The organism is Variovorax sp. PMC12 (assembly GCF_003019815.1).
In the GTDB taxonomy this organism is placed as follows: domain Bacteria; phylum Pseudomonadota; class Gammaproteobacteria; order Burkholderiales; family Burkholderiaceae_C; genus Variovorax.
Window position 1 is genome coordinate 220,437 of record NZ_CP027773.1, and the last position, 219,564, is coordinate 440,000.

183 protein-coding genes and 2 riboswitches (2 of these 185 running past the window's edge) are annotated in these 219,564 nt (G+C 67.3%); of the genes, 105 read left to right on the forward strand and 78 right to left on the reverse strand.

From position 1 onward, the window contains the following. On the reverse strand, positions 1-3,294 hold the 5' portion of the coding sequence (locus C4F17_RS01110; protein WP_106933964.1) for a transglutaminase family protein. Its footprint begins 231 nt before the window's first position; only the first 3,294 of its 3,525 coding nucleotides appear in the window; the start codon lies at positions 3,292-3,294; its stop codon lies off the left edge, out of view. A gap of 140 nt (positions 3,295-3,434) precedes the next feature. Here C4F17_RS01110 and C4F17_RS01115 point away from each other — a divergent pair, with 140 nt between their 5' ends. The 8 genes from C4F17_RS01115 to C4F17_RS01150 all read left to right on the forward strand — a co-directional run bounded on the left by C4F17_RS01115 (position 3,435) and on the right by C4F17_RS01150 (position 23,379). Further along, positions 3,435-5,909: a DNA internalization-related competence protein ComEC/Rec2 gene (locus C4F17_RS01115; protein ID WP_106933965.1), complete on the forward strand. Its 2,475-nt coding sequence runs from the start codon at positions 3,435-3,437 to the stop codon at positions 5,907-5,909. A gap of 143 nt (positions 5,910-6,052) precedes the next feature. After that, the gene (locus tag C4F17_RS01120) at positions 6,053-6,901 is read left to right on the forward strand and encodes an oxepin-CoA hydrolase, alternative type (protein WP_081267166.1); all 849 of its coding nucleotides are present in this window, start codon (positions 6,053-6,055) and stop codon (positions 6,899-6,901) included. A gap of 100 nt (positions 6,902-7,001) precedes the next feature. Then, entirely contained in the window at positions 7,002-8,501 is a 1,500-nt protein-coding gene (locus C4F17_RS01125; RefSeq protein WP_081267165.1) for a circularly permuted type 2 ATP-grasp protein, read from the forward strand. Between the two features lie 13 nt (positions 8,502-8,514). Next, complete coding sequence (locus tag C4F17_RS01130) at positions 8,515-9,471, forward strand: alpha-E domain-containing protein (protein ID WP_081267164.1); 957 nt, start codon at positions 8,515-8,517, stop codon at positions 9,469-9,471. A gap of 263 nt (positions 9,472-9,734) precedes the next feature. Beyond that, positions 9,735-20,285 (forward strand): two-partner secretion domain-containing protein, encoded by a 10,551-nt coding sequence (locus tag C4F17_RS01135; protein ID WP_106933966.1) that lies wholly within the window; start codon positions 9,735-9,737, stop codon positions 20,283-20,285. Positions 20,286-20,300: 15 nt separating this feature from the next. After that, the gene (locus C4F17_RS01140; protein ID WP_234382990.1) at positions 20,301-20,804 is read left to right on the forward strand and encodes a contact-dependent growth inhibition system immunity protein; all 504 of its coding nucleotides are present in this window, start codon (positions 20,301-20,303) and stop codon (positions 20,802-20,804) included. 19 nt (positions 20,805-20,823) lie between these two features. Then, positions 20,824-21,546, forward strand: a complete 723-nt coding sequence (locus C4F17_RS01145) for a hypothetical protein (RefSeq protein ID WP_234382479.1) — start codon at positions 20,824-20,826, stop codon at positions 21,544-21,546. A gap of 117 nt (positions 21,547-21,663) precedes the next feature. Then, the gene (locus C4F17_RS01150) at positions 21,664-23,379 is read left to right on the forward strand and encodes a ShlB/FhaC/HecB family hemolysin secretion/activation protein (protein ID WP_106933968.1); all 1,716 of its coding nucleotides are present in this window, start codon (positions 21,664-21,666) and stop codon (positions 23,377-23,379) included. A gap of 28 nt (positions 23,380-23,407) precedes the next feature. Here C4F17_RS01150 and C4F17_RS01155 read toward each other — a convergent pair whose 3' ends face one another. Beyond that, a complete protein-coding gene (locus C4F17_RS01155; RefSeq protein ID WP_409195809.1) occupies positions 23,408-25,042 on the reverse strand; it encodes a phosphoethanolamine transferase in 1,635 nt (544 codons plus the stop codon). A 250-nt stretch (positions 25,043-25,292) separates the two neighbouring features. Here C4F17_RS01155 and C4F17_RS01160 point away from each other — a divergent pair, with 250 nt between their 5' ends. Further along, on the forward strand, positions 25,293-25,760 hold the full coding sequence (locus tag C4F17_RS01160; protein WP_106933970.1) for an SH3 domain-containing protein: 468 nt from the start codon (positions 25,293-25,295) through the stop codon (positions 25,758-25,760). Positions 25,761-25,785: 25 nt separating this feature from the next. Here C4F17_RS01160 and glpK read toward each other — a convergent pair whose 3' ends face one another. Beyond that, the gene (gene glpK / locus C4F17_RS01165; protein WP_106933971.1) at positions 25,786-27,282 is read right to left on the reverse strand and encodes a glycerol kinase GlpK; all 1,497 of its coding nucleotides are present in this window, start codon (positions 27,280-27,282) and stop codon (positions 25,786-25,788) included. Positions 27,283-27,306: 24 nt separating this feature from the next. After that, positions 27,307-28,077 carry a DeoR/GlpR family DNA-binding transcription regulator gene (locus tag C4F17_RS01170; protein ID WP_081267160.1) on the reverse strand — a complete coding sequence of 257 codons (771 nt, stop codon included), beginning with the start codon at positions 28,075-28,077 and terminating at the stop codon, positions 27,307-27,309. Positions 28,078-28,268: 191 nt separating this feature from the next. Between C4F17_RS01170 and glpD the strand changes: the two genes are divergently transcribed. The 10 genes from glpD (at position 28,269) to C4F17_RS01220 (ending at position 37,689) form a co-directional block, all read left to right on the forward strand. Beyond that, positions 28,269-29,849, forward strand: a complete 1,581-nt coding sequence (glpD, locus tag C4F17_RS01175; protein ID WP_106933972.1) for a glycerol-3-phosphate dehydrogenase — start codon at positions 28,269-28,271, stop codon at positions 29,847-29,849. 125 nt (positions 29,850-29,974) lie between these two features. Next, the gene (locus C4F17_RS01180) at positions 29,975-30,979 is read left to right on the forward strand and encodes a dialkylrecorsinol condensing enzyme (protein ID WP_234382482.1); all 1,005 of its coding nucleotides are present in this window, start codon (positions 29,975-29,977) and stop codon (positions 30,977-30,979) included. Then, positions 30,969-32,105, forward strand: a complete 1,137-nt coding sequence (locus tag C4F17_RS01185) for a beta-ketoacyl-ACP synthase III (RefSeq protein WP_106933973.1) — start codon at positions 30,969-30,971, stop codon at positions 32,103-32,105. The genes C4F17_RS01180 and C4F17_RS01185 overlap by 11 nt, the downstream gene beginning before the upstream one ends. A 2-nt stretch (positions 32,106-32,107) precedes the next feature. Beyond that, positions 32,108-32,503: a hypothetical protein gene (locus tag C4F17_RS01190; RefSeq protein ID WP_106933974.1), complete on the forward strand. Its 396-nt coding sequence runs from the start codon at positions 32,108-32,110 to the stop codon at positions 32,501-32,503. Further along, positions 32,500-33,480, forward strand: a complete 981-nt coding sequence (locus tag C4F17_RS01195; RefSeq protein WP_106933975.1) for a BtrH N-terminal domain-containing protein — start codon at positions 32,500-32,502, stop codon at positions 33,478-33,480. Before C4F17_RS01190 ends, C4F17_RS01195 begins: the two co-directional genes overlap by 4 nt. A gap of 301 nt (positions 33,481-33,781) precedes the next feature. Next, on the forward strand, positions 33,782-34,690 hold the full coding sequence (locus C4F17_RS01200) for an ABC transporter ATP-binding protein (protein WP_106933976.1): 909 nt from the start codon (positions 33,782-33,784) through the stop codon (positions 34,688-34,690). Positions 34,691-34,701: 11 nt separating this feature from the next. Next, complete coding sequence (locus C4F17_RS01205; protein ID WP_106933977.1) at positions 34,702-35,859, forward strand: ABC transporter permease; 1,158 nt, start codon at positions 34,702-34,704, stop codon at positions 35,857-35,859. Beyond that, a complete protein-coding gene (locus C4F17_RS01210; protein WP_106933978.1) occupies positions 35,856-36,137 on the forward strand; it encodes an acyl carrier protein in 282 nt (93 codons plus the stop codon). The genes C4F17_RS01205 and C4F17_RS01210 overlap by 4 nt, the downstream gene beginning before the upstream one ends. Beyond that, the gene (locus C4F17_RS01215) at positions 36,134-37,204 is read left to right on the forward strand and encodes a beta-ketoacyl synthase N-terminal-like domain-containing protein (protein ID WP_106933979.1); all 1,071 of its coding nucleotides are present in this window, start codon (positions 36,134-36,136) and stop codon (positions 37,202-37,204) included. Before C4F17_RS01210 ends, C4F17_RS01215 begins: the two co-directional genes overlap by 4 nt. Continuing rightward, positions 37,201-37,689, forward strand: a complete 489-nt coding sequence (locus C4F17_RS01220) for a hypothetical protein (protein ID WP_106933980.1) — start codon at positions 37,201-37,203, stop codon at positions 37,687-37,689. The genes C4F17_RS01215 and C4F17_RS01220 overlap by 4 nt, the downstream gene beginning before the upstream one ends. A gap of 9 nt (positions 37,690-37,698) precedes the next feature. Here the strand turns inward: C4F17_RS01220 and C4F17_RS01225 are convergent, their stop codons facing one another. Genes C4F17_RS01225 through C4F17_RS01245 form a run of 5 tightly spaced genes read right to left on the reverse strand, consistent with a single transcriptional unit; the run spans position 37,699 to position 43,402 of the window. Continuing rightward, positions 37,699-38,319: an HD domain-containing protein gene (locus C4F17_RS01225; RefSeq protein WP_106933981.1), complete on the reverse strand. Its 621-nt coding sequence runs from the start codon at positions 38,317-38,319 to the stop codon at positions 37,699-37,701. 5 nt (positions 38,320-38,324) lie between these two features. Then, complete coding sequence (mltB, locus tag C4F17_RS01230) at positions 38,325-39,428, reverse strand: lytic murein transglycosylase B (RefSeq protein ID WP_106933982.1); 1,104 nt, start codon at positions 39,426-39,428, stop codon at positions 38,325-38,327. Between the two features lie 53 nt (positions 39,429-39,481). Further along, a complete protein-coding gene (locus tag C4F17_RS01235) occupies positions 39,482-41,503 on the reverse strand; it encodes a transglutaminase family protein (protein WP_106933983.1) in 2,022 nt (673 codons plus the stop codon). Between the two features lie 16 nt (positions 41,504-41,519). After that, positions 41,520-42,485, reverse strand: coding sequence for a DUF58 domain-containing protein (locus C4F17_RS01240; RefSeq protein ID WP_106933984.1), 966 nt, complete (start codon positions 42,483-42,485; stop codon positions 41,520-41,522). Beyond that, the gene (locus C4F17_RS01245; RefSeq protein ID WP_106933985.1) at positions 42,482-43,402 is read right to left on the reverse strand and encodes an AAA family ATPase; all 921 of its coding nucleotides are present in this window, start codon (positions 43,400-43,402) and stop codon (positions 42,482-42,484) included. The genes C4F17_RS01240 and C4F17_RS01245 overlap by 4 nt, the downstream gene beginning before the upstream one ends. A 73-nt stretch (positions 43,403-43,475) precedes the next feature. Between C4F17_RS01245 and C4F17_RS01250 the strand changes: the two genes are divergently transcribed. Beyond that, entirely contained in the window at positions 43,476-44,429 is a 954-nt protein-coding gene (locus C4F17_RS01250; RefSeq protein WP_106933986.1) for a histone deacetylase family protein, read from the forward strand. Between the two features lie 39 nt (positions 44,430-44,468). Continuing rightward, the gene (locus C4F17_RS01255; protein WP_081267145.1) at positions 44,469-45,752 is read left to right on the forward strand and encodes a mechanosensitive ion channel family protein; all 1,284 of its coding nucleotides are present in this window, start codon (positions 44,469-44,471) and stop codon (positions 45,750-45,752) included. Between the two features lie 11 nt (positions 45,753-45,763). Here the strand turns inward: C4F17_RS01255 and C4F17_RS01260 are convergent, their stop codons facing one another. From C4F17_RS01260 to C4F17_RS01325, 14 genes are read right to left on the reverse strand one after another with little or no spacing between them, the layout of a single operon-like run. Then, on the reverse strand, positions 45,764-47,035 hold the full coding sequence (locus C4F17_RS01260) for an aspartate aminotransferase family protein (protein ID WP_106933987.1): 1,272 nt from the start codon (positions 47,033-47,035) through the stop codon (positions 45,764-45,766). After that, complete coding sequence (locus C4F17_RS01265) at positions 47,028-48,140, reverse strand: phosphotransferase (RefSeq protein WP_106933988.1); 1,113 nt, start codon at positions 48,138-48,140, stop codon at positions 47,028-47,030. The genes C4F17_RS01260 and C4F17_RS01265 overlap by 8 nt, the downstream gene beginning before the upstream one ends. After that, positions 48,140-49,168: a histone deacetylase family protein gene (locus C4F17_RS01270; RefSeq protein ID WP_081267142.1), complete on the reverse strand. Its 1,029-nt coding sequence runs from the start codon at positions 49,166-49,168 to the stop codon at positions 48,140-48,142. The genes C4F17_RS01265 and C4F17_RS01270 overlap by 1 nt, the downstream gene beginning before the upstream one ends. Positions 49,169-49,177: 9 nt before the next feature. Beyond that, the gene (locus C4F17_RS01275) at positions 49,178-49,882 is read right to left on the reverse strand and encodes an SDR family NAD(P)-dependent oxidoreductase (RefSeq protein ID WP_106933989.1); all 705 of its coding nucleotides are present in this window, start codon (positions 49,880-49,882) and stop codon (positions 49,178-49,180) included. Between the two features lies 1 nt (position 49,883). After that, entirely contained in the window at positions 49,884-50,576 is a 693-nt protein-coding gene (locus C4F17_RS01280) for a GntR family transcriptional regulator (RefSeq protein WP_106933990.1), read from the reverse strand. Continuing rightward, a complete protein-coding gene (locus tag C4F17_RS01285) occupies positions 50,573-51,520 on the reverse strand; it encodes a DMT family transporter (protein ID WP_106933991.1) in 948 nt (315 codons plus the stop codon). Before C4F17_RS01285 ends, C4F17_RS01280 begins: the two co-directional genes overlap by 4 nt. 37 nt (positions 51,521-51,557) lie before the next feature. Then, on the reverse strand, positions 51,558-52,595 hold the full coding sequence (locus C4F17_RS01290) for a histone deacetylase family protein (protein ID WP_106933992.1): 1,038 nt from the start codon (positions 52,593-52,595) through the stop codon (positions 51,558-51,560). Positions 52,596-52,600: 5 nt separating this feature from the next. Further along, positions 52,601-53,980, reverse strand: a complete 1,380-nt coding sequence (locus C4F17_RS01295) for an aminotransferase (protein ID WP_106933993.1) — start codon at positions 53,978-53,980, stop codon at positions 52,601-52,603. Positions 53,981-54,017: 37 nt separating this feature from the next. Beyond that, complete coding sequence (locus C4F17_RS01300; RefSeq protein ID WP_106933994.1) at positions 54,018-54,920, reverse strand: 2-hydroxyacid dehydrogenase; 903 nt, start codon at positions 54,918-54,920, stop codon at positions 54,018-54,020. Beyond that, positions 54,917-56,569 carry an ABC transporter ATP-binding protein gene (locus tag C4F17_RS01305; protein WP_409195793.1) on the reverse strand — a complete coding sequence of 551 codons (1,653 nt, stop codon included), beginning with the start codon at positions 56,567-56,569 and terminating at the stop codon, positions 54,917-54,919. Before C4F17_RS01305 ends, C4F17_RS01300 begins: the two co-directional genes overlap by 4 nt. Next, entirely contained in the window at positions 56,566-57,408 is an 843-nt protein-coding gene (locus tag C4F17_RS01310; protein ID WP_081267134.1) for an ABC transporter permease, read from the reverse strand. The genes C4F17_RS01305 and C4F17_RS01310 overlap by 4 nt, the downstream gene beginning before the upstream one ends. Positions 57,409-57,418: 10 nt before the next feature. Further along, on the reverse strand, positions 57,419-58,393 hold the full coding sequence (locus C4F17_RS01315; RefSeq protein WP_106933996.1) for an ABC transporter permease: 975 nt from the start codon (positions 58,391-58,393) through the stop codon (positions 57,419-57,421). Between the two features lie 34 nt (positions 58,394-58,427). Continuing rightward, on the reverse strand, positions 58,428-59,990 hold the full coding sequence (locus C4F17_RS01320; RefSeq protein ID WP_106933997.1) for an ABC transporter substrate-binding protein: 1,563 nt from the start codon (positions 59,988-59,990) through the stop codon (positions 58,428-58,430). A 48-nt stretch (positions 59,991-60,038) separates the two neighbouring features. Further along, positions 60,039-60,797, reverse strand: coding sequence for a class II aldolase/adducin family protein (locus C4F17_RS01325; protein WP_106933998.1), 759 nt, complete (start codon positions 60,795-60,797; stop codon positions 60,039-60,041). Between the two features lie 418 nt (positions 60,798-61,215). On the opposite strand from C4F17_RS01325, the gene C4F17_RS01330 reads away from it, so the two are divergent. The 10 genes from C4F17_RS01330 to cydX all read left to right on the forward strand — a co-directional run bounded on the left by C4F17_RS01330 (position 61,216) and on the right by cydX (position 73,518). Next, positions 61,216-61,965, forward strand: coding sequence for an electron transfer flavoprotein subunit beta/FixA family protein (locus tag C4F17_RS01330; protein ID WP_106933999.1), 750 nt, complete (start codon positions 61,216-61,218; stop codon positions 61,963-61,965). Positions 61,966-61,967: 2 nt separating this feature from the next. Then, on the forward strand, positions 61,968-62,900 hold the full coding sequence (locus tag C4F17_RS01335; protein ID WP_106934000.1) for an electron transfer flavoprotein subunit alpha/FixB family protein: 933 nt from the start codon (positions 61,968-61,970) through the stop codon (positions 62,898-62,900). A 74-nt stretch (positions 62,901-62,974) separates the two neighbouring features. Beyond that, the gene (locus C4F17_RS01340; protein WP_106934001.1) at positions 62,975-64,765 is read left to right on the forward strand and encodes an acyl-CoA dehydrogenase; all 1,791 of its coding nucleotides are present in this window, start codon (positions 62,975-62,977) and stop codon (positions 64,763-64,765) included. 81 nt (positions 64,766-64,846) lie between these two features. Further along, positions 64,847-65,809 carry an NAD(P)H-dependent flavin oxidoreductase gene (locus tag C4F17_RS01345; protein ID WP_106934002.1) on the forward strand — a complete coding sequence of 321 codons (963 nt, stop codon included), beginning with the start codon at positions 64,847-64,849 and terminating at the stop codon, positions 65,807-65,809. Between the two features lie 59 nt (positions 65,810-65,868). Beyond that, the gene (locus tag C4F17_RS01350; protein ID WP_081267005.1) at positions 65,869-66,981 is read left to right on the forward strand and encodes an acyltransferase family protein; all 1,113 of its coding nucleotides are present in this window, start codon (positions 65,869-65,871) and stop codon (positions 66,979-66,981) included. A 155-nt stretch (positions 66,982-67,136) separates the two neighbouring features. Beyond that, the gene (gene cydD / locus C4F17_RS01355) at positions 67,137-68,825 is read left to right on the forward strand and encodes a thiol reductant ABC exporter subunit CydD (RefSeq protein WP_106934003.1); all 1,689 of its coding nucleotides are present in this window, start codon (positions 67,137-67,139) and stop codon (positions 68,823-68,825) included. Further along, positions 68,822-70,537 carry a thiol reductant ABC exporter subunit CydC gene (cydC, locus tag C4F17_RS01360; protein ID WP_106934004.1) on the forward strand — a complete coding sequence of 572 codons (1,716 nt, stop codon included), beginning with the start codon at positions 68,822-68,824 and terminating at the stop codon, positions 70,535-70,537. The genes cydD and cydC overlap by 4 nt, the downstream gene beginning before the upstream one ends. A 42-nt stretch (positions 70,538-70,579) precedes the next feature. Beyond that, a complete protein-coding gene (locus C4F17_RS01365) occupies positions 70,580-72,199 on the forward strand; it encodes a cytochrome ubiquinol oxidase subunit I (RefSeq protein ID WP_106934005.1) in 1,620 nt (539 codons plus the stop codon). Continuing rightward, positions 72,196-73,350, forward strand: a complete 1,155-nt coding sequence (gene cydB / locus C4F17_RS01370) for a cytochrome d ubiquinol oxidase subunit II (RefSeq protein WP_106934006.1) — start codon at positions 72,196-72,198, stop codon at positions 73,348-73,350. Before C4F17_RS01365 ends, cydB begins: the two co-directional genes overlap by 4 nt. An 18-nt stretch (positions 73,351-73,368) precedes the next feature. Beyond that, positions 73,369-73,518 (forward strand): cytochrome bd-I oxidase subunit CydX, encoded by a 150-nt coding sequence (gene cydX / locus C4F17_RS01375; protein WP_081267010.1) that lies wholly within the window; start codon positions 73,369-73,371, stop codon positions 73,516-73,518. Positions 73,519-73,572: 54 nt separating this feature from the next. Here the strand turns inward: cydX and C4F17_RS01380 are convergent, their stop codons facing one another. Next, positions 73,573-74,160 carry a GbsR/MarR family transcriptional regulator gene (locus C4F17_RS01380; RefSeq protein ID WP_106934007.1) on the reverse strand — a complete coding sequence of 196 codons (588 nt, stop codon included), beginning with the start codon at positions 74,158-74,160 and terminating at the stop codon, positions 73,573-73,575. A gap of 187 nt (positions 74,161-74,347) precedes the next feature. On the opposite strand from C4F17_RS01380, the gene C4F17_RS01385 reads away from it, so the two are divergent. Beyond that, complete coding sequence (locus C4F17_RS01385; RefSeq protein ID WP_106934008.1) at positions 74,348-81,163, forward strand: autotransporter-associated beta strand repeat-containing protein; 6,816 nt, start codon at positions 74,348-74,350, stop codon at positions 81,161-81,163. Positions 81,164-81,195: 32 nt separating this feature from the next. Here C4F17_RS01385 and C4F17_RS01390 read toward each other — a convergent pair whose 3' ends face one another. Beyond that, entirely contained in the window at positions 81,196-82,230 is a 1,035-nt protein-coding gene (locus C4F17_RS01390) for an AraC family transcriptional regulator (protein WP_106934009.1), read from the reverse strand. 139 nt (positions 82,231-82,369) lie between these two features. Here C4F17_RS01390 and C4F17_RS01395 point away from each other — a divergent pair, with 139 nt between their 5' ends. The 6 genes from C4F17_RS01395 (at position 82,370) to C4F17_RS01420 (ending at position 87,909) form a co-directional block, all read left to right on the forward strand. Then, entirely contained in the window at positions 82,370-83,929 is a 1,560-nt protein-coding gene (locus C4F17_RS01395; protein ID WP_106937399.1) for an acyl-CoA synthetase, read from the forward strand. 46 nt (positions 83,930-83,975) lie between these two features. Next, a complete protein-coding gene (locus tag C4F17_RS01400; protein ID WP_106934010.1) occupies positions 83,976-85,160 on the forward strand; it encodes a lipid-transfer protein in 1,185 nt (394 codons plus the stop codon). Between the two features lie 11 nt (positions 85,161-85,171). Next, positions 85,172-85,612: a MaoC family dehydratase N-terminal domain-containing protein gene (locus C4F17_RS01405; RefSeq protein ID WP_106934011.1), complete on the forward strand. Its 441-nt coding sequence runs from the start codon at positions 85,172-85,174 to the stop codon at positions 85,610-85,612. 17 nt (positions 85,613-85,629) lie between these two features. Next, positions 85,630-86,049: a MaoC family dehydratase gene (locus C4F17_RS01410; protein WP_106937400.1), complete on the forward strand. Its 420-nt coding sequence runs from the start codon at positions 85,630-85,632 to the stop codon at positions 86,047-86,049. Between the two features lie 25 nt (positions 86,050-86,074). Then, on the forward strand, positions 86,075-86,905 hold the full coding sequence (locus tag C4F17_RS01415) for an SDR family NAD(P)-dependent oxidoreductase (protein ID WP_106934012.1): 831 nt from the start codon (positions 86,075-86,077) through the stop codon (positions 86,903-86,905). 215 nt (positions 86,906-87,120) lie between these two features. Next, complete coding sequence (locus tag C4F17_RS01420) at positions 87,121-87,909, forward strand: enoyl-CoA hydratase/isomerase family protein (protein WP_106934013.1); 789 nt, start codon at positions 87,121-87,123, stop codon at positions 87,907-87,909. Positions 87,910-87,919: 10 nt separating this feature from the next. On the opposite strand, the gene C4F17_RS01425 is transcribed toward C4F17_RS01420, so the two are convergent. The 4 genes from C4F17_RS01425 to pip form a co-directional block, all read right to left on the reverse strand. Then, on the reverse strand, positions 87,920-88,606 hold the full coding sequence (locus C4F17_RS01425) for a Fe2+-dependent dioxygenase (RefSeq protein WP_081267018.1): 687 nt from the start codon (positions 88,604-88,606) through the stop codon (positions 87,920-87,922). Positions 88,607-88,634: 28 nt separating this feature from the next. Further along, positions 88,635-90,929, reverse strand: coding sequence for a TonB-dependent receptor (locus tag C4F17_RS01430; RefSeq protein WP_106934014.1), 2,295 nt, complete (start codon positions 90,927-90,929; stop codon positions 88,635-88,637). Between the two features lie 214 nt (positions 90,930-91,143). Continuing rightward, positions 91,144-91,566 (reverse strand): cupin domain-containing protein, encoded by a 423-nt coding sequence (locus C4F17_RS01435; protein WP_081267020.1) that lies wholly within the window; start codon positions 91,564-91,566, stop codon positions 91,144-91,146. Positions 91,567-91,637: 71 nt separating this feature from the next. Further along, positions 91,638-92,591 (reverse strand): prolyl aminopeptidase, encoded by a 954-nt coding sequence (gene pip / locus C4F17_RS01440; protein ID WP_106934015.1) that lies wholly within the window; start codon positions 92,589-92,591, stop codon positions 91,638-91,640. Positions 92,592-92,916: 325 nt separating this feature from the next. Here pip and C4F17_RS01445 point away from each other — a divergent pair, with 325 nt between their 5' ends. The 16 genes from C4F17_RS01445 to C4F17_RS01510 all read left to right on the forward strand — a co-directional run bounded on the left by C4F17_RS01445 (position 92,917) and on the right by C4F17_RS01510 (position 118,044). Next, positions 92,917-93,114, forward strand: a complete 198-nt coding sequence (locus C4F17_RS01445) for a hypothetical protein (protein ID WP_081267022.1) — start codon at positions 92,917-92,919, stop codon at positions 93,112-93,114. Between the two features lie 32 nt (positions 93,115-93,146). Beyond that, a complete protein-coding gene (gene aroC, locus C4F17_RS01450; RefSeq protein WP_106934016.1) occupies positions 93,147-94,271 on the forward strand; it encodes a chorismate synthase in 1,125 nt (374 codons plus the stop codon). After that, positions 94,271-95,464 (forward strand): MFS transporter, encoded by a 1,194-nt coding sequence (locus tag C4F17_RS01455; protein ID WP_234382485.1) that lies wholly within the window; start codon positions 94,271-94,273, stop codon positions 95,462-95,464. The genes aroC and C4F17_RS01455 overlap by 1 nt, the downstream gene beginning before the upstream one ends. 94 nt (positions 95,465-95,558) lie before the next feature. Then, the gene (locus C4F17_RS01460; RefSeq protein ID WP_106934017.1) at positions 95,559-97,739 is read left to right on the forward strand and encodes a LamG-like jellyroll fold domain-containing protein; all 2,181 of its coding nucleotides are present in this window, start codon (positions 95,559-95,561) and stop codon (positions 97,737-97,739) included. 333 nt (positions 97,740-98,072) lie between these two features. Beyond that, positions 98,073-101,084 (forward strand): type VI secretion system Vgr family protein, encoded by a 3,012-nt coding sequence (locus C4F17_RS01465; RefSeq protein WP_106934018.1) that lies wholly within the window; start codon positions 98,073-98,075, stop codon positions 101,082-101,084. 61 nt (positions 101,085-101,145) lie between these two features. Next, positions 101,146-105,921, forward strand: a complete 4,776-nt coding sequence (locus tag C4F17_RS01470; protein WP_106934019.1) for an RHS repeat-associated core domain-containing protein — start codon at positions 101,146-101,148, stop codon at positions 105,919-105,921. Positions 105,922-106,013: 92 nt separating this feature from the next. Further along, positions 106,014-106,397, forward strand: a complete 384-nt coding sequence (locus C4F17_RS01475) for a hypothetical protein (RefSeq protein WP_159053581.1) — start codon at positions 106,014-106,016, stop codon at positions 106,395-106,397. Between the two features lie 124 nt (positions 106,398-106,521). Further along, positions 106,522-107,016 (forward strand): pentapeptide repeat-containing protein, encoded by a 495-nt coding sequence (locus C4F17_RS01480; RefSeq protein WP_106934021.1) that lies wholly within the window; start codon positions 106,522-106,524, stop codon positions 107,014-107,016. Between the two features lie 40 nt (positions 107,017-107,056). Then, complete coding sequence (locus tag C4F17_RS32655) at positions 107,057-107,452, forward strand: hypothetical protein (protein WP_159053582.1); 396 nt, start codon at positions 107,057-107,059, stop codon at positions 107,450-107,452. A 58-nt stretch (positions 107,453-107,510) separates the two neighbouring features. Next, complete coding sequence (locus tag C4F17_RS01490; RefSeq protein WP_106934023.1) at positions 107,511-112,214, forward strand: RHS repeat-associated core domain-containing protein; 4,704 nt, start codon at positions 107,511-107,513, stop codon at positions 112,212-112,214. Then, positions 112,211-112,624, forward strand: coding sequence for a hypothetical protein (locus tag C4F17_RS32660; RefSeq protein ID WP_159053583.1), 414 nt, complete (start codon positions 112,211-112,213; stop codon positions 112,622-112,624). The genes C4F17_RS01490 and C4F17_RS32660 overlap by 4 nt, the downstream gene beginning before the upstream one ends. A 539-nt stretch (positions 112,625-113,163) precedes the next feature. Continuing rightward, positions 113,164-113,553 carry a hypothetical protein gene (locus C4F17_RS32665; protein ID WP_159053584.1) on the forward strand — a complete coding sequence of 130 codons (390 nt, stop codon included), beginning with the start codon at positions 113,164-113,166 and terminating at the stop codon, positions 113,551-113,553. A gap of 494 nt (positions 113,554-114,047) precedes the next feature. Next, positions 114,048-115,058, forward strand: coding sequence for a sugar ABC transporter substrate-binding protein (locus C4F17_RS01495; RefSeq protein ID WP_106934024.1), 1,011 nt, complete (start codon positions 114,048-114,050; stop codon positions 115,056-115,058). A gap of 16 nt (positions 115,059-115,074) precedes the next feature. Then, complete coding sequence (locus C4F17_RS01500) at positions 115,075-116,034, forward strand: ABC transporter permease (RefSeq protein ID WP_081267031.1); 960 nt, start codon at positions 115,075-115,077, stop codon at positions 116,032-116,034. Beyond that, positions 116,034-116,831 carry an ATP-binding cassette domain-containing protein gene (locus C4F17_RS01505; protein WP_081267032.1) on the forward strand — a complete coding sequence of 266 codons (798 nt, stop codon included), beginning with the start codon at positions 116,034-116,036 and terminating at the stop codon, positions 116,829-116,831. Before C4F17_RS01500 ends, C4F17_RS01505 begins: the two co-directional genes overlap by 1 nt. Then, complete coding sequence (locus C4F17_RS01510; protein WP_106934025.1) at positions 116,824-118,044, forward strand: ROK family transcriptional regulator; 1,221 nt, start codon at positions 116,824-116,826, stop codon at positions 118,042-118,044. Before C4F17_RS01505 ends, C4F17_RS01510 begins: the two co-directional genes overlap by 8 nt. Here the strand turns inward: C4F17_RS01510 and C4F17_RS01515 are convergent. From C4F17_RS01515 to C4F17_RS01535, 5 genes are read right to left on the reverse strand one after another with little or no spacing between them, the layout of a single operon-like run. Then, a complete protein-coding gene (locus C4F17_RS01515; protein ID WP_106934026.1) occupies positions 118,041-118,439 on the reverse strand; it encodes a DUF6194 family protein in 399 nt (132 codons plus the stop codon). The genes C4F17_RS01510 and C4F17_RS01515 overlap by 4 nt on opposite strands. A 19-nt stretch (positions 118,440-118,458) precedes the next feature. After that, positions 118,459-119,475, reverse strand: a complete 1,017-nt coding sequence (locus C4F17_RS01520; RefSeq protein WP_106934027.1) for a tripartite tricarboxylate transporter substrate binding protein — start codon at positions 119,473-119,475, stop codon at positions 118,459-118,461. Positions 119,476-119,493: 18 nt separating this feature from the next. After that, a complete protein-coding gene (locus C4F17_RS01525; RefSeq protein ID WP_106937402.1) occupies positions 119,494-120,906 on the reverse strand; it encodes a sensor histidine kinase in 1,413 nt (470 codons plus the stop codon). Between the two features lie 6 nt (positions 120,907-120,912). Then, the gene (locus C4F17_RS01530) at positions 120,913-121,578 is read right to left on the reverse strand and encodes a response regulator (RefSeq protein WP_106934028.1); all 666 of its coding nucleotides are present in this window, start codon (positions 121,576-121,578) and stop codon (positions 120,913-120,915) included. A 25-nt stretch (positions 121,579-121,603) separates the two neighbouring features. Continuing rightward, a complete protein-coding gene (locus tag C4F17_RS01535) occupies positions 121,604-122,611 on the reverse strand; it encodes a Bug family tripartite tricarboxylate transporter substrate binding protein (protein WP_106934029.1) in 1,008 nt (335 codons plus the stop codon). A gap of 153 nt (positions 122,612-122,764) precedes the next feature. On the opposite strand from C4F17_RS01535, the gene C4F17_RS01540 reads away from it, so the two are divergent. Beyond that, positions 122,765-125,239: an SEL1-like repeat protein gene (locus tag C4F17_RS01540; protein WP_106934030.1), complete on the forward strand. Its 2,475-nt coding sequence runs from the start codon at positions 122,765-122,767 to the stop codon at positions 125,237-125,239. Positions 125,240-125,252: 13 nt separating this feature from the next. Here C4F17_RS01540 and C4F17_RS01545 read toward each other — a convergent pair whose 3' ends face one another. Further along, positions 125,253-126,038 carry an IclR family transcriptional regulator domain-containing protein gene (locus C4F17_RS01545; RefSeq protein WP_081267039.1) on the reverse strand — a complete coding sequence of 262 codons (786 nt, stop codon included), beginning with the start codon at positions 126,036-126,038 and terminating at the stop codon, positions 125,253-125,255. 199 nt (positions 126,039-126,237) lie between these two features. Here C4F17_RS01545 and C4F17_RS01550 point away from each other — a divergent pair, with 199 nt between their 5' ends. From C4F17_RS01550 to C4F17_RS01610, 13 genes are all read left to right on the forward strand, one after another. Next, complete coding sequence (locus tag C4F17_RS01550) at positions 126,238-127,161, forward strand: shikimate dehydrogenase family protein (protein ID WP_106937403.1); 924 nt, start codon at positions 126,238-126,240, stop codon at positions 127,159-127,161. Positions 127,162-127,192: 31 nt separating this feature from the next. Then, complete coding sequence (locus tag C4F17_RS01555) at positions 127,193-128,026, forward strand: shikimate dehydrogenase family protein (protein ID WP_081267041.1); 834 nt, start codon at positions 127,193-127,195, stop codon at positions 128,024-128,026. A gap of 16 nt (positions 128,027-128,042) precedes the next feature. Further along, positions 128,043-129,254 (forward strand): 3-carboxy-cis,cis-muconate cycloisomerase, encoded by a 1,212-nt coding sequence (pcaB, locus tag C4F17_RS01560; protein WP_106934031.1) that lies wholly within the window; start codon positions 128,043-128,045, stop codon positions 129,252-129,254. Beyond that, a complete protein-coding gene (locus C4F17_RS01565; protein WP_106934032.1) occupies positions 129,251-129,694 on the forward strand; it encodes a carboxymuconolactone decarboxylase family protein in 444 nt (147 codons plus the stop codon). Before pcaB ends, C4F17_RS01565 begins: the two co-directional genes overlap by 4 nt. After that, positions 129,691-130,911, forward strand: coding sequence for a multidrug effflux MFS transporter (locus tag C4F17_RS01570; RefSeq protein WP_106934033.1), 1,221 nt, complete (start codon positions 129,691-129,693; stop codon positions 130,909-130,911). Before C4F17_RS01565 ends, C4F17_RS01570 begins: the two co-directional genes overlap by 4 nt. After that, the gene (locus C4F17_RS01575) at positions 130,908-131,672 is read left to right on the forward strand and encodes an alpha/beta fold hydrolase (RefSeq protein ID WP_106934034.1); all 765 of its coding nucleotides are present in this window, start codon (positions 130,908-130,910) and stop codon (positions 131,670-131,672) included. The genes C4F17_RS01570 and C4F17_RS01575 overlap by 4 nt, the downstream gene beginning before the upstream one ends. 134 nt (positions 131,673-131,806) lie before the next feature. Beyond that, positions 131,807-133,687: a bifunctional sugar phosphate isomerase/epimerase/4-hydroxyphenylpyruvate dioxygenase family protein gene (locus C4F17_RS01580; protein WP_106934035.1), complete on the forward strand. Its 1,881-nt coding sequence runs from the start codon at positions 131,807-131,809 to the stop codon at positions 133,685-133,687. A 33-nt stretch (positions 133,688-133,720) separates the two neighbouring features. Next, positions 133,721-135,136 (forward strand): MFS transporter, encoded by a 1,416-nt coding sequence (locus tag C4F17_RS01585; protein ID WP_081267047.1) that lies wholly within the window; start codon positions 133,721-133,723, stop codon positions 135,134-135,136. Between the two features lie 66 nt (positions 135,137-135,202). Next, the gene (locus C4F17_RS01590) at positions 135,203-135,889 is read left to right on the forward strand and encodes a DsbA family oxidoreductase (protein ID WP_106937404.1); all 687 of its coding nucleotides are present in this window, start codon (positions 135,203-135,205) and stop codon (positions 135,887-135,889) included. A 123-nt stretch (positions 135,890-136,012) separates the two neighbouring features. Further along, positions 136,013-136,492 carry a hypothetical protein gene (locus C4F17_RS01595; RefSeq protein WP_106934036.1) on the forward strand — a complete coding sequence of 160 codons (480 nt, stop codon included), beginning with the start codon at positions 136,013-136,015 and terminating at the stop codon, positions 136,490-136,492. 5 nt (positions 136,493-136,497) lie between these two features. After that, a complete protein-coding gene (locus tag C4F17_RS01600) occupies positions 136,498-138,093 on the forward strand; it encodes a DUF1800 domain-containing protein (protein WP_442805195.1) in 1,596 nt (531 codons plus the stop codon). Positions 138,094-138,248: 155 nt separating this feature from the next. Further along, positions 138,249-139,460, forward strand: a complete 1,212-nt coding sequence (locus tag C4F17_RS01605) for a DUF1501 domain-containing protein (RefSeq protein ID WP_081267049.1) — start codon at positions 138,249-138,251, stop codon at positions 139,458-139,460. A 192-nt stretch (positions 139,461-139,652) separates the two neighbouring features. Beyond that, the gene (locus tag C4F17_RS01610) at positions 139,653-141,371 is read left to right on the forward strand and encodes a tannase/feruloyl esterase family alpha/beta hydrolase (protein ID WP_106934037.1); all 1,719 of its coding nucleotides are present in this window, start codon (positions 139,653-139,655) and stop codon (positions 141,369-141,371) included. A 2-nt stretch (positions 141,372-141,373) separates the two neighbouring features. Here the strand turns inward: C4F17_RS01610 and arr are convergent, their stop codons facing one another. From arr to C4F17_RS01630, 4 genes are all read right to left on the reverse strand, one after another. Next, a complete protein-coding gene (arr, locus tag C4F17_RS01615) occupies positions 141,374-141,769 on the reverse strand; it encodes an NAD(+)--rifampin ADP-ribosyltransferase (protein WP_106934038.1) in 396 nt (131 codons plus the stop codon). Positions 141,770-141,862: 93 nt separating this feature from the next. After that, the gene (locus C4F17_RS01620) at positions 141,863-142,255 is read right to left on the reverse strand and encodes a YkvA family protein (protein ID WP_106937406.1); all 393 of its coding nucleotides are present in this window, start codon (positions 142,253-142,255) and stop codon (positions 141,863-141,865) included. 197 nt (positions 142,256-142,452) lie between these two features. Then, the gene (locus C4F17_RS01625) at positions 142,453-142,842 is read right to left on the reverse strand and encodes a hypothetical protein (protein ID WP_106934039.1); all 390 of its coding nucleotides are present in this window, start codon (positions 142,840-142,842) and stop codon (positions 142,453-142,455) included. Then, positions 142,839-143,666: a HEAT repeat domain-containing protein gene (locus tag C4F17_RS01630; RefSeq protein WP_159053585.1), complete on the reverse strand. Its 828-nt coding sequence runs from the start codon at positions 143,664-143,666 to the stop codon at positions 142,839-142,841. Before C4F17_RS01630 ends, C4F17_RS01625 begins: the two co-directional genes overlap by 4 nt. 247 nt (positions 143,667-143,913) lie before the next feature. On the opposite strand from C4F17_RS01630, the gene C4F17_RS01635 reads away from it, so the two are divergent. The 5 genes from C4F17_RS01635 to C4F17_RS01655 all read left to right on the forward strand — a co-directional run bounded on the left by C4F17_RS01635 (position 143,914) and on the right by C4F17_RS01655 (position 147,743). Then, on the forward strand, positions 143,914-144,252 hold the full coding sequence (locus tag C4F17_RS01635) for a hypothetical protein (protein WP_106934041.1): 339 nt from the start codon (positions 143,914-143,916) through the stop codon (positions 144,250-144,252). Positions 144,253-144,427: 175 nt separating this feature from the next. Further along, positions 144,428-145,399, forward strand: a complete 972-nt coding sequence (locus C4F17_RS01640; RefSeq protein ID WP_106934042.1) for a GlxA family transcriptional regulator — start codon at positions 144,428-144,430, stop codon at positions 145,397-145,399. A 135-nt stretch (positions 145,400-145,534) separates the two neighbouring features. After that, complete coding sequence (locus C4F17_RS01645; protein WP_409196357.1) at positions 145,535-146,530, forward strand: SLAC1 anion channel family protein; 996 nt, start codon at positions 145,535-145,537, stop codon at positions 146,528-146,530. A 26-nt stretch (positions 146,531-146,556) separates the two neighbouring features. After that, on the forward strand, positions 146,557-147,312 hold the full coding sequence (locus C4F17_RS01650; RefSeq protein ID WP_106934044.1) for a tRNA-uridine aminocarboxypropyltransferase: 756 nt from the start codon (positions 146,557-146,559) through the stop codon (positions 147,310-147,312). Next, entirely contained in the window at positions 147,309-147,743 is a 435-nt protein-coding gene (locus C4F17_RS01655) for a gamma-glutamylcyclotransferase family protein (RefSeq protein ID WP_106934045.1), read from the forward strand. Before C4F17_RS01650 ends, C4F17_RS01655 begins: the two co-directional genes overlap by 4 nt. A 37-nt stretch (positions 147,744-147,780) precedes the next feature. Here C4F17_RS01655 and C4F17_RS01660 read toward each other — a convergent pair whose 3' ends face one another. After that, entirely contained in the window at positions 147,781-148,194 is a 414-nt protein-coding gene (locus tag C4F17_RS01660; RefSeq protein WP_106934046.1) for a GFA family protein, read from the reverse strand. Between the two features lie 262 nt (positions 148,195-148,456). Between C4F17_RS01660 and C4F17_RS01665 the strand changes: the two genes are divergently transcribed. Then, complete coding sequence (locus tag C4F17_RS01665) at positions 148,457-149,758, forward strand: UDP-N-acetylglucosamine 1-carboxyvinyltransferase (RefSeq protein ID WP_106934047.1); 1,302 nt, start codon at positions 148,457-148,459, stop codon at positions 149,756-149,758. A gap of 37 nt (positions 149,759-149,795) precedes the next feature. Here the strand turns inward: C4F17_RS01665 and C4F17_RS01670 are convergent, their stop codons facing one another. Further along, a complete protein-coding gene (locus C4F17_RS01670) occupies positions 149,796-150,758 on the reverse strand; it encodes a hypothetical protein (protein ID WP_106934048.1) in 963 nt (320 codons plus the stop codon). A 104-nt stretch (positions 150,759-150,862) separates the two neighbouring features. On the opposite strand from C4F17_RS01670, the gene C4F17_RS01675 reads away from it, so the two are divergent. Beyond that, positions 150,863-151,915 carry an NAD(P)H-dependent flavin oxidoreductase gene (locus tag C4F17_RS01675; protein ID WP_106934049.1) on the forward strand — a complete coding sequence of 351 codons (1,053 nt, stop codon included), beginning with the start codon at positions 150,863-150,865 and terminating at the stop codon, positions 151,913-151,915. Between the two features lie 26 nt (positions 151,916-151,941). Continuing rightward, complete coding sequence (locus C4F17_RS01680) at positions 151,942-152,619, forward strand: alpha/beta hydrolase (protein ID WP_106934050.1); 678 nt, start codon at positions 151,942-151,944, stop codon at positions 152,617-152,619. Here C4F17_RS01680 and C4F17_RS01685 read toward each other — a convergent pair. Continuing rightward, complete coding sequence (locus C4F17_RS01685; protein WP_106934051.1) at positions 152,594-153,217, reverse strand: TetR/AcrR family transcriptional regulator; 624 nt, start codon at positions 153,215-153,217, stop codon at positions 152,594-152,596. The two genes, C4F17_RS01680 and C4F17_RS01685, sit on opposite strands and share 26 nt — an antisense overlap. Positions 153,218-153,266: 49 nt before the next feature. Between C4F17_RS01685 and C4F17_RS01690 the strand changes: the two genes are divergently transcribed. Together C4F17_RS01690 and C4F17_RS01695 are read left to right on the forward strand one after the other, a co-directional pair. Further along, a complete protein-coding gene (locus tag C4F17_RS01690) occupies positions 153,267-154,382 on the forward strand; it encodes a DUF2855 family protein (RefSeq protein ID WP_106934052.1) in 1,116 nt (371 codons plus the stop codon). A 135-nt stretch (positions 154,383-154,517) separates the two neighbouring features. Continuing rightward, positions 154,518-155,429 (forward strand): DUF3014 domain-containing protein, encoded by a 912-nt coding sequence (locus tag C4F17_RS01695; protein WP_106934053.1) that lies wholly within the window; start codon positions 154,518-154,520, stop codon positions 155,427-155,429. 25 nt (positions 155,430-155,454) lie between these two features. Here the strand turns inward: C4F17_RS01695 and gcvP are convergent, their stop codons facing one another. The 12 genes from gcvP to C4F17_RS01755 form a co-directional block, all read right to left on the reverse strand. Further along, positions 155,455-158,364, reverse strand: coding sequence for an aminomethyl-transferring glycine dehydrogenase (gene gcvP / locus C4F17_RS01700; protein WP_106934054.1), 2,910 nt, complete (start codon positions 158,362-158,364; stop codon positions 155,455-155,457). Between the two features lie 48 nt (positions 158,365-158,412). Then, entirely contained in the window at positions 158,413-158,784 is a 372-nt protein-coding gene (gene gcvH / locus C4F17_RS01705) for a glycine cleavage system protein GcvH (RefSeq protein ID WP_081267067.1), read from the reverse strand. A gap of 63 nt (positions 158,785-158,847) precedes the next feature. Continuing rightward, positions 158,848-160,020, reverse strand: a complete 1,173-nt coding sequence (gcvT, locus tag C4F17_RS01710; protein ID WP_081267068.1) for a glycine cleavage system aminomethyltransferase GcvT — start codon at positions 160,018-160,020, stop codon at positions 158,848-158,850. A 45-nt stretch (positions 160,021-160,065) separates the two neighbouring features. Further along, a riboswitch (glycine riboswitch) is annotated at positions 160,066-160,178 on the reverse strand. A gap of 12 nt (positions 160,179-160,190) precedes the next feature. Further along, positions 160,191-160,281, reverse strand: a riboswitch (glycine riboswitch). A 53-nt stretch (positions 160,282-160,334) separates the two neighbouring features. Further along, positions 160,335-161,459: an alkene reductase gene (locus tag C4F17_RS01715; protein ID WP_106934055.1), complete on the reverse strand. Its 1,125-nt coding sequence runs from the start codon at positions 161,457-161,459 to the stop codon at positions 160,335-160,337. A gap of 14 nt (positions 161,460-161,473) precedes the next feature. Further along, the gene (locus C4F17_RS01720; RefSeq protein ID WP_106934056.1) at positions 161,474-161,986 is read right to left on the reverse strand and encodes a PaaI family thioesterase; all 513 of its coding nucleotides are present in this window, start codon (positions 161,984-161,986) and stop codon (positions 161,474-161,476) included. Next, a complete protein-coding gene (locus C4F17_RS01725; RefSeq protein WP_159053586.1) occupies positions 161,986-162,546 on the reverse strand; it encodes a hypothetical protein in 561 nt (186 codons plus the stop codon). Before C4F17_RS01725 ends, C4F17_RS01720 begins: the two co-directional genes overlap by 1 nt. Beyond that, positions 162,543-163,475 carry a hypothetical protein gene (locus C4F17_RS01730; protein ID WP_159053587.1) on the reverse strand — a complete coding sequence of 311 codons (933 nt, stop codon included), beginning with the start codon at positions 163,473-163,475 and terminating at the stop codon, positions 162,543-162,545. The genes C4F17_RS01725 and C4F17_RS01730 overlap by 4 nt, the downstream gene beginning before the upstream one ends. Before the next feature lie 5 nt (positions 163,476-163,480). Continuing rightward, positions 163,481-164,794: a flavin-containing monooxygenase gene (locus C4F17_RS01735; protein ID WP_159053588.1), complete on the reverse strand. Its 1,314-nt coding sequence runs from the start codon at positions 164,792-164,794 to the stop codon at positions 163,481-163,483. Continuing rightward, a complete protein-coding gene (locus tag C4F17_RS01740) occupies positions 164,791-165,933 on the reverse strand; it encodes an MFS transporter (RefSeq protein WP_159053589.1) in 1,143 nt (380 codons plus the stop codon). Before C4F17_RS01740 ends, C4F17_RS01735 begins: the two co-directional genes overlap by 4 nt. An 88-nt stretch (positions 165,934-166,021) precedes the next feature. After that, positions 166,022-166,303, reverse strand: a complete 282-nt coding sequence (locus tag C4F17_RS01745) for an acyl carrier protein (RefSeq protein WP_106934061.1) — start codon at positions 166,301-166,303, stop codon at positions 166,022-166,024. Next, positions 166,300-167,283 (reverse strand): acyl-CoA desaturase, encoded by a 984-nt coding sequence (locus tag C4F17_RS01750; protein ID WP_106934062.1) that lies wholly within the window; start codon positions 167,281-167,283, stop codon positions 166,300-166,302. The genes C4F17_RS01745 and C4F17_RS01750 overlap by 4 nt, the downstream gene beginning before the upstream one ends. Before the next feature lie 4 nt (positions 167,284-167,287). Further along, the gene (locus C4F17_RS01755; RefSeq protein WP_159053590.1) at positions 167,288-169,099 is read right to left on the reverse strand and encodes a fatty acyl-AMP ligase; all 1,812 of its coding nucleotides are present in this window, start codon (positions 169,097-169,099) and stop codon (positions 167,288-167,290) included. Positions 169,100-169,229: 130 nt separating this feature from the next. Between C4F17_RS01755 and C4F17_RS01760 the strand changes: the two genes are divergently transcribed. Next, the gene (locus C4F17_RS01760; RefSeq protein ID WP_106934064.1) at positions 169,230-170,108 is read left to right on the forward strand and encodes a LysR substrate-binding domain-containing protein; all 879 of its coding nucleotides are present in this window, start codon (positions 169,230-169,232) and stop codon (positions 170,106-170,108) included. Between the two features lie 24 nt (positions 170,109-170,132). Here C4F17_RS01760 and C4F17_RS01765 read toward each other — a convergent pair whose 3' ends face one another. Together C4F17_RS01765 and C4F17_RS01770 are read right to left on the reverse strand one after the other, a co-directional pair. Then, positions 170,133-170,417, reverse strand: coding sequence for a DUF6506 family protein (locus C4F17_RS01765; RefSeq protein ID WP_106934065.1), 285 nt, complete (start codon positions 170,415-170,417; stop codon positions 170,133-170,135). A gap of 143 nt (positions 170,418-170,560) precedes the next feature. Then, positions 170,561-171,121, reverse strand: a complete 561-nt coding sequence (locus C4F17_RS01770) for a hypothetical protein (protein ID WP_106934066.1) — start codon at positions 171,119-171,121, stop codon at positions 170,561-170,563. 166 nt (positions 171,122-171,287) lie between these two features. Between C4F17_RS01770 and C4F17_RS01775 the strand changes: the two genes are divergently transcribed. After that, positions 171,288-171,707, forward strand: a complete 420-nt coding sequence (locus C4F17_RS01775) for a hypothetical protein (RefSeq protein WP_106934067.1) — start codon at positions 171,288-171,290, stop codon at positions 171,705-171,707. A 4-nt stretch (positions 171,708-171,711) separates the two neighbouring features. Here C4F17_RS01775 and C4F17_RS01780 read toward each other — a convergent pair whose 3' ends face one another. Together C4F17_RS01780 and C4F17_RS01785 are read right to left on the reverse strand one after the other, a co-directional pair. Next, complete coding sequence (locus C4F17_RS01780) at positions 171,712-172,176, reverse strand: L,D-transpeptidase Cds6 family protein (RefSeq protein ID WP_106934068.1); 465 nt, start codon at positions 172,174-172,176, stop codon at positions 171,712-171,714. A gap of 79 nt (positions 172,177-172,255) precedes the next feature. Next, entirely contained in the window at positions 172,256-173,446 is a 1,191-nt protein-coding gene (locus C4F17_RS01785) for an MFS transporter (RefSeq protein WP_106934069.1), read from the reverse strand. A 91-nt stretch (positions 173,447-173,537) separates the two neighbouring features. Between C4F17_RS01785 and C4F17_RS01790 the strand changes: the two genes are divergently transcribed. Further along, the gene (locus C4F17_RS01790) at positions 173,538-174,326 is read left to right on the forward strand and encodes an AraC family transcriptional regulator (protein ID WP_106934070.1); all 789 of its coding nucleotides are present in this window, start codon (positions 173,538-173,540) and stop codon (positions 174,324-174,326) included. Here C4F17_RS01790 and C4F17_RS01795 read toward each other — a convergent pair. The 4 genes from C4F17_RS01795 to denD all read right to left on the reverse strand — a co-directional run bounded on the left by C4F17_RS01795 (position 174,314) and on the right by denD (position 178,201). Next, positions 174,314-175,591: a TRAP transporter large permease gene (locus C4F17_RS01795; protein WP_081267074.1), complete on the reverse strand. Its 1,278-nt coding sequence runs from the start codon at positions 175,589-175,591 to the stop codon at positions 174,314-174,316. The genes C4F17_RS01790 and C4F17_RS01795 overlap by 13 nt on opposite strands. Positions 175,592-175,676: 85 nt before the next feature. Next, positions 175,677-176,171: a TRAP transporter small permease gene (locus tag C4F17_RS01800; protein WP_081267075.1), complete on the reverse strand. Its 495-nt coding sequence runs from the start codon at positions 176,169-176,171 to the stop codon at positions 175,677-175,679. Next, the gene (locus C4F17_RS01805; protein WP_106934071.1) at positions 176,168-177,136 is read right to left on the reverse strand and encodes a TRAP transporter substrate-binding protein; all 969 of its coding nucleotides are present in this window, start codon (positions 177,134-177,136) and stop codon (positions 176,168-176,170) included. Before C4F17_RS01805 ends, C4F17_RS01800 begins: the two co-directional genes overlap by 4 nt. A gap of 45 nt (positions 177,137-177,181) precedes the next feature. Next, on the reverse strand, positions 177,182-178,201 hold the full coding sequence (denD, locus tag C4F17_RS01810) for a D-erythronate dehydrogenase (protein ID WP_106934072.1): 1,020 nt from the start codon (positions 178,199-178,201) through the stop codon (positions 177,182-177,184). A gap of 96 nt (positions 178,202-178,297) precedes the next feature. Between denD and C4F17_RS01815 the strand changes: the two genes are divergently transcribed. After that, positions 178,298-178,537 (forward strand): hypothetical protein, encoded by a 240-nt coding sequence (locus C4F17_RS01815; protein ID WP_106934073.1) that lies wholly within the window; start codon positions 178,298-178,300, stop codon positions 178,535-178,537. 89 nt (positions 178,538-178,626) lie between these two features. On the opposite strand, the gene C4F17_RS01820 is transcribed toward C4F17_RS01815, so the two are convergent. Then, on the reverse strand, positions 178,627-180,324 hold the full coding sequence (locus C4F17_RS01820) for an electron transfer flavoprotein-ubiquinone oxidoreductase (RefSeq protein ID WP_106934074.1): 1,698 nt from the start codon (positions 180,322-180,324) through the stop codon (positions 178,627-178,629). Between the two features lie 143 nt (positions 180,325-180,467). Between C4F17_RS01820 and C4F17_RS01825 the strand changes: the two genes are divergently transcribed. Genes C4F17_RS01825 through C4F17_RS01835 form a run of 3 tightly spaced genes read left to right on the forward strand, consistent with a single transcriptional unit; the run spans position 180,468 to position 182,580 of the window. Continuing rightward, complete coding sequence (locus C4F17_RS01825; protein ID WP_081267080.1) at positions 180,468-181,250, forward strand: SDR family oxidoreductase; 783 nt, start codon at positions 180,468-180,470, stop codon at positions 181,248-181,250. Positions 181,251-181,309: 59 nt separating this feature from the next. Further along, on the forward strand, positions 181,310-182,161 hold the full coding sequence (locus C4F17_RS01830) for a DMT family transporter (protein ID WP_234382820.1): 852 nt from the start codon (positions 181,310-181,312) through the stop codon (positions 182,159-182,161). Then, the gene (locus C4F17_RS01835; protein WP_081267081.1) at positions 182,158-182,580 is read left to right on the forward strand and encodes an acyl-CoA thioesterase; all 423 of its coding nucleotides are present in this window, start codon (positions 182,158-182,160) and stop codon (positions 182,578-182,580) included. The genes C4F17_RS01830 and C4F17_RS01835 overlap by 4 nt, the downstream gene beginning before the upstream one ends. 18 nt (positions 182,581-182,598) lie before the next feature. On the opposite strand, the gene C4F17_RS01840 is transcribed toward C4F17_RS01835, so the two are convergent. Together C4F17_RS01840 and C4F17_RS01845 are read right to left on the reverse strand one after the other, a co-directional pair. Then, positions 182,599-183,954, reverse strand: a complete 1,356-nt coding sequence (locus C4F17_RS01840) for a sensor histidine kinase (RefSeq protein WP_081267082.1) — start codon at positions 183,952-183,954, stop codon at positions 182,599-182,601. Beyond that, positions 183,951-184,625, reverse strand: coding sequence for a response regulator (locus C4F17_RS01845; RefSeq protein ID WP_081267083.1), 675 nt, complete (start codon positions 184,623-184,625; stop codon positions 183,951-183,953). Before C4F17_RS01845 ends, C4F17_RS01840 begins: the two co-directional genes overlap by 4 nt. A gap of 301 nt (positions 184,626-184,926) precedes the next feature. Here C4F17_RS01845 and C4F17_RS01850 point away from each other — a divergent pair, with 301 nt between their 5' ends. Genes C4F17_RS01850 through C4F17_RS01860 form a run of 3 tightly spaced genes read left to right on the forward strand, consistent with a single transcriptional unit; the run spans position 184,927 to position 187,849 of the window. Continuing rightward, on the forward strand, positions 184,927-185,472 hold the full coding sequence (locus tag C4F17_RS01850; protein ID WP_234382490.1) for a phosphatase PAP2 family protein: 546 nt from the start codon (positions 184,927-184,929) through the stop codon (positions 185,470-185,472). Next, positions 185,459-186,040 carry a phosphatase PAP2 family protein gene (locus C4F17_RS01855; RefSeq protein WP_106934076.1) on the forward strand — a complete coding sequence of 194 codons (582 nt, stop codon included), beginning with the start codon at positions 185,459-185,461 and terminating at the stop codon, positions 186,038-186,040. The genes C4F17_RS01850 and C4F17_RS01855 overlap by 14 nt, the downstream gene beginning before the upstream one ends. 57 nt (positions 186,041-186,097) lie before the next feature. Beyond that, on the forward strand, positions 186,098-187,849 hold the full coding sequence (locus C4F17_RS01860) for a phosphoethanolamine transferase (RefSeq protein ID WP_081267086.1): 1,752 nt from the start codon (positions 186,098-186,100) through the stop codon (positions 187,847-187,849). A gap of 373 nt (positions 187,850-188,222) precedes the next feature. Here C4F17_RS01860 and C4F17_RS01865 read toward each other — a convergent pair whose 3' ends face one another. Next, positions 188,223-188,807 (reverse strand): peroxidase-related enzyme, encoded by a 585-nt coding sequence (locus C4F17_RS01865; protein ID WP_106934077.1) that lies wholly within the window; start codon positions 188,805-188,807, stop codon positions 188,223-188,225. 167 nt (positions 188,808-188,974) lie between these two features. Here C4F17_RS01865 and C4F17_RS01870 point away from each other — a divergent pair, with 167 nt between their 5' ends. Genes C4F17_RS01870 through C4F17_RS01880 form a run of 3 tightly spaced genes read left to right on the forward strand, consistent with a single transcriptional unit; the run spans position 188,975 to position 192,899 of the window. Continuing rightward, positions 188,975-189,721 carry a gluconate 2-dehydrogenase subunit 3 family protein gene (locus C4F17_RS01870; RefSeq protein ID WP_106934078.1) on the forward strand — a complete coding sequence of 249 codons (747 nt, stop codon included), beginning with the start codon at positions 188,975-188,977 and terminating at the stop codon, positions 189,719-189,721. Between the two features lie 14 nt (positions 189,722-189,735). Then, positions 189,736-191,508 carry a GMC family oxidoreductase gene (locus tag C4F17_RS01875; RefSeq protein ID WP_106934079.1) on the forward strand — a complete coding sequence of 591 codons (1,773 nt, stop codon included), beginning with the start codon at positions 189,736-189,738 and terminating at the stop codon, positions 191,506-191,508. Beyond that, entirely contained in the window at positions 191,505-192,899 is a 1,395-nt protein-coding gene (locus tag C4F17_RS01880) for a c-type cytochrome (RefSeq protein WP_081267089.1), read from the forward strand. Before C4F17_RS01875 ends, C4F17_RS01880 begins: the two co-directional genes overlap by 4 nt. Positions 192,900-192,918: 19 nt before the next feature. Here the strand turns inward: C4F17_RS01880 and eutC are convergent, their stop codons facing one another. The 3 genes from eutC to eat are packed head-to-tail and all read right to left on the reverse strand — an operon-like array spanning position 192,919 to position 196,498. Then, complete coding sequence (gene eutC / locus C4F17_RS01885) at positions 192,919-193,674, reverse strand: ethanolamine ammonia-lyase subunit EutC (RefSeq protein WP_081267090.1); 756 nt, start codon at positions 193,672-193,674, stop codon at positions 192,919-192,921. Further along, complete coding sequence (locus C4F17_RS01890; protein WP_106934080.1) at positions 193,671-195,065, reverse strand: ethanolamine ammonia-lyase subunit EutB; 1,395 nt, start codon at positions 195,063-195,065, stop codon at positions 193,671-193,673. The genes eutC and C4F17_RS01890 overlap by 4 nt, the downstream gene beginning before the upstream one ends. A gap of 20 nt (positions 195,066-195,085) precedes the next feature. Then, entirely contained in the window at positions 195,086-196,498 is a 1,413-nt protein-coding gene (gene eat, locus C4F17_RS01895; RefSeq protein WP_106934081.1) for an ethanolamine permease, read from the reverse strand. A gap of 133 nt (positions 196,499-196,631) precedes the next feature. On the opposite strand from eat, the gene C4F17_RS01900 reads away from it, so the two are divergent. Further along, the gene (locus tag C4F17_RS01900; protein ID WP_106934082.1) at positions 196,632-197,042 is read left to right on the forward strand and encodes an FKBP-type peptidyl-prolyl cis-trans isomerase; all 411 of its coding nucleotides are present in this window, start codon (positions 196,632-196,634) and stop codon (positions 197,040-197,042) included. A gap of 25 nt (positions 197,043-197,067) precedes the next feature. On the opposite strand, the gene C4F17_RS01905 is transcribed toward C4F17_RS01900, so the two are convergent. The 4 genes from C4F17_RS01905 to C4F17_RS01920 form a co-directional block, all read right to left on the reverse strand. Then, positions 197,068-197,820 carry a glucose 1-dehydrogenase gene (locus C4F17_RS01905; protein WP_081267094.1) on the reverse strand — a complete coding sequence of 251 codons (753 nt, stop codon included), beginning with the start codon at positions 197,818-197,820 and terminating at the stop codon, positions 197,068-197,070. Between the two features lie 142 nt (positions 197,821-197,962). Further along, positions 197,963-199,561, reverse strand: a complete 1,599-nt coding sequence (locus C4F17_RS01910) for a glucan biosynthesis protein (RefSeq protein ID WP_106934083.1) — start codon at positions 199,559-199,561, stop codon at positions 197,963-197,965. Between the two features lie 176 nt (positions 199,562-199,737). Continuing rightward, a complete protein-coding gene (locus C4F17_RS01915; RefSeq protein ID WP_199851907.1) occupies positions 199,738-200,598 on the reverse strand; it encodes a class I SAM-dependent methyltransferase in 861 nt (286 codons plus the stop codon). 67 nt (positions 200,599-200,665) lie between these two features. Next, a complete protein-coding gene (locus C4F17_RS01920) occupies positions 200,666-202,537 on the reverse strand; it encodes a sigma-54-dependent Fis family transcriptional regulator (RefSeq protein ID WP_081267096.1) in 1,872 nt (623 codons plus the stop codon). Positions 202,538-202,766: 229 nt separating this feature from the next. On the opposite strand from C4F17_RS01920, the gene adh reads away from it, so the two are divergent. Together adh and C4F17_RS01930 are read left to right on the forward strand one after the other, a co-directional pair. Further along, positions 202,767-204,287, forward strand: a complete 1,521-nt coding sequence (adh, locus tag C4F17_RS01925) for an aldehyde dehydrogenase (protein ID WP_106934084.1) — start codon at positions 202,767-202,769, stop codon at positions 204,285-204,287. Next, positions 204,287-204,673, forward strand: coding sequence for a DUF779 domain-containing protein (locus C4F17_RS01930; protein ID WP_081267098.1), 387 nt, complete (start codon positions 204,287-204,289; stop codon positions 204,671-204,673). The genes adh and C4F17_RS01930 overlap by 1 nt, the downstream gene beginning before the upstream one ends. A 25-nt stretch (positions 204,674-204,698) precedes the next feature. Here C4F17_RS01930 and C4F17_RS01935 read toward each other — a convergent pair whose 3' ends face one another. Then, positions 204,699-205,616, reverse strand: a complete 918-nt coding sequence (locus C4F17_RS01935; RefSeq protein WP_106934085.1) for a LysR family transcriptional regulator — start codon at positions 205,614-205,616, stop codon at positions 204,699-204,701. Between the two features lie 128 nt (positions 205,617-205,744). Between C4F17_RS01935 and C4F17_RS01940 the strand changes: the two genes are divergently transcribed. Genes C4F17_RS01940 through C4F17_RS01955 form a run of 4 tightly spaced genes read left to right on the forward strand, consistent with a single transcriptional unit; the run spans position 205,745 to position 209,256 of the window. After that, complete coding sequence (locus C4F17_RS01940; protein ID WP_106937409.1) at positions 205,745-206,917, forward strand: CaiB/BaiF CoA transferase family protein; 1,173 nt, start codon at positions 205,745-205,747, stop codon at positions 206,915-206,917. Beyond that, complete coding sequence (locus C4F17_RS01945; protein WP_106934086.1) at positions 206,914-207,852, forward strand: hydroxymethylglutaryl-CoA lyase; 939 nt, start codon at positions 206,914-206,916, stop codon at positions 207,850-207,852. The genes C4F17_RS01940 and C4F17_RS01945 overlap by 4 nt, the downstream gene beginning before the upstream one ends. Before the next feature lie 4 nt (positions 207,853-207,856). Beyond that, positions 207,857-208,237, forward strand: coding sequence for a VOC family protein (locus C4F17_RS01950; protein WP_106934087.1), 381 nt, complete (start codon positions 207,857-207,859; stop codon positions 208,235-208,237). Between the two features lie 53 nt (positions 208,238-208,290). After that, positions 208,291-209,256, forward strand: coding sequence for a Bug family tripartite tricarboxylate transporter substrate binding protein (locus C4F17_RS01955; RefSeq protein WP_106934088.1), 966 nt, complete (start codon positions 208,291-208,293; stop codon positions 209,254-209,256). 11 nt (positions 209,257-209,267) lie between these two features. On the opposite strand, the gene C4F17_RS33075 is transcribed toward C4F17_RS01955, so the two are convergent. Beyond that, positions 209,268-209,414, reverse strand: a complete 147-nt coding sequence (locus C4F17_RS33075) for a hypothetical protein (protein WP_172839808.1) — start codon at positions 209,412-209,414, stop codon at positions 209,268-209,270. A 188-nt stretch (positions 209,415-209,602) separates the two neighbouring features. Then, on the reverse strand, positions 209,603-210,169 hold the full coding sequence (locus tag C4F17_RS01960; RefSeq protein ID WP_081267103.1) for a LuxR C-terminal-related transcriptional regulator: 567 nt from the start codon (positions 210,167-210,169) through the stop codon (positions 209,603-209,605). 94 nt (positions 210,170-210,263) lie between these two features. Between C4F17_RS01960 and C4F17_RS01965 the strand changes: the two genes are divergently transcribed. The 4 genes from C4F17_RS01965 to C4F17_RS01980 all read left to right on the forward strand — a co-directional run bounded on the left by C4F17_RS01965 (position 210,264) and on the right by C4F17_RS01980 (position 214,283). Next, positions 210,264-211,076 carry a CoA transferase subunit A gene (locus tag C4F17_RS01965; protein WP_081267104.1) on the forward strand — a complete coding sequence of 271 codons (813 nt, stop codon included), beginning with the start codon at positions 210,264-210,266 and terminating at the stop codon, positions 211,074-211,076. A gap of 1 nt (position 211,077) precedes the next feature. Continuing rightward, positions 211,078-211,716: a 3-oxoacid CoA-transferase subunit B gene (locus C4F17_RS01970; protein WP_081267105.1), complete on the forward strand. Its 639-nt coding sequence runs from the start codon at positions 211,078-211,080 to the stop codon at positions 211,714-211,716. Between the two features lie 73 nt (positions 211,717-211,789). After that, entirely contained in the window at positions 211,790-213,181 is a 1,392-nt protein-coding gene (locus tag C4F17_RS01975; protein ID WP_106934089.1) for a CoA transferase, read from the forward strand. Positions 213,182-213,197: 16 nt separating this feature from the next. After that, entirely contained in the window at positions 213,198-214,283 is a 1,086-nt protein-coding gene (locus C4F17_RS01980) for a DUF4241 domain-containing protein (RefSeq protein WP_159053591.1), read from the forward strand. A 4-nt stretch (positions 214,284-214,287) separates the two neighbouring features. Here the strand turns inward: C4F17_RS01980 and C4F17_RS01985 are convergent, their stop codons facing one another. After that, complete coding sequence (locus C4F17_RS01985; RefSeq protein ID WP_106937410.1) at positions 214,288-215,457, reverse strand: pyridoxal phosphate-dependent aminotransferase; 1,170 nt, start codon at positions 215,455-215,457, stop codon at positions 214,288-214,290. Positions 215,458-215,513: 56 nt separating this feature from the next. Continuing rightward, positions 215,514-216,425: a LysR family transcriptional regulator gene (locus tag C4F17_RS01990; protein WP_106937411.1), complete on the reverse strand. Its 912-nt coding sequence runs from the start codon at positions 216,423-216,425 to the stop codon at positions 215,514-215,516. Positions 216,426-216,577: 152 nt separating this feature from the next. Here C4F17_RS01990 and C4F17_RS01995 point away from each other — a divergent pair, with 152 nt between their 5' ends. The 3 genes in view from C4F17_RS01995 to C4F17_RS02005 are tightly spaced (each overlapping or abutting the next) and all read left to right on the forward strand, a layout consistent with a single transcriptional unit that may run on beyond the window. Continuing rightward, entirely contained in the window at positions 216,578-218,101 is a 1,524-nt protein-coding gene (locus C4F17_RS01995) for a CoA-acylating methylmalonate-semialdehyde dehydrogenase (RefSeq protein ID WP_106934091.1), read from the forward strand. Further along, the gene (locus C4F17_RS02000) at positions 218,098-218,499 is read left to right on the forward strand and encodes a lysozyme inhibitor LprI family protein (protein ID WP_106934092.1); all 402 of its coding nucleotides are present in this window, start codon (positions 218,098-218,100) and stop codon (positions 218,497-218,499) included. Before C4F17_RS01995 ends, C4F17_RS02000 begins: the two co-directional genes overlap by 4 nt. After that, a protein-coding gene (locus tag C4F17_RS02005; protein WP_106934093.1) for an acyl-CoA dehydrogenase family protein crosses the window boundary here: on the forward strand, positions 218,496-219,564 show its 5' portion. The gene runs 86 nt beyond the window's last position; only the first 1,069 of its 1,155 coding nucleotides appear in the window; it begins with the start codon at positions 218,496-218,498; its stop codon lies beyond the right edge, outside the window. The genes C4F17_RS02000 and C4F17_RS02005 overlap by 4 nt, the downstream gene beginning before the upstream one ends.

The following is a 219,564-nucleotide window of genomic DNA, read 5'->3' on the forward strand; positions in this document are numbered from 1 at the left end:
GTCGAAGGTCAGCGGGGCATGGGCCTTGATGCTGGGGTGCAGCGCCGAAGGCGGGTTCCAGGCCTTGTAGCGCACGCCGGCCACGAATTCGCCCGTCACGCCCGTGGGCTGCAGCGGCAGCACCTTGCCGTTGACGGTGACGACGTGGCGGCTTTCGTTCAGCCCGGTCACGCGCACCTCGATGCGCTCCAGCGAGGAATCGACATAGCGCACCGTGCCGCCGGCCGAGCCTTCCTCGCCCATCACGTGCCAGGGCTCCAGCGCGTTGCGCAGCGACAGCTCCACGCCCATGGCCTGCATCTGGCCCACCAGCGGGAAGCGGAACTCGAAGTGCGGCGCGAACCAGTCGGGGTCGAAGGCGAAGCCGGCCTGGCGCATCTCGCTGATGACGTCGTCGAAGTCCATCTTGACGAAGGTCGGCAGCAGGAAGCGGTCGTGCAGCTCGGTGCCCCAGCGGGTGACGGGCGCCTTGTAGGGCTCGTCCCAGAAGCGGGCCACCAGCGCGCGGATGAGCAGCTGCTGCGCAATGCTCATGCGCGCATGCGGCGGCATCTCGAACGCGCGCAGCTCCAGCAGGCCGAGGCGGCCGGTGCTCGAGTCGGGCGAATACAGCTTGTCGATGCAGAACTCGCTGCGGTGCGTGTTGCCCGACACGTCGATCAGGATGTTGCGCAGCGTGCGGTCGACCAGCCATGCGGGCATGTTCTGGCCGTAGATCTCGCGGTTCTTGGCAATTTCCTTGAGCGCGATTTCGAGCTCGTAGACCTGGTCGTTGCGGGCCTCGTCCACGCGCGGCGCCTGGCTGGTCGGGCCGATGAACATGCCCGAGAACAGGTAGCTCAGCGACGGATGGTTGTGCCAGTAGAGCAGCAGGCTGGCCAGCAGTTCGGGCCGGCGCAGGAAAGGGCTGTCGGCGGGCGTGGCGCCGCCCATCACGAAGTGGTTGCCGCCGCCGGTGCCGGTGTGGCGGCCGTCGGTCATGAACTTCTCGGCCGACAGGCGGGTTTCGAACGCGGCGTTGTAGAGGAACTCGGTGTGGGCGACCAGTTCCTTCCAGTTTTGGGCCGGGTGGATGTTGACTTCGATCACGCCGGGGTCGGGCGTGACGGCCAGCATCTTCAGGCGCGGGTCGCGCGGCGGCGGATAGCCTTCCATCACGATGCGCACGCCCAGGTCGCGCGCGGTGGCTTCCACCGCGGCGACGAGGTCGAGGTAGTCCTCCAGGCGCGCGAGCGGCGGCATGAAGACGTAGAGCACGCCTGAGGCGTTGCCCTTCTTCTCGGCCACCGGGCCGTTGGCGCGGCGCGGGTCGCGCACTTCGACGCACAGCGCGGTGCGCGTGACCCAGTGGGCGGATTCGCCGCGCAGCGGCTGGCGGGTGGTGGGCTTGTCGGTGGCGTCGTCGGTTGCCGATGCATCGCCGCTTGCCGCATCGCCGGGGCTTTGCATGCGCAGCGAGGCGGGCACCACGGGCGGCGTGCCGAAGGTGTAGGGCACGTCACCGAGGCCGGCGGCACCAGCGGCGGCACCAGCACCGGCGGCGGCTGCGCCGGCGGTGTAGCGCGCGCGGTAATCGGCCGCGCTCGGCAGTGCGCCGCGCGGCGCGGTCGGGTCGCGCTCGATCAGGTAGGGGTAGTCGCCCTTGCTGGCCCAAGGCTGGGAGTCGAGCGGCAGGCGGTAGCCCATGGGCGAGTCGCCGGGAATCAGGTAGAGCCGGTCGTCGCGCAGGAACCAGGGGCCGGTCTTCCAGGCCGGGCCCGCCAGCGCGGGAGCGTCGCCGTTCGCATTGCCGGGCTCGATGGGCAGCATGTAGCCGATCACCGCGTCGAGCTTCTGCGTGAACACGCGGCGCAGGCGCACGCGTTCGAGTTCGTCGTCGAGCTTCGAGTCGAAGGGGTCGACATTCACCGGCAGGCGGCGTTCGCGCCAGAGGTAGTAGTAGATGTCTTCGTAGCCGGGCTGGATGTAGCGCTCGGTCAGGCCGAGCTTGTGCGCCAGCACGGTGGTGAAGCGGCGTGCGTCTTCGCTGGTGTAGTGGGTGGGAAAGCGTTCGTCGGCGAACAGCTCGGGGTCGTGCCACAGCGTCTGGCCGTCGGCGCGCCAGAAGATCGACAGCGCCCAGCGCGGCAGCTGCTCGCCCGGATACCACTTGCCCTGGCCGAAGTGCAGGAAGCCGCCCTTGCCGTACTCGGCGCGCAGCTTGTGCACGAGCTCGGTGGCGTAGCCGCGCTTGGTGGGGCCGAGGGCGTCGGTGTTCCACTCGGGCGCGTCGCGGTCGCTGGTGGCCACGTAGGTCGGCTCGCCGCCCATGGTGAGGCGCACGTCGCCGGCCTTCAGGCGCGCATCGACCGCGTCGCCGAGGGTCAGCACCTCGGCCCATTGCTCTTCGGTGTAGGGCTTGGTGACGCGCGGCGATTCGTAGATGCGCGTGACCTTCATCTCATGGCCGAACTCGACCTCGGATTCGTCCACGCCGCCCTCGATGGGCGCGGCGCTCGATGGCGTGGGCGTGCAGGCCAGCGGGATGTGGCCTTCGCCGGCCAAGAGGCCCGAAGTGGCGTCGAGGCCGATCCAGCCCGCGCCCGGCAGGAACACCTCGCACCAGGCGTGCAGGTCGGTGAAGTCGACCGTGGTGCCGCTCGGGCCGTCGAGCGCCTTCACGTCGGGGGTGAGCTGGATCAGGTAACCCGAGACGAAGCGCGCGGCCAGTCCGCAGTGGCGCAGCAGTTGAACCAGCAGCCAGCCCGAGTCGCGGCAGGAGCCGCTGCCGTTGGCCAGCGTTTCTTCCGGCGTCTGCACGCCGGGCTCCATGCGGATCAGGTAGTTGACGTCTTTCTGCACCTGCTGGTTGATGCCGACCAGGAAGTCGATGGTGCGCTGTTCCTTGCGCTCGACCTTGTCGAGGTAGGCCTCCAGCAGCGGCGTGACCGGGTCGGCCACGAGGTAGGGCGCGAGCTCCTCGGCCTGCGAGGCCGTGTACTTGAAGGGGAAGTTCTCCGCCTGCGGCTCGAGGAAGAAGTCGAAGGGGTTGTAGACCGCCATTTCGACCACGAGGTCGACAGTGACCTTGAACTCGCGTGTCTTCTCGGGAAACACGAGCCGCGCCTGGTAGTTGGCGAACGGGTCCTGCATCCAGTTGACGAAGTGCTCCGCGGGTTCGACCCGCAGCGAATACGAGATGACGTTGCTGCGGCAATGCGGCGCGGGACGCAAGCGCACGACCTGAGGGCCCAACTGCACCAGGCGGTCGTATTTGTAATGGGTGACGTGGTGTAGAGCGGCGTGGATAGACATGCGTTTTTGTGTGCAGTACTGGCAGATTGCATCGGAAAGATGTCTCTGGTGAGACGCATACTAGCCGAGATGCTTAGCAATTAACGCGCCACTGAGCGTGAGTCGGGGAGGGTTTGCATCATGTGTACGGACGTTCTTTCATGACGCGATTTCACGCGTCGGGCAATGCCGTGGGCGGGTCGCGAGGCTTCGCCGCATTGGGCGGATCGCTGCTGGGCGCGGCCCTGCAATTGCAGCAGCCGTCGCTCTGGCCCGCATGGGTCTATGCCGTCTTGCTGCTGGCGGCCGTGGCGGGTCTCGGGCGATGGCGCCGGCCTTTTTTCATCGAACGGCGCCTGCCGGCCATGGTGCTCGCACTGCTTTGCGGAGCCATGGCCGGGGCGGGGCTGGCGGGCTGGCGCGCGGTGGTCTACGCGGGCGGCGCGCTGGCACCGGCGCTCGAAGGGCGCGACCTCGTGGTCACGGGCGTGGTCGCGGAGATGCCGCAACGCAACGAAGCCGGGACGCGGTTTCGGCTCGATGTGGAGTCCGCACGCTGGGCCGATGCGTCCGTCGACGAGCCATTGCCGGTTCCGGGCCACGTCTCCCTCGGCTGGTATGCGGAGAACACGGGGCTGTGGGGGCGCTCATCCGCCGGCAAGGCCGCGTCCGCGAGCCCGGTCGCTTCCGTGCACGCCGGCGAGCGATGGCTGCTTGCCGTGCGCCTCAAGGCGCCGCACGGCAACGTCAATCCCTTCGGCTTCGACGGGGAGCTGTGGGCCTGGGAGCAGGGCATCCAGGCCAATGGCTATGTGCGCACCGGTGCGCGAGATGCCGCGCCGAAGCGCATCGCCGTCACCTGGCGGCATCCGGTCGAGCGTGCGCGCGAAGCCGTGCGCGACGCGATCTTCGAGCGCGTGCCCGACCGCGCGCGGGCCGGCGTGATCGCGGCGCTGGTCACGGGCGACCAGCAGGCCATCGACCGCGCGGGCTGGGATGTGTTCCGTGCCACCGGCGTGGCGCATCTCATGTCGATCTCGGGCCTCCACGTCACGATGTTCGCGTGGCTGGCGGCCCATGTCGTTGGCTGGCTGTGGCGGCGCTGCCCGCGCCTGATGCTGGGCCTGCCCGCGCAGCAGGCCGCGCTGGTCGGCGGCGTGTTGCTGGCGGGGCTCTATGCGCTCTTCAGCGGCTGGGGCGTGCCGTCGCAGCGCACGGTGTGGATGCTCGCGACGGTCGCCACGCTGCGGCTCACCGGGCGGCGCTGGCCCTGGCCGCATGTGTGGCTGCTGACCGCGGCGGTGGTGGTGGCGCTCGACCCATGGGCGCTGATGCAGGCCGGCTTCTGGCTCAGCTTCGTGGCGGTGGGCGTGCTGTTCGCCACCGATGCGTCGGTGCCCGGCGAGCCGCGCGCGCGGGCTTCGGCGCGGCTGCTGGGTTTCTTTCGCGAGCAATGGGTCATCACGTTGGCGCTCGCGCCGCTGAGCCTGCTGCTGTTCCAGCAGGTGTCGCTGGTCGGGCTGCTGGCCAATGCGGTCGCGATCCCGTGGGTCACGCTGGTCGTCACGCCGCTGGCGATGCTGGGCGTGTCCATCGCGCCGCTGTGGGACGCGGCCGCGTGGGCGGTGCATGCGCTTTCGGTGCTGCTGCAATGGTGCGCCGGCTTGCCGCTCGCCACGCTGTCGATGGCCGCGCCGCCGCTGTGGATGGCGGCTTGCGGCGTGGCTGGCGGCGCATTGCTCGCGATGCGCCTGCCGTGGTCGCTGCGCGTGCTCGGCCTGCCGTTCCTGCTGCCGGTGTTGCTGTGGCAGGCGCCGCGTCCCGCGGCGGGAGAGTTCGAATTGCTGGCCGCCGACATCGGGCAGGGCAACGCTGTGCTGGTTCGCACCGCCACGCACAGCCTGCTGTACGACACCGGTCCGCGCTACAGCCTCGAAAGCGATGCCGGCCACCGCGTGCTCGTGCCGCTGCTGCGCGCCTATGGCGAGCGCCTCGACATGCTGGTGCTGAGCCATCGCGACACCGACCACACGGGCGGAGCGCAGGCCGTGCTCGCGATGCAGCCGCAAGCGGACTTGCGCAGTTCGATCGAAGCCACGCATCCGCTGCAGGCCCTGCGTCCGGCGCGGCGCTGCGAGGCCGGCCAGCGCTGGACATGGGACGGCGTGGATTTCGAGGTGCTGCACCCCGCGGCGGACGACTACCAGGCCTTCACCGCCAAGCCCAATGCCGTGTCGTGCGTGCTGCGCATCGGCAACGGCCGTGCCGCCGCGCTGCTGGTGGGCGATGTCGAGCGCATGCAGGAGTCCGCGCTGGTCGCGCGCGCGCCGGAGTTGCGCGCCGACGTGCTGCTGGTGCCTCATCACGGCAGCAAGACCTCGTCGAGCGAAACCTTCCTCGACGCCGTGCAGCCGCGCATTGCACTGGTCCAGGCAGGCTATCGCAACCGTTTCGGCCACCCGGCGCCCGAGGTGGCGGCGCGGTACGCGGCCCACGGGGTACGGCTGGTCGACAGCCCCCGCTGCGGTGCCGCCCACTGGCGCAGCACGCAGCCTGACGATGTCGCCTGCGAGCGCGAGCGCCATGCGCGCTACTGGCGGCATCGTGTGCCTGAACGCGTTGAAATCGTGAATTAATTGTCAAATTAAGCGTAAAGTACTCATCACTGAGGTAGCGCCGGCGAGTGGTCGCGTGCGTTATACGGTCTGAAACAACGCAAAGGGAATGCCATGCAAGATCGCAGCAGTTGCCGGTGGGGCCGGTTTTCCGGGCCCGCGCCATGACCACCGCCGTCCCGACCATCACCAGCGCGAGCGCCACGGCCACGTCCGGCGCAAGGCTCAAGACGCACCGCGAGGGTCCGGTGCTGGTGCTGACCCTGAGCAACCCGGCCGCGCGCAACGCGGTCAACCCGGCGGTCTACCGCGCGGCGGCCAAGGCGCTGCGGGCCACCTCGGGCTTTCGCACGGTGCGCGCCATCGTGCTGTGCGGGGAGGGCGAGCACTTCAGCGGCGGCGGCGACCTTCGGCGGCTGGCGCGGCAGCGCAAGTTGCCCGAGGCCGAGCAGCACGGCCACCTCGAGGCGCTGAACGAATGGATCATGGCGATCCAGGAAGCGCCCCAGCCCGTCATCGCGGCGGTCGAGGGTGCGGCCGTGGCGGGCGGTTTTTCGCTGTGCCTGGCCTGCGATCTCATCGTGGCGGCGGAAGACGCCAGGTTCGCGATGTCTTACGTCAACCTGGGGCTCACGCCCGACGGCGGAGGTTCCGATTCGCTGGTGCGTTCGCTGCCGCCGCAGGCGGCCCTGGAGATGCTGCTCGACGGCAAGCCCTGCAGCGCCAGGCGGCTGCACGACTGGGGCGTGGTCAACAAGGTGGTGCCGCGCGGCAGTGCCTGCGCCACGGCGCTCGAATGGGCGCAGGAGCTTTCCCGCGGGCCGTTCGAAGTGCAGGCGCGCATCAAGCAGCTCGTGCACTCTGCCCGGGGCCGCAGCCGGCGGGAACAGCTCGATGCCGAGCGCGAATCTTCCGTTGCCAGCCTCTACGGCGACGAGAGCGGGGAGCGCATCAAGGAATTCCTCTCGCCGCGCAAGAAGCAGCAGCCGCCGGCCGAAACCCCGGTGCGGTAGCCCGCAAAAAAAAGAGCTTCGACCCGTCTCCGGCCGCCGCATAAGGGGTTCTACTGGCCTCGAACTTGCTAAGCTACGGCTCAAGGAGATTGGTCGTTCCATGCACAAATTCGACGAGATGTATGAGCAGTTGCCCTATGCGGGGGCTGCGATCCGACAGCATTACAAGCGCTACGACCAATGGCTCGCGAAGCAACCCGGTGAGGTGATGCGTTCGCGGCGTGAAGAGGCGGAAATGATTTTCCGCCGGGTCGGTATTACCTTTGCCGTGTACGGCGCGAAGGACGAAGACGGTTCCGGCACCGAGCGGCTCATCCCGTTCGACCTGCTGCCGCGGATCATTCCGGCCAACGAGTGGGACAGCATGGAAAAAGGGCTGGTTCAGCGCGTCACGGCGCTCAACCGCTTCCTGCATGACGTCTACCACGACCAGGAAATCATCAAGGCCGGCATCATCCCGGCCGAGCAGATCCTGAACAACGCGCAGTTCCGCCCCGAGATGATGGGCGTCAACGTGCCGCACAACGTCTACTCGAACATCTCGGGCATCGACATCGTCCGCGCCCCCGATGCCGAGGGCAACGGCGAGTACTACGTGCTCGAAGACAACCTGCGCGTGCCCAGCGGCGTGAGCTACATGCTCGAGAACCGCAAGATGATGATGCGGCTCTTCCCGGAGCTGTTCAACCAGAACCGCATCGCGCCGGTCGCGCATTACCCCGACCTGCTGCTGGAGACGCTTCGCGCCAGCGCGCCGCCGGCCACGGCCGAGCCCACGGTGGTGGTGCTCACGCCGGGCATGTACAACAGCGCCTACTTCGAGCACGCCTTCCTCGCGCAGCAGATGGGCGTGGAGCTGGTCGAAGGGCAGGACCTGTTCGTCAAGGACAACTTCGTCTACATGCGTACCACGCGCGGGCCGAAGCGCGTCGACGTCATCTACCGCCGCGTGGACGACGACTTCCTCGACCCCGAGGTGTTCCGTCCCACGTCCACGCTGGGCTGCGCGGGCCTGATGCGCGCCTACCGCGAAGGCAACGTCGTCATCTGCAATGCGGTGGGCACCGGCGTGGCCGACGACAAGTCGATCTACCCCTACGTGCCGAAGATGGTGGAGTTCTACCTCGGCGAGAAGCCGATCCTGAAGAACGTGCCCACCTACATGTGCCGCAACAAGGACGAGCTGCAATACACGCTCGACAACATGAAGGACCTGGTCGTCAAGGAAGTGCACGGCGCCGGCGGCTACGGCATGCTGATCGGCCCGGCCGCCACGCAGGCCGAGATCGAGGACTTCAAGAAGGCCGTGATCGCCAAGCCCGACGGCTACATCGCCCAGCCCACGCTGAGCCTGTCGACCTCGCCCACCTTCGTGGACGCAGGCATCGCGCCGCGCCACATCGACCTGCGGCCCTTCGTGCTCTCGGGCAGCGAGGTGCAGATGGTGCCCGGCGGCCTCACGCGCGTGGCGCTGAAAGAAGGCTCGCTGGTGGTCAACTCGTCGCAGGGCGGCGGCACCAAGGACACCTGGATTCTCGAAGCCGACCGCGCGCCCAAGCCCAAGGCGGCGCCCGCGCAGTCGCAAAGCCAATCGCTGTAGGAGCACGACGAAGATGCTGTCACGTACTGCCGACCATCTCTACTGGATGTCCCGCTACACCGAGCGCGCCGAGAACACGGCGCGCATGCTCGACGTCAATTACCAGACCTCGCTGCTGCCTCAATCCGCCGAAGTCGCCAAGTACGGCTGGCAGGGCGTGCTCTCCATCAGCGAGCTGCTGCCCTGGTACAACCAGAAGTACGACCAGATCGCGCCCAAGGAAGTGATGGAGTTCATGGTCAAGGACGAGAGCAATGCCTCGTCCATCGTGTCCTGCCTCAAGGCCGCGCGCGAGAACGCACGCGCCGTGCGCGGCGCGCTCACCACCGAAGCCTGGGAAACGCAGAACACCACCTGGCTCGAAGTGAACCGCATGCTGCGCGCGGGCGACTTCGAGCGCGACCCGGGCCAGTTCTTCGAGTGGGTGAAGTTCCGCTCGCACCTGTCGCGCGGCGTCACGCTGGGCACCATGCTGCAGGACGAAGCCTTCTACTTCTCGCGCCTGGGCACCTTCCTCGAACGCGCCGACAACACCGCGCGCCTGGTCGACGTGAAGTTCCACGCGCTCAACAGCGAGTTCTTCGGCGCCGCCACCGAGGAAGACCAGGAGTACGACTTCTATCACTGGAGCGCCATTCTTCGCAGCGTCTCGGCCTTCGAGGTCTACCGCAAGGTGTACCGCGACGTCATCAAGCCCGAGCGCGTGGCCGAGCTGCTGATTCTTCGCGCTGACATGCCGCGCTCGCTGCATGCGAGCCTGGTCGAGGTGGTCAACAACCTCGCGAAGGTGCAGAACGAGCAGAGCGCCGAAACCCAGCGCCGCGCCGGCAAGCTGCTGGCCGACCTGCAGTACGCGCGGGTCGACGAGATTCTTGCGACGGGGTTGCACGCGTATCTCACGCAGTTCCTCGACCGCGTGAACGAGCTGGGCGGCCGGATCAGCCAGGATTTCCTGGTGCCTGCGCATTGAAAATCGTGAAAGCGTCATCTCTCTTGAGGGAGATGACGCCCGCTCCGTTCGGAGCAGAGTTTTGACAATTGTTGACGCAACGACATCGGCAACGTCAAAAGTAAACAATATGAATTAACTCGCCTGATTTGATGTTTTTCAGGCGTTTAAAAGCGTGCATTAATACCTTGTAAACACGCGCTGCCCTCCCATAATCGCGGTCCTCAGTTTTCATTTGGTCACAAATGATGCTGAGCTATGACAACTGTGAGGGAGTGTGAGCGATGAATCGGCACTTGCACCGCGTGGTATTCAACGCGGCCAGAGGGATGCGCATGGTGGTCCAGGAAACGGCCACCAGTATTGGGAAGGGCGCTAGCAGGGCGACGACCGCCGCAGGTGCTGCAGCACTCGCAGGTGTACTGATCGCAGGTGCCGCACACGGCCAGATCGCCGGAGCCCCGAACGTCCCCGGCAACCTGCGGCCGACTGTGCTGACGGCCCCCAATGGCGTGCCGCTGGTCAACATCCAGACCCCTTCCTCCGCGGGCGTCTCGCGCAACGTCTACAACCAGTTCAGCGTCGGCGCGAACGGCGCCATCCTGAACAACAGCCGGGTGAACGTGCAGACCCAACTGGGTGGGTTCGTTCAGGGCAACCCCAATCTGGCGACGGGCCCGGCGCGCATCATCCTCAACGAGGTCAACGGCGGAACGCCCAGCCAGCTGCGCGGCTACATCGAAGTGGGTGGGCAGCGCGCGGAAGTGATCATCGCGAACCCGGCAGGCATCAGCGTCGACGGCGGCGGCTTCATCAATGCCAGCCGCGCCACGCTCACCACCGGCACGCCGCAGTTCAACGCCGTGGGCGGTCTCGACAGTTTCCTGGTTCGTGGCGGCACCGTCACCATCGACGGCGCGGGCCTCGATGCCAGCAAGACCGACTACGCCGCCATCCTCGCGCGCGCCGTGCAGGCCAATGCGAGCATCTGGGCCAGCGAGCTCAAGGTGGTGACTGGTGCGAACCAAATCAGCGCGGACCATAGCCAGATCACGCCCACGACAGGTACTGGCACTGCGCCGACATTTGCGCTCGACGTCGCTGCCTTGGGCGGCATGTACGCAAACAAGATCGTCCTGATCGGAAGCGAAGCGGGCCTGGGCGTACGCAACGCGGGCAGCATCGGCGCTGGTGCCGGGGGGCTTGTCGTCACGGCGGCGGGGCGGCTGGAGAACATCGGCACGCTGGAAGGGCAGCGCGTTGAACTGACCACGCCTGGTGACATCTCCAACCGTGGCGGCACGATCCGCCAGGGCAGTTCGGCGGGCCTGACGATTGCTTCGCCGGTCCTGAGCAATACCAATGGTGGAGTGGTCGGTGCCGAGCCCGTGAGTAGCGGTGCAAGTGGCGGCGGAACCGCAACTCCAGAGGCCTCGATGCCGAGCAGCGGTGGGGGCACGGCCACACCATCGACAACGGACGCAGGCGGCACCAGCACCGGGGGTAGTTCCACCCCGGCGAACTACACACCACCCGCACCAGGCCTCATCGCCGCAGGCGGCACCATCTCCAACGACGGCGGCAAGATCTACGCGGGCGGTCCCATCACGCTCAACACACCGCAGGTCAACAACGCGGGGGGCTCGCTCAATGTGGCGACGATGGCTGTCGCGGGGCCGAGCTTCAGCAATGCGGGCGGTACGCTCAATGTCAGCCAAAGCTTCGGGGCGAACGTCGGTACGTTCGACAACACGGGTGGCAAGCTCAATGCGGGCAGTCTGAACATCGCCACCTCCGGCGATCTGCTCAATACCGACGGCGTGTTGAGCAGTGCAACCGATACCGGCCTCACGGTCGGCGGCATGCTCGAGAACACACGCGGCTCGCTATCGGCCGCGGGTGCGATGAGCGCGAAGGTCGCGGGGGCCAGCATCAACAACAGCGGCACTCTGACGTCCAATCAGGCGCTGACGCTGAACGCCGGCTCGCTGCAGAACACCCAGGGCAGCATTCAGTCGGCGCAGTCCAGCGTTCAACTTGGCGTGACCAGCGTGCTGAGCAACGGTAGCGGGGGCAGCATCGATGCGGCCACCGACGTGAACGTCCAGGCCGGTTCGCTCGCCAACAGCGGCAGCATGCGCGGTGCTAATGACGCGAACATCGCGGTCGGTACGGCGCTGACCAACGACGGCAATGTCACAGCGGGCCGCAACACGACAATTACCGCAGGGAGCGTTCAAGGGGGCTCGGCCAGCGTGTTCGGCGCGGGCGTGCAGAGCGACGGGAAGCTCGGCGGTACTGGCGACCTGCGCATGACCGTCAGCGGCGCATTGGCTGCCAACGGCACCAACCTCGCGGCGGGCAACGCCACGCTGCAGGGCGCAAGCGTCGATCTATCGAGGAGCCAGACCAGCGCCGCCGATGTCGTGGTCACTGCGACGCAGGGCAATGTCGTGACGAGCAAGGCCTCCGTCGTCACGCCAGGTACCTTGAGCATCACCGCCAATGCCCAGCCCGGCCAGACGCTGGTCAACGAGGGCGGCCAACTCAACGCCGGCCAGCTCAACCTGAGCGTCTCGAACATCGCCAACACCGGCGGCGGCGAGATCGTGCAGACAGGCGCCGGCGTCACCCGCATCGTGACATCAGGGGCCATCGACAACAGCGGTGCAACGCTGGCGAGCAATGGCGGCCTCGACCTCGCCGCTGCCAGCCTGACCAACAAGGGCGGCACTCTTCGCGCGGCCCAGACGTCGGACCTGACGGTCACGGTAGCAGGCCTGGTGGACAACCGCCAAGGCGAGATGAGCGCCGGCGGCAACGCCGCGCTTAAGGCGGGCAGCCTCGACAACGATGCGGGCCGCCTCACGGCTGCGGGGGATGTGTCGAGCACCACGAGCGGAGCGACCAGCAACCAAGGCGGCACCGTTGCCGCGAACCGCAGCACCACGCTGACTGCCGCAAGCCTGGACAACACGGGCGGCACCGTTTCCGCGCTGAACACGCTCACGGCCCAAGTTCAAGGCGCCGTGACGAATACGACGGGTACGCTGGTCGCCAACCAAGCGCTTGTGCTCGGTGCGGGCTCTCTTGGCAACGACAAGGGCTCGATCCAGTCGACCCAGGCCGCGGCGCAATTGAACGTGAGCGGCGCGCTGGCCAATGCCTCTGGTTATGTCGCAGCAGCAACCAATCTGACGGTCAAGGCAGGCAGCCTCTCCAATGCAGGGAGCCTGCGCGGTGGCAATGACGCCAGCTTGTTGGTGGACGGGCAACTGGCCAACGATGGCAGCATCACCGCGAGACGCAACACCAGCGTCGCAGCTGGCAGTGTGCAAGGCGGCAGTTCGGGTGTGATGGGGGCCGGCATCGAGAGCGATGGCAAGCTCGGCGCAACGGGGGTCCTCCGCGTGAGCGCCAGCGGCGCGCTCGTGGCGATGGGAACTAATCTCGCGGCCGGCAACACCACCTTGCAAGGCGCGAGCGTCGATCTTTCGGCCAGCCAGACCAGCGCCGCGAACATTGCGATCACGGCCACGCAGGGCGATGTCATCACCAGCAAGGCCAAGGTGTTTACCCCCGGCGTGCTGGTGATCACCGCCACCGGCAACTCTGCGCAAACCCTTGTCAACGAGGTTGGTCAGCTCAACGCGCGTCAACTCCAGATCAGCGCGTCGAACATCGCCAATACGAATGCTGGCGAGATTGTGCAGACCGGCGCGGGCGCGACCACCATCGCCGTGAGCGGCACGTTGAACAACGATGGTTCGCGCATTGCCAGCAATGGTCAGGACCTGACTCTGCAGGTGGGGGCGGCGACGAACAACGCCGGCAGGATCGAGCATGCGGGCAACGGCACCTTGACCATCGCAGGCGGCAGCTTCGATGGCGCCAACGGCCAGATCACGACGAACAACGCCCTGGTCGTCGCCATGACAGGGGCTTTCAACCAGGACGGTAGCAAGGCAGCAACCAGCGCCAAACAAATCACCATCGACGCAGCCTCGCTGAGCAATCGCGGTGGCCAGATTGTCCAGACCGGCAGCGATGCGACGCGCATCACCGTGGTCGGTGCGCTGGACAACAGCAACGCGGGTGTCATTGCCAGCAACGGCAACATAAGCATTCGCGCAGGCGGCTTGTTGAATAGAGGCGGCTCCATTCGCGCCGCGGAGGCTTCCAGCCTCGGCCTGAACGTCGGCGGCCTTCTCGACAACAGCAGCAAGGGTGTGATCGGCGCAGGCGGCAACACCACGATCGCAGCAGGCAGCCTCAACAACAACGCTGGCAGCGTAACTGCGGTCGGTGACCTCGGCGCCACCATCGCAGGCACTGCAACGAACGTCGGTGGCACGCTCGCGGCCAACGGCAACACCACGGTTGGCGCCGCCAGCCTGGACAACAGCGCGGGAACTACCGCCGCAGTCAACGGCAAGCTGGCTGTCACGACGATGGGCCAGACGATCAACAACAGTGGCACCCTGCAAGCAGGCGCAATCACCACCTTGAGCAATGGGGGACTGCTGAACCGATCGGGCAAGGTGTTCGGTGACAGTCTGAGCGTGGACACCCGCGGCAACGCGCTGGACAACGGTGCGAGCGGCACGATGGCCGCAACCACGACGGTTGCCATCAGCTCCGGCGCTCTGACCAACGACGCCGGATTGATCCAGTCGGGTGGCGCGATGACCATCAACACAAATGGTCAGAGCCTGAGCAACACCAATGCGTCGAGCTACAGCAACCAGCAGGGCGGCATCACCAGCGCGGACACACTCGACCTGAAGACGGGCGCGCTGAACAACACAGCCGGCTTCGTCGGCTCGAAGAATGCGCTGACCGCCGACACACTGGCATTCACCAACACCGGCGGTGGCCTGGTGCTTGGCCAGTCCGCGGTGTCCATCAACACGCATGGCGCGAGCTACAAGAACAACGGCGGTAAAACACAGGCAGCGGGCAATGTCTCGATCAATGCTTCAGACATCCAGAACTCGAGCGGCCTTGTGCGCTCGCTGGCCACGACGACGCTGAATGCCGGCTCCATCGTCAACACCAATACCCAGGGCACCGACCAAGGCATTGAAGGCAAGAACGTCGTCATCGGCACCGGTGCGCTGAACAACGACGCGGGGGCGATCCGCGCCGATGTCAACGCCACCATCACCAGCGGAGGGACTGTCAGCAATAAGAGCGGGCTGGTCTCGGCCGGCGATACGCTGGCTGTCGTCGATCCGAATGCCGCGAATCCCGGTGCCAAGACGCTGAACCTCGTGAACACCAACGGCACGTTGGTGGCCGACAAGAGCCTGAAGATCGATGCAGCCACCTTCAGCGGCGACGGCAGGGCTGTGTCGGGCAAGGACCTGGGCATTGCACTCAAGCAGGACATCGTCAACAACGGCGAGGTGAGTGCCAATGGAAACCTGAGCTACACCACCACAGGCAACTTCACCAACAACGGCAAGCTGCTGGCCGGCCAGACCCTCACGGTAGGCGGCAACAACGTCGACAACACCGCCAATGCGGAGATGTCCGGTCCGAATACCGTGGTAAACGCTAGCGGTACGCTGACCAATCGAGGCCTGATCGACAGCCGAGGTGCAACGCAGATCAACGCCGGCACGCTAAAGAACATCGGCACGGGTCGAATTTACGGCGACGCAATTTCCATTGGCGTGGGCGCGCTCGAGAATGGTGCGGAGACTGCCAATGGCGTGACAAAGGCCGCGACCATTGCGGCGCGCGACACCTTGGACATGGGCGCAGGCTCCATCACGAACCGCGAGCACGCACTGATTTTCAGCTCGGGTGACATGTTCATCGGAGGAGGCCTAAATGCCAACCGCCAGGCCACTGGCCAAGGCGGCACGCTCGATAACCTGAGCGCCGACATCGAATCTCTGGGCGACATGACCATATCGATGGCCAACGTCAACAACAGGGACGTGCACATTCAGATGGGTACGCCGAAGGTGACGTCTGAAGTGCTGACCGGCATCGCCCCCAAGACGCTCGTGGGCAGCGGTGTAGGCAGGACCACGACTTACCCCTTGAACGAAGTCAATGTCGATCCGGCCAGCGGCTCCGTGTTCCGGAAAGACACCGGCGAACTCGTCGGTATCGGCGGCTATGCCATCTGGACCAACAACCTCACGACCACTGAAGACACCGCGATCAACATCGACCCTGCTCGCCTTGTGGCGGGCGGAAACCTGAGCGTCAATGGGCGTCTCTACAACGAGAACGGCCAGGTTCTGGCTGGCGGAACGATCACCGCGACCAGCTACCAATCAAGTCAGCTGAACGGCCAGCGCACAGTCACGGGCCTTGCGAATGTGATCGACAACCAAGGCGCGGTCCAGGGCGTAAACATTCCGCTCTTTGCCGCCCCGACATCGGTCTCTCTGGGCGCGTACAAGTACCAGGAACACATCAACGCCAGTCAAGGCTTCAACGCCGGGGTCGCACCTGTTGGCGGTGCGACGGGCAACGCAAGTGGCGCCGGGGCTGTCAACGGTGGAAGCGGCCCGGGCGTCGTAGTTGAAGTCGCTGCCAATGTTGGGGGCGTGATCAGGGCCGACGGCCAGCGTGCGGGCGGAGCGTCAGGCGCAAGCGGACCTGTCGGCACGGCAGGAACAGTTGCTGGCACGAGCACTACGAATGTTGCCGTGAGTGGGCCGGCACAGGGGGCGGATTCGTCGGCCCAAGCCGGTGCGAGCCGGACCGTGCCGATGGTGGTGCGAACCAGCACGCCAGGCATCGGCATACCCACGGCCAGCCTGTTCAGCATTCGTACGGGCGGGAGCTACTTGGTCGAGACTGATCCGCGCTTTGCCAATTACCGCAATTGGCTCAGCAGCGACTACCTGTTGAACAGCCTCAGTCTTGACCCCAACCACATCCTCAAGCGGCTGGGCGATGGCTTCTACGAGCAGAAGCTCATTCGCGAACAGGTTGCCCAACTCACGGGCTATCGTTACCTGGACGGCTACAGCAACGATGAGGAACAATACGCGGCGCTGATGAACGCGGGCGCGACCTTCGCACAGCAATACGGCCTGCGCCCCGGAGTCGCACTGACGGCAGCGCAGATGGCTCAGCTCACCAGCGACATCGTTTGGCTGGTCGAGCAGACCGTGACCTTGCCAGACGGGACGACGCAGCGCGTTCTGGTGCCGCAGGTCTATGTGCGCGTGCGGCCCGGCGACATTGACGGATCGGGGGCGCTGCTGGCGGGCAACCAGGTCAAGATCGATGGCAAGGACAACAACCTGGTCAACACGGGCACCATCGCCGGTCGCCAGTTGGTCAGCATCAACGCCAACACCATCGACAACCTGGGCGGCCGCATCAGCGGTGGTCAGGTGGGGCTGAAGGCCCAGCTCGACATCAACAACCTCGGCGGCGTGATCGATGCTCGGGACAAGCTGACGCTGGAGGCCGGGCGTGACATCAACGTCCGCACGACGACGGCCTCCGGTCCACTCGGCAACACGGGCATCGACCGTGTCGCAGGCCTGTATGTGACGAACCCCGGCGGCACGCTGGTCGCCAGCGCCGGGCGCGATATCAATCTGGTCGGTGCCATCGTATCCAACCAAGGAGGAGGTGGTCTCACTTCCTTCACGGCAAAGAACGACATCAACCTTGGGACCGTTACGACGTCCTCGGCGATCCTCGCCCTGGGCGAAAAATGGAGCGGCTACTCCATCACAAACAAGGAAGTCGGCACGACGATCACGACCAACGGGACTACGCTCCTGAATGCCGGCCGCGACATCAACGCCCGGCAGGCGACGGTCGATGCAGGCAACGGCCTGTTGAGCATGCACGCCGACCGCGACATCAACATCGCGGCGGGGCAGATCGATGTGTCGGGCGCTTTCATGCGCGAGTGGAAGGAAAAGGGGCTCTTCAGCCGGACCGACAACACGCTCTCCGGCGAATACAACTTCAGGGCCAGCGTGGGTAGCCGATTCTCGGGCGGAGTCGTGTCCATGGATGCCGGTAGAGACATCGGCATTGAAGGCTCGCACATCAGCGGTACGCAGGGTGTGGCGATCAGCGCCACCAGAAACCTCGCCATCGTCGAGGGCCGTAACACCGGCAGCGTCAGCGCCGAATTGCAGAGCAACAAGAAAGGCATCGGCGGCCTGACAGGATTGCTTGCTGGTACGCCGACCATGCCGTCGCTGCCCTATGGCAAGGCCACCACCACAAGCGCTAGCGTCCAGACTGACACGGCGTCCGCAAGCACGATCACCAGCAGCCAGGGGGGCGTGCTGCTCCAGGGAGGCAGCGTCTTTCTCCAAGGTGTGCAAGTCGATGCGGCCAAGGACATCAGCATCAAAGGCGGCAATGTCGTCATTCAGGCCGCGACCAACAGCAGCTCGGTCACTGGGTCGACCAATTCGCGCACCAGGGGCATTGAACCGGGCCAGATCCTCTGGCATGACCCCAGCACAGGCATCAACGCCCGCAAGGCGACCGAGACCAAGGTCGAAGACAGCAGCCTGACGCGCACGACCCTCAACGGGGCGAACGTGTCTATCGAGGCCGTCGATACGCTGGCCATGGCCGGTACGACGGTGAACACGCCCGGCACGCTGACCTTGCAAGCCGATCAGCTCCTTCTTGGCACTCAGACCACCGAGCACAGCGAGCAGACCACGAGTCAAGGTCGTGACTTGGCCTACCAAAAGAACAAGGACAAGGGGCAAAGCGACCAGACCACCAACTACAACCAGTTCAATTCTGGCAACCTGACGGTCACTGCAAACCACATCCAGGCTGGTCTGGGCGCCAGGGACAGCGTCGAGCAGTTGGCCAAGCAGCCGGGCATGGGATGGGTGGACCAGCTGACGAACGATCCCAAGCTCAAGGACAAGATCGACTGGCAAAGGGTTGAGGAGGCTCACAAGAACTGGAACTACGACCAGCAGGGGCTCACGCCGGAGGGGGCGGCCATTGTGACGATCGTGGCCGCGTACTTCACCGCAGGCGCGGCTTCCGAGCTTGGTGCTGCTGCTGGCGAGGCGGCGGGTACGGCCGTGAACGGTGGCGTGGCTGTCCTGGGCGAGGGGGGATTCATAGCGTCCACGGGTTTCACCGTTTCCACTGTGGTGAGCGGCGCCGTCACAGCAGGCATTTCAGCGTTGGCCGGCCAAGCCGCAGTCGCTCTCATCAATAACCAAGGCGATCTGGCGGCCGCTCTGCACGATCTGGGCAGCAGCGCCAATGTGAAGAACCTGCTGACGGCCATCGTCACCGGGGGCGTTCTCGGGGTGATGGATCTCAATCCGACTGGTTCACCTACGCTCAATGGCGGAGCGCAGCCATTTGTTGATCAGTTGCGGCAGAACCTGATCGCAAGCGCGGCACGGGCGGTGATCGGAACGGCTATCAACGGGGGGAGCTTCGAGAAGAACCTGAAGGAAAGCCTCGAAAACGCCATTCTCGACACTGTGGCTGCTCAGACGGCGTATGAGATTGGGAATCTCACACAGGCTGGCGTCATTGACGATTTCACCAACAAGGTCGCCCATGCGATTGCTGGATGCATGGTCGGGGCTGCGCGTGCGGACAACGCGGCTGGGTGTGGTGCTGGTGCCCTGGGAGCCGCCATTGGCGAACTGGCTGCAGAGACCTATGGCAAACGCGCGGACACGACTCAGTTTGCAGCCATGATTTCCGGGCTTGCGGTTGCCATTACGGGAGGCGATGCTGCGCAGATCAATCTAGGCAGCCAAGCAGGGTCCAATGCGGCGGCAAACAACTATTTGAGCCATGACGAGGATGTCGCTCGGAAAAAGGCGCGCGCCGATTGCTACAGCGGCAACGACAAAGCCTGCGCTGAGGCCGCTCGGCTCGACAATTTGGACTTCCGGCGCGATCAACGCGTTACTGCGTTGGCCAGCAGTTGCACCGTGGACTGCTCCAAAGTTGTGGAATTCATCAACAAAGAGATAGCAGCTTTGGGGTGCGGCAATGGTCCCTACGTGTGTGACGATGCCACGCTCAGGCAAGCATGGAGCACCGCGCAGGTCAACGCACAAGCGCTTCAGGCCGGGATGGGGCCCGAAGATGTAGCGCTCCTGGCGTACGGGTTGGCTCGTGGTGGGATTCGATTGATCGAGGTTCTCGGTAGTGCTGGCAGAGAGACGCGGATATTCGTGCCCGAGGCGTTGAGCTCTGCACGGGCGGCATCTGAGAGCGCCGCGGAGGTCGGTGCCGGTTCTGCGGCTTGGAAAGCGCCTGCGGGCTATGACGCTTTCAATTTGCCCGGTCTGCCGGCGCGCTCTCGCGGCATTGTGGACACCACGACAGGTGAGGTAAAAGTGCTGTCTGGGACAGGACAGATCGTCGATGTGCCTCCGAGTCCACTGCCACCATGGACTGCCGCGGTGGACAACAGCAATATCAGGATTACGTGGGGTAGAGGAAATCAAGCGCAGGGCATGCCTTGGGAGGACTATATAGCGACGCAGATGCCTGCCAATGCAAGGTTGCCCCAGAATTTTGATGTATTTGATTTCTTCGACCCAAGAACCGGTATTGCGACCAGCGCAAAGACTCTTGATACGCTTACTGCTGCAAAAATAAAAGACCCAACCAGCGTTTATTATTCAATCAAGAAAAATGTCGATGCTGCAGCCAATTTCACCGATGCCACATTGAGCGGGGTGACTCTAGACTCAAGTAAAATAGTCGGACGAGAGTTGGTGATTGCTGTGCCCGCCGCCACAACCCCGGCGCAGTGGGGGCAGATATTTAATGCAATCTCGTATGGTCAGTCCGTGGGCGTCAAAGTGATCGTATCGGCAATTCATTAGAAGAGGTATTTGATTGTGGATCCAGTGCATGAAAAATGGGCTTCAGCGTTTTTTAATGGTGATTTTTTTCTTGTCGAAGCTAAATCAGGATATCGAAGCTGCGTAAGTGATGCAGAGCGATATCAATGTCAAATGGCTGCTGGTGCTACAGATGAAGAGTTGGGGCAGGCGGTCGTTGAGGCTTTGACACAAAGTCGTTTCGTAACGCCAGAAAATTCGGAAGAATTTGATCGTCTCTTTGATCCAGCGAGGATTGCGGCAAGCTACGCGGCTTGGGTAGCCTCGCTCCTTGAGAAATATCAATACAAAAACAAAAATTCACTGTTTAAAAAGATGTTGCTTTGCAATGTCTCGATGGTCGCTGATGAGATAAAGATATCTCCCACGATTCATAAAAAATTAGAGCTTTGGGGGCGCGAAAAAGGCGACGGAATTCAGGATTCTTTTGTTGCAATCGATAGCCCAGTTGAGAAGATTGGTCAAACATTGCGAGCAGCCTTCAGTCGATGCGAGCAGTAGTGCGTTGATCAAAGTTTCCATGCGTATCAAGCTCTTAACCGCTCTTCTGACATTCGGCCTTTTGGTAGGTTGTGCCCGATCGCCTGTCACGCCTGTGCAGCAGCCTCCGGTGGCACGCGTGGTGGTGGTTCCCGTGGCGCCCATCGATAAGATGCATACCGAGAACAAGGGCATCCCGCTCGGCGTGCTGTGGCAGTCGCTGGCAGACCGCATCAAGAGTTCAGACTTCAATGAACGCATGGAAGCCACGCGAAAAGACATGGGGCCGAAGCTCACGGCAGCATTGGTTCGGCAGTTGACTGCGCAAGGCTATGAAGCACAGGTGGTCGAAGGCGCATCGGAGCGAGCAGCGCAGTCTGCAATTGATGAAAGCAAGCTGCCTCCGACCGAGGCAGTGCTGCGCGTCTACCTCAACGAGGTCGGCATGTTTTCCGCTCGCTTCTCAAGAGACTATGTTCCGCGCGTCAACCTGAGTGCCTATCTGGTTCGGGGCGAGACGGAAGATAGCCTCTACAGCGAAACGCTTTACTACGGTGCTGACGCGACAAACAACAAGGCGTCGTGGAGCGTGCCTGCGAACCCTGACCATCACTGGTCAAGCTTCAATGAACTGTTTGAGCATCCGCAGGAGGTTGCTCAGAGCTACGACCATGCTGTCAATGCGCTGGCGGCAAGAATTGCTCAGAACATTCGCGCGCAGGTCTCACCAGGTGCGGTGGTGGTTCGGTCGGCAGGACCTTGAGTCCGAGGTCGAGCGAGGATCGACACGCGCGACTCTTGGCACTGCTTGCATCACCTTTGTGTGGTGCAAGCAGACAAAAACAATCAGGGAGAGAAATTGAAAACGTATTCGCGTGCCGTGTTGGCCGGCGTGCTGATTGGTGGACATTTGCTGGCTCAAGCCCAGGTGCCAAGCACGCCACAACCCTTCGTCGAGCAGCAGCGCCAGCAAGAGCGTGAGCGTGCCCTGCGTGAGCAGAACGAACGCACCGTCGACCAGCGTCCGCAGGCTGCACCACCAACTCCGGCGCAGCGCATTCCCGAATCCGAGTCGCCGTGCTTCCGCATCGACCGCGTGTTGCTGGTCGGCGAACAGTCAGAATCTTTCCAATGGGCCGTTGCCGATCTGTCCGGCCCTGAGGGCAATGATTCGCCGGTCGGCCGTTGCCTCGGTACTGCCGGCGTCAATGTGGTACTGGCGCGTGCGCAGCAAGCCGTCATTGCTCGCGGCTTTGTTACCACCCGTGTGCTGGCCGCGCCGCAGGATCTCTCTGCCGGCGCGCTGACCCTCTCGCTGGTCCCCGGCCGCATCGCAGCCATCCGCACGACGTCTGATTCTTCCTCCGCGCTACTTGGCAGTTCCGCCTTGCTGGCAACGGCCATCCCCGCGCGCCCCGGCGACCTCTTGAACCTGCGCGACATCGAGCAGGGCCTGGAGAACTTGAAGCGCGCCCCCACCGTCGAAGCCGATATCCAGATCGAGCCTTCGACTGCGCCCAATGCCAAGCCCGGCGACAGCGATCTCGTCGTCAAGTACGTCCAGTCCAAGAAATGGCGCGCCACCTTGAGCCTCGACGACAGCGGCACCGAAGCCACCGGCCGATATCAGGCCGGCGCCACCCTGTCTTTGGACAACCCCTTCGGCTTGAACGACCTGTTCTACGTCAGCGCCAACCACAACGTCAACAACCACGTGTTCAGCGATCCGGCCAAGGGCACCGAAGGCCAGACCGTTCACTACTCGCTGCCTTATGGCTACTGGCTGCTGGGCCTCACGGCCTCCAACAGCCAGTACCACCAGAGCGTGACCGGCCTGAACCAGGACTACGTCTACGCTGGCAAGTCCAACAACGCGGAGGTCAAGCTCTCGCGCCTGCTCTACCGCGACCAGCGCCGCAAGACCACGGTGGCCGTCAAGGGCTGGCGCCGCGAGTCGCGCAACTTCGTGGACGACACCGAGGTCGAGGTGCAGCACCGCGTGGTCGGCGGCTGGGAGTTCAGCCTGAACCACAAGGAGTTCATCGGCGAGGCGACGCTCGAAGGCACGCTGGCCTACAAACGCGGCACCGGCGGCTTTGGTTCACGCGCTGCGCCGGAAGAAGAGTTCGGCGAGGGCACCTCGCGCCTGAAGCTCTACACCGCCGACATCAGCCTGAACGCTCCATTCAAGCTTGGCGAACAGAAGCTGCGTTACTCCGGCCTGATCCGCGCTCAGTGGAACCGCACGCCACTCACGCCGCAAGACCGCTTCGCCATCGGCGGGCGCTACACGGTGCGCGGTTTCGACGGCGAGACAAGCCTGATGGGCGAGCGCGGCTGGCTCATCCGCAACGACATCGGCTGGGCCGTGGGTCAAAGCGGGGCTGAGCTGTACGTCGGTGCCGACTATGGCCACGTCGGCGGCCGTTCGACGGTCGACCTGCTCGGCCGCAGCCTGGCCGGTGCCGTCATCGGCGTGCGCGGCCAGTGGAGCAAGCTGAGCTACGACTTCTTCGTCGGCGCGCCGATCAGCAAGCCGGAGGGCTATCGCACAGCGAAGGTCACGCTGGGTTTCAATCTCAACGCGAGCTTCTGATGCGTCAAGTGCTTGTGCAGCTTACGAGCTAACGCGAGAACGACTCCACCGCCACCGGAATCTCCGGCGCCTGCCAGCGGTAGGCGCCGCCCAGCACGTCGCGCTCGGGCTTCTGCCCGTTCCACTGGATGTGGAGCAGGTCCATCAGGGTCCAGCCGGTCCAGTCCGCGCGAAACGGCTGCTGCATCTCGCTGGCCGGCAGCGGCTGCTGGTTGCGCCACACCACGGCCGGAATGCGGTAGCCCGACGCGGTCGAGGGGCTGTGGCCCGCCCGGTCGCTCACATGGCCCACTTCCTGCCCGTGGTCCGACAGGTACATCCATGCGCGGTAGTCCTGCGGCTTGCCCGCGCTGCGCGTCTGCTGCAGCAGCTCGGACACCACGAAGTCGTGATAAAGCAGCGCCGCGTCGTACTCCTGGCGGAAGCGCCGCACCCATGAGGAGCGGCCGTTCTTCACCAGGCCGTTTTCCACCGCGTCGATGTCGTCGTCGAAGGGGTTGGCGTTTGCCGGAAAGCGCAGGCTGTAGTGCGGATGCGCGCCCATCAGGTGGACCACGATCAGCTTGCGCTCGGTGCTGGTGTCGGCCAGCGCTTCCTGCACGCAGTCGAGCACCTCGCCGTCCAGCGAGGCGCTGGCGCGGCCCGGCGTGCGGTTGACCATGTCGACCACGTCGGCGAAGCGCGCATGCTGCTGCTCGATGGCCAGGTCGTCGTGGTTGCTGATCCACCAGACCTTGTAGCCCGCGGCGCGCGCCAGTGCCAGCACGTGCGGCGGGTTCTCGCTGTCGGGCAGGCCGAAGCGGAACATGTTGCGCAAGGCGGGCAGGGTGCTCGCGTCCACCGACCATGCGTTCTTCAGCACCGCCATCTGCTCGCCGGTCTGCGCCTTGTGCGCCTGCAGGCGCGGCGTGGTCGGGCGGCCGTAGCCGTACAGGCCCATGTTGTCGCGGTTGATGCTGTCGGTGATGACCAGCACCACGGTGGAAGGCCCGGCCCGCGTGATGACGGGCGCAATGGCCTTGGCCTGCGCCGTCAGGCGGTCGCGTTGCTGCTGCTGGTCGGCCCAGGCGGCCTGCAGCGTGCGCAGCGACTGGGCCCACTGTGTCCAGAAGAACGCGGGATGCAGCCGCCTCCACGGCTTGCTCGCATAGGCCACGCAGGACACCAGCAGCGCCAGCGCCAGCAGCGCGGTGATCCAGCGGGCGGGGCGCGCTGCTGTCGGGGCCACCGCGCCGCGCCGCGCGAACATGCCCACCAGCAGGCCCGAGGCGATCAGCAAGGCGCCCCACACGGCCGCCGAGCGCCAGTGCATCCACAGGTACTCCGTGCTCTCGCGCGCGTTGGTGTTGGCTGCCGCGCCAAGCACCATCGCGCCGTCGGGCGCGGCTTGATAGGTGTCGAGCAGGTAGGCCCGCACCGTGGCGTCCAGCGCAAAGCCCATGGCCCAGAGCCAGACCAGCACCGTGCGCAGCCGACGCATGCGCGCGCTGCGCAGCGGCCATGCGAGCCACAGCACCATCGGCAATGCCAGCACCGCGAGCTGCGCGATGCGCCGGCCGTCGTGGCCCAGCGCGATCAGCGCCAGCAGGGTGGCGCCGACCACGCCGCAGGCAAGCCATGCGCCGTGGCGGGGCTGGGGTGGGGCAGCGGGGAGGGAGGTCAAGCGGGCAGCGCCGGCAGCGCGAACAGGGATGGGCGGGGCGGATTCTGCCCCGGCCGAAGCGCAGGGCACCGCAGTCTCCCCGGCTGCGCAGGGGGCTATGAGGCAGCGGGGCTCGCGGGGGGAGAGGTGGGGGAGGGAGGCTGTCGGGGAAATCCCCGCGGAACTTATTGAGCCGAGGGCGCCCAGACGGGCTCGCCCGGCTCCGCCGGACATTCACTCCTTACGTTCGATAGAAAGGAACCCCAGCTCCATGGATAGATTCAGTCGATGGCCCGCGCTCCTGCTCGCATTCTTTCTCGCATGGGTGGCCGCGCCGTCCGTGTTCGCGGCGGCGCCGTCCTCGCAGATGGTCAGTGCCGCCGTTCCCACGCTCAACATGCGCACCGGCCCCGGACAGCGCTACGAGACGCACTGGACAGTGAGCAAGGGCTACCCCTTCCGCGTGATCGGCAGGAAAGGCGACTGGCTGAGGGTCAGCGACTTCGAGAACGACAAGGCCTGGGTCTACCGGCCCATGACCAGCAAGACGCCGCACCACGTCGTGAAGGCGAAGGTCGCCAACCTGCGGCGCGCGCCGAGCACCCGCAGCCCCGTATTGAAGAAGGCCGGCTACGGCGACGTGCTGCGCACCATCGAGCGCCGGGGCGACTGGATCAAGGTGCGGCACGAGGGCGGCGCCACCGGCTGGGTGCAGAAGCGCCTGACCTGGGGCTGGTAAGCGGCGACGTGCGCCGGGCCGCCGTTCAGGTCGCGGTGGCCTGGCGCACCGCGCGTTCCCAGCGCGCCATCGATTCCTCGGCCTGCGCGCGGCCCATGGTCGGCAAGAAGCGGCGCTCCACCTTCCACAGCCTGGAAAGCTCGCGCGCGTCGCTGTAGAAGCCGGTCGACAGGCCCGCCAGGTAGGCGGCGCCCAGCGCGGTGGTCTCGACCACTTCGGGCCGCACCACCGGAATGCCCAGCAGGTCGGCCTGGAACTGCATCAGCAGGTCGTTCACGCTGGCGCCGCCGTCCACGCGCAGTTCGGCCACCGGCTTGCCGCCGGCGGCCACGGCGTCGCGGCTCATGGCCTGCAGCAGCGCGGCGCTCTGGTAGGCGATGCTTTCCAGCGCGGCGCGCGCGATGTGCGCGACCGTGGTCCCGCGCGTGAGTCCGGTGATCGTGCCGCGCGCGTCCGCGTCCCAGTAGGGCGCGCCCAGGCCGGTGAAGGCCGGCACCATCATCACGCCGCCCGCGTCGGGCACGCTCTCGGCCAGCGACTGCACTTCGGCGCTGCCCTTGATGGCCTTGAGCCCGTCGCGCAGCCACTGCACCACCGCGCCGCCCACGAACACGCTGCCTTCCATGGCGTACTGCGGCGTCGCATCGGTCTGCGCGGCGCTGGTCACGAGCAGGCCGTTGTGCGAGGGCTGGAACGCGCCGCCGGTGTGCATCAGCAGGAAGCAGCCGGTGCCGTAGGTGTTCTTGGCCATGCCGGCCTCGAAGCAGGCCTGGCCGAAGAGGGCGCTCTGCTGGTCGCCGGCCACGCCGCCGATGGGCAGCGTGTGGCCCAGCAGCGTGGTGTCGGTATCGGCGAAGTGCGAGCTCGATGGCTGCACCTTCGGCATCAGCGCGGCGGGAATGTCCAGCGCCTTCAGCAGCTCGGCGTCCCACGCGTTGTCATGCACGTTGAAGAGCATGGTGCGCGAAGCGTTGCTCACGTCCGTCACGTGGGCCTTGCCGCCGGTGAGCTGCCAGATGAGCCAGCTGTCGATCGTGCCGAAGGCCAGTTCGCCGCTCTGCGCCTGCGCGCGCGCGCCGGGCACGTTGTCGAGCAGCCAGCGCAGCTTGGTGCCGGAGAAATACGCGTCGATCACCAGGCCGGTCTTCCGGCGGATGGTGTCGCTCATGCCTTCTTCGCGCAGTTGCGCGCACAGCGGCTCGGCGCGGCGGTCCTGCCAGACGATGGCGTGGTGCACCGGCTGGCCCGTCTTGCGGTTCCACAGCACGGTGGTCTCGCGCTGGTTGGTGATGCCGATGGCGTGGATGTCGGTGGCCTGCAGCCCGGCCTTTGCAAGCACCTCGCGCGCGGTGGCGAGCTGGCTGTGCCAGATTTCCATCGGGTCGTGCTCGACCCAGCCGGGCTGCGGATAGATCTGCGTGAGTTCTTTCTGCGCGATGGCCACGATGCGGCCTTCGCGGTCGAACACGATGCTGCGCGAGCTGGAAGTACCCTGGTCCAGGGCCAGCAGGTAGGTCGTCATGTCGTCTCCGTGTTTCTTTGTTCTTCAGTTGTCGCGCGCGATCTCCAGCCGGACCTGCGCCGCGAGCAGCAGGTCGGGGAAGGGCGGCGGCGGCTCGGCGTCGGTGAACAGCCGGTCGATCTGCGAGAGCGTGCCCAGCTGGATCATCGCGGGCCGGTTGAACTTGCTGGCGTCGGCCGCGAGCCACACTTCGCGCGCCTGCGCGATGATGGTCTGCGCCACCTTCACCTCGCGCAGGTCGAAGTCGCGCAGCGAGCCGTCGGCCTCGATGCTCGACACGCCGATCAGCGCGATGTCCACCTTGAACTGGCGGATGAAGTCGATGGTGGCCTCGCCCACGATGGCGCGGTCGCGCGGGCGCACCGAGCCGCCGGCCACGATCACCTCGCACGAGCTGTTGCCGCTCAGGATGGTGGCCACGTTCAGGTTGTTGGTGATCACGCGCAGGCCGGTGTGGCGCAGCAGCGCCTTGGCCACGGCCTCGGTGGTGGTGCCGATGTTCAGGATCAGCGAGCAGTCGTTGGGCACCAGCTCCGCCACGCGGCGGGCGATGCGCGCCTTGCCCTCGGCGTGCAGGGTCTCACGCTGCTGGTAGCCGATGTTCTCGGTGGTGGAGCTCGGCACCCGCACGCCGCCGTGAAAGCGCGTCAGCAATCCCTCGTCGGCCAGCCGCTGCACGTCCCGGCGGACCGTCTGCAGCGTGACGCCGAGCATTTCGGCCAGTTCTTCGACGGTGACGGAGCCGCGCGTGCGCACGGTTTCCAGGAGATTGATCTGTCGGGGATTGGAGTTCACAGGGGCGTCGCGAAGGGCAGGAAGACTGCGGCAAGGTTACAGTGCGCGTCAATTTAAAACGAAAGAAAGCGAATCCCGATTGAGGGAATTTTCGGGGAAAATCGCGCTCAAAGGAATGAAATTGAAAGAATTCGAAAATACAATGGCTTCCGTCAGCGAACCCAAGCCATGAACCAACGGATCCATCTGCTGTGAGCGATTTTTCCTCGAATCCGCCTGCGCCCGCCACCGATTGCGACGTTCTCATTGTCGGCGGCGGCATCAACGGCTGCGGCATCGCACGCGACCTGGCCGGCCGCGGCTGGCGCGTGGTGCTTTGCGAAAAAGACGACCTTGCCTCGCACACCTCTTCTTCCTCGACCAAGCTGATCCACGGCGGGTTGCGCTACCTCGAGTACTACGAGTTCTCGCTGGTGCGCAAGGCGCTGCAGGAGCGCGAAGTGCTGCTCAAGAGCGCGCCCCACATCATGTGGCCGCTTCGCTTCGTGATGCCGCACGACCCGTCGATGCGCCCGGCCTGGATGATCCGCATCGGCCTGTTCATGTACGACCACCTCGCCAGGCGCGAGGTGCTGCCGGGCTCGCGCAGCGTCGACCTGCGCCGGCATGCCGCCGGCAAGCCGCTGAAGGAGCAGTACAAGCGCGGCTTCGTCTATTCCGACGGCTGGGTCGACGACGCGCGGCTCGTTGTGCTCAACGCGCTGGACGCGCGCGCGCGCGGCGCCGAGGTGCTGACCCGCACGCGCTGCGTGCACGCCCAGCGCGACGCCGACGCCTGGACCGCCACGCTGGAAGGCGCCGACGGCAACAGGCGCACGCTGCGCGCGCGCGCCGTGGTCAACGCGGCGGGGCCGTGGGCCGAGTCCTTCCTGCGCGGCGTGGCGCAGTCGGCCAAGGGCGAGGCGCTGGCCACCAAGAGCCTGCGGCTCGTCAAGGGCAGCCACATCGTGGTGCCGCGCCTGTTCGAGCACGACCATGCCTACATCTTCCAGAACCCAGACAAGCGGATCATCTTCGCCATTCCCTACCAGGACGAGTTCACGCTGATCGGCACCACCGACATCGAACTGACCGGCGACGACCCCGGCGCGGCGCGCATCGCGCAGGAAGAGATCGACTACCTCTGCACCCAGGCCAGCCGCTACTTCGACAAGCCCATCGTGCCGGCCGACGTGGTGTGGACCTATTCCGGCGTGCGCCCGCTGCTGGACGACGCGTCGGGCGATCCGTCCGCCGTCACGCGCGACTACCTGCTCGAGTCGAACACCACCGCCGCGCCGCTGCTGTCGGTGTGGGGCGGCAAGATCACCACCTTCCGCAAGCTGGCCGAGGACGCGGCCGACGAGGTCGGCAAGATGCTGGGCCAGTCGAGCGCGCAGCGCCCGGCTTGGACCGACGGCGCCTTCCTCGCGGGCGGCGACCTGTCGGGCTGGATCGGCGCCGCGAAGCGTCCCGACGACGACTTCGAGCGCTTCGTGTCGGCCGTGCAGGCAAAGCACCCCTGGCTCTACGGCCAGCTCGCGCGGCGGCTGGCGCGGGCTTACGGCGCGCGCATCGACGACGTTCTGGGCGATGCGAAATCCTTCGCCGGCCTGGGCGCCGAAGTGGCACCCGGCCTGTTCGAGCGCGAACTGCGCTTCCTGCAGGACAACGAGTGGGCCGTGACCGCCGACGACGTGCTCTGGCGCAGGTCCAAGCTGGGGCTGCACTACACGCCCGCGCAGCGCGAACAGGTTGCGCGCTGGCTGCAGGCCAATCCCAGGCGCGGCTGAGGCCCGGCGCAGGCCTGGCGCAGGGGCTGGCCACCCCAACCATCGGCAGTCGTAGACATGACTGATGGCAGATGCTTTTGGCGCTTGCTTCGCGTACATTCGACGGCCCCCGAAAGCCACCGCCAGTGATCTCCAGCCTTTCCAGCCTCCCAGACCCCGTCGCCGCGCCTCGCAACAACGTCCCCAAGCGGGTCCTGGTTCTCCGCTACTCGCAGTCCGGCCAGCTCGACCAGGTGGCCGAGCAGATCGTGGCGCCGCTGCGCGCCGACCCGTCGATCCAGGTGCATGAAGAAGTGTTGCGACCACTGCAGCCGTTTCCCTTTCCCTGGCCCTTCCTGACCTTCTTCGACGCCTTCCCGGAGTCGGCCCACATGAAGCCGCGGCCGCTGGCGCCGCTGTCGCTCGGCGGCGATGAAGACTTCGACCTCATCGTGCTGCCTTACCAGGTGTGGTTCCTGGCACCTTCGCAGCCGGTCGCGGCGTTCCTCAAGCATCCGGTGGCCGCGCGCCTGCTCGAGGGGAAGCCGGTGGTCACGGTCATCGCCTGCCGCAACATGTGGCTGCTGGCGCACGAGAAGCTCAAGGGCATGCTGGACGACGTGGGCGCGCGCCTGATCGACAACGTGGTGCTGACCGATCCCGGCCCCACGCTCGCCACCTTCTTCACCACGCCGGCCTGGCTGATCTGGGGCCGCAAGCGCGGCTTCTGGGGCATGCCCGACGCGGGGCTCAGCGCCGAACAGATCCGCGGCAGCGGCCGCTTCGGCCGCGCGCTTCGCGATGCGCTGCACGCCGGCCTCGAACGCGGCACGCAGCCGCTGCTGGCCGGCCTGGGCGCGGTGCGCGCCGATGCCCGGCTGCTCGTCAGCGAGAAGGCCGGCACCCGCAGCTTCTATCTGTGGGGCAAGCTCATCATGGCGGCCGGCCGCCCCGGCGCATGGCAGCGCAAGCCGCTGCTGCTGCTGTACGTGCTGTTCCTGCTGGTACTGATCATTACGGTAGTGCCCGTGAGCCTCACGCTCCAGGCGCTGCTGCGGCCTTTGTTCCGGGGGTGGCTGACTAGAATGACCGCCCAGTTCGAGTGCCCGTCGGGCTCCGCCACGGACCGCTCCCATCTCTATGACGACTGATGTCTTCCTGACCCGTACCGCCGCCTTCCTGCCCTTTCCCCCGGTCGGCAACGACGACATCGAAGACGTGCTCGGCCGCATCGGCGGCAAGGCTTCGCGCGCGCGGCGGCTCATTCTTCGCAGCAACGGCATCCAGTCGCGCCACTACGCCATCGACCGCGCCACCGGCGAACTGGCCATGACCAACGCGCAGCTCACCGCCTCGGCCATCCGCGCGCTGGGCGACGACGTGGGGCCTGTCGACTGCCTGGCCACCGGCACCTCGCTGCCCGACCAGCTCATGCCCAACCATGCGGTGATGGTGCACGGCGAACTCGGCTGGCCGCGCCTCGAAGTGGTGGCCTGCGCGGGCATCTGCCTTGCCGGCGCCACGGCGCTGAAGCATGCGTGGCTGTCGGTGCGCGCGGGCGACGCGCGGCGCGCGGTGGCCACCGGTTCGGAGCTGGCCTCGGCCGTGATGCGCGGTTCGCGCTTCGAGGCGGAGCTGGAGCACAAGCTCGAAGCGCTCGAGGCCCGGCCCGAGCTGGCCTTCGAGAAAGACTTCCTGCGCTGGATGCTGTCCGACGGCGCCGGCGCGGTGCTGCTGGAGCGCGAGCCGCGCGGGCCGCTGTCGCTGCGCATCGACTGGATCGACCTGTCGTCGGCCGCGCACGAACTGCCGGTGTGCATGTACGCAGGCGCCGAGAAAAACGCCGAAGGCGGCCTCGACGGCTGGGCCCGAAAGTCGACCGAAGACTGGCAGCGCGAGTCGACCTTCGCCGTCAAGCAGGACGTGCGCCTGCTCAACGACAACATCGTGCGCGCCACGCTGGGCGAGCCGCTCGCGGCCATCATCGAGCGGCGCGGGCTGAGGTCGGCGGACATCGACTGGTTCCTGCCGCATCTGTCATCGCACTATTTCGTCGAACCAGTGAGCCAGTGCCTCGAGTCGCTGGGCCTGCACATTCCGCGCGAGCGCTGGTTCAGCAACCTCGCGAGCAAGGGCAACACGGGCTCGGCGTCGCCTTACATCATGCTCGACGAGCTGTTCCGCTCGGGCCGCATCAAGCCCGGGCAGAAGCTCTTGATGTTCGTGCCCGAAAGCGGCCGCTTCTCCAGCGGCTTCATCTACATGGAGGCGGTGTAGCCATGGACCTCGACGCTGTACCGCAGGAGGGCAATGCGACCCTCGACGGCCATTCCAAGCTGATGTATGCGCGCGACGCGCAGGGGCGCGTTGTCACCGCCACCTCGCGCGGCTGGGAGGCCGAAGAGATCGTCACCAGCCACGCCGTCGACGTGCTCGTCGAACAGGCGCAGGCCGCAAGGGAGCGCGTGAAGGCGGGCCAGGCCTCGCCGCTCGAATACTGGATGTACGAGCGCCGCATGGACGTGGCGCTGCTCTCCCAGACCAGCGGCTTCTGGCAGTGGCGCGTGCGGCGCCACCTGCAGCCGCGCCATTTCGCCGCGCTGTCCGAAGCACAACTCGCACGCTACAGCGAAGCGCTGGGGCTGCCCGTTTCCACCCTGCAAGGCTTGCCGTGAAGTTCCAACACCAACAGGCGGCGCACTGCGAGAGCGGCGTCATCTCCAGCCTGATGCGCCACCACGGCGCGCCGATGAGCGAGAGCATGGCGCTGGGGCTTTCATCGGCGCTGTCGTTCGCGTACCTGCCGTTCATCAAGCTGTCGGGCCTGCCGCTCATTTCGTACCGCATGCCGCCCAAGGCCATCATCAAGGGCCTGCTGGCGCCGATGGCCGCGCGCTTTCGCTTCGAGACCTTCCGCAGCCCCGAGGCCGGCCAGCAGCGGCTCGACGCCTTGCTCGCCGACGGCCAGCTGGTGGGGCTGCAGACCTCGGTCTACTGGCTGCCGTACTTCCCGCCAAACATGCGCTTTCACTTCAACGCGCACAACCTGCTGGTCTACGGCAAGGACGGCGACGACTACCTGATCAGCGATCCCGTGTTCGAGGAGCCCGTGCGCTGCGCCAGCAGCGACCTGGCCCGCGCACGCTTCGCCAAGGGCGTGCTCGCGCCCAAGGGGCTCATGTACTACCCGCAGGCCATCGACCGCAAGGCGGTCGACGCGGCCAGCGTCGTCAAGGCCATCCGCAAGACGGTGCGCAACATGCTCGCCCCGATTCCTATCGTCGGCGTGCGCGGCATGCGCACGCTGGCCAGGCGCATGCAGGCGCTGTCGCCGACCGACCCGCGCAGCGTCGACTTCATCGGCCACGTGGTGCGCATGCAGGAAGAAATCGGCACGGGCGGGGCGGGCTTTCGCTTCATCTACGCGGGCTTCCTGCAAGAGGCCGCGCACCTGCTCGACAAGCCGCAACTGCAGCAGATGTCGGAGCGGCTGATCGCGATCGGCGACGGATGGCGCGCGTTCGCACTCAAGGCGGCGCGGATGGTGAAGGGGCGCGAGGCGGTGGACCCCGCAGCGCTTGCCGCGAAGCTGCGTGAGCAGGCTCAGCAGGAAGAAAGCTTCTTCCGCGATCTCAAGGCTGCCGTCGCCTGATGATTCTTTGTCTGGTTTCGAGTCGTTCGGGGTGCGATCACGTCGACGGGGTACCTTGCTCCGCGAATGTCCCCCGCCCTGCGGGCTCCTCCTTTATTTCGCTGCGCAAGGCACCCCGCCGACGTGATCGTTCAGAGCACTTGTTGATTGGCCGGAACAACGACCGCGCTTGTTGTGCACAGGGCATCGGGTGCTCCCCGCAGCGAAATAAAGGAGGAGGCCGAAGGCCGGGGGACATTCGCGGAGGGGAGTACCCGATGCCCTGCGCACACGCCCCGAAAAACACGCAGATGGCAAACCGATGCTAGAGCTGAAGAGCCTCAGCTACCGGTATCCGCATGCCGACGCGGCCGCACTGGCCGACGTATCGCTCGCAGTGCCGAGAGCTTGCGTGCTCGGTCTTCTGGGCCCGAACGGCGCAGGCAAGACCACGCTCATCTCGCACCTGTCGGGCGCGCTGGCCGTGCAGTCGGGCGAGATCCGGATCGACGGTCAACCGCTGCAGCAGGTGCGTGCAAAGACCCCAACAAGGATTGCCGTCGCGCCGCAGGAGCATGCGTTCTATCCCATGCTGACCGTGGCCGAGAACCTCGCATGCTTCGCGGCGGCGGGTGGCCTGTCTGGCGCGAAGAAAAAAGAGCGCATCGCCGCCTGCACGGAGTTTGCGCAACTCGAACAGTTCTCCGGCGTGCGCGCTGAAAGACTCTCCGGTGGCCTCAAGCGGCGCCTCAACCTCGCCATTGCGTTGCTGCCCGAGCCCGAGCTGATGCTCTTCGACGAGCCCACCGTCGGCGTCGATCCGCAGTCGCGCGCCTTCATCCTCGACGCCATCAAGAGCCTTGCGCAGCAGGGCGCGGCGGTGATCTACGCCTCGCACTACATGGAAGAGATCGAGGCCATCGCCGATCGCGTCGTCATCCTCGACCGGGGCCATGTGCTGCGCGAAGGCGCGCTCGACGAGCTGCTCTCGAAGAGCGCGATGCTGCTCACGCTCGCGGCCGACGGGCTCGATGCGGGCATGCTCTCGCGCTTCGGCACGTTGGAAGAGGGCGGCGTGCACTGGCGCATCCACCTGGACAGAGGCATCGGCCCGGGTCCTGTGCTGGCAGCGCTGGAAGCGCAGGGCGTCGAAGTGCGCCACGCGGAGTTCGGCCGCCATGACCTGGAGCAGCTGTTCATGGCGCTCACCCATCGCTCGCTGCGCGACTGACCGAGGTTCCCATGCTCCTCGCGCTCATCAGGAAAGAACTGCTCGCCCTCGTGCGCGACATGCACGGGCTGGCCGCGCTGTTCGTGATGCCGATGGTCTTCATCGTGCTGATGTCGCTCACGCTGAAAGACATCTACCGCCCGCCGCTCGCCGAGCTGAGCTATGCGGTCGACATGCGCGACACCGCCACGCCGGCGCAGTGGCTCAAGCAGCTCTGGCAGCGCAACCACGGCACGCCGCAGACGCTGGGCGACGACTGGCAGGCGCGGCTGCGCAACGGTTCGCTCAAGTACGTGATCGTGATGGAGCCGGGGCTGTCGCAAGAGCTGGAGTCGGCCGCGCTCTCGACCCAGGCGCGCATCCACCTGCTGACCGAGCCCGGCATCGACGCCAACCTGTTCAATGCGCTGCGCGCGGAGCTGGTCGGCGCGTCGGGCGAGCTCAAGGCACGGCTCGCGCTGGCGGTGCCCGGCACGGCCAGCCCCGCGCCCGATGCGTCGATCCAGGCGATGGTGCGCGCCGAGCGCTTCTCCGCCGCCGGTCCGCGCCCGACCTCGGTGCAGCAGAACGTGCCCGCATGGCTGGTCTTCGGCATGTTCTTCGTGGTCGCGTCGCTGTCCAGCCTGTTCGTGCAGGAGCGCAGTTCGGGCGCGCTCGGCCGGCTGCAGAGCCTGGGCGTCTCGCGCTTCACGCTGCTGGCGTCCAAGGCCTTGCCCTACCTTGGCGTGAACGCGCTGCAGGCGGTGCTGATGCTGGCGGCCGGCATCTGGTTCATGCCGCTGATCGGCGGCGACGCGATGTCACTCGCCGGCATCCACTGGGGCGCGCTGGTGCTGTCGCTCGCGGCGGTGAGCCTGGCGGCGGTGAGCCTGTCGCTGGCGCTGGCCTGCCTGGTGCGCAGCCATGCGCAGGCGGCCACCATCGGACCGATGGTCAACGTGCTGATGGCGGCTGCCGGCGGCATCATGGTGCCCAAGTTCGTGATGCCGGGCTTCATGCAGCGGCTGGTCGAGATCTCGCCGATGAACTGGGGGCTCGAAGCGCTGCTCACCGTGCTGCTGCGCGGCGGCGGCGTGGCCGACGCGCTGCCGCAGATCGGCCGGCTGGCCGTGTTCGCGGCGGTGATGTTCCTCATCGCCGTATTTCTGTTTCGCAGGCGCGCACCATGAGCACCATTGACACCGTCACCCCTGAATTCATTGACAGCCTCAAGGCCATGGTGCTCGAAGCCGTCGAGAAGACGGCGCCCCCGGGCGGCCTCGGCGACGACGAGCCGCTGTTCGGCCCCGAGGCGCGGCTCGACCTCGACTCGCTCGATGCGCTGCAGGTGTCGATGGCGATCCAGCAGCGCTTCGGCGTGCGCATGCCCGACAGCAAGGAGACGCGCCGGGCGCTCACGTCCATCGCGCATCTGGCGCAGCATCTCGCGCAAGCGGGCAAGGCATGAGCCAGGTCTTCCTGGCCGGCGTCGGGCTGGCCTGCGCGCTGGGGGAAGACATGCCGCGCGCACTGGCTTCCTTGCGGCGCGGCGGTGTGCCGCCGCTGCCCGTGGCCATTGCCGATGACCTGCGCTGGCCCGTGCATGCGCTGCCGCCATCGGAGGGCGACTGGACCGAGCGCCTGCGCCGCATCGTGCGCAACGTGGCCGCGAAGACCGGCGACTGGGGTGAGCGCACCGCGCCGCTGTTCGTGGCCTCGTCGTCGCTCGACATCGGGTTCATGGAACACATGGAGCCGTCCCGGCGGCTCGGCGGCGATCTGCAGGACTTCGCCGACATCGTGGCCGATGCGCTGGACTGGCAAGGACCGGTGTTCACCGTGTCGACCGCCTGCACATCGTCGCTGAACGCGCTGCTGACGGCCTGCGACATGATCCGCGCCGGCGAGGCGCAAGAGGCGCTGGTGATCGGTGCCGAACTGGACAACCGCTTCACCGTCGCCGGCTTCGGCGCGATGCAACTGCTGGCGCCCGATCGCGCAAGGCCCTTCGGCGCCGGACGCAAGGGGCTGGTGCTCGGCGAGGCGGTGGCTGCGCTGCGGCTGCAGTCGCGCGCCGCGCGCTGGCAGTTCATGGGCGGCGCCAACGTGGTCGACGGGCGCAACCCCTCTGGCACCGAAGCCAGCGCGGTGCTTGCGATGTGCCAAGGGGCGCTGGCGCAGAGCGGCCTGCGGCCGGCCGACATCGACCTCGTCAAGGTGCAGGCCGCCGGCAGCCCGGTCAACGACGCGATCGAGGTGGAAGCGCTCAGGCAGGTGTTCGATCCGCTGCCGCCGCTGGTGTCGCTCAAGTCGGTGATCGGCCACACGCTGGGCGCCGCGGGAGCGGCCGAACTGGCGCTGCTGGTGGGCTGCATCGAAGGCGGTGCGTGGCCGGTGGTGGACTATCCGCTCGACGAGACGCTCGGCATCTCGCTGTGCAGGCAGGCGCCGCGGAGGCTGCGCCACATGCTGCTCAATCTGGTGGGCTTCGGCGGCGGGCATGCCTCGCTGGTGCTGAAGGACTGCTCGGCATGACGGCTTGGCGCACCGCTGCGCACTTCCTCGCGCATCCGCCGCCGCAGGAGTGGCGCGACGACCTGGCGCGGCGCATCGGCCGTCGTCCGCGCCGCGTCGGCTTGTGGACGGAGCTTGCGATGTACGGCGCGCGCTGCTGCCTGGACGCGGCCGGCGAGACCGCGCTGCCTGCCGATGCCCGCCTGCGCGTGGCCAGCCTGCGCGGCGCACGGGAGGCCACGCAGGCGGGCCTTTCGCAGCTAGACACGGGCATGCCGATGCCTTTCACCTTCATGCAGAGCCAGCCCGCGCTGATGCTGGCCGAGGTGGGGCGGTGCCTGGAATGGCAAGGCGATGCGAGCTTCATGCTGTGCCGCGATCCGCAGCGCCTGCTGGCGTTGTCGAAGCTGGGCGCGTCAAGCGGCGGCCTGCTGTTGGGCACCGTCGAAGAAGCGCACGGGGGCGAGTCGCCGCGTACCGAATGGTGGCGGCTGATGCCGGCCTGAGGCCGCGGGTCAGCCCGAGATCGAGCGCTGCAGGTTGATGCGTGCCTGCGCCTCGAGCTGCGCATGCATGCGCGGCGTGGCGTAGATGGCCTTGCGATCGAGAAAGCGCTGCAGGATGGCGCGCCGGCGCGGCAGGCGCACTTCCTCTGGCACGAAGCCGTATTCGGCGTGCACCTGGCGCTCGTATTCGTCGAAGCGCTCGCGCCCGGCACCCAGGATCGACAGGTCGATGTCGATCAGCAGTTCGGCGTCGCGGCCTTCGGGCACCGCATCGTGGCGTGTGGCCATGACGAGCGCGTGCACGCGTTCGGCCGCTTCCGCGTCGACGCCAGCAGCCAGCAAGGCCTGCCGCGCCCAGTCGGCGCTGCGTGCTTCGTTGTCGTGTGCATGCACGTCGTAGATCGCGTCGTGGAACCACAGCGCAAGCGCGACTTCCGCGGGGTGTTCCGCCAGCGCCTGTTCGCGCTCGAACCACGCGAGGCATTCGCCCAGGTGCTGCATCGTGTGGTAGTGGCGCTGGGGTTCGGCGTAGCGCCGCTGCAGCTCGGCGCACAGCGCCTCGTCGGGCGCCGTCACGCCCAGCGCATGCCAGGCCGCGTTCCAGTTCGCTCGCAGTGCCTCGGGCGACATGGTGCCTATTGCTCCATCGCGGCCTTGACCTCTTGCCCGAGGTCGAGCACGGACATGGCGTAGTAGCTGCTCCAGTTGTAGCGCGTGATCACATAGAAGTTGCGCGTTCCGGCCACGTAGGTGGGCGGCGCGTCGGCGCCGTTCTGCAGCTCGACCAGCGCGAGCAGGCCCTTGTGGCGGATGCCGTCGCCCTCGGGCACCGCGCCCGCGGCCACGAAGCTGTCGGCGCTGAATGTCGGCAGGATGTCGGGCGCCAGCAGCAGCGCCTTCTGCAGCCGCGCTTCCTCGAAGTGCACCGGAAAGATGGCGGGCATGCCCGGCTGCCAGCCGAAGGCCTTGAAGTAGCTGGCCACGGAGCCGATCACGTCGGCCGGGTTGTTGACGAGGTCGATGCGGCCGTCGCCGTCGAAATCGACCGCGTACTTGGCGATGCTGCTGGGCATGAACTGCGGCATGCCCATGGCGCCGGCGTAGCTGCCCAGCGGGGTGAGCGGGTCGTCGGCGGTGCGGCTCTCGGTGCTCAGGAAGCTCTCGAGCTCGCCGCGGAAGAAGGCCTCGCGCTCGGCCGCTCGCGGGTGTCCCTGGGGAAAATCGAAGGACAGCGTGGCCAGCGCGTCGATCACGCGGAAGCTGCCCATGTTGCGCCCGTAGATGGTTTCCACGCCGATGATGCCGACGATGATTTCCGGCGGCACGCCGTACACCTGCTGGGCGCGCGCCAGCGTGTCGGCATTGGCGCGCCAGAAGCGCACGCCGGCCGCGATGCGCACCGGGTCGATGAAGCGGCTGCGATAGGTCTGCCAGTTCTTCACGGTGCCCACCGGGCCCGGCAGCATGAGCCGCGGCACGTTGGGCAGGAAGCGCGCGCTGCCGATGGTGGCGCGAACCCATTCGCGGTCCAGGCCCCGGCGGGCCGCCACTTCGTCGGCGAACTGCATGGCGTCGTCGCGCGTGGCGTAGGGCGTGCTGCCGCGCACCGGATTGACCGCGGCGGCGGCACGGCCGCTGGAGGACTTCTGTGCTGCAGCCCCCGTGGACCATGCGCAGCAGGCGGCGAGAAGAGCGGCTGCCGCGGCGGCGCGGGACGGCTTGGGGAGAAAGAATCGCATGGGTCGATTGTGCCGCCCGCCCGCACGGACCCCTTTCGGGGACACATGTGGTTTCAGCCGCGCGGGTTCGCGGCGGGCCAGGCGAGGCGTCGGAATTCGGCGCGCAGGGAGGAAAGGGAATCCGGCGTGGCCGGTGCGTAGCGTTGTGCCTCCAGCTTCAGCAGCCAGTCGCGCACCGCCTGCGCAGACGGGCCGAAGCGCGCGTCGGCGGCCTGGGCCATCTGGCGCGGCGGCGCGGTGTCGGGCAGCTGCAGGCCGGCCCTGGCGAGCCGCGCGCGGGCCTGGCCCAGCAGGCGCAGCCACGGGTCGTGGCGGCTGCGCTCCCACAGCGTCCAGGCGGCGCCGGCAAGGCTCGCGCCCACCAGCAGATAGAGCAGCACATAGGCCAGGTCTTCCAGGCTCGGCGCCTCGAAGCCGATGTTCTTCAGCAGGTTCAGCTGGCGGCTCTGCGTGTAGTTGAGCACCCACTGGTTCCAGCCGTTGTTCACCGCCTCCCAGGCGGCGCGGATGTTCTGCGCGAGCGTGGGGCTCATCGCGCCGATGGCGCCCGCGAACAGCCCCGGCTGCGGCACCAGCCGCTGGAACTGGCCGATGCGGCCCGGCGCGACGGAACCCGTGGGATCGACGCGCACCCAGCCCGTGCCTTCCTGCCAGACCTCGGCCCAGGCATGCGCGTCGCTCTGGCGAATGATCCAGTAGTTGTCGACCGTGTTGAGGTCGCCGCCCTGGTAGCCGGTGACGATGCGCGACGGCACGCCCAGGTTGCGCATCAGCACCACGAAGGCCGAGGCGATGTGTTCGCAGAAGCCTTCCTTGCGGTCGAACCAGAACTCGTCGGCGGTGTTGTCGCCGTACACGCCTGGCTCCAGCGTGTAGCTGTAGCCGCCGGTGCGCAGCCGTGCGAGCGCGGCCTGCACGAAGGCCGGCGTATCGGCACCGGCCAGCGCGGGGTCGGCACGCATCTCGGCGGCCAGTGCTGCGGTGCGCGGATTGGTGCCGGGCGGCAGCGCCAGGTAGGCCTGCAGCTGGCCGCCGGCGCGCTTGAGCGGGCCGCTGTGGAACTGCGTGTAGCTCTCGGCGCGGTAGCGCACCAGGTCGTTGAGCGGGCGGTTCGCCAGCCATTGCAGGTCGGGCGTGCCCGTCACCTCGAAGCCCGGAGCCTCGGGCGCGCGCGGCGCGGCATCGAGCGTCAGCAGCAGCGGGCGGTTGCTGGGCTCGAGCGTGACCTCGTAGCGCACCGGCTCGCCGCTCACGCGCAGGTTCGGCGTCCACTGGGTGCCGCGCGCCCATGACGGCAGCGCGGTCCATTCGCGGCCGTCGAACTGCGCGAGCACCGGGCCGCGGAAGTAGAGCTGGCTTTGCGGCGGCACCTTGCCGGTCTCGAAGCGCACCCGCGCGGCGATGCTGTCGTCCAGCGCCAGTTCGGCGATGGTGCCGACACGCATGACGTTCGACAGGCCGCTGCGTCCCACCATGGCGTCGCTGGGTGTGCCCCACAGCGGCGCGAAGCGCGGGAACAGCAGGAACAGCGCTAGCATGATCGGCGCGCCGGCCAGCGCCATCCAGCCGGCGGTGCGCGCGGCCTGCCACAGCGGCGGCCGGCCTACCGGCATGTGCGCGTTGACCAGCGCGGTGAGCAGGCCCAGCAGCGCTAGCAGCATGGTGAACGCGGTCAGCAGCGACTGCGAATAGAAGAAGTTCGTGAGCATCGCGAAGAAGCCCAGGAAGAAGATGACGAAGGCGTCGCGCCGGGCGCGCAGCTCCAGCGTCTTCAGCGCCAGCAGGATGACGATGAGCGTGACGCCCGCGTCGCGGCCCAGCAGCGTGCGGTGCGTGGCGAAGGTGGCGGCCAGCGTGAGCGCCAGCAGCGCGGCGCGCCACCATCTGCCTGGCAGCGGGCGTGCCTGCACCGCGAGCATCCCGCGCCACAGCAGCACCATGGCCGTGATGGCGGTGCACCACCAGGGAATGTTCTCGACCTGCGGCAGCACGATCAGCGCGATCACCGCGAGCAGGAACAGCGTGTCCCGGGCATCCCGGGGCAGGGTGGCCAGCCGCGTCATGAGCTTGTTCATGGTCGTGGTCCCTCGTTCAGCAAAGGGCCAGGGCTTCGAGGCATGCGCGCCGGTGCGCCTCGCCCTGAGAGGGTTTCACCACCCGGCCCGCCACGCGCATGCCGTAGTCCACGCCCAGCCGGTCGGCCATCAGCACCCAGGCGCACAGGCGCGAGATGCGGGCTTCGGTGTCGGGGAGGCCGGCGGAATGGGCGTCGAGCCAGAGTTCCTCGCGTTGCGTCTGCTGGGTGTCGCGGCTCACCAGGTCTTCGGAGCCGGCCGCCTGGGCGCGCGCGGCCTTCTTCCAGACCACGAGCTTCAGCGGGTCGCCGCGCCGGTAGGCGCGCACGCCGTCGTATTCGCCGGAGCCGGCGGCGCGCAATGCGGCCGATGCGGCGGCCGGGCCGGACAGCGGCTCGCCCGGCGGCAGCGGCGGCGGATGGGCTTCGGGCGTGGGGTAGACCAGCATCCGCGCCGCCGGCCGCCACACCGTCCACACGCGGAAGGTGCCGAGCGGAAAGCGCGTCTCGGCGGTGAGCGGCGGCACCGGGTGCAGGCCGCGCCGCTCGGGCTGGAACGCGATCTCGACGGTGGCGGTGCCTTCGGCCGGCACGTCGGTCCAGGCCCACTGGCCGCTGCCGCGCACCGCCATGCCGATGCCGTAGCGAACGCTGCGCCGCGTGTTGTGCAGCACCACCTTGAAGACGGCCGCCGCGCCCGCGTAGTGCGCATCGGGCGCCACCATGTGCATCGACAGCCCGCGCAGCGTGCCGTGGCACACGTGCATGCCCACCGCCACGCTGCCGGCCAGCAGGAAGGTCAGCAGGTAGCCCAGGTTGAGCTGGTAGTTGATCGACGCGACCAGCAGCACCAGCAGCGTGGCGGCCAGCGTCCAGCCTGCCCGCGTGGGCACGATGTAGACGTTGCGCTGGGTCAGCTCCAGCGTGTCCGACGGCGGCCGGCGCGACAGGAACCAGCCGTCGATGCGCGAGCGCAGGCTCACGGCAAGGGCACGGCGGCGATCATGGCGCGCACCTGCTCGACGGCGCCCCGGCCCGCGTCGCCCACCGGCGTGAGGCGGTGCGCGATGGTCTGCGGCAGCACGGCCTGCACGTCGTCCGGCGCGACGTAGTTGCGGTTGGCCAGCAGCGCCTGCGCCTTGGCCGCGCGCAGCACGGCGATGCCGGCGCGCGGCGACAGGCCCTGCAGGAACCAGCGGCCCGAGCGGGTGGCGGCGATCAGGTCCTGCACGTAGTTCAGCAGCGGGTCGGCCGCATGCACCTGCTGCACGCGCTGCTGGATCGCGGTCAGCTCGCCGGCGGTCAGCAGGGCGGGCAGGCTGGCCAGCATCTCGCGGCGGTCGGTGCCCGCGAGCAGCTGGCGTTCGGCCGCGCGGTCGGGGTAGCCGAGCGAGATGCGCATCAGGAAGCGGTCGAGCTGCGACTCGGGCAGCGCAAAGGTGCCGAGCTGGTCCTGCGGGTTCTGCGTGGCGATCACGAAGAAGGGCGTGGGCAGCGGGCGGGTCTCGCCCTCGACCGTGACCTGCTTTTCTTCCATCGCCTCGAGCAGCGCGCTCTGCGTCTTGGGGCTGGCGCGGTTGATTTCGTCGGCCAGCAGCACCTGCGCGAAGATCGGCCCGGGGTGGAACACGAAAGCCTGCTGCCCCCGGTCGTAGATGGCCACGCCCGACAGGTCGCCCGGCATCAGGTCGGCGGTGAACTGCACCCGCGAGAACTGCAGGCCGAATGTGTGCGACAGCGCATGGGCGAGGGTGGTCTTGCCGACCCCCGGCACGTCTTCGATCAGCAGGTGGCCGCCCGCCAGCAGGCAGGCCACGCAGTCGCGCACCTGGGCCTCTTTGCCCACGATCACCGTGTTAAGCTGACTTAACAAAGTGGCTAGCTTTGCAGCAACGTCCATATTTGTATCCATATGCAAACGATACCGTAAGACCATGCGGCCCCATGCCGCGTGAGGTCTACACGCGAGAGACATGGGCAAGACAGGCTACTTCACACATCGCGACTTCTGGAAGCACGACATGGGCGGCGGCCATCCCGAATGCCCGGGCCGCCTGGATGCCATCGAAGACCGCCTGCTGCTGACCGGCGTGGGCGACGCGCTCGAGCACCGCGACGTGCCGCTGGCCACGCTGCAGCAGCTCACGCGGGCGCACAGCGCCGCGCACGTCGAGCACCTCGAGGAACTGCACCAGCGCCTGGTGGCCGACGAGCCCGCCGGCGGCCCCGACCATGCGCAGGTCGACCCCGACACCGTGCTCACCCGCTTCACCCTGCTGGCCGCGCGCCGTGCCGCCGGGGCCGCCATTGCCGCCACCGACGCGGTGGTGGCAGGCGAGCTGGAAAACGCCTTCTGCTCGGTGCGCCCGCCCGGCCACCATGCCTGCCGGGACCAGGCGATGGGTTTCTGCTTCTTCAACAACATCGCCATTGCCGCGCGGCACGCCATCGAGGTGCACGGCATCGAGCGCGTGGCCATCGTCGATTTCGACGTGCACCACGGCAACGGCACCGAGAACATCCTCTCGAACGATCCGCGCGTGCTGATGGTCGGCTTCTTCCAGCATCCGTTCTATCCGTACAGCGGCACCGACCATCCGGCGCCGAACATGTTGAACATGCCGATCCCGGCCTACACCAAGGGCATGGACGTGCGCGAGATGATCGAGGCCGTGTGGATGCCGCGGCTGGAGGAATTCAAGCCGCAGATGATCTTCATCAGCGCGGGCTTCGACGCCCATCGCGAAGACGACCTGGGCCAGCTCGGGCTCAACGAGAACGACTTCGCCTGGATCACCGGGCGCGTGCACGACGTGGCCAGGCGCCATGCCGGGGGCCGCATCGTCTCGATGCTCGAAGGCGGCTACAACCTCGACGCCCTGGCGCGCAGCGTGGAAGCCCACATCCGCGTGCTGGCCGACCTGTAGTGCAGGCGGCGTCAGCGGCGCCCATGTTTTTTTGAACCGATGAATTTCAACGACTTCACCCAACGCCTGAGCCAGGTCGATGCACGCGGCATCGGCATCGAACTGGCCGTGCTGGTGGCCTGCGTCGCCCTGGCCTGGGGCGTGTGCAAATGGTTCGGCCGCGACCAGCCCAAGGACTCGATCTGGTTCGGCGAACGCACCTTCGACGGCGTGCTGTTCCCGCTGCTCGCGCTGGTGCTCACCGACCTTGCCCGGCGCGTGGTGGGCGATTTCCAGACCGTGCTGGTGCTGCGCATCGCGGTGTCGATGTTCCTGTCGCTGGCGGTGATCCGGTTGTTCGCGCGCGTGCTGCGCGCGGTGTTCCCGGCCTCCAACATGGTGCGGCTGCTGGAGCGCACGGTGTCGTGGCTGGCCTGGATCGCGGCGGTGCTGTGGATCGTCGGCCTGCTGCCGCCGGTGCTGGCCGAGCTCGACGACATCACGCTGGCCTTCGGCAAGACCCGCGTGAGCCTGCAGACCATCATCCAGGGCGCGCTGTCGGCCGGGCTGGTGATGATGATCGCGCTGTGGATTTCGAGCACGGTCGAGAAGCGCATCCTGCGCGAGGCCGTCACCGACCTGTCGATGCGCAAGGTGGCGTCGAACGCGGTGCGCGCCTTCCTGCTGCTGATCGGCATGCTGTTCGCGCTGTCGGCGGTGGGGGTGGACCTGACGGCGCTGTCGGTGCTGGGCGGCGCGCTCGGCGTGGGGCTGGGGTTCGGGCTGCAGAAGCTGGCGTCCAATTACGTGAGCGGCTTCGTGATTCTGCTGGAGCGCTCGATCCGCATCGGCGACAACGTGAAGGTCGACACCTTCGAAGGCCGCATCACCGACATCAAGACGCGCTACACGCTCATTCGCGCGGGCAACGGGCGCGAGGCCATCGTGCCGAACGAATCGCTCATCACCAGCCGGGTGGAGAACCTCTCGCTGGCCGACCGCAAGTTCAACATCACGACCACCATCGTGGTGGGCTACGAGAGCGACGTGGCGCAGGTGCAGTCCATCCTGTGCGAGGCGGCCAAGGCCCAGCCGCGCGTGATGAGCGACCCCGCGCCGGTGGCCTTTCTCATGAACTTCGCGCCCGACGGGCTGGAGTTCACGCTCAACTTCTGGGTGGCCGACCCCGACAAGGGCAAGGACAACCTGCGCTCGGCCATCAACATCGCGATCCTCGACGGCCTGCGCGGCGCGGGCATCGACATTCCCTATCCGCAGCGCGTGGTGCGGGTGGAGTCGCTCCCGGCCGGCACGGTCCCTGCGGGCGAGCCCGCGGAAAAGTAGGCCCCGGCGCGCTATTCCAGCGTGGCCAGCACCTCGTCGAGCCGCTCGACCAGCAGGTCGGCGTGTTGGCGCTCGAATACCAGCGGCGGCCTGATCTTGAGCACGTTGGCCTGCGGCCCGGTCGCGCTCAGCAGCACCTGCCGCTGCCGCAGCCCGTTGACCACCTTGGCGGCCTGCGCCGTGGCGGGCGCGCGCGTCGCGCGGTCGGCCACGAGTTCCAGCCCGATGAAGAGCCCCGCGCCGCGCACCTCGCCGACCAGCGCATGGCGCTGGCCGAGCGCGGCCAGGCGCTCGCGCAGGTAGCCGCCGACATTCAGTGCGTTGTCCTGCAGGCCGTTCTGCTGGATCACGTCGAGCACGGCGGAGGCAGCCGCCATCGAGACCGGGTTGCCGCCGAAGGTGTTGAAGTAGCGGCTGGCCTGGCCGAAGGCCTTCATGACCTCCGGCCGCACCGCCAGGCCCGCGACCGGGTGGCCGTTGCCCATGGGCTTGCCCATGCTCACCATGTCGGGCACCACGCCGTGGCGCATGAAGCCCCAGAAGGCCTCGCCCGTGCGGCCGAAACCGGGCTGCACCTCGTCGGCGATGAACACGCCGCCGGCCGCATGGATCGCTTCCACCGCCTCGCGCAGGAAGCCGGCCGGCGCCGTGAACACGCCGTCGCTGGAGAACACCGTGTCCACGAGCAGCGCGGCGGGCGCGATGCCGTGCGCCTTCAGGTCGGCGATGGCCGCGCGCACGCCGTCGGCGAAGCGTTTGCCCGTCTCTGCATCTCCTCCCTCTGGCGCATCCACCAGCCGCACATGATCGCCCAGGCGCACGTACTGCCCCAGCGAGGGCGAGGCGCAGGCGATGGCCGAGGTCACGCCGTGGTACGCGAAGCGCGTGACGATGAGGCCGGTGCCGCCGGTGTGCGCCGTGGCGATGCGCATGGCCAGGTCGTTGGCCTCGCTGCCGGTGCAGGTGAAGGTCGCATGGCCCAGCTCGGGCGGCATGGTGGCCAGCAGGCGCTCCGCGTAGTCGAGGATGCCTTCGTGCAGGTAGCGTGTGTGCGTGTTGAGCACGGACGCCTGGCGCGCGATGGCCTCGACCACTTCGGGCCGCGCATGGCCCAGCGGCACCACGTTGTTGTAGGCGTCCAGCCAGGGCGTGCCGGCGGCGTCGTAGAGCCAGACGCCCTCGCCGCGCACGGGGTGGAAGGGCTCTTCGTAGAAGAGCCTGTAGGCCGGCCCGAGCAGGCGGGCGCGGCGCTCGAGCAGCTCGGCGGTGTGTTTCTCAGTCATGGATCGGTTCCGTGGGTTCCGTGCGTTCCGTGGCTTGGCAGGCGGCCCGGATGGCTTCCTGCACCTGGTCGGGTGTCAGCGCGGCGCAGGCCTGCAGCCGCGCCCAGGAAACAGCGTTGTTGCGCATGAGATAGGCGGCGTTGCCGGGCTGGCGAGCCGCGCGCCAGCCGCTGATGGCGACCACCATCGCCAGCCGTGCGCGCACCAGGTCGAGCAGCGCGTGGGTCTCGCCGTCGGTCAGCGCAGAGACGGCGTGATAGTCGGCCGCGAAGCGCGCGATCGTCTCCAGCGCGTCGTCCTGCTCGTCGATGTGGTACGAGGCCGCGACGGCGAGGTCGTCCACGAGCGGCGCATGCACCATGTCGCCGAAGTCGAGGATGCCGGCCACGCGCGCCGGTTCGTCAGGCTCCACCAGCAGGTTGTAGAGGTTGAAGTCGTTGTGGATGGGCTGGCGGCGCAGCAGGGCCAGCCGCGGCTTGGTGCGCTGCACGAAGCCGTCGAGCGCGGCCTCGGCCAGTGCGCGGCGGGCGGGGTCGGCCACGTGCACCAGCAGGGCGCGCACGCGGTCGGCGCGCTGGATGTCCCAGGGCAGTTCGCGGGCACCCGCGGGGTGTTCGAAGCCAGCCAGCGCGAGGTCCAGCCGCGCGAGCATGCGGGCGACGCAACTGCGCTGCGCCGCCGAGCGCGGCGCCTGCGGCATCGGCATGCCTTCGAGGTAGCTGAACAGGCGCGCGACGCGCGTGCGGCCTTCGGCGTCCTCGATCTGCACCGAGGCCGCGCCATGGCGGTCCGGCAGCAGGCGCTGCACCGGCAGGCCGGGGTCGGTGCGTGCCAGGTGCAGCAGCGCCTGGGTCTGGAAGTCGGCCACCAGCGGGTCTTCGTCCGGGTGCGAGAGCTTGAGCATGCAGCGCGCGCCGCCGTCGTCCGGCTCCAGCAGGAAGTTGGCGTCGCGCTCGCCCGTGAGCAGCTTGAGCCGGCCGCGCTTGCCGTAAAGGCGCAGCAGCAGGTCGGCGGCCCAGCCGGTTTCGACGGGGGCGGGCGGCGCGGTCAGCACCGCGGCCTCGGGCAGGGCCGCGCGGATGGCGTCGTCGAGTTCCTGCGTCATCACGCCGCCTTCTCGAAGCCGCCGAGCGCGCTGGCCAGGTTGAGGCCCAGGTCCTCCGACAGGTAGCCGCCTTCCTGCACCAGCACCGTGGGCAGCCCCAGGCGCGCGATTTCGCCGAGGATGCGGCCGAAGCCCGGCGTGCTCACGGCCAGCGCCTGGTAGGGGTCGTTCTCGTGCGCGTCCAGGCCCAAGGCCACGACCAGCGCGCCGGGCGCGAAGGCGCGGATGGTGGCGTTCGCCGTCGCCAGCGCGGCGAGGAAGCCCTCGTCCTGCGTGCCGCGCGCCAGCGGCAGGTTCAGGTTGTAGCCCAGGCCTTCGCCTTCGCCGGTCTCGTGCGCATGGCCCGTGAAGAAGGGCGTGCAGAAATGCGGGTCGCCGTGCAGCGAGATCGTCAGCACGTCCTTGCGGCGCCAGAAGATGCCCTGCGTACCGTTGCCGTGGTGCACGTCGATGTCGAGGATGGCCACGCGGTCGTGCCTGCCGCGCAGGTGCTGGGCTGCGATCGCCGCGTTGTTGAGGTAGGTGAAGCCGTTGGCGCGGTCGGCATAGGCATGGTGGCCGGGCGGCCGGCACAGCGCGTAGGCCGCGCGTTCACCGTCGAGCACGAGCTGCGCGGCATGCGTGGCCACGTGGGCCGACCACGTCGCGGCATGCCAGGTGTGGCGCCCGATGGAGCAGGCCATGTCGCCCATGTGGTAGCCGGCCTGGCCCACGAGGCTGTCGGGGTAGGTGAAGGGCTGGCCCGGGAACGGATGCACGTTGGGCATGACTTCCTCGGAGGCCCCTTCGAGCTGCTGCCAGCGTTCCCAGGCGGTTTCCAGGAAGCGCAGGTATTGCGGCGTGTGGATGGCGGCGCGCGGGCCCGGGCCGTGGTCCTGGGGCGCGACGATGTCGTGGCCCTGCGCGCGCGCGGCGTTCAGCAGCAGCGTGCCGCGCTCGGGCTGCTCGTTGCTGCGCTTCATGCGTCCGCGCACGATGAACTGCTGCGGGTCGTGGCCTGTGTGCTGGTCGCTGTAGATGACTTTCATGTCGGGCTTTCAGTATTGGGGTTCGACGGTCCAGCTGATCGGGATCTCCGCGACGCTGGCCGAGGCCGGCAGCTCGAGCACGGTCCGCGCGATGCGGGCCACGTCCTCTGGGCGCGTGGCCTGCCGCTGCTGCTCGGGCGGCAGGGCGGCCGCCATGTCGGTGGCGACGAAGCCGGGGCACAGCGCGGTGCAGCGCACGCGCGACTCGGCGCCGCAGTGCCGGATGCCGTGGGCCAGCGACAGCACCGCCGCCTTGCTCAGCGCATAGAGCGAGGCATCGGCCGTGCGCACGCGCTTGGCGGCGAGCGATGCCATCACCAGCACCTTGCCTTCGTCCGCCGCCAGCAGGTGCGTCCAGGCCTTGCGCGTGAGCCGCAGCGGCGACTTGACGTTGATCTCCAGCAGGCGGTCGACCTCCGCGTCGTTGGCCTCGACGACCGAGCGGGTGCTGAGGATGCCGGCGTTGTGCACCAGCGCATCGATGCCGCCGAAGTCGCGCACGGTCGCGGCCACCCAGTCGGTCTCGCTTTGCGCGTTCTCGGCGTCGAAGCGGTAGGTGCGCACCTGCGCCGGGTCGTGGTCGTCGAAGGCATCGGTGGCGGCGCGCGTGCCCACGCTCACGCGCCAGCCATGCGCGAGCAGTTCGCGCACGATGGCCAGGCCGATGCCGCGGTTGCCCCCGCTGACCATGGCGACACGGGGCGCGGCCTTCATCTCATGCCTTGGAGAAGAGGCCGCGGACGTGCGCCTTGGCGGTTTCGAGGTGGTAGCGCAGCGCGTGCTGCGCGGCATCGACGTCGCGCGCCGCCATGGCCTTGGCGATGGGCCTGTGCGTCTCGGCCAGCGCCTTCAGGTCGCCATAGCTGTCTTCGCTGAGCGCGAGGAACATGCGCACCTCGGTCTGCATGTTGTCGAACAGGCGGTGGAGATAGTGGTTGCCCGACAGCGCGCTGATGGCGAAGTGGAAATCCAGGTCGAGCGCCACGCGTTCGGGCGACGACAGGATCTCGGCGCGTTCCACCATGTCGTCCACGCGCGCGTCGAGCTGGGCCAGTTCGGCATCGGTGGCGTGCGTGCAGGCCAGCGAGGCACCCAGCAGTTCGAGCTGGATGCGCACCTCGTACAGGTCGGTGACCTGCTTGGGCGAAACCGTGCGCACCGCGAAGCCGTGGCGCGGGCGCGATATCAGCAGGCCCAGGCTTTCCAGCCGGCGCGCGGCTTCCCGCACGGGCGCGCGGCTCACGCCCATCTGCCGGGCCATCTCGGCTTCGACGATGCGCTCGCCGGGCGCGATGCGGCCCGACAGGATGGCTTGCTGCAACTGCGCCTCCACCACGCCGACCAGGTCTGGCACCTGGATCGACGAGAAAGCGGGAGGGGTGGCGGCTTCGGTGCGGCTGATGGTCATCTGAATTCCTTGTCTCGATCTCTTGTGCGTATCATGCCGGCCGCCTGGGCGCTGCCGCCGCCCGCGCGCGCCAGGTACACGCCCGCCACGGCGATCAGCGCCATGCCCGCCAGGGCCGTCGCATCGGGCGGGCGCTGGAACCACAGCGTGCTGATCAGCACTGCCAGCAGCAGCTGCACGTAGTTCAGCGGTGCCAGCGTGGCCGCGCCGACGCGGCGGAACGCGGCCAGCAGCAACAGTTGGGCGCTCCCGCTGACCGCGCCGCCGGCCACCAGCAAGGCCATCTCCGGCCAGGGCGGCAGCGTGACGTGCGGCATGAACAGCACGGGCAGGTTCGTGATGACCAGGCAGGCCAGCGCCATGTGCGCGAACTGCACGGGCGCCGGCACGAGCCCCGAGAGCCGGCGCGTGAGCACCTGGAAAAGCGCATAGCAGACGGCGGACACGGCCATCAGCAGCGTGCCCGCCAGCGGCAGGCTGCCGCCCGGGCGCACGATGCACAGCATGCCCGCGAAGCCCAGCAGCACCGCCGTCCACTGCGCGCGGCCCACGCGCTCGCCGAGCAGCCAGGGCGACAGCGCGACCATGATCAGCGGGGCCGTGAAATAGATGGCCGTGGCCTCGGCCAGCGGCATGGTGACGAGTGCCGTCATGAAGCAGGTGGCCACGACGGCCAGCGCCACGCTGCGCGCGGCCAGCAGCTTCTGGTGCGGCTGGCGCCAAAGGCGCAGGTCGCCGTGGCGTAGCAGCAGCACCAGGGCGATGGCGCCTATGGCGGTGTAGCGGCCCAGGTTGACGACCGCCGGCGCATGGCTGGCCACCATCTGCTTGGCGAAGGCGTCGTATGCCGCGAACAGCACCAGTGCGCAGAGGAACAGCGCGATGCCCGAGCCCGCGCTGTCGCGTCGTGCCGTGGGACCCGAGGCTTGCACCGTGCTGCTCATGGGGCGCTGCCGCAGCGGTGGCCGTCGATCGGCAAGTTCATGCCTGCAAGCCTTCCAGGAACGCATCGAGCGCGGCGCCGATGGCCTCGACCATGTAGCCGCCTTCCTGCACAACCACCGTGGGCAGGCCCAGCGCGCGCACGCGCTCGCCCGCGAGTCGGAAGGCTTCCATGTCGAACTTGAGCACGCTGATCGGGTCGTCCTTGTAGGTGTCGAAGCCCAGCGGCAGCACCAGCGCCTGCGGCTGGAAGCGCTCGATGGCGGCGACGGCCGTGTCCAGGGCTTCGGCGAATTCGGCGTTGCCGCTGCCGTGCGCCAGCGGCAGGTTCAGGTTGCAGCCTTCTCCTTCGCCGGTGCCGCGCTCGTGCGCGTAGCCCGTGTACCAGGGGTAGTAGCCGGACGGGTCGGCGTGCGTGGAGACGGTCAGCACGTCGCCGCGCCCGTAGAAGATCTGCTGCGTGCCGTCGCCGTGGTGGGCGTCTATGTCGAGCACCGCCACGCGCGCATGGCGCCGGCGCAGCGTGGCGGCCGCGATGGCGCTGTTGTTCACGTAGCAGAAGCCTCCAGCGCGCGCATGCTGTGCATGGTGGCCCGATGGCCTGCACAGCGCGTAGGCGATGCCGCCGCCGTCGATCACCGTCTCGGCCGCGGCCTGCGCCGCGTGGGCCGAACGCAGCACCGAGCGCCATGTGTGCGGCCCTATGGGGCAGGCCAGGTCGCCGATGTACCAGCCGGCCTGCGCCACCACCGACGGCGAGGGGCAGGGCCCGGACCGCACGCCGTGCGGCGACAGGTTGGGCAGCACCTCGATGCCGGGCTCCAGGCCGGGGCCGCCGAGCTTCTGCCAGCGCGCGTAGGCATTCTCCAGGAAGTCCAGGTAGTCGACGCTGTGCACGAGCTCCAGCGCTGCGCGGCCGGCCTCCGGCGGCGCACCGACCGCGATGCCGCGCGCGGCCAGCGTGCTCATCAGCGCCTCGGCGCGCGTGGGCAGGTCGGTGGGCTTGCAGATGCGGCCCAGCCGCATGAACTGCTGCGGGTCGTGCAGCAGCTGGTCGTCGCTGAAGAAGGCCTGCATGCTCGTCAGGCCTTCGTTTCCTGGTCGAAGCGGTCCATGGCGCGGGCCAGCCGCGCGAACAGGTCGTCCAGCTCGGCCCGCGTGATGATCAGCGGCGGACACAGGCCGATGCTGTCGCCCATGGCGCGCACGATCAGCCCTTCCTCCAGCGCCAGCGCCGCGAAGCGGTAGCCGGCCTTGCGTTCTGCGGCGAACGGCGTGCGCGCGGCCTTGTCGGCCATGAGTTCGATGGCGCCGATCAGGCCCACGCCGCGCACGTTGCCCACCCAGGGGCGCCCGGCGAAGGCGCGCAGCCCGGCCTGGAAGGCGGGTGCGATCTCGCGCACGTGCTCGAGGATGCGCTCGTCCTCGTAGACCTTGAGCGTCTCCAGCGCCACCGCGCAGGCGACGGGGTGGCCCGAGTAGGTGTAGCCGTGGCCGAAGCTGCCGAGCTTGCCGCTGTTGGCGGCGATGGCGCTGTGCACCTTGTCGTTGACCATGACCGCCGAGATCGGCACGTAGCCCGAGGACAGCGCCTTGGCGCAGCTCAGGATGTCGGGCTGGATGCCGAAGGTGGTGGAGCCGAACATGTTGCCCGTGCGGCCGAAGCCGCAGATCACCTCGTCGGCGATCATGAGCACGCCGTACTTGCGCAGCACGGCCTGCACTTTCTCGAAGTAGCCGGCCGGCGGCACCAGCACGCCGCCCGCGCCCATCACCGGCTCGGCGATGAAGGCGGCCACGGTGTGCGGGCCTTCGGCCAGGATGGTCTGCTCCAGCTGTTGCGCGAGGCGGCTGGAGAAGTCCTGCTCGGTCTCGCCGGGCTCGGCGTAGCGGTAGTGGTGCGGGCAGTCCACGTGCAGGAAGCGCGCGGGCGCCGTCGCGATCGGCAGGTCGAAGTCGCGGTGGTTGCCGTCGAGCCCGCCCATGCTGGCGGCCGCCACGGTCACGCCGTGGTACGCGTTGCGCCGCGCGATGATCTTCTTGCGCTCCGGCTGGCCGATGGCGTTGTGGTAGTACCAGACCATCTTCACGGCGCTGTCGTTGGCCTCGGAACCCGAGTTCGCGAAGAACACGCGCGCCATGGGCGCGGGCGCCAGTGCCAGCAGCCGCTCTGCCAGGTCGGCCACCGCGACGTTGGTGCGCTGGTTGAAGGTGTGGTAGTAGGGCAGGGTGTCGAGTGCACGGGCACCGGCCGCGGCCAGGCGCTTGTTGGAGAAGCCCAGCGAGGCGCACCACAGGCCCGACATGGCTTCCAGGTAGCGCGTGCCGCGCTCGTCGACGACGTGGATGCCGTCGCCTTTCACGATGACCAGCGGCGGCGTCTGCGGCAGCGCGGCCAGGTTGGTGTACGAATGCAGGTGGGTGGCGACGTCCTTGTCGCCGGTGCCGAGGGGTTCTGCCATGGGGTTCCTCTTTGTTTGTAGGGCGCTGAAAAAGTGGCTACAGGCGCGCCAGGTTGTCGTGGGTCTGCCGCGCAATGGCCTCGGGCCGTGTGCGCGTCGCGATGTGCGGCGTGACGACGATGCGCGGATGGCTCCAGAAGGGGTGGCCGGCCGGCAGCGGTTCTTCGACGAAGGCGTCCAGCACCGCGCTGGCGAGCTGGCCGCTTTGCAGCGCCGCGAGCAGGTCTTCCTGCACGAGGTGGGCGCCGCGGCCGGCGTTGACGAGGCGCGCGCCGCGCGGCAGCTGGGCGAACAACGCGGCATCCAGGATGCCGCGCGTGTCGTCGGTCAGCGGCAGCAGGCAGACCAGGGTGTCGCAGCCGGCCAGGAACTCTCCGCGCGCCGCATCGCCGTGGAAGGCCTCGATGCCCGCCGGCAGATCGCTCTTGGGGCTGCGGCTCCAGCCGCGCACGCGGTAGCCGATGGCAAGCAGCGCGCGCGCGACCGACTGGCCCAGCACGCCCAGGCCCGCGATGCCCACGCTGTGCCGGCCCGGGGGCTCGATGGGCGCTTCCTCCCAGGCCGCGCGGCGCTGGCTGTCGAGATAGGCGCCCATGTGGCGCTGGCCGTGCACCACGGCCCACGCCACGTACGCGTTCATGCCGTCGGCCATGTCGGGGTCGACGATGCGGCGGACCGGCACGTCGGGAAGCGCGGGGTCGCGCGTGATGTGGTCGGTGCCCGCCCCCACGGACTGCACCAGCCGCAGGCGCGGCATGCGCGCGAGCAGCCCCGGCGGCGGCGACCAGCAGACCACGGTGTCGATTTCGCCTAGCGCGTCGAGCTCCTGGACCTCGGTGTCGATGCGGTGCAGCCGGGCCTGCGGAAATCGTTCCCTGAAGGCGGGCTGCAGGTAGTCCATGGCGATCTGGTCGGAAACCAGTGCGATGTTGAGCGTCATGCGGCCACCGCCTGTTGCGCGGCCGCCGCCGAGAGCCTCGGCTGCGCCTCGATCAGCGTGCGGGTGTAGTCGTGCTGCGGGTTCGCCAGCACCTTGGCGGTTTCGCCGTACTCGACGATCTGGCCGCGCTGCATCACGGCGATGTGGTCGCACATCTCGCCGGCCACGCGCAGGTCGTGCGTGATGAACACCATGGCCAGCTGGAAGCGTTCGCGCACCTCCGCGAACAGCTTGAGCACCTGGGCCTGCACCGACACGTCGAGCGCGGAAACGGGCTCGTCCGCCACCAGCAGTTGCGGCTCCATGGCCAGTGCGCGGGCGATGCCGATGCGCTGGCGCTGGCCGCCGGAGAACTCGTGCGGAAAGCGCTCCGCCGCGTCGGGCTTCAGGCCCACCAGCTCCAGCAGCTCCATCGCGCGGGCCATGGCCTGCGCCTTGGGCACGCCCTGCGCGATGGGGCCGGCCGCGATGGCCGGGCCGATGCGGTGGCGCGGGTTCAGCGAGGCATAGGGGTCCTGGAACACCATCTGGATCTTGCCCTGCGACTGCGCCCGGAACTGCGCGCCCGACTGCAGCGCGCGGCCCTTGAACAGCACGCGGCCGCTGTCGAACGGCGACAGGCCCACGATGCAGCGGCCCACGGTGGACTTGCCCGAACCCGATTCGCCGACCAGCCCCAGCGTCTCGCCGCGGCGCAGGTCGAACGACAGGCCCTTGGCCGCTTCCACGCGCCGGCCCTTGCTGAACAGGCCGCCGCCGGTCACGTAGGTCTTGCGCAGTTCCTGCACCTGCAGCACGTGCTCGATGGGGCGCTCGTCGGCCGGCGCGCGCACCCGCCCGTCGGGTATGGCCGCGATGAGCTTGCGCGTGTAGGCATGCTGGGGCCGCGCCAGCACGGCGGCGGCTGGGCCGGCCTCTACCACCTCGCCGGTCTGCATCACCACCACCTGGTCGGCGATCTCGGAGACCACGCCGAAGTCGTGCGTGATGAACAGCACCGCCGTGCCCTTGCGCTGCTGCAGCTCGCGGATGAGCTTCAGGATCTGCGCCTGCGTGGTCACGTCCAGCGCGGTCGTGGGCTCGTCGCAGATCAGCAGGGCCGGCTCCAGCGCGAGCGCGCAGGCGATCATCACGCGCTGGCGCTGCCCTCCGGAGAGGCGAAACGGGTAGCTGTCGATCAGCACCTCGGGCTCGGGCAGGCCGACGTCGGCCAGTGCCGCGAGGATGCGCTGGCGCTTCTGCGCGGCCGACAGGTTCACATGGGCGTCGAACACTTCGGCGATCTGCTCGCCGATGCGCATGACCGGGTTCAGCGCCGTCATGGGTTCCTGGAACACCATGCCGATGCGCCGGCCGCGCAGCGTGCGAAGCTGCGCCTCGTCGAGCTTCAGCAGGTCATGTCCGTCGAACAGGATGCGGCCGGCCACCGGTTCCACGTGCGGCCGGGGCAGCAGGCCCATGATGGCGTTGGCGATCATGGACTTGCCCGAGCCCGATTCGCCGACCACGCACAGCGTCTGGCCCGGCAGCAGCTGCAGCGACGCGCCCCGGACCGCCAGGTCGCGGTCCGCGCCCTGGGGCAGGCGGATGTCCAGGCCCTGGATGTCCAGCACGGGTGGAACGAGCGAAGCGATCTTTTCCATTTTCATTTGCCCCTCCCGTCGGCGCGCGCGTTGAGCCCGTCGTTCAGGCCTTCGCCCACCAGGTTCAGCGCGAGCACCGTGAGCAGGATGGCCACGCCCGGGAACACCGCCATCCACCACGCCTGCCGCAGCACGGTGCGCGCCGAGCCGACCATGTAGCCCCAGCTCATCTGGTTCGGGTCGCCCAGGCCCAGGAAGCTCAGGCTGGACTCCAGCAGGATGGCCGTTGCCACCATCAGAGAGGCCATCACCACGATGGGCGAGGCGGCGTTGGGCAGGATCTGCGTGAGGATGATGCGCGGCGTGGACTGGCCCGCCAGCTGGGCGGCCGCCACGAAGTCGCGCTGGCGCAGCGTCAGGAATTCGCTGCGCACCAGCCGCGCTACGGGCGGCCACGACACGATCGCGATGGCCGTGACGATGGACTGCACCGAGGGCTGGAAGATGGCCACCAGCACGATGGCCAGCGCGAAGCTGGGAATGGCCTGGAACAGCTCGGTGAAGCGCATCAGCGTGGCGTCGATCCAGCCGCCGAAGTAGCCCGAGACGGCACCGATGGACACGCCGATCAGCAGCGACACCACGGTAGAGACCACGCCGATCAGCAGCGACACGCGCGCGCCGGTGACGATGCCCGACAGGATGTCGCGGCCCATGGTGTCGGTGCCCAGCAGCAGGCCCTGTTCCGCCATGGGTGCCGCGAAGGGCGTGCCGACCATGTCCCAGGGGTTGTTCTGCGCGATGAAGGGGCCCAGCGCCGTGACCAGCGCCACCAGCATCAGCACGATCAGGCCGAAGACCGCGCCCTTGTTGCGGCTGAAGCGCCGCCAGAATTTGCTTTTCATGAACGGCTCCTCAGCTCAGCTCGATGCGGGGATCGACGAGCGTGTAGACGAAATCGGTGATGAGGTTGAACAGCACGGCCATGGCCGCGGTGAACAGGAAGCAGCCGAGCAGCAGGTTGTAGTCGCGCTGCAGCAGGGCGTCGAACATGAGCCGGCCGATGCCGGGCCAGGCGAACACCGTCTCGGTCAGCACGGCGCCGCCGATCATGCCGCCGGCCTGGATGCCGGCCAGCGTGACCACCGGCAGCAGCGCGTTGCGCAGGATGTGCTTGCGCTGGATGCGCCCGGGCGACACGCCCTTGGCGCGCGCGGTCTTCACGAAGTCCATCTGCGCTACCTCGAGCATGGAGGCGCGCGTCATGCGCGCATAGACCGCCATGTAGAACAGCGCCAGCGTGAGCGAAGGCAGGATCAGGTGCTTGGCGATGTCCACCGCCTTGTCGATGCCCGTGAGGTCCGCGCCCACGGTGAAGAAGCCGAAGGCGGGCAGCAGGTCGAGCTGCACCGTGAACAGCAGCACCGCCATCATCGCCAGCCAGTACAGCGGCGTGGCGTAGAACACCAGCGCGACCACGGTGATGAGACTGTCCTGCCATTTGCCCGCGTTGCGGCTGGCCAGCGCGCCGAGCACGATGCCGAACAGCAGCGAAAGCCCGAAAGCCGTGCCCGTCAGCAACAGCGTGGCCGGCATGCGCTGCAGGATCAGGTCGACCACCGACTGCTGCTGTCGGTACGAGAAGCCCAGGTCGAGCTTGAGCACGTGGCCCAGGTAGTTGCCGAGCTGCACCGGCAGCGGCTGGTCGAGGCCGAACTGCTCGCGCAGCTGGGCCACGAACTGCGCGTCGGATGCGCCGGCCTCGCCGGCCATGACGGAGACCGGATCGCCCGGTGCCGCGCGAACCAGCAGGAAGTTGACAGTGGCGATCACCAGCAGGGCCAGCAGGCCCTGCAGCAGGCGCACGGACATGAACTGCAGTCGTTTCATAGCAAGCTCGATTCGGGCACGCGGGGGATGAAGCTCAGGCCAGCTTGACGCGGCCCAGGCTGTCGTTCAGGCCGATGCCGGAAGACACCACGTTCTGGATCCTGGTGCGGTACAGCGTCGGGAAGTTGATCTCGTGCAGCCAGGCCACGGGCACTTCGTCGACCAGCAGCTTCTGCACTTCCAGGTAGATCGCGCGGCGCTTGGCCGGATCGCTCTCGCGCGCGCCCGCGGCGAACAGCTCGTCGACCTTCGGGTTCACGTAGCCCGCCACGTTGTTGAACGGCGAGCCCTTGGCGATGTTGTCGCTGGTGTAGTTGCGCGCCACGCCGAGCGCCGGGTCGCCGTACTGGTAGACGTAGGTGAAGGCCAGGTCGTAGTCCCATTCGCTGTTGCGCTGGTTCCAGCCGGCCACGTCGGTGGCGACCATCTCGACCTTGATGCCAACCTGCGTGAGGTTCTGGCGCACGATCTCGGCCTGGCGCTGCCACGATTCGCCGTAGGGCAGCGGCAGCAGGCGCAGCGTCTCGCCCTTGTAGCCCGATTCGGACACCAGCTTCTTGGCCTTGGCGATGTCGCGCGGGTACTTGGTCACGTCGTCGCTGGCGTAGGCGATGTGGCTGTTGAAGGGGCCCGTGGCCGGCTTGGCGTAGCCGTACCAGGCGACCTTGGCCATGGCCTCGCGGTCGATGGCGGTCCACACGGCCTGGCGGAACTTCACGTTGTTCATGGGGGCCGTGCGGTTGTTCATCCACAGCCAGCTGTGCGGCGCGAAGAACTCCCAGCCCTTGGTGGTCACCGCCGCGCCCGGCAGCTTGGACAGGCGGGACACGTCGAAGTACTCCACCGTGCCGCCCGGTGCGATGTCGACCTTGCCCGACTCGAACGCGGCGGCGCGCGCGGCGGCGTCGGGGATCACGTGGAAATACACGCTCTCCACGCTCACGACGCCCGGCTGGTGGTAGTTCTCGTTGGCCACGAGGTTGATGTAGGAGCCCTTGACCCATTCCTTGAACTTGAGCGGGCCCGTGCCGATGGGCGTGGCGTTGGCGGGGTTGGTCGCGAAGTCGGTGCCTTCGTAGATGTGCTTGGGCACCATGGGCATGGTGCCGTTCTCGAAGATGCCCATGAAGGGGCCGAAGGGCTGCTTGAGCTTGAACTCCACGGTGAGCGGATCGAGCGCCTTGATCGATTCCACCTGCGCCAGGCTGGCGCGGAAGCGCGCATGCGTCTTGCGCAGGAACACGTCGCAGGAGAACACCACGTCGTCGGCCGTGAAGGGCTTGCCGTCGTGCCACTTGACGTTGGGCTTGAGCTTGAAGACGTAGGTCTTGCTGTCCGCGCTCACGGTCCAGGAGGTGGCGAGCTGGGGCTGCGGCTCGAGCTTCTCGTTGTAGCGCAGCAGGCCTTCGTAGATGTTGCCGGCGATCAGCTGGGTGGGGCCGTTCTGCACGATGCCCATCATGAGCCCGGGCGGTTCGGGCTGGACCAGCACGTTGACTACCCCTTTCTTCGCTTGCGCCAAGCTGTGCAGGGGCACCCCGGCAATGGACAGGCCGAGGGCGGCGGAGCCGGCTTGGATCAGGTTGCGGCGTTTCATCGGAGCGGACCTTTCAGAGTGGGGAGGGCGGTGAAGAACGGGTGAATCTCAGTCGCGGAAGGAAGCCGCGGTGGGCGGCGCGAGCCGCTGCAGCAACGCGCGCCATTCGCGGGCATACGGGTCGTCGGGCATGGAGGCGAGGCGGTTCGTGTCGCCGCTCTCGTACTGGCGCGCGGTCAGCTCGCGGACCTCCTCGGGCACCGGGTGCACCGGCTGCCCGGTGCCCTGGATGGCGACCTGCACGCGGCAGGCCCGCTCCAGGTTGTGCATGAGGATGAAGGCCTCGGCCACGCTGCGGCCGAGCGTGACCAGGCCGTGGTTGCGCAGGATCAGAGCGCGGGAGGCCGGCCCCAGGTCGGCCACCAGGCGCTCGCGTTCCTCGTGGTTGAGCGCGATCCCCTCGAACTCGTGATACGTCACGCGGTTGTGGAACTGCAGCGCCCACTGGTTGCAGGGCTGCAGCCCGCCCGCCAGCGAGGACACCGCCACGCCGGCGACGGTGTGGGTGTGCAGCACGCAGACGGCGTCATGGCGCGCGGCGTGCACCGCGCTGTGGATCGTGAAGCCGGCCGGGTTCACGTCGTGGTCGGTGGGCTCGACGACATTGCCTTCCAGGTCGATCTTCACGAGCGAGGACGCCGTGATGTCGCGAAACAGCATCCCGAACGGGTTGATCAGGAACTGGTCCGTGGTGCCGGGCACGCGGGCGGAGATGTGGGTGTAGATGCTGTCGTCCATGCCGTACAGGGCGACGAGCCGGTAGGCGGCGGCCAGGTCCTGCCGCAGCTGCCGCTCGGCGGGCGTCATGGGTGGGCGGGCGTTGCCGCGAACTTCTGGGAGGCTGCGTTCTGCTGTTTCCATTTGAATCTCCGAAGATCGACAGTCAGCTGTCGACAGTATTCATCTTGCAGGTTGCGTGCCAGCCCAGATATCGGCGAAAACCCGGGAAATGGCTGCGGATGGCGCTGTCCGCAGGCCGTCAATGCACCGCGAGCGGGCACGGATATCGATTTCCGTGCGGGCCGCGCGCTCGGGGGGCGGTTCAAATACTTGTCGGTCGAGAGGCCGGGTGCTGAAGCGCTGCCTTATAATCCGTAAAAAGCACGATCGTTCTTTTTCTGGTGCCAGCGCCGGCAGGAAGAATGGAGAGGCGGCAAAGGTCGCGCCCTAGAATGACCGGTTTGCCCTCGAAGCCCCCTTTTTGCAATCCAATGGAGTCAAGTCAATGAAGGTTCTGGTACCTGTCAAACGGGTCGTCGATTACAACGTGAAGGTGCGCGTGAAGAGCGACGGCACCGGGGTGGACATTGCCAACGTCAAGATGAGCATGAACCCCTTCGACGAGATCGCTGTCGAAGAGGCCGTGCGCCTGAAGGAAAAGGGCGTGGTCACCGAAGTGATCGCCGTCTCCTGCGGTGACGCCAAGTGCCAGGAAACCCTGCGCACCGCGATGGCCATCGGCGCCGACCGCGGCATCCTGGTGGAGACCACCGAAGAGCTGCAGCCGCTGGCCGTCGCCAAGCTGCTGAAGGCGCTGGTCGACAAGGAACAGCCCCAGCTGATCATCCTGGGCAAGCAGGCCATCGACGACGACGCCAACCAGACCGGCCAGATGCTGGCTGCCCTGGCCGACCTGCCGCAGGCCACCTTCGCCTCCAAGGTCGAAGTCGCCGGCGACAAGGCCACCGTGACGCGTGAAGTCGACGGCGGTCTGGAAACCATCTCCCTGAGCCTGCCTGCAGTCATCACCACCGACCTGCGCCTGAACGAGCCGCGCTACGTGACGCTGCCGAACATCATGAAGGCCAAGAAGAAGCAGCTGGACACGGTCAAGCCCGAGGACCTGGGCGTCAATGTGAAGCCGCGCCTGAAGACGCTGAAGGTCGCGGAGCCGCCGAAGCGCGGTGCCGGCATCAAGGTGCCCGACGTTGCAACGCTGGTGGACAAACTGAAGAACGAAGCGAAGGTGATCTGAACATGACCGCACTTGTTATTGCCGAACACGACCACGCCAGCATCAAGCCGGCGACCCTCAACACCGTGACCGCGGCGCTGGCTTGCGGCGGTGAAGTGCACGTGCTGGTGGCCGGCGCCAACGCCGCCGAAGCGGCCAAGGCCGCCGCCCAGATCGCCGGCGTGACCAAGGTCATCGCCGCCGACAGCCCCAGCCTGGCAGAGAACCTGGCCGAGAACGTCGCAGCCCAGGTGCTGGCGATCGCATCCAACTACAGCCACATCCTGTTCCCCTCGACCGCCAACGGCAAGAACGTCGCTCCGCGCGTGGCCGCCAAGCTGGACGTGGCGCAGATCAGCGACATCACCAAGGTCGACAGCCCCGACACCTTCGAGCGCCCGATCTACGCCGGCAATGCGATTGCCACCGTGCAGAGCAGCGACGCCACTAAGGTGATCACCGTTCGCACGACCGGCTTCGACGCCGCAGCCGCCACGGGTGGCAGCGCCACCGTCGAAACCGCTGAAGGCGTCGCAGACAGCGGCAAGAGCAGCTTCGTGGGCCGTGAAGTGACGAAGAGCGACCGCCCCGAGCTGACCGCCGCCAAGATCATCGTCTCCGGTGGCCGTGCGCTGGGCAGCGCAGAGAAGTTCACCGAAGTGATGACGCCGCTGGCCGACAAGCTGAACGCGGGCCTGGGTGCCAGCCGTGCAGCCGTCGACGCGGGCTACGCCCCGAACGACTGGCAAGTGGGCCAGACGGGCAAGATCGTCGCGCCGCAGCTGTACATCGCGGCGGGCATCTCGGGCGCCATCCAGCACTTGGCCGGAATGAAGGACTCGAAGGTCATCGTCGCGATCAACAAGGACGAAGAAGCGCCGATCTTCTCGGTGGCCGACTACGGCCTGGTGGCCGACCTGTTCACGGCCGTGCCGGAACTGGTGAAAGCGCTCTGATCGCATTGCCGCACTGAGCCAGAGGGCATCGTTCGCGATGCCCTTTTCGTATCCGCTGTATCTGGAGACAAGACATGAGCTACACCGCCCCCATCAAGGACATGCTGTTCGACATCGAGCACCTGGCCAACATCGGCGAGATCGCCAAGCTGCCCGGCTTCGAGGAGGCCGGCCTCGAAACCGCGCAGGCCGTGCTCGAGGAGTGCGCCCGTTTCAACCAGGACGTGGTGGCGCCGCTGAACATCGCGGGCGACCGCAACCCCTCGTCGTTCAAGGACGGTGCCGTCGCCACCACGCCGGGCTTCAAGGAAGCCTTTGCGCAGTACGTGTCGGGCGGCTGGCAGGGCCTGCAGCATCCTTCGGACTTCGGCGGCCAGGGCCTGCCCAAGACCATCGGCGCGGCCTGCGGCGAGATGCTCAACTCGGCCAACATGAGCTTCGCGCTGTGTCCGCTGCTGAGCGACGGCGCCATCGAGGCGCTGCTCACGGCCGGCTCCGACGAGCTGAAGGCGGTGTATCTCGAAAAGCTCGTGAGCGGCCAGTGGACCGGCACGATGAACCTCACCGAGCCGCAGGCCGGCAGCGACCTGGCCATGGTGCGCAGCCGCGCGGAGCCGCAGCCCGACGGCACCTACAAGGTGTTCGGCACCAAGATCTTCATCACCTACGGTGAGCACGACATGGCCGAGAACATCGTGCACCTGGTGCTTGCGCGCGTGACCGGCGCGCCCGAAGGCGTGAAGGGCATCAGCCTGTTCGTGGTGCCCAAGTTCCTCGTGAACAAGGACGGCTCCCTGGGCGAGCGCAACGACGTGCATTGCGTGAGCATCGAGCACAAGATGGGCATCAAGGCCTCGCCCACCGCGGTGCTGCAGTACGGCGACAACGGCGGTGCCGTCGGCTATCTCGTAGGCCAGGAGAACCGCGGCCTGGAGTACATGTTCATCATGATGAACTCCGCGCGCTACGCCGTGGGCATGCAGGGCATCGCGATTGCCGAGCGCGCCTACCAGCACGCCGTGGCCTACGCCAAGGACCGCGTGCAGAGCCGCCCGGTCGACGGCTCCATCAACGCCAGCGCACCGATCATTCACCACCCCGACGTCAAGCGCATGCTGATGACGATGCGCGCCTACACCGAAGGCTGCCGCGCGATGGCCAGCGTGGCCGCCGCCGCCTACGACGCCGCGCACCACCATTCCGATGCCGACGCGCGCAAGCAGAACCAGGCCTTCTATGAGTTCATGGTGCCGCTGGTCAAGGGCTACAGCACCGAGATGAGCCTGGAAGTGACATCGCTCGGCGTGCAGGTGCATGGCGGCATGGGCTTCATCGAGGAGACCGGCGCCGCGCAGTACTACCGCGACGCGAAGATCCTCACCATCTACGAAGGCACCACCGCCATCCAGGCCAACGACCTCGTGGGCCGCAAGACCGCGCGCGACGGCGGCCAGACCGCCAAGGCGATTGCCGCGCAGATCGAGAAGACCGAAGCCGAGCTGGCCAAGAGCGACAACCCCGCCGCGGTCGCCGTGCTCAAGCGCCTGAAGGCCGCGCGCCTGGCGTTCGTCGAAGTGGTCGACTTCGTGGCCGGGCAGACCAAGGCATCGCCCAACGCCGTGTTCGCCGGCAGCGTGCCCTACCTGATGCTCGCGGGCAACCTGGTGGCCGGCTGGCAGCTCGCGCGCTCGCTGATCATTGCGCAGGACCTGGCCTCGCGCAGCTTCGACACCGACTTCATGCTGGCCAAGGTAGCCACCGCGCGCTTCTACGCCGAGCACATCCTGAACAAGGTGCCGGGCATGCGCGACAGCATCGTCGACGGCGCCGAGAGCGTCACGGCACTCGCGCTCGACGCGTTCTGACGCGCGCGGCCGCTGTCGCCCATCTGACGGGCTGCAGCGGCCTCTCTCTCTTATAAAACCGAACCCATTCCCGGAGACGACATGTCCAAGCTGCCCCCCGTACTCGCGAACCTGCCGCTGCCGATCATCGGCTCGCCGCTGTTCATCATCAGCAACCCCAAGCTCGTGATTGCGCAATGCAAGGCGGGCGTGGTCGGCTCGATGCCCGCGCTCAACGCGCGCCCCGCGGCGCAGCTTGAAGAGTGGCTGATCGAGATCACCGAAGAACTGGCTGCCTACAACAAGGCCAACCCCGACAAGCCCGCGGCGCCCTTCGCCATCAACCAGATCGTGCACAAGAGCAACGACCGGCTCGAGCACGACATGGAGATGGTCGTGAAGTACAAGGTGCCGATCGTCATCACCTCGCTGGGCGCGCGCACCGACGTGAACGACGCGGTGCACAGCTACGGCGGCGTCACCCTGCACGACATCATCAACAACAAGTTCGCGCAGAAGGCGGTGGAGAAGGGCGCCGACGGCATCATCGCCGTGGCTGCCGGTGCCGGCGGCCATGCGGGCGTGAAGAGCCCGTTCGCGCTGGTGCAGGAAATTCGCCAGTGGTTCGACGGCCCGATCGCGCTGTCGGGTTCCATCGCCACCGGCGGCGCGGTGCTCGCGGCGCAGGCCATGGGTGCCGACTTCGCCTACATCGGCACGGCCTTCATCGCGACCGAGGAAGCCCGCGCGAGCGACGAATACAAGCAGGCCATCGTCGACGGCAATTCCGACGACATCGTCTACTCGAACCTGTTCACCGGCGTGCACGGCAACTACCTCGCCCCGAGCATCGTCAAGGCGGGCATGGACCCGGCCAACCTGCCCGAAGGCGACCTCAAGACCATGAACTTCGCGACCGGCGACGGCAGCAAAGCCAAGGCCTGGAAAGACATCTGGGGCTCGGGCCAGGGCATCGGCGCCGTGACCGAAGTGGCCAGCGCCGCGGCCTTCATCGAGAAGCTCAAGCGCGAGTACCAGGAAGCAAGGCAGCGGTTGGCGCTTTGACCGCCGTCGCGAACGGCGCGGCGCCCGTCGCCCCGGCGCCGTCGCCATCGGCGGGACGCATGCCGCTGCTCGATGCGGCAAAGGGCATTGCGTGCGCCGTGATCGTCGGGCACCACCTGTCGCGCTACGGCCCCATGCCGGCCGGCGCGTATGCGCTCGCGCCCGATTTCTTCGCCTGGCTGTCCAACGAGGGGCGGCTGGCGGTGCAGGTGTTCCTGGTGATCGCCGGCTTCCTGGCCGCGGCGAGCCTCGCGCCCGACGGCATGCTGCGCGTCGACCGGCCGGTAGCGCGGATCCTGCAGCGCTACGGGCGGCTGGTGATGCCGTACCTGGCCGCGCTCACCGTGTGCGTGCTCGTTGCGGCGGTCGTGCGGCCGTGGCTCGATGAGGAAGTGGTACCCGCCGCGCCCACCTTCGGGCAACTGGTGGCGCACGGGCTGCTGCTGCAGGACTTGCTGGGCTATGAGTCGCTGTCGACCGGTGTCTGGTACGTGGCCATCGACTTCCAGCTGTTCGCGCTCGCGCTTGCGCTGGTCGGGCTGCCCACGCTGCTGCAGCGTCCCGCCGGCGCGGTGCATGCGAGCCTGTCGGCGCGCTGGTTGCCCGTGGCGCTGGTGCTGGGGCTGGCCGTGGCATCGCTCGCGCTGTTCAACCGCAACGCGGGGCTGGACGACACCGCTTTCTATTTCTTCGGCACCTACGGCCTGGGCATGCTGGTGTTCTGGATCGGCCGCGCCACGCGCTTCAGCACCTGGCAGGGCGCGGTCGCGCTGCTGGCCCTGGTGGGGGCGGGCGCGCTCGCCATCGACTGGCGCAGCCGCATCGCCACCGCCCTGGTGACGGCGCTGCTGATCGCGGTCGCGCAGCGCCGGCACTGGTTGTCGCCGGCGCATTGGCCGGCGCTGGCCGTGCCGCTGCAGCGGCTGGGGCGCATGTCTTATTCGCTGTTCCTGATCCACTTTCCGGTGCTGCTCGCCATGAACGCGGCGGTGGCGAATGCCGGGCCGCACGGCGCATGGTTCGATGCGGCCGGCCTGGTCGCGACCTTTGCCCTGTCGATCGCAGCGGCGGCGCTCCTGTACCGCTGGGTCGAGTCGCGCCCGGCCTCGTGGCGCGGCGTGTTCATGCTTTTTGCCGCGTTGCTGGTCAGCGGAATAGCTGTTTCTTACTAGCCCCGGGGCGCTCCGCGCGGGCGCCCGGGCTGAATCTTCCCGAACGTGTTGCGTTCGAGCGCCGGACCGTGCAGTCTGCGGGCTCGTCAGTGGCTCCCGTCTCCGGTATGATTGTGGAAATTTCAGTAAATACTGAAAATCCAAGAAAACAAGGAATGGCCCAGCACTCGCACCCCCGATCGCCGTTGAAGGCTTTCGCGTCGCCCGACGTCGGCGGGGTGGTGCAAGGCGCTGCCGCGCTGCTTTGGCTGCCGCAGGCGGCCCTGCTGGCGATGGCGGTGCAGGGGCTGGCGTCGGGGCAGGGCCTTCGCGCGGTGTGGCTGCCGGCCGGCGCGATCCTGCTGCTGGGCTTGTTGCGCGCCGCCTGCGAGGCCTGGGGCGCACGCCGGACCTTCGGCCGCGCACGGGCCCGGCTCAGCGCACTGCGCGCGCAGACGGCCGAGGCATTGGCCGACGGATCTCCGCTGGACCGGGGCCGCGCGCCTTCGGGCAAGGCCGCCAGCGTGCTTGCGGAACAGGCGGAGGCGCTGGTGCCTTACCTCGTGCGCTACCAGCCGGCGCGTTGGCGCGCGACGGTCGTGCCGGTCTTCATTCTTGGCGCGGTGGCCTGCTTCTCGTGGGTGGCTGCGCTGGTGCTGCTGGTCGCGGCGCCGCTGATCCCGATCTTCATGGCCATCGTCGGCTGGCGCGCCAAGGCCGCGAGCGAGGCGCAGATGGTCGAGATGGGCAGCATGAACGCCTTCCTGCTCGACCGCCTGCGCGGCCTGGCGACCCTGCGCGCGCTCGATGCCGTCGACGCCACGGCGCACCGGCTCGGCGATGCCGCGCAGTCGCTGCGCGTGCGGACGATGTCGGTGCTGCGCATCGCATTTCTCTCGTCGGCCGTGATGGAGCTTTTCTCGGCCCTGGGCGTGGCGATGGTGGCGGCATATGTCGGCTTCCACCTGCTGGGCTCGCTCGGCTTCGGGACCTGGGGGCGAACGCTGAGCCTGGGCGAGGGGCTGTTCGTCCTGCTGCTGGCGCCGGCTTTCTTCGAGCCGCTGCGCGAGCTGTCGGCGGTGTGGCACGACCGGGCGGCGGGCGAGGCGGCACTCCAGGCGCTCGATGGGCTGCAGCAGAACACGCTGCCATTGCCCGGCGCGAGCGCGTCGCTCAAGCGTGCGGCCACGGGCGCCGCCGGCGCCGCGCCCGCCGTCGCCGTCCACGGCCTGCATTTCTCCTGGCCGGGAGAAACGAATCCGGTCTTCGACGGCCTGGAGCTTCGCGTTGCGGCCGGTGAACACATCGCGCTGGCCGGGCCCAGCGGCTCGGGCAAGACGGCTTTGCTGTCGCTGCTCGCGGGCCTCGTGCCGGCGGCGCGCGGCGAGATCTCGATCGGCGGCGTGCCGCTCACCGATCACACGGTTGCCGCGCTGCGCCAGCGCATGGCGTGGATGGGTCAGGCGCCGCACGTCTTCGCCGGATCGGTAGAGGCCAATGTGGCCTTGGGCCGCGAGGACGTCGGCACGCCCCGCGTGGCCGAGGCCATGCGCTTCGCCTCGCTCGACGCCGTGGCGCAGGCGCATCCCGGCACGGCGCTGGGCGAGGGCGGGCGCGGCCTTTCAGGGGGCGAGGCCGTGCGGCTTGCGCTGGCCCGCATCGCGGTGCATCCGCACGCCGACCTGCTGCTGGTCGACGAGCCGACCGCGCACCTCGATTCCGAGACCGCCGCCCGCGTGGCCGACGCCTTGGTCGAACTGGCACGCGGCAAGACGCTGATCGTCGCCACGCACGACCCCGCGCTCGCGGCGCGCATGGACCGCGTGGTGAGCCTCGGCGCCCAAGCCATGGAGAAGGCCGCATGAGCGCCCGCAGAAACAACACTGCGCAGTGGCGCGAGCTGCGGCTGGTGCTGCGCCCCTTCTTCGCCGAACAGCCCCGCGCGCTGCTGCTGGGTGGCCTGCTTGCTGCCGTCACCGTGCTTGCGGGGATGGCGCTGCTCGGCCTCTCCGGCTGGTTCATCACGGCCACAGCACTGGCCGGCCTGCATGCGGCCACGGCTTTCACCTTCGACGTGTTCATGCCCTCGGCCGGGATCCGGCTGCTCGCACTGGGCCGAACGGCTTCGCGCTACGGCGAGCGGCTCGTCACGCACGACGCGACCTTCGGCGTGCTTGCGTCGCTGCGCGTGCGCCTGTTCCGTGGCTGGGCGGGGCCCGATGCGGCGCGCGCCTTGCTGATGCGTCCGGCGCGCCTGCTGTTCCGCCTCACGTCGGACATCGATGCGCTCGAATCGCTTTACCTGCGCCTGCTGGTGCCCGCTGCCGCGGCGTTGGGCGCGGCGTTGCTCGCGGGCGTGGTGCTCGGCTTCATGAATGCGGCGCTGGGCGCGGCGCTGGCGCTGTGGCTGGTGATCAGCGGATGGGGCATTGCCTTGCTCGTGGCGCGGCGCGCTCGTTGGCCTGCCATTCGGCGCGCGCACGCCATCGAAGCCTTGCGCGCTCGAGCGGTCGATCTCGTCGCGGGCCAGACCGACCTGGTGATGGCAGGCCGCATCGACGCGCAGCGCGAGGCGCTGATGCGCGCCGATGCGCAACTCGCCAAGGCCGATCTCGCATTGAACCGGCTGGAGGCCGCTTCCGGCTTCGCCTACGGCAGCGCGGGCACGCTGACCCTCGTTGGGGTGCTGCTCATCGTTGGAACGCTCGTCAGCGAGGGTCTGATCGGTGCACCGGCGGCTGCATTGGCATTGCTGGTGGCGCTCACGGCGACCGAGCCTTTCGCGGCGCTGCGCCGTGGCGCGCTCGATGCCGGGCGCACCTGGCTTGCGGTGCGGCGCCTCGCACCGCGCATGGCGTCTTCAGACGACGATGCAGCGACGGCGAAGCCCGAAGGCGATGCGCCCTTCGCGTTGCAGTTGAAGAACGTCAGCGTCGCGCACCCCGGCAGCCGCACGGAGGTCTTGAGCGACGTGTCGCTCACCTTGCGCGCCGGCGAGCGCGTCGCGGTTGTCGGCGCGAGCGGCGCTGGCAAGTCGACGTTGCTGGCTGCCGTCGCCGCCGAACTCACGCCGCAAGCCGGCCATGTGAGCGCGCAGCCGGCCTGCCTGCTGACCCAGCGCACCGAACTCTTCCAGGACAGCCTGCGCGACAACCTCCGCCTGGCCGACCCCGCCGCGAGCGACGAGCGCCTGTGGGCCGTGCTGCAAGCCGCCGGCCTCGACGCCGATGTGCGTGCCCTCTCGACCGGCCTCGACACCCGTCTCGGCGAAGGCGGCCTGGGCCTTTCCGGCGGCCAGTCGCGCCGGCTCGCGCTGGCCCGCCTGCTGCTGCGCCCCGTGCCGCTGTGGCTGCTCGACGAACCGACCGAGGCGCTCGACGCCGCCGTCGCGCACGACGTGCTGCAGTGCCTCGCGCAACACGCCGGAACGCGCACCCTGCTGATCGCCACGCACCTGCGCCGCGAGGCCGCGCTGGCCGACCGGCTCGTGTGCATGCGGCACGGCCGCATCGTTGCCGACCTGCGCCGCGGAAGCGATGCCTTCGATGCGGTGCTGCGCGGCCTGCGCCCGGATTGAACCGAAGAAAAACAGAAAACAGGGAACACAAAGGAAGATCTCATGGACCTCGACATCGTTGCGCTATCGCGCCTGCAGTTCGCCGTCACGGCGCTGTATCACTTCCTGTTCGTGCCGCTGACGCTCGGGCTTTCGATCATCATCGCCATCATGGAGACGGTCTACGTGATGACCGGGCGCGTGATCTGGCGCGACATGACCAAATTCTGGGGCGTGCTGTTCGGCATCAACTTCGCGATGGGCGTGGCCACCGGCATCGTGATGGAGTTCCAGTTCGGCATGAACTGGAGCTACTACAGCCATTACGTCGGCGACATCTTCGGCGCGCCGCTGGCCATCGAAGGGCTCATGGCCTTCTTCATGGAGGCGACCTTCGTCGGGCTGTTCTTCTTCGGCTGGGACAAGCTCTCGAAGGTGGGCCACCTGGTCGCCACCTGGGCCGTGGCCATCGGCTCCAACTTCTCGGCGCTGTGGATTCTCATCGCCAACGGCTGGATGCAGAACCCGGTGGGCGCGGCCTTCAACCCGCAGACCATGCGCATGGAAGTGACCGACTTCGCCGCCGTGCTGACCAACCCCGTGGCGCAGGCCAAGTTCGTGCACACCGTGTCGGCGGGGTATGTGTGCGCGGCCGTGTTCGTGCTGGGCGTGTCGGCTTGGTACGTGCTCAAGGGCCGTCACCTTGAACTGGCCAAGCGCTCGATGACGGTCGCGGCTTCGTTCGGCCTGGCCGCCGCGCTGTCGGTGGCGGTGCTCGGAGACGAGAGCGGCTACCTCTCGGGCGAACACCAGAAGATGAAGCTCGCCGCCATCGAGGCCATGTGGGAAACGCAACCCGCGCCGGCCGCCTTCACGGTCATCGGCTTCCCCGACCAGGAGGCGCGCGAGACGCACTACGCCATCCACATCCCCGGGGTGATGGGGCTGATCGGCACACGCTCGCTCGACACGGTGATGCCCGGCATCGACGAACTTGTGAAGCGCGCCGAGGTCCGCATCCGGGAGGGCCTGAAGGCCTACGACGCGCTGCAGAAGATCCGAGAGGCGGGCGGCACCGGCAAGGTGACGCAGGGCGTGCGCGGGGACTTCGAGGACAACGGCATCAACATGGGCTATGCGCTGCTGCTCAAGCGCTACGTGGACGACCCGCGCCAGGCCACCGACGAGCAGATCACCAAGGCGGCGTGGGACACCGTGCCGCAGGTGGCGCCGCTGTTCTGGCTGTTCCGGGTGATGGTGGGCATCGGCATGCTGCTGATCCTGCTGACGGGCACCTTCTTCGTGCTCTCGGCGTGCCGCAAGCTCGACAGCCACCGCTGGCTGCTGAAGGTCGCGGTGTTCGCGATTCCGCTGCCGTGGATCGCCATCGAGTCGGGCTGGCTGGTGGCGGAGTTCGGGCGCCAGCCGTGGGTGATCGAAGGCGTGCTGCCGACCGCGGTGGCCGTGTCGAACCTCGGCGTGAAGACGCTTCTGCTCACGCTGGCGGGCTTCATCGCCATCTACACCACGCTGCTCATCATCGAGATGAAGCTGATGCTCAAGGCCATCCGCAAGGGGCCCGAGGCCGAGCATGCGCCCGACGAGGGCGACACGCTCTCGCACATTCCGCCGGCCCACGCGGGCGCGGCCATTCCTTCTCCTTCCGCAGGGAGCGCAGCATGACCCTCCACACACTCCTCGACTACGACACCCTGCGCTTCATCTGGTGGCTGCTGATCGGCGTGCTGCTGGTGGGCTTCGCCGTGACCGACGGCTTCGACCTGGGCAGCGGCATGCTGCTGCCTTTTGCGGCGCGCAACGACATCGAGCGGCGCGTCGTCATCAACAGCGTGGGTCCGGTGTGGGAAGGCAACCAGGTGTGGCTGATCCTGGGCGGCGGCGCGGTCTTCGCGGCGTGGCCTCAGCTGTACGCCGTGTCGTTCTCGGGCTTCTACCTGGCGATGTTCGTGATTCTCACGGCGCTGATCCTGCGGCCGGTGGCCTTCAAGTTCCGCAGCAAGCGCGAGTCGCCGCAGTGGCGTGCGCGCTGGGACGGCGTGCTGTTCTTCAGCGGCTTCGTGCCCGCGCTGATCTGCGGCGTGGCCGTGGGCAACGTGCTGCAGGGCGTGCCGTTCCGCTTCGACAACGACATGCACATCTTCTACGACGGCGGCTTCTTCGGCCTGCTGAATCCGTTCGCCATCTTGTGCGGGCTCGTGTCGGTGGCCATGCTGGTGATGCACGGCGCGGCGTGGCTGCTGCTGAAGACGGCGGGGCCGGTGGCCGAGCGTGCGCGCAGCTACGGCATGATTGCTTCTGTGCTCACCGTCGCGCTGTATGCGCTGGGCGGCGTGCTGCTGGCCACGAGCATCGGCGGCTACCGCATCAGCAGCGTGATCGATGCGGTGGGGCCGTCCAACCCGATGCTCAAGACGGTGGAGCTGCATGCCGGCGCATGGACCGCCAACTACGCGGCGCATCCGTGGACGCTGGCGGCTCCGGCGGCCGGCTTCGTCGGCGCGCTGGGCGCTTTGCTCGGCCTCGCGCTGCGCCGCCCGGTGTTCGCGCTGCTGACGGCGGCGCTCGGCATCGCCGGCATCATCCTGAGCGTGGGCGCGTCGATGTTCCCGTTCATCCTGCCGTCGTCGATCGACCCGCGCGCCAGCCTCACGGTGTGGGACTCGTCGTCGAGCCACCTCACGCTGTTCATCATGCTGGTGGTCACGGCCTTCTTCATTCCCATCATCGTGGCATACACCAGCTGGGTCTATCACGTGCTCTGGGGCAAGGTCGACGAGCAAGCCATCCGCGACGAGAGCGGACACGCCTACTGAACGAACGGAGGAAAAAAGATGTGGTACTTCGCCTGGATCCTCGGCCTGCCGCTGGCAGCCGCTTTCGCCGTGCTCAACGCCATGTGGTACGAACTCATGGACGACGATGCCGTTCGCAAGGCCAAGCTCGAGACGCCTGAATCGTCGCAAGGACAGGAGCGGCTCTAGCCCCCAGGGCGGCAGTGCCGCCCTTACACAGCAGATCCCGCGGTCCCGACGGCTTCAGTCGGCCGCGGGATTTTTCTTTTTAGACGCGCCGCCGCCCGTGATGCGGTCCTTGAGCGTCAGCACCTTCGTCACCGTCGCGCCCATGCCCATGAGTTTCATGGCGGTCTCGGGCGCGAGCCGCTGAACGTCGTCGAACCACTTCATCAGCCTGTCGATCAGGTCGTGCATCTCGCGCATGCGCTCCTGCGCGTGGCGCTCGGCATCGCTCGTGGGTGATTCCAGCAGGGCGTTGCGCAGCATCGACAGCGTGGGCTCGATCTCGCGGCGGCGCCGTTCCTCGGCCAGCACGCGGAAGATTTCCCACACGTCCGACGGCGCCTCGAAGTATTCGCGTCGGTCGCCCGGGTGGTGGCGCAGGTGCACCAGCCGCCAGGCCTGCAGTTCCTTCAGGCCCATGCTGACGTTCGAGCGCGAGAACTCGAGCAGCTCGGCAATTTCGTCGGCGTTCAGCGCGCGCTCGGACAGAAAGATCAGCGCGTAGATCTGCCCGACGGTGCGGTTGATGCCCCATTTGCTGCCCATTTCGCCGAAGTGGGCGACGAACTGGCGGTTGAGGGGCGGGAGGTCTGAAGAGGTGGCCATGGGCCGGATTGTCGCGCCGGGCCGTGCTGTATTTCCGGAAGTTTCCGAAAACTGCGGAAGCACGAAAGGTTAACAAATAACCAATATTGGTTATATCCAGGAAGCAGTTAGTTAACAAAAATAAACAATCACTGACCACTTGCACTTCGTTGGTGCATCAGCAACCCTTTTCAAAGGTTAAAGAACAATGAACAAAGCTCATCGCAGCATCTGGAACTCGGCGCTCGGCGCCTGGGTGGCTGTTTCGGAGAACACCCATGCCCGCGGCAAGAAGAGCCAACGCGCGGTGGCGCTGGCGGCGGGTGCGGCATCTCTGCTGATGCTGGCGGGGCCTTCGTTCGCAGGGGGTGACGGCGGTGGCGGTGGCTTCCTCGTCAACGGCAGTTCCGGCGCGGGGCAAACGGCGGGCAACAGCACGACCGGGGTGGGCGGCCACGGGGGGCAGGGCGATCAGTCGGCCGCAGGCGCCGTCGGCGGCGCCCTCGGCACCAACGGAGCCAACGGCACTTCGGCGGCGAGCGGCTTCACCCCGGACAGGCTGGACGGCAGCGGCGGCGGCGGCGGCGGTTCCGTCCGGACCGGCTTCGTTCCTGTCACCGCCACGATCACGGCCGGCAACGGCGGTAACGGCGGCACCGGCGGCTACAACCGCTCGAACCCGGGCGGCGGTGGCGGCGGTGGTGGCGGCGGCAGCGTGCTCGCCACCCAGTCGTTCGAGGTCAAGGCGACGGGGTCGCTCGTTGGCGGCAATGGCGGCAACGGCGGCGGCGTGGTCGCGAACACATCGTCGCTGACCGGTGCCGGCGGCGGCGGCGGCGCGGGCGTGCTGGTGGTGCCCGTGGGCGGCGTGACAATCACCAACGCCGGCACCATCACGGGCGGAAACGGCGGCACGGGCCTGGCGACCCGGGGAACCCACCCCGTCACCAGGGCGACGGTCTACGGCGGCGCGGGCGGCAATGGCGAAGGCGGCGCGCTGGGCGGCACGCAGCTGGGCGCGTATGCGCAGGGCGGGGCCGGCATCGTCGGCAGCAATCTCACCATCGTCAACAGCGGCACCATTTCCGGCGGCCTGGCGGGCGACAAGTCGACCCGCGCCAATTCGATCCAGCTGGGCGGTGGCAACAACTCGCTCACTCTCAAGGCCGGCTCGGTGCTCAACGGCGGCGTGGTCGCCCAAGGCACCGGCAACAAGCTGTTCCTGGAAGGCACGAATACAGAGGACGCCGCGTTCCAGGGCTTCTCGAGCATCAATGCCGCCAGCGGCAGCAAGTGGACGCTGACGGGCAAGTTCCAGCCCACGGGCAACCTCGCGGTCAACGTGGACGGCACCGGCGCCACGCCCGCGCAGCTCACCATGAACGGCGTCATCTCCGGCGCCGGCAGCCTCACGGCCGACGGCCGCGGCACGCTGGCGCTGGGCGCCACCAACACCTACGCCGGCGGAACTGCCATCAGGAACGGCACCACGGTGCAGATCGGCACGGCCGGCGCGCTCGGCTCCGGCACGGTCACGCTCGACGGCGGCAAGCTCGCCGCCACGTCGAGCCTCAGCCTGACCAACAACCTGGCTTTCGCGGCCGGCCAGCGCAGCACCGTGGCCGCCGCCACCGGCCGGACGCTCGACATCGATGGCAACCTGGCCTTGAACGGCAGTGCGACCGCCGTCTTCGGCAGCACGACCGAAACCGGCACCGTCCGCCTGGACGATGGCACCACCATCGTCTCCAGCACCGCGGCGGTCGTCGTGGCCGGCGGCACGCTGCAGGTGGCGGACGCCACCCGCGCCGCGACGATCTTCCCCAACGTTGCCTCCACCACGGTCAATACCGGGGCCACGCTGGACCTGAACGGCTACAACGTCACCATCGGCAACCTGCAGGGCGCCGGAACGCTGAAGACCCGGACCGGCAACTTCCCCGCGCAGACCACCACGGTGCAGTCGGGCAACTTCTCGGGCTCCATCACCGGCACCGGCCAGCTCGTGAAGACGACGGCGGGCACGCTGGTGCTCAGCGGCGCCAACAGCTACACCGGCAACACCACCATCAGCGGCGGCACGCTGCAACTGGGCGACGGCGGCACCACCGGCAGCATCGACAACAGCAACATCACCAACAACGCGGCGCTCGTGTTCAACCGCTCCAATGCGACGAACTTCACGCGCACCATCAGCGGCAGCGGCAGCGTGACCCAGAGCGGCACGGGCACGCTCACGCTCTCGGGCGCCAACACGTATGGCGGCGGCACCAGGGTCAACAGCGGCACGCTGCAGGTTGCGGCGGCCAATGCGCTCGGAAGCGGCGGGCTGACGATGGCCGGCGGCAAGCTGGCCGCGACGTCGACCATGACCCTCTCGAACGGCGTGAGCTTCGCGGCCGGAACGGCCAGCACCGTCGCCGCCGCCACCAACCGCACGCTGACGCTGGGCGGCGCGCTGAACCTGGGGGCGAACGCCACCGCCACCTTCGGCAGCGCCACCGAGACCGGCGTCGTCAACGTTGCCAGCAACAGCGCCACGGTGGACAGCAGCGCCGCCGTGGTCGTTGCCGGAGGCACGTTGCGCGTAGGCAGCGGGGCGCTGATGAGCACAGTCCTCGGCAACATCGCCTCGACCACCGTGAACGGCGGCGCCACGCTCGACCTGAACGGCCAGAACGTCTCCATCCGCAACATCCAGGGCGCCGGCACGCTGCAGACCGGCTTCAAGAGCGCGCAGGCCACCACGATCGCAAGCGGCCTGTTCGGCGGCGCCATCGCGGGCGCGGGCAAGCTGGTGAAGAGCGGCGCCGGCACGCTGACGCTGACCGGCACCAACACCTACGGCGGCGGCACCACCATCGACGCGGGCACGCTGCAGGTCGGCAACGGCGGCACCACCGGCAGCATCAGCGGCGACATCGTCGACAACGGCGTGCTGCAGTTCAACCGCTCCGACGACATCGCATATGCCGGCGGCATCACCGGCACCGGAAGCCTGACGAAGTCGGGCGCCGGCAAGCTCACGCTCACCGGCGCCAGCACTTACGGCGGCGGCACCACCATCGACGCGGGCACGCTGCAGGTCGGCAACGGCGGCACCAAGGGCAGCATCGCCGGCAACATCACCAACAACGCCGCGCTGGTGTTCAACCGCTCCGACAGCTACACCGTGGCCGGCGACATCGACGGCACCGGCAGCCTGAGCGACAACGGCACGGGCACGCTGATCCTGGCCGGCACCAACAGCTACAGCGGCGGCACCACCATCGGCAAGGGCGCGACGCTGCAGGTCGGCAACGGCGGCAAGAGCGGCACGCTCTCGGGCGCGGTCACGGCCAACGGCAACCTGGTCTTCGACCGCTCCGACGACTCGAGCTTCACCGGCACCGTCAGCGGCGCGGGCAGCCTGACCAAGAACGGCGCGGGCGAACTCGAGATCACCGGCGCCAACACCTACACCGGCAACACATCGGTGAACGGCGGCACGCTGCGGGTGAACAACACCAGCGGCAGCGCGACCGGCAGCGGCAGCGTGCAGGTCGGCGCCGGCGCCACGCTGGCCGGCGGCGGCACCATCAGCGGCGCGGTCAACGTGGCCAGCGGCGGTTCGCTCGCGCCGGGCAACAGCCCCGGCACCCTGACGATCGGCGACCTGAGCATGGACAAGGGCTCGTTCCTGAACTACCACCTCGGCGCCGTCGGCGAAGACCCGCTCAACGACCTGGTCCAGGTCAACGGCAACCTGATGCTCGGCGGCACGCTGAACGTCACCGAGACGGCCGGCGGCAGCTTCGGCCCGGGGCTGTACCGCCTCGTCAAGTACACCGGCTCGCTGACCGACAACGGCCTGAACATCGGCAACACCCCGGTCACGGCCGGCGACCTGTACGTGCAGACCAGCGTGGCCAAGGAAGTCAACCTGATCAACAGCACCGGCGTGCAGCTCGGCTTCTGGGACGGCGGCGACACGGTCAACAACGGCAACGTGGGCGGCGGCTCGGGCACCTGGCGCATCGGCAGCCCCGGCAGCCCCAACGACACCTGGACCAACAGCGAAGGCGGCTACAACGCCACCTGGAAGCCCAACCAGTTCGCCATGTTCGGCGGCACCGCGGGCACCGTCACGGTGGACAACAGCGGCGGCGACATCAGCATCGGCGGCGCGCAGTTCTTCTCCGACGGCTACGTGGTGCAGGGCGATGCGCTGACGCTGGGCAACGCGCACACCGTCATCAAGGTGGGCGACGGCACGCGCTCGGGCGCTTCGATGACGGCGACCATCGCCTCGCAGCTCACCGGCGCGGGCGGCCTGACCAAGGACGACTACGGCACGCTGGTGCTGACCGGCGCCAACAACTACACCGGCGGCACCGTCGTGTCGGCCGGCGTGCTGCAGGGCAACACCACCAGCCTGCAGGGCGAGATCGTCAACAACGCCAACGTCACCTTCGACCAGTCGACCGACGGCACCTTCGGCGGCACGATGAGCGGCTCGGGCAGCCTGCGCAAGATCGGCACCGGCGACCTGGCGCTGGCAACCGCCAACACCTACACCGGCGGCACCAGCATCGACGCCGGCAGCGTGAGCGCGAGCGTCAGCGGCGCGCTGGGCACCGGCCCGGTGAACGTCAATGCCAGCGGCTACCTGGCCTTCACCGGCAATGCCGGCGCGGGCGACCTGCGCTTCACCACCGCCGCCGCCAGCCCCGGCATCAACGGCGGCGCCATCGAGTTCAGGGACGACTCCTCGGCCGAGCGCGCGAGCTTCCTGAACTACAAGGGCGGCAGCGTCACCTTCGCCGGTAATTCGACGGCGGGCGATGCCGTGTTCGACAACCGCGGCGGCAGCGTCACGGTGTGGAACAACGCCACCGCGGGCAATGCGCGCATCGTCAACTCGGCGGGCGGCTCGACCAACATCTGGGACGACGGCTCGGCCGGCCGCGCGACCATCGTCAACGAGGCGACCGCTTCGCTCGACATCCGCGACCGCGCCACGGCCGCGCAGGCCACGGTGGTCAACAAGACGGGCGCGGTGGTCAACATCCGCGGCCTCACCACGGCCGGCACTTCCATCGGCTCGCTGGAGGGCGGCGGCCGCGTGCTGCTGGGCAACAAGACGCTGACCACGGGCGGCCTGAACACCAGCACCGAAATCTCGGGCGTGATCTCGGGCGTCGGCGGCTCGCTGGTGAAGGAAGGCACGGGCACGCTCACGCTGTCGGGCGCCAACACCTACACCGGCGGCACCGCGCTGCTCAAGGGGCGCCTGAACCTCGGCAACGCGCAGGCGCTGGGCACCGGCGAACTGGCGATGGACGACGGCACCGCGATCGGCTTCACCGCGCCCGGCATGACGATTGCCAACGCGATCCGCTTCACCGGCAACAGCGACCCGATCATCGACACGGGCGCCTTCGACGCCGGCCTGAGCGGCGCCATCAGCGGCGCGGGCTTCATCACCAAGATCGGCACCGGCACGCTGACGCTTTCGGGCGCCAACAGCTACACCGGCGCGACCGACGTGGCGCAGGGCACGCTGCGTGCCGGCGCGGCCAACACCTTGAGCGCCGCTTCGGCGCACAACGTGGCCGCGGGCGCGACGCTGGACCTGGCGGGCTACAGCCAGACGGTGGCTTCGCTGAGCAACGGCGGCACCGTGTCGCTGGTGGGCAGCGTGCCCGGCACCACGCTGACGGTGAACGGCGCGTACGTGGGCAACGGCGGCGTGCTCAAGCTCGGCACCACGCTGTACTTCAACGGCCCGCCCTCGGACCGGCTGATCCTCAACGGCCCCGCCGCTTCGGCCAGCGGCAACACCACGGTGCAGATCACCAACATCGGCGGCCTGGGCGCGCTGACCAACGGCAACGGCATCGAGGTGATCACCGCGCAGAACGGCGCGAAGACCACCGCGCAGACCACCAAGGACGCGTTCTCGCTCGCGGGCGGCCATGTGGATGCCGGCGCGTTCGAGTACCGCCTGTATGCCGCCGACGCGCTCGGCCAGGGCGAGAACTGGTATCTGCGCTCGGCGCAGAAGGGCGTGACCTACTACCGCCCCGAGACCTCGCTCTACGCCGCGCTGCCCAACCAGCTGCGCCAGGGCAGCCTCGCGATGCTGGGCGACGTGCGCAAGCGTGTGGGCGACGACGACGTGAAGGGCACCGCGCCCAGCGCGACCGGCTCCGAGCGCCGTGCCTGGGCCCGCGTGCTGTCGACCGACATCGACATCCAGCAGGGCGGCACCGTCTCGCCCACCAGCAAGGGCCGCCTGACCGGCTTCCAGGCCGGCACCGACCTGCTCGCCACGCCCAACTGGCGCGCCGGCATCTACGTCGGCCAGCTCGACGGCGATGCGCGTGTCAGCGGCTATGCCAGCGGCGTGAGCAACCTGAGCGTGGGCCGCAACGACCTGCGCAGCCAGTACGTGGGCGTGTACGGCACCTACACCAGCGACAGCGGCTTCTATGCCGACGCCGTGGTGCAGTCGGGCCGCCATCGCTACACGGTCGAGCCGCTGATGGGCATCGGCGCGGCCGGCAAGGGCAACAGCCTGCTGGGCTCTATCGAAGTGGGCCAGGCCTTCCCGATCGGCGCCAGCGGCTGGACCGTCGAGCCGCAGTTGCAATTGATCCACCAGCACATGGACCTGAGCAACTCGGCCATCCTGGGCGCGGTGGTCCAGCCCCAGGTCGACAGCGGCTGGCTGGCCCGTGCGGGCGTGCGGGTCAAGGGCGAGATCGATACCGGCATGGGCATGCTGCAGCCGTACGGTCGCGTGAACGTCTACAAGACTTCCCGTGGAACGGACGTGGCGCGCTTCGTCAACGGCGCGACCTCGACCGACATCGCGGCGCCGATCGGCGGCACCAGCACCGAACTGGCGGGCGGCTTCACGCTGACCCTGAACCAGTCGACGAGCCTCTATGGCGAAATCGGCAAGCTGTGGTCGTCGGGTGGCGACACCAAGGTCAGGAGCGGCATCAACGGTTCGCTGGGCGTGCGGGTGAAGTGGTAACGGCCGGGGGCTGAATCACGCGATGAAGCGGGCTACTCCTCGGAGCCCGCTTCGCGGCGCCGCCGGTACGAGCCCGGCGCGCCGCCCGTCCAGGCCTTGAAGGCCCGCTGGAACGCGGCGCTGTCCGCGAAGCCCAGCTCTTCCGCCAGCGCCGCGAGCGGCACGGTGCTGGTGTTGAGCCGCACGATGGCAAGGTCGCGCCGCAGCTGGTCCTTCAGCGACTGGAACGAGGTGCCTTCGGTCGCCAGGTGCCGCTGCAGCGTGCTGACCGACATGTGCAGGCTGCTCGCGGCCGTCGCGAGGTCGGCCCATGCCGGCCGGTTCTGCTGCAGCACGGAGCGCACCCGCGCGCTCACCGCCTGTTCCGCCAGCCGGGGCAGTATCACGTTGGCCGGCGCCGCCGCGAGGAACATGTTCATGGCCTGGGTGTCGCGATGCACCGGCGTCTGCAGCGCGCCGGCGTCGAACCACACGGCGGTGCAGGGCTGGCCGAACTGCAGCGGCCCCGGGAACACCTTGGCGTAGCCGTCCGCATAGGGCGGCAGCTCGAAGCCGAAATCGAAGCGCCGCGCCGCCAGCCGGCCGCCATGCAGCCAAGCGAGCAGCCGCCAGTACACGCGCAGCATCAGCTCGTGCAGGAAGTTCTGCTGCACCGCAGCGCGATCGTTCAGCCGCAGGCCGAAGCCGGCCAGCGGCCCTTCGTGCAGCAGCACCAGCGTCAGGTCGTCCTGCAGCAGGCCGAAGGTATGGGCCACGCGGCGCAGCGCCACTTCGAAGTTGGGCGCGCCCAGGGTGGCGCGCGTCATCAGCGCGAAGCTGCCGCGCTTCAGGCGGCGCGAGAGGAAGCCCAGCGCCTCGTCGTCGAGCCGCTCCATCAGCAGCGCGAACAGCGCCACGTATTGCTCCGCGGTGACGCGCGCGCCCGGCGCGTCGAGCAGCGCGGGCGCGATGCCCGCGTCTTCCAGCGCCGCATTCGCATCAACGGGCGCGGCCTGGCCCCGGGCACGGATGCCCGAGAGCATGCCCTGGACGAAGGCGATCGGAATGGTGACTGGCGGTTGCAGCATGGGCGCAGCGATCAGGCCCCAAGCATGCCACCGTGTCGATTGACGTTTTCTGCAATGCGATCGAAGCGAAAGGCAATCGCCGCGGCGCGGCCGGCTTCCTACGATGCGGCCACACAAGAAAGAGACGGAGACACTCGCCATGTACCTGACCCAGTCCCTGCACCGCAGCGTGCAGCAGCATCCCGACAAGGTGGCCGTGCGCTTCGCCGGCCGCACCCGCAGCTTCCGCGAATACGCAGACCGGGTGGCCCGCCTGGCGGGCGCCCTGCAGCGGCTGGGCATGCAGCCTGGCGACCGCGTGGCCATGCTGGCGCTCAACTCCGGGCGCTACCTCGAATACCAGATGGCCGTGCCGTGGGGCGGCGGCGTGCTCAACCCCTGCAACATCCGCTGGTCGGCCGCGGAGATCCTGTATTCGCTGGAAGACTCCGGCTCCACCATCCTGCTGGTGGACGAGACCTTCCGCGCGCTGGTCGAGCAGATGCGCGGCCAGGCCACCAGCCTGCGCGAGGTGATCTATTGCGGCGACGGCGCGCAACCCGCCGGCATGCACGGCTACGAGGCGCTGATCGACGCCGCCGCGCCGGTGCCCGACGCCGCGCGCCGCGACGAAGACCTGGCGGGCATCTTCTACACCGGCGGCACCACCGGCTTTCCCAAGGGCGTGATGCTGAGCCACGCCAACATCTGCGCCTCCGGCTTCGCGGCGCTCGGCGAAGGACTGGCGCCGCCCGGCTCGTGCTACCTGCACGCCGCGCCGATGTTCCACCTGGCCGACATGGGCCTGGCCACGCCGCACTGGTTCCAGGGCAGCACCCATGCCATCGTGCCGGCGTTCAGCCCGGAAGCCGTGCTCAACGCCATTGCCGCCGACCGCGTCACCCATGCGCTGCTGGTGCCGACGATGATCCAGATGCTGGTCGACCACCCCTCGATGCGCGAGCCGCGCGACCTGGGCAGCCTGCGCTGCATCACCTACGGTGCCTCGCCGATTTCCGAGGCGGTGCTGAACCGCGCGATGGAGGCTTTTCCGGGCGTGGAGTTCGCGCAGGCCTACGGCATGACCGAGCTGTCGCCCATCGCCACCATCAATCCGCCTTGCAACCACACGGCCGAAGGGCGCAAGCGCGGCAAGCTGCGCTCGGCCGGGCGCGCGAGCTACTGCATGGAAGTGCGCATCGTCGATGCGGACGGCGCCGAAGTGCCGCGCGGCACCGTCGGCGAAGTGGCCGTGCGCGGCCCCAACGTGATGCAGGGCTACTGGAACAAGCCGGAGCAGACGGCCGCCGCCGTGCGCGACGGCTGGATGCACACCGGCGACGGCGCCTACATGGACGACGACGGCTACATCTTCGTGGTCGACCGGCTCAAGGACATGATCATCAGCGGCGGGGAGAACGTGTACTCGGCCGAGGTGGAGAACGCCATCAACCAGCATCCGGCCGTGGCGGCCTGCGCGGTCATCGGCATACCGAGCGAGGAGTGGGGCGAGGCCGTGCATGCGGCGCTGGTGCTCAAGCCGGGCCAGGGCATACGCCCGGAAGAGCTGATTGCCCACTGCAAGACGCTGATCGCCAGCTACAAGTGCCCGCGCAGCGTGGCCGTGCTCGAAGCGCTGCCGCTGTCGGGCGCGGGCAAGGTGCTCAAGACCAAGCTGCGCGAACCCTTCTGGCAGGGGCGCCAGCGCGGCGTGGCCTGAGCCCGGCCTTCTTTCATTCAGTCCATCAATTTCCCAGGAGCCTTCCATGAGTCAGGACGTCCATGTAGCCGGTGTCGGCATGATTCCCTTCACCAAGCCCGGCGCGAACCAGCCGTACCCCCAGATGGCCAGCCACGCCGCCAATGCCGCGCTGAAAGACGCCGGCATCGGCTACGAGCTGGTGCAGCAGGCCTACGTGGGCTACGTCTACGGCGACTCCACCGCCGGCCAGCGCGCGCTCTACGAGGTGGGCATGACCGGCATTCCGGTCGTCAACGTCAACAACAACTGCTCCACCGGCTCCACCGCGCTGTTCCTCGCGCGCCAGGCCGTGGCCAGCGGTGCCGCCGACTGCGTGCTGGCTTTGGGCTTCGAGCACATGAGCCCCGGTGCGCTGGGCGCGGTGTTCAACGACCGGCCCAGCCCCTTCGACCACTTCGAGAACATCACCGACGAGCTGGTCGGCAACGAGCAGGTGCCGCTCGCGCTGCGCTACTTCGGCGGCGCGGGCCTGGCGCACATGCAGCAGTACGGCACGCAGATGTCCACCTTCGCGAAGATCCGCGCCAAGGCCAGCCGCCATGCGTCGAACAATCCGGTGGCGCTGTTCCGAACGGTGGTCACCGAAGACGAGGTGATGGCCGCACCCGTCATGTGGCCCGGCGTGATGACGCGGCTGATGGCCTGCCCGCCCACCTGCGGCGCGGCGGCGGCCATCGTGTGCTCGGCCCGCTTCGCCGAGCGCCACGGGCTGGACCGCAGCGTGCGCATCAAGGCGCAGGCCATGACCACCGACCGGCCCATCACCTTCGAGAGCCGCGACATGCGCGAGGTGGTCGGCTTCAGCATGGCGCAGGAAGCCGCACAGAAGGTGTACGACGCGGCCGGCGTCGGCCCGCAGGACGTCGACGTGGTCGAGCTGCACGACTGCTTCGCGCACAACGAACTCATCAGCTACGAGGCGCTGGGCCTGTGCCCGGTGGGCGGCGCGGAGAAGTTCGTGCTCGACGGCGACAACACCTACGGCGGCAAGGTCGTCACCAATCCCTCGGGCGGGCTGCTGTCGAAAGGGCATCCGCTCGGCGCGACCGGGCTCGCGCAATGCACGGAGCTGGTCCAGCAGTTGCGCGGCACGGCGGATAAGCGGCAGGTGGAAGGCGCACGGCTGGCGCTGCAGCACAACCTCGGCCTGGGCGGCGCCTGCGTGGTGACGCTCTACGAGCGCGTTTGAAAGGCCTGGCGATGATCGACAAGAAATGGATCGGACACGAGCTGCCCGCATCGGTGCTGCCGATCGAGCGCACCCGCCTGCAGTTCTTCGCCAAGGCCATCGGCGAGACCGACCCCGTCTACACCGATGCCGCCGCCGCGCGCGATGCCGGCTACCCCGACCTGCCCGCGCCGCCGACTTTCCTTTTCGCGGCCGAACTGGACTCGGGTGCTTCCGACCGGTTGCTGGCCGACCTGGGGATTCCGCTGTCGAAGCTGCTGCATGGCGAGCAGGGCTTCAGCTACCACCGGCCGGCCTGCGTGGGCGACACGGTGACGGTGCGCTCCACCATCACCGACATCTACGACAAGAAGAACGGCGCGCTCGAATTCGTCATCAAGACCTCGCGCGCCACCAACCAGCGCGACGAACTGTTGGCCGAGCTGCGCACCGTGATCGTCTGCCGCCATTGATGAAGGAGCCCGCGCCCATGACCGCACCGACCTACGACGCCGTGAACATCGGCGACGAGCTGCCCGCGCTGCAACTGCCGCCGGTGACCCGCACCACGCTCGCGCTGTTCGCGGGCGCCTCGGGCGACCACAACCCGATTCACATCGACACCGACTTCGCGCGCAAGTCCGGCATGCCCGACGTGTTCGCCCAAGGCATGCTGGGCATGGCCTGCCTCGGCCGCTTGATCACGCAATGGGCGCCGCAATCGCAGCTGCGCCGCTTCGACGTGCGCTTCCAGGGCATCACGCACCTGGGGCACGCGGTGCGGTGCAGCGGGCGCGTGGTCGAGAAGCTGGAGCATGACGGCGAGCGCTGTGTGCGCGTCGAGGTGCTCAGCGCCAACCAGTACGGCCAGACGCGCATCGCGGGCGAGGCGCTCGTCGCGCTGCGCTGAGATCAACCGAAGAAGGATCAGAGACATGACACCCAAGCTCGGCGGCAAGGTCGCCCTCATCACGGGTTCGGGCCGCGGCATCGGCCGGGCCATCGCGCTCAAGCTGGCATCGGAAGGCGCGCGCATCGTCGTCAACGATCTCGACGAGGCCCCGGCGGAAGAGACCGTGCAGGCCATCCGTGCGACGGGCGGCGAGGCCGTGGCCTGCGTCGGCAGCGTGGCCGCGCCGGATTTTGCCGAGCGCTTCATCGGCATGGCGGTCAACGAATACAAGGGACTGGACGTCGTCGTCAACAACGCCGGCTACACCTGGGACAGCGTGGTGCAGAAGATGACCGACGAGCAGTGGTACGCCATGATCGACGTGCACCTGACGGCGCCGTTCCGCATCCTGCGCGCTGCGCAGCCGGTGATCCGCGCGCTGTCGAAGTCCGAGACGGAAGCGGGCCGGCGCGTGGTGCGCAAGGTGGTCAACATCTCGTCGGTGGCGGGCTTGTTCGGCAATGCGGGGCAGGCCAACTATTCGACGGCCAAGGCTGGCATCGTGGGCATGACGCAGACGCTGGCCAAGGAGTGGGGGCGCATGAACGTGACCGTCAATTGCGTGGCCTTCGGTTTCATCCAGACGCGGCTGACCGCGAGCACGGCCGAAGCGACGACTGCGAACATCGAGGGGCGCGAGATCAAGGTGGGCATCAACCCGGGGTTGCTGTCGATGATGGAGCAGTCGATTCCTCTGGGGCGCGGCGGTACGCCTGAAGAGGCTGCGGGGGCTGTGTATCTTCTTTGCGCGCCTGAGTCGGACTATGTGAGTGGGCAGACTCTGATGTGTACGGGGGGGCTTACGGGGATTTGATCTTTGCTGGTTTTTTTCGGGGTGCGCTCACGCCGGCGGGGTACCTTGCTCCGCGAATGTCCCCCGGCCTTCGGCCTCCTCCTTTATTTCGCTGCGCAAGGTACCCCGCCAGCGTGAGCGTTGAGCAGGGCGCTTGAACTGCCCGTGCGAGCAGAGTCCCCGGTGGCCTGTGCACTCACCCCGAACACAAGCAAACCAGACCTGGAGCAACAGAAATGAACACAGAAGAAGGCGTCGGCTGGGAAGTAGCAGACGACATAGCCCGCATCGTTCTCAAGCGCCCGGAGCGCGCGAACGCGATCGGCCTGAAAAGCAGCCGTGCTCTCGTGCATGCCATCGAAGACGTGCTGCAGCGCAAGCCGCGCGCGATCCTGCTGACCGGTGAAGGCCGTGTGTTCTGTGCCGGTGGCGACATCGAGGAGTTCGTGGCAGCTGGAGAGGGGCTGCCGAAATTGGTGGACGACATCCTCGAACCTTTGCACCCCGCGCTGCTGCGGCTCTCGACGAACCCGGCACCATTGGTTGTGGCGGTGAACGGGCCGGCAGGCGGCGCGGGCGTGGGGCTCGCCTTGTGCGGCGACTTCGTGCTCGCGGCCGAATCGATGAAGCTGCGAACCGGCTATGCGGCCATCGGGCTGTCGCCTGACGCCGGGGCTTCCTACTTTCTCTCGCGCCGCGTCGGGCCCGTTCGCGCGCAACAACTGCTGATGCTGAGCGACGCCGTCGACAGCCAGCGCTGCCTTGCGTGGGGCGCGGTCGATGCGGTGCACGCCGATGCTGAACTCGCCGCCGCCAGCGAGGCGCTCGTCGCCCGGCTGGCCCAGGGTGCGAGTGCGTCGTTTGCCGGCATCAAGGCCCTGTGCGCCGGCGCGCCCGGCCGGCCCTTTGAAGAACACCTGGCGATGGAGCGGAAGCTTCTGCGCGAGCGTGCCGGCAGCGCGGATGCGCGCGAAGGCGTGGCCGCATTCATGGCGAAGCGGGCGCCGCGCTTCATCGGACGCTGACAGCCAACGGCTAGGTGTCGCTCCACTTCCTCAGCAGGTTGTGATACGTGCCCACCAGCGTGCGGCGTGCCGATTCGTCGGCGCCGCTCTGGTTCAGCCGCTGGATCGCGTTGTCCATGTCGAACAGCAGTGCGCGGTCGCCGGCGTCGCGCACGAGGCTCTGCACCCAGAAGAAGCAGGCCACGCGCACGCCGCGCGTGATGGGCGTCACCTGGTGCAGGCTGGTGGCGGGGTAGAGCACCATGTCGCCGGCCGCGAGCTTCACGGTCTGCATGCCGTGCGTGTCTTCCATCTGCAGCTCGCCGCCGTCGTAGCTGTCGGCCTCCGACAGGAACAGCGTGGCCGACAGGTCGGTGCGCAGCTTGCGGCCGGTGCGCGGGTCGATGCGCACGCCGCCGTCCACGTGCAGGCCGAAGCGCATGCCTTCGCTGTAGCGGTTGAACATCGGCGGATACAGCAGGTTGGGCAGCGCCGCGCTGATGAACGTGGGATGGCGCTCGAGCGCGCTGGCGATGATCGACTGGCACTCGTGCGCCACCGCCGAGCCCTCGTCGATCTGCTGGTTGAACTTGACCGGCGCGCCCTGGTGGCCCGCCGTCACGCGGCCATCGACCCAGGCGTCGCCGGCCGCATCAAGGCGCGCGCGAACCGCGGCGAGCGCGTCGCGGTCGAGGACACCGGGGATGCAGACCAGCATGGCGTGGCTTCTTTCTTCAGTTGCAGGCTCAGAGGCGGTAGGTGAAGGTCAGCGTGGCGGCCCGGCCCGAGCCCGGCACCGCGCGTCCGCCGTCCGAGGGGATCAGCGCGTCGTAGTAGTGGCGGTTGGCCAGGTTGAACAGGTTCAGCCGGATGTCGTACTTGGGCTGATGGTAAGCCAGCATCGCATCGAGCCGGACGTAGCCGCCGACCTCCACCAGGTCGGTGTTGTTGGCGTAGCGCTTCGCGCTGTAGGTGGTGCCGCCGCCGACTTCCCATTCGGGCGTGATGGCGTAGGTGGCCCACAGGCTGGCCGCGTCTTTCGGCGTGTTGGCGGGCACCTTGCCGAGCGTGCCGGGGGCGATGCCGTCGACGATGGTCGCGTCCAGGTGCGTGTAGGCGCCGAACAGCTGCAGCTTGTCGGTCACGCGGCCGGCCACGCCGGCGCGCGCGCCGTTCACGCGGATCGTGCCGGTCGCGCTGTAGGTGCCGTCGTTGTTCTGCGCGCGGGCGTTGGTCTGCGTGATCTGGAACGCGGCGGCCGTGAGCGAGAGGTTGCCGTCGTTCAGGTCCCACTTGCCGCCGAGTTCGTAGGCCTTGTTCTTCTCGGGCGGCAGCGGCTGCGTGGCGCCCGTGGTGGCCACGAGCTGCTCGAGCGAGGGGTTGAACGAAGTGCTGTAAGACACGTAGTACGACTGCTCGGGCGTGGGCTGCCAGATGGCGCCCGCACGCACACTGGTGAAGTCGACCGTCTGGCTCTCGGAGGCCAGCGTGGTCGCGGTGGGAATGCTGTTGGAGATGCTGGCGCGGTAGTGGTCCTGGCGCACGCCGGCCACCAGCTTCCACTGCGGGCTGAGCTCGATCGTGTCGTTCACATAGCCGGCCACCGTGGTGGCGCTGGCGTCGGCGAGGTTGCCGCGCAGGCTGGGCGCGGTGCTCGGCGTGTTGCCCTGGTAGGGCGCCAGAAGCGGCGAGCAGGCGGCATAGCCGCTGGTGCCGCCCGCCGGGTTCAATGCCACGCCGTTGCACGTGCCGTTGCGGTAGTAGGCCTGGTTCTCGTAGGTGTCGTGGCCCAGCTCGAGGCCAACGAGCAGCGAATGCTTGACGGAGCCGGTATTGAACCTGGTACTGAGCTCGGTCAGGTTGAACAGCGACTTGTCGTGGATCGTGCGGTCATGGCTCTGCTGGCGCACCCACAGCGTGCTCAGCGGCAGCGACGAGAAGGCGGCCGCCGGCACGGCCGTGGTGCCGGTGGAGAAGGGCGTGAACACGTTCTTCGACGACAGCGTGCCGATGGACTGCGGCGCGGTCTCGCGTGCGTCGGTGGTCACGTCGTTGTACTGCGTCTGGTTGCGGATCGAGGTGTCGGCCGTGATCTTGTGCTGCACCAGGGCACCGAAGGCCTGGATGTCGGAGATCGTGCGGTCGTCGCTGAAGCCGTAGGCCTGGTCGCGGTCGACCTTGGCCGGATGGCCGTTGAGCGGCGGCACGCCGTAGTCGGGCTGGTCGCGGTTGTGCTGCACCAGCGCCGACAGCGTGACCTGCGTCGGCGTGTTGATGCCGAACTTGAGCGACGCGTCCAGGCCGAAGTCCTTCAGCTTCGTCTGCTCGCGCGTGCTGGCGTCACCCTGCTGGCCCATGGCCGCGATGCGGAAGGCGGAGGTGTCGGACAGCGGGCGGTTGACGTCGACGGTCGAGCGCACCAAGCCCGTGGTGCTGGCAGACACCGACACTTCGCCCGCCGGCGTGAGCGACGGCTTCTTGGTCACCTGGTTGATGATGCCGCCCGTGGAACCGCGGCCGAACAGCATCGACGAGGGGCCCATGAGCACCTCGACCGATTCGAGCGCGAAGGTGTCGCGGTAGTACTGGGCGCGGTCGCGCGCGCCGTCCAGGTACAGGTCGGTGCGGGCCGAGAAGCCGTTGAGGTTGATGTTGGTGCCGATCTGCCCGCCCTCCGCACCGCCGATGGTCAGGCCCGGCACGTTGCGCAGCGCGCTGGCCAGCGAAGTCGCGGCCTGCGACTGCATCACGGCCTGGTTGATCACGGTGACGGATTGCGGCGCATCGCGCAGGTCGGCCGGCAGGCGGCTGATGGTCGCGGGGTTGGCGCCGAAGCCGGTCCTGTCCTGCGCGCCCTGCACCTGGACTTCGCGCAGCGTGGTCGGCACCGATGTGCCCGGAGCAGGCGAACTCGCGGTGCTGCTCGGCGCCGCCGGTTGCGGGGCCTGTTGCGCGAACGCGGCGGGCAGCGAGGAAACAAGGCCGACAAGTGCGAGCGCAACAGGCGTGCGGCGGCGTGTCGAAGACGAGAGACGATTCATTGCGAGCTTTCCGAAGGGTGCGCGGGCGACACGGCCCGGGCCGATGTGGCGCAAACAAAAGCACCACCGACGGAAATTCTTACCGCGAATGAATCTTATTTGAAGGAGTTGTTGGCAAGGTGTTTGGCGCGCGATACAGCCGGATTTCTTTACCTTGCAGGTCAGGTGCAAGACAGCTTTCTTTCGGCCGGCGGTGGGGCCGCCGGCGCCGCCGCTACTTCCAGGGCGTCGGCGGCGGGATCTCGCAGACCGGCTCGACGTCGATGCTCTTGAAGTCGGCCGGCGAGACGATTTCCAGGTACTCCATGTCGGGCGAGTAGTCGAACAGGAAGTGCCGGATGCCCGGGCGCTGGTGCACCACGTCGCCGGCCTCGACCAACGTTTCCTTGTCCTCGTACATGAAGCGGGCCCAGCCCTTGACCATGATCACGATCTGGAAGTCCGCTTCGTGGCGGTGCCAGCCGGTGCCCGTTTCCGGTGCCATGTTGGCCTTGACGAGGTGCGCGATCACCTTGCCGTTGGTGGCCTCGGCGATGCCCAGGTCGCGGTAGAGGAAGAAGTCGCGCAAGCCGCCCGAGACGAACTCGGTGTCACCGGGCTTGACGTGGGAGAACTGGGTGGCGGTACGGTCCAGCATGGGGCGCTCCTTCGCAGGGGGTGATGATGCTGCGCCGCAGCACGCATAAAGCGTTCCCGCCGAGCCCTGGCTCAGCGCGCCGCGAAGCCGTCGGTCGCGCGCACCAGCCGGTCGAGGATGCCGGGCTCCGAGTACGCATGCCCCGCGCCTTCGACCAGGTGGAATTCGGCCTGCGGCCATGCCTTGTGCAGCGCCCAGGCGAAGCGCGCGGGGCAGGGCATGTCGTAGCGGCCGTGCACGATCACGCCGGGAATGCCGTGCAGCCGGTGCGCATCGCGCAGCAACTGGCCTTCTTCGAGCCAGGCATCGTGCACGAAGTAGTGGTTCTCCAGCCGCGCGAAGGCCAGCGCGAAATGATCGCCAGCATGCGTTTCGGCGAGCGCGGTGCTCGGCAGCAGCGTGATGGTCTCGCCTTCCCACACGCTCCAGGCACGCGCCGCCTCCAGGCGCGCCGCCGCGTCGTCGCCGGTGAGCCGCTTGCGATAGGCCGCGATCATGTCGCCGCGCTCGGCCTCGGGAATGGGGGCCTGGAACTTCTCCCACTTGTCGGGGAACATCTCCGACACGCCGAACTGGTAGTACCAGTTCAGCTCGGCGCGGGTCACGGTGTAGATGCCGCGCAGCACCAGTTCGCTCACGCGCTCGGGGTGCTTCTGTGCATAGGCGAGGGCGAGCGTGGAGCCCCAGGAGCCGCCGAACACGAGCCAGCTGTCGACACCCGCGCGTTCGCGAAGGCGCTCGATGTCGGCCACCAGGTGCCAGGTGGTGTTGGCTTCCAGGCCGGCGTGCGGTTGCGAGAGGCCGCAGCCGCGCTGGTCGAACAGCATCAGGTCGTAGCGCGCGGGATCGAACAGCCGCCGATGGTCGGGCGAGATGCCGCCGCCGGGCCCGCCGTGCAGGAACACCGCCGGCTTGGCGCCGGGCGTGCCCACCCGCTCGTAGCGGATGCGGTGGCCGTCGCCCACATCGAGCATGCCGCTCTCGTAGGGTTCGATCGGGGGATACAGCTGGCGCAGGTCGGGCATCGATGGTTCTCCTTCGTCGGGTGCCGGTGTGTCGAAGGCGAGCATATCGCCCGGTACTTGGCCTGCGCGGCCTGCATGCCCGCCGCATGGCGACCCGTGCTGCTTGACCGGCCTCCGGGGCCTTCCAGATACTCAACCGCATGGTTGACTCAACCGCGGATTCCGCAAGCGCTGAAGCGGTGGTTCGGGCCGGACGAGATCGTCGCGGCGCACCAAGCCCGAAAGCTGGCTGACCCTGGCCGACCGAGAGCGCGCGCATTGCCGGAGCGTCGACGAGACCCCATACTGGCGACTCCCACGACGCGATCGATCACCGGAGCCTTCCATGAGCAATGAACTGCGCAAGAAGCTGCATGACCTGGCCGAACTCTGCGACAACGCCCCCGACCCGCAGACCCGGGCCATCATCGAGGCGATCCGGCTCCAGACGGCGGTGCTGAACGAGCGGCTGTTCTCCATCGAGCTGCAATTGGGCGCGCTCAGCAAGCGCATGGAAAACACGCCCGAAAGCACGACCGGCTGAGGAGGCGCCGCTTTGTAGGGATAATCCCAGCCATGAGCGGCAACACCTTCGGAACACTCTTCGCGGTCACCAATTTCGGCGAGTCGCATGGCCCGGCCATCGGCTGCGTCATCGACGGCTGCCCCCCGGGCATGGAACTCAGCGAGGCCGACATCCAGGCCGACCTGGACCGCCGCCGCCCCGGCACCAGCCGCCACGTCACACAGCGCAACGAGCCTGACGCAGTGCAGATCCTCTCGGGCGTCTACGAGGGCAAGACCACCGGCACGCCCATCGCGCTGCTGATCCAGAACACCGACCAGCGCAGCAAGGACTACGGGCAGATCGCCCAGCAGTTCCGCCCCGGCCACGCCGACTACACCTACTGGAAGAAGTACGGCATCCGCGACCCGCGCGGTGGCGGGCGCTCATCGGCCCGGCTGACCGCGCCCACCGTGGCCGCCGGCGCAGTCGCCAAGAAGTGGCTGGCCGAAAAGTACGGCATGGTCTTCCGCGGCTGCATGACGCAGATCGGCGAAATCGCCATCCCGTTCGAGAGCTGGGACCACGTGCCCGACAACCCCTTCTTCGCCCCCGTCGCCGACGTGAGCGCGCTGGAGGACTACATGGACCGCCTGCGCAAGGCCGGCGATTCTTGCGGCGCACGCATCCGCGTCACGGCCACCAAGGTGCCCGTGGGCCTGGGCGAGCCGCTGTACGACAAGCTCGACGCCGAAATCGCCTACGCGATGATGGGCCTCAATGCGGTGAAGGCGGTCGAGATCGGCGCCGGCTTCGACAGCGTCGTGCAGCGCGGCACCACGCACGGCGACTCCATCACGCCCACCGGTTTCCTGAGCAACAACGCAGGCGGCATCCTGGGTGGCATCAGCTCCGGGCAAGACCTGGAAGTGAGCATTGCCATCAAGCCCACCAGCTCGATCATCAGCCCGCGCCAGTCCATCGACATCCACAACAATCCGGTCGAGGTCGTCACCAAGGGCCGCCACGACCCGTGCGTGGGCATCCGCGCGACGCCCATCGCCGAGTCGCTGCTGGCGCTGGTGGTAATGGAGCACGTGCTGCGCAACCGTGCGCAGTGCGGCGACGTGGAACTGCAGCAGCAGAACGCGGCCGAGAAGACCGAAGCCTCTTCGCCCAAGGCGTCCTTCCTCTAGTGTCCGCGCCGGCGTCCGTGGCCGCCGGGCGCGGCCATCTGCTGGCGTTCGCTGGCCTGTCGGCCAGCTATTTCGCGCACATCGGTTTCTTCAATCCCTACCTGCCGCTGTGGCTCAAGGACCTGGGGCTGCCGATCTTCACCATCAGCCTGCTGGCCTCGGTGCAGTCGATCACCCGGGTCTTCGCGCCCTATGCCTGGGGTGCGCTGAGCGACCACACCGGGCAGCGCGTGAAGCTGCTTCGCTTCAGCGCGGCGGTGGCGCTGGCCAGCTCTTTCGGGCTCTGGTGGCACGGCGGTGCCTGGTGGCTCGCGCTGGTGCTGCTCGTGATGTTCACGCACACCAGCTCAATGATGTCGCTCACCGAGGCCGCAATGGCACAGCTCGTGGCGGGCGACTGGGGCCGCTACGGGCGCATCCGGCTGTGCGGCTCGGCCGGCTTCCTGGTCACCGTGTTCTTCGCCGGCGAGTGGTTCGAGCGCTTCGGCATGAAGCACTTTCCGGCATGGGCCGCCGGCACGCTGGCCATCGTGCTGATCGCCACGATGAAGCTGCCCGACCTGCGCGAGCCGCCCGCCGCGCACGACGCCGTCAAGGTGCCCATCGGCCCGGTGCTGCGCAACCCCGCGGTGCGGTGGTTCTTCGCGGCGCTGTTCTTCCAGGTGATGTCGCATTTCTCGGTGTACGCGTTCCTTTCGCTCTACCTCGACTCCATCGGCTACAGCAAGAGCACCATCGGCCTGCTGTGGGCGCTGTCGGTGGTGGCGGAGATCGTGTGGTTCTTCCTGCAGGGCCGGCTGATCGGCCTGCTGCCGATGCCGCGCTGGATGCTGGTGTGCGGCATTGCCGCCGTCGCGCGGCTGGGCCTTACCGCCGGGCTGGGCGGCTTCGTCGCGGCGCTGATCGTGGCGCAGTGGCTGCATGCGCTGAGCTTTGCGGCGCATCACACGACCTGCATCGCGGTGGTGTCGCGCCGCTTTCCCGGCCAGCTGCGCGGGCGCGGACAGGCGCTGTTCACGGTGATCGGCTATGGCTTCGGCGGCGTGCTGGGCGTGCTGCTCGGCGGCGCGGTCGCGCAGGCCTTCGGCTATCGCACGATGTTCACCGCAGCGGCCGCGCTGGCGGTGCTCGGCAGTTTGTGTGCCTGGCGCGTGGTGACGCTGGAGCGGGTGGAGCGCGCGGGCCGGGTGTGAGCTGACCGCGCTGGAAAGTGTCATGGGCCTTACATGCCCGCGTCACTGCAGATTTCTACGCTGCGCGCTTCGTCATCTTTTCTCCCAATTTCCCATGTCCGCTTCCGATGAATCGCGCGGTGCGCGCGCACCGCGCATCCTTCCGCCTGTCGAGTCGAATTCCCAAGAACAGAACAATGCCAGCAGCACTCCGCCGCGCCGCCAGGTGCTCAAGCTCGGCGCGTCGCTTCTGACCGTCGGCGGCAGCGGCGCCTTGCTCGCGGCCTGTGGTGGCGGCGGTGGCGGGGCACCTGTTCTCGGTCCGCTGCCCGCGCCTGCTCCAGCGCCGGCTCCCGCGTCGGCACCGCCGCCACCGGCTGCCGCAGCCAAGATATCCAGCTTCGCGCTCGCCGTGATGCCCGACACGCAGTTCTACGCGCGCTACGCCACCGCGGCCGAGAGCGACCAATACGACAAGCGCTTTGGCAGCGCTCCCTTCGCCGCACAGACGAAATGGATCGCCGCCAATGCGAAGGCCCTGAACATTCCATTCACCGTCCATCTTGGCGACGTGGTCGACCAGGTCGGAAAGCCCGATCAGTGGAAGGTGGCCGATGCCGCCATGAAGGTGCTCGAAGACGCAAAGCTGCCCTACAGCGTGCTGGCCGGCAACCACGACGTGCTCAGAGACATCGACTACAGCATCGACCCCGTGAGCGGCACCGACGCCAACCGCACTCCCGCCAACGAGCCCTACATCCAGTGGTTCGGCGCCGAGCGCGCGAAGAAGCAGGCCACCTTCGGCGCGCGCGACCCGAGCGGCTTCCACGAATACCACGTGTTCGAGGCGCAAGGCCAGAAGTTCATGGTGCTGTCTTTGTCATGGCGCATCTCCGACGCAGGCATTGCCTGGGCCCGCCAGATGATCGCGAAGAACCCGACGCTGCCTGTGATCCTGGTCAACCACCAACTGCTCAACATCGCACCTGACGGCACCAGCCCGCTTGAAACCGACTACGGCAAGATGCTGTGGGAAAAGCTCATCCGCGACAACGACCAGATCTTCATGACGCTCAACGGCCACCACCACGGTGCCGCGCATCTCACCAAGATCAACAACTTCGGCCGCAAGGTCGAGGAGATGGTGGTCGACTACCAGATGGCCTACCAGGGCGGCAATGGCCTGATGCGTCTCTACGAGTTCGACCTGACGAACAAGAAGATCAAGGTGCTGTCGTTCTCGCCCTGGGTGCCGCAGAAGCCCGCAGCTACGTTGAATGCCTTCGACCAGGCGGTGCTCACCACGCCCAACGAGGCCTTCGAGATCGACATGGATTTCGCACAACGCTTCGGCGGGTTCAACAAGAGCTTCGGCACAGGCAGCGCCACCGTCGACGGTTCCCTGGTCGACAAGGCTCGGGCGATGATTCTTGCCAACTACAAGGAACCTGCCACCGTGGCGCAGCGACCCGCTGCGAACTCGGAGGACTATCCGAAAGTGGCGAACACGCTGGCGCACTGGCGCTTCTTTGGCGGCACCGTCAACCAGCCGGTGCTGCCGGGTACCGTGGTGCCCGACGTCACGGGCAACAACCCGCTGCATCGCGATGCGCTCAACCAGGGCGGCGTAGTGGGAGCCGCGGACGGCGACATCGTCTGGACGGAAGACCGGCACTACCTGTCGGCTGCGCCAGGGTCGGTGCGATTCCTCAACACCAACAAGAACACCCCAAGGCTCAGTTACTTTCTGACCGACGCGGCGGCGCCGATCAATGCCCAGACGCTGGACAACGGATACACCATCGAGGCGTTCATCAAGATCGACAAGAGCTGGACCAGCAACAACCAGGCGTGGATGAACATCATGACGCGCGACGGCCGCCGCGGCGATCTGCCGGGCTTCACGGCGGGCGATGGCGAGTCGCCCCCGATGCTGTTCGCCATATCGAGCCTGCGCGAAGTGCAATGGGAAGTCGTGCCGAGCCCGAGCGCGCCTCCCGACCCCAAGACCAACTGGTCTGGCGAGGTGATCGCAGACCGCTGGGTGCACATCGCGATCGTGAACGATCCGGTGTCCCACGACACCACGATGTACGTGGAAGGAGCGCCGGTGCTGCGCAATGCGACCGCGGCGCGGGGGCTGGCGACGTTGTCGGCCACCTCTGCGTGGGTCGTGGGCGGTGGTTCGTGGGATGGAGCCCGCGCCGATGGCTTCTTCGGGAACATCGGCGAAGTGCGCGTGGTGGCTTCGGCCCTCGCATCTTCGCAGTGGCTCACGGCACGCAAGCCGGGCTGAGCCGAAATGCGGCGCCGTGCGTAGGGCTCCGGTCCTTGCGCATGGCGCTGTTGGCCGTGATGCGGGTGGAGAGGGCGATGCTCGTCAGCCGCCGTTGAAACCATTTATTTACCTGCATCCCGTTATTCGCATTCTTTTCGAATTCTTCGAAGAACAATTTCCCGGTTTTATGAATTGAAGACTTTTCAATTGCCTCTCCCCGCTGGCTCCGCAATTAAAATAAGGGCAAATCGTGCAAGGGGAGGTGTATTTGATGTTCAATTTGTTAACGATATTCTTATTAGGCGAATTGCAGTTAGGCGATTCGGCTTATAGCCTCTACGCGGCGCCGAAATGAGCAGCCGCCGCGTCACCATCCAGATTCCAGCCGGCGATGCATTGCAGTTCCACCAACTGGTGGGACGCGAGGCATTGAGCCAGCTCTATGCGTTCGACGTTGACCTGTTCGCCACCAGCAACGCGGTCGATGCCAAGTTGCTCCTGGGCAAGCCCGCGACAGTGGTCGTGGAAACCGAAGGCGGCGTGCGCCATCTCGGCGGCATCGCCACCCGCTTCGGCCTGCAGCAGGAAGACGCCCGCCATTCGTTCTACCGGCTGCGCCTGCGTCCGTGGCTGTGGCTGGCCACGCGGCGCAGCGACTTCCGGATCTTCCAGGCCAAGAGCGTGCCCGACATCATCGGAGAGGTCCTGGGGTCTTACGGCTACCCCGTGGAGCAGAAGCTCGCGCGCGGAGACTACCGGCGCTGGGACTACTGCGTGCAGTACCACGAGAGCGACTTCGACTTCGTCTCGCGGCTGTGCGAGCTCGAAGGTATCTACTACTACTTCAGGCACGAGGCCGCGCAGCATGTGCTGGTGTTCGCAGACGACATCGCCGGATCGCACGGCCCGCTACCGGGCGGCGAAGAAGTTCGCTACCACCCGCTGGAAAAGTCGGGCATGGGCCAGCGCGAGCGCATCTACGCGTGGGAGATCGCCGAGGAAGTGCGCTCCGGCCACCACTACAACGACGACTACGACTTCGAGAAGCCCAAGGCCGAGTTGTCCCACCTGCGGCAGATGCCGCCCGGGCACGACCACGACAGCTACGAGAACTACGAATGGCCCGGCGGCTTCACGCAGCACGGAGACGGCGAAACCTACGCCCGCATCCGCAATGAAGAGCAACTGAGCCAGCGCAACCGCGTGACCGGACGCGCCAACCTGCGCGAGCTGGCCACCGGCCACACGCTGCGCCTCACCGGCCATCCGCGCGCCGACCAGAACCGCCAATACCTGCTGTTGAGCGTGAGCTACCACCTGCGGGAGAACCTCCAGGCGAGCGAGGGCGCCGAGGGTGCCGAGGGCTCGGTGCAACTGTTCGCGTTCGACGCGCAGCCCACCAGCTACCCCTGGCGCCCCGTGCGCACCACAACCAAGCCGCGTACGCGCGGCCCGCAGACCGCGATGGTGGTGGGCCCGGCGGGCGAGGAGATCTGGACCGACAAGTACGGGCGCATCAAGGTGCAGTTCCACTGGGACCGCCTCGGCCAGGAGAACGAGCATTCGAGCTGCTGGGTGCGCGTGTCCACCGCGTGGGCGGGCGCCACTTTCGGCATGACCAGCGTGCCGCGCGTCGGCATGGAGGTCATCGTCGACTTCCTCAACGGCGACCCCGACTACCCGATCGTCACCGGCTGCGTGCACAACGCCGACACCATGCCCTCGTGGGAACTGCCGGGGCAGAAGCACCTGTCGGGCATCAGGAGCCGCGAGCTCGGAGGCGGGCGCGGCAACCATCTCGTGCTGGACGACACGCAGGGCAAGATCCAGGCGCAGCTGCGAAGCGACCACCAGGCCAGCCAGCTGAGCGTGGGGCACATCGGGCGCATCGAGGACACCGCGGGGCGCAAGGAGCCGCGAGGGCAGGGGTTCGAACTGCGGACCGACGGGCATGGGGTGTTGCGCTCGGGCAAGGGGCTGCTGGTCACCACCGAGGCGCGCCCGAATGCCCAGGCACATTCCACCGACATGAGCGAGACGGTGGGCCGCCTCACGCAGGCGCGCGATCTGCACGAGGGCCTGAGCGGCGTTGCGCAGGGCGCTCAGGCTCATGAAACCGGCGACCAGGACGAAGTCACCGCGAGCCTCAAGGAGCAGAACGACGCCATCAAGGGACAGGGCGGCAACCGCGAGCAGGGCGAATTCCCCGAGTTCCAGGAAGCGCACATGACCCTGGCCAGCGCGAAGGGCCTGCAGACCGTGGCGCAGGGCTCGACCCACATCGTGAGCAACGAGCACACCGCGCTCACCAGCGGCGGCCACACGAGCGTGAGCGCGGGCAAGAGCCTGCTGGTGAGCGTGCAGAGCGCGATCCGCATGTTCGCTTCCAAGGCCGGCATGCGGCTCGTGGCGGCCGGCGCCGACATCGACATCAAGGCGCTGAAGGACAGCGTCAACGTGCTGGCCAAGCTCAACATCACGCAGACGGCCAACAAGATCACCATCCACGCGAAGGAAGAAGTGGTCATCAACGGCGGCTCCAGCTACAGCCGGTGGAGCTCCGGCGGGATCGAGCACGGCACGGCCGGCACATGGCGCGAGCATGCCGCCGTCCACAGCCTCGTGGGGCCGGCCAACGACGGCAAGCCCGCGCTGCCCAATCCGCCGCCGCTGCCCAAGGGGCAGCTCGACCTCTATCACCAGTACATCAAGCCGACCGGCGAAAAGCGCCAGGGCGTGGCGCAAGGCGACTTCACGGTGGTCGATTCGGAAGGCGGCACGCACGCGGGCACCTTCGACCGCAACGGCTTCGCGACCGTGTCGGGCCTGCCCATCGGCACCGCCAAGGTCACGTTCGGCAAGGATCCGCGCGACCCGTGGGACGAAGGCAGCTACTACGGAACGCCCGAGGACTGGAAGGCGAAAGGGGCGACCGGCGCGGCCGCAGGCGGAGCGGGCGGAGGCGTATCAGGCATTTCGGGCATCTCCGGCCTCGTGGGCAACGCCGCCGGACTGGCTGGCTCTGCAGGCGGTGCCGCAGGCGCCCTCGCAGGCGTGGCCGGCATGGGCAGCAAAGCGGCGAGCGCGCTGAACCAGGTCACGCAAGCGGCCGGTGTCGCGCAGCAGGCCGTGGGCGCGGCGCAGGCGCTCCAGCAAGGCGGTGCCAAGGCGCTGCTCGGCCAGGCGAGCCAGGCGGCGACCGGCATGGCGATCCAGGCGGCGGGCGCCAAGCTCGGCCCGATGGGCGTGCCGATCACCGGCGTGATGAGCGGCGTTGCTTCCGGCGGAATCAAGCCGCCGGGCATCGCCACGGCAGCTGCGAACCCTGCCTCCACCGGCAGAACGCCGGGCTTCGCAGGCTGACCCTGCCCGGCCGCCTGCGGGGCCATCCAACCTGAAACTAGAGCGCGAGAGAAAAAGAAAAATGGCAGAACAGGAAGCGGCATCGAAGCCGCAGGCAACCGAGCGCGAACCCCAGACGGCGGTGGCGCCGCTGAACACGATCGTGAAGGAAGACGTCGCGGCTGCGAGCAAGGCGGTGGACGACTGGCTGCGTTCGTTCAGCGGCGGCTACGTGACGCTGGAGCGCCTGACGATGGTGCTGGGCAGCATCCCGATCGTCGGCAACATCATGGCGCTGGTGGATGTGTTCCTGGACATCATCAACATCGTCGAGAAAAAGGCCAAGGACAGCGTCGATGCGTTCCTGAACTGGGTGAGCCTGGGCATCAACCTGATCGGGCTGATTCCGATACCGCCGAGCATGGCGGCCGCGCGCATGAGCCTGCGGCCCACGCTGCACCTGGTGAAGCAGGAGCTGAAGACGGCGGCCTCCAACCTTGGCGAGGCCATCGTCACCACGCTGGTGGGGCACCTGAACGCCACCATCATGGGCGAGCTGGACAAGTTCATCGACGGTGCGATCGCCAAGCTCGACGGCATCCTCAAGAGCTGCGCGGACCTGGCCGACAAGATCATCGACAACCTGGTGGACGTGATGCGCCGGGTGCTGGGCCAGAAGGACCTGTTCGCGGTGGGCACGCCCGCGTCGCCGGAGACCAAGGTACACGACCCGAAGACGCAGAGCACGTGGAGCCGGATGTGGGGCACGGCGGTGCGTTACACCAAGCAGTCGGCGAACTACGTGGCGAAGGCGGCGGCGAGCCAGTTGCCCGATGGCGTCGCGAGCAGGGTCAACGGTGTGATCGGGCAGATGCTGGACTTCAAGCAGCAGCTGCGTGGGCAGCTCTCGAGGCTGGCGGACAAGGAGTCTCAGGCCAGCATCATGTGGCTGCTGCACAAGCTGCGGGATGCACTGCTGAAGAGGAAAGGCCAGCGCGCGGCGATCGTGGCTCCGCAGGCGGGAGCTGTGGCGCAGAAGGACAAGCCCGGTGACCAGCTGGGGCATATCGGCAAGCAGGCGCCAGCGAACGGACGAGGGTGCGCTCTCAAGAATCGCCCGGCGCCAGCGCGCAAAGGCGGCTCCATCAGTCTCTCGATGGGTGATGAAAGCTTCACCCACACAGACTTCGTGCTCGCAGCACCGCTGCCGATCGAATGGGCGCGCACCTACGCCAGCGACCTCGATGCCTTCGACCGGGGCAGCTTGGGCGCTCGCTGGATCACCCCCTACAGCATGCGCGTGGACATCACCACGCCCGCGCGAGGCGCACGCCAGGGCCAGCGCAGCCTGCTCCACCACGCCGCAGATGGCCGCAGCCATGCGTATCCGGTGCTGGCCGCGGGCCAGAGCTACTTCGACGCGATCGAGGAAGTCCGCGTCTCGCGCCTGGGCGAGAGCCTGCTGGTGCTGGACTTCGGCAAGCCCTTGCCCGAGGGCGAGCAGAGCGAGTGGCGCGAGATCTACGAGTACGTCGACGGCAAGCAGCCCCACTTCCGCCTTGTCGCCCAGCAGGCGAAGGACGGCATGTCCATCGGCCTGCGCTACGACCACGTCATTGCAGAGACGGGCGAGCGCGTGCTCAGCGACATCATCAGCAAGCACGGCGAAGCCGTCATGGCGCACGTGGGCACGAAGCCCGATGCGCAGACCGGGCTCATCCAGTCGCTGTGGGAGTTGAAGGACGGCCAGGTCGTGCGGCAATTGGCTGCGTATACGCACGATGCGCAGCGCGACCTCGTCGCCGCGCAGGACGAGGACGGCGCGAGCTGGCGCTACACCTACAGCCACCACCTCGTGACCCGCTACACCGACCGCACCGGCCGGGGCATGAACCTCGAGTACGACGGCACCGGCCCCGACGCCAAGGCCGTGCGCGAGTGGTCCGACGACGGCAGCTTCGCGCTGAAGCTGGAGTGGGACAGGAACATCCGGCTGACCTACGTGACCGATGCGCTGGGCGGGGAGACCTGGCACTACTACGACATCCAGGGCTACACCTACCGCATCATCCATCCGGACGGGCTGCAGGAGTGGTTCTTCCGCGATGACGCGAAGAACGTCACGCGCCATGTGCATACCGACGGCACGACCGACGATTACACCTACGACCCCGACGGCAACCTGCAGACGCACACGCGCGCGGACGGCAGCCGGGTGCACTACGAGTACGACAGCCTGCATCGCCTGACGGGCATCCGCGATGCGGAAGGCGGCGTGTGGAAGCGCGACTACGACGCGCAGGGCCATCTCACCGAAGAGATCGATCCGCTGGGGCACAAGACCGAGTACGCCTACGACAAGGCCGGCAGGCCCGTGCGCATCACCGATGCGAAGGGCGGCGTGAAGCTGATGAGCTACACGCCTCGCGGCCGGCTCGCGAGCCTCACGGATTGCTCGGGCAAGACCAGCCGCTGGACATACGACGATCGCGGCCGGCTCACCACGGCGGTCGATCCTGCGGGCAACGTCACGCGTCACCTCTACAGCCGCCCGGAACAAGACGCGGTGCCGCATGCCCAAGGCAGCGTGCCGGGCCTGCTCCACGAGATCGTCCTGCCCGACGGAACGCGCGAGCAGACACTGCACGACCCCGAGGGACGCATGCTCGCGCATGTCGACGGGCTCGGACGCCGCACGCGCTACAGCTATGGCCGCGCAGGCCTGATCGCGGGCCGTACGGATGCCGAGGGGCATTCGCTCAAGTACCAGTGGGACTTGCTGGGCCGTCTCGTCGAATTGCGCAACGAGAATGGCAGCCGCCACAGCCTGCGCTACGACCTCGTGGGCCGGTTGCTGGAGAAGATCGACTTCGCTCAGCGGACCACGCAGTACCGTTACGAAGAAGGCACCGGCCGGCTCGTCGAGGTTCAAGCGGGCGGGCGGGTGGTGCAGCTGCAGGCCGATGCACTGGGCAGGATGACCGAGCGGGCCGTCGGCAGCCAGGTCGAGCGCTTCGCCTTCGACCGCAACGGGCGCATGGTCGAAGCATCGAACGACGACGCGCGCCTGCAGTGGTTCTACGACCCGGCCGGCAACCTGACGCGTGAGCACCAGCACGATCTGCAGGCCGGACGCACGGCGATATGGCAGCACCGCTACGACGCGCTCAACCAGCGCGTCGCCACGATCCGCCCCGACGGCCACACGACCCAGTGGCTCACCTACGGTTCGGGCCACGTGCACGGCCTGTTGCTGGACGGACACGACATCGTCGGCTTCGAGCGCGACGACCTGCATCGCGAAGTGCTGCGCGAGCAGCGCAACGGCCTGACCCAGAAGCTGCGTTACGACAACGCAGGCAGGCGGCTGGAGCAGCAGGTCGTGCCGGGCCAGGCGAGCGCACCCGGCGCGCTGCAACTGCAGCGCACCTACGGCTACGACAAGGCGGGGCAGCTGGTGGCGATCGGCGACAGCCATCACGGCAACCTCGATTACCGCTACGACCCGGTCGGCCGCCTGGTCGAGGCCAACAGCCGTTTCGGACGGGAGACCTTCGCCTTCGATCCTGCGGGCAACATCGTCGAGCCCGACGGCACGTCCGGAGGAAGCCGGGCTCCCATCGTTCCCTTGCTCGACAACCTGCTCGAGGCTTATGCCGGCGTCCGCTATCGCTACGACGAGCACGGCAACGTGGTCGAGCGCGTGTGCAACGGCCGCTCGACCACCTTCGCATGGGACGGTTTCGGGCGGCTGAGCTCCGCCACGGACGAAGACGGCACCCAGACCTCGTTCGCCTACGACCCGATGGGCCGCCGCATCTCGAAGCGCTCGCGAGACAGCATCACCCGGTTCGGCTGGGATGGCGACACGCTCGCCTTCGAAAGCACGCGGAGCCTTGCCGCAGAGCAGGAAGACAACGGACGCGGCTGGAGCGTGCATTACATCCACGAGCCGCGCTCCTTCGCGCCGCTGATTCAACTGCGCCAGGCGCATGCGATCGTGCCGGGCAGGACGCCCGACGTGCGGGAGCTCATGGCCGCCAACGGCGGTGCCTACGACATCGAGCAAGACCCGCTGTGGAACGGCGAACTCCAGCTGGGACAACGCAGCTTCGAGGCGGACGAGATCGCCTTCTACCAGTGCGACCATCTCGGCACGCCTCGGGACCTGACCGACCACGAAGGTCACGTCGGCTGGTCGGCCCAGTACAGGGCCTGGGGCGAGGCGCGCGAAGTCATCAGCGAAGCGGGGCGACGTGCCGGCCTATCCAACCCCATCCGTTTCCAGGGACAGTACTTCGATGCCGAGACGGGGCTGCACTACAACCGCTACCGCTACTACGATCCGGCGAGCGGCCGGTATGTCTCGCCCGACCCGCTGGGGCTTGCGGGCGGCCTCAACCTGTACGCATACGTCGGCGGCAACCCCGTTCGCGGCATCGACCCGCTGGGGCTGGTCGACATCAACCTGTTCCCGCACAACGAGGCGATCCGCCAGTCGGCCGACAACATCCCAAGCCCGCCCGGCACGTTCACGGTCGGCTCCCATGGCAACCCGAGCATCATGACCGACACCGCGCTCAGGGGCGTCACCCCTGCGCAGATGGCAGAGCGGATCAAGGCGCACCCGTCTTACACAGAAGGCCAGAAGGTGCAGCTGATGTCGTGCGAGACCGGCAAGGGCACCGACCCCTACGCCCAGAAGCTGGCCAACGAGCTCAATGCGCCTGTCGTGGCGCCCGACAAGCTCCTGTGGATCTGGCCCCACGGTGCCTACAAGCCCGCCGGCCAGAAGGCCGACGGCACCATGGACACCGCCGATCCCGGCGTCTGGCATACCTTCAACCCCAAGTCATGAAGAACATCGATCTCAGGTTCGGCGCGAAGCTGGCAGTGCTGCTTCCTCTTCTTCTGAACCTTCCAGTCTCTTACGCAACGGAGAACCAAGCCATGGACAAGCCCGACGCCGCACCAGCCTCTTCCTCATCGCCCATCTCGGGCGCGCGGTCCTTCGCATTGACGGACGCGCAACGAGCCGAACTGGTCACGAAGGCCGAGGCCGGCGACGCCGAAGCCGCGTTTCGTCTCTCGCTGTACTACACCTTCGCGTCTTCCGACGACGTTCAGCGCACCCGCTGGCTGACGGTAGCGGCCAAGGCCGGGCACGTCGTGGCGCAGCACAACCTGGCCTACGACCTCTACATGAGCGGCAAGGACCTCGCCGAGGCCGCGCACTGGGCGGCGGAGTCGGCGAAGAACGGCAATGCGGAGGCGGGCGACCTGCTCAAGGAAATCGAAGCGGCACGCGCGAAGGCCCGGGGCTCGCGTCCGTGAGTTCGGTCTTGCCGCTGTTTGAAATCGAATCGCCGGGGCGGCTGGTGCTCAACACTCCAATCGTGATGGCATTGGCGAACGCTTTCGGGCTGTTCGAGAAGGCGGACCAACCGAGGGGCATCGAATGTCTTCCCAAATCATCATCCTCGCCCACGACATGTGGCGCAAAGGCGCAGGCGGCGCTCCCGCCGGACTCGTCGGCCAGGCCGACAGCTTTGCCTACGCCGGGCTCGACCTGGGCCTTGCCCAGTTCGCCTCGACGACCTTCGCAGGCACGAGTTTCACGGCCACGAGCTTCAGGCAGGCGGGCTGGAGCGGCTGCCAGTTCACGGGCTGCAGCTTCAGCCAGTGCGACTTCGGCAACATCTCGATCACGGGGTGCACCTTCGTCAACTGCAGCTTCACGCGCGCGAACTTCGACGGCGCGAACATCGGAAGCAGCACCTTCAGGCAGTGCCAGTGGGACGACATCAGCTTCGCCGGCGGCAGCTGGAATGACGTCGGCGTTCTGGACTGCAGCGGCACCGTGGTGCACGCGCAGGGGCTGCAGGGACGCAGCGTTGACTTCACGGGCAGCACCTTCGAACAGCTCGAGTTCCAGGGCGCCAACATCAACTGAGCCCTCACTGGCACCTCATCACTTCATCTATTCCATGATCATGAAAAACATCAAGGCCACCCTTGTCGCCGCTGTCTTCCTGGGCGCCGCTTCTCTATGTGCTGCGCAAGCGGAAACGAAAACCGCGCTGACCAAGCTGCACCAGAGCTACGAGAAGCAGGGCCGTCGTGCGCTCGGCATGCCTGAATACGGCAAGCGCGTGCAGTTCGCGGCGGTGGTCATCGAAGCGTCCGATTCCTTCGGCGGTACGTCGCTGATCCGCGCTGCCGACGTGCGCGGCAGCCAGGAGCTGGCGCGCCTGACACCTACGGACGACGCGCAGAGCCAGAGGATGGGCGAGATGCGCAGCGGTGCGAAGTTCACCGCGAGCTGCGAGGTCGGCTTCGCGATGGGGTCGGCATTTCTCACGATGAAGGACTGCGTGATCCAGCCTTGAAGAGCATCGATTCACAGCACTGACAAGACAAGGCATCAGCCAGAGGCAGGGAGAGAAGATGGCAGAAAAAGAGGGCCCGCAACAGCAAGGCCAGAAGCCGACCGAGCGCGAACCCCAGACGGCGGTGGCGCCGCTGAACACGATCGTGAAGGAAGACGTCGCCGCTGCGAGCAAGGCGGTGGACGAGTGGCTGCGTTCGTTCAGCGGCGGCTACGTGACGCTGGAGCGCCTGACGATGGTTCTGGGCAGCATCCCGATCGTCGGCAACATCATGGCGCTGGTGGATGTGTTCCTGGACGTCATCAACATCGTCGAGAAGAAGGCCAAGGACAGCGTCGATGCGTTCCTGAACTGGGTGAGCCTGGGCATCAACCTGATCGGGCTGATTCCGATACCGCCGAGCATGGCGGCCGCGCGCATGAGCCTGCGGCCCACGCTGCACCTGGTGAGGCAGCAACTGACGACGGCGGCCTCCAACCTGGGCGAGGCCATCGTCACCACGCTGGTGGGGCACCTGAACGCCACCATCATGGGCGAGCTGGACAAGTTCATCGATGGGGCGATCGCCAAGCTCGACGGCATCCTCAAGAGCTGCGCGGACCTGGCCGACAAGATCATCGACAACCTGGTGGACGTGATGCGCCGGGTGCTGGGCCAGAAGGACCTGTTCGCGGTGGGCACGCCCGCGTCGCCGGAGACCAAGGTGCACGACCCGAAGACGCAGAGCACGTGGAGCCGGATGTGGGGCACGGCGGTGCGCTACACCAAGCAGTCGGCGAACTACGTGGCGAAGGCGGCGGCGAGCCAGTTGCCCGATGGCGTCGCGAGCAGGGTCAACGGTGTGATCGGGCAGATGCTGGACTTCAAGCAGCAGCTGCGTGGGCAGCTCTCGAGGCTGGCGGACAAGGAGTCGCAGGCCAGCATCATGTGGCTGCTGCACAAGCTGCGGGACGCGCTGCTGAAGAGGAAAGGCCAGCGCGCGGCGATCGTGGCTCCGCAGGCGGGAGCCAAGGCAGAAAAAGAAAATCCCGGGACGCAGCTCGGTCACATCAACAAGCAAGCCGGTGCACAAGGGACCGCAGGCTGCAAGAACTGCCCCGCGCCGGCACGCAAAGGGGCTTCCATCAGCCTTGCCACAGGCAACGAGAGCTTCACCCACACCGACTTCGTGCTCGCAGCACCGCTGCCGATCGAATGGGCGCGAACCTACGCCAGCGACCTCGATGCCTTCGACCATGGCAGCTTGGGCGCACGCTGGATCACCCCCTACAGCATGCGCGTGGACATCACCACGCCCGCGCGAGGCGCACGCCAGGGCCAGCTCAGCCTGCTCCACCACGCCGCCGACGGCCGCAGCCATGCGTATCCGGTTGTGGCCGCGGGCCAGAGCTACTTCGACGCGATCGAGGAAGTCCGCGTCTCGCGCCTGAGCGAGAGCCTGCTGGTGCTGGACTTCGGCAAGCCCTTGCCCGAAGGCGAGCAGAGCGAGTGGCGCGAGATCTACGAGTACGTCGACGGCAAGCAGCCCCACTTCCGCCTTGTCGCGCAGCAGGCGAAGGATGGCATGGCCATCGGCCTGCGCTACGACCACGTCATTGCAGAGACGGGCGAGCGCGTGCTCAGCGACATCATCAGCAAGCACGGCGAAGCCGTCATGGCGCACGTGGGCACGAAGCCCGATGCGCAGACCGGGCTTATCCAGTCGCTGTGGGAGCTCAAGGACGGCCAGGTCGTGCGTCAATTGGCCGCCTACACGCACGACGCGCAGCGCGACCTCGTCGCCGCGCAGGACGAGGACGGCGCGAGCTGGCGCTACACCTACAGCCACCACCTCGTGACCCGCTACACCGACCGCACCGGCCGGGGCATGAACCTCGAGTACGACGGCACCGGCCCCGACGCCAAGGCCGTGCGCGAGTGGTCCGACGACGGCAGCTTCGCGCTGAAGCTGGAGTGGGACAGGAACATCCGGCTGACCTACGTGACCGATGCGCTGGGCGGGGAGACCTGGCACTACTACGACATCCAGGGCTACACCTACCGCATCATCCATCCGGACGGTCTGCAGGAGTGGTTCTTCCGCGATGACGCGAAGAACGTCACCCGCCACGTGCATACCGACGGCACGACCGACGACTACACCTACGACCCCGACGGCAACCTGCAGACGCACACGCGCGCGGACGGCAGCCGGGTCCACTACGAGTACGACAGCCTGCATCGCCTGACGGGCATCCGCGATGCGGAGGGCGGCGTGTGGAAGCGCGACTACGACGCGCAGGGCCATCTCACCGAAGAGATCGATCCGCTGGGGCACAAGACCGAGTACGCCTACGACAAGGCCGGCAGGCCCGTGCGCATCACCGATGCCAAGGGCGGCGTGAAGACGCTCGCCTACTCCGCGTCGGGCCAACTGCTCAGCTACACCGACTGCTCCGCAAAGACCAGCCGCTGGGATTACGACGAACGAGGCCGGCTCACCAAGGCTGCCGACGCCGCCGGCAACGCGACCGGATATCGCTACGCTGCCGGCCAGCTCGAAGAAATCGTGCCGCCCGACCAGACGAGCGAGCAGTTCGAGCACGATGCCGAAGGCCGGCTGCTGAAGCACACCGACGCGCTGGGGCGCGCCACGCGCTACAGCTACACGCGCGCCGGCCTGATCGCCGGCCGCACCGACGCCGCGGGCCGCTCGCTCAAATACCACTGGGACCTTCTGGGCCGCCTGACAGAACTGCACAACGAGAACGGCAGCCGATACGACTTTCGCTACGACCCGGTGGGCCGCCTGCTGGAAGAAACCGGCTTCGACCGCAAGGCTACGCAGTACGTGCACGAAGAGACGACGGGCGTGCTCGCCGAAGTGGTCGAGGCGGGCCACCGCACCGAACTCGAATTCGATCCACTCGGCCGCTTGAGCGAACGCCGCGCCGGTGGCCAATCCGAACGCTTCGCCTACGACCGCAACGGCCGCCTGCTGGAGGCGACCAACAGCGACGCGCGCCTGCAATGGTTCTACGACCCGGCCGGCAACCTGACGCGCGAGCATCACCACTACCTGCAGCGCAAGCGCACGGCTGTCTGGCAGCACCGCTACGACGAACTCAACCAGCGCATCGCCACCGTGCGGCCCGACGGGCACGTCATCCAATGGCTGACATACGGCTCAGGCCACGTGCACGGCCTGATGATCGACGGCCAGGACATCCTCGGCTTCGAGCGCGACGACCTGCACCGCGAGGTCGCACGCGAGCAGGGCAACGGCCTGAGCCAGCGGCAGAAGTACGACCCGGCAGGTCGGCTGCTCGAGCAGCAGATCTCGCGCACCAGTTCTGGCGCCATCGAATCGACCACAGGCATCCAGCGCCGCTACAGCTACGACAAGGCCGGCCAGCTGATTGGCATCGGCGACAGCCGCCGAGGCAACCTGAGCTACCGCTACGACCCGGTGGGCCGTCTGCTGGAGGCCAACAGCCGAGTGGGGCGCGAGACGTTTGCATTCGACCCGGCGGGCAACATCGTCGACCCGCCGGCGACCAACGACCCGCTCAGGCACCCTGCCAACAAGTTGCTGGACAACCTGCTGAAGAACTACGCCGGCACCAGCTACCGCTACGACGAACGCGGCAACATGACCGAGCGGGTGCGCCACGGCTGGCGCACCGTCTTCGCATGGGACGGCTTCAACCGCATGACGGCGGCGACCGACCAGCGCGGCATCACCACCTCCTTCAGCTACGACGCGCTGGGTCGTCGGCTCTCCAAGAGTTCTGGCGAGACCACGACACTGTTCGGCTGGGACGGCGACGTGCTCGCGTTCGAGAGCACGCAGAGCAAGTCAGCGATGGAGGAAGGCGGCGAGCACGGCTGGAGCGTGCACTACATCCACGAGGCGAACTCGTTCGTGCCGCTGGTGCAGGTGCGCCAGGCGCGCGCGATGGCGCTGAGCGAGACGACGGATGCGAAGGCGTTGATGGAAGCTAACGGCGGCGTCTACGACATCGAGCAGGATCCGCTGTGGAACGGCGAGCAGAGGCAGGTGCCGCGGGCGTTCGACAGGAAGGAGATGGCGTTCTACCAGTGCGACCATCTTGGAACACCGCAGGAGTTGACGGACCATGAAGGCAGTGTTGCCTGGTCGGCGCAGTACAAGGCGTGGGGGGAGGCGAGGGAGGCGATCAGCGAGGCTGGGAGAAGAGCGGGGTTCAGGAATCCGATTCGGTTTCAGGGGCAGTATTGGGATGAAGAGACGGGGCTGCACTACAACAGGTATCGGTACTACGATCCGGTCGGCGGAACATTTGCTAGTTCCGATCCAATTGGCTTGGCCGGTGGCGGGCACCTGCATTTATATGTACCAAGCCCCACGCAGTGGATCGATCCTCTGGGCTTGAAATATGTCTCAACTGGAAGATCTCCGACGGTCGTCTCTGGCAAGGACAGCTCGAGCAAGGCTTCGACCCAACAGTTGTCGGAATGGCGGCGAAGAATATGCCCATCTGCAATTGGTGTTACTAGAGATAAATTTCTCGGAGACGAAATGGTGAAAGTTGGCCCCGGAAAATGGCGAAGCATCGATGGCACTCGGCAATTCAGAGTTGGACCCAGCGATTATTCAGGAGGGCATGGCATGGGCTCACCGAACGTTCCGAACACGCCTCATGTTCATTTCGAATTCTTGTCGCCAAAAATTAATAATGGCCAGCCAACAGGAAATTTTCTAGTGACGAAAAATGTTCATGTTCCTTTGGATTGCTCATGATAATTTTTAACATCGGTCCGTTTAGTAAAGACGAATTAACAATACGATTCGATCGAGAAGGCGCTATAAAATTTCTGGACGCTGTTTCATTTTTTCTCAACCAGGTGACTGATGCGGTCGTGATTGATTGTTTGCAGTACACAAGAAATGTGGTTGATGCCGCGGAAATAGAGCTCAAGCGAAAAGATGAAAATCATCTGGAAATTAGGGATGGGAGATTGATGCTTTTTATTTCCGACGAGGCACTTGAATATGCGGAATTCCTGCTCAAGAAATTTCTTGTCGAAGGGGATTTCGCGCCAGCAGAGTTTTATAGTTTTTCGAGAAGAGGTAGAAAATATGATACGCAAGTATTTTTTACGAAATTTTCTTCAATTGAAAGCATGATTTCCAGCAATGGTCGTCGATAACGAGTAAGTTGCAGGGGCGATCGAGCGCACTTGGAGCAAGCCAGTGATGGCGGTGTCTACGACGTCGAGCAGGAACTTTGTGGAACGGCGAGCAGATAGATACTTGGTCGACTCAGCACCGGAGTAATAGCTATCCTGGGCTTCGAACGCGACGACCTGCACCCGGAGCTTGCACGCGAGCAAGGAAACGGACTGAGCCAGCGGCAGAAATACGACCCGGCGAGCCGGCTGCTAGAACAGCACATCTCGCGCACCAGGCCAGGCGCCATCGAATCGACCAAGGGCATCCAGCGCCGCTACAGCTGCGACAATGCTGACCAGATGATTGGCATCGACGACAGCCGCCGAGGCAACCTGAACTACCGTACGACCCGGTGAGCCGGCTGCTGGAGGCCAACAGCTGACTCGAGCGCGAGTTTGCGTTCGACCCGGCAGACAGCATCGTCGACCCGGCCCCCGGTTAAAGATCCTCTGAGGCACGCGGGCGGCAAGCTGCTGCACAACCTGATGATGTGATACTTCCACGGGATGCCTCAAGCATGAAATCCTTGAATCTTAATTATTTGCGTGGCTTGTATGATTTTTTGCTTGAAAAAAGTGATGGGGAATTGGAGAGTTTTGACATCAACCTGCCTGCAAATAGAAAAGCTCTTTTTGAAGAGATGAAGCGTAGATTTTCGGAATTTGGACCAGTCTCAAAATCAAATGTGATCAATGGATTATGCTTTTTGATCTCCAATTATTCCGACGATCTTTTGTGGAGGAGTGCGGTTCCACATGATCTGCCTCTCAATGTGATTGTTGATAGAGGAGGCTATTTGAAGGAGGTTTTGGCTGTATTGGTGAAGGATGATTTTTTGCTGGCCGATCCCAAGGACTTTGTTCTGATCGATGAGGTTGGACCAACGGGTTTGGATTTTTCAAAGTGATTCACTGAAAGATCGAATTCTTGTGATGCGATAGCAGTGTGTGATGGCGTCAGCCTCCCGCCACGACGCTGTTTCGGCTGGGCCGGAGATGCTCACCCCAGAGAAAGCCAGGCAGGTCAGTGATCGATGCGTGCGGCGAGAGCTACATCGCGAGTCGATCTCGCTCGCGCCGCTGATGCAGCTGCGCTGGACGAGCGCGGTGGCGCTGAGCGCCGTCACCTGCAGCTGCGACGCACCGGATACCGGCCATGCGACGCCCAAGGTAAGTCTCGAAAACTGTTTGATTCAGGTCTCCATACGCCGACCCGTCTCTCCGCTGTGGTGACCGCATCAGGCTCCATTTCATCTCCGGGTTTCCGATAACTAAATCGCCTTGATTTAGTCGCCCCTCTGCCCGATAGTCCCCTTGCGCCCGGACGCCCGCCTTCAACGCCAGCGATCCGGATCCAAAACCGCAGGGCGCATCGCCCAGCGCCCGCTCAAGGAGACACACCATGCCCAGCAGCAGCCCCCGCACCATCCTGGCCATCGCGGCCATGTCCCTCGTTGCCGCCAGCGGCGCCTTCGCCGCCGACCAGCCGGTCATCGGCCTCGTCACCAAGACCGAAACCAACCCCTTCTTCGTCAAGATGAAGGAAGGCGCGCAGGAAGAAGCCAAGAAGCTCGGTGCCAAGCTGCTCTCCGGCGCAGGCAAGGCCGACGGCGACAACGCGGGCCAGATCACGGCGATGGAAAACATGATCGCGGCCGGCGCCAAGACCATCCTGATCACGCCGAGCGATGCCAAGGCGATCGTGCCGGCGATCAAGAAGGCGCGCGACAAGGGCGTGATGGTGATCGCGCTCGACAGCCCGGCGGATCCGCCGGATGCCACCGACGCACTGTTCGCCACCAACAACTACACGGCCGGCGTGCTGATCGGCGAATACGCCAAGGCCGCGATGGCGGGCAAGCCGGCGAAGATCGTCGCGCTCGACCTGCTGCCGGGCCACCCCGTGGGCGCGCAGCGCCACAACGGTTTCATGAAGGGCTTCGGCCTGCCGGCCAACGACGCCAAGTCGAACGAACTGTCGAAGTCGCCCGAGATCGTCTGCATGGCCGACAGCTACGGCGACCAGGCCAAGGCGCAGACGGTGATGGAAAACTGCCTGCAGAAGGCGCCCGAGGTGAACCTCGTCTACACGATCAACGAGCCCGCCGCCGCCGGTGCCTACAACGCGCTCAAGCGCGCCGGCAAGGAGAAGGGCGTGATGATCGTGTCGGTCGATGGGGGCTGCCAGGGCATCAAGGACACGGCCGCCGGCATCATCGCCGCGACCTCGCAGCAATACCCGCTGAAGATGGCTGCCATGGGCGTGGCCGCGGGCGTGGAATTCGCCAAGACGGGCAAGAAGGCATCGGGCTACGTCGACACCGGCGTGACGCTGATCGCCGGCAAGAGCGTGGCGGGCGTCGACAGCAAGGACACCAAGACCGGCACCGAGCTGTGCTGGGGCAAGAAGTAAACGGCGGAACCTCTAGATGGCGAAGTCTTCAACGCACCACATTCCGTGGGGCGCCCTCGGGCCGTGGCTGGCCCTGCTTGGCGCATGCATCTTCTTTGCGACCCAGTCCGACCGCTTTCTGACGGGCGGCAATCTCTCGCTGATCCTGCAGCAGGTGATGGTGGTCGGCGTCATCGCCATCGGCCAGACGCTGATCATCCTCACGGCGGGCATCGACCTGTCGTGCGGCATGGTGATGGCGCTGGGCGGGATCATCATGAGCAAGTTCGCCACCGAACTGGGCATGCCGGCGCCGCTGGCCATCCTGTGCGGCATCGGCGTGACGACGCTGTTCGGCCTGCTCAACGGCCTGCTGGTAACGCGCATCAAGCTGCCGCCTTTCATCGTGACGCTGGGCACGCTGAACATCGCCTTCGCGATCACGCAGCTGTATTCGTCGTCGCAGACCATCACCGACCTGCCCGGCGGCCTCACCGGCCTGGGCACCACCTTCAACATCGGCAATGCAGAGGTCGCGTGGGGCTCGGTGCTGATGGTGGCGCTCTATGCGCTTGCCTGGTTCGTGCTGCGCGAGACGGCGGCAGGGCGGCACATCTATGCGGTGGGCAACAACGCGGAGGCCACGCGGCTGGTCGGCATTCCGACGCAGCGCGTGCTGCTGGGCGTGTACGTGGCGGCGGGCGTGCTTTACGGCATCGCATCGCTGCTGTCGGTGGCGCGCACCGGCGTGGGTGACCCGAACGCGGGCCAGACCGAGAACCTCGACGCCATCACGGCGGTGGTGCTCGGCGGCACCAGCCTGTTCGGCGGGCGCGGCATCGTGCTGGGTTCGCTGATCGGCGTGCTGATCGTCGGCGTGTTCCGCAACGGCCTCACGCTAATGGGCGTGTCGTCGATCTACCAGGTGCTGGTGACGGGCGTGCTGGTGATCTTGGCGGTGGCTGCCGACCAACTCTCGCGCCGGGGAGCCCGCTGATGAACACCGTCACCAATCCCAAGATCGTGATGCAGGCCAAGGGCCTGGTAAAGCGCTACGGCCAGGTCACGGCGCTCGACGGTGTCGACTTCGAGCTGCGCGAAGGAGAAATCCTTGCGGTGATCGGCGACAACGGCGCGGGCAAGTCGTCGCTCATCAAGGCGCTGTCGGGCGCGGTGGTGCCCGACGAAGGGCAGATCCTGCTCGACGGCAAGCCGGTGAACTTCCGCAACCCCCTGGACGCGCGCCGCGCCGGCATCGAGACGGTCTATCAAGACCTGGCCGTGGCGCCGGCCATGACCATCTACGAGAACCTGTTCCTCGGCCGCGAGCTGCGCCGGCCCGGCTTCATGGGCAACGTGCTGCGCATGCTCGACAAGAAGAAGATGCTCAGCGAGAGCACGGCGCGCATGGCCGACCTCAAGGTCGGCATCCAGTCGATGACGCAGGCGGTCGAAACGCTCTCGGGCGGCCAGCGCCAGTGCGTGGCGGTGGCGCGCAGCGCGGCCTTCGCGCGGCACGTGGTCATCATGGACGAGCCCACCGCCGCGCTCGGCGTGAAGGAGGGCAACATGGTGCTGGAGCTGATCCGCCGCGTGCGCGACCGGGGCCTGCCCGTGGTGCTCATCAGCCACAACATGCCGCACGTGTTCGAGGTGGCCGACCGCATCCACGTGGCGCGGCTGGGCAAGCGCGCGGCCGTGCTCGACCCGAAGAAGATCAGCATGAGCGACACCGTCGCCGTGATGACCGGCGCCATGACCGCCGACCAGTTGCCAGCGGAGGCGCATGCCTGATGCGGACACTGCCGCGCACATGCCCGACCTGCTGCGGCTGCGCGGCTCCAACCAGGTCGGCATGCGCCAGTTCAACGAACGCACGGTGCTGCAGGCGCTGCGCGTCCATGCGAGCCTGCCCAAGGCCGACCTTGCGCGGCTCACGGGGCTGAGCGCGCAGACCATCGGGCTCATCACCGCGCGGCTGGAAGAAGACGGGCTCATCGTCAAGCAGAACCGCGTGCGCGGACGGATCGGCCAGCCTTCGGTGCCGCTGGCGCTGAACCCCGACGGCGCTTTCTCCATCGGCATCAAGGTCGGCCGGCGCGGCGCCGAGTGGCTGCTGATCGACTTCACCACGCAAGTGCGCGAACGACACCTCGTGCACTACGACTTTCCCGACGTCGACGAGCTGCTGCCCGAGATTGCGCAGCACATCCACCGTCTGCGCGACGGCCTGGGGCCGCTGGCCGTGCGCAACGTGGGCGTGGGGCTGGCCGCGCCGTTCCAGCTTGGCGGCTGGCACCGCACGCTGGGCCTTTCGAAGGCGCAGGCCGACCTATGGAACCAGATGGACCTGGCGGCAGAGGTGCGTGCGCGCACCGACGTGCCGGTGAGCTTTGCGCGCGACACGGTGGCTGCCTGCGTGGCAGAGCTGGTGGGTGGGCGCGGGCATGACCTGAAGAGCTTTCTGTACATCTTCGTCGACACCTTCGTGGGCGGCGGGCTTGTCATCAACTCGCACCTGCACACGGGTGCGCACGGCAATGCAGGCGCGCTGGCGTCGCTGCCCATGCAGCCGCCCGGCGGCAGTGGCCTGCCGGCGCAGCTCGTGGCGCAGGCCTCGCTTTGGGAGCTGGAGCAGCGCCTGGCGGGCGAGGGCCTGGACGCGATGGCGGCCTATGACGACCGCGCGTTGCAGGCGCCTTTCGCAGCCGCCACCCAGGCTTGGCTGGACAACGCATCGCAGGCGCTCGCGCACGCCATCGTGAATGGCGCCGCCATGCTCGACCTGGCCGATGTGGTGATGGACGGGTCGATGTCACGCCTGCTGCTGCAGGCCCTGCTGGAGCGCACGCGCGCCGCGCTGGACCGCTGCAACTGGGAAGGCCTGTGGCGCCCGCGGCTGCACGGGGGCAGGGCGGGTGCGCAAGCCTGTGCGCTGGGCGGCGCGATGTTGCCGCTGCACGCCAACTTCGCGCCGGACCACGACGTGTTCCTGAAAGCGGCCTAGCCCGCCTTGCGCGCTCTTGCCAGGGCCAGCGCCTCGGCGAGCAGCGGCTTCACTTTCTCGAAGGTCTTTGCGCTGGGGGAGATCACGCTCACCCAGTGCATCCTTGCGTACACGGGGTGCGGCATCAGCGTGTCCGGCGCGGCCGGGTCGATGGCTGGCGGTGTTTCGCCGAAGAGCGCGCGGAAGCGCTCCTTGCCTACGCCAATGTTCAGGCGGAACACGCCGGGGCGGTCCAGACGCGAGGCGCTGTCGAACTCGCTGTCCTTGGTCACGATCGTGGCAAAGGGAAACTTGTTGTCCCCGTCGTGGAAGAAGAAGGTGTTGTCGTCGGCGATCTGGAAGTGGCCGCCGGCCAGCATGTCGATCAGGTAGTCAGTGATGGCGTCTTCGGTCATGCCGCCATCTTGCCCGTGTTCACGACGGCCAGCGGCGCAGGCCGAGTCCGTCGGCCAGTTTGCGGTAGGCGGCGATCTGCGCTTGCACGTAGTCGTCCAGCGCGGCGCCGGTGAGCGCGAAGGGATACAGCCCATGCCGCTCGCGCAACGCGGCAAAGCCCGGCGCGGCGCTTGCCTCGCGGAAGGCGGCGGTCCAGGCGCGCACTGCGGCCTCGGGCACGTCAGCGCTCAGGTACAGGCCGCGCACCGTCGGCCAGACCAGCTCGACGCCTTGCTCGCGCGCGGTCGGAACGCCGGTGAGGGCGCCGCCGAGCCGTTCTTCCGACAGCACCGCGAGCAGCCGAACGGCCGCACCGCCCGCAATGGCCTGCAGCGCCTCTGCCGCATCGCCGGGGAAGGCGTCGACATGCTTGCCCTGCAGCGCACCCAGCGCGTCGCCGCCGCCCTCGAAGGACACGAAGCGCATCGCCTTGTGGTCGCGCCCCGCGGCGCGCACCAGCAGCGCGGCCTTCACCCAGTCCTGGCTGCCGACCGTGCCGCCCGCGCCGAAGGCGATGCGCGACGGGTCTTGGCGCAGCGCGGCGATCAGGTCCTGCAGGCGCTTGTACGGCGAGTCGCGGTGAACGGCGATCACGCCGTAGTCGGTGCCGAGCGTGGCGATCCAGCGCACGGCCGAAGGCGGATGCGGACCGAAGCGCCCCTGCGCCAGGTTGAGCAGCGAGCCGCTCGAGAACGCGACCAGCGTGCCGGGCCCGCCGAGCTTGCCGGTGGCGATGCGGTCGAACGCGACGGCGCCGATGCCGCCCGGCAGATAGCGCTGGGCCAGTGGCGGGCGAACGGGGCGCACGGCCTGCAGCGCGTCGCGGGCGAGCGCGCAGGTCAGCGCGAAGCCGCCGCCGGCCTTGGCGGGGATCACGCACTCGGCGGCTTCGAGGGAGGGGTCATCGGCCGCCGCCGCGCGCAGGCTCGCGGGCAACAGCAGCGCGGACAGCGCGCGCAGGGCGTGGCGGCGGTTGGCGTGAAGGGGCGCGGGCATTGAGTGGGGGCGGGCTGGTCAGTGCGCCGCCGGACGGGGCCACCAGATGATCGCATGCAGGCCCGGCCCGCTCTCGCGTGCCTCCAGCCGCAGCTCGCCATGGTGCCGCTGCGCGATGGAGCGCGCAATGGCCAGGCCGAGCCCGAAGCCGCCCTTGCCGGCGCGCGCGCCACGGCGAAAGCGCTGGCCCAGCGCGGCGCGCTCTTCTTCGTTCAAGCCGGGCCCGTCGTCCTCGACGTTGAGGCTCCAGCCCGCCGCGTCGCCGGCCGCGAACAGCGTGATCGTGCCCTCTGCAGGCGTGTAGGCGATGGCATTGGTCACGAGGTTGCTCAGCGCCTCGCGCATCAGCCCGCGGTCGGCGACGGCGATGAACTCCGGCGTGGGCGAGTGAATGCCCAGGTCGATGCGCTTGGCGCGCGCCAGCGGCAGCAGGTCGACCGCCACCTCGCGCAGCAGCGCCGCCATGTCGAAGTCGGCCGGCTCGACCGGCACCGTGTCGCTGCGCCCGAGCGCCAGCAACTGCTGCGCGCTGCGCGTCGCGCGGCCGATCTCGGTGGCCAGCGCGTCGAGCGCGAGCTGGATCTGCGCCGGGTCCTGCTCGCGCCGGGCGTAGTCGGCCTGCATCTGCAGCGTGGTGAGGTGGGTGCGCAACTGGTGCGACGCGTCGTCGAGGAACTGGCGCTGCTGCGTCACCAGGTCTTGCGTGCGCGACATCTGCTGGTTGACCGCGGCGACCAGTGGGCGCACCTCGGCGGGCAGGTCGGCCTCGGCGATGCGCGTGAGGTCGTCGGGCGTGCGCGCCTGCACTTCGCGCGCCAGCCGCGACAGCGGGCGCAGCGCCGCGGCCAGCGCCACGGCGGTGCCGCACAGCAGCATGGCCAGCACCAGGCCGTCGCGCAGCGCCGCGCTGCGCACCAGGCGCGCGGTGAACGCCTGCCGCGAGCGCGTGCTTTCTCCCACCTGCACCAGCACGCTGCGGCCCGTGCTGCCGGCCGGCGCGCGGTCGAGGTCGCGGCGGTAGGCGGCCAGCCGCACTGCTTCGCCGAAGTAGGTGGCGTCGTAGAAGACCGGCGTGCCCATCTTCAGCGCGACCGGCGGCGCGGGCAGGTCGGCGCTGCCCAGCTCGACCAGCCCGTCGGAGGTCGACACCCTGAAGAAAACCTGGCCGCTCGCCGTGAGCTCGAAGAACTCGAGCATCGTGTACGGCAGCTCGACCGAGAGGCCGCCCGACGCGGTCGAGATGTTGGCGTCGATCGACTTGAGCGCACCCAGCAGCGATCGGTCGTAGGCCGCGTTGGCTGCGGCCAGCGCGTCGTGACGCGTCATCCACAGCTCCAGCCCGGTCACGACCAGCAGCGCGGGAAACAGCAGCAGCGCAAGGCGCTGCCACAGGCTGGCGCGCCGCAGGCGTGCATTCCGCAACGACGGCATGCCCACCTAGTCTGCTTCCAGCACATAGCCCAGCCCGCGCAGGGTGACGATGCGCACGCCGCTGCCGTCCAGCCGCTTGCGCAGCCGGTAGACGAAGACTTCCACCGCTTCGGGATGCACCTCCTCGTCGTCGGAGAACACGCGCTCCAGGATCTGCTGCTTCGACAGCGGCTCGCCGCTGCGCTGCACCAGCACGCGCAGCACCGCCAGTTCGCGCGGCGACAGCGCGAGCGCCTCGCCGTTCAGCGTGAAATGTCGGCGCGCGCCGTCGTACACCAGCGGCCCGCAGGCCAGCCGCGGATGCTCCACGCCGCGCGCTCGGCGCACCAGCGCATGCAGCCGCGCCTCGAGTTCGGCCAGCGCGAAGGGCTTGGCGAGGAAGTCGTCCGCGCCCGCGTTGAGCGACGCCACGCGCTCGTTCAGCGAGTCGCGCGCCGTCAGGATCAGCGCGGGCAGCCGCTGGTCGCGCTCGCGCAGGCGTTGCAGCACCGTGTGCCCGTCGAGCCCGGGCAGGCCCAGGTCGAGCACCAGCGCATCGTGGTCGCGCTGCTGCAGCGCCCGATCGGCCAGACGCCCGTCGTCCACCCATTCGACCTGGATGCCCGCGTGCTCCAGCGCCTTGCAGAGCCAGGTGCCCAGGGTGTGTTCGTCTTCGGCCAGGAGAATGCGCATGGGCCGATGCTAGGGGCTGCGCCAGTCAATCCGGCTTGATGTTTGCCCTTGCGATGACCTTTTGCCAGCGTGCTTGTTCCGCCGCAATGAACTGAGTGAACTGCTCGGGCGTACCGCCGACAGCTTCGGCCGCATCGGCCGTCAGCCGCTGCATCGAGTCGGGCGACTTCACCGCCTTCATCGTCTCGGCCGACAGCTTGGCCATCTGCGCGGGCGTGATGTTGGCGGGCGCCAGCATGCCGTACCACTGCGTCATCTCGAAGCCGGGGAAGCCTTGCTCGGCCACGGTCGGCACGTCGGGCAGCTGCGCCAGGCGCTTGGCCGAGCCGGTCGCGATGCAGCGCACCTTGCCGGCCTTAATGAACGGAATGATCGCCGCCGCGCCGATGGCCGACGCGTCGAGCCGGCCGGAGAGCAGGTCCGTCACCATCGGCCCGGTGCCGCGGTAGGGCACATGCAGCATGAACACGTCGGCCGTCATCTTCAGGTACTCGAAGGCCAGGTGCCCCGCGCTGCCGTTGCCGGCCGAGCCGTAGCTGAGCTTGCCCGGCTTCGACTTGGCATAGGCGATGAACTCCTTGAGGTTCTTGGCCGGCACGTCCGGGTGCACCACGTACAGGCTGGGCACCTTGGCCAGCAGGCTCACGGGCTTGAAGTCCTTGTTCGCGTCGTAGGGCAGCTTGGCAAAGATGTACGGGTTGACCGCCAGCGTGCCGATGTGGCCCAGGATGATCGTGTGCTGGTCGGTGCTGCGCGCCACCTCGCTCATCGCGATGTTGCCGGCCGCGCCGGGCTTGTTGTCGACGAACACGCTCTGGCCCAGCGTGCGCGAGAGCTCGGCGGCGGTGGAGCGCGCGACGATTTCCGAGCTGCCGCCGGGCGCGAAGGGCACGACGAAGCGGACCGACTTGCTGGGCCAGGCGTCCTGCGCCGAGGCCAGCGAGGGCAGCAGGCCGCCCAGGCCGAGGGAGCCGCCGGCCTGCAGCCAGTGGCGGCGGTTCATGTGTGTGTGGTTCGGGAACAGGTCGGACATGGGCTTGTGTCTCCAGCGCTTTGGTATTGAAAGCGCGCATCCTGCCCGGCGGATGCTGTCGGAATGCTGTCACTGCGTCCGTGCCAACCACCCTGAATTTGTTTCTTTACGTTACATTTGTCGAATAAGAGAAAACTGAGGGAGGAAAAGCCGATGAGTAATGCGGCGCGAGTTTTTCTGGATTGCTATGCGCAAGGCAAGGAGCCGGAGGGCGGGTGGACATTCGGCAAGGCCTTGAGCCAGGCTCGGCTCGACTATTCGCATGCCAGCCTCGAGCGGGTGAACACGTTGCTCGATCAGATCAGGGCCAAGGTGAAGCCCGAGCGCGAGGCATTTCTCTCAACGCCGGGCGGGCGCAACTTCTGTGACTTGCTGGCCTACTACCTCGTGAGCTTCGTCGTGAAGAAGTCTGGCGCGCGCATCGGCTGGCACGACTTCGCATCGGCGCAACAGGTGCTGGGCTCGGCCGCACGCTTGGCGGAAGGCACGCAGTCGCGCATCGTGGCAATTGCCAGGGATGTCGGCGTGGCGTTGCTGCCACTCGTATGGATCGAAGACAAGCTGTTCGGCGCCGGCCTCGCGCCCACCTGCGCGAACTACGTGGCGGGCTGCGGCGCGCGGCTCGACCACGCGGGGCCAGTGGCCTGGGCAGCGGCCGTGCACTCGCTCGGCTTCCTCGCCTCCTATTCGATGTTCATGGTGTCGGGGGGCACGGTCCTGGCGCCGACATTGCTGCGGCCCGATGCGGATGGCGAGCGCTTCTCTCTGGTGGCCATGTTCGACGACACGGCTGACGGGGCGCTGCAGCGCGGCCGTGCCGCCTTGGCGCAGGAAGAGGGCGGTCCCCGCCATGCCGCGTTCGCCTGCGAGGCCAGTGTGGGGCTGCCCAAGGGGCGCACGGCCATCGTGGTGGAACTGCGTTGCCACGGCGACAACCCGTTGGCAGTCACCGTCGTGTTCCCGTACCGTGCCGCGACCGACCCGCACGGTTTTGCGATCTTCAAGCCCCAGTTGATCGAAGGCAGCGTGCCGGCCGAGGCCGAGGGGCTGTTCAATCGCTCCCTGGAGGCCGGTATCCAGCACTTCAACTGGCCGTCGGGCTCATGGGCGCGCTTCCGCGACGCAGCGCAGGCCGTCGAGACGCAAGCCCGGCAGCAAGATCGGGACGTGGTTGCCTACGCCGACGGACGGCACGCGATGACAGGCGACGCGGTGTTGTCCGGCCGAGGCCTTTTCCCCTCGTGCGTGATCGAGGTTGGGCAGGCGGCGGGGGAGGCCGCCGGGCTGCGGATCCAACTCTGCAATGGCACGAGGCAGACGCTGTCGCCGGACGAGGCGAGGGACACGCTGGTATTCGTTGCGCGGCAGTCGCCTGATTTCGTCACGGCTTGCGTGCGTTTTCTCCAGCAGCAGGCAGTCAACGGCTCGCTCGACCAAACGCTGCGGGGAGCGCCGCATGCGCAGTTCGCGCTTGGCAACCTTCAGTTCCACGGCCTTGCGCTCGAGCGCGACCAGAGGCAAGGGCTGTGCCTCTGGCAGAGCGCAGCCGACTCGGGCTACGCGCCGGCCGAGCGCGAGATGGGCATCATCTACCTGGAAGGTGGCGTGCTCGCGCCAGACCCCTCCAAAGGGCTGGGCCTGCTGCGCCGCGCGGTGGACAAGGGCGATCCGGTCGCGCTGACGCGCTTGGCGATGATGTATCAGGAGGGCTTGGGTGTGGCCAGGGACGAAGCCAAAGCCGTGACATTGCTGAGGCATGCGGCCGCTGCCGGATTCGCGGACGCCCAGTACCACTTGGCCATGTGTCTTCAGGACGGCCGGGGCGTCGTTCAGGATTACGAGCTCTGCGTGCAACTCTACGCCCAGGCCGCTGCCCAGGGGCATGCCGCGTCAATCAACAACCTGGCCGACAAGTACGAGCATGGGCTTGGCGTGGCGCAGGATTTCGACATGGCGTTGTCGCTCTACCGGAATGCGGCTGAAAAGAACGTCATCGCCGCGTGGTACAGCCTTGCCGGCATGTATGCCGACGGTCGAGGCGTGGCACGCGATGTCGAGCAGGCAGTGCGCTGGATGAAGCTGGCGGCCGAGCACGACTTCCTCGACGCGAAGGCCCGCCTGCGAGCGATGGTGTTGGACTCGAATGCCGCCCTTCGTTCGCAAGGCGCCGCGGCGCTGCTCGATGCTTCACGGCTCGATGCAGGCACCCTCCATGAACTGGCCGGGCGCATCTACACCCCCGAGATCGCGGAGTCCTTGCCGGTCGCGTTCCTGCTTTATCTGCAGGCAGCGAACAAAGGGCATGCCGATGCGCAACTGCAGGTTGCCTTTCGCTATCGGCGCGGCTTTGGCGTGGAGATGGATGTGCCGCAGGCCATCCGTTGGTACCAGCGAGCCATGGCTTCCGGCAGCCCGTATGCGGGCGAGGATATGGGCGAAATCTTCGAATACGGCGAATTGGTGCCGAAGGACCTGCGTCGCGCGGCCGAGCTGTATGCGAAGGCGATCGAGGCCGGCAGCCTCACGGCCCGCGACCGGCTGGAGGCGCTGCAGCGGTCGGGTGTGGCAACGCCCGACCCCGGCAAGGTGGGCGGTACCGGCAAGCCCGGATGGAAGTTCTGGTACTAGTACTGCCCGACAGCTAGATCAGGTTGCGCATCGCCTGCGCCGTCTCCCGCAGAACGGGCAGCACCCGCGCCACCGCGTCTTCCGAGCTCTCGTGCCCCATCGGCATCGTGATGTTCAGCGCGCCCACCAGCGTCCCGTGGCGGTCGCGCAGGGGCGCCGCGATGCCGCGCGAGTTCAGGTCGAGCTGCTGCTCCGACAGCGCCCAGCCCTGCGCCCGTATGCGCGCCAGCTCCAGCTTCATGCGCTCCATGCTCGCGATGGTGTGCGAGGTGAAAACCGTCAACTGCTTGGTCGCCAGCCACTCGTTCAGCTCGGCGTCGCTGCGCAGCGCCAGCATCAGCATGCCCGAGGCCGTGACCTGTGCCGGCACGCGCGCGCCCAGCACATAGCCGGTGCTCATGCTGCGGTTCGGGCCGTTGCGCGCGATGTAGACGACCTCGTCGCCGTCCATCACGCTGAGGTAGGCGATCTCGTTGGTGCCGGCGGCCACGCGCTGCAGAAAAGGCTGAACCACGCGCGGCAGCCGGGCCGATTCCAGGTACGAGCGGCCCAGCCGCAGCACCCGCGGCGTGAGCCAGAACAGCTTGCCGTCGCTCGCCACGTAGCCCATGTGCTGCAGGGTGAGCAGGTAGCGCCGCGCGGCGGTGCGGGTCATGTTCGTGCGCTGGCCCGCCTGGCTGGCGGTGAGGCGCGGGTTGGCATCGTCGAAGGCCTCGATGATGCTCACGCCGCGCTCCAGGCCGGCAATCCAGTCGCGCTTGTCCAGGCCTGCGGGAGGTGTCGAGTCGTCCTTGCTCATGGGCGGAAGTGTGCCTGCGGCGATGCGGTTGGCGTTGGTATTCAGTGCAGGTAAAAACCCTCGATTTGAACGATTAACGATTTTTACAGTTCGATTATCGAACGCTTTGAGGTATGCAGCCCTGCATGATTGGGCTGAAGCGACTATAAAGCTCGCCATCCGGCCTCGAAAAGAGCGATTGACGAACGGAAGCAAGCACATGAGCCATTCCATCAGCGGCAGCACCCAGGCGTACCTGATTCCGGGCGACCCGGTTCGCAACGTGCGGCTGCCGCGCATGTTCAATGCGGCCTTCGAGCGCTTCGGCATCGACGCGGTGCTGCTGCCCATGCAGGTGCCGGTGCGCGACTTCGCGGTGTTCTTCAAGTCGGCCTTCCTGGCGCGCAACCTGCGCGGCATGGTGATCGCGCCGCCGCACAAGCCGCTGGTGGTCGACCTGCTCGACGGCTGCGGGCTCTTCGGGCGCGTGGCGGGTTCGGTGAACGTGGTGCGCCGCACCGAGGGCGACCAGCTTGAGGGCGACCTGTTCGACGGCGAAGGCCTGATCGGCGCGCTTGACCACTGCAACATTCCCTTTCGCGGCAAGCGCGTGCTGATCCTCGGTGCGGGCGTGAGCGCCGCAGCCATCGGCGTGGCGCTGGCCGAGGGCGGCGTGGTGAACGGCGCCGCGCACATTTCGTTCTTCGACCGCGCCGCCGGCAAGGCCGCGGGCGTAGCCGCCAAGCTCGACGCCTTCTTCGACGCCACGGTGGTGGCCGTCGACAGCAACGCCCCCGAAGGCTACGACCTGGTCATCAACGCCACGCCGCTCGGGCTGGTCGAGGACGACGCACTGCCCGTGGACGTGGCGCGCATGGACAGCCACGCCGCGCTGTTCGACATTCTTTTGCGCAACCAGCCCACGCCGCTGGTGCGCGCGGCCCGCGCGCGCGGGCTCAATGCGCAGGCCGGCTTCGAGATGCTGATCCAGCAGATGCCGCACTACCTGCGCTACTTCGGCCACGCCGAAGCGGCCGAGGCGCTGCGCGCCGACGCCGACTTCCTGCGCGAAATCATCTACCCGCCAGCCATGCACGGCGAAATCGCCAAGCCCCTGCGCTATCACTCACCCAGCGTGGCCTGAGCCACGCCTTTTCCCATTCAAGAGACTCGACATGATTTCCGGCAAGACAACGCTCATCGCCCACCTGGGTTTTCCGACCGAAGCCTTCAAGGCGCCGATGATCTACAACCCCTGGTTCGACAAGCAGGGCATCGACGCGGTGGTGGTGCCGATGGGCGTGAAGCCCGAGGACTACGCGGCCTCGCTGCCGCAGATCTTCAAGTTCAGCAACCTGCGCGGTGCGCTGGTGACGATGCCGCACAAGGTCACGACCATGGCGCTGGTGGACGAGGTGACGCCCACGGCGCGCGTCGCCGGCGCCTGCAACGCGATCTTGAAGCGGCCCGACGGCACGCTGCTGGGCGACCAGTTCGACGGCGCCGGCTTCGTGCGCGGCGTGGAGCGCAAGGGTCGGCTCTTCAAGGGCACGCGGGTGCTGGTGTCGGGCACCGGCGGCGTGGGTTCGGCCATTGCGGCGTCGATAGCCGCGGCAGGCGCCGCCGAGCTGATGCTGTTCGACATGAGCGAAGCCTCGGCCGGTGCGCTGGCCGCGCGGCTGCGCGAGCACTATCCGCAGATGAAGGTGAGCACGGGCTCGAAAGACCCGGCCGGCTACGACGTGGTCGTCAACGCCACGCCGCTGGGCATGAAGGAGGGCGACCCTCTGCCTTTCGATGTGGACCGCATCGATCCTTCGACCTTCGTCGGCGAGGTCGTCATGAAGACCGAATACACGCCGCTGCTCGAGGCCGCAAAGGCCAAGGGCTGCCAGGTGCAGGTCGGCACCGACATGCTGTTCGAGATGATTCCGGCGTACCTGGAGTTCTTCGGCTTTGGTACGGCGTCCCCAGAAGAATTGCGTGCCGTGGCCCAACTGAAATATTGAAAGGCGGAGTCACCGCATGAGCATTTTCGAAGGCTTTCTCTCCACATCCGAAACGCTGGGCGCGTTCAGCGACCGCGCGTTCGTCGACGCGATGCTGCGCTTCGAGGCCGCGCTGGCGCGTGCCCAGGCCGCCGAGGGGCTGATTCCCGAGAGCGCCGCGCACTCCATCGTGAGCAGCTGCAAGGTCGAGCTGTTCGACGTTGCCAAGATCGTCCGCGAGAGCGGCCGTGCCGGCAGCGTCGCCATTCCGCTGGTCAAGGCGCTGCGCGAGGCCGTGAGCCTTTTCAACGCCGAGGCCGCGCCTTATGTGCATTTCGGCAGCACCAGCCAGGACGTGATCGACAGCGCGATGGCGCTGGTCACGCGCGAGGCGGTCGCGCTGGTCGAAGCCGACCTGGCCAGGGCGGCCGATGCCCTGATGCGCCTTGCGACGGAGCATGCGGAAACCCCCATGCTCGCGCGCACGCTGATGCAGCCGGCTTCGGTCACCAGCTTCGGCTTCAAGTGCGCCGGCTGGGCCGCGCCGCTGGTGCGCAGCCGCCTGCGCCTGCGCGAGGCCGCGAAGCACGCGCTGCAGTTGCAGCTCGGCGGCGCCGTCGGCACGCTCGCGCAGATGAAGGGGCAGGGCGCGGCCGTGCGCCAGCGCATGGCCAAGGAACTGGGCCTGGGCGACCCCGGCGCGACGTGGCACACGCAGCGCGACGAATGGGTGGCGCTGGGCTGCGAGCTGGGCCTCATGACGGGCAGCCTCGGCAAGATCGCGGTCGACATCGCGCTGCTGGGCCAGTACGAAGTGGCCGAAGTCTCCGAGCCCAGCGAACCCGGCCGGGGCGGCTCGTCGGCCATGCCGCACAAGCGCAACCCGGTGGCGTCGATGGTGGCCATTGCCGCCGCCCATCGCGCGCCGCAGCGCGTGGCCGCCTTGCTCGGCGCCATGCCGCAACAGCACGAACGCGCGCTCGGCGCCTGGCAGGCCGAGCTGGCCGAATGGCCGCAACTGCTGATGTCGGCGCACGGCAGCGTGCGCGCCATGGCCGGTGCGCTGCCGGGCCTGCAGGTCGACGCCGCGCGCATGCGCGCCAACATCGACCGGCTGCGCGCCGAACTCCCGCGCGACGCGGCCGACGAATGGTTCGACCCCGCGCTCGCCATGAACGCCGGACAGACCGCCCTCGCCGAAGTGAAGGCGATGCAGGCCCGGCTCACAGACAAGGAACTCGCCCAATGACCGCCCCCGAAAACCCGCCCGTGGAACCCGGCGTCTACGAAGCCGGCCTCGTCAACCGCCGCCGCGTGCTCGGCGACGCATGGGTCGACAAGTCGCTCGCCAACCGCAACGGCTTCAACGCCGAGTTCCAGGAACTCATCACGCGCCATGCGTGGAACGACATCTGGGGCCGTCCCGCGCTGGGCGACAAGACGCGCCGCTACATGGTGCTGTCGATGATGCTGGGCATCCACGCGTATGAGGAATTCGCCATGCATGTGCGCGCCGCGCTCGACGGCCCGCCCGAGTCGCGCCTCACGCCCGAAGACATCAAGGAAGTGATCATGATGGCCGCCATCTACTGCGGCGTGCCGGTGGCCAACCACGCCTTCGGCATCGCGACCGGCATCCTGCGCGAGAAGGGCCTGCTGCCCGCGACGCCGGCGACCGCCGCGCAGTGAGCCCGCCGGTCGCCCGCAAGGGCCGCTTCGACGTCAGCTTCGCGCTGTTGCTGCCGCTGCTGCTGGCGGCGCAGCCCGTGGCCACCGACAGCTACCTGCCGGCGCTCCCCGCCATCGCCAAGGAGCTCGGCTCCGCCAGCACCAGCCTCACGCTGTTCGTGCTGGCTTTCGGCTTTGCGCAATTGCTATGCGGCCCGCTGGCAGACCGCTTCGGCCGGCGGCCGGTGCTGCTGACCGGGCTCGGCTGCTATGTGCTTGCAGCGCTGGGCGGTGCGTTCGCGGACAGCGTGGCGCTGCTCGCGGGCTGGCGTGCGCTGCAGGGCTTCTCGATGGCGGCGATCCTGGTTTGCTCGCGTGCCGCGGTGCGCGACCTGTACCCGGCGCATGAGGGGCCGCACGTGATGGCGCGCGGCCTCACCGGGCTGGGCGTGGTGGGGCTGCTGGCGCCGCTGCTGGGCGCATGGCTGGTGCAGGGCGCGGGCTGGCGCTGGGTGATGGTGGCGATGGCGGTCTATGCCTCGGTGCTGTTCGCGATGTGCTGGCATTCGTTCGCCGAAACGCGCAGACCGATGAGCGAGGACGGCCTCTCCGCGCCGCGCGGCAGCACCCGCACCGTGTTCGCGAGCCGCTCTTTCCGCGCCTGGGCCTCGGTGGCCGCGTCGACCTACGGCGGGCTCTTCTGCTTCCTGCTGCTGTCGCCGATGGTCTACATCGGCTACCTCGGCTGGTCGCCCGCCTGGTACGGCTGGATCCCGGCCGGCGGCTCGCTGGTCTACATCTTCAGCACCACCATGTGCCGCACTCTGCTGCGGCGCTACGGGCCGGTGCGCACCGTGCGGCTGGGCGCCTCGCTCAGCATCACGGGCGCGGTGATCCAGGCGCTCGGCTGCTGGCTGCTGCCGCTCAGCGCGGTGCCGCTGCTGGCGGGCCACGCGGTGTACTGCCTCGGCCACGGCATCCACCAGCCCTGCGGGCAGGCGGGCGCGGTGGGCGACCTGCCGCACCTGGCGGGCCGGGCCGTGTCGTGGTCCGGCTTCGGCATGATGATGGTCGCGTTCTGCGTGGGGCAGCTGGCGGCGCGCTTCGTCGATACCGACTACACCTACGGCGCCTGGCCGATGGTCGTGCCCATGCTGCTGGCCGGCGTTTCGCTGATGGCCATCGCATTCTTCTGGCTGCCACGTCTTCAACATCCGACAAAGGAAACCACACCATGACCCGTTTGAATGTCGTTCGCGAAGGCGACGGCCCGATCGTCGTGCTCAGCCATGCGCTCGGTTGCGACCTGACCATGTGGGACGGCGTGGCCGCCCAGCTCGCGCGGGCCCACACCGTGATCCGCTACGACCACCGCAACCACGGTGCCTCCGAAGTGGTGCCGGGCCCCCTGCGCATCGAGACGCTGGCGGAAGACGCCGCCGAGCTCATCCGGCGCGAGGCCGGCGGCGAGCCGGTGCATTTCGTCGGCCTGTCGATGGGCGGCATGACCGCGCAGGCGCTGGCCGTGCGCCACCCCGAGCTGCTGAAGACCGTGGTGATCGCCAATTCGTCCGCGCACTACCCCGACCAGGCCCCGTGGCGCGCGCGCGCGGAGACGGTCAATGCCCAAGGCGTGGCCGCCATCGCGCCCGGCGCGGTGTCGCGCTGGCTCACGCCCGACTTCGTGACCACGCCGGAGGGTGCGGCCGCCGCCAAGGCGCTGCACGACGTGCTCGTGCGCACCGACGCGCAGGCCTACATCGAGAGCTGCAATGCCGTGGCCGCCATCGACTTCCGCGAGAGCAACCACCGCATCGCCGTGCCCACGCTGGTGATCGGCGGGCTGCGCGACGAGGCCACGCCCATGGCCATGTCGCAGGCCATTGCCGGCGCGATTCCGCATGCGCAGCTGGCCACCATCGACGCCGCGCACGTCAGCGCCGTGGAGCGCCCGGTGGAGTTCACGCAACTGCTGATCGATTTCTGGCGCAGTCTTTGAGGGCTGGGCGCTACACCGGCGGCCTAGGTGTATCCCGTATTTCGTGCGAATAATGGACGCATGTGATCGATGATCGATCAGAGGGCCGCTGAATAGATTGTGGTGGGAGCCGGGTGTTTCTAAAGTCCACCCCCATGCATCGCTCCATTGCCACCGTCTCGCTCAGCGGCACGCTCCGCCAAAAGCTCGAAGCCGTCGCAGCCGCGGGTTTCGACGGCATCGAGCTGTTCGAGGCCGACTTCATCAACTTCAAGGGCACCGCCGCCGAACTGCGCCGCATCACGGCCGACCTGGGCCTGTCGATCGACCTGTACCAGCCGTTCCGCGACTTCGAAGGCATGCCGGAGCCGCAGTTCCGCCGCAGCCTGGAGCGCGCCGAGCGCAAGTTCGACCTGATGGAAGCCATGGGCGCGCCGCTGGTGCTGTGCTGCTCCAACACCTCGCCGCTGGCCGTGAACGACCCCGCGCTGGCCGCGGCCCAACTGCATGAACTGGCCGAGCGTGCCGCGCGCCGCAACCTGCGCGTGGGCTTCGAGGCGCTGGCCTGGGGCCGGCACACATCGCTGTACGGCCAGGCCTGGAACATCGTCAGGCAGGCGAACCACGCGCACCTGGGCCTGATCCTCGACAGCTTCCACACGCTGTCGCTGAAGGACGATCCGGCCGGCATCGCCGACATCCCCGGCGAAAAAATCTTCTTCCTGCAGATGGCCGACGCGCCGCTGCTGTCGATGGACGTGCTCCAGTGGGCGCGCCACCACCGCTCGTTCCCGGGGCAGGGCGACTTCGACGTGATCGGCTTCTTCACGCAGGTGCTGCGCGCGGGCTACACCGGGCCGCTGTCGCTGGAGATCTTCAACGACATCTTCCGCGAGACGCCCAACCGCCGCACCGCCGTGGACGCGATGCGCTCGCTGCTCTACCTCGAGAGCGAAGCACGCCAGCGCATGGCCGGCACGCCGGTGCAGCCGCAGCGCGTGGAGCTGTTCAATCCGCCGCCGGTGCCGGCGCTGTCGGGCCTGTCGTTCATCGAGTTCGCGGCCGACGAGGCCTCGGCACTCACGCTGGCCGCGCTGGTGAAGCAGCTGGGTTTTCGCCGCGTGGGCAGGCACCGTTCGAAGGCCGTCACGCTGTACCGCCAGGGCGAGGTCAACCTGATCGTCAATGCCCAGCCCGATTCCTTCGCGCGCAGCCGCTTCGACGCGCACGGCACTTCGGTCTGCGCGCTGGGCGTGCGCTGCGCCGATCCGCTCGCGGCAGTGGGCCGGGCCACCGCCATGCGCTCGCAGCGGCACGACAGCCCGGTCGGCCCGAACGAGCTGCGCGTGCCGGCGGTCGTCGCGCCCGGCGGCAACCTCATTCACTTCGTGCCCGAGGCGCTGGGCGCCAACGGCCTGTACGAAGCCGATTTCATCCTCGAAGACGGCGGCCCCGACGAATCCGACGCCGGCCTGCAGCGCATCGACCACGTGGCGCTGGGCCTGGCGGTCGATCAGCTCGACACCTGGGTGCTGTTCACGCGCGCCGTGCTCGGCCTGGAGCCGGGCGAGAGCCTGGAGCTGGCCGACCCCTTCGGCCTCATCCGCAGCCGCGGCGTGGCCAACGCCGACCGCAGCCTGCGCCTGGTGCTCAACGTGTCGCTGAGCCAGCGCACCCGCACCGCGCGCACGCTGAGCGTGACCGGCGGCGGCGCGGTGCACCACATCGCGCTGAGCTGCGCGGACATCTTCGACACCGCCGCCAAGCTGCGCGCCAACGGCACGCGCTTCGTGCCCATCTCGGACAACTACTACGACGACCTCGCGACGCGCATCGACCTCGCGCCCGAACTGCTGGCGCGCATGCGCGCGGCGGGCGTGCTGTTCGACCGCTCGGCGGCCGGCGACTACCTGCATATCTATACGGAGAGTTTCGAGGGGGGACTGTTCTTCGAGGTCGCACAGCGCGTGGGCAACTACGACGCCTACGGTGCCCTCAACGCACCGGCGCGCATGGCTTCCCAGGCGCAGGATTGATTAGGTTTTTTTGTCAACACTGGAGACACACACATGGCAAGCAACACAGCCCATGAGCCGCAAGGCAGGCACCAGTCGAAGAAGGCCGCCGCAAGCGGCTGGATCGGCTCGGCGCTGGAGTATTACGACTTCTTCATCTACGCCACGGCCGCGGCGTTGATCTTTCCGCAGATCTTCTTTCCCAAGGGCGACCCGACGACGGCCATCGTCGCGTCGCTCGCGACCTACGGCGTGGGCTACGTCGCGCGCCCCATCGGCGCCTTCGTGCTCGGCCACTGGGGCGACACGCACGGTCGCAAGCAGGTGCTGGTTCTTTGCATGTTCCTGATGGGCTTCTCGACCGTGGCCGTCGGCCTGCTGCCGACCTACGACCAGGTCGGCCTGCTGGCTCCCGTGCTGCTGGTGCTGCTGCGCCTGGTGCAGGGTTTTGCGGTGGCGGGCGAGATCTCGGGCGCCAGCTCGATGATCCTGGAGCACGCGCCGTTCGGGCGCCGAGGCTTCTTCGCGAGCTTCACGCTGCAGGGCGTGCAGGCCGGCCAGATCCTGGCTGCCGCGGTGTTCCTGCCGCTGGCCCACTACATGCCTGAAGAATCCTTCAACTCCTGGGGCTGGCGCATTCCGTTCCTGCTGAGCTTCCTGGTCATCGTGGCGGGCTACATCATCCGCCGCGAGGTCGACGAGACGCCGGCCTTCGCCGAAGTCGACAAGAAGGGCGAAGTGGCCAAGGCGCCGATCGTCCAGGCCTTCACCGACAGCTGGGCCGACATGCTGCGCGTGGTGTGCATGGCGCTGATGAACGTGATTCCGGTGGTGGCCACGGTGTTCGGCGCGGCCTATGCCGTGCAGGCCGCCTACGGCATCGGCTTCCAGAAGGACGTGTACCTGTGGATTCCCGTGCTCGGCAACATCCTTGCCGTGATCGTGATCCCGTTCGTGGGCAACCTGTCGGACCGCATCGGCCGCCGCCCGCCGATCATCGTCGGCGCGCTGCTCTCGGGTCTGCTGTCCTTCGTGTACCTGTATGCCATCAGCATCCGCAACGTGCCGCTGGCCATCGTCATGTCGCTGCTGATGTGGGGCATCGTGTACCAGGGCTACAACGCGACCTTCCCGAGCTTCTATCCGGAGCTGTTCCGCACCCGCAACCGCGTGTCGGCCATGGCCATCTCGCAGAACATCGGCACCACCTTCACCGCGCTGCTGCCCGCACTGTTCGCCGCCGTGGCGCCTCCGGGCTCGACCAACGTGTGGTTCACCGTCGGCGCCATCACCTTCGCGGTGACCGTGCTGGCCGCACTGGCCGCCCTGAGCGCACGGGAGACCTACCGCATCCGCATGAACGACCTGGGCAAGCCCGATGCGGTGCCGGTCGACAAGCAGGAATACGACCGCCTGCGCGAGCAGACGCTGCAGGACGCGCGCGTGTCCAAGGCCGCCGCCCGGGCCTGAGCCGGGTGGGGGCAGGCTGAAGACCTTTCGCCTGCCAAGGGTTGTGGCGCCGTGAAGAATGGCGCCATGACCACACCTTCTTCCTCGCACCTCAAGATCGACTTCGTCTCCGATGTGTCCTGCCCCTGGTGCGCCGTTGGCCTGAGTTCGCTCGAGGCGGCGCTCAGGAAGGTGGCGCCGGACGTCACCGCGGAGCTGCACTTCCAGCCCTTCGAGCTGAACCCGCAGATGCCGCCCGAAGGCCAGGACACCTTCGAGCACCTCAACCAGAAGTACGGTTCCACGCGCGAACAGCAGGCGCAGTCGCGCGAGATGATCCGCCAGCGCGGCGCGGCCGTCGGCTTCGAGTTCAGCCCCGAAGGCCGTCCGCGCGTGTACAACACCTTCAATGCCCACCGCCTGCTGCACTGGGCCGAGCTGGAAAGCCCGGCCAGGCAGGCGGCGCTGAAGAAGCTGCTGCTGAAGGCCTACTTCACCGACAGCCAGAACCCCTCCGACCCCGAGGTGCTGGTACGCGCCGCCACCGAAGCCGGGCTCGACCCGGCCCGCGCCCGCGAGATCCTGGCGAGCGACGAGTACGCCCAGGAAACCCGCGAACGCGAGCGCATGTACACCGACGCCGGCATCCACTCGGTGCCCGCGATCATCATCAACGACCAGCACCTGATTTCGGGCGGGCAGCCCGTCGAAGTGTTCGAGCGCGCGCTGCGCCAGATTGCCGGTGCTGCACCGGCGGGCCTGTCTGTAGCCTGACTTAGCTGGCTCTTAGGCGCCGGCTTTGCGCGGCGTTACGAGGGTAAAGAGCGTCAACGCGGGGCGGGGCACGGTGGTTGAGGAGAGCATCTCCAATCACTGTCACCATCAGGAGCTCCGAAGATGAAGAAGAAAAGCCTAGTCACCGCACTCGCCACGTTCACGCTCGTGGCAGCGACTTCCCTGCCGGCACTGGCCGACGAATACGGCCGGCATCCTTTCTACCTCCACGCGTTGTCCGACCTGCGCACCGCGGCCTGGCAGGTGGACCACCGCCGCCCGGAAGACGGCCAGGTCTCGCGCGACGAGATGGTGGTGCTCGACGAGATCCACGCCGCCATCGGCGACCTGCAGCACGCCGCATGGCTCGACGGCAAGCCCGTCGAATGGCGCGAGCCCACCGATGCATGGCTGCCGCGCGAAGGCCGGCTGCATGCGGCCATCGACCTGCTGCGCAAGGTGCGCTCCGACGTGGCGCGCGAAGAAGACGACCCGCGCTCGCGCCCGTTCCAGCAACGCGGCCTGGCGCATGTCGACGTGGCGCTCAACGCCGCGCAGCACGCCATCGGCGACGTGCGCCACCACGACATGCGCAGGGAGTGAGGGCGGTGGTGGCCACCCCCGGTGGATCCGTGCCGCTGCGCCGCGCGTCGCTGGCGCTGGGCGCCTGCGTGCTGGCACTGCTGGCGGCCTGCGCGAGCACGCCGGGCAGCCAGCGCCCGCTGGTGTCGCTGTCGCTGCCTTCCACGCAGGTCAATGACGCCACGCGCCTGCGCTGGCTCGACCGCGTGAGCTGGGGCGCCAACGCCAGCAGCGACGCGCACCTGGCGCAACGCGGCCTCGCGCTTTGGATGCGCGACCAGCTCAATCCGCGCCCCGCGCCGCTGCCGCCCGCGGCACAGGCGCAGATCGATGCGATGGCCATCTCGCACACGCCGCTCGACCAGCTCGTCATCGGGCTGGAAGCGCAGCGCAAGGCAGCGGACGCGCTGCCCGACGAAGACCAGAAGAAGGCCGCGCGGCAGGCCTATCAGCAACAGCTCAACCAGCTGGCGCGCGAGGCGCAGACGCGCTTCCTGCTGCGCGCGCTCTATTCGCCGAACCAGCTGCAGGAGCAGATGACCTGGTTCTGGATGAACCACTTCAACGTCAACCTGCGCAAGGACAACATCCGCGCGATGGTCGGCGACTACGAAGAGAACGCCATCCGCCCGCACGCGCTCGGCAAGTTCCGCGACCTGCTCGGCGCCACGCTGCATCACCCCGCGATGCTGCGCTACCTCGACAACGCGCAGAACGCCGCCAACCGCATCAACGAGAACTACGCGCGCGAGCTGATGGAGCTGCACACGCTGGGCGTGGGCAGCGGCTATTCGCAGGGCGACGTGCAGGAACTCGCGCGCGTGCTCACCGGCGTGGGCGTCACCAGCGCACCGCTCGACGCGCCGCCGCCGAACGTCCGTCCCGCGGTGCGCGCGGACTATGTGCGCAAGGGCCTGTTCGAGTTCAACCCGAACCGGCATGACTACGGGCCGAAGACACTGCTGGGCCAGCCGATTCAGAGCCATGGCCTGGCCGAGGCCGACGAGGCGCTCGACCGCCTGGCGCGCGCGCCGGCCACCGCGCGTTTCATCTCGCGCAAGCTGGCCGTGTACTTCGTGTCGGACGATCCGCCGCAGGCGCTGGTCGACCGCATGGCCGCCGCCTTCACGCGCAGCGACGGCGACATCGCCGTCACGCTGAAGGCGATGTTCGAGTCGCCCGAGTTCACTGCGTCGCTGGGCCGCAAGTTCCGCGACCCGGTGCACTACGTGATCGCCGGCGTGCGGCTCGCCTACGACGACCGCGTGGTACTGAACGTCAACCCGATGATCAACTGGATCAACCGCATGGGCGAGCCGCTGTACGGCCACGAGACGCCCGACGGCTATCCGCTCAACGAGGTGGCATGGGCGAGTGCAGGGCAGATGAACACGCGCTTCGAGATCGCGCGGGCCATCGGCGCGAACGGCGCGGTGCTGTTCAGGGCGGACGACAAGGCGCCGCTGGAGAAGCCCGCGTTCCCGCAACTGGCCGAGTCGCGCGCGGTGCGTGCGATGCAGGGCGGGCTAAGCGCGGACACGCGCGAGGCGCTGGCGCAGGCGAAGAACCCGCAGGAGTGGAATACCTTCCTGCTGGCGTCGCCTGAGTTGATGCGCCGCTGAAGGTATTCGGCATTTCTCCCTCCCCCACTGGGGGAGGGCAGGGGTGGGGGCAAGCGGCGTTCGTTGAAGCGCTGAGGCTGGGCAAGCGCCGCTGAGCCCCCATCCCGACCTTCCCCCAGAGGGGGAAGGAGCAAGGCAAAAGAAAGGACACCGTCATGCAACGTCGAGAACTCCTGAAGCTCATGGCCGCCGCTCCCTTCGCAGGTGCCGCGGGCCAGCTCATGGCCGCGCCCGCGGCCGAAGGCACCAAGCTGCTGGTCGTGTTCCTGCGCGGCGCCTACGACTGCAGCAACCTGCTGGTGCCCACCAGCAGCGACTTCTACTACGCGTCGCGTCCCAACATCGCCATTCCGCGCCCCGGCACGCCCAACGGCGCGCTGCCGCTCGACGGCAACTGGGGCCTGCACCCCGCGCTCGCGCAGAGCGTGATGCCGATGTTCCAGCAGAAGCAGGCGGCGTTCATCGCCTTCGCGGGCACCGACGACCTCACGCGCAGCCACTTCGAGACGCAGGACTCCATCGAACTCGGCCAGGCACTGGACAAGCGCCGCGACTACCGCTCGGGCTTCCTCAACCGGCTGGCCGGCGTGCTCGGCGCGGGGCCCGTCACCGACGTGTCGCCCATCGCCTTCACCGACCAGTTGCCGATCTCGCTGCGCGGCAACGCCAAGGCCGCCAACATGGCGCTCGCGGGCAACGCGCGCTCTGCCCTCGACGCGCGGCAGAGCCAGGTCATCGCCAGCATGTACCGCAACACCTCGCTGGCCCAGCCCGTGGCGGAAGGCTTCCAGGTGCGCGACGAAGTGATGCGCGCCGTGCAGGCCGAGATGGACGCCGCCAGCCGCAACGCCATGACCGCCAAGGGCTTCGAGCTGGTCGCGCGCCGCATGGCGCTGCTGATGCGCGACCGCTTCGACCTGGGCTTCGTCGACGTCGGCGGCTGGGACACCCACGTGGGGCAGGGCGCCGCCACCGGCTACCTGGCCAACCGCTTCGAGGAACTGGGCCGCGGCGTGGCCGGCTTCGCCCAGGAGATGGGCGACGACGCATGGCGCCAGACCGTGGTCGTGGTCATCAGCGAATTCGGCCGCACCTTCCGCGAGAACGGCAACCGCGGCACGGACCATGGGCACGGGACCGTGTACTGGGTACTCGGCGGCGGCCTGTCGGCGCAGGCCGGCGGACAAATCGTGGGCGAACAGCAGGCGCTGACGCAGGCGACGCTGTTCCAGAACCGGGACTATCCGGTGCTCAATGAATACCGGGCGGTGTTCGGTGGGTTGTTCAAGCGGATGTATGGGCTGTCGCCGGCGCAGTTGGCGAAGGTTTTCGATGGAGTGGCGCCGAAGGATTTGCGGCTGGTTTGAGCGAGGTGCGGCTTGCGCCCCCTGCGGCGTGATGCGGCGTGATGCGGGTTTATCCCGAGCGAGTCTCGATGATGCACAGGCAAAGTACTTCATGTGCCTGGGCGGCCAACTTGAAATAAAGCAATAAAGTGCAGTTTTGGGTGGAAGCTTCCGAGCCGGCCAGCACGCCAAGAAGCAGAACCCGAGACACGCATGACAAGAACAAATCATCCCGGCCGCTGGATCGGCATAGTCGGCCTCATCGCTTTTTCGACGCTGCTCGCCGCCTGTGCGACGGGCGGAGGCGGGGCCGGCAGTGCGGCCGTGCCGGACAAGGCCTTGCTCGCCCAGGCTTGCGCCGGCATGGTGGGCAAGACAGTCTCGCCGGGGCAGATCGGACTGCCGAGCGGCGTGGCAACCGTGTCGTCGGCCGTGGTCGTTCCCGCCGTCACCGCAGCGCCAGCTTTCGCCGAATATTGCAGCGTGCGGGGCTCCATCGCACCCCTTGCGGCGGGTGCCGATCCGATACGTTTCCAGCTCAACCTGCCGACCACGTGGAACGAGAAAGCCGTCATGGTGGGCGGCGGCGGCTTCAATGGCACCGTTATCGATGCCGTCGCCGCACTTCGCGATGCGGCACCGGGCCAGCCACAGCCGATCACCCAGGGTTTCGCGACCTTCGGCACCGACTCCGGCCACGACGGCGCCACTTATGGCGCCACCGATCCCGCCAGGTTCGCGTTGAACGACGAGATGTTCCAGAACTTCGCGCATCAGTCGTACAAGAAGGTCAAGGACGTCGCGCACGTGCTGATGCGGCAGTACTACCTGCGCTCGCCGCGCAAGCAGTACTTCTATGGCGGCTCCGAGGGCGGGCGCGAAGGCCTGGTCATGGCGCAGCGTTATCCGCAAGATTTCGACGGCATCGTGTCCGTCGTGCCGGTGATCAACTGGACGGGGCTCTTCAACGGTTTCATCAACTACCAGTTGCCGCAGTTTTCCGGAGGGGCGATCAACGCCAGCAAAGTGCGCTTGCTTGCCAACTACGTGAACACCACATGCGACGCGCTGGACAACAGCGCGGACGGCGTGGTGAGCAACTACCTTGCTTGTCCGTCTCGCATCAATCTTCAGAGCCTGCGCTGTCCCGGGGGGCGCGACACGGGCGACACCTGTCTGTCCGACGCGCAGCTCGCAGTGCTCAAGGCCTCGTACGGGCCGACTGTCATGCCATTTCCGTTGGCCAACGGCACCACCACCTATCCGGGCCGCCTGTACGGCGGCGAGATCCAGTTCGGGGGTGAGGGCGTGGGGCGCTGGGTGACGACGGGCGTGGCGCCCAACCTGCCACCGACCGCGGCGGACGCTCGCGGCGTGATCTACGGCAGCAGCTACGCCCGCTACGTGATCGCAAGGAACGCCGCCTTCGACATCCGCACATGGAACGCGACGAACTTCCAGGCGCGCATCCAGGAGGTGTCGGCGCTGATGGACGCGACCAACCCCGATCTTGCGGTCTTCCGTGCGCGGGGCGGCAAGCTCATCATCCGCGAGAACGCGGGCGACTGGGCGCAGAGCCCCGTGGCGGGCATCCAGTACTACCAGAGCGTCGTCGGCAAGCTGACGCAGCCGGTCGTCGACGAATTCGTGCGCCTCTACGTGTCGCCTGCGTCCAATCACAACGGCACGGCGGCGAGCCTCACGACAGGCGCCGAGATTCCCACCAACCACGATCTGCTCACGACGCTGGACAACTGGGTGACGGGCGGCCGCGCGCCGGCCGATGCACTCGTGCAGGTGCGCAACTCGGCCACGGCTCCCTTCGGCACGCTTGCGACGCGTCCCATGTGCCGCTACCCGAACTACCCGGCATACGTGTCGGGCGACACGACGAAGGCGGAAAGCTACCGCTGCGTTGCCTCGTCGCCCTGAATTCAGTTCAGTATCTCTCCCATGCCGACGCGCACGCGTTCCTTGAGTTGCCGGATGTACTCCGCGTCGAAGAGCTCCCACGTTTCCAGTTCACCGACGATCCGCAGCGGCTCCCGGCTGCGGTACGAGCGCGTGGGATTGCCCGGAAACTTCTTGTCGGTGACGTTGGGGTCGTCCTCGAATGCGCCGGTGGGCTCGACGATGTAGACGCGGCCACGGCCCTCGCCCTTCGCCATTTCCGCGGCCAGCCCCGCGCCCTTTGGCCACGCGGTGAAGTAGATGTGGTTCATGACGACGCGCTCGTCGTAGTTCGAGCGGAAGCCTGCGGTGAGCAGGTCGCCCACCCGGAGGTCTGCGCGCGTGCCGTGGAAGTAAGGGCCGGGTTGCAACAAAGCCATCGCGGATTGTTCCTCTACACAACGGAAAGGCCGCGGAGTTTAAGGCCTCCGTTTCAGCCAGCGGACAGCGCCATTCACTTGGCCGTCCTCACCTCACGGATGCGGCTTGAACCAGAGCCAGGCCGCGACCCCTGAGCCCACCCAAAGGCTCACGACGAGGATGGCCCCGGCGCGGTTGCTTGGCCTGGCGCCATTCGCCTGCATCCACTCTTCCGCCTGGCTGCGACATTCCGCGAGGACCCCGGGCGGCAGCAACCGGATCGCGAGCCAGATCAGCACGGGAAGCAGCAGAACATCATCGAGGTAGCCCAGCACCGGGATGAAGTCCGGAATCAAATCGATGGGGCTGAGCGCATAGGCCACCACAAAAACACCCAATGCCTTCGCGTACCAGGGCGTCCGAGGATTCTTTCCCGCAAACCAAAGCGTCACGCCGTCGCGTTTGATTCGCCTTGCCCAGGCCTTCAGGTTGTCGCTGACTTTCATGGGTGCAAGCATGGCAGGGGCATGTGTACAAGCGGGGAAAGCTGGTGACGGCCGTGTGCTGGTGGTGGGCTATCGACGCGACCACTTGCGCGCCAATGCCGCGCTGCGATGCCTGAGATTTTGTGGAAAGGTCTTGGTATCGGCGATTCTCAATTGGGTTCCAGGGAAGCGACAAGGGGCGGAGCCAAGTAGAGGCGTCACTTCTGCGGCGCAGGGCGCCAATTCACGGTCTCTGGGTAGTGCCGTCCATATTTGAAGCACAGGAAGATTTCCACGACGGAGCTTGCGTGGAACCACTCGTCGGATTTGAGGCGCATCTCGCCGCCTCCGAATGAAAGGACTGTGCCGTCAGGAAACACAGGGCTCGGTTTGTCGTGAAAGGCTCTCAGCCTCGTCGAAGTCGAGGCGTCGAAGCTCTCGACCATGCACGTCACACCGCCGCCGGCCACCTGAACATAGTTGCCCTGAGCGTCCGTAAGCGATGCGTACGAATGCCGCCCGTAACTCTTGAGTGCGAGGAGCCTGCTCTCCAAGACTCGGTCGGACGGTGCATTCACGACGGCAAAGTTCTGGCCCTCGAACTTCATGGCTTTGCCGCGAGCGCGGCGCCCGGGCTCGCTTGTGCCACCGAAGAATCATTCGTGTGGATTTCGACTGGAATCACTCTTCCGAGCACGGCTTCTATTGAAAGCTTCATTCCAGGAACGCGCCGCACAAAGTTGCTTAGGGCAAACGGCGTTAAAAAATTCAAAGGCGGGATCAGAAAGGAAAACTCCTGTAGAAGGCTCGAAGCATCCACCCGATATAGGAACGTGAGCACTTCCTGCTGCGCTCTGGGGTCCATGCCTTCTGCTTGCAGCTTCTTTTTGTTCTTTCGAACATATCGCTCGACTGACTCCAAGGCTCGCTCGTCACCTGCTACCCCGATAGCCCAAAGCGCGTACACCTTGTTGCGGCCACTCAATGGGTCTTCAAGGACTTGCACAAAGTAGGGCGTTTCCGCTGCGCCGGCTATTTGCGCGATCGTCAAGACTGCACAGGCCTTTACATCCTGCATGGGGTACTTGGACAGAGCTTTCAACGCTGGCAAGCTCTTCCGAGTACCGTAGTCTCGCAATGCAATCACCGCCCAATAAACGTCGTACTTCGACTTGGCGGTGTTGATCGCCGAAAGAAAAAACTCCTCAGACCACGAGAAGGCTTTGTTCCTTCTAAAGTGATCCTTGATGGCCTCTTTGTCTGATGCGTCAAGCGAAAACATGCGGTCCGACTCCCCCTGTGTTGAAAATAATCTAGCCCTTGAACCGAGATGCGGTGCGTTGTCGGCCGCCGTTCCGAGCTTTGCTACGATTTTGAACGAACCTGCTCTTTCGCCCCTCGGCTTGACGGCCTTTCCAAAGACCGCGTACATTGCCACCGCCTCGTGATGAGCGGGGCCGGGTTTAGCAGCCCGCCGACATCCTGCGACGAGAGCCGCAGTCACCGCACATGGTCTGCGGCTTTTTCGTTCGCGCCACCTTTTTAGGCGGCTCGGACGGGAGGGCTCGCGCCCTGCCGGTTTCCGCAAGGATGTCCCGGTCTGCTAACCCGTTCGAGCTGCCGCCCTCGTTTAGCAGCGGGTGCGTCGGTTGTTGCAAATCGACATCCTTGGAAGGCCCATGCCCCTTGCTTCAAACCCCGGTTGCGCTTGCGCGCCGCATCTTCCCACCGCCCAGTTCAGGCCCTTCGAATGGATCGAGGCCGAACGGCTCGAACCCTCCCAACAAGACCAGGCCGCATTCCTCAACGATGCGCGCGACGTGGTCCAGGGCGCATGCACGCTGGCCCAGTTGCTCGCCTGGGACGAAGACCGCCGCGACGCCGCCTTGTCCAGCACCGACCCCGCGCCGCTCCTCGATGCCTGCCAGCGCGGCGCGCTGCAGCGACTGCTCTCGGTGTCGCTGAGCCTGCTTCATGCCCGCATCGAAAGCCAGTGCGAGGCACTGACGACGTCCTGAGCGCCTGTGCCATCATCTTCGGATGAGCAGCACATCTCGAAGCGCGTCCGAAGCAGACGGCGTTCCTCGTCTCATCGGGGTCCGAGCCGCGGCGGGCGGCTGCGACGTGCGGCTCTTCCATGCCGGATGCACGTTCACGGGCCTGGTCGTCCGTGCGTGACGAGGCGCTCGAATCATGAAGCTGGTCATCGTCGTGTTGGAAGGGGTGCAGGCACTGGACGTCGCCGCGCCGATGGACGTCTTTTCCGAGGCCAACAGCTTTCTTCCGCCCGACCGGCACTACCAGATCGAACTGGTGGGCATGCGCGCGGGGAGCGTTCGTTGCGCCAACGGCATGGCGCTTCATGTCGGGACCGGCTACCTCGACTACGACGGCCAGCCCGATCTTCTGCTCGTCGCGGGTGGCCCGAAGCTGCCTGCGGTGAACGAGTACGAGCCAAGCTTCCTGCAGTGGTTGAGCGCCAAGGCCGCCGGTGCCCGCCGTTTCGGCTCCGTCTGCAACGGTGCATTCCCGCTGGGACATGCGGGGCTGCTGAACGGCAAGGAGGTCACCGCCCATTGGCATGACGTCGACCGGCTCATCGCCCAGTTTCCAAGGGCGCGCGTGCGGCCCGACAAGATCTTCGTGCGCGATGGCAGCCTGTTCACCTCGGCCGGTGTCGCGGCCGGCGTCGATCTTTGCCTGGCGCTGATCACCGAAGACTGGGGCCACGAACTCGCGTTGCGCATTGCCAAGCGGCTCATCGTGTACATCCGCCGCGAGGGCGGGCAGTCGCAGTACAGCCCCTTCTTGGCGGCCGGTCCGAAGGAAGAGACCATCGTCGCGAAGGTGCTGCGCCACGTGACGGACCACATCGACGAGCAACTGTCCATCGAGCAACTCGCCGATGCGGTGGGCGTCAGCCGGCGCACTTTCTCGCGCGTCTTCGCCAAGAACGCGAACATGACGCCTTCGGCTTTCGTCGAGCAGGTGCGGGTCGATTTCTCCCGCAAGCTGCTGGAGGAAACCGACCTGCCGCTGAAAACGGTGGCGTTCCGGTGCGGCTTCCATAGCGCGAACCACATGCGGACCATCTTCGCGAAGCGGCTCGACACGACGCCTCGGGAATACCGCCAGCGCTTCAGGTCCGAACCGCCAGTGGCCTGAAAACGGCCATCAATGGCGCAAACCGCGCCATGGCCACGGCCTGCGTTGCGGGGTGCCGCAAATAGACTTTTTACGTCGCTCCCGCGAGCCCTGCATGAGGCGCGCGGGGGAAGCCCATCTTCCACAGGAGCACGTATCAACACCACGCACACGCTGAGCCAGGCGGCACTTCCGCGGCAGGCATCCATTCAGTATCTACCGGTCAATCTGTTCGCCTCGGTCATGGGGATCTCGGGCTTGGCGCTGGCCTGGCGGCAGGCCGGGCATCAGTTCGGCGCAAGCCCTCTTGTCGATGCGGCGATCAGCAGCATCGCCGTCGCGATCTTCGTGGTGCTCTGCATCGCCTATGCCGCAAAGGCGGTGCTGCATCCGTCCGCCGTGCGGGGTGAGTTCCTGCATCCGATTGCCGGCAATTTCTTCGGCACGGTGACCATTGCGATCCTGCTGATCTCGTCGGTCGTGGCGCCGCTCAGCAACCGGGCGTCGGAGATTCTCTGGAGCATCGGCGCGGCGGCGACCATTACGCTGTCATTCACCATCGTCAGCCGGCTTCTGCGGGGCAAGGTCGACGCGGGCCATTCGGTGCCGGCGTGGCTGATTCCGGGCGTGGCAACGCTCGACATCACGGTAGCGGGCGGTACCATGCCGATGGGCTGGGCGAGGGAACTCAACCTGTTCTCGATGGCCGTGGGCACGATGGTCGCGCTGGTCTTCTTCACGATGATCATGTCCAGGCTGATCCACCATCAAGAAAAGCTCGCGAACGAGATGGTGCCGTCGTTGATGATTCTGATCGCGCCGTTCGAAGTCGGCTTCCTTGCCTACACCAACTTCTTCCAGCGGGTCGACGCCTTTGCCGCGATGCTCTTCTATTTCGGCCTGTTCGTGTTCTTCTCGCTGGCCTTCAAGATCTTCAAGCGGAGCATTGCCTTCGCCGCCGGGTGGTGGGCATTGAGCTTCCCGATAGCCGCGCTCTGCAATGCCGCGCTGCGCTATGCGGAGCACGTGCGGCATCCCGCGATGACCGGCTTGGCCGTTGCGCTGCTCGCCTTCCTGAGCGGTCTGATCGCCGTCTTGCTGTTCCGGACTATCCGCCTTGCCGCGAGCGGGAAGCTGCTGGCACCAAGATAGGCGGCCACAGCGTCGAGAATCGACGCATGCCTCACGCCGTTTCCCTTCTTCGCGCCGCGCGCCTGGCGCGAAGCACCGAGCCCTTTCTAGCCAACGGCGGCTTCAAGAGCGAGCGTTGCGCGGGCTGCCGGCTGAGGCCCAGCCATTGCATGTGCGCCTTGCGCCCGTCAGTGCCCACGCGCGCGGGCGTGTGCCTGCTCATGGCCGACATCGAGCCGCTCAAGCCGACCAACACCGGGTGGCTGATCGCCGACGTGGTGGCCGACACCTTCGCCTTCGGCTGGGCGCGCATCGAGGTCGATCCCGCTCTGCTGGCCCTGCTGGCCGATCCGCAGTGGCAGCCTTATGTGGTGTTCCCGGGCCAGTACGCCGCGCCGGAGCGCGTGGTCACCGCTGTGCGGCCAGCCCATGCCGACGGCCGCAAGCGCCCGCTCTTCATACTTTTCGACGCCACCTGGGCCGAGGCGCGAAAGATGTTCCGCAGGAGCCCGTACCTCGACCAGCTGCCGGTGCTGAGCCTGCAGCCGGAGCAGATCACGCAATACAAGCTGCGCAACTCCGGCCGCGAGGATCATTTCTGCACCAGCGAGGTGGCCGCGATGTGCATGAGCCTGGCGGGCGAGCATGCCGTGGAGCAGACGCTGGAGGCCTACCTCGCCGTGTTCACGCACCACTACCTGCGCGCGAAGAACCAGCAGCCGATCGCATGGGATGGCGATGCGCATCGGCGGCTGCGTGAAGCATGCGGCTTGCAAGCGACTCCCTCGATTTCTCACTCATGACCGACCTTGTCTTCGTCTTCGGCACCCTGAAAGAGGGTTTCCCCAACTTCACGACAAATCGCGGCAAGCGTGTGGCGGGGGAGTTTGTCACCGTGGAGCGCTATCCGCTGTACCTGGTCGGGGAGCGCTTCTCTCCGTGGCTCGTGTTTTCGGCAGGCGAGGGCGAGCGGGTGGCGGGGCAAGTCTTCGAAGTCGATCAAGCGGCGCTGGATGCGATGGACGTGCTTGAAAGAGTGACAGAGGCTGACGGCTATCGCCGCGTTTCGATTGCGGTCGAAAGGGTCGACGGCGAATCGCGCTTGGCGCTTTCGGTGCAGGCGTATGTCAAGGCGCCGGAGCACTTTCGCGCGGCGGATGTGAAGGCGGGGCCGTTGAGTGAATACACGATGGCGCATGCCGCGCTCTATCGCTCGCGCGCCTCGGCAGGCTGACGGCGGAGCCGGTCCGGCACCGTCATCCGGGACTCACTCACATCGGCGGCATCTTCTCGAACTTCTGCAGCCCCGGATCCAGAAAGTCCCATTCATACCCCCGCACGGCATACGTGACGACCTGCGGCTTGTACCGCCCCGGATCATCCAGGCTCGCCGCATGCACCGTGAAGATCTCCGGCATGGCCGCAAAGGTCATGTACACGGGCGAGCCGCAGGCCGGGCAGAACGCACGGGTCTTGACGTTGCCGCTGTCGCCGACCATGTCCCACAGCGTGGCGTTGCCGCTGTGCTTCACGCCGGCGCGCGCAAAGGTGAGGTATGAGCCGTGGCCAGTGCCGCTCTTGCGCTGGCAGTCGCGGCACTGGCAGTGGTTCTGGAAGACGGGCTCGGACGCGATCTCGTAGCGTATGGCGCCGCAAGCGCAGCCGCCGGTGTATGCGTGGGTCATCTGGTTGGGCCTTTCGAAGGGAGAGGCAGCCAATCTAGCCGGGCAGGGCGGTGGGGCGGGAGTAACAAGTTCGTCGCGAGCCGGCTGGGCAATCAGGTGGATGTAATGCGAAAGAATTGTCAATTCAGTGGCTCCTGCTTTGAAGTTCTTACAACTTCATCGCCGTTCATGCCGCTTTCAGACGGTAAAGTGCTCGCCTTCGGGCGCGAATTGTTTACGCGCCATTTCCCACCGCCTCCCGCTCCCCCGCTTCTTCCTCTTCATGTCCAACCTCATCGTGCACGGCGGTACGCCGCTGCGTGGCCGCATCACCCCCTCCGCCAACAAGAACGCCGTACTGCCGGTGCTTTGTGCCACCTTGCTCACCTGGGAGCCGCTGCGGCTGCATGGGGTGCCCGACATCACGGACGTGCGCAAGATCCTGGAGATCTTCCGCACCCTGGGCAGCGACGTGCACATGGACCACGAGACGGGCACGCTCGAGCTGCATCACCGCGAGACCACGTTCGACGCCGCGCTGCACCGCCTGCCGGAGGAAATGCGCTCGTCGATCATGCTGGTGCCGCCGCTGCTCGCGCGCTTCGGCGCGGCGCGGCTGGAGGACAACGTCAAGGGCTGCACGCTGGGCGTGCGCGAGATCGATCCGCATGTGGAGGTGTTCCAGCGCTTCGGCGGCGAGGTGGAGCGCACCGAAGGCTCGCTGCTGGTCTACAGCAAGAGCCGGCTGACGCCCACCGACCACTGGCTGGACTACGCCTCGGTCACGACCACCGAGAACTTCGTGCTGTGCGCGGCCGCCGCGGGCGGCACTTCGACGCTGACCAACGCCGCGTCGGAGCCGCACGTGCAGGAGTTCTGCCGCTTCATGGCCATGATCGGCGTGCGCATCGACGGCATGGGCACTTCGCGGCTCACGGTGCACGGTGGCGGCGCACTCAAAGGCGGGGAGTTCCGCTTCGACGAAGACTTCCACGAAATCACCACCTTCCTCGCGCTCGGCGCCATCACCGGCGGCGACGTGGTGGTGCGCAACAGCGCGCCTGAAAACTTTCCGCTGCTGGACCGCACCTTCGCCAAGTTCGGCGTGCAGATCGTGCATGAAGACGGCTGGTCGCGTGCGCTGCGCAGCGGCCCGCTGAAGGTGCAGACGCCGTTCACCAGCAACGTGCTGACCAAGGTGGAAGCGGCACCGTGGCCGTACTTTCCGGTCGACCTGCTGCCGATCTTCATTGCGCTGGGCGTGCGCGCGCAGGGCAACGCGATGTTCTGGAACAAGGTGTACGACGGCGCGCTGGGCTGGACCGGCGAGCTGTCGAAGTTCGGCGCGCACGTGTTCTCGTCGGACCCGCACCGGCTCATCACTTTCGGCGGCAATCCGCTGACGCCCGCGGTGGTCGAGAGCCCCTACATCATTCGCGTGGCGATCGCGCTGTTCATGGTGGCGGCGAGCATCGAAGGCCGCTCGGAAATCCGCAACGCCACGCCCATCCGCCGCGCGCACCCGCGCTTCGTGGAAAACCTGCGCAGCCTGGGCGTGCAGGTGGAGTGGACCAGCGAGGAATAGCGCGAGGCGGGCCGCGGCGGACCAGCCCGCGCCTCGCTCAGAAAGAAGGCACCGGGTTGCGCCCGCTGCCCGGCACGTAGCTGCCCTTGCGGTAGGCGTACACCACGGTGCTGTCGACCGACTCGGCGCGCGCGCCCGCGCCGGAGGTGCGCGTGCCGCTGAACACCAGGCGCATCTCGCCGGGCTCGTCGTCGGTGCCCAGCGCGAACTGCGCCGAGCCTTCGACCTCGAAGCAGCTGCCGCGCGGCGGTGTCTCGGGGCGTTCGTTGGCCAGCACCTGCTCGCAGGCACCGTCGGCGCCGCCGTTGCTCGCCGACATCGGAATGCCGCTCACCATTTCCCGCACTTCGCTCGCGCCCAGTTCGTACACCGACAGCCAGCTGCCGCAGTAGCCCTGCCAGCAGCTGCCGCTGGTGGCGGTGAGCACGAAGCGCTGCGGCGCGATGCGCTCGACGGCGGTCTTGCCGATGCTGCCCATGAAGCCCTGGTAGTCCACGGCGTCGTTGCGCTTGGACAGCGCCCAGCCGTCGTTGCCCTGCTCGAAGAAGTAGGCGCCGATCCAGGCGCCGGCGACGTGGGCGTCCATGGGCTGGCCCTGGTCGTCCAGGGGCACGGTCTCGGTCAGCATCACGGCGTGGGTGTCGTCCAGGCGCACCACCTCGCGCGGCGACACGTCGGCCTGCTGCTCGCCTTCGCTGTCGGGCACGGGCTTGCCGTCGTTGCCGATGTCGGGCAGCGTCACGGTGCCGACGCGGCCCTTGTCCTTGTCTTCCCAGCCGGGAAACACCAGCGGCATGAGGTCGCCGCGCCTGAGCGTCGCCGAAAAGGCAGGGGCGGCGAGTTCGGCGGCTGGCGCCAGGGCTTCCTCGGTGGCGGCCGGAACGTCGGCCGCGGTGTTGCTGTTGTCTTCCTGGGAGCAGCCGGCCAGCGCGATGAGCGCGGCAACGACGGCCGCCTTGGCCAGGGCGGCGCGCGGCCTGTCGGAACTGGGGATGTGCATGCCCGCGATTGTGCCGAAGCCGCATGCCGATGACCCCGCCGCCGCCGTCACTTCCCCGCAGACAGGACAATGGCTGCTTCCCGACATTCCAGGACGCATTTCGAATGACGACGCTGCAGCAGATCCTCGGCACCGAACTTCCTCTCATCCAGGCGCCCATGGCCGGCGTGCAAGGCAGCGCGATGGCGATCGCGGTCAGCAATGCGGGCGGACTCGGCTCGCTGCCGGGCGCCATGCTGAGCCCCGAGGTCATGCGCAGCGAGCTCACGGCCATCCGCGCGGGCACGGACAAGCCCTTCAACGTCAACTTCTTCTGCCACACCCCGCCGGAACCGAGCGCGGAGCGCGAAGCCGCATGGCGCGCCGCCCTGGCACCGTACTACGTGGAGCACGGCATCGATGCCGCGAGCATTCCCGCCGGCCCGGGGCGCAACCCTTTCAGCGCGGACGTGGCCGACCTGATCGCCGAGTTCCGCCCGCCGGTGGTGAGCTTTCATTTCGGCCTGCCGTCCGAGGCGCTGCTGGCGCGGGTGCGCGGCTGGGGCGCCAAGGTGCTGGCTTCGGCCACCACGCTCGACGAGGCGCTGTGGCTCGAGGCGCACGGCGTCGACGCGGTCATCGCCCAGGGCCTGGAGGCCGGCGGGCACCGCGGCCACTTCCTGTCCCATGACCTGACCAGGCAGCTCGGCACTTTCGCGCTGCTGCCGCAGCTGGTGCGGGCCGTCAAGCTGCCGGTGATCGCGGCCGGGGGCATCGCCGATGCCAACGGCGTGGCTGCCGCGATGGCGCTGGGCGCGGCGGGCGTGCAGATCGGCACCGCCTACATGCTGACCCCCGAGGCGACCACCAGCGCGCTGCACCGCGCCGCGCTCAAGAGCGAAGCCGCGCGCCACACCGCGCTGACGAATCTCTTCACCGGCCGGCCCGCGCGCGGCATCGTGAACCGCGTGATGCGCGACCTGGGCCCCATCGGCGCGGCGGCGCCGGAGTTCCCGCTGGCCACCTCGGGCATCGCGCCGCTGCGTGCCAAGGCCGAGGCAAAGGGCAGCGGCGATTTTTCTCCGCTGTGGTCGGGCCAGAACGCGACCGGCTGCCGCGAGGTGCCGGCGGCCGAACTCACGCGCGAGCTGGCACGCGGCTTCCAGGCAATCCGATAAGCACTGCTCTCACTGCTTCCACCCTCATGACCCAACTTCACCTGCCCCTCAAATTCCTCGAACACTCGGCCTGGCCGGGCACCGCCGAACCCTGGCTGCTGGTGCTGATGCACGGCGTCGGCAGCAACGAGCAGGACCTGTTCGGCCTCGCGCGCATGATGCCGCCGCACTTTCATGTGCTGAGCCTGCGCGCGCCGTATGTGCTGTCGCCCGATGCCTATGCGTGGTTCGAGTTCCAGTTCCTGCCGAACGGCGAGCGCCTGATCAACGAAGAGCAGGAGCGCGAGAGCCGCTTCCTCGTCGGCGAGATGATCGCCTCCGCCGGCCAGCAGCTCGGCGTGCCGCCGGAGCGGGTGATCGTCGGCGGCTTCAGCCAGGGCGGGATCATGGCGCTGTCGCTGCTGCTGACCAAGCCAGAGAGCGTGCGCGCCGCGATGGTGTGGCACAGCCGGCTGCTGTCGCAGGTGGTGCCGCACGTGGCGCCCGCCGAGGCCTTCGAGGGCAAGGCGCTGTGGGTGAGCCACGGCAGCTCCGACAACGTGATTCCGCCGAGCGCGGCGGAAGTGACGCGCGAACTGGCGCGCACATTGCCGCTGACGCTCTCGGGTGGCGACTTCCCGGGCGCGCACGAGATTCGGCCCGCCGAGCTGCAGGCCACGCTGGCGTGGCTGCAGGCGCTCAGCGCATCGCCAGACGCGCCATGACCATCGCTTCCATCTCTGCGAGCCAGGCGCTGTTGTCGCCAGCCGCGTCGGGCTGCAACAGCAGCCGGTAGCGGCGCGCGCCCCAGCAGGCGGTCAGCAGGGCGTGGATGGTGGCGGGCGAGGGTTGCGGCTCCAGGTCCGTGCAGGTTGCGAAGGCCCGCAGCCAGCGCGCCGCGAGTTCGTCGTACACCCGGCGGTGGTGCTTGGGCTCGGCCACGCGGTGTTCGAGCATCAGCATTTCGTGGTCGAAGGCGGGCAACCCTTCGAGCCGGGTGTCGCAGGTGATGCGCACCAGGCGCTGCACCCGTTCGCGCCAGCCGATGTCTTCGGGCGCGATCACATCCGCATCGAGCCGCGCGAGCAGCGCCTCGATGCAGTGGCGCACATAGCCCGAGAGCAGGGCCTCCTTGTCGGGAAAGTAGTCGTACAGCGTGCCGACCGCGATGCCGGTTTCGAGCGCCACCGCGCGCGTGGTCACGCCTTCCCAGCCGTGCGCGTTCCAAATCCGAACAAAGGCGTCGTAGATCGCCTGCACGGTGAACTTGCTGCGTGCCTGCGTGGGGCGTTTCAGGGGCTTGGAGCGGGGTGCGTCCGGCATCGACGGGTTTCCGAACCCGCCGCGAAGCGGGCCGCCATACAGTTTGCGAATGAACAACGCATTCACTTTAACCCGCCTCCAGACGCGCAAGAACGCCCTCGGCACCACCCGTGTCGTGACCACGCAGGACCCCGGCGCCTTGCAGCCCGGCGAGGTGCTGATGAAGATCGGCCGCTTCTCGCTGACCACCAACAACATCACCTACGCGGCCTTCGGCGACGCGGTCATGAAGTACTGGCATTTCTTTCCGACCGGCGACGCCGACTGGGGCCACATGCCGGCCTGGGGCTTCGCCGATGTGGCGGCCTCGAACGTGGAGGGCGTGGCGGTGGGCGAGCGCTTCTACGGCTACTTCCCGATCGCGAGCCACATGCGCATGCAGCCGGTGCGCGTGACGCCGCGCGGCTTCTACGACGGCGCCTCGCACCGCAGCGAACTGGTGTCGGCCTACAACCAGTACATGCGCTGCAGCAACGACGCGGGCTACGTCGCCGCGCTGGAGGACTACCAGATGCTGGTGCGTCCGCTGTTTATCACGTCGTTCATGCTGGCCGACTTCCTGGAGGACAACGGCTTCTTCGGCGCGAAGCAGGTGGTGGTGTCGAGCGCGTCGAGCAAGACCGCGTTCGGCACGGCCTTCTGCCTGGGCAGGCGCGAAGGGCTCGAGCTGATTGCCGCCACGTCCAACGGCAATCGCGCCTTCGTGGAGGGCCTGGGCTGCTACGACCGCACGCTGGCCTATGAAGAGATCGCCGCGCTGCCCGCCGACGTGCCCACGCTGTATGTCGACTTCTCCGGCAACGACGAACTGCGCGCGACCGTGCACCACCACTTCAGCGAATCGCTGGTCTACGACTGCTACGCGGGGTCCGCGCAGAAGACAGAGTTCCTCGGCGACGCCACGATGCTGCCCGGCCCCGCGCCGCAGCTCTACTTTGCGCCGGTGCAGATCCGCAAGCGCAATGCCGACTGGGGCCCGCAGGAGGTCAACCGCCGTTTCAACGAGGCGCAGGGCCGCTTCATCGCCGAGATCAGCCGGCCCGGCAACCGCTGGATGGCGCTGGCGCAGGGCGAAGGCTTCGCGCATGCGCAGGCGGTGATCGCCGACCTGCACGCCGGCAAGGTCGACCCGCGGCAGGCGCATGTGGTGCGGCTCGCAGGCTGACTGAACTTCCGCCGGGCCGGCACGTCACAGGGCGTTACGACGACGGGGAGCGATGCGGACGCTGCGGTGCCCTTATTGGTGCACCATAGCCTTCGTCTCCCTGTGCCTTCCACGCCAGCCAAAGGAAACCGACCCATGCCCGAAAGCGATATCCGCGACACGCGCGACGCACCCGAATTCCGCCCCCGCCGCGAGACGCCCGTTGGCACGATCATCGTCATCGTGCTGGTGCTGCTGGCCGCCGCCTTCTTCGGCTGGCGCTGGTACCAGCAACAGCAAAAGCCGCCGGAGCCCGCGCCCGTGGCCGCCGCGCCGGCCGACGCACCGCCGCCGCCACCGCCCGCAAAGGCCGAGCCCACCGGCCCGCAGAACCCGGTCGATGCGCTCGCGCCGCCCGACGCCGCGCTGCCCAAGCTCGCCGATTCCGATTCGCGCGTGATGAAGGCGCTGGCCGAACTGCTGGGCGCCAAGAACGCCGAAGCCTTCCTGCGTTCCGACGGCATCGTGCGGCGCTTCGTGGCCACGGTGGACAACCTGGCGCGCGAGCAGGCGCCCGCCAGCGCATGGCCGGTGCAGCCCACGGGCCAGCGCTTCATCACCGAAGGGCAGGGCGAGGCGCAGACCATTTCCGCCAACAACGCGGCGCGCTACAACGGCTTCGTGATGCTGGTGCAGTCGGTCGATCCGGCCAAGGCCGCGGCGGTGTACGCCAGGCTCTATCCGCTGTTCCAGCAGGCCTATGAAGAGCTGGGCTACCCGGGGCGCTACTTCAACGACCGGCTCATCGCGGTGATCGACAACCTGCTGCAGGCGCCCGAGCCCAAGGGCCCGGTGCAGGTGCGGCTGGTCGAGGTGAAGGGCGACGTGCCTTCGCAGCGCCCGTGGGTGCGCTACGAGTATGTCGACCAGGCGCTGGAGAAGGCGAGCGCCGGCCAGAAGATCATGGTGCGCATGGGCCCGGAGAACGAGCGCAAGATGAAGGCCAGCCTGCGCGCGCTGCGCCAGCAGATCGCGACGGCCGACCTCGCGAAGAAGAAGTCGCAGTAGCCCAGGCCGGCCTGGGCACCTGGACTCAGGCCTCTTCGGTTTCCTGGTAGTCGCCCACGGGCACGCAGCTGCAGAACAGGTTGCGGTCGCCGTAGACGTTGTCGACGCGGCCGATCGGCGGCCAGTACTTGGCGTTCTTGAGCGTGGCCAGCGGGAACGCGCCGAGTTCGCGCGAGTACGGGTGGCTCCACTCGGTGCCCAGCAGGCTCGCGGCGGTGTGCGGCGCGTGCTTGAGCGGGTTGTCCTCCTTCGGCCAGACGCCTTCCTCGATGCGGCGGATTTCGCCGCGGATGGCGATCATCGCGTCGATGAAGCGGTCGAGCTCGGCCAGCGGCTCGCTCTCGGTGGGCTCCACCATCAGCGTGCCGGGCACGGGGAAGCTCAGCGTGGGCGCGTGGAAGCCGTAGTCGATCAGGCGCTTGGCCACGTCCTCGGCGGTCACGCCGCTGGTGTCCTTGAGCGGGCGCAGGTCGAGGATGCACTCGTGCGCTACGTGGCCATTGGGGCTGGCGTACAGCGTGGGGTAGTGGTCCTTCAGGCGCGCGCTGATGTAGTTGGCGCTCAGGATGGCCGTCTCGGTCGCGGCCTGCAGGCCCTTGGCGCCCATCATGCGGCAGTACATCCAGCTGATCGGCAGCACGGCCGCGTTGCCCAGTGGCGCTGCTGACACGGCACCCACGCCGTGCGACGGCACGCCGGCCGTCACATGGCCCGGCAGGTACGGCACCAGGTCTTCGACCACGCAGACCGGGCCCACGCCCGGGCCGCCGCCGCCATGCGGAATGCAGAAAGTCTTGTGCAGGTTCAGGTGGCTCACGTCGCCGCCGAACTCGCCCGGCGCAGCCACGCCGACCAGCGCGTTCATGTTGGCGCCGTCCAAGTACACCCGGCCGCCGTGCGCATGCACCAGCTCGCAGAGTTCCTTCACGCGGGTTTCGAACACGCCGTGCGTGCTGGGGTAGGTGATCATCACCGCGGCCAGGTTGGCGCTGTGTTTCTCGCAGGCGCGCTTCAGGTCGTCCATGTCGACGTTGCCCTGCGCGTCGCAGGCCGTCACCACCACCTGCAGGCCCACCATCTGTGCGCTCGCGGGGTTGGTGCCGTGCGCGGACGACGGAATCAGGCAGATGTTGCGATGCCCCTGGCCCTTGGCTTCATGGAAGGACTTGATGGCCAGCAGGCCCGCGTATTCGCCCTGCGAGCCCGCGTTGGGCTGCAGGCTGATGCCCGCGTAGCCGGTGGCCTCGCACAGCCAGGCGCGCAGCTGCGCATCGAGCTGGGCATAGCCGAGCTGCTGGTCGGCCGGCGCGAAGGGATGGATGTTGGCGAACTCGGGCCAGGTGATGGGGATCATCTCGCTGGTCGCGTTGAGCTTCATGGTGCAGCTGCCCAGCGGGATCATGCTGCGGTCGAGCGCCAGGTCCTTGTCCGACAGGCTGCGGATGTAGCGCAGCATGGCGGTCTCGCTCTTGTGGGTGTTGAACACCGGGTGTGTGAGGAAGGCGCTGGCGCGGCGCAGGTCTTCGGGGATCAGCGGCGTGGTGTTCGCGGCCAGGTCGTCGAAGCGCGGCAGCTGCTTGCCGGCGGGCGCGAACAGGGCCCACAGCGTCTCGACGTCGGCACGCGTGGTGGTCTCGTCGAGCGAGATGCCCAGGTGCTGCTGCAGGCGCTGGCGCAGGTTGACGCCGGCGGCTTGGGCGCGCTCGATGACGGCCTGCGTGTCGTCGCCGGTGCGGATGGTCAGCGAATCGAAGGCGGTGGTGTTGACCGGCTCGCGGCCCATCTGCGACAGGCCCGCCGACAGGATGGCGGTGAGCGCCGCCACGCGCTGCGCGATGCGCGTGAGGCCGTCGGGCCCGTGGTACACGGCATACATGCTGGCCACCACGGCCGGCAGCACCTGCGCGGTGCAGATGTTGGAGGTGGCCTTTTCCCGGCGGATGTGCTGCTCGCGCGTCTGCAGCGCGAGGCGGTAGGCGGGCTGGCCGTGCGTGTCGACGCTCACGCCCACCAGGCGGCCCGGCAGCGAGCGCTTGAACTCGTCGCGGCAGGCCAGGTAGGCGGCGTGCGGGCCGCCGTTGCACAGCGGCATGCCGAAGCGCTGCGTGGTGCCGCAGACGATGTCGGCGTCGAACTCGCCCGGCGCGACCAGCAGCGTCAGCGCCAGCAGGTCGGCCGCCACGATGAAGGCGGCATCGCACTGGTGCGCATGGCCCGCGAGCGGGCGCAGGTCGTGCACGTGGCCGGTGGTGGCCGGGTACTGCGCGAGCACGCCGAAGAATGCGCCGCTCACCATCAGGTGCGGCAGCGTTTCCGACACCGTGCTCACCTTCACCTCGATGCCCAGCGGCGCGGCGCGCGTCTTGATGACTTCGATGGTCTGCGGATGGCAGTCGCCCGACACCAGGAACACGTTGCTCTTGGCTTTCACGCTGCGCTTGGCGAGCGTCATGGCTTCGGCGGCGGCCGTGGCTTCGTCGAGCATCGACGCGTTGGCGATGGCCATGCCCGTGAGGTCGCACACCATCGTCTGGAAATTGAGCAGGGCTTCCATGCGGCCCTGCGAGATCTCTGCCTGGTAGGGCGTGTAGGCGGTGTACCAGGCGGGGTTCTCGAGGACGTTGCGCAGGATGACGCCCGGCGTGTGCGTGCCGTAGTAGCCCTGGCCGATGAAGTTCCTGAACACCTTGTTCTTCGACGCCATCGCCTTCAGCTCGGCCAGCGCGTCGGCTTCGGTCACGGGGGCCGGCAGCCGCATCGGCCGCGCCCGGCGGATGGCCGCGGGCACGATGCCGTCGATGAGCTCCGAGCGCGTTTCCGAGCCGATCACCGGCAGCATGCGCGCCTCGTCCGCCGCATCGATGCCGATGTGGCGGGCGAGAAATTCTTCGGCATTCTCTAGTTCTTGCAAAGAGGGAAGGGCGGGAATCGGCATGGCGGTGGGGGCTCGGGAAGAAGGGGGCTCGGAAGAAAAATCAGGCGATCAGGACTCGGCCGCGAACTTGTCGTAGCTGGCGGCGTCCAGCAGGGCGTCGAGCTGCGCGGGCTCGCTCAGCTTGACCTTGAAGAACCAGCCGGCGGCCAGCGGGTCGCTGTTGGCCAGCGACGGGTCTGCGCGCAGGGCTTCGTTCACTTCGGTGATCTCGCCCGACACGGGCATGAAAACGTCGGCTGCCGCCTTGACCGACTCGACGACGCCGGCAACTTCGCCCTGCGCGAAGGTCTTGCCGACTTCGGGCAGGTCGACGAACACCACGTCGCCCAGCGCGTCCTGCGCGTGCAAGGTGATGCCGACGGTGGCTGCGTCGCCTTCGGCCGACACCCATTCGTGGTCCTTGGTGTACTTGATGCTCATGATGAGAAAACTCCTCGTGGAAAAAATGAATCGGGGTGCAGAGCCTAGCCGGGTCTGCCGCGTTCAGCCGCGGTAATAGCGGGTCGGCACGAAAGGCATGGTCGAGACTTCCATCGGCACCGGCTTGCCGCGCACGATGGCCTGCACGCGGGTGCCGGGCTCTGCGAAGGCGGTGGCCACGTAGCCCATGGCGATGCAGCGGTCGGCCGTGGGGCCGAGCAGGCCGCTGGTGACGATGCCGATGTCCTGGCCTTCGAATGACTGCAGCACCGTGCCGTCGCGCACCGGAATGCGCTCCAGCGCCACGAGGCCCACGCGCTTGCGCTTCAGCGTGTCGTGGTCGGTGTGGCCGGCGGTGCCCGCCGTGGCGGCCGCAAGCTGCGCGAGGATCTTCGCGGCGCCGGGGAAGCCGCCTTCGCGCGCGCCGCCCGCGCGGCGCACCTTCTGCATCGCCCAGTTGAGCGAAGCCTCGACCGGCGTGGTGGTGGTGTCGATGTCGTTGCCGTACAGGCACAGGCCGGCTTCGAGCCGCAGCGAATTGCGCGCGCCCAGGCCGATGGGCTTGACCTCGGGCTGGGCCAGCAGCAGGCGGGCCAGCGGCTCGGCATCCTTGGCGGCCACCGAGATCTCGAAGCCGTCTTCGCCGGTGTAGCCGCTGCGGGTGACGAAGGCGGGAATGCCGCCGATCTGCACCGCGCCGCCCGTCATGAACACGAAGCGCTCGATGCCGGGCGACAACCGCGCCAGCGTGGCCGCGGCCTTGGGGCCCTGCAGCGCGAGCAGGGCGTGGTCGGGCAAGGGCTGCACTTCGCAGCGGGAGCCGATCTTCTGCTGGATGTGGGCGATGTCGGCCACCTTGCAGGCGCCGTTGACGATCACGAAAAGCGAGCCGTGGCCTTCGTTGAAGAACATCAGGTCGTCGAGGATGCCGCCCTCGTCGTTCAGCAGCAGGCCGTAGCGCTGCTTGCCGGCGGGCAGGTCGATCACGTCGACGGGCATCAGGGTTTCGAAGGCGGCCGCGGCGTCGGGGCCGACGAGGCGAAGCTGGCCCATGTGGGAGATGTCGAACAGGCCGGCCGCATCGCGCGTGTGCTTGTGTTCGGCCATGAGGCCGGCGGGGTACTGCACCGGCATGGAATAGCCGGCGAAGGGCACCATGCGGGCGCCGAGCTCCACGTGAAGGTCGTGCAGCGGCGTCTTGAGAAGTTCGGTAGCGGGTGCGGAGGAAGCGGCCACGGGGCACTCCAAAGGGGCAGACAAAATCCATGACGCAAGCCATGGGCCACCCCTGCTGTCCGCTTTACCTGAGAGATTCGCCCCACGATCGGGGTTTGCTCCTTCGGTGGGCCGCTGCGCCGTTTGCGGTACGGCGGCCTCTCTCCAGCAAGGAAACGCCGGTGTTCGCCGGCGCCTTGTCAGTCCTTTTGCCTGAGCGTTCGGGAAACCCCTGCGCCTTCGGCGGCCCCGGCTGGCGGGGCTCTCTCCTGACCTTCGAGAGTGTAGTTGATCGGCTAGGGCGTGTTCCAAGGACTATCGGCCGGCCGCTCTGGTCAAGCGGTTGCCGTTGTGGCCTCGGCGCTTCCCAATGACGGATAGTCGGTATACCCCTTGGTGTTGCCGAAATAGAAAGTCGATGGGTCGGCCACATTCAGCTTGGCGCCGCTGGCAAAGCGAGTCACCAGATCCGGATTCGCGATGTACAGACGACCAAACGCCATCGCATCCGCAACTTTTTGCGCCAGCAATTCCTCCCCTGATTTCTGGTCGAAATTTCCGCAAAAAACCAGGCAATTCCTGAATCTTTCGCGTAGCCCCTGTCGGAATGCTGCAGTCAATGCAACGCCGCCCGCCCAGTCGGGTTCTGCGACGTGCAGATACGCGATCCCCTTGGCGTTGAGGCTGTGGGCTAGCAAACAGGCCATTTGTTCGGCTTCGCTGTCGGCGATATCGTTGAATACCCCATTGGGCGATATGCGAACTCCGACCCTGCCTGCGCCGATGACAAGAGAGACTGCATCGACGATTTCTTCCAGGAAGCGGGCCCGATTTTCAAGAGAGCCGCCGTATTGGTCTGTCCGAAGGTTGGTATTCGTGGAAAGAAACTGGTTGATCAGATAGCCGTTGGCCGCATGAATTTCGACAAAGTCAAAGCCTGCCCGCTTTGCACGTTCGGCCGCTGCCGCGTACTGCGAGACGATCACGGAAATTTCATCGCCTGAAAGCTCCCTTGCTGGCTCGCAGGGTACTTCCTGGAGTCGCCCGTTCTTGAAGACGCTTACCTTCGAGCGTCGTGTGGCGACGGCTGAAGGAGCGACCGGCTGCGCGCCGTCCGGCTGGTTCAGGCTGTGCGAGATGCGGCCCACGTGCCAGAGTTGCATTGCAATTCGGCCGCCCGCTTCGTGCACCGCTTTCACCACGCGGCTCCACGCACCTTCCTGCGCATTGGTGTAGATACCCGGTGTGCCGAAGTAGCCCTTGCCTTGGGCGCAGACCTGCGTGGCCTCGGTGACGATCAAACCGGCGGTTGCCCTCTGTGCGTAGTACCTGGCGGTCAGCAGTGTCGGACATTCCGTGCCGTTGGCCCGCATGCGCGTCATCGGCGCCATGAAGACGCGGTTGTTCAAAAGGGTGCCCGATATCGTGATCGGGCGCAGAAGTGGCGATGTCCGATTCATTGTGATCCCCAGCCTCAGGCTGGCTTGACGCGCCAGGGCGCCAGGACCTCGACCACGTTCGCCTCGAAGAGAAGGATGTCAGCCTGCCAGGCGAACACCTGAACGATGGCTTTTCTTTCCGTCAATGCCGTCACGCTGGCCTGCAGCCGGGTTTCCGTAATCACGGCTGGGGCCTTGAAGTCTATGTTCATGTTGACGGTGAGCACTTGCAGTCGATCGGGTATGACCGAGTAAGTAGCGAGTCCGGCCCACTGGTCAACCAGGCCCGTGAGGTATCCGCCAAAGATGTTGCCGGTAGGCATCGCGGCATGCGAAGGTGGCGTGTAGACACCGGAGAGCCGTCCGTACTCCCAGCTCGCAGCGCATGGCGTGGCAAAAGGAAGGCCGATCGTCGCAATCGGGATCGGTGCGATATCGGTGCCGTCCACCACTTCATTCAATACCTTGCGGTATTTCGTCTTGATATCGAGGCCGGGGAATTCCGCCGGTCGCTCGCTCTCGCGTACCAACAGTTCAACATCAACCATCAGGTGGCTCCTTCCTTCGTCGTGGGTGAAACTGCAAGCGTCGAAAGCCAGTTTTCGAACGTCTCCATGCTTTCGACGATCAGTTGGGAGCAGGCGAGCACAGCCAGGTTCTGCCGCATGCCGGTAATCGCGACCACGAACCGTCCAGCGTTGTGGGCTGTCAACATCTCCGCGGCTGTTCCCATGCTTGGCTCGTTGTTCGGTAGGAAGACGACGCAGACATCGCAGTTACCCGCCATCGCCGTCTGCCGGTGGAATATTTGCGTCAACTCCAGCAGCGCAGGGTCCAGGTCGGACCTGGCTACCTTGGGCGTCTGGAGCAAGGCGGTGTGCGCCTCGCGAATGCGTTCGCGGGAGGTTTGCAGGTTGTCCCACATTCGTTCGGCGGGGTCGTGCACCACGGCATTCGGAAAGTGGCGTCGGATGGCTCTTGCGATCGCCGGGCGGTACGACTGGTCCGCGAGATCGCGTCCGCCGCGCGCGCCTTGCATGACGCCTGCAAGGAAGAAAGATCGGGGATGAGGAGGCAGCATTTGCAATCCAGAAATTCTTGTGTTCATTCCCTCATCAACGGATAGGGCGCGAGAACCCGGTCGTCGGGCGCGACCTTCGAATAGACGCGTGATGTATGAAGGAGGATGTCGACGACCTCCTGGGCGCTTACACCCACGACCCTGGCGACACTCGTGAGGTTTTCGTCGAAGCCGGGCGAGCCCGCTGTACTCACCCGGCCCTGGTTGTCTCGGCTGATCAGCTGATCTTCGGTCGCAGGCCGATCGGCTGTCACCCCGCAAAGCGGCAGGATGACTTCGCTGAGTGCTTGCCGCGGGAGATCCAGAACGCGTACCGAGAGGTTGTTCTGCTCCGGATGCACGAGCCGCGCATGTGCGACAGGAAGTGGCGAGGGAAAGATTGCGACCTCATCGAGACTCAGACCGAAGGACCGATAGAGGTAGTTTTGCTGGCGCCGGGGGCTGAAGCGGGTGTAGTCGAGTTGCAAGGTGCGCTTCTCTACATTCAGCACCGCCCGCATCTTCCCCCAGCGTGCAAGGCCCTCATCGTCGATGCGCACGGGATAGGCGGGGACTGAGGCCTCGATGCAATCACCGACCCGGTCCTCGTAATTCAGGATGAGCGGCGCCTTGTGCAGCAAGTAGGGGTCCAGCACGGCGATTCCGTGGCTGTCCGGATAGATCGATGCGACGTGGCGGCCATTGCGGATGTAGATGCCTTTCGGGCCACCGATGGATTGAAGGTGTTCGTCCACCCGGACGGACTGCCGAACGCATGACATTCCCCAGTTGGGCGCCAGAATTCTCTCGTCGAAGAACTCGAGAAACTGAGTCGCGCTGTTGTAAGGAACAGAACCCAGAGCGTAGGTCAGTGCCGTTTGAAGGAGTTCGGGCGTTCGCTCGGGGATAAGTGCGTTGGCTTCGCCGGACCCTGTGTTGATGCGGGGATCACCGAGTCGTGAATGAATCGTTCCCATGGTGGTCAGGCAGTTGCGAGAAGGTCGAGATGCTCGGTCAGGGCCCTGCGGAAAGCGAGCAGCGAGAACTGCGTTGCGTTGCGGGGGATGTCGATGAAATCGATACCGTTGTTCAGGTCGACGTTGTTTTTCCTGATCAACTCGTCGAGCTGGCGTGCCTTCGCGGGATAGGTCCGCTTGGCTGTGATGTATTGGGAGATCACCCTGGACTGAAGCTCGACTGTCGGGAAGTGCCCGCCGGTCGAGTCGGTCATTCCCGCAATGAACAGATCGTCGAACTTCTTGGAAAACGCATACAAATAAAAGTCCGGCTTGTTTCCTTGCCAGTCGAGATCTCCGTTCGAGACAAACGGGATATGGATCTCATAGCCAGTCGCCAGGACGACGACATCGAACTCCTGTGCCGAACCATCGCTGAAACGCACCGTGCTGCCTTCAAAGCTTTCGACGCCTGGCGCGATGGCGATTCGGCCATGTGCCGCGTAGTAGGGGACCAGTGTGTTGACGATGGCCGGGGTCTGCAGCGGGCGATGGTCGGGCTTCGGAAGCCCCATGCGTTGTTGATCGCCCGCCGAAAGGCGCAGGAGCCAGCCCATGATCTTCGACGCCCATTTACTTGGAAGTCCCATCGAGCGCACCTTCATGCCGACCTGGTCGGCGGGGTAGCCGGCAATGAACTTCGGATAGAAGTTGTAGCCGCGGCGCATGCTGAGGACCACGCGAGGGGAAATCTGGCAACACTCGACGGCGATGTCGCAGCCAGAGTTGCCCGCGCCGATGACCAGGACCCGCTTGTCCGCGAATTCACTAGCGTCCGTGTATTCGCTGGCATGGAGGACCCTGCCAGCAAATATCCCCGGAAAATCCGGCTTCCTCGGATACCAGTTATGCCCGTTTGCAATGATGACATCGCGAAACCATGCTTGAGTTCCGCTGGCTGAACTGACCACCCATCCGCCATCCGTTGATCTCGTGATCTTTTCGACGGCGTCGTTGAATCGGATGTGTGCTCGCAGTCCAAAGTTGTCCGCGTAGCTGTTGAGATACTTGAGCACCTGGGGATGACCCGGGTAGACCGGAAAATCATCCGGCATAGGGAAGTCGCTGAATGCGGTGATCCCCTTCGATGTGATGGTGTGTGTGTTCCGATACACCGAACTCTTCGGGTTGGCCCGGTCCCAGATCCCCCCTATGCCGGCATGCGATTCGTAGCCGACGAAGTCGATGCCCGCCTCCTTAAGATTCCGCATTGTGGCCAAGCCGGAAGGGCCTGCGCCAATGACCGCAACGTCGGGTTGCGATTCGTGTACAGCCTTCATGAACGTTGTTCTCCGCGAGTGGACACCATCCAGATGGCGATGCATTGAGCTGCGGCGCCAGCCAGGGGAATGAAAAGCAAGGTGCCGTTTGTCGAGAGGAGTCCTCCCAGTGCAGCCCCTGCGGCCATGCCAAAGTAGGTGGCCATGGTGTTGAGTGCAATCACCTGTACGGCGTGTGGCGGGCTCGGTGACACAAGACGAGAAGCCTGCGGGGGTGTGCATGCCCAGCCGGATGCCGCAAAGATGGCGACGGCAACCGGGAAGAGCCACACCCCCAAGGGAGGGCCGCTGAACACGGCCAGACTCATCAGGAGCAAAGAAGCGAGATGCGCACAAAGAAAGTACTGCAGTGCGCGTACGGGTGTTTTGAGGAAATCGCCGAGCCGTCCACCGATGAGATTCCCGGCAATGGCCGCCGCACCATAGATCAACAAGACAAAGCTTGTCTTGTCTGCCGACCAGCCGGTCGCGGACTGGCTGATCGGGACGATGAACGTATATGTGGCAATGCCACCCGCCATCCATACGAAGCAACTTGCAAGAGCCCGGATCACGTCGCCGTTTCGGAGTGGCGACAGGCGCTCTCCCAGCGAAAGGCTCCTGGACTGGAAGTTGGCCGGCATCACCCACCAGAGCGCCGCGGCCGCGGCTGCGGCCAGGGTCGCAATCAGGATGAAGGTCATCCGCCACGAACTTACGCTTGCGAGCATCAAACCCAGAGGGACGGCCGTGACGAGGGCGGCCGTCAGTCCCCCCAAGACGAAGCTGCTGGCCTGGGCACGTTTTTCGGGAGGCAGAAGGTTGATGGCAGCCGCAACTGCTGCCGGCGAATAAGCCGCGGCACTCATTGCCGCGATCAGGCGCCACAGCAAGAGCCAGGCGTATTGCTCCGACAGGGCTGCCGCAAGATTGGCAGCGGCGAAGACGCCCATCGACGCGATGAGGATCGTCCGAAGAGATTTTCCGCCCAATACGGCACCTAGGATCGGGGCGCTTATCGCGTAAGTCAGCGCGAACGCCGACACCAGCAGGCCTGCCTGGGACAGCGACACCTGAAGCCCTGTCGCCAGATCTGGAAGGATGCCCGCGATCACGAATCCATCGGCGCCGATCGCGAACATCCCCAGCGCCAGCAGCACAACGGATCCCGGCACGCTCAGCCCGGGGCGCTGCGGTGCTGCTACAGTCTCTGCGGGTCTCATTCGGGTATTGCGGTTTTCTGCCGGTTCACTTCGTTGTCGGCGCCGAACTGCTGCAAGACGAAACGTGCGCCACGAGAAGTTCAATGGTGTTGAACTCGAACAGCGCCGTCGGTTCGACGGGAATGTGGAACTCCTGCTCCAGTTCTGCCGTGATCTCGACGGCTTGCACGGAGTCGATGCCGAACTCTTCAAACGGGATGCCGGAATGCAGTTCGGCTGCCGGGATGTCGCACCGCCTGCTGATGTAGTTGATCAGCCAAGCCCTGAGTTCATCGAGATTGACTTGGGTGCTTGCTTCTTGCTTCATGCTTTTTTCTTTCCTGGTTCGTACTCGACCGAGTAACGTTGCTTTGCTTCGAGGATCTGTTCTTGCGTGGGTCTGCGAACATCCCAGACAAGTCCGAGGCGTTCCAGGAGCCGGATGACCAGAGCGGAAATGTCGGGTTGCCACCAATGCAGCGAAACGCTGGCAGAGGCCGGAAATTCGTGATGGTTGTTGTGCAGCGAAAGGCCAAGAGTCGGAATCGCGAGCAACAGGTTGTTGCGGCTGTTGTCGGCGCGGCGGAATGGCCGCGTGCCAACCAGATGCCCGAACGAGTTGGTGATGTAGTACATCTGATTGGCCACGAAGATTCGCAGCAGTCCGCCCCAAAGAAGTCCGGAGAGAAAACCTTGCCACGATTGGTACCAGGCAGCACCGATGAGCGCGGGAATGACAATGCCCAGGATTCCCCACTTGGCGTAGGTCACATGCAGCCTGAACAGGTCGGGCCGGCGGAACATATCGGGCGTCATCCGTTCCCACCCCTTGGGCTTGAGCGAGTCGGGGTTGAACATCCAGCCGATGTATGCATGCATGAATTGGGCGATGCGGCGACCCGGGGGACTGCCGGCCGGTGCGACAGGGCTGTGAGGGTCGCTGGGTTCGTCCGTGTTTCCGTGATGCCGCCTATGGGTCGCGGTCCAGAGAATCACCCCTCCCTGGAAACTCATCGACCCCAGGATGCCCAGCATCATTTCCACGGGTTTGGTCGTCTTGAAAGACTTGTGTGCGAAGTACCGGTGAAAGCCGACCTCCAGGCCGACCATCGCCAGGAAATAGCACACCGCGAACAGCACGACGTCGAAGAGGTGCACTGGCATTCCGAACGCAAGAATCGAGACGAGCAGAAAAATGGCTCCCAGCAGCGGCACGATGTTGGCCGTCAGCGCCAGGATCAGATCCCGCCTGCTGGTGCGCGCGCGTTGCCTCAGGAGCGCCTGATTTGGTGCATTTGGAGTGAGCATGTGTCTAGCTTTCGACGGCAGTTGCCAGGGAGCCGCTTTGTTGGGTATGGGTGTCTTGGCCTGAAGGACGGGTCCATTGCGCCCAGACCTCCATTTCCTGCCGCTCCAGCAACTTGCGCGTGAGGCGTCGCTGAACCTTTCCGCTGGAGGTCTTCAGCGTTCTTCCTGGCGCCACGATGACGACGGTGAAGGGGAAGAGCTGAGACTGCTTTCCGACGGCTTTGCGGATGTCCGCCAGCAACGCGTCCGGGTCCGATTTGCGCGCGGTGCGCTCGATTTCCGCGACCACGGCAATCTCCCCCTCGTCGCCGACGTTGAATGCGACGGTGCATGACGGCCTGACTTCGGCGATGGTCGCTTCGACTGCGCGCTCGATGTCTTGAGGGTAGTACTTCTTGCCCCTGACGATGATCGTGTCCTTGATGCGGCCAGTGACGAACAGCTCCTCATTCACGAGAAACCCGAGATCGCCCGTACGCAGAAAAGGACCTGCTCCGGATTCGGTGTATGCGCTGAAGACCTCGCGGGTCTGCTCATCCCGCTGCCAGTACCCCTTTGCAATGCTCGGGCCGCTGACCCATATTTCGCCTTCTTCGCCATCCTCAAGCTCTTGGAGGCCATCGGGATCGACGATGCGGATCTCTTGTTGTGCGAGAGTGCGGCCGCACCCGACCTTGATTCCCTGATTGGGGGGTGGTGTAAATGTTTCGGATGCCGTTGCGCCGTCCCATTGCATCATCTGCTTGCTGATGGTGTTCAGCAGGACGGGCGCCGACGTCGCGTCTCCGCCCGAAGAAAACAGAGTGCCTTCCGCCAGGCCGTAGCATGGATAGAGCATCTCGGGCACGAAGCCCGCCGAGGAAAAACTCTCGCAAAATCGTTTCAAGGTGGCGACCTGGATGGGTTCCGCGCCGCTGTACATGATGCGCAGGGTATTGAGCGATAGCGTCTGAGAGACCGGATCGCGGGCGTTGGCAACCAGGTCGAAGGCGAAGTTCGGCCCGCCGGACAGCGTCGCCTTGTATTCGGAAATCGCGTTCAGCCATCGCATGGGGCGCTGAATGAACGAGAAGGGCGACATGAGAACAGCATGGAATCCCACGAATAGCGGTTCGAGGATCGCGGAGATCAGGCCCATGTCGTGATACGGAGGTAGCCAACTCACCATCACGGTCTCGCGCGTACTGCCGAACTTGTCGCGGATCTCGCCTAGGTTGTGGATCAGATTCGAATGCGTGACCATGACTCCCTTCGGCTCGCCAGTCGAGCCAGAGGTGTACTGCAGGAAAGCCAATTCCGTGGCGACGGGATGCTGCAAACGAAGCGCCAACTGACCCGGTTCGGCACAGACAGCCTCGGAAATGATCTGGTGTTCCCCGAGGGGAAAACTGGATGAGCGGGTTTCCTGGAGCTTTGTCAGGTCGACCGCCTGCGTCAGGATGATCGATGCAGTGCAGTCCGCGATGACCGCACGGAGTCGATCACGGTGTTGATTGTTCTTGACCGGGTATGCGGGAACCGCCGCAAGGCCAGCCCAAAGGCAACTGTAGAACGCAACTATGTAGTCGATGCCGGGCGGGTAGAGAAGAATCGCGCGCTCACCCGGTGCGGCCACTTGCTGCAGCCGGGCCGAGAACGAGATAACGCGATCCAGTAGCTCTCCATATGTGATCCGCTGGTACGAGCTCTTGTCTTCAGGGTTGTGCAAGAAGGTGTAGGCAACCAGATTGCGGTCGGTGACCCCTCTCAAACCGACGTAGTCACAGATCGTTCGATATCCATTTCCGCTGTCGGCGGCATAGCTTCCCAACTTCACGCGAGACTCCTCCCGAATCTTTTTATGACTCAGCCTGTCTGGTTGAATGGATTTGTTTCGGGTAATTCTTTGCGTAACAGATAAGATTGTCTATGTCTGTTTTTGCATCTGATGAGACATAGAAGGTCTGATGATCGATCTCCAGAAACTCCACTATTTCGTCGCTGTCGCAGAGACGTTGAACGTTGGAAAAGCGGCAACGCTGCTGCACATTTCCCAATCGCCGTTGAGCCGCCAAATCATTGCGCTGGAAGAACGTCTGGGTACGGCACTCTTCTCGAGAGAGCGGAAGCGGCTTCAGCTGACGGACGCGGGGCGGCAGTTCCTCGATGAGGCAAAAGCCCTCATGGAACATGCGCAGCAGCTGGAGGATCGGATCCGGGATGAGGCCGAGGGAAGGACGGGCTCTTTGACGCTTGGTTTCGTGGAGGGCGCCATTCACGTAGGAGCGCTCCAGACGGCCATCAAGCGCTTCCTGAAGGTCGCGCCGCACGCCAGGATCGAGCTGAAGAACCTTCGCTCTAGGCAACAGTTCGAAGCCTTGCAGTTCGGCGGAATCGATGTCGGATTCTCTTACTCGCCGCCCTTGCAAAACAGTCCGCTTGTCGCAGAGCAGATCGCGGATGAAGGGTTTGCTGTCGCGATGCCCAGGAATCACCCGCTGGCCAAGGGGCGCTTTGATCCGCGAAAGCTGGATGGGGAGGCATTCATAGCCCTTCCCGAAAAAGACTCCCCAGAGGCTCGGCAGAGTTTGATGGGGGCGTGTGCGAGCGCAGGCTTCATCCCCAACGTTCGATTCGAAGCGGCGGAGCCTTCCGTCGTGCTCGGGCTGGTAGACGCGGGTGTTGGATTGGCGATCGTTCAGGAAAGCCTGGGCAAGGCGCCAGGCAGGGGAATCGTGCTCCGCCCGTTGCCTCCGTCATTCCCCATGAGAGCCAAAATATTCAGGGTCACAAGGAAAGCCACGCGGCCCCTAGTCGCAAGATTTCTCGGCAGCCAGCAAGCCTGAGTTGCCGCCGAATGCCCGTCTTGCCTACGAGAACAGGCGGTGCATGGCGTCGATCGACTCCGGTCCATACGCGACTACGCCGACGGGCACGGCATAGTCTATGGCCTCGATGATCTTGCCCGCCCACACGGGGCTGAATCCACCGCATAGTTCGATGAGCTGCACGCCTTCGCGAACCATCTCCTGCGCGACCTCGATGCCCTCGGAGGCCGTTGCGACGCCCACCACCTTCATCTGAAACTGCACTGTCCCCTGATGCTGGACAAATCGGTCTCCGGTCACGATGAATCCGAACTTGGTGAGGGCCATGAGCTTGTTCTCCGTTTGTGCGTGGATGAGAGCGTTGGAGCAAGAGACGCCGCTGGCGACCGCCTGCCTTCAATTCAGCCTAACACCGGACCAGGCTTCTCGTCTGCAAGATTCGCGACTGGCTGGCTCTCGCTCGAACAATCTCAGTGAACTAACTCAGCCGGCGGCAGCAGCTTGTCGATCCGCTCGCGCAGCGACTCGGCGCGCTCGGGGCCGGCAGCTTTCTCGATTTCCGTGAGCATGAGCGCGGCGATGGTCAGCATGGCTTCGCGGTCGCGGGCTTCGCGCAGGGCGTCGCGCATCTGCAGCGCGAACTTGGGATCGCGGCGCACGAACATGCGCTCGCAGATGTCGAACAGGAACATGCGCGTGGTGGCCAGGGAGCGCTTGCCGTCGAAGGTGTCGGCCGACGTGGCGATCTGGATCGGCTCGCTGGCGGGGATGGGTGCGGGTTGGGCGGGCGCCGGGGCAGGGGGCACGGCGTTGCCGGGGGCAACCGCCACCTTCGGAGTCTGCAGATAGCCGCGCTGCACCAGCGTCTGGATGGCCTGCTCGGCTTCGTCGCGGGTGCTGAACAGCGGGCTGAAGTCGCTCAGCGAACGCCGCCCGTCGGCCATGAGCAGCAGTGCGCGTTCACGCTGGCTGAGCGTGCGCTGTCCGCCCTGGAGTTCGTCGCGCGCCTTGTCGGTCTTGGTGGGAAACATGGCAGCCACAGCTTTCGGAGATCGAGGGCAGCAGCATCGTTGCAAGCGGTGACATCTTCATGAACCCTTTTCGCTTACGGAAATGGCGTTGGCCCCGCACGATTTCCCGATACCGCGACTGCCTTGCCCGGCGGTATGCTCCGGCACCGCGGAAGGGGCCCACCTCATGCTTCCCATCGTCTTTGCACTCATGGCGACAGTCCTGCTGCTCGTGTGGATGGGCTTTTTCATGATGGGATCGCTGCCGCTGCTGATCCTCAAGCACGACACGCCGCTGGACTCGCGCTTCATCCGTGGCCTGTTCAACGTGTACTACCTCGCGACGATGCTGACGGGCAGCACGGCGGCGCTCTGCTATGCATGGTCGGGCAGGCCGGCATTTGCCGCGGGCATGGCCTTCGTCGCCGGCCTGGCCTTTTCGCTGCGCCGCTGGCTGATCATTCCGCGCATGGACCTGCTGCGCGGCACGATTCCGGCGCTGGATGTCTCTGCCCGCCGGTTCCGCCAGCTTCACATTGCCGGAATGGCGCTCAACGTGGTGCAGTTGGGCACCGTGGCCTGGGCCCTTACGAAGCTGGGGCTGTGAGCCGTCAGCCGCCCGCGCTTTCCTTGCGGATCAGCCACTGGTTGCCCACGCGCTGCAGCTCGAGCGTCTTGCGGCCCGTCTCCTTCACCTTGTCGGCGCGGTAGACCTGCTTGAACCTGGCGCTCGCGGCCTGTCCGTTGATGCTGATGACGAGGTCTTCGATGCCCACGCTGATGCTCGACTTGTCCGCGATGCGCGCGCGACGCTCGGTCTCCCAGCGCTTGCGGTCCTGGTTGCGCGCCGGCGTGAAGTCGGGCGCGTAGGCGGCGAGGTAGCGGTCCGCGTCGCGGGCCGACCAGGCCGCGGCCCAGGCGCGCACCGCAGCCTCGACTTCGGCGATGCCGACCGTGGGAGCGGGGGGCGCCGCCTCGGTGGTGGTGGGCGCGGCCGGCGGGGTGGCGCCGAATGCGGCCGTGGCCAGCAGCAGTCCACCGGCGAGCAGGCTGGTGGTCGTCAAGGATCGGTTCATGGCGCAGTTCCCTCTTTGTCGGTTATAGGCGTCGAGTCCGACGCCGATTCTGGCAGTGAACCAATGCGCCGCGCGAGGCTCAGGCCGCCGCTCGCTCCACCTCGGCCGGCATCGCCTGCATCGACCGGTTGCGCAGCCTCAAGGCCAGCACCGTCGCGACGCAAAGCACGCACAGCACCGTCGTGAGCGTGACGCCGAGGCCGCGCGCATCGGACAGCATGCCGAACAGCGGCGACACCAGGCCGCCCACCGACAGCGCCAGCCCCAGCGTGATGCCGCTGGCCGTGGCCGGGTTGCGCGGCAGGTAGTCCTGCGCCAGCGTCACCTGCGCGGCGAAGGGCAGGAACATGCACATGCCGAGCAGCGCGGTGCAGGCCAGCGCCCAGCCGGCATCTGGCGCGAGCACCAGGCCCGCGAGCGACGGCAGCGCGAGCAGGTAGCCGGCGCGGATCGTGCCCATGCGGCCGATGCGGTCGCCCAGCCAGCCGCCGAGCAGCGTGCCCACAGCGCCCGCGGCGGTGAACGAGGTCAGCGCCGCGGCGCCCTGGAAGGCGGTGCCGTGCAGGTCGCGCGTGATGCGCAGCGACAGCATCGACAGCACCGTCACGTAAGGGATCGACCAGCCGATGATGGTCGCGACCAGCAGGCTGAAGGCGCGCCAGTCGTTGTGGGGCTTCAGCACTTCGGCGCCTGCCTTGCGCGCAGCGGCCGCCGTGGCGGCGGAGGCCGCGCCGCTGCCGGCATTGGCGGCCATCCACACGACGCCCATCGCCAGTGCCGGCACGCCCAGCAGGTAGCTGCGCGACAGGCTGCCCCCGCTGACCACGGCGGCCGCCAGCACCGGCGCGAAAGACGCGCCGATGGTCCCGCCCACTGAGAACACGCTCATCGCCTTTTGCGACGCGCCGCCGGCCGCGCGCGCCGCCACGGTGGCGGGCGGGTGGTAGGCCGCAATGCCCAGCCCGCACAGCACCATCGCGATCCAGGTCAGAAGGTAGCTGTGGCTCAAGCCTGCCAGCACCACGCCAAGCGCGGCCACCATGAAGCCGGTGGGCACCAGCCAACCGCGCGGATGGCGGTCTGCGTACAGGCCGAACAGCGGCTGCACCACGCTCGACAGCCCGGTGGCCGCGAGCATCAGGCCCGCCACGGCGGTGTAGCTGTAGCCGCGCTCCAGCACCATGAACGGCAGCAGTGCGGGCACGAGGCCCTGGTAGAGGTCATTGACGGCATGGGTGCCGGTGAGCAACCCGAGTCGGCGCTTGTTCATTCGATCGCTTCTTTCGTTTCCTTGAGGAAAAAGCATCGTAGGAAGCCGTGCGAAGATGTTCTCGCTACGAATCAACAAGCATCGTCGAGAAATGGACAAAGCAATCAACCTGCGGCCTGAAGAGGGCGAGTCGACCCCGCGCGCCGTGGCGGTGCTGGCCACCGACCCCGCCGGCGACGCTTTCATACCGCCGCATGCGCACCGGCGCGGCCAGTTGATCCATGCGATCTCTGGCGTGATGCTGGTGAGCGCCGCGGCCGGCAGCTGGGTGGTGCCGACCGGGCGCGGGGTGTGGGTGCCGGCCGGCATGGAACACCAGATCCGCATGGCCGGCGAGGTGAAGATGCGCACCGTGTTCGTCGAGCCCGGCACGCGCGCCGACCTGGGCGCCGAATGCCGCGTGATCCATGTCGGCGCGCTGCTGAGGGAGCTGATCGTCACCGCCGTGGCGCTGCCGCTGGACTACGCGCCGGGCGGCCGCGACGAGCGGGTGATGGAGCTGATCCTCGACGAGATCGAGGCGGCCCCCGCGCTCTCGCTGCACGTGCCGATGCCGCGCCATGCGCGCCTGGCCGTGCTGTGCGAGGAGCTGGTGCGCGACCCTTCGTTGCCCGCCACGCTGGACGACTGGGCGCTGCGCCTGCACATGAACACCCGCACGCTCGCGCGCCTGTTCCAGCGCGAGACGGGCATGAACTTCGGCGCGTGGTGCCGGCAGGCGCGGCTGCTGCTGAGCCTGCCGCGGCTGGCGGCGGGCGCGTCGATCCTGGAGGTGGCGCTGGCGCACGGCTACGAGAGCCCGAGCGCCTTCACCGCGATGTTCCGGCGCACGCTGGGCGTGCCGCCCAGCGTGTACCTGCGCCGCGACTACCTGGCGTAGACCAGGTCGCGCAGCGCCAGCGAGATCCAGGGCACGTAGGTGATCACCATCAGGCACGCCATGATCACCAGCACGAAGGGCACCAGGTGCCGCACGATGCGGTCCAGCGATATTCGCGCCACGGTGCAGGCCGCGAACAGGTTCACGCCGAAGGGCGGCGTGATCATGCCCAGGGCCAGGTTCACCACCATGACCAGCCCGAAGTGCACCGGGTCGATGCCGAAGTGCACCGCCACCGGCGCCAGGATCGGCGCCAGCACGATGATCGCGGCGCTGGTCTCGATGAACATGCCGATCACGAACAGCGCCGCGTTCACGCCCAGCAGGAACATCGCCGGCGACTGCAGCACCTCCTGCAGCCAGTGGCCGATGGCGTCGGGCACGCCCGCGCGGGTGATGAGGAACGCGAACAGCCCCGCGTTGGCGATGATGAACATGATCACCGCCGAAGACATCACCGACTTGCGCAGGATGGCGTACAGGTCCTTCAGCTTGATCTCGCGGTAGATCACCATGCCCACCACCAGCGCATAGAACACCGCGACCGCCGAGGCTTCCGTGGGCGTGAAGACGCCGCCGTAGATGCCGCCGAGGATGATCACCGGCATCAGCAGCGCCCAGCCGGCCTGCCAGAGGGCCCGGCCGAAGGGCATGCGGCCTTCGCCGTCGGTCTTGCCCCAGCCCTTCCACTTGCAGTAGACCCACACGAACAGCATGAGCGCCAGGCTGATCAGGATGCCGGGGCCGAAGCCCGCGATGAACAGCTCGCCGATGGACACTTCGGCGCTCACGCCGTACAGGATCATCGGGATCGACGGCGGAATGATCACGCCCAGTTCCGCGCTGGTGGCTTGCAGGGCCGCAGCGTAGGAAGTGGGGTAGCCGTGCTTGATGAGCGCCGGGATCAGGATGGCGCCGATCGCGAAGGTGGTGGCCACCGACGAGCCCGACACCGCGGCGAAGATCATGCAGGTGAGCACGCAGGTCATCGGCAGGCCGCCCTGCACGCCGCCCACGATGCTCTTGGCAAATTCGACCAGCCGGCGCGAGATGCCGCCGGTTTCCATCAGGTTGCCGGCCAGGATGAAGAACGGAATGGCCGCCAGCGGAAACTTGTTGATCGAGTTGAACATCTCCTTCACGGAGATCAGCATGTTGGCGTTCGTCACCTGGATGCCCAGGATCGACGCCAGCCCGATGGACACCGCCACCGATACCGACAGTGCAAAGCAAAGCACCATCGTCGCAACCATCACCACACTCATGATCCAGCCCCCACGCTCGGCACTTCGTGTCCTCGCTGCCCCCCGAGGAGGCCGTTCGCTTGCCTGGGGCGGCCCGGCGCGGCGCTCATTGCGCGGTCTCCAGTTCGAGCCGCTTTGGGTCGAGAAAATTGCCGACGATGCCGAACAGGCAGAACAGCGAGCCCACGGGCAGCGCCAGGTAGGACCACACCATCGAGATGCTCTCGAGGCCGGCCATCGACTGCACGCGTCCGCGCATGGCGTAGTCCCAGCCCCACCACAGCACGATCAGCATCAGCACCAGCGCGGCGACGCTCACCACCGCGTCGAGCACGCGGCGCATGCGCGGCGGGCTCCAGCGGTAGAGAACGTCCACGCTCACCATCGCGCCCTGTCTGAACGCCATCGGGATGCCCATGAACACCATCCAGATGAGGCTCACGCGGATCAGGATCTCGCTCCATTCGGCCGGCTGCTCCAGCACGAAACGGGTGACGATCTGGAACACGCCCAGGGCCGACGCGACGACCAGCATCGCGCAGGCCATCAGCATCGAGAAGCCGGTGGTCCAGCGCTCGATGCCCAGGAATTTTTCTTTCACTTGTAGTCGCGGATCTTGTCGAGATTGGCCTTGCCGAAGTCTTTCTCGAACTGGGCATTGACCGGCGCGAGCGCGGCGACGAACTTGGCCTTGTCGACGTTGTCGATCACCGTCATGCCCTTGGCACGCAGGTCGGCCACGCCCTTGGCGTCGTCTTCGTCCACGCGCGCGCGGTTGGCCTTGGTGCCTTCCTTGGCAGCGTCGAGGAAGGCCTGCTTGTCGGCCGCGCTGAGCTTGTCGAAGGTCGCCTTGTTCATCACGAAGATGCAGGGCGAGTAGACGTGGCCCGTGAGCGACAGGTGCTTTTGCACCTGGTCGAACTTGGCCGAGATGATGACCGGCAGCGGGTTCTCCTGGCCGTCGACCGTGCCTTGCTGCAGCGCGGTGAACACCTCAGGGAAGGCCATCGGCGTGGTGATGATGCCGAAGCCCTTGTAGGCCGCGATGTGCACCGGGTTTTCCATCGTGCGCATCTTCAGGCCCTTGAGGTCCTCGGGGGCCTTCACGTCGCGCTTGCTGTTGGTCATGTGGCGAAAGCCGTTCTCGGCCCACGCCAGCGCCTTGAAGCCCTTGGCGTCGAACTTGGTCAGCATCTCCTGGCCGATCGGGCCGTCGAGCACGGCACGCGCGTGGGCCTTGTCGCGGAACAGGAAGGGCACGTCGAGGATCTTGGTCTCGGGCACGAAGTTGGGCACCGGGCCGGTCGAGGAGAACGCGAGTTCCTGCGTGCCCAGCTGCACCGCCTCGATCGACTCGCGCTCGCCGCCGAGCGAGCCGTTGTAGAAGGTCTGCACCTTGTAGCGGCCTCCCGTGCGCTTCTCGACTTCCTTGGCGAAGGTGTCGATGGCGACGCCCTGGTGCGAGTTCTGCGCAGTCGAAATGCTGATCTTCATGGTCGTCTGTGCAAAGGCGACCGAGCTCAGGGCGAGCGAAAGGCAGGCGGCGGCAATGGGGCCGAATTTCATGTTGTCTCCGGGGAGTTGGGTCAGGAACGCGTCAGGCGCAACGGACTATGCAACAACCGGGAGCTTTACCGCGTCGGGATTTTCACGGACGTACTCGCGAATGACGGCCTCGAAGCTCTCGTCGGGCAAGAGCCCCAAGGCCTTCGCGCGCACCGTCTCGAAGTGCCCGGGCCAGGTCTTCACGATGCGCTGGATCGCCGGGTCGGGCGTGCGGTCGAGCAGGGCGATGGCTGCCTTGCCGGCCACGCGCTCGAGCGCCAGTGCCATTTCGCCGACCGTGGTGGCGAGCGAGGGCAGGTTGAGCGCGGTGCGCGGGCCCCATTCGGCGTCGGTTGCTTCGGCGGCGCGCACGATGCCCTCGATGGTTCGCGCCGGTGACGCGACGGCCACAGGCGTCGAGTCCGGCACCGGACAGGCGGCGCGCAGCCCGGCCAGCGGCTCGCGGATCATGCCGCTGAAGAAACCCGAAGCCGCGCCGTTCGGCCTGCCCGGCCGCACGCTCACCGTCATGAGCCGCACGCTGCGCCCGCGCACGAAACCCTTGCGCGTGTAGTCGGCCATCAGCTGTTCACCGATGAATTTCTGGATGCCGTAGCTGGTCTGGGGCGTCGGCAGCGTGTGGTCTTCGATGACCTTGGGCAACGGCTGCTCGGGCGAGTCGCCGAACACGGCGAGCGAGCTGGAGAACACCAGCACGGGCTTCGTGCCGAGCGCGCGTACCTTTTCGAGCAGCGCATGCGTGGCCGCGAAGTTGCTGCGCATGCCGAGGTCGAAATCGGCCTCGCATTCGCCGCTGACGGCGGCGGCCAGGTGGAAGATGGCGTCGGCTTCGCGCCAGAACCCGGCGTAGGCATCGGCTGCGAGCTGCGCGTTCAGGTCACCGGTGACGGCGGTGATGCGCGCATCGGATGCGAGGTCGGCCGGCGGGGCGGCGCGGTCGACCAGCGTGATGCGTTCGATGGTGCGGGGCGGTGCGCCGGCCAGCGAAAGGCTGCCTTGCTTCAACAGCGTGCGTGCGAGGCGTGCGCCCAGAAAGCCGGCGCCGCCGGTGATGACGATCTGCATGGGTCTTGTCTCCTTTGAGCGCCAAGAATAAGCGCGGCCGCGGGCTGTGGCATGCTCGTTGGCGGTTTCGCGGATTTCATCGACAGGAGACGCCGGATGCTGACGGTCGTGGTTTTGTGGCTCATCGCCATCGCATGGCTGGTAGCGAATGGCGTGTTCGCGCAGAAGCCTTTGCCGCGTTACCGGCGCAGGCGCGCCTTGTGGGCCTGGATCTTCCTGGGCGCATGTGCGGGGGCGCTCGCTGGACTGGCCAGCGCGAATCTCTCGCTGCCCGGTGCCATCGCCGGTGCCGTCCTGGCCGGATTCGTCGCGGGCAAGTTCATCGCGCGCGACTGATCGGATGCCGATGCTTCCAGGGAAGCAAAGGGCTCCGCGGAAAAGAAAAAGCCCTCCGAAGAGGGCCTCCTTCGAAAGGCGCAGGCGCCTTACATGCCGACGTAGTTCGGCCCGCCGCCGCCTTCAGGCGTGACCCAGACGATGTTCTGCGTCGGGTCCTTGATGTCGCAGGTCTTGCAGTGCACGCAGTTCTGCGCGTTGATCTGCAGGCGCTGCTTGCCGTCTTCGGTGCCCACGAACTCGTACACGCCGGCCGGGCAGTAGCGGCTTTCGGGGCCGGCGAACTTCTCGAGGTTGATGTTCACCGGCACCGTCGGGTCTTTCAACGTCAGGTGGGCCGGCTGCTGCTCTTCATGGTTGGTGTTGCTGATGAACACGCTGGAGAGCCGGTCGAAGGTGAGCTTGCCGTCGGGCTTGGGATAGACGATGGGCTTGCACTCCGAGGCGGGCTTCAGGTACAGGTGGTCGGCCTTGTTGCGGCGCAGCGTCCACGGAATGTTGCCCTTCAGCAGCCATTGTTCGATGCCGTTCATGAGCGTCGCCACGCCCAGGCCCTTCTTGAACCATGCCTTGAAGTTGCGCGCCTTCTTCAGCTCCGCGTGCAGCCAGCTCTTCTCGAAGGCTTCGGGGTAGGCGGTGAGTTCGTCGTGCTGGCGGCCGGCCTGCACCGCCTCGAAGGCGGCTTCGGCGCAGAGCATGCCGGTCTTGATGGCGGCGTGGCTGCCCTTGATGCGGCTCACGTTGAGGTAGCCGGCCTCGCAGCCGACCAGCGCGCCGCCGGGGAACACGGTCTTGGGCAGCGACATCAGGCCGCCGGCCGTGATGGCGCGCGCGCCGTAGCCGATGCGCTTGGCGGGCTTGATGCCCTTGGCCTCGTCGCCTTCCAGGTACCAGCGGATGTTGGGGTGCAGCTTCCAGCGCTGCATTTCCTCGAACGGGCTCAGGTAGGGGTTGCTGTAGTCCAGGCCGGTGATGAAGCCCATGGTGACCTTGTTGTCCTCCATGTGATAGAGGAAGGCGCCGCCATAGGTGTCGCTCTTCATGGGCCAGCCGGCGGTGTGCAGCACGAAGCCGGGCTGGTGGCGCTTGGGGTCGATCTCCCAGACTTCCTTCACGCCCAGGCCGTAGGTCTGCGGGTCCTTGCCGGCGTCGAGCTTGTACTTGGCGATGAGCTGGCGGCCCAGGTGGCCGCGCGCGCCTTCGGCGAACACGGTGTATTTGCCCAGCAGCTCCATGCCGAGCTGGAAGTTCTCGGTGGGCTCGCCGTCCTTGCCGACGCCCATGTTGCCGGTGGCCACGCCGCGCACCGAGCCGTCTTCGTTGTAGAGCACCTCGGCCGCAGGGAAGCCGGGGAAGATTTCCACGCCCAGGTTCTCGGCCTGCTGCGCCAGCCACTTGGTGAACGCACCCAGGCTGATGATGTAGTTGCCGTGGTTCTGGAAGCACGCCGGCAGGAACGCGTTGGGCGTGCGCAGGCTGCCCTTTTCGCCCAGGAACACCATCGCGTCGTCGGTGACGGGCTGGTTCAGCGGGGCGCCCAGTTCCTTCCAGTCGGGCAGCAGCTCGTTGAGCGCGCGCGGGTCCATGATGGCGCCCGACAGGATGTGCGCGCCGGGCTCCGAGCCCTTCTCGAGCACTACGACCGAGATCTCTTTCTCCTGCTGCGCGGCGAGCTGCTTGAGCCGGATCGCGGTCGAGAGGCCGGCCGGGCCGCCACCGACCACGACCACGTCGTATTCCATGGCTTCGCGAGGGCCGAACTGGGCGAGGATTTCGTCGTGGGTCATGTGGGTTGGGTCGATAATGATTTTTCGAGGCGCGGGGCATCCCGGGTTGCGGGGCATTTTATGCGGCGTCCGCGGGCGGCCCGCGTCACTTGCGGGCACGGCTTTCCCTCGCGTCGCCTGCGCGACTCCACAGGAATCAGTTCATGGCTTACAGCATCGATCTCTCGGGCCGCGTTGCCTTCGTCACCGGCGCCTCCAGCGGGCTTGGCGCCCAGTTCGCAAAAACGCTGGCGCGCGCGGGTGCCGCGGTGGTTCTCGCAAGCCGCCGCATCGAGAAGCTCAAGGAACTGCGCGCGCGCATCGAAGGCGAGGGCGGCGACGCCCACGTGGTCGAGCTCGACGTGACCGACATCGGCAGCATCAAGGCCGCCGTCGCGCGCGCCGAGACCGAGGTCGGGGCCATCGACATCCTGGTCAACAACTCGGGCGTGAGCACCACCCAGCGCCTGCAGGACGTGACGCCCGACGACTACGACTACATCTTCGACACCAACGTCAAGGGCTCGTTCTTCGTCGCCCAGGAAGTGGGCAAGCGCATGCTGGCGCGCGCCACGGGCACGGCGCCGGGCACCTACATCGGCGGGCGCATCATCAACATCGCGTCGGCGGCGGCGCTGAAGGTCATGCCGCAGATCGGCACCTACTGCATGAGCAAGGCCGCCGTGGTGCAGATGACCAAGGCCATGGCGCTGGAGTGGGGCCGCTTCGGCATCAACGTGAACGCGCTGTGCCCCGGCTACATCACCACCGAGCTCAACGAGGAGCACTGGACCACCGAAGGCGGCGCCAAGCTGGTCAACATGCTGCCGCGCAAGCGCGTGGGCAAGCCCGAAGACCTGGACGGCCTGATCGTGCTGCTGGCCAGCGGCCAGAGCCATTTCGTGAACGGCGCCGTCATCGCGGCCGACGACGGGTTCGCGCTCTGAGTCCGAGGGCCTTGGTCGGCATTGCGGCCGGGCTGGGCGCGGGGGCGCTCTGGGGGCTGGTGTTCGTGGCGCCGCGCATGGTGGGGCACTTCGGCATGGTCGACATCACCGCCGCGCGCTTCCTGGTGTTCGGTGCCGTCTCGGGGCTCGCCGTGTTCGCGCGGCCGGCGGCCGTGCGCTGGCCCACCGGCCGGCAGGCGCTGGCGGCTCTCGCGCTCAGCGTGCTGGGCTTCAGCGGCTACTACCTGCTGCTGGCCTTCGGCATCGAGGCTGCGGGCACCGAGGTGCCGAGCCTCATCATCGGCACGATCCCGGTCTGGATGATGCTGCTGGGCAGGCCGGCGGGCCTTCGCCTGACCGCGCTGCTGCCGGGGCTGGCGCTCACCGGCGCGGGCATCGCGCTGATGATCTGGGGCGCATGGTCGGCGCAGCATGGCGCGGGCGCTGCAAGCGGCGCGCGCTTCGGCCTGGGCATCGCGCTGGCGCTGTGCGCGATGGTGAGCTGGACGGTCTACGGCCTGCTCAATGCAGCCTGGCTGCAGCGCCACACCGAACTCAATGCGACCGACTGGGCGAATTGGCTCGGCGTGGCGACCGGGTTGGGTGCGTTGGCGCTGTGGCTGGCCGCGGGCAGCGATGTGGCCACGCTGCGGGCGCGGCCCGACGGCATGCTCTTCGTCTGGCTCGCGCTGGTCAGCGGCTTCGGCTCGTCGTGGCTGGCCACCGTTCTCTGGAACATCGCGAGCCAGCGGCTCTCCGCGAGCCTGTGCGGCCAGCTGATCGTGAGCGAGACGCTGTTCGCGCTGCTCTATTCCTTCGTCTGGGACGGCCGCTGGCCGCAGGCCACCGAGTGGACCGCGGCATTGCTGTTCGTGCTGGGCATCCTCGCATCCATCAAGGCGCACCGATGAGAATCGAAATCCCCGAAAAGAAGAAGCTCGTGTACGAAACCCTGATCCCCATCCGCTGGGGAGACATGGACGCCATGGGCCACCTGAACAACGGCACCTACTTCCGCTACCTCGAGACCGCGCGCATCGACTGGATGCATTCCATCGGCTTCGAGCCCGAGCCGAGCGGCGAGGGCATGGTGATCGTCAACGCCTTCTGCAACTTCTACCGGCAGATCGAATACCCCGGCAAGGTGCTGCTCAAGATGTACGTGAGCGACCCGGGCCGCACCACCTTCGAGAGCTGGGGCACCATGGCACGCGAGGAAGCGCCCGACGTGATCTGCGCGGCCGGCGGCGCGACCACCATCTGGGTCGACTTTCCGAAGCAGAAGGCGCTGGCGCTGCCCGACTGGCTGCGCACGCTGGTGAGCGAGTAGCCGGCCGGGCGCCGTAGCTCAGGCCGGCTGCAGCACGATGCGCGCCTCGAAGCCGTGCGCCGCGCCGGGCGGCGGCGATTCGAGTTCGAGCCGCGCGTCGTGCTTCTCGACGATGGTCCCGACGATCGACAAGCCCAGCCCGTAGCCCGCGCGGTCGGAGGCGTGCCGCACATGGCGCTGCCGCAGCGTGCTCAGTTGCTCCGCGCCGACGCCGGCGCCGAAGTCGCGGACCACCAGCGTGCAGGGGGCCGTCACCTCGACCACCACGCGCTCGCCGCCGTAGCGCAGGGCGTTTTCCACCAGGTTGCGCAATGCGATGGCCAGCGCGTCGACGTCGCCCAGCGCCACCGGCGCGGCGCTGTCGGGCACCTTGAGCGTCAGGCGTTCGTTGATGTGCGGGTCTTGCCAGAGCTCCTGCGCCACGGTGCCGACCAGTTGCACCAGGTCGACCCGCGCACGCGCCAGCGAAGCGCCGGATTCCGCGCGCGACAGCTGCAGCAGCTTCTCGGCGCGGTGGCTGAGCATCTGCAGCGCGTCGAGCGCGGCCTGCACGTCGTTGCGGCGCAGGTCGTGCTCCAGCGCGGTCTGCAGGCGCAGCCGCGCGGCGGCCAGCGGCGTGCGCAGCTCGTGCGCGGCATTGGCCGCGAGCGCGCGCTCCACGTCGAGCGACTGCGAAAGCCGCTCCAGCAGCCGGTTGACGTGATCGCCGACCGAGCGCAGCTCCTGCGGCAGGCCCGGCAAGGTGATGGGGCGCAGGTCGGCGCCGTTGCGTTTCGCGATTTCTCCGGCCAGTTGCTGCAGCGCGCGCAGCTCGGTGCGCGCCACGTTGCGCAGCACCAGCGCGAGCAGCGGCAGCACTGCGCCCAGCGGAATGATCAGGCCGAACAGGGTGCGGTTGAGCGCGCGGCGCCGCTCGTCGAGCGGGTCGGCCACCTGGAAGTACAGCCCCAGCGTGGGGTGGCGCACCGTGTAGATGCGCCAGCTCTGGTTGTTGGCGAAGCCGGCGGCCAGCGGAACGTCGAAGGCGCCGACGGGCGCCTCGGCCGAGCGCAGCAGCACGTGCTCGTGCACGTCCACCACCTGGTACATCACCGCGTCCTCGGAGAACAGCTGCTTGGGCGCGATCAGCGGCTCCGTGGGGGCGGCGCCGCCGGTGTGCTGCAGCTTGTCGAGTTCCTGCACCGCCATGTCGAACATGCGGTGCGACACCTCGACCAGTTCGTTGTCGAAGTTGTGGTTGATCTCCCGGTCGACGTACCAGACCACCGCCAGCACGCACATCAGCCACACGCCGCCGACCCAGACGATCAGCGTGCGGGTGAGCCGCCCGGCCAGGGAGTCGCGGCCTGCGCCGGGCTTTGCGCCGAATCTCATTCGTCGTCGTCCGTGGAGAACGACAGGCGGTAGCCGAGGCCGCGCAGCGTCTGGATGTGGCTGCGCCCGAGCTTGCGCCGCAGGCGGCTGATGAAGACTTCGAGCGTGTTGCTGTCGGCCTCGTCGCCGAAGCCGTAGAGCGCGTCGGCCAGGTTCTCGCGCGTGTGGATGCGCTCCGGCCGGGTCGCCATCACGCGCAGCAGCGCCCATTCCTTCTGGGTCAGCGTGATGGGGGCGCCGTTCTTGCGGACCATGTCGTGCGCCAGGTCGATTTCCAGCGTGCCCAGCTTCAGGACCGGCGAGCTGTTGGCGCTGCGCCGCCGCTCGACCGCGCGCAGGCGGGCCAGCAGCTCGGCGGGGTCGTAGGGCTTGATGAGGTAGTCGTCGGCACCGGCGTCGAGCCCGCGGATGCGATCGGTGACCTGGTCGCGCGCGGTCAGGACGATGACGATGGGGCGTTCGGGCAGGGCGCGTATCTGGGGAAGCAGCGACAGCCCGTCGCCGTCGCCCAGGTGGAGGTCGAGCAGCACCGCCGCGTACTGGACCGAGAGCAGCGCGCCGCGCGCCTCGGCGAGGCCGGGTGCCACGTCGACCACGAAGGCCTTGGCCAGCAGGTAGCTGCAGACGGCATCTGCCAGCGCAGTGTCATCTTCGACCAGCAATATGCGCACGCCATGTCCTTTCAACAAAAAAAGAAGTCTAGCTCCGCCGAAATGCGGACACATCCGAAGTCAGGTTTCGTTCATGTGTCTTCAGGCTGGGTTCATTCCGCAAACGTAGGCTCGCGGCTGTTTTCAGGCCCTGCCTTCGTTCATGACTCGTGCTTCGAATTTTCGCCTGGGGGTGCTGACCCTCGTTGCGCTTGCCGCCTTGCTGGCGTGGGACGCAACCGGTTGGGATCTTCCGCTGGCGCGGCTGGCCGGTTCCCCGTTCGGTTTCACATGGCGGACGAACTCTTTTCTGGTCCACGTCATGCATGAAGGCGCCCGCGACCTGAGCTGGGCGCTCGTCACGGCGCTCTTCATCGCGATCCGCTGGCCGGTAGGCGTGCTTCGGCGCCTGGGCACCGGCGACCGGGTGCAACTGGCGCTGACAACCCTGGCCGCGGTGATCGCCGTCAGCCTCATCAAGCATTCCAGCAATACCAGTTGCCCCTGGGACCTGAAGGAGTTCGGCGGCGTGGCGCGCTACGTGTCGCATTGGTCCTGGGGCGTGCTCGACGGCGGTCCGGGCGGGTGCTTCCCGGCCGGCCACGCCTCTGCGGCGTTCGCCTATGCGGGCGGCTACTTCGTGCTGCGCCGGGCGTCGGCCCGCGCGGCGGCCATCTGGCTGTCGGTGGCGCTGGTGGCCGGGTTGGTGCTGGGCTTGGCGCAGCAGGTGCGCGGCGCCCACTACATGAGCCACACACTCTGGACCGCCTGGATCTGCTGGACGGTGGGTTTTGCCATCGAATTGGTGTTCTCGCGCTTCAACCCGCAACCGCTCAAGCCGGCAGAACCCGCCCATGCAGGATATTGACGCCGCCCTTTTCGAGCTGGTCAATGCGGGCCCTTCGGCGCCTGCATGGAGCCTGCAGTTCGCGAGCTTCGCCTCCGACATCCTGCCGGCGCTGCTGGCGCTGGCGCTGGCCATCGGCGCGCTGTTCGACCGGCGCTGGCGCCATGCCTTCTTCACGGCAATGGTCGGCGTGCTGGCCGCGTGGCTGATCGTGCAGGCCATCCGCTGGGCGTTTCCGATGCCCCGGCCGGCCTATTACGGCCTGGGCATCCAGTGGGTGCCGCAGGGCATTCGCCCCGGTTTTCCGAGCCTCCATGCCGCCGGCGCCTTCACCGCGGCGTTCTCGCTCTGGTGCCTTCCTTGGCGTTCTCCGATGCTGGCCGCGCTGGCCGTGGCCGCCACGGTCGCCTGGAGCCGCCTGTACCTGGGGCTGCATTTCCCGTCCGACGTGGTGGCCGCGGCGATGCTCGGCGCGCTGGTGTCGATCCTGGCGGAGCGGGGCATCCGCCTGATGTCACGGACCCGTACCTCGCCGGCGTCGGCGCGGGCCCCGGGGGTCCGGCTGCGATCGCGTACAAGGCGCGCCTGAACATGGCATGAATGGGGGATTCAGGCTATCTTCAGCCCCCGTTCCTACATTAGTTGGATGTCTGTCTTGCGTATTGACCCGGCACCTGAACCACAAGGTAGCTTCCCCGAACCTGATTCACTCGTGACCGCATCGTCGGCGGCGCCCTGGACGCGCTTCGACCTGTGGTTGCGCAGGCCCCGCTCCGCGGCCATGGTCGTCGTGTGGCTGAGCCTCTATCTCGTCCTGACCACCAATTGGCCGCTCTGGAACGAGCTGGCCCGCATCGGCGGTGCCCCCAGCACCTACATGCCGACCATCCTGGTCATGAGCCTGCTCACCTTCTGCGGCTCGGTGGCGATCCTGTCGTTCACCGCCTGGTCGCGCTGGATGAAGCCGCTGTGGTTCTTGGTGGTCGTGCTGGCCGCGGTGGTGCAGCACTACATGCTCGCCTACCGCGTGGTCATGGACCCGACCATGGTCGCCAATGCGATGCAGACCGACCCCAACGAAGCGCGCGACCTGCTGAGCTGGCGCATGGCCTTCAACGTGCTGGTGGTGGCGTTGCCCGCGGCCTTCGTGCTCTGGCGCGTGCGCATCCTGCCCATGCGCTTTCTGTCGAAGCTCTGGCGCAATGTCGCGCTGCTGCTGCTGTCGGTGGTCGTGGCGCTGGGCGCGGTGGTGTCCATGAACCGCGAGCTGGCGCCGCTGATGCGCAACAACGTGCACCTGCGCTACATGATGAACCCGATCGCGAGCCTCTATTCGGCCGGCTCCCTGTTCATCAAGCCGCTGTTCAAGCGCACTGGCAAGCTCATCCCGATCACTGCCGGCACGGCGCTGGGCGCCAGCTATGCCGGCCAGACGAAGCCGCCGCTGTTCGTGGTGGTGGTGGGCGAGACGGCGCGGGCCGATCACTTCTCGCTCAACGGCTATGCCCGCGACACCAACCCCGAGCTGGCGAAGCGTGGCGTTCTGAGCTACCGCGAGGTGCGCTCCTGCGGCACCAATACGCTGGCCTCCGTGCCCTGCATGTTCTCGCCGCTGGGCAAGGAAGGCTACGAATCGCGCAAGGACGACTACGAGACCCTGGTCGACGTCCTGCAGGCCGCCGGCCTCGCCGTTTTCTGGCTCGACAACCAGGCCGGCTGCAAGGGCGTCTGCGAGCGCATTCCCAATGCATCCGCCTTCGCCGGGCTCGACGCGGCCACCAAGAAGGCGCTGTGCGACGGCGACGAGTGCCTCGACGACGTGATGCTCAAGGGCCTGGACGAACGCATCGCCGCGCTGCCGGCCGAGCGCCGCGCCAAGGGCATCGTGCTGGTCATGCACCAGATGGGCAGCCACGGCCCGGCCTACTACAAGCGCTCCGCGCCCGACGTGAAGCATTTCCTGCCCGAGTGCAAGACCAACGCGCTGGCCGAGTGCGGCCACGCCGAGCTGATGAACGTCTACGACAACTCGATCCTGCAGACCGACCGCTTCCTCGGCCAGACCATCGACTGGCTCAAGACCCAGTCGAAGCAGTACGACCCGGCGCTGCTGTACGTGAGCGACCACGGCGAGTCGCTCGGCGAGTACGGCCTGTTCCTGCACGGCGTGCCGTACAGCTTCGCGCCCGACGCGCAGAAGCACGTGCCCATGATCACCTGGTTCAGCGAGGGCATGGACCAGCGGCGCAAGCTCTCGCGTTCGTGCATGGAAGCGGGGCTCGACGCGCCGCTTACGCACGACAACCTCTATCACACGGTGCTCGGCGTGATGGACGTGACCACGCCGACCTACAAGCCCGCGCTGGATGCGCTGGCTTCGTGCCGCGCGAAGGGGTGAGCGCTGCTTGGGCAGTGTCAGGGCGCGCTCACGCCGACGGGGTGCCTTGCTCCGCGAATGTCCCCCGCCCTTCGGGCTCCTCCTTTATTTCGCTGCGCAAGGCACCCCGCCAGCGTGATCGTTCAGTGTCGCTGCACAAGCTGCATCTGTTGGTGGTCGCCGGGACTTCGTGCCGCATGAACCGGCTATTTCGCGGGGTTCTTTGAGGGGCAACTGCTGAACCCCCAAACCCCATGGCCGCTGTCATCGTGCGCAGGGCGTCGGGTGCTCCCCGCAGCGAAATAAAGGAGGAGGGCGAAGCCCGGGGGACATTCGCGGAGGGGAGTACCCGACGCCCTGTGCACGCACCCCGAAGACACCCCGCACACAGCTCCTACCTCTTCTCGCGGGGCACGCGCCCCATGAGGAAGAACTCGTTGTTCGGCTGCATGCCGCTGAAGCTGGCCATGCGGTTGCTCAGCCCGAAGAAGGCGGTGATGGCCGCGATGTCCCAGATGTCCTCGTCGTCGAAGCCGTGGGCATGCAGCGGCGGGAAGTCGCTGTCGTCGATCTCGTGCGAGCGGTCGCAGACCTTCATCGCAAAGTCGAGCATCGCACGCTGGCGCGGCGTGATGTCGGCCTTGCGGTAGTTCACCGCCACCTGGTCGGCCACCAGCGGCTTCTTCTCGTAGATGCGCAGCAGCGCGCCGTGCGCCACCACGCAGTAGAGGCATTGGTTGGCCGCGCTGGTGGCGGTGACGATCATCTCGCGGTCGCCCTTGGTGAGCGAGCCTTCTTCCTTGAGCATCAGCGCGTCGTGGTACGCGAAGAAGGCGCGCCACTCGGCCGGACGGCGCGCAAGGGCAAGAAACACGTTGGGCACGAAGCCGGCTTTTTCCTGCACCGCGAGGATGGCGGCGCGGATGTCCTGCGGCAGGTCTTTGAGTTCGGCGAGCGGGTAGCGGTTGGTCGTGGTCATGTCGTCTCCGTTGTGGTCGTCGGTTGGCAGTGCCTTCTTGAAAGCGCTCTGAAAGGCGCCGCGCCTGTTCCATCATAGGCAAGCAGCTTTCCTACATGGCGGGGCGCCAGCCGCCGCCATGATGAAGGTTCGCACAACAACACGCGGCGAGTGCCGCACATAACGCGATGAAAGACGAGTCGTATCCCGACCGGCGTGGCTTCCTGCGCCGGTCCATTGCCATCGTGCCGGCCGCAACGGCCTTCAGTGCCGGCGGCATCACCGGCGTGACACTGGCACAGCCCGCACCATCGGCCCCGGCACCCGGCCCCGCAGCAGCGGCCACGCCCGGCGCTCCCTACACCCCGGTCTACTTCAACGCCGCCGAATGGGCCTTCGTGCAGGCGGCGGTGGCCAGGCTGATTCCTTCCGACGACACCGGCCCCGGCGCCATCGAGGCCGGCGTGCCCGAGTTCATCGACCGCCAGATGGAAGGCGCCTTCGGCCATGCCGCCACCTGGTACATGCAGGGCCCGTTCGTCGATGTGTCGCCGCTCTTCGGCTACCAGAAGAAGATGCCGCCGCGCGAGGTCTACCGCGCGGGCATCGCGGCCACGGACGCCTACAGCCGCAAGCAGTTTTCCGGCAAGGCCTTCGCGCAGCTCGACGCCGCGCAGCAGGACGAGGTGCTCAAGGGCCTGGAGGGCGGCACCGTCGCGCTCGACGGCGTGGGCGCGACCGACTTCTTCGGCTTCCTGCTGCAGAACACCAAGGAGGGCTACTTCAGCGACCCGATCCACGGCGGCAACAAGAACGCCGCCGCCTGGAAGATGATCGGCTTCCCCGGCGCGCGCGCCGACTACGCCGACTGGGTCGACCGGCCCGGCGTCAAGTACAACCTGCCGCCGGTGAGCATCGCCGGCCCGCAGGGCTGAGGGAGCGGCACACCATGGCAAACATCAAAAAGCCCAGTGTGGACGCGGTGCTGGTCGGCTTCGGCTGGACCGGCGCAATCATGGGCATGGAGCTCACCGCAGCCGGCCTGAAGGTGCTGGCGCTGGAGCGCGGCGAGAACCGCGACACGCAGCCCGACTTCGCCTACCCGCGCATCACCGACGAGCTGAGCTACGGCATCCGCGGCAAGCTGTTCCAGAACCTCTCGCGCGAGACCGTGACCATCCGCCACACGCCGGCCGACGTGGCGGTGCCGTACCGGCAGCTCGCGTCCTTCCTGCCCGGCGACGGCGTGGGCGGCGCGGGCGTGCACTGGAACGGCCACCACTGGCGGCCGCTGCCCAGCGACCTGCGCATCCGCAGCAATTACGAAGAGCGCTACGGCAAGAAATTCATTCCCGAGGGCATGACCATCCAGGACTTCGGCGTGAGCTATGAAGAACTGGAACCGCACTTCGACCAGTTCGAGAAGATCTGCGGCACCTCCGGCAAGGCCGGCAACATCGGCGGCAAGATCCAGCCCGGCGGCAACCCCTTCGAAGGCGCGCGCGCCAACGAATTCCCGCTGTCGCCGCTGGCCTCCGTCAACAGCGCCAGGCTGTTCGAGAAAGCCGCGCGCGAGCTCGGCTACCACCCCTTTCCGCAAGCGGCCGCCAATGCCTCGCGTGCCTACACCAACCCGCACGGCGCGCAGCTCGGGCCGTGCAACTTCTGCGGCTTCTGCGAGCGCTACGGCTGCTACATGTATTCGAAGGCATCGCCGCAGACCACGCTGCTGCCGGTGCTGATGAAGCGCCCCAACTTCGAGCTGCGCACCCGCTCGCACGTGCTGCGCGTGAACATGTCTCCCGACGGCAAGCGCGCCACCGGCGTGACCTACGTCGACGCGCAGGGCAACGAGGTCGAGCAGCCGGCCGACCTGGTCGTGCTGTGCGCCTACCAGTTCCACAACGTGCGCCTGCTGCTGCTGTCGAACATCGGCAAGAAGTACGACCCCGCCACCGGCGAGGGCGTGGTGGGGCGCAACTACGCCTACCAGCTCAACGGCGGCGCGAGCCTGTTCTTCGACAAGGACCAGCCGATGAACCCCTTTGTCGGCGCGGGTGCCAGCGGCAGCGTGATCGACGACTTCGACGGCGACAACTTCGACCACGGCCCGCTCGGCTTCGTGGGGGGCGCGAGCATCAACTGCATCAACACCGGCGGCCGGCCGATCCAGCAGCTGAGCCTGCCGCCCGGCGCGCCCAGCTGGGGCGCGGGCTGGAAGAAGGCAGCCAAGGAAAACTACCTCTACCAGGCCAGCGTGGGCAGCCAGGGCTCCGTGATGGCCTACCGCGACAACTACCTCGACCTCGACCCGACCTACAAGGACGTGCACGGCCAGCCGCTCTTGCGCATGACCTTCGACTGGAAGGCCAACGACCTCGCGATGACGCAGTTCATCGGCACCAAGGTCGAGCAGATCGCCAAGGCCATGGGGCCGAAGCAGATGAAGCTGAACTTCCAGAAGGCAGGCGCGCACTACGACGTGCGCTACTACCAGTCGACCCACAACACCGGCGGCGCGCCGATGGGCACCGACCCGACGACCAGCGCGGTCAACCGCTTCCTGCAGGTGTGGGACGTGCCCAATGTGTTCGTGATGGGCGCCAGCGCCTTTCCGCAGAACTTCGGCTACAACCCGACCGGCATGGTGGGGGCGCTGGCCTACTGGGCTGCCAAGGCGATCCGCGAGCAGTACCTGAAGAACCCGGGAGCGCTGGCATGAACGCGCGCCGAGTATCTGTCGGCGTGGTGGCGGCCGTGGCCCTGTTGTGCGCCGGGGCCTGGGCCGTGGCGCAGAAGGCGGAGGCGCCGCCGGTGGCCGGCGTGGCCGCACCGGCAGCTGCCGCGCCCGCATCGTCCGACCCCGTGCTGGAGCGCGGCCGCTACCTCGCGCGCGCCGGCGATTGCGTGAGCTGCCACACCGCGCCCGGCAAGCCGGCCTTCGGCGGCGGCCTGCCGATGAAGACGCCGTTCGGCACCATCGTCTCGACCAACATCACGCCCGACCCCGGGGCCGGCATCGGTGCCTACACCGAGGCCGAGTTCGCCCGCGCGCTGCGCGAAGGCGTCGCCAAGGACGGACATCACCTGTACCCGGCCATGCCGTACCCGTCGTTCGCACGCGTGAACGACGAGGACATGCACGCGCTCTTCACCTTCTTCCGCAACGGCGTGCAGCCCGTGGCGCAGAAGCCGCCGGCCACCGACCTGCCGTGGCCCTTCAGCATGCGCGGGCTCATGGTCGCGTGGAACTGGATCTACCTCGACAAGGGCGTCTACCAGCCCGACACCGCGCGCAGCGCCGAATGGAACCGCGGCGCCTACCTGGTGCAGGGCCTGGGCCACTGCGGCGACTGCCACACACCGCGCAGCATGCTGGGCGGCGTGAAGGCGGCTAGCGACGGCAAGGGCGAGCTGTTCCTGTCCGGCGCGGTCATCGACGGCTGGTATGCGCAGCCGCTGCGCCACACCGGCCGCCCGACCATGGCGCAATGGCCGGCGCAAGACATCGTGCAATACCTGCAGACCGGCCGCACCAGCCACACGGCGGCGTTCGGCGCCATGGTCGACGTGGTGCAGAACAGCACGCAGCACCTGTCGACGCAAGACCTGCAGGCGGTGGCCACCTATCTGCAGTCGCTGGGATCGGAAGGCAGTGCGCAGAATGCGCCGTCGCCCGCGTCCCTGGTGGCGGCGGCTCCCCAGCACCCGACCGCGCTTGCGCTGCGCAACGGCACGGTCGAGGGCAACAGCGGCGCGATGGTCTATCTCAACAACTGCAATGCCTGCCATCGCTCCGACGGCACCGGCGCGGACAAGACCTTCCCGGCGCTGGCCGGCAACAGCGTGGTGAACGCCAAGGACCCGACTTCGCTGATCCGCCTCGTGCTCGCAGGCTCGGCCATGCCCAGCACCGCCCAGGCGCCGTCGCCCATCGCCATGCCCGATTTCGGCTGGCGCCTGAGCGACGCCGACGTGGCCAGCGTGCTGAGCTTCGCGCGGTCGAGCTGGGGCAACCAGGGCGACGCCGTCACGGCGGCCCAGGTGGCCAAGGTGCGCGATTCGATCAAGCCCGTGGCTACCGCCACGACGAGCGCGCAGCAGCAGAAGTGAACGGGCGGGGCGCGCTGGCCTACCTGAGCGCAACGAGATCGCTCTCGTCCTTCAGCTCGACGCCCGTCAGCCCGCGCCGCAACGACTCGCGCATCAGCCATGCGAGCCTGAACGCGGCCGGCTCGTAGGCCAGGCCCTCCGGCCGCACGTTCGAGATGCAGTTGCGCTCGGCGTCGTGCCGGCCGCGCCGGGGCGAATGGGTCAGGTAGATGCCGAGGCTGTCGGGCGAACTCAGGCCCGGCCTTTCGCCGATCAGCATGACCGAGAGCGCCGCGCCGAACAGCTCGCCCACTTCATCGGCCAGCGCGACGCGCGCCTGCGTGGCGATCACCACGGGCGAGAAGCGCGTGTGCGGCGGCAGCTGCGCGCGCAACGCCGCGAGCAGCGGCACCGCATGGCGCGCGACCGCGAGCGAGGAAAGGCCGTCGCCGATCACGATGCAGACATCGCAGCCGTAGCGCCGCTCGCCGCGCAGGCGCGTGGCGTCGTCCTCGTCGAGCTGGCGGCCCAGGTCGGGGCGGCGCAGGTAGGCGGTGCGGTCCGCCGCGCGGCTGCGCGCGCGGGCCACTTCCCAGTGCTGGCTGCGCAGCTGGCTGTCGAGCGCGTCGACGTCGAGCGCGGCGTGAATGGCATCGCGCGCCATCGCATGCGCCCAGCCGAAGCGCAGCGTCTCGTCGGTCGGCATGCCGGCGCCGGCACGGCCCAGGGCCAGCCGCGCGGGCGTGGCGGAGCGCCATTGCGCCCACGGGTTGGGGGTGACAGGCGAGTCGCTCATCGTGCCAATGCGGCGAGGCCGCTCATGTCGGCCAGCAGCCGGTTGGAGGAGGGCGGCGCGAGCCGGCCGGCGGTATCGGTGATCTGCATGCGCTGCAGCCAGGCCTCGAACTCGGGTGCGCGCTTCAGGCCCAGCGTCTGGCGCATGAACAGCGCGTCGTGGAAAGAGGTGCTCTGGTAGTTGAGCATCACGTCGTCCGCACCCGGGATGCCCATGATGAAGTTGATGCCCGCCGTGCCCAGCAGCACGAGCAGCGTGTCCATGTCGTCCTGGTCGGCCTCGGCGTGGTTGGTGTAGCAGATGTCGCAGCCGATGGGCAGGCCCAGCAGCTTGCCGCTGAAATGGTCCTCGAGGCCGGCGCGGATGATCTGCTTGCCGTCGTACAGGTACTCCGGCCCGATGAAGCCGACGACGGTGTTGATGAGCAGCGGCTTGTAGCGCCGCGCCAGCGCATAGGCGCGCACCTCGCAGGTCTGCTGGTCGACGCCGAAGTTGGCGTTGGCCGACAGCGCGCTGCCCTGGCCGGTCTCGAAGTACATGACGTTGTCGCCCACGGTGCCGCGCTGGAGCGACAGCGCCGCCGCATGCGCCTCGTCGAGCAGTTCGGGCGTCACGCCGAAGGAGAGGTTGGCCTTCTCGGTGCCGGCGATCGACTGGAACACCAGGTCGACCGGCGCGCCGGCCTCCGCGAGCTTGAGGGTGTTGGTCACATGGGTGAGCACGCAGCTCTGCGTGGGGATCTCGAAGCGCTGGATCACCTCGTCGAGCATGCGCAGCAGATCGCCGAGCACCGGCATGCTGTCGGATGCGGGGTTGAGCCCGATCACCGCGTCGCCCGCGCCGTAGAGCAGGCCGTCGAGCGTGGAGGCCGCCACGCCGCGCAGGTCGTCGGTCGGGTGGTTGGGTTGCAGGCGCACCGCCAGGTGGCCGGGCAGGCCGATGGTGTCGCGAAAGCGCGTGACCACGCAGCACTTCCTGGCGACCGACACCAGGTCCTGGTTGCGCATGAGCTTGGACACGGCCGCCACCATTTCGGGCGTGAGGCCCGGCGCCAGTGCGGTGAGCGTGCCGGTATTGGCCGCGTCGGACAGCAGCCAGTTGCGGAAGTCGCCCACGGTGAGGTGCGACACCGGCGCGAAGGCGCCCGCGTCATGGCCGTCGATGATGAGGCGCGTGATGTTGTCGCTCTCGTACGGAATCAGCGCTTCGTTCAGGAACTGCTTCAGCGGCGTGTCGGCCAGCACGTGGCGCGCGGCCATGCGCTGCTGCGCCGTGGCCGCGCCGATGCCCGCGAGGTAGTCGCCCGAGCGCGCGGGGCTGGCGAAGGCCATGACCTGTTTCAGGTCGTCGAAGCGGAAGACCTGGCCGGCGATGGTGGTGCTGTAGCGCATGGGTCTTGGGTCGGAGGTCGTCAGGCGTTGTTGGTCGAGGAAAGCATTTCGTCGGGCGCCGCCGCATCGCGCTGCGCCGAGGTCAGCAGGAAGTAGCCGTAGGCCGCGGCCATCAGCACGACGAACAGCAGCGTGAGCATGCCGTTGAACCACACCATCGCGCCCAGGCACACCGCGCCGAGCCCGAGCGCGATGGCCGGGAACACGGGGTAGAACGGCGCGCGGTAGGTGCGCCGCAGGCCGGGCTCGCTGCGGCGCAGCTTGAACAGCGCGGCCATCGAGATCATGTACATCACGATGGCGCCGAGCACCGCCATGGTCACGATGTTGGCGGTGAGCGTCTGCCCGCCGAACTGCACCCACTCGTCGCTGAAGATGGCAATGACGCCGATCACGCCGCCGGCCAGCAGCGCGCGGTGCGGCGTGTCGAAGCGCGGGCTCAGGCCGGCGAAGTAGCGCGGCAGGTAGCCCGCGCGCGCCAGCGCGAAGATCTGGCGCGAGTAGCCCATGATGATTCCGTGGAACGAAGCGATCAGCCCGAAGAGCCCGATCCACACCAGCATGTGCAGCCAGCCGCTGTTGTCGCCCACCACCGCCTTCATGGCCTGCGGCAGCGGGTCGTTGATGTTGGCGAGTTTGCGCCAGTCGCCCACGCCGCCCGCGAAGATCATCACGCCGAAGGCCAGCACCACCAGCGTGACGATGCCCGTGGTGTAGGCGACGGGAATGGTGCGGTGCGGGTCGCGCGCTTCCTCGGCCGCCATGGCCGCGCCTTCGATGGCCAGGAAGAACCAGATGGCGAACGGGATCGACGCGAAGATGCCCGAGATGGCCGCGCCGTTCAGCACGCTGCCGCCGGCCCAGCCGTTGGCGGTGAAGTTGGCCAGCGTCCAGCCCGGCGAGACGACCCCCATGAACACCAGCAGCTCGACGATGGCCAGCACCGTGACGAACAGCTCGAACGCCGCCGCGATGCCCACGCCGATCCAGTTGAGGCCGATGAAGATCACGTACGCGCCCAGCGCGAACCACTTCGGGTTGATGCCGGGGAACTGCACGTTGAGGTAGGCGCCGATGGCCAGCGCGATGGCCGGCGGCGCGAAGACGAATTCGATCAGCGTCGCGAAGCCCGCGACGAAACCGCCGTGCGGCCCGAAGGCGCGCCGTGCATACGCGAAGGGGCCGCCCGCGTGCGGGATGGCGGTCGATAGTTCGGTGAAGCTGAAGATGAAAGTGGTGTACATCGTCGCCACCAGCAGCGTGGCGACGAGAAAGCCGAGCGTGCCGGCCGTGTTCCAGCCGTAGCTCCAACCAAAGTACTCACCGGAGATGACGAGGCCCACCGCAATGCCCCAGAGCTGCAGGGGACCGAGTACCTTCTTGAGATGGCCGGTGCCGGCGTGCGCTGCCGGCGCGGCTTCGGTGGAGTTCATGCGGCGTCCTCTCTTCGTGAATGGTGACAGTGCACATTCTGCAAAGCAAGGGCTGTTCCACCGGATACACCGGCTTGCGGGCGCAGCATGCGCGCTGGCCATAATCGGAGTCTTTCAATCCCCGAGGTGTTTCGTGAAGTCTCTTTTCTGTGCCGCTCTCGTGTCCGTCCTTGCCGTTCCCGCCGCGTTCGCGCAGTCCGCGCCCGTGACCACGCCCAGCGGGCTGATCTACCAGTCGCTCAAGGAAGGCACCGGCGCTTCGCCCGCGGCCACCGACGTGGTCAAGGTGCACTACCGCGGCACCTTCCCCGACACCGGCAAGGAATTCGACAGCTCCTACAAGCGCGGCGAACCTACCGAGTTCCCGCTCAACGGCGTGATCCCCTGCTGGACCGAAGGCGTGCAGAAGATGAAGCCCGGCGGCAAGGCCAAGCTGACCTGCCCGCCGTCCATCGCCTACGGCGCGCGCGGCGCCGGCGGCGTGATCCCGCCGAACGCCACGCTCAACTTCGAAGTCGAGCTGGTGTCGGTCAGCAAGCGCTGATGCGCTCGCGCCGGGCGCGGGTCGCTCAGATCTGCGCCATGCCGCCGTCGACGAACAGCTCGACGCCGTTCACGAAGCTGGCGTCGTCCGAGGCCAGGAACACCACGGCCTTGGCGATCTCGTCGGGCGTGCCGACGCGGCCCAGCGGAATGCCCTGGGCCTGCGACTCGACGAAGGCCTGCACCTGTTCCTTGTCGAGCCCCAGCAGGTCGTAGGCCGGCGTCGGCACCACGCCCGGGCTCACCGCATTCACGCGGATGCCCTTGTCCTTCAGGTCCACCGTCCAGCTGCGCGCGAAGCTGCGCACTGCGGCCTTGGTGGCGCTGTACACGCTGAAGGCCGGGTTGCCCTTGATGCTGGTGATCGACGCGTTGAGCACGATCGACGCGCCCTTGGGCATCAGCGGCAGCGCCTTCTGCACGGTGAAGAGCAGGCCGCGCACGTTGGTGTTGAAGATGCTGTCGAAGTGTTCCTCCGTGATCTGGCCCAGCGGCAGCAGGCTTCCGCCGCCCGCGTTGGCGAAAAGCACGTCGAGCCGGCCTTTTTCCTGCTTGATGGCGGCGTAGAGGCGGTCGAGGTCATCGAGCTTCGACACGTCGCCGAGCACGCCGGTCACGTTGCGGCCGATGGCCTTGACGGCCGCGTCGAGCTCGGCCTTGCGGCGACCGGTGATGAACACATGCGCGCCTTCGGCCACGAAGCGCTGCGCGGTGGCCAGGCCGATGCCGCTGGTGCCGCCGGTGACGAGTGCGATCTTGCCTTCGAGCTTGAGAGTCATGATTTCCTTCTTCCTTGGTTCGTGTTGTGGACGCAGGGAAGTTTGGGCGCGACACCCTCGCGGACCAAGAGGCCTGGCGGGACTTGTTTGTTTCCTTATCGCCAACAATGCCCCGGCAGGTCAGCGCTGCGCCATGCCGCGCCTAGCCGGGCTGGTACTGGTACAGCCAGGTCTCGGTCAGCGTCTGGTCGCCGACCTTCAGGTACATGCGCATGTCGACGGGCTCGTTGCCTTCGGGCGTGTAGTCGAACTGCGCGCGCCAGTGGCCCGGCACGCCGTTGGGCACGGCCTCGGCGAACACGTAGCTGAACTTGCCGCGCGGCGCCGTCAGCACCACCTCGGGCTTCACGCCGAAGGGCACGGTGGCCAGCGGCTGGCCGATGAACTCCACCATGAACTTGCGCACGCCCTGCGGGCGCGGCTGTCCCGGCTGGCCGCCGCGTCCGATGCGCGTGGCCACGCAGTGCGCGAGCGGCGAGGGAAACGGTTCCTGGTCGGTCCAGTGCAGGCGGTACTGCAGGCTGTAGCTCGCGCCCGCCTTGGCATCGGCCTTGGGCACCCAGAAGGCGACGATGTTGTCGTGGATCTCGTCGTCGGTCGGTATCTCGATGAGCTGCACCGAACCCTCGCCCCAGTCGCCCAGTGGCTCGATCCACAGGCTCGGGCGCTTCTCGTAGTTCACGCCGTCTTGGTAGTGGTCGAACACGCGGTCGCGCTGCAGCAGGCCGAAGCCGCGCGGCCTGGTGTCGGTGAAGGCCGAGGCGCGCGTCTGCGTCGGGTTGTTGAGCGGGCGCCAGATGCGCTCGCCAGCGCCGTTCCAGATCGCGAGGCCGTCGGAGTCGTGCACTTCGGGACGCCAGTCGATGGCGGTGGGCTTGTTGGTTTCCGAGTACCAGTACATCGAGGTGAGCGGCACCAGGCCCAGGCGGGCCACGTCGCGGCGCATGAAGAGGCGCGCGTCGATGTCCATGATGACGGCCTTGGTGCGCTGCATGACGAACTTGAACACGCCGGTGACGCTCGGCCCCTCGAGCAGCGCGTACACCGTCATCGATGTGGTGTTGCCGGCGGCCGGCGTCTCGAAATAGAAGCGCGTGAAGTTCGGAAACTCCTCGGGCTTGTCGGGCACCGCCACGTCCAGCGCGATGCCGCGTGCCGACAGGCCGTACTGGTACAGCTCGCCGATCGCGCGGAAGTACGAAGCGCCGAGGAAGGCGACCCAGTCGTTCTTCTGCCAGTCGAGCTTGCTCTGGTCGCCCAGGCGGCTTTCCTGCAGCCGGAAGCCCGCGAAGCCCGCGCCGGGCGGCAGCTGGTGCGCGGGGCTGTCGGCCGGCATCGAGAAGTAGTCGGGGCTGTAGAGCACTTCGCGCGCAAAGGCGTCGCCCCCGGCGTTTTCGAGCACGTGCATGCGCACCGGCGCCTGGAAGAAGCGGCCCAGGTGGAAGAAGGTGACCGGAAACGCCCCGGGGCCGTCGCGGAACAGGGCGTTGGCGGGGTCGAACTTGATCTTGCCGTGCGCGTCGTAGTCGATGCGGTCGAGCACTTCGGGGGCCAGCGGCGCGGCGGCCACGTAGGGCTGGCCGGCGAGCGCCTTGGCCTGCGCGACCAGGGCGTCGAACGAGAAGGGGGAGGGCTGGCTCAGTTGCAGGCCGTTGGCGGCAAGTGCCTCGGTGGGGAGGCCCAGGGCGGCGAGTGCGGCGGCGGCGCCACCGGCGGCAAGGAAGGATCGGCGATCAAGCATGTGGTTCTTGAGGGTTGCGAATCTCTGGGGGAAAAGAAAGGAAAGCGGCGGAAATGAATCGGCCATTTTCCGCGACCGGGAACAACCCCGAGCTTGACCCGGCACACGGCCGCCCCGCGTCAGCCATTCCGCGCAAACCGGGCCGGACAAGGCCGGGAATCCGGAAAATTGTGCTTTTATGTATCCGCGCCCCCTGTCTTGTCGGCGGGATCGGTGGCCTTCAGCGCATACACCGCATACAGGGGCACGCCGAGCAGCAGCATCACCATCGGCGCGAACAGCATGTAGGGCAGGCCGATGCCTTCCATCACCCGGTAGGTCGCGTCCAGCGCCAGCCGGGGGTGCGACTGCGTCAGCTCGGCCTCGCGGCGGATGCCCCAGTGAAACTCGGCGCCGGTGGTGCGCACCGACGGATGCTGCCTCGCGCGGCCCACGGCCAGCCAGCACATGGCATCGAAGGCCAGCACCGAGCCCGCGGGCGCGCGCTCGCCGAATGTCGCGAACACCGCCTGCACCTGCTCGGGCTGCAAATACATCAGCACGCCTTCGGTGAACAGGAACACCGGCCGCGCGTTGCGCTTGCGCGGCAGGCCCAGTTGCTCCCACCAGTCGGGCGCGGTCAGGTCGAGCGTGCGCAGGTCATGGCGCTGGTTGGTTTCGGGGATCAGTTCGCGGCGCAGTTCGAGCACTTCGGGCAGGTCGGCGTCGGTCATGTGCGACTTGTCGTCGTCCAGCCACTGGAAGTAGTGGCTCAGGCCGCAGCCCATGTTGACCACGCGGGCGCCGGGGTGCGCCTTCAGGAAGTCCTGCGCGAGGCTGCGGAAGCGGCGCGTGCGCGAGAGGATGCCGTAGATGGTGGCGCGGTCTTCGGGCAGCGCGCTGCCGTCGTCGCGGATCCGCTCGAGGATGCCGGCGGCATAGGCGTCGCGCACGGCCACCCGCGGAAACATCGCATCGCCCGAGGCTCGCGCGGCCAGGGGAATCCGCAGGGTGGAAGGCACGGCCGACAGGCGTCTGGCGGGTTTGCTGTGTGTCATGAATGCCCAGGAAAGACCGGACCCCAGTCTGGCCGCTCCGGCATCGATGGGCAAGTCAGTCTTTTGTTCAGGCGGACGGCTTGCCGCGCTGCCGCGCAAGATGGCGGTAGACCGTGCTGCGATGCACGCCGAGGCGCCGCGCCGCCCTGGACACGTCGTGGTCGCAGGCCCTGAGCGCTTCGTCGATGGCGTGGCGGGTGATGTCCAGCAGCGGGCCGGCCTGCGGTGCCGGGGCGGCTTCGGTGGCTGCATCCGGCGGCGGCGCGGCGGGCGTGCCGAACAGGTGGGCGGGCAGGGCGGCGGCCGTCACCGAATCGCCCGGGTCGGCCAGCGCGACCACCGCGCGCAGCGTGCTGCGCAGCTCGCGCACGTTGCCCGGCCAGCGGTAGGCGGCCAGCGCTTCGAGCGCATCGCTCTCCAGCCGCAGGTGCTTGTCGGCGCCGCCCGATTCGAGGAACAGCCGCGCGATCAGCGCGTGCCGGTCGGCGCGCCGGCTCAGCGGCGGCAACGCGACGGTGAAACCGGCCACGCGGTACATCAGGTCGGCCCGGAAGCGGCCGGCCTGCACCAGCGCCGGCAGGTCGCCGTGGGTGGCGCAGACCAGGTCGAAGTCCACCGACACGCCCTGGCCGCCACCCAGCGGCGTGACCACGCGTTCTTCCAGCACCCGCAGCAGCCGGGTCTGCAGCGCGAGCGGAATCTCCGCGATCTCGTCGAGGAACAGCACGCCGCCGTTCGCCTCGCGGATGCGGCCCGCCATGCCCTTGCGCCGGGCGCCGGTGAAGGCGCCTTCGTCGTAGCCGAACAGCTCCGACTCGATCAGCGTCTCGGGCAGCGAGGCGCAGTCGACCGCCACGAACGGGCCGCCCGCGCGGCGGCTCGCGGCGTGCAGGCGCCGCGAGAACACTTCCTTGCCGCTGCCGGTCTCGCCATTGACCAGCACCGACACGCCTTCGTTGAGCACGCGCACGGCCTTGTCGAGCAGCGGCAGCACGTCGTCAGCCGCCTGGGGCGCGTCGGCGCGCCGTGCCGCCGGCCGCGCGCCGCCCTGCGTGCTGGAGCGCTCCATCACGGTGGCGATCTGCCGCCCGCCGGGCAGCGTCAGCAGGCTGCGCCGGTGCTCCATGCGCGGCCAGTTCGGGCCGAGGAAGTCCCTGGCCTCCAGGTCGAGCAGGCCGTCCCATGAGCGGCCGAACAGTTCCAGCGCCACGCGGTTGGCCGCAGCGATGCGTCCGCCCTCGATCACGATCAGCCCCTCGCGCGCGGTGCCGATCAGCGCCGGCCGCGCATGGAAGCGCAGCACATGGCCCTGCGCCTCGGCCAGCAGCATGCGGTGCTCCACCTGCTGCGCGGCCATGCGCACCAGGCCCAGCGCGTGCGTGTTCACGCGCACCGTCTCGCCCGAGATGTCGAGCGCGCCGGCCAGCTCCCCCCGGCCGGTGAATATGGGGGCGGCCGCGCAGCCCAGCGCGCCGTTCTGCGCCAGGTAGTGCTCGCCGCCCAGCACCATCAGCGCCTCGCGTTCCGCCAGCGCGGTGCCGATGGCGTTGGTGCCGCGGTTGTGTTCCGACCATTCCACGCCGGGCTGCAGCGCGATGCGCTCGGCCTTGGGCAGGAAGTCGGGGCTGCCGATCTCCTCCAGAATCAGCCCGGTGGCGTCCGACAGGATCACCACGCAGCCATTGCCTATCGCATGCTCGGCCAGCCCGTCGAGTTCGGGCTGTGCACAGTCCAGCAGCCGCATCGACTGCTCGCGCCGCTCGCCCAGCAGGGCCAGCGCCATGGGGGCCGGGTCGATGTGCTGGTGGTCGACCGGACGGCTGCGCTGCCACGAGCGCGAGATGTGCGGCGCGATCCACGGGGCGGGGTCGCGGCCCTGCACGAAGAACAGGTCCCGGGCCTGTTCGACCCGGACCGATGGCCACTGCGCTTCGCTCATGCGTGTCTCCGGTTGTCTGCCGTTCGCGGTCTGTTCGCCTTGTGCGACATCCTAGTCGCTGTGTTCGCAGGAACATGTCGCAGATTGCGAATGAAAACCCGCTGCGAAGTGCGGCTGCCAGCGGGGAGGCACTCAGGGAATGTCCCGATCCGCGCGGGTACGTGGCTTGCGGATGTCCGTGCGGGTCGCCGCATGTCGCGGCGCCAACAGCAGCAAATGGAGACAACTCATGGACATGCTCGAACCAGGCAAATTCGGTACCGCGGTTCCGTTCAAGAAGCGCTACGGCAACTACATCGGCGGCGAATGGGTGTCGCCGCTGGAGAACCAGTACTTCGACAACATCACGCCCGTCACCGGCAAGGTCTTCTGCGAAGTGCCGCGTTCCACGGCGGCGGACATCGACCGCGCGCTCGACGCCGCGCACAAGGCCAAGGCCGCCTGGGGCCGCACCTCGACCACCGAGCGCGCCAACATCCTGAACAGGATCGCCGACCGCATGCAGGAAAACCTGCCCGTGCTCGCGGCCGCCGAGACCTGGGACAACGGCAAGCCGATTCGCGAGACCATGGCGGCCGACCTGCCGCTGGCGGTCGACCACTTCCGCTACTTCGCGTCGTGCATCCGCGCGCAGGAGGGCGGCATCAGCGAGATCGACCATGAAACCTTCGCGTACCACTTCCACGAGCCCATCGGCGTGGTCGGCCAGATCATTCCGTGGAACTTCCCGATCCTGATGGCGGTGTGGAAGCTGGCACCCGCGCTGGCGGCCGGCAACTGCGTGGTGCTGAAGCCGGCCGAGCAGACGCCGGTCTCGATCCTGGTGCTGATGGAGATCATCGGCGACCTGCTGCCGCCGGGCGTGCTGAACGTGGTGAACGGCTTCGGCGTGGAGGCGGGCAAGCCGCTGGCGTCGAGCAACCGCATCGGCAAGATCGCCTTCACCGGCGAGACGACCACCGGCCGGCTGATCTCGCAATACGCGAGCCAGAACCTGATTCCCATCACGCTGGAGCTGGGCGGCAAGTCGCCCAACATCTTCTTCGCCGACGTGATGGACCGCGACGACAGCTTCTTCGACAAGGCGCTCGAAGGCTTCGCGATGTTCGCGCTGAACCAGGGCGAGGTCTGCACCTGCCCGTCGCGTGCATTGATCCAGGAGTCGATCTACGACCGCTTCATGGAGCGTGCGCTCAAGCGCGTGGCGGCCATCAAGCAGGGCAGCCCGCTCGACATGGGCACGATGATCGGCGCGCAGGCCTCGAGCGAGCAGCTCGAGAAGATCCTGTCGTACCTGGACATCGGCAGGCAGGAAGGTGCCGAGGTGCTGATCGGCGGCGAGCGCGCCAGGCTCGAAGGCGACCTGGCCGACGGCTACTACGTGAAGCCGACCGTGTTCAAGGGCCACAACAAGATGCGCATCTTCCAGGAAGAAATATTCGGCCCCGTGGTGTCGGTGACGACCTTCAAGGACGAGGAAGAAGCGCTCTCCATTGCCAACGACACGCTCTACGGCCTGGGCGCCGGCGTGTGGAGCCGCGACATGAACCGCGCCTTCCGCATGGGCAAGGGCATCCAGGCGGGCCGCGTGTGGACCAACTGCTACCACCACTATCCGGCGCATGCGGCCTTCGGCGGCTACAAGCAGTCGGGCATCGGGCGCGAGAACCACAAGATGATGCTCGACCACTACCAGCAGACCAAGAACCTGCTGGTGAGCTACAGCGAGAACAAGCTGGGCTTCTTCTGATGGCCGGCGATGTCCTGCGCGTCACCGCGAGCGATGCCGCGCTCGCGTTGATCGACAGGCTCGCCGCCAGGCACGGCCCGCTGATGTTCCACCAGTCGGGCGGCTGCTGCGACGGCAGCGCGCCGATGTGCTACGCCCAGGGCGAGTTCATCGTCGGCGACTACGACCGCCTGCTGGGGCACATCGGCGGCATGCCGTTCTACATCAGCGGGCCGCAGTTCGAGTACTGGCAGCACACGCAGCTGATCATCGACGTGGTGCCGGGGCGCGGCGGCATGTTCTCGCTGGAGGGGCCGGAGGGCGTGCGCTTCCTGACGCGCTCGCGGCTCTTCACGGACGAGGAGTGGGCCGTGCTAGAGGCCGAGGAGGCGAAGCGGGTCCGGTAGGGCGGCGGCGGACTGAAGTCCGCTGCTAGTTCGACGAGGCGAACAACTGCTTCACCAGCAGTTGCGTCGCCGGCGACAACGTTGCCCCCGCCTTCGTCGCCATCAGCAGCCGCCGCGTGGCCCATGCGTCGCGCAGCCGCACCACCTTCAAGTCGAGCGCCGCCACCTGGGCCTTGCATGCCGCGAGCGGCACCACGCCGATGCCGAGGTTGGCCGCGATCATGTGGCACATGGCGTCGAAGCTGCGCACCTGCACGCGCAGCCGCATCGGAATGCCGGCCTGCTCGGCCGCGCGCGACGTGAGTTCCAGCAGCGAGCTGCTGCGGTTCAGCCCGACGAATTCGTGCGCGAGGCAGGTCTTGAAGTCGACCTGCCGGGCTCGCGTGCGTGCCAGCGGATGCTGCCTGGCGCACAGCACCACCAGCTCGTCGGTCTGGAAGGGGGCGACGTCGAGGCCGTAGGCGGGCGTGTTCTCGGCGAACACGCCGACGTCCGCCAAGCCGTCGACCAGCGCGCGCACGATGTCGCCGCTGAGCTGCTCCTCGACCTCGATGCGGATGTCGGGGTGCTGCGCAACGAATGTCGCGAGCGTGGTGGGCAGGAACTCGGTGAGCGCCGACATGTTGGCCCACATCCGCACATGGCCGCGCACGCCGCTGGAGTAGTCGTTGAGCTCGTTGCTGAACTGCTCGAAACCCTGGAACAGGCGCATCGCATGCTGCATCGCCACATGGCCTGCGGGCGTGAGCGAAATGCCTTGCGCGCTGCGTTCGAGCAGTTTCGAGCCGGTGGCCGCTTCGAAATCTGAAAGCCTGCGGCTTGCCGCGGACAATGCGAGGTGGCATGCCTCCGCACCCTTGGTGATGCTGCCCGACTGCGCCACCGCGCAGAACAACCGCAGCGTGACGAAGTCGACGCGCGCGGGATTGATGGGAGTGGCCATCGGCGGATTCTAGAGAAGCAGAAACCGGGCCTTCGCGTTTCGCGAAGACCTGCTGCCATCACGGCAATTCCGCTCGGCGCGATCTGTTCCTAGAGTTGGGCCAACCCAACATGGAGACAGACGCGGACATGAATGCACTCGAAGGCCTGAAGGTGCTGGAGCTCGGCCAGCTGATTGCCGGTCCCTTTGCCGGCAAGACGCTGGCGGAGTTCGGCGCCGACGTGATCAAGGTCGAACCCGAAGGCACCGGCGATCCGCTGCGCAAGTGGCGGCTGCTGCGCGACGGCGGCTCGGTCTGGTGGGAGGTGCAATCGCGCAACAAGCGCTCGGTGTGCCTCGACCTGCGCAGCGCCGAAGGACAGGACGCGGTGCGCGCACTGGCTTGCGAGGCCGACGTGCTGATCGAGAACTTCAAGCCCGGCACGCTGGAGGGCTGGGGCCTGGGTTGGGAGCGCCTGCACGCGCTGAATCCGCGGCTCATCATGCTGCGCATCTCCGGCTACGGGCAGACCGGGCCGTATCGCGACAAGCCCGGCTTCGGCGTGCTCGGCGAATCGATGGGCGGGCTGCGCTACCTGAGCGGCGAGCCGGGGCGGGTGCCGGTGCGCGTGGGCGTCTCGCTGGGCGACACGCTGGCGGCGCTGCACGGCGTGATCGGCGTGCTCACGGCGCTGCACCACCGCACGGCGCACGGCGGGGAGGGGCAGTTCATCGACGTGGCGCTGTACGAGTCGGTGTTCAACGTGATGGAAAGCCTGCTGCCGGAGTACGACGCCTTCGGCGCGGTGCGCGAGCGCGCCGGCAGTGCGTTGCCCGGCATCGCACCGACCAACGCCTACCGCTGCAGCGACGGGCACTATGTGCTGGTGGCGGGCAACGGCGACAGCATTTTCCGGCGGCTGATGCGGGCCATCGGCCGCGCGGACCTGGAATGCGATCCGCAGCTCGCGCACAACGACGGCCGTGTCCTGCGGGTGGAAGAGATCGACGCCGCCATCGAGGCGTGGACGCTGCAGCGCAGCCGCGACGAAGTGCTGGCGGTGCTCGATGCAGCCGGCGTGCCGGTCGGCCGCATCTACACCGTGGCCGACATCGCGAGCGACCCGCAGTACCTGGCGCGCGGGATGATCGTCGAGTCGGCAACATCCGGCGGCGGCACGCTGAAGGTGCCCGGCGTGGTGCCCAAGCTCAGCGCGACGCCGGGGCGCATCGCGCATCCCGCGCCGCGCCTGGGCGAGCACAACGGCGACTTGCACTCAGGCGGCTGGCCTGCGCGCCGCGCGGAAAGCGAGGCCGCATGAAAAACGGCAACGGCACCCGGCTGCACATCAACGAGGTGGCCACGCGTGACGGCTTCCAGATGGAAAGCCGCTTCATTCCCACCGACGACAAGGTCGCGCTGATCGACCGGCTGGGCGGGCTGGGCTACGCGAAGATCGAAGTGACCTCGTTCACCTCGGCGAAAGCGATCCCGGCGCTGCGCGACGGCGAGGAGGTGATGCACCGCATCGCCCGCAGGCCCGGCGTGGTCTACACCGCGCTGGTGCCCAATCTGCGCGGCGCGGAGCGGGCGCTGGAAAGCCGCATCGACGAGTTCAACATCGTGATGTCGGTGAGCGAGACGCACAATTTGTCGAACCTGCGCATGACGCGGGAGCAGTCGTTCGCGCAACTGGCCGACGTGGTCGCGCTGGCGAAGCAGGCCGGCGTGCCGCTGAACGTGTCGCTCTCCTGCGCGTTCGGCTGTCCGATGGAAGGCGATGTGCCGGTGCCTTCGGTGCTCGGGTGGATCGATCGCTTTGCCGCGCTCGGCGTGCAGGGCGTGACGCTGTGCGACACCACCGGCATGGCCTATCCGACCCAGGTGCAGGCGCTGTGCGAGCGGGTCGTCGCGGACTGGCCGGCGCTGGACTGGACCGCTCATTTCCACAACACGCGCGGCATGGGTCTCGCGAACACGGTGGCGGCCGTCGAAGCGGGCATTCGCCGGCTCGACATGTCGCTCGGCGGCATCGGAGGCTGCCCCTACGCGCCGGGCGCGACCGGCAATGTCGCGACGGAAGACGTGGTCCACATGCTGCAGTGCATGGGCTACGAGACGGGCATGGACCTCGACGGACTGATTGCCGCGGCGGCCGAGCTGGCGTTGCTCGTGGCGCATGAATTGCCGAGCCAGGTTTCCCGGTCGGGACATCGCCTGACGCGGCACGCGCCACCCGCGCACAGGAGGAACTGAACCCATGATCGATCATCTGGACCACCTGGTGCTGACCACCGCGCACGAGGAAGACTGCATCCGCTTCTATGTCGACGTGATGGGCATGGCGCTCGAGAGCTTCGGCGCCGGGCGCAAGGCTTTCCGCTTCGGCAACCAGAAGATCAACCTGCACGTGAAGGGCCACGAGTTCGAACCCAAGGCGCAACTGCCGACCCCAGGCTCGCTGGACCTGTGCTTCATCGCCAGCGTGCCGCTCGACGTGGTGATGGCGCGGCTGGCGGACAAGGGCGTGCCGATTCTCGAGGGGCCGGTGATGCGCACGGGCGCCACTTCGCGCATCCGCTCGGTCTATGTGCGCGACCCCGACCTGAACCTGATCGAGATATCGGAACTCGCGGCCTGAAGGGGCGGGCTTCGAAGACAGCGGACAAGAAAACCACCGGAGACAGACGAACCATGCAAACCATTCGCCGCCTGCTCGCGGCCGGCCTCGTGCTGGCCGCTTCTGCCGCCAGCGCCGACACCTGGCCTTCCAGACCGATCACCTTCGTCGTTCCCACCGCGCCAGCCGGTTCCACCGACATCATGGCGCGGCTGGTCGGCGAGCCGCTGCAGCGCGCGCTGGGCCAGCCCGTGGTGGTCGACAACAAGCCGGGCGCCAGCGGCAACATCGGCGCCGAGTGGGTGGCGCGCGCCGCGCCCGACGGCTACACGCTGCTGATGCAGTACTCGGGCTACCACGTCGGCAACCCCTCGCTCTACCCGAACCTCAAGTGGAGCCCGACCAGGGACTTCGTGCCGGTGGCGATGGTGATGCGCGCGCCGCACGTGGTCGCGGTGAGCGGCAAGCTGCCTGTGAACTCGATGAAGGAGCTCATCGAGTACGGCAAGAAGAAGGAGGGCGGCCTGTTCTATGCATCTTCTGGCAACGGCTCGATCCAGCACATTGCGGGCGAACTGCTGTCGAGGCAGTCGAAGCAGGCGATGACGCACGTGCCGTACAAGGGCTCCGGGCCGGCCATCAACGACCTGATCTCGGGCAACGTCGACATGTTCATCACCACGCCACCGTCGGTAATCGGCCATTTCGCGACCGGGCGCATCAAGGCGCTGGCATACACGGGCAGCAAGCGGCATCCGTCGATGCCCGATGTGCCGACTTCGGCCGAGGCGGGCTTGCCCGGCTACGAGGTGGAGTCGTGGTTCGCGGTGTTCGCACCGGCGAAGACGCCGCCCGATGTGGTCGCCAGGCTGAGCGCGGAGATCAGGAAGATCGTGGAGAGCGAGTCCTTCCGCAAGAAGGTGGACGAGCAGGGCGCTTTCGCGACCTACATGGATTCGCCGACGCTCGCGAAGTTTGTCGACCACGAACTGGCCGCGTGGTCGAAGGTGATCAAGTCGGCGGACATCAAGCCGGACTGACGCAGCTTCGGCTAGAGCTTCACGCCGACGATCGACAGGATGATGGCGGAGAGCGTCAGCGCGACTGGCAGTTTCTGCGCGACGAGCGCATGCGCGCGCACGGCGGTGGCCTGCGTTTGCAGCAAGAGGCTTCGTTCGGAATGGATGCGTGTGGACATGTCAGGCTCCTGGGTTGATTGCGGGCTGTGTGCCTGCGTGGGTTCAACGATAGACCCGCGGGAGCGCGCCGGCGCGGCGCTTTCGTCGACACGGCGTTTCCGTTTTTGCAACGATCCCGGGGTCGCCTGGCTGAAACTTTTTTTTGCGGCTGCGGCTGCGGCTGCGGCTGCGGCTGCGGCGCCGGCACCTAACCCGCGATGAGCTTCTGCACCAGCTCCGCCGTGGTCGCGGCCGCGTACTTGCGCATCAGCCGCGCCCGGTGCAGTTCGACCGTGCGGTGGCTGATGCCCAGCGCCTTGCCGATTTCCTTGGAGGTCAGCCCGCGCATCACCTGCGCCGCCACCTCGCGTTCGCGTGGTGTGAGCTCGGCCTTCACCGCGCGGCGCGAGCCCAGGTCCTCGAAGGTCCAGATGCCGGCCTCGTGGGGGGCGGCGCGGTTCATCGCATGGCCGGTGACGTGGCACCAGAAGGTTTCGCCCGCGATCGCACCGTGCAGGCCGCCCAGGCGCTTCATCATGCGGTTGTCGGCGTAGTGCCCGCTGGCGTTCAGAAAGGGCTCCATGCGCTTGCCGATGCGCTCGAACTCAGCCACGCTGGGGTACAGGATGCTGAACGAATGCCCTACCAGTGCGGAGGGCGTTGCGCCAAAAATCTCGCATACGCGCACGTTGCAGGCCACGATGGTGCGGTTGCTCGAAACCACCATGCCGACGGGCGCGTGTTCAAAGGCCAGCCGGTAATCGATTTCGGGCATCGGGTGTCACCATTACGAAATACTACGTATGCGGGTAGGTAGTATCGTTCAAGGCTTTCCCACCCACTCTCCATTCATCCATCAAGGAGCCCGAGTGAACAAGATTTATCCCTCCGCGGACGCGGCACTCAAGGGGGTCGTCGCAGACGGGCAGATGCTCGCGGTCGGCGGCTTCGGCCTGTGCGGCATTCCCGAAGCGCTGATCGACGCGCTGAAGGATTCCGGCGTGCAGAACCTCACCGTCGTTTCGAACAACGCGGGCGTCGACGGTTTCGGCCTCGGCAAGCTGCTCGAAACGCGCCAGATCAAGAAAATGATCGCGTCCTACGTCGGCGAGAACAAGGAGTTCGAGCGCCAGTACCTCGCGGGCGAGCTGGCCCTCGAATTCACGCCCCAGGGCACGCTGGCCGAGAAGCTGCGCGCCGGCGGCGCGGGCATTCCGGCCTTCTTCACCAAGACCGGCGTCGGCACGCAAGTGGCCGAAGGCAAGGAACTGCGCGAGTTCGGCGGCGAGACCTACGTCATGGAACATTCGCTGGTGCCCGACGTGGCGCTGGTGAAGGCCGACGTGGCCGACAAGTCCGGCAACCTGCGCTTTCGCCTCACGGCGCGCAACTTCAACCCGGCCGCGGCCATGGCCGGCAAGATCTGCATCGTCGAGGTCGAGAAGATCGTGGAAGTGGGCGAACTGGCCCCCGACGACATCCACCTGCCGGGCATCTACGTGCACCGCATCGTGCTCAACGCCAACCCCGAGAAGCGCATCGAGAAGCGCACCGTGAGCGCCGCCGCGCCGGTGGACGCCGCGGCCGCCAAGGTCGAGGCCCAGGCCGTCATCGCGCAGGCCGCAGCCGGCAGCGAAGTGCCGGTGCCCACCGTGCCCGCCAACAAGAAAGAAGGAGCCTGAGATGCCCTGGACCCAAGACCAGATGGCGGCCCGCGCCGCCCAAGAACTCGAAGACGGCTTCTACGTCAACCTCGGCATCGGCATTCCCACGCTCGTGGCCAACCACACCGGCACCAAGGAAGTCTGGCTGCAGAGCGAGAACGGCATGCTCGGCATCGGCCCGTTCCCGACCGAGGACAACGTCGACGCGGACCTCATCAACGCCGGCAAGCAGACCGTGACCACGCTGCCCGGCTCGGCCATCTTCGGCAGCCATGACAGCTTCGCGATGATCCGCGGCGGCAAGATCAACCTGTCGATCCTGGGCGCGATGCAGGTCAGCACCAAGGGCGACCTCGCCAACTGGATGATCCCCGGCAAGATGGTCAAGGGCATGGGCGGTGCGATGGACCTCGTAGCCGGCGTGAAACGCGTGATCGTGCTGATGGAACACGTTGCCAAGAAGAAGGACGGCACCGAGGACCTGAAGATCCTCGAGAAGTGCACCTTGCCGCTGACCGGCGTGGGCGTGGTCGACCGCATCATCACCGACCTGGCCGTGATGGACGTGGTGCCCGAGGGCCTGAAGGTGGTCGAACTGGCGCCGGGCGTCACCTTCGACGCGCTGCAGGCCAAGACGGGCGCCAAGCTGATCCAGTAAGGGACTGGCGCAACGACTGCAAGAGGGCAGGGCAGCGGAAGCAGGCCCTGCCTTTTTGCCTTGGAGAACCGAAATGAATGCGAGCGAAGTTCTGGCCGGCATCTGGCGGCACGCGGGCCTGCCCGAGGAAGCCCTGTCGTTTGCGCGGCTCACCGGCGCCGACCCGGTGCTGCCATCGTCCTTCGCGGTCGGCACCGCGGCGCAGAGCACCATGGCAGCGGCGGCGCTGGCTGCCTGCGAGCTGGGGCACTTGCGCGGCACCGGGCGGCAGCAGGTCGGTGTCGACATGCTGCACGCGGCGCTGGAGTGCATCGGCTGGTTCAGCCTCGACGGGCAGGTGCCGGATCAGTGGGATGCGTTCTCGGGGCTCTATTGCTGCGCCGACGGATGGGTGCGCGTGCACGCGAACTTCGCGCATCACCGCGACGGCGCGCTGCGGCTGATGAAGCTCGATCCGGCCACGGCCACGCGCTCCGATGCGGAGGCTGCCATGGCCACATGGCGTGCCCGCGATTTCGAGGACGCGGCTGCCGCGGCAGGGCTGGTGGCGACGGCACTGCGGCGCTTCGACGAATGGGACGCCACGCCGCAAGGGCAGGCCGTCGCGGCGCAGCCCCTGTTCACCATCGAGCGCATCGGCGACACGCCGCCGCTCGTGCTGCCGCCGCTTCGCGAAGACGAACGGCCGCTGTCGGGCCTGCGCGTGCTCGACCTCACGCGCGTGCTGGCCGGCCCGGTGGGCGGACGCGCGCTCGCGGCCTACGGCGCCGATGTGATGCTCGTGAATTCACCGCATTTGCCGAACATCTCGGCGATCGCGGACACGAGCCGCGGCAAGCTGTCGGCGCATGCCGACCTGCGGACCGAGGAGGGCCGGGCGGCGCTGCAACGGCTGGTTGCCGACGCGCACGTGTTCGTGCAGGGCTATCGGCCGGGCGGGCTCGAAGCCCTGGGATTCGGACCGGCGGCGCTGGCAGAGCAGCGACCGGGCATCGTGTGCGTGTCGCTGAGCGCCTACGGCACGCAGGGCCCGTGGGCGAGCCGACGGGGTTTCGACTCGCTGGTGCAGACGGCGATGGGCTTCAACCACGCCGAAGGCGAGGCCGCCGGGGACGGCAAGCCCAAGCCGCTGCCCATGCAGATCCTCGACGAGGCCACCGGCTACCTGATCGCTTTCGGCGCCGCCGCGGCGCTGTGGCGGCAGCAGCGCGAAGGCGGCAGCTGGCAGGTGCGGGTGTCGCTGGCGCAGACGGGGCATTGGCTGCGCGGCCTGGGGCGCGTGCCGGGCGGGCTTTCCATCGCCAAGCCCGGCCTTGCGCCCTACGTCGAGACCACCGCCTCGGGCTTTGGTGAGCTGGCAGCGTTGCGCCATGGCGCGATGCTTCAGCGAACGCCCGCCGCGTGGCCGCGTCCCTCGATGCCACCGGGCAGCCATGCGGCGCGCTGGCCGGCCGTCATGCAATGAGTGCGAAACTGGTTGCATGGCCTATCTCGATATCGACAACCTTCAATCCGTTTTCCTCGACGACGACGCACTCGGCGCGCGTCATCTGCATCGTCAGCCCTGCGGCTTGCTGAACATCACGAGCGGCCGGATCGTGGCCTGTGATCCCCTGGTGCAGCCCGAGCGCGCAGCCTTCGTGCGCAGCGTGAACCGGCGCGGCGCATTTCCCGTCGAGGTGCTGCACGACAAGGGCCGCCATGCGCTGGCGGTGCTGTGGCTGGGCGAACGCGGCGGGCACCGGGTTTCCGATCTGCGCTGGGAACCGGCGCTCCTCGAAGGGCAATCGCAGGATGCGCTCGGAGACGACGAGTTCTTCGGCTACCCCGTCGATGCCGGCGTGGGCTGCTTCATGGATGCCGATGCGGCAAAGGCCATGGCCGAGCGCGAGGCGCGCGAGTCCGAAAAATCTGTCCATTTCAACTATTACGACGACGTGCTCGCGGAGGAACTGGGCTCGGCCGACATCGCCAACCATTACCCGCAGGGGCAAGGCACCGCGAACAACATCGTGATCTTCAGCTCGGGCTGGGGCGACGGCAGCTACCCGAGTTTCTGGGCGCTCGATGCGGCCGGCGAACCCGTGGCACTGGTGACCGACTTCATGACGATGGCCGGCGGCGATGCGCGCGACGAGAACGACAAGCGCAGCGATGCCTACAAGGCCAGCCTGTCGCCGGAGAAGCTGGCTGCCCTCGATGCGCTGGGCGCGGCGGCCGTGGCAGGCGACTCGTCTCTCATCCGGTCGCTGCTCGGCGAAGGGCTCGCAGGCGCCAACGAGATCGTTCCGTCGTTGGGCGAAACCGCCATCACCAGCGCCATCCGCATGAACCGGCTCGAAGCGTTGCGCGTGCTGCTGGGCTCGATGCCGTCGCTGCCGATGCCGCCGCTGTTCTATACCGGGGACGAGGAGGAAAGCTACCTCGTCTACGCGCGCCGGCTCAAGAAGCCGCGCGTGCCGGGGCTGATGGAACTGCTCGAAAAATCCGAAGCCGCCGCAGTTGCTACAGCTGCTGCCGAACCGGCTCCTGCGGGCAAGAGCCTCTGGAAGCGCCTTTTCTCCTGAGCCGTCAGGCGCCCAGCGCGGCGCGGACCTTGTCGCCCAGTCCGCGCAACCGCTCCACGGGTTCGTTGGAGAAAACGAAGCGCAGGTACTGCGCGCCATGCGTCTCGCCCCAGCCCTGCATCGCGGTGGCGCAGACGCGCGACTTCAACAGCCGCTCGGACAGCGTCTGCCCGTCGATGCCGAAGTCGCTCGCACGCAGCAGCAGCGACCAGCCGCCGGCCGGCACGCCGACCGGCAGCCCCTTGAGTTCGTCGAGCACCGTGTCTCGCCGGCGTTCCAGTTCGCTTACATACGGCGCGAGCGTGCGAGGCGATTGCTCCAGCGCCGTCGCCACCGCGTCCTGCGCGATGCCCACCGGCACCACCACGTTCGCGAGCGACACGGCCACGAGGTCGGGCATGTAGCTCTCGGGTGCCACGGTCCAGCCCACGCGCCAGCCGATCATGCGCAGTTCCTTGGCCGACGAGCCGACGGTGATGGTGCGCCCGGCCATGCCCGGCAGGCCCGCGGGGTGGATCACCTGGCGGCCGTCGTACAGCAGCCGTTCCATGGCCGTGTCGAGGATCAGCGTCAGGTCGTGCCGCACGCACAGGTCGGCGATGGCGCGCCAGTCTTCCTCGTCGAAGCAGCCGCCGGTGGGCATCGACGGAGACATCAGCAGCATCACCCGCACGCGCGGGCCGACGGCGGCCTGAAGCGCGTCGCGGTCCAGCTTCCATTCGCCGCCGGGCGTGAAGCGAAAGGGCGCGTACTTCGGGGTGCCGCCGGCAAGGCGGATGCGGTTGAGCAGCCCGGCGTAGGTCGGATCGGTCACCAGCACTTCGTCGCCGACCTCGACGGTGGCGAGCAGCGCATTGAGGATGCCCGACAGCCCGCCGGCCGAGATCACGCAGTTGCGCGCGCCGCTGTACGCCACGCCCGACAGCGCCGACACGTGCCGCGCCGCCACGTCGCGCAGCCGCGACTGGCCGACGAAGGGCAGGTAGCTGTTGTCCGAGTCTTCGGAGGCGGCGCGCATCGTGCGCGCGACGGCCTCCGGGTCGGGCGGGATGTCGACGTCGAGGTTCTCCAGTCGAAGGAACGGCGGGCCGTCGGCGTCATCGGCAATGGCGCCCATGCGGTCGACGCCGATGCCGGCGATGTGGGTCAGGCGGGCGGGGCGGTTGCGAGGCATTCCGATCTCCTTGCTGTTCACGGCGGGGAGCCGCCAGCATGGCACAACCCGGGCCGTCAGGCTGCGGTGCCGGGCGGACTGCCCAGCAGCAATAGGGCCCGGTGCGCCTCGGCGGTCTGCCGCAGGAATTCCCAGGTCGCCTGCATCCGCACGAGGTGTTTGGTTTCCGCAGGCATCGACATCCAGAAGGTCCGCGTGAAGTTCGCCTGCCCGGGCAGCACGGGCTGCAGCGCGCCGTCTTTCTCGGCGATGAAGGCCGGCAGCACCGCGATGCCCGCGCCCGCCGCCACGGCGCTGTGCTGCGCGAGCACGCTGGTGCTGCGCAGCGCGAAGCTGTCGGGGCGGTGGAGCTCGTCGAGGTATTGCAGCTCCTTGCTGAACAGCAGGTCGTCCACGTAGCTGATGAAGGTGTGGCCGCGCAGGTCTTCGCGTGACTTGATCGGCTTGTGCGCCGACAGGTACTGCTTCGATGCGTAGAGCCGCAGCGTGTAGTCGGTGAGCTTGGTGACGACCACCGGGCCGCGCGCCGGTCGTTCGAGCGAGATCACGATGTCGGCTTCGCGCCGCGACAGGTGCACCAGCCGCGGCATGGCCAGCAGATCGATGGTCAGGCGCGGGTGCTGCACCGCGAACAGCGCGAGACGGGGTGCCAGCACCACGGTGCCGAAGCCCTCGGTTGCGCCGATGCGCACCAGGCCCGACAGGCCTTCCTGCGAGGCAGGCGCGGTGCTTTCCACGGCCTGGAAGGCGCTCTCCATCGCCTCGACCTGCGGCTGCAGCCGCCGTCCTGCCTCGGTGAGCCGGTGGCCGCCCGCTTCACGCGAGAAAAGCGGGGCGCCGACCTCTTTCTCCAGCGCCTGGATGCGGCGCGCCACCGTGGTGTGGTCGACCTCGAGCCGGCGCGCGGCGCTCATGAGCGTGCCGGAGCGAGCGAGCTCCAGGAAGTAGCGAAGGTTGTCCCAATCCATCTGCTTGCTTGCCCTCTGGTTGATGCTCTGCAAATTTGCAAAGCCTTGGCGCATTTTTGTCTATTGTCATGGCAAATCTGCAAAGCTAGGATGTCGCTCTGCACCGGCCGGGCCGGCACCGAATTCACAGGATCACAGGAGACAAAACCCCCATGGACGCCACCACCACCCCGTCGACCCAGGTCGCCACCGTCAAGCTGCTCATTGGCGGCAAGCTGGTCGAATCCAAGACCACCGAATGGCGCGACGTCGTCAACCCGGCCACGCAGCAGGTGCTGGCCCGCGTGCCCTTCGCGACCCCGGCAGAACTGGACGCCGCAGTGGCCTCCGCCAAGGAAGCATTCAAGACCTGGCGCAAGACCCCCATCGGCACGCGTGCCCGCATTTTCCTGAAGCTGCAGCAGCTCATCCGCGAGAACATGGGCGAGCTGGCCGCCATCCTCACCGCCGAGCAGGGCAAGACGCTGCCCGACGCCGAGGGCGACGTGTTCCGCGGCCTCGAGGTGGTGGAGCACGCATCGAACATCGGCAACCTGCAACTCGGCGAACTGGCCAACAACGTGGCCAACGGTGTCGACACCTACACGCTGCTGCAGCCGCTGGGCGTATGCGCCGGCATCACGCCGTTCAACTTCCCGGCCATGATCCCGCTGTGGATGTTCCCCATGGCCATCGTCACCGGCAACACCTTCGTGCTGAAGCCCTCCGAGCAGGACCCCATGGTCACCATGCGCCTGTGCGAACTGGCGCTCGAAGCCGGCATTCCGCCCGGCGTGCTGAACGTGGTGCACGGCGGCGAAGCCATCGTCAACGGCATCTGCGACCACAAGGACATCAAGGCGATCAGCTTCGTCGGCTCGACCAAGGTCGGCACGCACGTCTACAACCGCGCCACGCTGGCCGGCAAGCGCGCGCAATGCATGATGGGCGCGAAGAACCACGCCATCGTCATGCCCGACGCCAACAAGGAGCAGACGCTCAATGCACTGGCCGGTGCGAGCTTCGGTGCCGCGGGCCAGCGCTGCATGGCCGTGTCGGTGGCTGTGCTGGTGGGCGAGGCGCGCAACTGGGTGCCCGAACTCATCGAGAAGGCGAAGACGCTGAAGATCGGCGCCGGCACCGAGAAGGGCGTGGACGTGGGGCCGCTGGTGTCGTGCGCCGCCTACGACCGTGTGAACAGCCTGATCGAGCGCGGCGAGGCCGACGGCGCCAAGCTGGTGCTCGACGGCCGCAAGCCCACCGTGCCGGGCTATGAGAAGGGCAACTTCGTGGGCCCGACGATCTTCACAGGCGTGAAGCCGGGCATGACGATCTATGACCAGGAAATCTTCGGCCCGGTGCTGTGCATTGCCGACGCCGAGTCCATCGACGAGGCCATCGACCTGATCAACAGGAACCCGAACGGCAACGGCACGGCGATCTTCACGCAGTCGGGCGCCGCGGCACGCCGCTTCCAGGAAGACATCGACGTGGGCCAGGTCGGCATCAACGTGCCGATTCCCGTGCCGGTGCCGATGTTCTCGTTCACCGGTTCGCGCGCCTCCAAGCTCGGCGACCTGGGTCCGTACGGCAAGCAGGTCATCATGTTCTACACGCAGACCAAGACCGTGACGGCACGCTGGTTCGACGACAGCACCGTCTCGCACGGCGTCAACACCACCATCAGCCTCAAATGAGGCACGGGCTTCGCGTCGCGGCCTGGGGCGCGGTGGCGGCGGTCGCATTACTGCTCGCCGGCGGGGCGCAGGCGGCCGGCCAAGACGAGCCGCTCGACTGCAACCCGAACGGAAACCAGCAGCAGATGAACGACTGCGCGGTGCGCGACTTTCGTGCGGCCGATGCCACGCTCAACATCCGCTACGGCGAGGTGATGAAGACGCTCTCGCCGCAGATGCGCGTCGCGCTGCGCAACGAGCAGCGGACGTGGCTCAAGGGGCGCGATCCCGCTTGCAAGCGTGCCGCGAAGGCGAGCGAAGGTGGCTCCATCTGGCCGCTGGTGTTCAACGCATGCCTGGAGAAATCGACCCGCAAACGCACCGCCGAACTGGACCGCTGGAAGGGTCGCGAACAATGAATTTCGAACTGTCCGAAGAACAGAACGCCTTTGCGCAGACCGCGCGCGACTTTGCACAGGCCGAGTTCGCGCCGCATGCGGCGCGGTGGGACGCGGAAGCCATCTTTCCGAAGGAGGCCATCGCCAAGGCTGGCGAACTGGGCTTCTGCGGGCTGTATGCGCCCGAGCGCATCGGCGGCCTCGGCCTGCCGCGGCTCGATGCGGCGCTGGTGTTCGAGGAGATGGCCGCGGTCGACCCGTCGACCACGGCTTTCATCACCATCCACAACATGGCGACGTGGATGCTCGGCACATGGGCTACCGACGAGGTCGCGAAGCACTGGGGCGAAGAGCTGACCAGCGGGCGCAAGCTGGCTTCCTACTGCCTCACCGAGCCGGGCGCCGGGTCGGATGCGGGGTCGCTCAAGACGCGCGCGGAACTGCAGGGCGCCGAATACGTCATCAACGGCGGCAAGGCCTTCATCTCCGGCGCGGGGTCGACCGACTTGCTGGTGCTGATGGCGCGCACGGGCGGCGCGGGCGCGAGCGGCGTCTCGGCCTTTGCGGTGCCGGCCGATGCGCCCGGCATCAGCTACGGCAAGAAGGAGCACAAGATGGGCTGGAACAGCCAGCCCACGCGCACCATCAGTTTCGACAACGTGCGCATCCCGGCGCAGAACCTGCTGGGCAAGGAAGGCGAGGGCTTTCGCATTGCCATGAAGGGGCTGGACGGCGGGCGCATCAACATCGCAACTTGCTCGGTGGGGGCGGCGCAGGGGGCGCTCGACGCGGCGCGGCGCTATCTGCATGAGCGCCAGCAGTTCGGCAAGCCGCTCGCGAGCTTCCAGGCGCTGCAGTTCAAGCTCGCCGACATGGCGACGGAACTGGTCGCGGCGCGGCAGATGGTTCGGCTGGCGGCATCGAAGCTCGACGCGGGCCATGCCGACGCGAGCACCTATTGCGCGATGGCGAAGCGCTTTGCGACAGATGCCGGGTTCAACGTCTGCAACGACGCGCTGCAACTGCACGGCGGCTACGGCTACCTGAGCGAGTTTCCGCTCGAGCGCCTGGTGCGCGACGCGCGCG

Excerpts from the sequence above, each read along its gene's own strand:
- C4F17_RS01115 (WP_106933965.1), top strand. The coding sequence starts at position 3,435 with ATGACGCGATTTCACGCGTCGGGCAATGCCGTGGGCGGGTCGCGAGGC.
- C4F17_RS01120 (WP_081267166.1), top strand. The coding sequence starts at position 6,053 with ATGACCACCGCCGTCCCGACCATCACCAGCGCGAGCGCCACGGCCACG.
- C4F17_RS01125 (WP_081267165.1), top strand. The coding sequence starts at position 7,002 with ATGCACAAATTCGACGAGATGTATGAGCAGTTGCCCTATGCGGGGGCT.
- C4F17_RS01130 (WP_081267164.1), top strand. The coding sequence starts at position 8,515 with ATGCTGTCACGTACTGCCGACCATCTCTACTGGATGTCCCGCTACACC.
- C4F17_RS01135 (WP_106933966.1), top strand. The coding sequence starts at position 9,735 with ATGAATCGGCACTTGCACCGCGTGGTATTCAACGCGGCCAGAGGGATG.
- C4F17_RS01145 (WP_234382479.1), top strand. The coding sequence starts at position 20,824 with ATGCGTATCAAGCTCTTAACCGCTCTTCTGACATTCGGCCTTTTGGTA.
- C4F17_RS01160 (WP_106933970.1), top strand. The coding sequence starts at position 25,293 with ATGGATAGATTCAGTCGATGGCCCGCGCTCCTGCTCGCATTCTTTCTC.
- glpK (WP_106933971.1), bottom strand. The coding sequence starts at position 27,282 with ATGACGACCTACCTGCTGGCCCTGGACCAGGGTACTTCCAGCTCGCGC.
- C4F17_RS01185 (WP_106933973.1), top strand. The coding sequence starts at position 30,969 with ATGACGACTGATGTCTTCCTGACCCGTACCGCCGCCTTCCTGCCCTTT.
- C4F17_RS01190 (WP_106933974.1), top strand. The coding sequence starts at position 32,108 with ATGGACCTCGACGCTGTACCGCAGGAGGGCAATGCGACCCTCGACGGC.
- C4F17_RS01200 (WP_106933976.1), top strand. The coding sequence starts at position 33,782 with ATGCTAGAGCTGAAGAGCCTCAGCTACCGGTATCCGCATGCCGACGCG.
- C4F17_RS01205 (WP_106933977.1), top strand. The coding sequence starts at position 34,702 with ATGCTCCTCGCGCTCATCAGGAAAGAACTGCTCGCCCTCGTGCGCGAC.
- C4F17_RS01210 (WP_106933978.1), top strand. The coding sequence starts at position 35,856 with ATGAGCACCATTGACACCGTCACCCCTGAATTCATTGACAGCCTCAAG.
- C4F17_RS01215 (WP_106933979.1), top strand. The coding sequence starts at position 36,134 with ATGAGCCAGGTCTTCCTGGCCGGCGTCGGGCTGGCCTGCGCGCTGGGG.
- C4F17_RS01220 (WP_106933980.1), top strand. The coding sequence starts at position 37,201 with ATGACGGCTTGGCGCACCGCTGCGCACTTCCTCGCGCATCCGCCGCCG.
- C4F17_RS01225 (WP_106933981.1), bottom strand. The coding sequence starts at position 38,319 with ATGTCGCCCGAGGCACTGCGAGCGAACTGGAACGCGGCCTGGCATGCG.
- mltB (WP_106933982.1), bottom strand. The coding sequence starts at position 39,428 with ATGCGATTCTTTCTCCCCAAGCCGTCCCGCGCCGCCGCGGCAGCCGCT.
- C4F17_RS01235 (WP_106933983.1), bottom strand. The coding sequence starts at position 41,503 with ATGAACAAGCTCATGACGCGGCTGGCCACCCTGCCCCGGGATGCCCGG.
- C4F17_RS01245 (WP_106933985.1), bottom strand. The coding sequence starts at position 43,402 with ATGGACGTTGCTGCAAAGCTAGCCACTTTGTTAAGTCAGCTTAACACG.
- C4F17_RS01250 (WP_106933986.1), top strand. The coding sequence starts at position 43,476 with ATGGGCAAGACAGGCTACTTCACACATCGCGACTTCTGGAAGCACGAC.
- C4F17_RS01255 (WP_081267145.1), top strand. The coding sequence starts at position 44,469 with ATGAATTTCAACGACTTCACCCAACGCCTGAGCCAGGTCGATGCACGC.
- C4F17_RS01260 (WP_106933987.1), bottom strand. The coding sequence starts at position 47,035 with ATGACTGAGAAACACACCGCCGAGCTGCTCGAGCGCCGCGCCCGCCTG.
- C4F17_RS01265 (WP_106933988.1), bottom strand. The coding sequence starts at position 48,140 with ATGACGCAGGAACTCGACGACGCCATCCGCGCGGCCCTGCCCGAGGCC.
- C4F17_RS01270 (WP_081267142.1), bottom strand. The coding sequence starts at position 49,168 with ATGAAAGTCATCTACAGCGACCAGCACACAGGCCACGACCCGCAGCAG.
- C4F17_RS01275 (WP_106933989.1), bottom strand. The coding sequence starts at position 49,882 with ATGAAGGCCGCGCCCCGTGTCGCCATGGTCAGCGGGGGCAACCGCGGC.
- C4F17_RS01280 (WP_106933990.1), bottom strand. The coding sequence starts at position 50,576 with ATGACCATCAGCCGCACCGAAGCCGCCACCCCTCCCGCTTTCTCGTCG.
- C4F17_RS01285 (WP_106933991.1), bottom strand. The coding sequence starts at position 51,520 with ATGAGCAGCACGGTGCAAGCCTCGGGTCCCACGGCACGACGCGACAGC.
- C4F17_RS01290 (WP_106933992.1), bottom strand. The coding sequence starts at position 52,595 with ATGCAGGCCTTCTTCAGCGACGACCAGCTGCTGCACGACCCGCAGCAG.
- C4F17_RS01295 (WP_106933993.1), bottom strand. The coding sequence starts at position 53,980 with ATGGCAGAACCCCTCGGCACCGGCGACAAGGACGTCGCCACCCACCTG.
- C4F17_RS01300 (WP_106933994.1), bottom strand. The coding sequence starts at position 54,920 with ATGACGCTCAACATCGCACTGGTTTCCGACCAGATCGCCATGGACTAC.
- C4F17_RS01305 (WP_409195793.1), bottom strand. The coding sequence starts at position 56,569 with ATGAAAATGGAAAAGATCGCTTCGCTCGTTCCACCCGTGCTGGACATC.
- C4F17_RS01310 (WP_081267134.1), bottom strand. The coding sequence starts at position 57,408 with ATGAAAAGCAAATTCTGGCGGCGCTTCAGCCGCAACAAGGGCGCGGTC.
- C4F17_RS01315 (WP_106933996.1), bottom strand. The coding sequence starts at position 58,393 with ATGAAACGACTGCAGTTCATGTCCGTGCGCCTGCTGCAGGGCCTGCTG.
- C4F17_RS01320 (WP_106933997.1), bottom strand. The coding sequence starts at position 59,990 with ATGAAACGCCGCAACCTGATCCAAGCCGGCTCCGCCGCCCTCGGCCTG.
- C4F17_RS01325 (WP_106933998.1), bottom strand. The coding sequence starts at position 60,797 with ATGACGCCCGCCGAGCGGCAGCTGCGGCAGGACCTGGCCGCCGCCTAC.
- C4F17_RS01330 (WP_106933999.1), top strand. The coding sequence starts at position 61,216 with ATGAAGGTTCTGGTACCTGTCAAACGGGTCGTCGATTACAACGTGAAG.
- C4F17_RS01335 (WP_106934000.1), top strand. The coding sequence starts at position 61,968 with ATGACCGCACTTGTTATTGCCGAACACGACCACGCCAGCATCAAGCCG.
- C4F17_RS01340 (WP_106934001.1), top strand. The coding sequence starts at position 62,975 with ATGAGCTACACCGCCCCCATCAAGGACATGCTGTTCGACATCGAGCAC.
- C4F17_RS01345 (WP_106934002.1), top strand. The coding sequence starts at position 64,847 with ATGTCCAAGCTGCCCCCCGTACTCGCGAACCTGCCGCTGCCGATCATC.
- C4F17_RS01350 (WP_081267005.1), top strand. The coding sequence starts at position 65,869 with ATGCCGCTGCTCGATGCGGCAAAGGGCATTGCGTGCGCCGTGATCGTC.
- cydD (WP_106934003.1), top strand. The coding sequence starts at position 67,137 with ATGGCCCAGCACTCGCACCCCCGATCGCCGTTGAAGGCTTTCGCGTCG.
- cydC (WP_106934004.1), top strand. The coding sequence starts at position 68,822 with ATGAGCGCCCGCAGAAACAACACTGCGCAGTGGCGCGAGCTGCGGCTG.
- C4F17_RS01365 (WP_106934005.1), top strand. The coding sequence starts at position 70,580 with ATGGACCTCGACATCGTTGCGCTATCGCGCCTGCAGTTCGCCGTCACG.
- cydB (WP_106934006.1), top strand. The coding sequence starts at position 72,196 with ATGACCCTCCACACACTCCTCGACTACGACACCCTGCGCTTCATCTGG.
- cydX (WP_081267010.1), top strand. The coding sequence starts at position 73,369 with ATGTGGTACTTCGCCTGGATCCTCGGCCTGCCGCTGGCAGCCGCTTTC.
- C4F17_RS01380 (WP_106934007.1), bottom strand. The coding sequence starts at position 74,160 with ATGGCCACCTCTTCAGACCTCCCGCCCCTCAACCGCCAGTTCGTCGCC.
- C4F17_RS01385 (WP_106934008.1), top strand. The coding sequence starts at position 74,348 with ATGAACAAAGCTCATCGCAGCATCTGGAACTCGGCGCTCGGCGCCTGG.
- C4F17_RS01390 (WP_106934009.1), bottom strand. The coding sequence starts at position 82,230 with ATGCTGCAACCGCCAGTCACCATTCCGATCGCCTTCGTCCAGGGCATG.
- C4F17_RS01395 (WP_106937399.1), top strand. The coding sequence starts at position 82,370 with ATGTACCTGACCCAGTCCCTGCACCGCAGCGTGCAGCAGCATCCCGAC.
- C4F17_RS01400 (WP_106934010.1), top strand. The coding sequence starts at position 83,976 with ATGAGTCAGGACGTCCATGTAGCCGGTGTCGGCATGATTCCCTTCACC.
- C4F17_RS01405 (WP_106934011.1), top strand. The coding sequence starts at position 85,172 with ATGATCGACAAGAAATGGATCGGACACGAGCTGCCCGCATCGGTGCTG.
- C4F17_RS01410 (WP_106937400.1), top strand. The coding sequence starts at position 85,630 with ATGACCGCACCGACCTACGACGCCGTGAACATCGGCGACGAGCTGCCC.
- C4F17_RS01415 (WP_106934012.1), top strand. The coding sequence starts at position 86,075 with ATGACACCCAAGCTCGGCGGCAAGGTCGCCCTCATCACGGGTTCGGGC.
- C4F17_RS01420 (WP_106934013.1), top strand. The coding sequence starts at position 87,121 with ATGAACACAGAAGAAGGCGTCGGCTGGGAAGTAGCAGACGACATAGCC.
- C4F17_RS01425 (WP_081267018.1), bottom strand. The coding sequence starts at position 88,606 with ATGCTGGTCTGCATCCCCGGTGTCCTCGACCGCGACGCGCTCGCCGCG.
- C4F17_RS01430 (WP_106934014.1), bottom strand. The coding sequence starts at position 90,929 with ATGAATCGTCTCTCGTCTTCGACACGCCGCCGCACGCCTGTTGCGCTC.
- C4F17_RS01435 (WP_081267020.1), bottom strand. The coding sequence starts at position 91,566 with ATGCTGGACCGTACCGCCACCCAGTTCTCCCACGTCAAGCCCGGTGAC.
- pip (WP_106934015.1), bottom strand. The coding sequence starts at position 92,591 with ATGCCCGACCTGCGCCAGCTGTATCCCCCGATCGAACCCTACGAGAGC.
- C4F17_RS01445 (WP_081267022.1), top strand. The coding sequence starts at position 92,917 with ATGAGCAATGAACTGCGCAAGAAGCTGCATGACCTGGCCGAACTCTGC.
- aroC (WP_106934016.1), top strand. The coding sequence starts at position 93,147 with ATGAGCGGCAACACCTTCGGAACACTCTTCGCGGTCACCAATTTCGGC.
- C4F17_RS01460 (WP_106934017.1), top strand. The coding sequence starts at position 95,559 with ATGTCCGCTTCCGATGAATCGCGCGGTGCGCGCGCACCGCGCATCCTT.
- C4F17_RS01465 (WP_106934018.1), top strand. The coding sequence starts at position 98,073 with ATGAGCAGCCGCCGCGTCACCATCCAGATTCCAGCCGGCGATGCATTG.
- C4F17_RS01470 (WP_106934019.1), top strand. The coding sequence starts at position 101,146 with ATGGCAGAACAGGAAGCGGCATCGAAGCCGCAGGCAACCGAGCGCGAA.
- C4F17_RS01475 (WP_159053581.1), top strand. The coding sequence starts at position 106,014 with ATGGACAAGCCCGACGCCGCACCAGCCTCTTCCTCATCGCCCATCTCG.
- C4F17_RS01480 (WP_106934021.1), top strand. The coding sequence starts at position 106,522 with ATGTCTTCCCAAATCATCATCCTCGCCCACGACATGTGGCGCAAAGGC.
- C4F17_RS32655 (WP_159053582.1), top strand. The coding sequence starts at position 107,057 with ATGAAAAACATCAAGGCCACCCTTGTCGCCGCTGTCTTCCTGGGCGCC.
- C4F17_RS01490 (WP_106934023.1), top strand. The coding sequence starts at position 107,511 with ATGGCAGAAAAAGAGGGCCCGCAACAGCAAGGCCAGAAGCCGACCGAG.
- C4F17_RS32660 (WP_159053583.1), top strand. The coding sequence starts at position 112,211 with ATGATAATTTTTAACATCGGTCCGTTTAGTAAAGACGAATTAACAATA.
- C4F17_RS32665 (WP_159053584.1), top strand. The coding sequence starts at position 113,164 with ATGAAATCCTTGAATCTTAATTATTTGCGTGGCTTGTATGATTTTTTG.
- C4F17_RS01495 (WP_106934024.1), top strand. The coding sequence starts at position 114,048 with ATGCCCAGCAGCAGCCCCCGCACCATCCTGGCCATCGCGGCCATGTCC.
- C4F17_RS01500 (WP_081267031.1), top strand. The coding sequence starts at position 115,075 with ATGGCGAAGTCTTCAACGCACCACATTCCGTGGGGCGCCCTCGGGCCG.
- C4F17_RS01505 (WP_081267032.1), top strand. The coding sequence starts at position 116,034 with ATGAACACCGTCACCAATCCCAAGATCGTGATGCAGGCCAAGGGCCTG.
- C4F17_RS01510 (WP_106934025.1), top strand. The coding sequence starts at position 116,824 with ATGCCTGATGCGGACACTGCCGCGCACATGCCCGACCTGCTGCGGCTG.
- C4F17_RS01515 (WP_106934026.1), bottom strand. The coding sequence starts at position 118,439 with ATGACCGAAGACGCCATCACTGACTACCTGATCGACATGCTGGCCGGC.
- C4F17_RS01520 (WP_106934027.1), bottom strand. The coding sequence starts at position 119,475 with ATGCCCGCGCCCCTTCACGCCAACCGCCGCCACGCCCTGCGCGCGCTG.
- C4F17_RS01525 (WP_106937402.1), bottom strand. The coding sequence starts at position 120,906 with ATGCCGTCGTTGCGGAATGCACGCCTGCGGCGCGCCAGCCTGTGGCAG.
- C4F17_RS01530 (WP_106934028.1), bottom strand. The coding sequence starts at position 121,578 with ATGCGCATTCTCCTGGCCGAAGACGAACACACCCTGGGCACCTGGCTC.
- C4F17_RS01535 (WP_106934029.1), bottom strand. The coding sequence starts at position 122,611 with ATGTCCGACCTGTTCCCGAACCACACACACATGAACCGCCGCCACTGG.
- C4F17_RS01540 (WP_106934030.1), top strand. The coding sequence starts at position 122,765 with ATGAGTAATGCGGCGCGAGTTTTTCTGGATTGCTATGCGCAAGGCAAG.
- C4F17_RS01545 (WP_081267039.1), bottom strand. The coding sequence starts at position 126,038 with ATGAGCAAGGACGACTCGACACCTCCCGCAGGCCTGGACAAGCGCGAC.
- C4F17_RS01550 (WP_106937403.1), top strand. The coding sequence starts at position 126,238 with ATGAGCCATTCCATCAGCGGCAGCACCCAGGCGTACCTGATTCCGGGC.
- C4F17_RS01555 (WP_081267041.1), top strand. The coding sequence starts at position 127,193 with ATGATTTCCGGCAAGACAACGCTCATCGCCCACCTGGGTTTTCCGACC.
- pcaB (WP_106934031.1), top strand. The coding sequence starts at position 128,043 with ATGAGCATTTTCGAAGGCTTTCTCTCCACATCCGAAACGCTGGGCGCG.
- C4F17_RS01565 (WP_106934032.1), top strand. The coding sequence starts at position 129,251 with ATGACCGCCCCCGAAAACCCGCCCGTGGAACCCGGCGTCTACGAAGCC.
- C4F17_RS01575 (WP_106934034.1), top strand. The coding sequence starts at position 130,908 with ATGACCCGTTTGAATGTCGTTCGCGAAGGCGACGGCCCGATCGTCGTG.
- C4F17_RS01580 (WP_106934035.1), top strand. The coding sequence starts at position 131,807 with ATGCATCGCTCCATTGCCACCGTCTCGCTCAGCGGCACGCTCCGCCAA.
- C4F17_RS01585 (WP_081267047.1), top strand. The coding sequence starts at position 133,721 with ATGGCAAGCAACACAGCCCATGAGCCGCAAGGCAGGCACCAGTCGAAG.
- C4F17_RS01590 (WP_106937404.1), top strand. The coding sequence starts at position 135,203 with ATGACCACACCTTCTTCCTCGCACCTCAAGATCGACTTCGTCTCCGAT.
- C4F17_RS01595 (WP_106934036.1), top strand. The coding sequence starts at position 136,013 with ATGAAGAAGAAAAGCCTAGTCACCGCACTCGCCACGTTCACGCTCGTG.
- C4F17_RS01605 (WP_081267049.1), top strand. The coding sequence starts at position 138,249 with ATGCAACGTCGAGAACTCCTGAAGCTCATGGCCGCCGCTCCCTTCGCA.
- C4F17_RS01610 (WP_106934037.1), top strand. The coding sequence starts at position 139,653 with ATGACAAGAACAAATCATCCCGGCCGCTGGATCGGCATAGTCGGCCTC.
- arr (WP_106934038.1), bottom strand. The coding sequence starts at position 141,769 with ATGGCTTTGTTGCAACCCGGCCCTTACTTCCACGGCACGCGCGCAGAC.
- C4F17_RS01620 (WP_106937406.1), bottom strand. The coding sequence starts at position 142,255 with ATGAAAGTCAGCGACAACCTGAAGGCCTGGGCAAGGCGAATCAAACGC.
- C4F17_RS01625 (WP_106934039.1), bottom strand. The coding sequence starts at position 142,842 with ATGAAGTTCGAGGGCCAGAACTTTGCCGTCGTGAATGCACCGTCCGAC.
- C4F17_RS01630 (WP_159053585.1), bottom strand. The coding sequence starts at position 143,666 with ATGTACGCGGTCTTTGGAAAGGCCGTCAAGCCGAGGGGCGAAAGAGCA.
- C4F17_RS01635 (WP_106934041.1), top strand. The coding sequence starts at position 143,914 with ATGCCCCTTGCTTCAAACCCCGGTTGCGCTTGCGCGCCGCATCTTCCC.
- C4F17_RS01640 (WP_106934042.1), top strand. The coding sequence starts at position 144,428 with ATGAAGCTGGTCATCGTCGTGTTGGAAGGGGTGCAGGCACTGGACGTC.
- C4F17_RS01650 (WP_106934044.1), top strand. The coding sequence starts at position 146,557 with ATGCCTCACGCCGTTTCCCTTCTTCGCGCCGCGCGCCTGGCGCGAAGC.
- C4F17_RS01655 (WP_106934045.1), top strand. The coding sequence starts at position 147,309 with ATGACCGACCTTGTCTTCGTCTTCGGCACCCTGAAAGAGGGTTTCCCC.
- C4F17_RS01660 (WP_106934046.1), bottom strand. The coding sequence starts at position 148,194 with ATGACCCACGCATACACCGGCGGCTGCGCTTGCGGCGCCATACGCTAC.
- C4F17_RS01665 (WP_106934047.1), top strand. The coding sequence starts at position 148,457 with ATGTCCAACCTCATCGTGCACGGCGGTACGCCGCTGCGTGGCCGCATC.
- C4F17_RS01670 (WP_106934048.1), bottom strand. The coding sequence starts at position 150,758 with ATGCACATCCCCAGTTCCGACAGGCCGCGCGCCGCCCTGGCCAAGGCG.
- C4F17_RS01675 (WP_106934049.1), top strand. The coding sequence starts at position 150,863 with ATGACGACGCTGCAGCAGATCCTCGGCACCGAACTTCCTCTCATCCAG.
- C4F17_RS01680 (WP_106934050.1), top strand. The coding sequence starts at position 151,942 with ATGACCCAACTTCACCTGCCCCTCAAATTCCTCGAACACTCGGCCTGG.
- C4F17_RS01685 (WP_106934051.1), bottom strand. The coding sequence starts at position 153,217 with ATGCCGGACGCACCCCGCTCCAAGCCCCTGAAACGCCCCACGCAGGCA.
- C4F17_RS01690 (WP_106934052.1), top strand. The coding sequence starts at position 153,267 with ATGAACAACGCATTCACTTTAACCCGCCTCCAGACGCGCAAGAACGCC.
- C4F17_RS01695 (WP_106934053.1), top strand. The coding sequence starts at position 154,518 with ATGCCCGAAAGCGATATCCGCGACACGCGCGACGCACCCGAATTCCGC.
- gcvP (WP_106934054.1), bottom strand. The coding sequence starts at position 158,364 with ATGCCGATTCCCGCCCTTCCCTCTTTGCAAGAACTAGAGAATGCCGAA.
- gcvH (WP_081267067.1), bottom strand. The coding sequence starts at position 158,784 with ATGAGCATCAAGTACACCAAGGACCACGAATGGGTGTCGGCCGAAGGC.
- C4F17_RS01715 (WP_106934055.1), bottom strand. The coding sequence starts at position 161,459 with ATGAATCGGACATCGCCACTTCTGCGCCCGATCACGATATCGGGCACC.
- C4F17_RS01720 (WP_106934056.1), bottom strand. The coding sequence starts at position 161,986 with ATGGTTGATGTTGAACTGTTGGTACGCGAGAGCGAGCGACCGGCGGAA.
- C4F17_RS01725 (WP_159053586.1), bottom strand. The coding sequence starts at position 162,546 with ATGAACACAAGAATTTCTGGATTGCAAATGCTGCCTCCTCATCCCCGA.
- C4F17_RS01730 (WP_159053587.1), bottom strand. The coding sequence starts at position 163,475 with ATGGGAACGATTCATTCACGACTCGGTGATCCCCGCATCAACACAGGG.
- C4F17_RS01735 (WP_159053588.1), bottom strand. The coding sequence starts at position 164,794 with ATGAAGGCTGTACACGAATCGCAACCCGACGTTGCGGTCATTGGCGCA.
- C4F17_RS01745 (WP_106934061.1), bottom strand. The coding sequence starts at position 166,303 with ATGAAGCAAGAAGCAAGCACCCAAGTCAATCTCGATGAACTCAGGGCT.
- C4F17_RS01750 (WP_106934062.1), bottom strand. The coding sequence starts at position 167,283 with ATGCTCACTCCAAATGCACCAAATCAGGCGCTCCTGAGGCAACGCGCG.
- C4F17_RS01760 (WP_106934064.1), top strand. The coding sequence starts at position 169,230 with ATGATCGATCTCCAGAAACTCCACTATTTCGTCGCTGTCGCAGAGACG.
- C4F17_RS01765 (WP_106934065.1), bottom strand. The coding sequence starts at position 170,417 with ATGGCCCTCACCAAGTTCGGATTCATCGTGACCGGAGACCGATTTGTC.
- C4F17_RS01770 (WP_106934066.1), bottom strand. The coding sequence starts at position 171,121 with ATGTTTCCCACCAAGACCGACAAGGCGCGCGACGAACTCCAGGGCGGA.
- C4F17_RS01775 (WP_106934067.1), top strand. The coding sequence starts at position 171,288 with ATGCTTCCCATCGTCTTTGCACTCATGGCGACAGTCCTGCTGCTCGTG.
- C4F17_RS01780 (WP_106934068.1), bottom strand. The coding sequence starts at position 172,176 with ATGAACCGATCCTTGACGACCACCAGCCTGCTCGCCGGTGGACTGCTG.
- C4F17_RS01785 (WP_106934069.1), bottom strand. The coding sequence starts at position 173,446 with ATGAACAAGCGCCGACTCGGGTTGCTCACCGGCACCCATGCCGTCAAT.
- C4F17_RS01790 (WP_106934070.1), top strand. The coding sequence starts at position 173,538 with ATGGACAAAGCAATCAACCTGCGGCCTGAAGAGGGCGAGTCGACCCCG.
- C4F17_RS01795 (WP_081267074.1), bottom strand. The coding sequence starts at position 175,591 with ATGAGTGTGGTGATGGTTGCGACGATGGTGCTTTGCTTTGCACTGTCG.
- C4F17_RS01805 (WP_106934071.1), bottom strand. The coding sequence starts at position 177,136 with ATGAAATTCGGCCCCATTGCCGCCGCCTGCCTTTCGCTCGCCCTGAGC.
- denD (WP_106934072.1), bottom strand. The coding sequence starts at position 178,201 with ATGCAGATCGTCATCACCGGCGGCGCCGGCTTTCTGGGCGCACGCCTC.
- C4F17_RS01815 (WP_106934073.1), top strand. The coding sequence starts at position 178,298 with ATGCTGACGGTCGTGGTTTTGTGGCTCATCGCCATCGCATGGCTGGTA.
- C4F17_RS01820 (WP_106934074.1), bottom strand. The coding sequence starts at position 180,324 with ATGACCCACGACGAAATCCTCGCCCAGTTCGGCCCTCGCGAAGCCATG.
- C4F17_RS01825 (WP_081267080.1), top strand. The coding sequence starts at position 180,468 with ATGGCTTACAGCATCGATCTCTCGGGCCGCGTTGCCTTCGTCACCGGC.
- C4F17_RS01835 (WP_081267081.1), top strand. The coding sequence starts at position 182,158 with ATGAGAATCGAAATCCCCGAAAAGAAGAAGCTCGTGTACGAAACCCTG.
- C4F17_RS01840 (WP_081267082.1), bottom strand. The coding sequence starts at position 183,954 with ATGAGATTCGGCGCAAAGCCCGGCGCAGGCCGCGACTCCCTGGCCGGG.
- C4F17_RS01850 (WP_234382490.1), top strand. The coding sequence starts at position 184,927 with ATGCATGAAGGCGCCCGCGACCTGAGCTGGGCGCTCGTCACGGCGCTC.
- C4F17_RS01855 (WP_106934076.1), top strand. The coding sequence starts at position 185,459 with ATGCAGGATATTGACGCCGCCCTTTTCGAGCTGGTCAATGCGGGCCCT.
- C4F17_RS01860 (WP_081267086.1), top strand. The coding sequence starts at position 186,098 with ATGTCTGTCTTGCGTATTGACCCGGCACCTGAACCACAAGGTAGCTTC.
- C4F17_RS01865 (WP_106934077.1), bottom strand. The coding sequence starts at position 188,807 with ATGACCACGACCAACCGCTACCCGCTCGCCGAACTCAAAGACCTGCCG.
- C4F17_RS01870 (WP_106934078.1), top strand. The coding sequence starts at position 188,975 with ATGAAAGACGAGTCGTATCCCGACCGGCGTGGCTTCCTGCGCCGGTCC.
- C4F17_RS01875 (WP_106934079.1), top strand. The coding sequence starts at position 189,736 with ATGGCAAACATCAAAAAGCCCAGTGTGGACGCGGTGCTGGTCGGCTTC.
- C4F17_RS01880 (WP_081267089.1), top strand. The coding sequence starts at position 191,505 with ATGAACGCGCGCCGAGTATCTGTCGGCGTGGTGGCGGCCGTGGCCCTG.
- eutC (WP_081267090.1), bottom strand. The coding sequence starts at position 193,674 with ATGAGCGACTCGCCTGTCACCCCCAACCCGTGGGCGCAATGGCGCTCC.
- C4F17_RS01890 (WP_106934080.1), bottom strand. The coding sequence starts at position 195,065 with ATGCGCTACAGCACCACCATCGCCGGCCAGGTCTTCCGCTTCGACGAC.
- eat (WP_106934081.1), bottom strand. The coding sequence starts at position 196,498 with ATGAACTCCACCGAAGCCGCGCCGGCAGCGCACGCCGGCACCGGCCAT.
- C4F17_RS01905 (WP_081267094.1), bottom strand. The coding sequence starts at position 197,820 with ATGACTCTCAAGCTCGAAGGCAAGATCGCACTCGTCACCGGCGGCACC.
- C4F17_RS01910 (WP_106934083.1), bottom strand. The coding sequence starts at position 199,561 with ATGCTTGATCGCCGATCCTTCCTTGCCGCCGGTGGCGCCGCCGCCGCA.
- C4F17_RS01915 (WP_199851907.1), bottom strand. The coding sequence starts at position 200,598 with ATGACACACAGCAAACCCGCCAGACGCCTGTCGGCCGTGCCTTCCACC.
- C4F17_RS01920 (WP_081267096.1), bottom strand. The coding sequence starts at position 202,537 with ATGAGCGAAGCGCAGTGGCCATCGGTCCGGGTCGAACAGGCCCGGGAC.
- adh (WP_106934084.1), top strand. The coding sequence starts at position 202,767 with ATGGACATGCTCGAACCAGGCAAATTCGGTACCGCGGTTCCGTTCAAG.
- C4F17_RS01930 (WP_081267098.1), top strand. The coding sequence starts at position 204,287 with ATGGCCGGCGATGTCCTGCGCGTCACCGCGAGCGATGCCGCGCTCGCG.
- C4F17_RS01935 (WP_106934085.1), bottom strand. The coding sequence starts at position 205,616 with ATGGCCACTCCCATCAATCCCGCGCGCGTCGACTTCGTCACGCTGCGG.
- C4F17_RS01940 (WP_106937409.1), top strand. The coding sequence starts at position 205,745 with ATGAATGCACTCGAAGGCCTGAAGGTGCTGGAGCTCGGCCAGCTGATT.
- C4F17_RS01945 (WP_106934086.1), top strand. The coding sequence starts at position 206,914 with ATGAAAAACGGCAACGGCACCCGGCTGCACATCAACGAGGTGGCCACG.
- C4F17_RS01950 (WP_106934087.1), top strand. The coding sequence starts at position 207,857 with ATGATCGATCATCTGGACCACCTGGTGCTGACCACCGCGCACGAGGAA.
- C4F17_RS01955 (WP_106934088.1), top strand. The coding sequence starts at position 208,291 with ATGCAAACCATTCGCCGCCTGCTCGCGGCCGGCCTCGTGCTGGCCGCT.
- C4F17_RS33075 (WP_172839808.1), bottom strand. The coding sequence starts at position 209,414 with ATGTCCACACGCATCCATTCCGAACGAAGCCTCTTGCTGCAAACGCAG.
- C4F17_RS01960 (WP_081267103.1), bottom strand. The coding sequence starts at position 210,169 with ATGCCCGAAATCGATTACCGGCTGGCCTTTGAACACGCGCCCGTCGGC.
- C4F17_RS01970 (WP_081267105.1), top strand. The coding sequence starts at position 211,078 with ATGCCCTGGACCCAAGACCAGATGGCGGCCCGCGCCGCCCAAGAACTC.
- C4F17_RS01975 (WP_106934089.1), top strand. The coding sequence starts at position 211,790 with ATGAATGCGAGCGAAGTTCTGGCCGGCATCTGGCGGCACGCGGGCCTG.
- C4F17_RS01980 (WP_159053591.1), top strand. The coding sequence starts at position 213,198 with ATGGCCTATCTCGATATCGACAACCTTCAATCCGTTTTCCTCGACGAC.
- C4F17_RS01985 (WP_106937410.1), bottom strand. The coding sequence starts at position 215,457 with ATGCCTCGCAACCGCCCCGCCCGCCTGACCCACATCGCCGGCATCGGC.
- C4F17_RS01990 (WP_106937411.1), bottom strand. The coding sequence starts at position 216,425 with ATGGATTGGGACAACCTTCGCTACTTCCTGGAGCTCGCTCGCTCCGGC.
- C4F17_RS01995 (WP_106934091.1), top strand. The coding sequence starts at position 216,578 with ATGGACGCCACCACCACCCCGTCGACCCAGGTCGCCACCGTCAAGCTG.
- C4F17_RS02000 (WP_106934092.1), top strand. The coding sequence starts at position 218,098 with ATGAGGCACGGGCTTCGCGTCGCGGCCTGGGGCGCGGTGGCGGCGGTC.